Below are 228883 nucleotides of genomic sequence, written 5' to 3'. Positions count from 1 at the left end.
TTAGGGCGGCGGCTTGGGTGCGGGCTTGGGCGGCTTTGTCGGGGGCGTTGGCTCGGGTGTAGGTGTCGGCGGCCTCGAGGTAGGCGGGGCGGGCCTGGTCCGGACGGCCGGCGGTCGAGTGGAGGCCGGCCAGGTTGTAGAGGGCCGCCCCCGCGCTGTACCAGTCCTCGCACTCCCGAGCGATCTCCAGGGATGTGCCGTACGCCTCGACCGCCCCCTCCACCCCACCCACATCCCGCAGGGCGAGGCCGAGGTTGTTCCACGCCACCGCCTCGCCGGGGCGGTCCCCGACGTCCTGGAACAGGTCACGGGCCCGGGTGTGGGCCTGCACCGCCTCCTCCCCCCGACCCACCTCCCGCAAGGCGACGCCGAGGCCGTCCCACGCGCTCGCCTCGCCGGGGCGGTCCCCGACGGCCTGGTGCAGGTCGCGGGCCTGGGTGTGGGCCTGCACCGCCTCGTCCACCCGACCCACCTCCCGCAGGGCGAGGCCGAGGTTGTTCCACGCCGTCGCCTCGCCGGGGCGGTCACCGACGTCCTGGAACAGGCCGTGGGCCCGGGTGAGGGCCTGCACCGCCTCCTCCCCCCGACCCACCTCCCACAGGGCGCTGCCGAGGTGGTCCCACGCGACCGCCTCGTCCAGCCGGTCACCCGCCCGCCCAGCTGCATCCCGCCCCGCCTCCGCCACCGCGATCCAGTCGTCGAAATACCGCCGCCAGTCCAGATACACCCCCAGACGCCAGGCCAGCCGCACCGCCCCCCGCGCGAACCTCTCCTCCCGACCCCACCCCACCGCCGCCACCAGCCCAGCCCGCTCCCCGTCGAACCACGCCAACGCCTCCCCCCTCCCCCCGAACCGCTCCGGCACCTCCCTCCCCGGCAACCACCGCAACCGGTCATCCGCCGCCGCAGCCCACCGCAGATACCAACCCAGCACCCGCTCCCGAGCCACCTCCCCCTCCTCCCACAACCCCGCATCCCCCGCCACCACACCCACCCCGAACGCCCGCACCAAGTCATGCAGCCGCCACCACCCGCGCCCACTCCCCCGCTCGACAAGGTGCGCTCGGGCCAGCGCCTTCAACTCCCCCCGCGGTGGAGCCTCGGCCCCCACCAATACGGCGGCGACCTCATCGCTCACCTCAGCCCCCGGCGCGAGGGCAAGAAGCCGCAGGAGACGGGCCTGTTCGACAGACAACCGGCGATAGGACAACTCGAAGGCGGCGCGGACACTGCGCTCGCCGTCATGGAGGTGAACGAGCCTGTCCCGCGACGCCTCAAGCTCGCCGACAAGCTCCGCGACCGGCATATCGACGTCGTCCACCAGCAGCGCCGCCGCGATCTGCAGGGCCAGCGGCAGATGCCCACACAGTTCGGCGAGTCGTACGGCCGCCGACGCATCGTCCGTCACACGGCTGTCCCCAGGGCAGGCGATACGCAGCGCCCGGTCAAGAAGATCACAAGCGTCCCCGACCGGTAGAGAGCCGCCCGATCGTCGGCCGTGGCCGGAATGTGCTCTGGCGGAACCCCAAGGGCCCGCAACAGTGACTGAAGCGCCTGGTCCGCGCTGACGGGCCGGTCGTCGTACCCATGCAGGTCCACGAAGAGCACCCCGCCCGGGAACCACCCCTTCCCGCACGCCAGATGCGCGGTCTCGACGGCCAGCGCGGTCTTGCCGATCCCACCGAGCCCGGACACGGCAGTGACCACGACCGCGGCAGAGTCATCGAGCGCACGCAGCAGCTCAGCGGTCTCCGCGCCCCGCCCCGTGAACCCACCGGGCCGCAACGGCAGCGAGGCCAGTGCCTGCGGCGCCGCGGCTGCCTGCTGGATCACGACCTGTACGCCGATCACCTCGCGCAGGAACACCCCGCCCCGGAAGTCGGTGTGATCGCCCCGATACCAGGCCGCGGTACTACCCGGCGCATGCCGCTCCATGGCCGCCGCGACGGAACCCGCGACCCTCGGATCGGCGCCGAGCAGCTCCGCCACCCGGTCACCCCAGGCCCGTACCGCGTCCTCCCGGTCCGTGCCGGCGGCCGCCTCGGCGAGCACCCACGCCGAGTCACTCGCACCCTGCCCAAGCAGCCGCGCCAGTTCCTCAACGGCCCGCCGCCCGGCCTCTCCGCCCGCGCCTTCGCCCAGGGCCGCAAGTAAAGCCGCTCTCATGCGCCGTTCCGTCCCCCGGTCCTCGCGCTCGCACCCGTAGGTCAACGGTACGGCGTCACACCCCAGTTCGCGCCGCCCTCGCATACACCACGACCTGCACCCCGAGCCCGACCACGGCCAGCGCCTCCACCACCGACAGGACGACGAGCAATTCACCGCCCTCCCCACCGACCCAGAACACGACCAGCGCCGCGATCGGCACCGCACAGAAGGCCGTCAGGTCGACTACCAGCTGAATCGCCTTGCGGGACTTCCGCCGAGGATCCCCCGAGTGCCCGGTCTCCCACCCGAACGCCTGGAATCCCCCACCCGGCTCGGCAAGCGCCGCAAGCCGGGGTCCGAGGTCCGCCCGGACATACGCACCGATCGCCGAGATCTTGTCGTCGTTCACCAGGTAGGTCCACCCGAGCACGACACACACCGGAGGCAGGGCAAGCAGCATCGACGCCTGCTTGGCCTGCGCGGCGGCGGCGATGACGGCGGCCACGACGGCGAGGGTCACATACAGCAGGTTGTCCCGGAACCCGATCCGTGCCTTCTGCTCGTCCTTGATGGTCTGATACTCGACGATCAGCAACTGCCCGACGGTGACACCCTGTTCCGGCACCCGATCCCCTTCCCCCGCAGTACTTTGAGAGTGTGCCGAAGACCCAGCCCACCGCCCTCATCCTGACCGCGCTCCCCCTCGAATACACGGCCGTCCGCGCACATGTCGAGGATCGCGAGGAGCACGTACACAGCGGCGGGCTCCGCGTGGAGAAGGGCCAACTCCCCAACACGCCCTGGCAGATCGCCCTCTCCGAACTGGGCGTCGGCGCCGAGCGTGCCGCATCCCTCACCACCCAGCTCATCAACTGGCTGCACCCGCAGGCCGTCTTCTTCGTCGGTGTCGCCGGCGGCCTCAAGGACGACCTGGAGATCGGCGACGTGGTCGTGGGCACGCAGGTGTACGAGATCCACGGCGGCAAGCAGACGCCAGAGGGCCTCCTGGTCCGCCCCCGCGCGCTCCCGAGTTCCCTCGCCCTGGAACAGGCGGCCCGTTCGGCGGTACGGGACATGCCCGACGTACGCGCGCACTTCCTGCCGATCGCCACCGGCGACATCGTCCTGGCCGACAGCGAGTCCGAGATCGCCGACTTCATCCGCCGGAACTACAACGACGCCGGCGCGATCGAGATGGAGGGCTCCGGCGCCGCCCAAGCCGCCCATCTCAACGGCCAGTTGGACGCCCTGGTCATCCGCGGCATCAGCGACCACGCCGACGCGGGCAAGTCCAAGGCCGACGCGGCGGGTTCACAGCAGCTGGCGGCGAAGCAAGCTGCGGCTGTCACGATGGCCGTACTGACCAAGCACCGGCCCCGCGAGGGTTCCGCCGACTCCGAGGAGCGTCCCCAAGAACGCGGGGAAGGCGGCGGAACGACGTACGGCGGAGACCACATCGACTTCCGGGGCGGCACCTTCTACGGCCCCGTCACCGGCAAGACCGACAGGCAGCAGCAGCGGTAACCGGGGCGCCGCCCACGGCCCGGCCCCACAGGCGAGCGCGACGCTGCCACCCCGTCCACCGAGCTTTACAGGTCGCAAGGCGGACCTGGACCGCCTGCTCCCCCACCTGGCCCCGACGGAAGACGACGCCCCCGCACCCCCGCTCCTCATCTTCACCGTCACCGGCATGGGCGGCATCGGCAAGACCGCGCTCGCGGTCGAGGCGGCGCACCGGGCACGGGCGAGGGGCTGGTTCCCGGGCGGGTTCCTCTTCGTGGACCTGCGGGGTTACGACGACGCTCCGATGACGGCGGATCAGGCTGTGCTGGCGCTTCTGGACGCGATGGGCGTGCGGGGGCCCGATCTGCCGCCGACAGCGCGCCGCCAGTACGACGCGTATCACGCCCTCCTGACCGAGCGACGGAACCGAACACTGCTGATCCTGGACAACGCCTCGGATCCGTCCCAGTACCTGCCCCTACTGCCGGGCACGGACCACCACAGGGTGATCATCACTTCCCGGGACCGCTCCGACGCCCTCCCGGCCCGGCTCATCGACCTTGAAACCCTCACCCCGGGCGACTCGGAGTCGCTGCTGACGCGCGCCGTGCTCGACACCGACGAACGCGACGACCGACCGGCCCGGGAAGCCGACGCGCTGCACGAACTGACCGAGCTTTGTGGCCATTTGCCCTTGGCGTTGCAGATCGCCGCGGGCATGCTGCGTCGGCGGCGCCATCGGGACATCGCTTCCCTCGTGACCGAGATCCGGGGTGCGGCAGACCCGACAGCCGTACTCGATAAGGGCAGCCCCGGGAAGGACGTGTACGGCCGGTCGCTGGTCCTGGGCCCGGTTCTGGAGACGTCGTACCGCCGACTCCCGCCCGCACAGGCCCGGTTGCTGCGCCTGCTCGCACTGGCACCGGGGGCGGATACCAGCACGGAGGCGATCTGCGCGCTGGCCGATCTCGAAGAGCCGGTGGCGCTGGGGTTGTTGGAGGACCTCGCCGCCGCTCATCTGGTCTTGCCGGTGCGTTGCGTCGACGGCCGGGACTCTGCCGTGCGGTGGGGTTTGCATGATTTGGTGCGGGCGTTTGGGGTGGGTGTGGTGTCGGGGGATGCGGGGTTGCGGGAGGAGGGGGAGGCGGCTCGGGAGCGGGTGCTGGGGTGGTATCTGCGGTGGGCGGATGCGGCGGATGACCGGTTGCGGTGGTTGCCGGGGATGCCAGTGCCGGAGCGGTTCGGGGAGTGGGGGGAAGCGTTGGCGTGGTTCGACGGGGAGCGGGCCGGGCTGGTGGCGGCGGTGGGGTGGGGGCGGGAGGAGCGGTTCGCGCAGGAGGCGGTGCGGCTGGCCTTGTGTCTGGGGGAGTATCTGTACTGGCGGCGGTATTTCGACGACTGGATCGCGGTAGCGGAGGCGCGGCGGGAGGCGGCCGGGCGGACGGGTGACCGGCTGAACGAGGCGGGCGCGTGGAACAACCTCGGCGTTGCCCTGCGGGAGGCGGGACGGGTGGAGGAGGCGGTGCAGGCCCACACCCGGGCCCGCGACCTGCACCAGGCCGCCGGGAACCGCCCCCGCGAGGCGAGCGCGTGGAACGGCCTCGGCAACGCCTTGGGGGAGGCGGGTCGGGTGGAGGAGGCGGTGCAGGCCCTCACCCGGGCCCGCGATCTGCACCAGGCCGCCGGTGACCGCCCCGGCGAGGCGATGGCGTGGAACAACCTCGGCCTCGCCCTGCGGGAGGCGGGTCGGGTGGAGGAGGCGGTGCAGGCCCACACCCGGGCCCGCGACCTGTACCAGGCCGCCGGTGACCGCACCCGCGAGGCGAGCGTGTGGAACAACCTCGGCGTCGCCCAGGAGGAGGCGGGACGGGTGGGCGAGGCGGTTGAGGCGTACGGCACGTCCCTGGAGATCGCTCGGGAGTGCGAGGACTGGTACGGCGTCGGGCTGGCCCTCTACAACCTGGCCCTCCTCCATCAGACCGCCGGCCGCCCCGCCCAGGCTCGCCCCGCCTACCTCGAGGCCGCCGACGCATTTACCCGAGCCAACGCCCCCGACAAAGCCGCACTAGCCCGCACCCAAGCCACCGCCCTCCCGGAATAGCCCACCCCTCACCCCACCCCCGCATACCCCCGAGCCCCACCCCAAGGCACCACCGCCCACATCCGCGTCCCGCCCCCGGGCTCCCGAGCCTCCCCGAACCCCCACTCCCCCTCACACGCCCGCACCACGCACCCCAACACCCGCAGCGCCGCCCGCCGCCGCGCATCGCACGCCGCCACGACCCTCGGGTGGCTGTGCCGGGGATGCCCGTCGTAGAGGATCACCCGCAACGCACCGTCCCTGAACCGCAGCGACAGGTACGCGTCGTCGTCGGGCGTGAACCGGTACGCACACGCGGCCAGTTCACCCACCACCTGCACCACCGCCTCCGTCATGTCGCCCAACCCGTGCGCCTGGAGGGCAACGCGGGTCGCGGCCCGCGCGACGCGGGAACTCATCGGCTGGGCAGGCAGCGTGAGGCTATACGCGAGGCCATCGGGGCACGGCGGCGCAGCCTCGTGCTCGTCGGTAGAGACGGGGCAGGCCGAGACGGTCAGCGCAGCGGGCATGGCAACTCCCTCTATTGATGCGGGCATTGGATGAGTCACGGCACGACCGGTGGCCTGTCGCGCGAGCGCAGGCAGGCTCGTGCGATGCACTTCCGGCGATGTCACGCCGTGAGCGACTCATCACTGACAGTAGAGGGAAGATGGGCACATGTGCCACCTACTTCTACACATTGCCTACTTCACATTGGACCCGTGCGCAGCACACAGGGCAGACTGACCCCGACCAACCGGGAAGAAGGGGCACTGATGCCGACACGTCCCGCACCGACGGAGCGTCAGAAACGCCTGGGTGCCGAGCTGCGCAGGATGCGTCTGGCCGCTGGGCAGACCACGGAGTACGCAGCCGGACTGCTGGGGCTGGACCGCACGAAGGTGTCCAACATGGAGTCGGGCGTCCGGGGCACCACACCCGAACGCATCCGGATACTCGCCAGCAACTACGATTGCGCGGACGAGCCTTACATCGAAGCACTCGTCGCCATGGCTGACGTACGCAAGCGGGGCTGGTGGCAGCAGTACAGGGGCGTCCTCCCCCAAGGTCTGCTCGATGTCGCCGAGTTGGAGTGGTACGCCAGCCGACTGCGCAGCTACCAGACCGTACACATCCCCGGCCTGCTGCAACTCGGCGAGTACGCTCGCGCCGTCTTCGCCGCCGCGCTGCCGCCCCTGCCCGATTCCGAGGTCGAACTCCGCGTCGTACAGCGACTACGGCGTCAGCAGGTTCTCGACCGCGAGGACCCCGTCGAGTACGTGGCGTACGTCCACGAGTGGGCCCTGCGCATGCAGTTCGGCGGGCGTCGCGTGATGCGCGAGCAACTGCACCACCTCTGCCAGGTCTCCGAGCGCGACGCTGTCGAGCTTCGCGTACTCCCCGTCGAGGCCGGCGCCTTCCCCGGCGCCGGGCACGCCGTGCTGTACGCCCACGGCCCGACCCCGCAGCTCGACACCGTGCAACTGGACTCAGCCCACGGCGGCGAGTTCACTCACTCGCAGGCCCAGCTCGCCAAGTACCAGTCCCACATGGACTGGTGGCAGGCCCACACGCTGAGCCCCAAGGACTCACGCGACCTCATGCACTCCATCGCCAACGACCTGTAGGAGCAACTCATGCCGGACATCACCTGGGAAGAGCCCTTCTGCGCCGAGGGCAACAACTGCTTCCGCCTCGGCACCGACCCCCACGGCAACGCCTACATAGCCGTTGCCGGTCACGAGGACACCTACCTCACCGACACCCGCGAAGCGCTCCGCACCCTCATCCGCGACATCAAGGCGGGCAAAGCAGACCACCTCATCTAGCCTCCCGCACAGACCACTTGGCCGTACCTTGGGTGAGTGACAGGACCCACCGTGGCGGTGCTGACCGCGTTGTCCCTGGAGTACACGGCCGTACGGGGACACCTGACGGACATCCACAAGCGGGAGCACCCGCGCGGCACTCGTGCCGAGGTCGGGACCTTGGCGGGCACACCATGGTCGGTCGCCCTGGTGCAGATGGGCGAGGGCAACCTGACCGCCGCCGCCCTGACGGAGCGGGTGATGACATGGCTGGAGCCCGACGCCGTGTTCTTCGTCGGGGTCGCCGGCGGTCTGAAGGACGACATCGCGCTGGGGGACGTCGTCGTCGCGACCAAGGTGTACGCGGTGCACGGCGGCAAGGAGACCCCGGACGGCTTCCATGTACGACCGGAGGCCTGGCGTGCCTCGCATCGGTTGCGGGCGGCGGCGCAGGACGCCCTTCGGGATGATCCTCGGGCGCATTTGAAGCCGATCGCGGCCGGGGACGTCGTACTGGCGGCGTCGGAGTCCGCGCTGGCCGAGCATTTGAAGAAGTACTACAACGACGCGGCCGCCATCGAGATGGAGGGCGCGGGGGTGGTGAGCGCGGTCGATCTCGCCGGTGGGGACGCGCTGGTGATCCGGGGGATCAGCGATCGGGCCGACGGGGACAAGTCCCGGGTGGACGGGGCGGGTTGGCAGCCGAGGGCCGCGGCGAGTGCGGCTTCGGCGGTGGTGGCGGTGTTGCGGGAGTTGCGGCCGTTCGGGGGTCGGGCGGGGTCTGCCGGACGCGAGGGCGACGACTCCGACCAGGAGGGTCCCCATTCCGCGGGCACATACGGCGGGGACCACCTCGACTTCCGGGGCAGCACCTTCAACGGGCCGTTCACCGCGAAGAAGTGGGGAGAGCGGTAGTTCGACGCGCAGGTCGGTCCACGGCCCGGTGCCGGTGGCGACCGCCGCACTACCAGCGGTGCCCGCGGGATTCACGGGGCGGGACGGCGACCTCGCCGAGCTGATGCCGGTGCTGAATCCGGCCGCCGATTCCGACTTGCCCGTGCTGATCTGCGCGGTGTCGGGGCTGGGCGGGATCGGGAAGACGTCGTTGGCGGTGTACGCGGCACGGCAGGCGGTGCGGAACGGATGGTTTCCGGGCGGGACGCTGTTCGTCGACTTCCGCGGGTACGACGACGACCCGGTGACGGCGGACCAGGCGCTGGTGGCATTGCTGGACGGCCTGGGCGTGTGCGGTACGGACCTTCCCCAGACGTCGGCGAGCCAATACGCCCTCTATCAGGCGTTGCTCGACGAACGTCCCTCGACGCTGCTGCTCTTCGACAACGCCTCGGACCCCGCCCAGCTCACACCCCTCCTCCCCGGTACCGACCATCACCGGGTACTGATCACGTCCCGAGGACGGCTCACCGCCCTGGACGCACGACTGCTCGACCTCGATGTCCTGACACCGGAGGCGGCGGCCGACCTCCTCACCAAGTCCCTCCAGCTCACCGATCCGCGAGACGACCGGGTACTGCGCGAGCCGAAAGCCGTTGCCGAACTCGGAACGCTGTGCGGACATCATCCGCTGGCGCTGCGCCTGACGGTCGGCATGCTGCGGGAGCGGCGGTATCGAAGCATCGGTTCGCTGGCGAAGGAGCTGGGCGGGGACGGAGACCGGATGCGGGTGCTCGGGGCACGCCCTGTATTGGAGGCGGCTTACGGTCAACTCCCTTCGGATCAGGCGCGGTTGTTGCGCTTGCTGTCCTTGGCTCCTACGGCCGAGGTCAGCGGCGAGGCGGCGGCAGCGCTGGCCGGGCTCTCCGACAGCCGGACGCTCACCCTGCTGGAGGGGCTGGCTGCCGCCTGTCTGGTCACACCAGTACCGGTCGCAGGAGAGGACGTGCGCTGGCGGCTGCATGACCTGGTGCGAGCGTTCGGTGCGGATTTGGTGTCGGGGGATGCGGAGTTGCGGAAGGAGGGGGAGGGGGCTCGGGAGCGGGTGTTGGGGTGGTTTGTGCGGTGGGCGGATGCGGCGGATGACCGGTTGCGGTGGTTGCCGGGGATGCCAGTGCCGGAGCGGTTCGGGGGGCGGGGGGAGGCGTTGGCGTGGTTCGACGGGGAGCGGGCTGGGCTGGTGGCGGCGGTGGGGTGGGGGCGGGAGGAGCGGTTCGCGCGGGAGGCGGTGCGGCTGGCCTTGTGTCTGGCGGAGTATCTGGCCTGGCGGCGGTATTTCGACGACTGGATCGCGGTGGCGGAGGCACGGCGGGAGGCGGCCAGGCGGACGGGTGACCGGCTGGACGAGGCGGGCGCGTGGAACAACCTCGGCAACGCCCTGCGGGAGGTGGGCCGGGTGGAGGAGGCGGTGCAGGCCCACACCCGGGCCCGCGACCTGTACCAGGACGTCGGGGACCGTTCCGGTGAGGCGGGCGCGTGGAGCGGCCTTGGCCTCGCCTTGCGGGAGGCGGGTGGGGTGGAGGAGGCCGTGCAGGCCCACACCCGGGCCCGCGACCTGTTCCAGGCTGTCGGGGACCGCACCCGCGAGGCGGTCGCGTGGAACAATCTCGGCGTTGCCCTGCGGGAGGCAGGTGGGGTGGAGGAGGCGGTGCAGGCCCACACCCGGGCCCGCGACTTGTACCAGGCTGTCGGGGACCGCACCCGCGAGGCGAGCGCGTGGAACGGCCTCGGCATCGCCCTGGAGCAGGCAGGCCGGGTTGAGGAGGCGGTCGAGGCGTACGGCACATCCCTGGAGATCGCCCGGGAGTGCGAGGACTGGTACAGCGCGGGGCTGGCCCTCTACAACCTGGCCATCCTCCATCAGACCGCCGGCCGTCCCGCCCAGGCCCGCCCCGCCTACCTTGAAGCCGCCAACGCATTCACCCGCGCCAACGCCCCCGCCGACGCCGCCGACGCCCAATCCGCCGCAGACGCATTGACCTGACTAGACCACCCCTCCTACCTTCACGGGGCAACCATCCCGGCGCCACCCCCACGTGAGCCCGCAGGAGGTCATGCCCGTGCGCCCCACCGCCGCCGTACTCCTCGTCTCCACCCTCACCGCCGCAGCGACCCTCACCGCGTGCAGCGGCTCGTCCGGATCCGACCCCGACACGCTCAAGGTCTCCTTCAAGCAGTCAACGGACAACTCCATCAAGGTGATGGACGAGTTCCTCGCCGGCATCAAGACGCAGTTCGAGAAGGAAAACCCCGGCAAGAAGGTCGAGTTCATCCCCGTCAAGGCCCCGGACTCGGAGTACTACACCAAGGTCCAGCAGATGCTCCGTTCCCCCAAGACCGCCCCGGACCTGGTCTACGAGGACACCTTCCTCATCAACTCCGACATCACCAGCGGGTACTTGAAGCCGCTGGACGACTACCTCGCCAAGTGGCCCGACTGGGCCCAGTTCATCGACACGGCGAAGACGGCGGCCAAGGCCGAGGACGGAAAGACGTACGGCGTCCCGGACGGCACCGACACCCGGGGCCTCTGGTTCGACAAGGGCATCTTCGCGAAGGCCGGCCTCCCCACCGACTGGCAGCCGAAGACCTGGGACGAAGTCCTCGACGCGGCCCGCACCATCAAACGCAAGGTCCCCGACGTCACGCCCCTCAACGTCTACACCGGCAAACCCGCCGGCGAGGCCGCCACCATGCAGGGCTTCGAGATGCTGCTCTACGGCACGAACGACGGCACCACCGACCCCCTCTACGACACCACCAGCAAGAAGTGGATCGCCGGAAGCCAGGGCTTCAAGGACGCCCTCGATTTCGTCGAGACGGTCTACCAGGAGAAGCTCGGCCCCGACGTCTCCACGGCCCTCGACCCCAACATCCAGACGATCGTCCGCGGCGATCTGCTCCCCAAGGGCAAGCTCGCCATCGACCTGGACGGCTCCTGGCTCCCGCAGGACTGGCTGCCGGGCAGCGGTCACGAATGGCCCGAGTGGTCTCGGAAGTTGGGCCTCGCCTACATGCCCACCCAGCACGGCCAGGCGCCCGGCAAGGTGAGCATGTCCGGCGGCTGGACCTGGGCGATCCCCGCCAAGGCGGCCAACCCGGACCTCGCCTTCAAGTTCATCGAGACGATGCAGACGAAGGCGAACGCGCAGAAGTGGTACATCGCCAACTCCGGTATCGCGGTCCGGAAGGACGTCGCGAGCGACCCCGCCTACGCCTCCGCCCAGCCCGGCATCAAGTTCTTCACCGACCTGGTCGCGAGTACGCACTACCGGCCTGCCTACCCCGCGTATCCGAAGGTCTCCACGGCGATTCAGGAGGCGATGGAGGGTGTGACCACCGGTGACATGTCGACGGACGAGGCGGCGAGTTCGTACGACGACGCGCTCAAGTCGGCCACGGACAACCAGGTGATCCAGAAGTGAGCGACGGCGGCCCCCTCGCCCGTCACCCCGGCCACCACCTCGCCCGTCACCCGGACCACCACCTCGGCCGTCCCCCCGGCCACCGCTCCCTCACCCACCCCTTCACCCGCCGCCTCACCCGGCTCCTCCCCCTCTCCCCCGCCCTGGTCCTACTGCTCCTCTTCCTCGCGGGCCCCATCGCCTACTGCGCCTACATCGCCTTCACCGACCTCCAGCTCACCGGCCAGGCGCACGCGTCGTTCGTGGGCTTCGACAACTTCCGCGAGGCCTTCCAGGACGAGGAGTTCCTCAACGCGGTCTGGCTGACGCTGGTCTTCACCGTCATCTCCTCCCTGATCGGCCAGAACACCCTCGGCCTGGCGCTCGCCTCCCTCATGCAGCGCGCTTCGAAGCCGGTCCGCACGCTCACCGGCGGGATAGTGATCACGGCGTGGGTCCTGCCGGAGGTGGTGGCGGGCTTCCTTCTCTACGCCTTCTTCCGCAAGGAGGGCACGCTCAACGCCATCCTCGACGCGCTCCATCTCCCGTCCCAGAACTGGCTGTTCACGCTGCCGATCCTGGCGGTGTCCTTCGCGAACGTATGGCGAGGCACGGCCTTCTCCATGCTGGTCTACTCGGCGGCGCTCAACGAGATCCCGAAGGAGATCACAGAAGCGGCGGAGGTGGACGGCGCCGGCGGCTGGCGCCGTATGTGGCACATCACGCTGCCGATGATCCGCCGCTCGATCGGCACGAACCTGATGCTCAACACGCTCCAGACCCTGTCCGTCTTCGGTCTGATCTGGGTGATGACGAGAGGCGGCCCGGGTGACAAGAGCCAGACCCTCCCGCTCTTCATGTACGAACAGGCCTTCCAGAACAGCATGATCGGCTACGGCACGGCGGTGGCGCTGCTGTTGTTGCTGGTCGGCTCGCTGTTCTCCGTCGTCTATATGCGCCTGCTGCGGACGGAGGTCTGACGATGCCAAGCCGCCGTACGAGCCGCCGACTGGCCGCCGACGCAGGACTGTTGGTGGTGGCCGCGGCCTTCGCGCTGCCCCTGGCGTGGGTGATCCTGTCGTCCCTGGACCCGCGAGCGGAGCTCCGGGTGAAGGCCCCCGACGGCCTCACCCTGGACAACTTCGACGCGGTCCTGACCCCGGAGATCACGCTCACGCCGCTGCTCAACAGCCTGATCCTGTGCGGCGGCGGAACCCTGCTGACCGTGGCGTGCTCGGCGCTGGCGGCGTACCCCCTGTCCCGCTTCCGTTCCCGCCTGAACCGCCCCTTCCTCCTGACGATCCTCTTCGCGACGAGCCTGCCGATCACCGCGATCATGGTCCCGGTGTACGCCCTGTTCGTGCGGGTGAACCTCATCGACACCATGCAGGGCACGATCTTCTTCTTCGCCGCGTCCCAACTCCCCTTCGCCATCTGGCTGATGAAGAACTTCATGGACGGCGTACCGAAGGAGCTGGAGGAAGCTGCCTGGACGGACGGGGCGTCGTCGTTCCAGTCCCTGATCCGCATCGTGCTCCCCCTGATGGGCCCAGGAGTTGCCGTCGTGACGGTCTTCTCCTTCGTCATGATGTGGGGCAACTTCTTCGTCCCCTTCATGCTGCTGCTCACGCCCGACCAGATGCCGGCGAGCGTGAGCATCAACGAGTTCTTCGGGAACAGGGGGATGGTGGCGTACGGACAGCTGGCCGCGTTCTCCGTCATCTACTCGACGCCGGTGATCCTGCTGTACGTGCTGGTCGCCCGGCGGCTGGGCGGGGGCTTCGCGCTCGGCGGCGCGGTGAAGGGATGAACCGCCCGAGGGCCGTCAGGCCTCCGGCAGCCCTTCCGGCCGGAACGGCTCCCCGCCGACCACCCCAGCCGACCACCCTGCGATCCCGGATCGCAACGGGACAACGAGACGACAGGATTGCGCCGCACGTTCTCCCCCTCCACGCGTCCGATTGCCGCGTTGCCCCCGACGCACTCGCCTTCGAGATCCGCTCGCATACGCGAGATCCACGGCATTCCGTCGCCCCAGACCCTCGCGGAGTCCGAGAAGTCCGGCGTCGGCAAGCGCTCGCGAATATGCCGCTCTACCTTGCCGTTCACTTCCCACCCCGAGCCGCCGTCCTCCCGACCGCGCCCGCGACACCCGTCCCGCGCCGCCCTCACCACCACCCCCACCCCGCCGACCGTCGATCACCAGCCACCCGAACCCCTGGCCGAAACCGTACGTTCCTACAATCCGTGATCCTGGCCGAACAGACCGTAGTCACCACCGGCGCACGCCCCTACGTTGTGCCCCGTGCGCCGACCCCCAGCTCTCCCGAACCAGCCAGGCCCTCCCTTCAACGCCCCCGCCGCCCGTCGCCTCAGAACCGCCCTCAACATGGGGCCCGAGCATGTCGCCTACGGCATGCGGGCCTCGTACGGGATGCCGTACGTCACCCCGGATCTCGTGGTCGCCTGGGAGCGCGGCATGGTCTCGCCGACCAGCCCGGAGCTGACCGCTCTCGCGGGCGTGCTGTGGTGTTCGCCGGGTGAGCTCATCGGGCGGCCGCGGACCCTGCGCGAGCACCGCATCACCCGCGGACTCGCGCCCGACGACGTCGCCCGCGCCCTGGGCCTGGAGATCCTCGCCTATCTGCGGATGGAGGAGAACAACGACTGGCGCGGCACCGAACGCCAGGCCACCGCCCTCGCCGAACTGCTCGAACTCGACCTGCCGGACTTCGTCACCGTCACCGGGCGCGAGCCACGCCTGGCCGAGCATCTGCGCAGCGCGGTCACCACGCGCTGGCAGGCCTACGTCCGCCCGGTCGGCAAGATCGTGCCCCTGGACCGGCGGCTCCTGGAGGACGCTCTCCAGGAGCTGCACCGCGAGTACCAGGGGCAGATGATGGCCACCCTCAGCTGGGGCAGCGGCAACGGCGCGGACGCGTCGGGACAGGACTTCCTCGACCGGATCGTCGATCACTTCTGGACGAACGTCCAGGAGATCACCGGTTGACCAGACCCGGAAAGGAACACGAAAGGAATACGAAACGGCCTAGAAGACCGACTCCGCCTCGTCCATCCGGTCCTTCGGCACCGTCTTCAGCTCGGTCACGGCCTCCGCCAGCGGCACCATCACGATGTCCGTCCCGCGCAGAGCCGTCATCCGCCCGAACTCACCCCGGTGCGCCGCCTCCACCGCGTGCCAGCCGAAGCGGGTCGCCAGGACCCGGTCGTACGCCGTCGGCACGCCACCCCGCTGCACATGACCCAGAATCACCGGCTTGGCCTCCTTGCCGAGGCGCCGCTCCAGCTCGTACGCCAGCGCCGTGCCGATGCCCTGGAAGCGCTCGTGGCCGAACTGGTCGATCTCGCCCTTGCCGTAGTCCATGGAACCCTCGGCGGGGTGCGCGCCCTCCGCCACGCAGATCACCGCGAACTTCTTGCCGCGCGAGAAGCGCTCCTCGACCATCTTGACGAGGTCCGCCGGGTCGAAGGGGCGCTCCGGCAGGCAGATGCCGTGCGCGCCCGCCGCCATCCCGGACTCCAGCGCGATCCAGCCCGCGTGCCGGCCCATGACCTCGACGACCATCACGCGCTGATGGGACTCGGCGGTCGTCTTCAGGCGGTCCATGGCTTCCGTGGCCACGCCCACCGCCGTGTCGAAGCCGAAGGTACGGTCCGTCGAGGAGATGTCGTTGTCGATCGTCTTCGGGACGCCGACCACCGGCAGACCGGCGTCGGACAGCATCCGCGCCGCCGTCAGCGTGCCCTCGCCGCCGATCGGGATCAGTGCGTCGATGCCGAAGTCCGCGACCATGTCCTCGGCCCGCTCACAGGCCTCGCGCAGACGGTCGCGCTCCAGGCGGGAGGAGCCGAGGATGGTGCCGCCGCGGGCCAGGATGCCGCTCACGCTGTCGAGGTCGAGGGCACGGTAGCGGCCGTCCAGCAGGCCGGAGTAGCCGTCCTCGAAGCCGATCACCTCGTCGCCGTAGTTGTCGACCGCTCGGTGCACGACCGACCGAATCACGGCGTTCAGGCCAGGGCAGTCGCCGCCTGCGGTGAGAACTCCGATGCGCATCGTGCTGTGTCTCCTGCTCGCTGTTGATACCGGTGAGCCTTGTCCGATTGTTCCACGTCCCTCAGTGCGCTGCCGCATCCGGTTTTGACGGGCGCCTTATCCACCGGGAAAGGTATTGTCAAGAGGGTTTCGCTCACCCTGGTGGGCGATTTTTATGACGGCGCCGAGCCCCAGCGATTGGAGAGCACGCGTGACCCGCAGCGTGTACGTGACCGGTATCGACCGCGGCGACGGCCGCCAGGTCGTCGAGCTGGGGGTCATGGAACTCCTGACCCGGCAGGTCGACCGGGTGGGTGTCTTCCGGCCCCTCGTGCATCACAGTCCCGATCGCCTGTTCGAGCTGCTGCGCGCCCGCTACCGCCTCTCCCAGGACCCGGCCACGGTCTACGGCATGGACTACCACGAGGCGTCCGCCCTCCAGGCCGAACAGGGCACGGACGAGCTGGTCTCGACGCTCGTCGACCGGTTCCATCGCGTCGCGCGGGACTACGACGTCGTCCTCGTCCTCGGCACCGACTTCGCCGACACCCAGGTCCCGGACGAGCTCAACCTCAACGCCCGCCTCGCCAACGAGTTCGGGGCGTCCGTGATCCCCGTCGTGGGCGGCCGCAAGCAGCCGGCCGAGTCCGTGCTCGCCGAGACCCGCAACGCCTACCGCGCCTACGACGGCCTGGGCTGCGACGTCCTCGCGATGGTCACCAACCGGGTCGCCCGCGAGGACCGCGACCTCATAGCCGAGCGCCTCGACGCCTCCCGGCTGCCCGTCCCCTGTTATGTGCTGCCCGACGAGCCCGCCCTCGCCGCGCCGACCGTCTCCCAGGTAGCCCACGCCCTCGACGCCCGGGTGCTCCTCGGCGACGACGCCGGGCTGGCCCGGGACGCGCTGGACTTCGTGTTCGGCGGGGCGATGCTGCCGAACCTCCTCAAGGCGCTGACCCCGGGCTGCCTGGTCGTGACGCCGGGCGACCGGGCCGATCTGGTCGTCGGCTCGCTCGCCGCGCACAGCGCCGGCACCCCGCCGATCGCGGGCGTGCTGCTCACGCTCGCCGAGGTGCCGAGCGACGACGTCCTGACCCTCGCCGCCCGCCTCGCTCCCGGCACCCCGGTCCTCTCGGTGCCCGGCAACAGCTTCCCCACCGCCGAGCAGCTCTTCTCCCTGGAGGGGAAGCTGAGCGCGGTCACCCCGCGCAAGGCGGAGACCGCGCTCGGTCTGTTCGAGCGCCATGTCGACACCGGCGACCTGCTCAAGCGGGTCTCCGCGCCGAGCAGCGACCGTGTCACGCCGATGATGTTCGAGCACAAGCTGCTGGAACAGGCCCGTTCCGACAAGCGCCGGGTGGTCCTGCCCGAGGGCACCGAGGCCCGTGTCCTGCACGCCGCCGAGGTGCTGCTGCGCCGCGGAGTCTGCGAGCTGACCCTGCTCGGCCCCGAGGACCAGATCCGCAAGAAGGCCGCCGACCTCGGCATCGACGTGGGCGACGCCCAGCTGATCGACCCCGCCACCTCCGAGCTGCGCGACTCCTTCGCCGAGAAGTACGCCGCGTTCCGCGCCCACAAGGGCGTGACGGTGGAGCTGGCGTACGACGTCGTCAGCGATGTGAACTACTTCGGGACGCTGATGGTCCAGGAGGGGCTCGCGGACGGCATGGTGTCCGGCTCCGTGCACTCCACGGCGGCCACCATCCGCCCGGCCTTCGAGATCATCAAGACCAAGCCGGACGCCGACATCGTCTCGTCCGTCTTCTTCATGTGCCTCGCCGACAAGGTCCTGGTCTACGGCGACTGCGCGGTGAACCCCGACCCGAACGCCGAGCAACTGGCCGACATCGCCATCCAGTCGGCCGCGACCGCCGAGCAGTTCGGGGTGGAGCCGCGGATCGCGATGCTGTCGTACTCCACGGGTACGTCCGGCTCGGGCGCCGACGTCGACAAGGTGCGCGAGGCGACCGAGCTGGTGCGGCTGCGGAGGCCGGATCTGAAGATCGAGGGGCCCATTCAGTACGACGCCGCCGTGGAGCCCACGGTCGCCGCCACCAAGCTGCCGGAGTCCGAAGTCGCCGGCCAGGCCAGCGTGTTGATCTTCCCCGACCTCAACACCGGCAACAACACCTACAAGGCCGTGCAGCGTTCGGCCGGCGCGATCGCCGTCGGCCCGGTCCTCCAGGGGCTGCGCAAGCCGGTCAACGACCTGTCCCGGGGCGCCCTCGTCCAGGACATCGTCAACACCGTCGCCATCACGGCGATCCAGGCCCAGTCCCCGACCGAGAAGGCAACCGCCCAGTGAGCTCGTCCCGCGACACCCGCATCCTGGTCCTCAACTCCGGCTCCTCGTCGGTGAAGTACCAGCTGCTCGACATGAGCGACAGCAGCCGGCTGGCCGTGGGGCTCGTCGAGCGGATCGGCGAGGAGACCTCACGGCTCAAGCACACACACGTCGAGTCCGACACCACGCGTGAGTGGTCCGGGCCGATCCGCGACCACGAGGCCGCGCTGAAGGCCGTGGCGGAGGAGCTGGCCAAGGACGGGCTGGGGCTCGACTCCCCCGAGCTGGCCGCCATCGGGCACCGGGTCGTGCACGGCGGACAGACCTTCACCGCGCCGACCGTCGTCGACGACGCCGTGCTCGCCGAGATCGAGCGGCTGATCCCGGTCGCCCCGCTGCACAACCCGGCCAACCTCACCGGCATCCGCACCGCGCAGACGCTCCGCCCCGACCTGCCGCAGGTCGCCGTCTTCGACACCGCCTTCCACACCACGATGCCGGAGTCGGCCGCCCGCTACGCCATCGACACCGCGACCGCCGACGCGCACCGCGTGCGGCGCTACGGCTTCCACGGCACCTCGCACGCGTACGTCTCCCGGGCGACGGCGAAGCTGCTGGGCAAGGCGCCCGAGGACGTGAACGTCATCGTGCTGCACCTCGGGAACGGGGCCTCCGCCTCGGCGGTCCGCGGGGGCCGGTGCGTGGACACCTCCATGGGGCTGACGCCTTTGGAGGGACTGGTGATGGGTACGCGTTCCGGTGACCTGGATCCGGCCGTCATCTTCCATTTGGCGCGGGTTGGCGGAATGTCCATCGACGAGATCGACACTCTTCTCAACAAGAAGAGCGGTCTCATCGGGCTGTGCGGCGACAACGACATGCGCGAGATCCGCCGCCGGGTGGACGAGGGTGACGAGGAGGCGCAACTCGCCTTCGACATCTACATTCACCGTTTGAAGAAGTACATCGGCGCCTATTACGCCGTGCTCGGCCGGGTCGACGCGGTCGCCTTCACAGCAGGAGTCGGCGAGAACGCGAGTCCGGTGCGGGAGGCTGCGGTGGCGGGCCTGGAGGAGCTGGGCCTGGCGGTGGACAGCGAGCTGAACGCCGTACGCAGTGACCGGCCGCGGCTGATCTCGCCGGAGTACGCCCGCGTGGCCGTCGCCGTGATACCGACCGACGAAGAACTGGAGATCGCCACTCAGACCTACGCACTGGTCGGAAGAAATACACATCAGTAACACGCCTGAGCGCATTGCCGCCCATTTGTATCTTCCGCCAGACGGAATATTCCGCGGCGAAACAAACCGATAGGATCGCCCCATGCGCCGTTCGAAAATCGTCTGTACTCTCGGCCCCGCGGTCGACTCCCACGAAATGCTCGTGTCCCTGATCGAAGCCGGCATGAACGTGGCCCGCTTCAACTTCAGCCACGGCAGCCACGCCGAGCACCAGGGCCGGTACGACCGCGTCCGTGCCGCGGCCAAGGAGACCGGCAAGGCCATCGGTGTCCTCGCCGACCTCCAGGGCCCGAAGATCCGGCTGGAGACCTTCGCCGAGGGCCCGGTGGAGCTGGAGCGCGGTGACGAGTTCGTCATCACCGTCGAGGACGTCCCCGGTGACAAGACCATCTGTGGGACGACCTACAAGGGCCTGCCCGGTGACGTCTCCCGGGGCGACCAGATCCTCATCAACGACGGCAACGTCGAGCTGAAGGTCCTGGACGTCGACGGCCCGCGGGTCAAGACGATCGTCATCGAGGGCGGTGTCGTCTCCGACCACAAGGGCATCAACCTGCCCGGCGCGGCCGTCAACGTGCCCGCGCTGTCCGAGAAGGACGTCGAGGACCTCCGCTTCGCGCTGCGCATGGGGTGCGACATGGTCGCGCTGTCGTTCGTCCGGGACGCCAAGGACGTGGCCGACGTCCACAAGGTGATGGATGAGGAGGGCCGCCGGGTCCCCGTCATCGCCAAGGTGGAGAAGCCGCAGGCGGTGGACAACATGGAGGACGTCGTGATGGCGTTCGACGCCGTGATGGTCGCCCGTGGTGACCTCGCCGTCGAGTACCCGCTCGAGAAGGTCCCGATGGTGCAGAAGCGGCTCATCGAGCTGTGCCGCCGCAACGCCAAGCCGGTGATCGTGGCGACCCAGATGATGGAGTCGATGATCACCAACTCCCGCCCCACCCGCGCCGAGGCCTCCGACGTGGCCAACGCGATCCTGGACGGCGCGGACGCGGTCATGCTGTCGGCGGAGTCCTCCGTGGGCGCGTACCCGATCGAGACCGTCAAGACGATGTCGAAGATCGTCCAGGCGGCCGAGCAGGAGCTGCTCGCCAAGGGCCTGCAGCCGCTCGTCCCGGGCAAGAAGCCGCGTACGCAGGGTGGTTCGGTCGCCCGCGCCGCCTGCGAGATCGCCGACTTCCTCGGCGGCAAGGGCCTCATCGCCTTCACCAAGTCCGGTGACACGGCCCGCCGGTTGAGCCGCTACCGCGCGGAGCAGCCCATCATCGCCTTCACCACCGACGAGGGCACCCGCAACCAGCTGACGCTCAGCTGGGGCGTGGAGTCGCACATCGTGCCGTTCGTGAACAGCACCGACGAGATGGTCGACCTGGTCGACGGCGAGGTCTCCAAGCTGAACCGCTTCAGCGACGGCGACATCGTCATCATCACCGCCGGCTCGCCCCCCGGCGTCCCCGGCACCACGAACATGGTCCGCGTCCACCACCTCGGCGGGGAGAAGTAACCCCACAAGGGCCTTGTACGACGCTGAGGGCGCCCCCTGCGACAGGGGGCGCCCTCAGCGCTTGTGCGGCTCCCGAACGGGCTTGCAGGGGCGCTCAGTCGATGTACTGATGCAGCCCGGGCACGTGCAGGGTGCCGCCGAACTGGCCGGCCTGCACGACCTTCACCTTGGTGAAGTAGATCAGCGGGATGTTCAGCGGCGGCGGGTTGTCCGGGTCGAAGGTGACCGGGATCAGGCCCAGCAGGTTGCCGGAGATGGACTCCGTGTACATCACCGTCTGGCCGTCGCGGATGGTCGACGTCGAGCCCTTGGCCGCCTGCACGTGGTAGGTCTTGCCGGACTGCTCGTCCTTGACCGTCTGGTGCAGGTCGCCGATGTCGGTGCCGTCGGAGATGACGTACTTCAGCACCTTCTTCTTGGTGCCGTTGGCCGTCTTCACCTCGACGATGCCCTTGTAGTCGGCGCCCTTCAGCAGCAGCGAGCTGGCGTTCAGGTACCAGGGCTCGTCGGGCAGCGGCAGCTTGTTGTCGACACCGCTCTCCGCGTCCGTGGCGACCGGGCAGTCGTCCGGGTCCGTGGTGGAACTCGCGGACGGCGACGGGCTGGCGGTGGCCTCCCCGGCCGCCTCCTTCACCGCGTCGGTGGTGTCCTCGGCCGCCTTGGTCGCCTTCTCGGTCGTGTCCTTGACCGTGTCGGTGACCTTCTCGGTGGTGTCCTTGACGGCGTCGCCCGCGTCGTCCTTGGTGTCACCGGAGTCCTTGTCCTCGCTCGCCGAGGCCGACGCGGACGGCGTCGGGCTGGCGCTCGCGGACGGCGTCGCGCTCTCGCCACCCGTGAAGATGCCGGTGATCGCGTCGCCGATCTCGTCCAGGACGTTGCCGCTGCTCTCGGAGGCCGAGGGCGAGGGCGTGGCCGTGGAGCCCGACTGCGGCGCGCTCGAAGCGGACGCGGACGGCGTGGGCGTGGTCTCGTCGTCGGAACCTGAATCCGACGAAGAGCCGCCCGAGGAACCGGAGTCCGAGGTACCGGAGCCCGCGTCCTTCGTCTCGGAGGCCGAAGGGGTCGGCGTCGCCTCGTCGTCGGACTCGCTCGCGGACGCGGACGGCGAGGCCGACGCGGACGCGCCGTCCGCCAGGGCCGCGACACAGTCCTTGTACTCGTCCGCCGTCAGACTCTTGGCGGCGGGCTGGTCCTCGGCGTTGGCGAGCGTCGGCGTGAATCCCATCCCCATGAGGACCGCCGTCGGCATCGCCGCCAGGGCTATCGCCTTGCCCGCCGGCATGTGGAACCGGGTGAACAGCGGCTTCTTGGGTGCCGCGTGGCGCGGCCCGGTTCTCACACGGGACTCGTCCACATCAGTCCCGTGGGTCACCTCGTCAGCCGGCACTGTGCCTCCCGTTCGCCCCGTTCGCCGGGCTCGTTCCTGACAGATCGTTCGGCTCACCAAAGTCGTGCGCGTCCTTGGAGAGCGTGGGGACCGCGCCCTGCGGCGCGTCGCTCTCTCCCGTGCCGACCTCCGGGACCGGCTGGACCTCGGGCGCCTCGCCCGGCACCCACGCCACGGCCATCGCTCCGCCGACGAGGGCGAAGAGGAAGCCGATGAGGAAGCCGCCGAGGTTCGAGACCGGGATGGACACCAGGGCCAGCAGGATCGCCGCCACGCCCGCGAAGGTGCGGACGTGCTTCTGGAACCAGAGGCTGACGCCGAGGACGACCAGCAGCACGCCGATGATCAGGGACCCCGCGCCCGCGGTGGTGGCCATCGCCAGCGTCAGATGGCCGATCTGGAGGTTTGCGTACGGGAAGTAGGCGATGGGGAGTCCGCCGAGGATGACGAACAGGCCTGCCCAGAACGGCCGGGTGCCTCGCCAGGCGCGGAACTTCCGCTTGGCGACCCGGAGGTAGTGCTCATCGTGGCCGGGTACGGCAGGAGTCTCGGCGCTCATGGAAAACAGCTCCCTGTCACGGCGTTGCTGTGGTGGTGAGTTGTGCATCGTGCGGCCGCGTGTGGAGAAGGTGCGCACAGCCGCCGGAGAGTGGACGGGCGGGGGCGCCACCGGCTCCCCCGCCCGTCAGCGAGTGCTTAGTAGCACTCCTTGACACCCTTGGACAGCGACATCTTCAGGCCGCTGAGCTTGAAGGTGCCGGCGGTGGTCGCCCACGCCGTCTGCTTCACGTCGGTCAGGGTGACCGAGTCGGCCTGCTGCGCGAACCCGTACGGGTTGGCGGTGTCGCCCTTGGCGATACCCGGACCCTTGGCCGCATCCTTGGCCGCCACACCGATGTCGATGCCACGGAAGGTGGCGTCGGCGCTGAGGTCCTCGACGTCGATGTACAGGTTCTCGGCCTCGACCGGGGTGTCGCCACCGCCGGCCTTCAGGATGAGGCTGACCGAACCGAGCAGCGGGATGTCAGGGGTGACAACCGACTGGCACAGGTTCTTGATGGTCGCGGACTTGAAGGCCGAGACCGCGACGGGGTGGGCCGTCTTCTTGCCGTCGAGCGTGTAACCCGAGTCAATGGCTCCGTACTGGACGAAGCCCTTGCCGTCGAGCTGGTCGGTCGTCACCTTGAACGACTGACCCGACACGCTGAACGACGCGGCGAGAGCGCCCTGCGCGAGGGCGACACCTATCGCTGCCGTGGCGGCCACGCTGGGCACCATCACGACGGCGAACCGCTTCCATCTGGTCCCGCCACGCACCTGGGACTCCATATTTCCTCCTTCTCGGACGTACATCTCCTGACCCTGACTGCCCCTGTCGAACAAGACGGCTCAGCCGGGCAGGGATGGGAGAAGTGCTACGTCCTCGGGAAGGAGAGCGCCCGTACTCGGAGGCGCGAACCGCGCACCGATCACCGGCGATCACCCCCGAGCGACAACCACTGGTCGCGCCTGACGCACATCACGCACAACCTGGACAGGCTTCGCCGGGTGGGCGAAGACCCCCCTGTCCAAGAGCCGGCGCCACTGCCGCCGGCTCTGCTCGGTGGGGACCCAGGAGTTCCCGCGGGCCCGACCGGCTGTCGGGGTACGGGGAATGGACCGAGCGTCGCCGATCGTGGTGCATTCTCGCCGCCCGCACAAGGGGCTTCGTTACTCGGTAGTAACGGCCGGATAACCGAACAACGACCCACTGGTCTCGGCCGACGACTCCGGGTAGCTCTGGGGGGCCGGACAAAGACGTTGACGGATGGACAAAATCCGACAGAACAACGCCCAGAACTTACTTGCAGTAACAGCGGCCGCGATTACCAAGATTTGGTAAAGCGCGGCCGCAGTGACACTCCATCGGCAAATCTTTCACTCGGGCACCACATGCCCGGGCGTTTAGGGGCTGCTCAGAACGGGGGCCCCGCCCCGGTCAGAACAACGCCCGCGCGAGCGCCCGGCGCGCCGCGATCACCCGCGGGTCATCGGGCCCGACGACCTCGAAAAGCTCCAACAGCCGGACACGTACGGCGTTCCGGTCGTCACCGGCGGTGCGCTGCACCGTCTCGATGAGCCGCCCGAAAGCGTCCTCGACATGTCCGCCGACCAGATCGAGGTCGGCCGCGGCGACCTGCGCCTGCACGTCGGCCGGCTTCGCGGCGGCGTCCTGGCGCACCTGCTGCGGGTCGAGCCCCTGCACCCGGTGCAGCAACTCGGCCTGGGCGAGGCCGAGTTTGGCCTCCGTGTTGCCCGGGTCGTCGCTCAGTACGTTCTTGTACGCCTGGACGGCACCGCCGAAGTCGCCCGCGTCCAGGGCCTGTACGGCGGCCTCCAGGAGGGCGTCGTACGGCCCGGCGGGAACGGCCGGAGCGGCGTCCTGGGCGGCACCGGGGGCGGCGTCGGGGTCGACCGTGAGACCGGTCAGCCCGAAGCGCTGCTCGGCGACCTGCACCAGCTGGTCCAGGGTCTGCTGGATCTGCTCCTTGCCGGCGGCGCCCTGGAAGAGCGGCAGCGCCTGCCCGGCGACGACGGCGAACACAGCCGGGATGCCCTGCACCCCGAACTGCTGCATCAGCATCTGGTTGGCGTCGACGTCGATCTTGGCGAGGAGGAGGCGGCCGTTGTACTCGACGACGAGCTGCTCGAGGACCGGGCTCAGCTGCTTGCAGGGCTCGCACCACTCGGCCCAGAAGTCGATGACGACGGGCACCTCGGTGGAGCGCTGCAGGACGTCCCGCTCGAACCCGGCCTCGTCGACGTCGATGACGAGGTCGGCGGGCGACACGGCCCCTGGGCCCCCGCCCTGCCGCGCGGCCTCGGCCCGCGCCTGCTCCGCCTTCGCCTTGGCCTCTTGGGCCGCCTTCACCGCGGCGAGGTCGACGACTCCGCTCATGGACATGTTCCGTGGCTGCATGCGCCTATCCTCCCCCGTTCGCGCGCGTAGGTGAAAAGCATGATGAAAGCCGGTCAGGCTCTCCACCGGTTCTCTGGTGCCCAGGACCGGTTCTGCGATGTGCGACGCCGGGTCCCCACCCCACGCCAGTGGTTTCGCTACGAGTCGTAGCGTAATGGCACTGAGTGCCTCCTGACGACCGCCTTCCGGTGATCTCCCTCACGGCTTCACAGGAATCGGCGGTTATGGTCGGGGGATGCAGAGCCCCCCTCCCGTCCCACGCGCCACAGGACGCCCCCGCTCCGCCGCCGCGGACGCCGCGATCCTGGCGGCGACGCGGGAGGCGCTGGTGGAGCTGGGCTGGTCCAAGCTCACGCTGGGAGACGTGGCGGCGCGGGCGGCGGTTGCGAAGACGACGATCTACCGCCGCTGGCCGGGGAAGAACGAGCTGGTGGTGGACGCCGTGGCCGAGCTCTTCGACGAACTGCGCCTGCCCGACCGCGGCACGCTGGCCGCCGACATCGAGGGCGTGGTCCTCCAGTTCGCGGCGATCCTGGCCCGTCCGGAGGCGAAGAGCGGCCTGATGGCGGTGGTGGCGGAGTCGACCCGCGACGACGCACTGCGCGAACGCATCCGCGCCTCGATCGTCGACCGCCAGAAGCGCCTGGTCCTGGAGGGCCGCGCGCGAGCACAGGCGCGCGGCGAGCTGCCCCCGGAGTCCGACCCCGGGGAGGCCTCACGCACGGTCGACCTGATCTTCGACGTGGTGGCGGGTGCGGTCGTCCACCGCACCTTGGTGAGCGCGGAACCGGCGGACGAGGAGTGGGTACGGGGGTTCACGCGGGTGTTGCTGCTGGGGCTGGCCGGGGCGTCACAGACGGTGTGACACCCGACGCCCTCTCGGTCAGAACCCCGCGGGCACCGTCAGAACCCCGCGGGCTCCGTGTACACCCCCCACTCGTCCCGCAGCACCCCACAGATCTCACCCAACGTCGCCTCGGCCCGCACGGCGTCGAGCATCGGCCCGATCATGTTGGACCCGTCGCGAGCGGCGGCGAGCATGGCGTCCAAAGCGCCCCGCACAGCGGTCTCGTCCCTGGCGGCCTTACGACCACCCAGCACCCGCACCTGCTCCCGCTCGACCTCGTGAGAGACCCGCAGGATCTCCAGGTCCCCGGTGACGGAGCCGTGATGGACGTTGACGCCCACCACCCTCTTGTCCCCCTTCTCCAGGGCCTGCTGGTACCGGAACGCGGACTCGGCGATCTCCCCGGTGAACCAGCCGTCCTCGATCCCGCGCAGAATCCCGGACGTGATGGGCCCGATGGGATGCCGCCCGTCGGGGTGCGCCCGCAGCCCCCGCTCCTTGATCCGCTCGAAGATCCGCTCGGCGTCGGCCTCGATACGATCGGTCAGCTGCTCGACGTACCAGGAACCACCCAGCGGATCCGCGACGTTGGCGACGCCGGTCTCCTCCATGAGGACCTGCTGGGTCCGCAGCGCGATCTCGGCGGCCTGCTCACTCGGGAGCGCGAGGGTCTCGTCGAGGGCGTTGGTGTGCAGGGAGTTGGTACCGCCGAGCACGGCGGCGAGGGCCTCGACGGCGGTCCGTACGACGTTGTTGTACGGCTGCTGGGCGGTCAGTGAGACACCGGCCGTCTGCGTGTGGAAGCGCAGCCACTGAGCCTTCTCGGACTTCGCCCCGTACACATCCCGCATCCACCGAGCCCAGATCCGCCTCGCGGCGCGGAACTTGGCGATCTCCTCGAAGAAATCGACATGAGCGTCGAAGAAGAACGACAGCCCAGGGGCGAACACCTCCACGTCGAGTCCGCGCGAGAGTCCCAGCTCCACGTATCCGAACCCGTCGGCGAGGGTGTACGCGAGCTCCTGCGCGGCCGTGGAGCCGGCCTCCCGGATGTGGTACCCGGAGACGGAGAGCGGCTTGTAGGCGGGAATGCCCGCCGCGCAGTACTCCATCAGGTCCCCGATGAGCCGCAGATGGGGCTCGGGCTGGAAGAGCCACTCCTTCTGGGCGATGTACTCCTTGAAGATGTCGGTCTGGAGCGTGCCGTTGAGCACCCCCGGATCAACCCCCTGCCGCTCCGCGGCGACGAGATACATGCAGAACACCGGCACAGCGGGCCCGCTGATGGTCATGGAGGTGGTGACGTCCCCGAGCGGGATGTCCTTGAACAGCACCTCCATGTCGGCGGCGGAGTCGATGGCGACCCCACAGTGCCCGACTTCCCCGAGCGACCGCGGGTCGTCGGAGTCCCGCCCCATGAGGGTAGGCATGTCAAAGGCGACGGACAGCCCTCCGCCCCCGTGGGCGAGGATCATCTTGTACCGCTCGTTGGTCTGCTCGGCGTTCCCGAACCCGGCGAACTGCCGGATGGTCCACGTCCGCCCTCGGTACCCGGTCGAATAGAGCCCCCGGGTGAACGGAAACTCCCCCGGCCACCCGATCCGCTCGAACCCCTCGTAACGATCCCCCGCCCGAGGCCCGTACACCGGCTCCACGGCATCCCCGGAGAGCGTGGTGAAGTCGGCCTCCCGCTTACGAGAAGCGTCATACCGGGCCTGCCACCGACGGCGGCCCTCTTCGCTGGCGTCAGCGTCCATGTGTCAAATTTACTAGGACGTCCTAGTAAATGTCGATGGACAACCGCCGCGAGCCCTGACGGGTCACTCTCGCGGCGGTGGAGTCACGCCTTGGCGACGACCGCGCCGTCCTCGGAGACCTGGGCCTCCAGCTCGTGCGTGACCTTGCGCTCCACGAAGAAGGCAGCCGTGGGAATCGTTCCTGCAAGCAGGACCCAGAGCTGCTTCTTGACCGGCCACTTGGCCTTGGACCCCAGGTCGAAGGCGAAGACCAGGTAGATCACGTACAGCCAGCCGTGGGCGATGCCGACGACGCTGGTGAAGCTGTCCGCGCCGTCCATCTTGAACAGGTACTTGGCGATGACGCCCAGGGTCAGCAGGACGAGCAGTACACCGGTGACGTAGGCCATGACGCGGTAGCGGGTCAGCACGCTCTTTTTCATGCGTTCGAGCGTAACCGCCGGTTCCGGGAGATCTTGGCCCGGGTCAGTCCTCGTCGAAGTCGTTCGCCGCCACCCGCAGGGGTCTCAGCATCGCGAAGATCTCGCCGCATTCCTCCGCGTCGTACACGCCGAGGCCGAAGTCCATGGCCATGAGGTCGCGGGTCGCGGCCTCCACGACCTCGCGGCCCTTGTCCGTGATGACGGCGAGCGTGCCGCGGCCGTCGTTGGGGTTGGGCTTCTTGTCGACCAGGCCGGACTTCACCAGGCGGTCCACCGTGTTCGTCACCGACGTGGGATGCACCATCAGGCGTTCGCCGATCTTGGACATGGTCAGCTCGCCGGCCTTGGAGAAGGTGAGCAGGACCAGCGCCTCGTAGCGCGCGAAGGTCAGTCCGTACGGCTTGACCACCGCGTCGACCTCGGCCAGCAGGATCTGGTGGGCCCGCATGATCGAGGTGATCGCGGCCATCGACGGCACGTTTCCCCAGCGCTGCTTCCAGAGCTCGTCGGCGCGGGCGATGGGATCGAAGGGAAGACTGAGGGGCTTCGGCACGGCACTGACCTTACCGGCCGGTCACATGGTGGTCAGCCCCGTCTTGGCATTCGGTCGCCCGGCCCCCTCCCCGGCCGTCCGCCGCGCCTCCGCCGCCAGCAGCGCACAGCCCACCGCCCCCACCACCCCGGCCCCCGCCACCGTCCACGCCACCCCCGCGAACTCCGCCACGACCCCCGCCAACGCCATCCCCACCCCCTGGATCGTCATCAACCCGGCCGTGAGCAGCGTCATCGCCCGCCCCCGCAACCCCTCCGGCACCGCCCGCACGAACCACTGGTCCAGGCCCAGCGTGTACGCCGACCCGGCGCCCGAGAGGAAGAGGAGGAGCAGCGACACCGCCGGCCCCGGACGCAGGGCATAGCCCACGTACGGCAGCAGCGTCACGCACACCAGCGGCAGCGCGATCCGTTCCCGCGCCGCCGGGCGCAGCCGGGCGCCCGCCCACAGCTCGCCCGCGATCGTCCCCACCGGCAGCGCGCACATCAGCAGCCCCAGCCCCACCGAACCGACGCCCAGTTCGTCCGCGTACGGCGCCGCCAGCGCCTCCGGCACCACCGCGAACATCGGCGGCACCCAGAACAGGAACAGCAGCACCCTGGTCCTGCTGTCCGCCAGCACCTGCCTCGCGCCCTTCAGGGAATCCGTCACCAGCGCGTTCCCGCCTGACGCCGCCCGCGCGGGCCGCCGCCGCGTGCCGAACCGCAGCAGTCCCGCCGACGCACAGAACGTGACCACCGTGATCAGCAGGGCGTGCCGCGGCGATACGACGGTCAGCAGCACCCCGCCGACGCCGTACCCGGCGAGCAGCGCCCCCTGCGACACGATCCGCAGCAGCGAGCGGCCCAGCACGAACAGATCCCCGTCCCCGAGGATGTCCGCCAGCGTCGCCATCCGCGTCCCCGCGAACACCGGCGACACCACGGCCAACGCGCACCGCAGCGCGAGCAGCACCCCGATCTGCGCGCCGGGCAGCGTCATCGGCAGCACGCACGCCGCGCACACCAGGTCGCACAGCACCAGCACCCGCCGGGCCGGGAAACGGTCGGCGGCCCCCGCGAGCAGGGTGCCGCCGACGACGTACGGCAGGAATCCGAGCGCGAAGGCCAGCGCGCTGAGCAGGGGCGAGCCGGTCAGGTCGTAGACGAGGACGGACAGCGAGATCTCGGCGACCACCACGCCCAGCAGCGCGAGCAGGTGCGCGGCGAAGACCGCGCGGAACTCGCGTACGGCGAAGACGCGGGCGTACCCGGTGGGCGGGGCGCTGAGGGTGTCCGTCATGGGCAGAGCGTGGCCCTTCGCCGCTCCCGCGCCCTAGAGTTTCGGCACCAGCCGAATCTTCCGGGCCACCAGAGAGGCGTCATGCCGTCGCGACTGCACTTCGGGGAGGACGACTTCCTTCGCTGCCGGTTCGCCCTGTCGCCGCTGTGGGAGACGCAGGACGCGGTCCGTACCCTCAAGCGGCCCGACCGGCACGGCTATCACGCGCCCTGGCTGCGGCGCATCCGCGACGCCGCCGCCACACTCGACCTCACCCCGCTCTGGCTGCTGATGCCCCGCCGCGGACACTCCCCCGACTGGCTCTGCCCACCGCCGGGCGGGGCGGCCGCCACCTTCGAGGAGGAGATCGCCGCGGTCCGCGCCGCCGATCCCGAGGCGGCCCGCGAGGACACCGCCAAGTCGCTCGCGGACACCCCGGGCGCGCTGGAGTCGTCGTACGGCCGTGCCTGGCTGGCCGATCCGGCGCGGATGGTGCGGGCGCTGGCGGACGCCATGGAGGAGGCCTGGCACCGGCTGATCGAACCGGACTGGCCCCGGCTGCGCGCCCTGCTGGAGGCGGACGTGGCGTTCCACTCACGGCGGCTGGCCGAGGTGGGGCTCGGCGGCCTGCTGCCGGAGATCAACCCGCGGTGCGGCTGGGACGCGGGCACGCTGACCATCGAGAGCAACGGCCGGCACGAGCGGCACCTGGCCGGTCAGGGCCTGGTGCTGATGCCCAGCGTCTTCGTCTGGCCGGACGTGGTCAGCGGCTTCGACCCGCCCTGGCAGCCGATGCTGGTCTATCCGGCCCGCGGCATCGGCGGCCTGTGGGCCACCCCCGCCGACCGCACGCCGGACGCGCTCGTACGACTCCTCGGCCGCGGCCGGGCAGCGGTTCTGGCCGCCCTCGACGAACCCGCCACGACCACCGCCCTCGCCCACCGGTTGGGCCTGGCCCCTTCCTCCGTCTCCGCCCATCTGACCGTCCTGCGCGAGTCAGGCCTGCTGACTTCACGCCGCTACGGCCACCAGGTCCTCTACGAACGAACCCCACTGGGCATCGCCCTGACCGCAACGCCCTAAAGGGGCGCGGGGAACTGCGCGACCAACCACAACAAGCCCGCACCCGACACACCACCCTCCGCCCCGAGCTCTTAGTCGATACCAAACCCACCCCACATGTAACGATTGGTGACAAAACGCCTCCAAACAGTCACCCTTGCGCAAGGGAGCAGCATGCCCCGGCTGACCCAAACCCTCGCCGCCCTCACCCTCCTCACCCTGATCACCGCCTGCTCACCCACCCCCGACCTCGACGAAGCCTCCGTCGCCGGAGCCAGCCCGGACGCGAACTCCCCGTTCTGGGTGGACCCGGCCAGCCCCGCCGCCGACCAGATCGAGCTGTGGCGGCGGGAGGGGCGTACGGCGGACGCGGCGCTGCTCCGGAAGATCGCCGATCAGCCCGCCGCGCTGTGGCCGGCCGGCGAGATCGACCCCGCCCCCACCGTGCGGGCGGCGACCGCGGCGGCGAAGGCCGCGGACCGCACCGCGCTCTTCGTGGCGTACAACATCCCGCACCGGGACTGCGGCCAGCACTCGGCGGGCGGGGCCGCCGACGCGGACACCTACCGGGACTGGATCGGGAAGTTCGCCGACGCGCTCGGCGACGCCAAGGCGCTGGTCGTGCTGGAGCCGGACGCCGTCGCGCACATCGTGGACGGGTGCACGCCCGGTGAGTACCACGCGGAACGCGAGCAGTTGCTCGGCGAGGCGATCGCCCGGCTCAAGCGGCAGCCGCACACCAAGGTGTACCTGGACGCGGGCAACCCGTCCTGGATCAAGGACCCGGGGGAGCTGGTCGAGCCGTTGAAGCGGGCCGGGGTGGAGCAGGCGGACGGGTTCTCGCTGAACGTCTCCAACTTCCAGACGGACGACGTCACCAAGAAGTACGGCGTCCGGCTGTCCGGGGAGCTCGGCGGCAAGCACTTCGTCATCGACTCCAGCCGCAACGGCAACGGGCCGCTGCCGGGCGCGTGGTGCAATCCGCCCGGCAGGGCCCTGGGCACCCGGCCGACCACGAAGACCGACGAGCCCGCCCTCGACGCCTACCTGTGGGTCAAGCGGCCCGGCGAGTCGGACGGCACCTGCGAGGGCGGTCCGAACGCCGGGCAGTGGTGGCCGGAGTACGCCCTGGACCTGGCGCGCAACGCCCAGGGCTCGTAGGTCACTTCACCCGGTCCGGGCCGCTCACTTCACCTGGATCCACTTCGCCTCCGACGGCGTGCCGTCCGCGTCCGTGACGAACAGCATGTACCAGCCCGGCGGGACCAGGGTCGGGTCCTTCGGCACCTCGACGGTCACCGAGTGGGCGTCCTTGGTCAGGCCCAGTTCGATGGAGCGCTGCTCGACGTCGGTGGTGTGGGTGACCGCGCTCGGCCGCATCAGCCGGGCCTTGACGATCCGCTCGGGGTGGTCGGTGCGGTAGGTCGCGCGGTGGTCGTCGGCGAGGACCTGCGAACCGTCCATCAGCATCGGCCGGTCGGCGGCGTTGCGGTGCAGGGAGGGCGGCGTGAAGACCTCCATGCGCTGCTCGAAGTGGCCCAGCTTGGTGTTCTGCTGGTCGTCGAAGAGCGGGTCGGAGCCGAAGGTGGCGACCCGGCCGTCGGGCAACAGCAGCGCCTCGGAGTGGTAGTTGCGGCCGACCGTCGGAGAGGCCGCCTCGTGGAAGACGTTGTCCTTGGGGTCGTAGAACTGCGCCTTGAGGATGTTGCTGGCGCTGCGGCCGCGGTAGTCCTCGGAGCCGTTCGAGGTGAAGACGGTGTCGTCCGGCATGATCACACTGTTCAAGTAGCGGGTTCCCTGGGGGAGGTTGGGGCCGTCCTTGAAGACGGGGTTGTCCTCCTTGAGGTCGACGACCGCGGTGCGCGGGGTCGACTTCTTGGACTCGCCGACGCCTCCGCCGCCGAGGATCATCACCTTCTGGTCCTGCGCGGGCGGCAGCAGCAGGGAGGACGAGGTCTCCGTCTCCTCGGGGTCGCGCAGGCCCGGGACCTTCTCGAAGGTGTTGGTCCTCAGGTCCCACAGGCCCGGCTCGCGGCCCTTGTCGGCGGGCCCGTAACCGGCGTTGGAGGCCGGGTAGAAGAGCTTGCCGCCCTTGGTGAGGAAGAGCGCGGGATAGGTCGGGAAGTACCGCTTGGGGCCGCGGGACCACTTCTTGGTCTTCGGGTCGTAGATCTCGTTGTCGCCCGGGTCGATCACCCCGACGTCGTCCAGGCCGGAGACCGCGAGGACGCGGCCGTCGTCGAGGCCGACGAGGGTCGGGTACCAACGTGCCTTGTCCATCGGGTCGACGGGGATGTACCGCTCGGCGACCGGGTCGAACTCGTAGGCGGCACGGATGCCCTGGAAGTCCTGCTTGTCCAGGGTGATCTTCTCCGACAGGCCGTAGACGTTGTCGGCGTCCTCGCCCTTCAGGCCCACGACCTCGTACTGCGCCTGTTTCTGGGTGACCGACATCGGGCCCTTCTCGACGGCCTCCACGAAGACACGGGCCTCGGAGGCGGTCACCTTCGTCTGCCAGGGCTGCATCACACCGCGGGCGTTGTAGGTGATCTTGAACTTCTTCTGCGCCTTCGGCACGGTGACGTCGAACTTCGTGACGTACTCGACCCCGGCGGGCGAGCGGAAGCGGGTGCCCTTCTTCAGGACCATCGCCTTGTCGGGGTTCTCGTTCTTCACCCGCATGCCGCCGCCGGCCCGGTCGATCTCGCCGTCGAGGAGTTCGTAGCGGGCGGTGCCGCCGGCCACCAGCAGTCGGCCGTCGGGGAGTTGGGCGTGGCCGGAGCAGAAGAAGTCGTCGGGCGTGGGGATCTTCTTGAAGGTGTCCGTCTTCGGGTCCCACAGGATCGTGTCGAAGGAGCCCTCGTCGAATTTCTTCTGCTCGTTGCCGGAGCCCGCGACGATCAGCACCTTGCCGGTGTGCAGCAGCGCCGCGTGGATGGCGTTGGTGCGGTACTCCTCCGGGATGTCGACGGTGGCCCAACTCCCGTACTTCGCCTGGTACTCGGGCTGGGCGATCTGGTACGCGTGGTACTTCTCGCCGACGAAGTCCAGCGCGGCCGGGGCGTTCAGGCCGGCGAGGATGGCGATGCCGCCGATACCGAGGACGGTCTTCTTGGTCTTCTGGGACGGCTGGTAGGCCATGGCCTAGTTGCCTCCTGTCGTGGTGCTGGAGGTGGTGGCGAGGGCGGGTTCGCTGCCGTCGACGACCCGGGCGGAGGCGCGCAGCGACTGCCGCTCCCTGCGCTCCTTGAGCGTCGTGGCCGCCCAGATCGCCACCGGGGCCAGCGAGATGGCCATCGCGAGGACCGCCCAGGTGCGCATGGCCACATGGGTGTGGTCGAGGACGACCGAGGCGGCCAGCGAGGTGGCGAGGAGAACCGCCCAGAAGAGATGGATACGGAAGGTGAGGAGCCGGTCCGGGCTGGCGTCGCCGCCCTTGGGGGTGACGACGAAGCGGCTGGGCCGGCGCAGGAGGGCGGCACCGAGGGACTTGAGGTAGATGGGCGCCGACAGCGCCGACATCGCCATGCCCGCGAGGCCGCCGGAGCCCTCGGGTTCGTGCGGGGAGACGTTGTGGCGGCGGTTCCACAGGTACAGGCCGATCTGGAGGGCGGCCGCGTCGCTGTAGAGCATCAGCCAGACGGAGGCGGCGACCTGCGTGCCGGACGCGCCGAACCAGAGGAAGAGGAAGCAGCTCAGGATGCCCAGGAACCAGTTGACGGCCGTCATCGGGTAGTAGACGAGCATCAGCGTGTACGAGAACAGCCGCCCGGGAGGCATGGTGAACGGCGCCTTCCAGTATTGCTTGAACAGCGTCTCGTACGTCCCCCTCGACCAGCGCATCTGCTGGGTGAAGAAGTCGGTCCAGGACGCCGGGCCCTCGCCGACCGCGAGCACGTCGGGGGTGTAGACGGACCGCCAGTGGCGGCGGGTCCTGGGGTTGCGGTGCCGGTGCAGTTCGAAGCCGGTGGCCATGTCCTCGGTGACGGAGTCGTACAGGCCGCCGATCTGCTTGAGGGCGGCGATGCGGACGACGTTGTTGGTGCCGACGAACATGGGTGAGCGGTAGCGGTTGCCGGCCCGCTGGATCAGCGCGTGGAAGAGGAACTGCTGCGACTCGGCGGCCTTGGTGACGGGGTTGTGGTAGTTGCCGTACACCTGCGGGCCGACGACGAAGGAGACGTCCGGGTCCCGGAAGTAACCCATCATCCGCTCCAGGAAGTCGGGGAGCGGGACGTGGTCGGTGTCGACCGAGGCGAAGAACTCGTAGTCGTCGCCGTGCAGGGCGATCCACGCGTTGTAGTTGCCGTGCTTGGTACGGGCCTTGTGGACGCCCTTGGTGCGGTTCCACTCCGGGACGCCGTGCCGGGTGAAGTGCCGGACGCCGAGCTCCGCGCACAGGGCCTTCGCCTTCTCGTCGTCCCCTTCGTCGAGGAGCCAGACGTCGAGCGGGCCGTCGTGGGTGACCTTCGTGGCGCCTTCGAGGGTGGCGCGGACCATGGCGAGGGGTTCCTTGCCCGGGACGTACGTCGTGAGGAAGGCGACGCGGGTGCCGGGTTCGGGGGTGACGGGGACGGGGTCGCGGGCGACCAGGGTCGCGTGGGCCACGGAGGCCACGTTGACGACCATGAACAGCTCGATCAGCCCGATGGCTATCAGCATCGTGATGTCGAGCCACACCATCCACGCGTCGCCGCCCTCGCGCTCGACCCAGTGGGTCGGCCAGACGAGGTAGACCAGCAGGGCGCCGGTGAGCACCGGCGCGAGGGACATCAGCAGGATGGCGCGTATTCGGTGGGGCTCGCGGGAGAGGAGTGAGGTGTACTGCACCCGGTACGGCGTGCCGGACGGCTCCGTCAGCGGTCCGGCCAGTCGGCTGTAGGTGTCGTAGTCGTAGCCCTCCGGCCGCACAGCGCCCTCCAGTGATCGAAACATCTGATATGCCCGATATGCACACAAAAGTGGAGTTTCCTGGGCGTGTCGAACTGGGAGGGGCCAGCCGGGCGACCCGTGGAGCGTTGCCCCTCGGGCCGCCGAAGGCGTTGTCGGCAACGGGTTCGGACACCCGGAGCCGGCCGATGAAGGCGCCGTCGACCTGAGTACGCGGAGGTGCCGTCGGCCTTGATGCCGGTGAGGGTGCCGTCGGCCCCGTGCGGTGGGGCTGCCGTCGCGGGGATCGTCAGCGGCGGTTCGTGCGCCGCAGGTGAAGGCGTACCGCACGCTGGGCCACCGGGCCCAGCTCCTCCAACGCGGCGACCAGGACGCCCAGTTGCTCCAGCGCGTCCAGTGCGGCCGTCGCGCCCGGCAGGTCCACGCCCTCGTACAGCTCGATGCCGACGAACGACGCGGCGACCGCCCGCGCCAGGCCCGGCGGGTCGGTGAACTCCTCGAAGGGGGTGCCCGCCAGGACCCTCCGGAGGACCTTCTCGATCTCGGTGATCCAGGACTCCAGACCGGCCGCCGTCGCCGTCGCGAGGCTTTCGTGGGTCTGGGCACCGGCCAGCAGCTGGCCGAGGAGGGCGACATGGCCGCCGGCGCGCTCCTCCTCGTGGATCTGCCGCCCCACCACGAGGAGTTCGGAGAGCGAGCGCACCTGGTCGAAGCGGGGTCGGTAGCGGGACACGGCCTGCTCGGCGCCGTACCGGCAGGCCGCCGCGAGGAGTTCGTCGACCGAGCCGAAGTGGTAGAAGACCAGGGCCTGGTTGACGCCGGCCGCCGAGGCGATCGTGCGCGCCGACGCCTTCGCGATGCCCTGGTCGACGAGGGTCCGCAGGGCGCCCTCCAGCAACTTGGTCTTGGTCTCCTGCGACTTCGCGGTCTCGGGACTCACGCGCGCGACTCCTCGCGGACCGGGCGCAGGCCGGGGCGGACACCGCAGGACCGGATGTCGCTGTACGTCGCCCTGAAGGAGCCCTCGTAGCCGAAGAGCGGCCCGAAGTACTTGTTGACGACCCTGACCCGGATGCGGAAGCGGCCCGAGTGGTCGTCGAAGGACTCCCGGACCTCGGCCGTGGCGCCGATCAGCTCGGGCACCCGGACGTCCACCACGCCCTCCCGGAACCGGTGTTCGCCGGAGCGGATGAGGAGCGAGCCGTCGGGCTCGGCATGGAAGTACAGGTCGCTCGCCAGGTGCTGGTGGGTGCCGAGGTAGTCGAGGACGCGGTCGCCGCGGGGGCCCAGGACCATCTGGGCGTCGAAGCGGCGGGAGCGGCCGGGCAGGTCGAAGGTGCGCACGAAGGTCACCGTCTCACGACCGTGGGTGTCGGTGTACGGCACGTTCTCGATGACGAAGGGGACGTTGCGGCCGGTGCGCGGGACGAGGATGTTGCGGGTGGTGCCGAGCGCGAGGAACGGCTTCACGAAGGCCCCGCCGTGCCAGATGCGGTCCATGACACCCCGGCCGGTGCAGGCCTCGCCGCTCGCCAGACCGACCGAGAAGCGGCGCTGGAGCTGGGGGTGGAGGTGGTCGAAGGCCGGGCCCATCGCGGTGCGGAAGATCGAGGTCGTCGAGGACGCCCCGGAGGGCGCGGGTCGCGCGGTCGTCGAAAACGGCCCGCAGGGCACGGGTTGCGCGGTCGTCGAAAACGGCCCGCAGGGCACGGGTTGCGCGGTCATCGCGGGTTCTCCAGGGTGCGCAGGAGACGGGGGGCGTGGACGCGGCTCGGCGGCCGGCGCAGACAGCGGCGGGCGGCCGGGGTGCCGGGCAGCGGCGGGGCGAAGAGGGCCAGCGCGAGGGTGACCAGCGCCAGCAGGGGCATGGCGTAGAAGAAGAGCGGGGCGAAGGGGCCGGTCAGGCGCAGCAGGCTGCCGAACCCGAAGCCGGTGCCCGCGAAGACGATGGCGAGTGCCCGCCCCGCCATCTCCAGCAGCCAGTTCGCCCGCGCCCGCTCCGGGGTGATCCCGCGCTCCAGCCACAGCCGGAGCCGGTCGAAGGACCACGCCGTCGCCCAGCCCATGAGCGGCCGGAACAGCAGCCGGTCGGCACACGCGCCGAGCGCGCCCCAGCGGGGGCGGTAGTCGTAGCCGGTCAGGAAGCGGACCCCGTCGCCGTCCGGGACGTACCGCCAGTAGCCGCTGCCCTCGGCGAGGAGGGAGAGCGGGTGCGGGGAGGAGAAGCGGAGGGCGGAGGTGCGGGTGCCGTCGGGGCGCTCCTTCTCGCCGGCCGAGACGCCGGTCCCGGCGACGGTGAGGAAGGGCAGCACGCGCGCGGCGTAGCGGAAGCGCTGTGGCTCGCCGTCCACGCGCGGGAGGTAGTCGATCTCCGTGAAGCGGAGGTCCCAGCGCTGATGCTCCGACGGCTCCTGTGTGCGGGACCACAGGTCGTCGACGTCGGTGCGGATGTGCGCCTCGATATAGAGGCTGTTGTGACCCATCTGATTCCCCCAGGTCAGCCTGTTTTTTGAGCGACCGCTCAAACCTTCGGGATCAGAAAGTACACCTCTTTGAGCGATCGCTCAAACACTGGGCACAAGAAAACCCCGGCCCGCGCGGGCCGGGGTTCGCAGGGAAGCGGAAGCGCCGGGCTACTCGGCGAGGTGCCGCTCCACGGTCTCCACCTTGGAGGTCAGTCCGTCCGTCACGCCGGGACGGATGTCCGCCTTGAGGACCAGCGACACCCTCGGGGCGCGCGCCTCGACGGCGGCGACGGCGCGCTTCACCACGTCCATCACCTCGTCCCACTCGCCCTCGATCGAGGTGAACATCGCGTCGGTGCGGTTGGGCAGGCCGGACTCACGGACGATCCGGACGGCGTCGGCGACGTACTCCCCCACGTCCTCGCCGACCCCCAGCGGCGTCACGGAGAAGGCGACGATCACGAGGTCTTCACCGCCTGCTCCTGACGCGCGCGGGAGGCGATGACCGCGTCCTCGGCCTCACGGCGGAGCTTGCGCTCCGCGAAGAAGCCGCCGGTGGGCAGGACCGACAGGACGAAGTAGAGGGCGGCGGTGCCGAAGGACCACTTCGCGCGGTTCCAGGCGTCCGCCCAGAAGATCACGTACAGGATGAAGAGAACGCCGTGGATCATGCCCATGACCGGGACCGCGTTGAAGTCGGTGGTCCGCTTCAGCACCGAGCAGACGAGCAGAAGCAGGAAGGAGACCGCCTCCGGGGCGGAGACGAGGCGGAGGCGGCGGAGGGCGCTGGCGGTCTTGATGTCCACGGGTCACCTTCGGTGGGAGTTGCGTCGAGAGGGGGCCTGCCGGTTTGTGAACACATGCACAAACGTTCGTCCATTGTGGCAAACGGTTGGGCGGAGGCAGGCTTGGGGGTCCGTGGAGACCCTGAGGAGTGGGTGTGCAGTTCGTCTTCTTCATGACCCTGCCGGGCCTTGTGGTACTGCTCACGCTGCTGGCCTTCGTCGACCAGCTGCTGCTGCGGGCCGGCCGGTCCGGCGTCCTGCCCTGGCGTAACGCGGGGCGCCAGGGTCAGATCTCCGCGACCGGCTTCGAGCAGCTGCACGCCGCCCTGTCCCCAGGCAAGCAGCACGAACTGAAGGAACGGCAGAGCTCCCTGGTGATGCGGGACGACGAGGAGGACGGGGCGCCGCCCAGGTCGACGATCGACCTGGGCGCGGGCAAGGCGGTCATCCGGATTCCGGGGGCCGGGGGGAGCGGGGTGAGTGCGGGCGCGGGCCGGTGAAGCCGGGCTCGGGCCGGCGGGCGCGGGCGCGGGCCGGCGGGTGAGTCGGGGGGCCGGGCGGTCGCGGGCGGGCTCGGCGGGCGGGTCAGCCCGGAAACCGGGCCGGTGCGACCGGACTCAGCAGACGAGTCACCCCGGAAGCCCGGGCGGTTGCGACCAGGCTCAGCAGGCGGCCCAGTACGCGAGCCGGGCCGGTGCGACCAAGTTCAGCGGGCCAGTCACCCCGGAAACCCGGACAGTCGCGACCAGACCCAGCAGGCGGCCCAGTACGCGAGCCGGGCCGGTGCGACCAAGTTCAGCGGGCCAGTCACCCCGGAAAGCCGGGCGGTCGCGACCGGACCCAAGAGGCGAGTCAGCGCGCGAGCCGGGCGGTCGTGGGCGGGTGAGGCCGGGAGCCTGGCCGGAGTGGCCGGGCTCGTAGGTGGGGTGTCCCTAGGGGTGTGATCAGGGTTCGTCTCCACCCGGGGGCTCTGTCGGTGGGAGCCGTCGCGGGCTACCTTCGCAGCGTGGCGATGTTCCGACTTCAGGGCAGCAAGGTGCTCGCCGTCGAGATGACCGGGGACGCCGTGAAGGCGAAGAACGGCTCGATGGTCGCGTACGACGGACAGATGGCGTTCAAGAAGCTCAGCGGCGGCGGTGAGGGCATCCGGGGGATGGTGACCCGGCGGATCACCGGTGAGCAGATGACGGTGATGGAGGTGAGGGGGCAGGGGACCTGCTGGTTCGCCGACCGCGCCTCCGAGATCAACCTCGTCGGTCTCCAGGGCGACAAGCTGTTCGTGGAGTCGAGCAACCTGCTCGCGACCGACGGCGGCCTGCGGACGGGGACGAGCTTCACGGGCCTGCGCGGCGCCTCGCAGGGCAACGGACTGTTCACGACGACCGTCGAGGGCCACGGCCAGGCGGCGATCACCTCGGACGGCCCGGCCGTGGTGCTGCGGGTCAGCCCGCAGTTCCCGCTGAGCGTGGACCCGGGCGCGTACATCGCGCACCAGGGGAATCTGCGGCAGTCCTTCCAGTCGGGTGTGACGTTCCGCACGCTGATGGGCGAGGGCGGCGGCGAGGCCTTCCAGATCCGCTTCGAGGGCGACGGCCTGGTGTACGTCCAGCCCAGCGAGCGGAACACGATCGCGGGGGATGTCTGAGATGACCTTCCGGGAGCTCAACTCGAAGATGGTCGAGGCGACCGTCGCGCCGGGGCAGCGGCTGTTCAGTCAGCGCGGGGCGATGCTCGCCTACCGGGGCGAGGTGTCCTTCACGCCCAACATGAGCGGCGGCCAGGGCGGGATCATGTCGATGATCGGACGACGGGTGGCGAACGAGGCGACCCCGCTGATGACGGTCGAGGGCAGCGGCACCGTGCTGTTCGGGCACGGCGGCCATCACGTCCAGGTGATCAGCCTCGCCGGCGACACCCTCTACGTGGAGGCGGACCGCCTCCTGGCCTTCGAGGGCACGCTGGAGCAGGGCACGATGTTCATGGGTTCCCAGGGCGGCGTCATGGGCATGGTCCGCGGCCAGGTCACCGGCCAGGGCCTGTTCACCACCACCCTCAAGGGCCACGGCGCGGTGGCGGTGATGGCGCACGGCGGGGTCATCGAGCTGCCCATCACCCCGCAGCGCCCGGTCCATGTCGACCCGCAGGCGTACGTCGCCCACCACGGCGACGTGCGCAACAAGCTGTCGACCGCGCTCGGCTGGCGCGACATGGTGGGCCGCGGCTCCGGCGAGGCCTTCCAGCTGGAGCTCAGCGGCAACGGCGCGGTGTACGTCCAGGCCTCGGAGGAGAAGCTGTGAGTCAGTACCCGGGCGCGGGCCCGACCGTCCACGACCCGACGACCCTCCCCTCCGACGAAAACGTCAACAACTACACCTTCTGCGTGGAGCTCAAGGGGAGCCAGTGGTTCCTGCAGAAGGGGAAGATGATCGCCTACTACGGCTCGATCGACTTCAACGGCATCGGGCACGGCCGACTCGACCGACTTGTCCGTACGTCCTTCCATTCGCCTCTGCACGCGAGCGACTGGGTCGTGGCGGAGGGCTCCGGCAAGATGCTCCTCGCCGACCGGGCCTTCGACGTCAATTCGTACGACCTCGAAGACGGCAACCTGACCATTCGCTCCGGCAACCTGCTCGCTTTTCAGCCAACTCTCGCCCTCAAGCAGTCGATCGTGCCGGGTTTTCTGACCCTGATCGGAACCGGAAAGTTCGTCGCCGCATCTAACGGTCCGGTGGTGTTCATGGAGCCGCCGATCCGGGTGGATCCTCAGGCGCTGGTCGGCTGGGCCGACTGCCCGTCGCCGTGCCATCACTACGACCACGGCTACATGACCGGCCTGATGGTCGGTCTACGTGCGATGACGGGCCTCGGCGGGGCCTCCGGGGAGGAGCACCAGTTCGAGTTCGTGGGCGCCGGCACCGTACTGCTCCAGTCGTCCGAGGCGCTGATGGCGGAGCAGGCGACGGGAGCGGTCCCGCACCAGGCCGGAGTACCCGGTTCCGGGGTACCGTCCACGGGCCCTTCACCGCAATCAGGGGTACCGCGCCTTCCCGGACAGCTGGGCGACCTCCAGCGTCGCTTCGGGCTGTGAGCGGTAGTCTGCGGAGTGTGACGTCGAACGTGTGCACGCCGTCACGAACAGACCCTCACTAGTTCGCCTTTCAACTTCTTAGGTAGACTTCATTCATGGAGACCGAGACGGCCACGCGCTGGCTGACCGATGCGGAGCAGTGCGCCTGGCGCACCCACCTGGAGGTCAACAGGCTGTTGACGTACCAACTCGAGAAGGACCTCCAGCCGTTCGGCCTGACGATGAACGACTACGAGATCCTGGTCAACCTCTCCGAGTCGGAGGATGTCCGGATGCGGATGAGCGATCTCGCGTCCGCCACCCTCCAGTCCAAGAGTCGCCTCTCGCACCAGATCACCCGCATGGAGAACGCGGACCTGGTGCGCCGCGAGAACTGCGAGTCGGACCGCCGCGGCCTGTACGCGGTACTGACCGAGCACGGCATGGAGACCATGAAGAAGGTCGCGCCACACCACGTGGCGTCTGTGCGGCGACACTTCATCGACCTGGTCTCCCCCGAGGCGCTGGCGGAGCTCGACAAGGCCCTGAAGCCCATCGCGGAGCACCTGCGCGGGCAGCGCGGGCGTCCGTGACAGCAGAGCCTGTGCCCTGTCACAGGCTCAGCCCGATCAAGCGAGCGGCAGGCGGAGTGCGAACAGTGCTCCGCCTGCCGGCGCGTCGCGGACGGTGAGGGTGCCGCCGTGGCGTGCGGCGACGTCCCGGGCGATGGCGAGACCGAGTCCGGCGCCGCCGTCGTCGCGGCTGCGGGCCTCGTCCAGCCGGACGAACCGCTCGAAGATCCTTTCCCGGTCGGCCGCCGCCACCCCGTCCCCGTCGTCGGCGACCTCGGCGACGGCCCAGGCTCCGTCCCGGCGCACGGACACCGTGACCGCCGAGCGGGCGTGCCGCCGCGCGTTGTCGAGCAGATTGCCCAGCACCCGCTCCAACTGGGCCCGGGACCCGGTCACCTCGACGGCCTCCGCCGTGACGCTCACCCCGTCCCGGCCGCGCGCCTCCCGCCGCGCCACCTCCCCGAGGTCGACCCGCTTGTCGCCGGGCCCCTCCCCCGCGTCCAGCCGGGCGAGCAGCAACAGGTCGGCGGCGAGCCGTTGCAGCCGTACGGTGTCCTCGACGGCACCGTCGAGGTCCAGCAACTCCGGGTGCGCGGCGGCCACTTCGAGCTGGGTGCGCAGCGAGGCGATCGGGCTGCGCAGCTCGTGGGAGGCGTCGGCGACGAAGCGGCGCTGCCGCTCCACGGAGGTCTCCAGCGCGGCCAGCGTCTGGTTGGTGGTGCGGGCGAGGCGGGCGACCTCGTCGTGGGTGAGGGGTTCCGGAACACGCCGGGAGAGATCCTCGGAGGCGGTGATCTCCGCCATCTCGCGCCGGATGTCCTCCACCGGGCGCAGGGCACGCCGGGTGACCAGCCAGGTCACGGCCGCCACGACGCACAGCAGCAGCGGGAAGCCGGTCAGCATGCCGGTCGTCGTGGTGGTCACGGCGCTCTGCTCGGCGTCCAGGGACGCGCCGGCGTGGACGGTGAGCTGCCCCCGGTCCGTCGTCTCCACGCGGACGGTGGCGAAGCGGTACTCGTCGTCCTTGCCGTCGACGGTCGCGGAGCCGTCGCCGAAGTCGGTGTCCTCGTCGATCTCGCCCGGTTCGAGCGAGGCGTCGTCGTCCGCGTCGTCGGCGTCGTCACCGCCGGCCCGCCCGGCACCGCCGCTCTGCCGCTCGGGCGTCACCGCCTCGACGCCCGTCCCGCTGATCCGCTCCAGGTCGTCGCTCGCCGCGACGAGCGTGCCGTGCGCGTCGACGACCTGGACCGGGTAGTCGTCGTCCAGCTCCAGCCGGTCGTACGCCGTCCCGGCGGCGAGCTGCGAGGCGACACCGCGTGCCGTGCGCTCCGCCTTGGTGGCCGCCTGGTCCATCAGGTTGGCCCGCAGCGACAGCAGGACGGCCGCCCCGGCCGCCGCCAGGGCCACGGCGACGACGAGGACGGCCCCGAGCGTGGCCCGCGCCCGCACGGACCCGAAGAGACGTCTCATCGCTCCTCCGTCTCCAGCCGGTACCCGGCGCCGCGCACCGTCCTGATGAGCCCGGCGCGCAGCTTGCGCCGCAGGGCGCTGACGTAGACCTCGACGATGTTGGGGTCGCCGTCGTAGGCGAAGTCCCAGACGTGCTCCAGGATCTGCGCCTTGGAGACCACCTCCCCGGCGCGCGTGACGAGCTGCTCCAGCACCGCGAACTCCTTGGCGGTGAGCGGCACTTCGTCGTCGCCGAGGAAGACCCGGCGGGCCGCGGTGTCGACCTTGAGATCTCCGCGCACGACGACGGGCGAGGCCCCGGCGCCGTTGCGCCCGCGGCGCAGCAGCGCCTTCACGCGGGCGACGAGGACGACGTAGGAGAAGGGCTTGGTGAGGTAGTCGTCGGCGCCGGTGTCCAGCCCCTCCGCCTCGTCGTACTCGCCGTCCTTCGCGGTGAGCATCAGGATCGGCACGTCGTGGCCCGCGGCGCGCAGGGCGGAGCAGACCCGGTAGCCGTTGAGGCCGGGCAGCATGATGTCGAGGATCACGAGGTCGTACGACCCCTCCGTGGCCCGGTGCAGGCCCTCCCGGCCGTCGTGGACGACGTCCACGGCGTAGCCCTCGGCGGTGAGTCCCTTGGCGAGCGACAGGGCCAGCCGCTTCTCGTCCTCGACGATCAACAGACGCATGTGCACCAGGGTGGCAAAACGAAGCTGAAGATCTCTTCAGGGGGCTTCAGGTTCTCCTCAGCGTCGGTCGGTGATGGTTGTTCACGTCGAAAGCGCAGTGAAACGCGACAGACCTGGAGGAACTCGCATGAAGCGCAACATCGTGATCGCCGCCCTCACCGCGACCGCTCTGATCGGGGGCGGCACGGCCACGGCCCTCGCGGTGGCCTCGGACGGCGGCAGCGCGTCGACGCGGGCGGATGTGCGGGGGGCGGACGATGACAACGACGACCGGACCGACGCCGACTTCGCCGCACAGAGCGACGTGACGGCCGCCGACGCCCTCGCCGCGGCGCTGCGACACACGCCGGGCACCGCCGCGTCCGTGGATCTGGACGACGACGGTGCCGGGGCGTGGGACGTCGATGTGATCAAGGGTGACGGCACCGAGTACAGCGTGACCGTCTCCCCGGACACCGGGAAGGTCGTCGGCGCGCACCAGGACAACGACGACGACAACGACGCCGACGACCGTGCCGAGGTCGCCGCCCTGAAGGGCGCGAAGACCGATGCCCGTGAGGCTGCGCTGGCTGCCGCCGCGAAGGGGACGGTCACCGAGGTGAGCCTCGACGACGATGACGACAGCCGCGCGGTGGTGTGGAGCGTGGACACCACGAAGGGTGAGTGGAAGGTCGACCTCACCACGGGCAAGGTCACGGCGGACCGGGACGAGGACTGACGGGTCGGTGGGGGCGGGCGCCGGGTTTTTCTCGCCCCGCCGCCCCTACCCGTTCCCATCCTCCAGGGGCTGCCGCCCCTTCGACCCCGCTCCCAGGGGGCGGCAGCCCCCAGTGAGGGGACGGGTAGGGGTGGCGGGGGCGAGACCCCTCAACCCCGCCACCCCCGCCGTCCCCAGCGCCACGCCCCCGGCCACCACGAAGCACGCCCCCAACGGCAGCCGCTCCACCAGCAGCCCCGCCACCACCGCCCCCGCCGAACTCCCGGCGTTCACCGCGGTGTTGACCCATGCCCCGGCCTGCGTACGGAAACCCTCCGGGGCGGCCTCGTCGGCGATGAGATACGCCGTCGTCAGCGTCGGCGCGACGAAGAACCCGGTGCAGGCGGCGGCGACCGCGAGGGCGCCGATGCCCGGCGCCAGCCCTGCCAGGCACAGGGTCACGCCCAACCCCGCGGCGAGCAGCGGAAGACGGACCCGCGCGGCCACCCGCCAGTCGACCGCGCCGTTCGCCAGACCCCCCACCGCGCTGCCCGCCGACAACGCGGCGAGCACCCACGCCACCGTGTCGTCCCCCCGCCCCCGCTCCGCGGCGAACGCGACCACCAACAGGTCCAGGCCGCTCAACGCGAGCCCCGTACCGGCGGCGACCACCACCGGCTGCAACAGCCCCCGCCCCCGCAGCGAACCCCCGCCGCCGGAACGGGACTTGCCCCGGCCCGAAGGCCGTACCGCCGCCACCGCCGCCACCGCCGGCGAACCGACGAACACCATCGTGCCCACGGCCATCAGCAGCGCGCCCAGCACCACCCCCACCGCCGGTGGCGCGACGCCGATCACCACGCCGACCAGCAACGGGCCGGTGACGTACAGGAGTTCCTCGGCGACCCCGTCCAGGCTGTACGCGCGCTGCAACAGCCGCCGGTCGTCGACGAGTCGGCCCCACACCGAGCGCATCGTCGGCCCGAGCGGGGGCGCGCACGCGCCCGTGGCGGCGGCCACCGCGCCGAGCACCACCGCGGGCGCACCCGGGCGCCAGCTGACCGCGGCGAGCGCGCAGAGCAGCCCCGCGTGGAGAAGGGACATCGGGATCAGGGCCCGCCGGGGGCCGTGCCGGTCGACCAGCGCCGCGCGGTAGGGCGACAGGAAGACGACCGTGGCGCCGAACAGCGCCATGACGACACCGGCCACGGCGTACGACCCGGTCGCCCGGGTCACGGCCAGCATCACGGCGAGGGGGGCCACGCCGTACGACAGCCGGCCGACGAGGGCCGGGACGAACGTGCGGCGGGCATACGGAACGGACAGCACGGCGGCATACGAGGGCCGCCGCGCGGAGGACGCGGACATGGGAGAAGTTCCTCTGCGAAAGGCATGAGCAAGGGACGCCGAAGGGCCGCGACGGCTGTGGTCAGCGGGTCGCGGTCAGGGGCGCGCTCTATGCCAGGAGAAGGAACATGTCGATCAACGTACCAACATCCACGGCGAGTTGACCAGAGTGGCGGCCTCAGCCCTCCGTCAGCCCCGCCACCAGCTCGTCCGCCGCCCGGTACGGGTCCAGCTCGCCCGCCACGATCCGCTCCGCCAGTGCGCCGAGGCGGCGGTCGCCGTGCAGGTCGCCGATGCGTTCGCGCAGGGCCGTGACCGCGATGGTCTCCACCTCGTGGGCGGCACGGGCCTGGCGGCGCTCGGCGAGGACGCCGCGCTCCTCCATCCAGGCGCGGTGCTTCTCCAGGGCCTCGACGACCTCGTCGACGCCCTCGGAGCGGGCCGCGACCGTCTTGACGATCGGGGGGCGCCAGTCGCCAGGGCCTCGGGACTCGCCCAGGCCCAGCATGTGGTTGAGCTCGCGGGCGGTGGCGTCGGCGCCGTCGCGGTCGGCCTTGTTGACGACGTACACGTCACCGATCTCCAGGATTCCGGCCTTGGCCGCCTGGATGCCGTCGCCCATGCCGGGGGCCAGGAGGACGACGGAGGTGTCGGCCTGGGAGGCGATCTCCACCTCGGACTGGCCGACGCCGACCGTCTCGACCAGGATCACGTCGCAGCCCGCCGCGTCCAGGACGCGGATCGCCTGGGGCGCCGCCCAGGCCAGGCCGCCGAGGTGGCCGCGGGTGGCCATCGAGCGGATGTAGACGCCGGGGTCGGAGGCGTGGTCCGACATGCGCACCCGGTCGCCGAGCAGGGCGCCGCCGGAGAACGGCGAGGACGGGTCGACGGCCAGGACGCCGACCCGCTTGCCCTGCTTGCGGTACGCGGTCACCAGGGTGGACGTCGACGTGGACTTGCCGACGCCCGGTGAGCCGGTCAGGCCGACGACGTACGCCGTGCCCGTCAGCGGGGCCAGGGCCGCCATGACCTCTCGGAGCTGCGGGGACGCCCCCTCCACGAGGGAGATCAGCCGGGCCACGGCCCGCGGCCGGCCTTCCCTGGCCTGGGCCACCAGGGTGGAGACGTCCTGCATCACAGCTCCGATCAGCTCGAACCCGACGTACGAGAACTCAGGCCTTGGGTACCCGCACGATCAGCGCGTCACCCTGGCCGCCGCCGCCGCACAGCGCCGCCGCGCCGACCCCGCCGCCGCGCCGCTTCAGCTCCAGCGCCAGGTGGAGGACCAGGCGGGCGCCGGACATGCCGATCGGGTGGCCCAGGGCGATGGCCCCGCCGTTGACGTTCACCGTTTCGGTGGACACGCCGAGGTCCTTCATTGACTGGACCGCGACGGCGGCGAAGGCCTCGTTGATCTCGATCAGGTCGAGGTCCGAGACCTCCAGGCCCTCCTTCTTGAGGGCGTGCAGGATCGCGTTGGACGGCTGCGACTGGAGGGAGTTGTCCGGACCGGCCACGTTGCCGTGGGCGCCGATCTCGGCGATCCACTCCAGGCCCAGCTCCTGCGCCTTGGCCTTGCTCATCACGACCACGGCCGCCGCACCGTCCGAGATCTGCGAGGAGGTGCCGGCCGTGATGGTGCCGTCGCGGGTGAACGCCGGGCGGAGCTTGCCGAGGGACTCCACGGTGGTGTCGCCGCGGATGCCCTCGTCCTTGCTGAAGACGACCGGCTCGCCCTTGCGCTGCGGAATCTCCACCGGGGTGATCTCGGCCTCGAAGATGCCGTTCTTCTGGGCGGCCGCGGCACGCTGGTGGGACAGGGCGGCGATCTCGTCCTGCTCGGGGCGCTGGATGCCGAGGCGGGTGTTGTGCTTCTCCGTGGACTCACCCATGGCGATGCCCTCGAAGGAGTCGGTCAGGCCGTCGTACGCCATGGCGTCGAGCATCTCGATGGCGCCGTACTTGTAGCCCTCGCGGGACTTGGGGAGCAGATGCGGGGCGTTGGTCATGGACTCCTGGCCGCCCGCGACGATCACGTCGAACTCGCCGGCGCGGATCAGCTGGTCGGCCAGCGCGATGGCGTCGAGGCCGGACAGACACACCTTGTTGATGGTGAGCGCCGGGACGCTCATCGGGATGCCGCCCTTGACGGCGGCCTGACGGGCCGGGATCTGACCGGCGCCGGCCTGGAGGACCTGACCCATGATCACGTACTGGACCTGGTCGCCACCGATCCCCGCACGGTCGAGGGCGGCCTTGATCGCGAAGCCGCCGAGGTCGGCTCCGGAGAAGGACTTCAGCGAACCGAGCAACCGTCCCATGGGCGTACGAGCGCCCGCGACGATCACCGAGGTAGTTCCGGAAGACATGAGGTGCGATCCCCTTCCAGCTGGACAGCCGAGGAGTGAACGAGGGTTTACTTCGAATGTACTGAGTGGCACTCCGTGCCGTCACCGGCCCGTCAGTGTGATCGCTGGCACGTTGCGTAACCATCTCCCGAGCGCTGCACTAACACCATGCTGACGCGAATCGACCACATCGGGATCGCCTGCTTCGACCTCGACAAGACTGTCGAGTTCTACCGGGCCACCTACGGCTTCGAGGTCTTCCACTCCGAGGTCAACGAGGAGCAGGGCGTCCGCGAGGCCATGCTCAAGATCAACGACACTTCCGACGGCGGGGCCTCCTACCTGCAACTTCTGGAGCCGACCCGCCCCGACTCGACCGTCGCCAAGTGGCTCGACAAGAACGGCGAGGGCGTCCACCACATCGCTTTCGGTACGGCGGACGTGGACGCGGACGCCGCGGACATCAAGGACAAGGGCGTACGCGTGCTGTACGAGGAGCCGCGACGCGGCTCCATGGGGTCACGAATCACCTTCCTGCACCCCAAGGATTGCCACGGTGTACTGACAGAACTGGTCACTTCGGCGCCCGTTGAGTCACCTGAGCACTGACCCTCGTACATATGGGCCGGTAGGGTTGGGGGCGGTCGCCGCTCTCCCAGTGGTGACCGCTGGCCGGGGTCCGTGTTTCGGGGGGCGAGCGCTGGGCGGCAGCCCATGCTCCGCCGTTGATCTGACACCATTCCCCGGGGGCCCCGTTCGGCGGATGGACGGTGCTCGTATGGAGAGACTTGCGACCAGGGGACGGATGGGACCGCGCAGTGCGGGGCTACGAACGCCAGGAGCGAGAGCCGGCGGCTGACGTCGACCACCTCTCTCGGTTCGAGGCCGAGATGGATCGGCTGAAGACCGAGCGGGAAAAGGCGATCCAGCACGCCGAGGACCTCGGCTACCAGGTCGAGGTGCTGCGCGCCAAGCTGCACGAGGCGCGCCGCACCATCATGTCCCGGCCCGAGTTCTCGGGCGGCGACATCGGCTACCAGGCCGAACAGTTGCTGCGCAACGCCCAGATGCAGGCCGACCAGCTGCGTCAGGACGCCGAGCGCGAGCTGAGCCAGGCGCGGGCGCAGACCCAGCGCATCCTCCAGGAGCACGCCGAGAACGCGGCGCGGCTCCAGGCGGAGCTGCACCAGGAGGCGGTCACCCGTCGCCAGCAGCTGGACCAGGAGCTCGCCGAGCGCCGCCAGACCGTCGAGTCGCACGTCAACGAGAACGTGGCGTGGGCCGAGCAGCTGCGCGCCCGCAGCGAGCAGCAGGCCCGCCGGCTCCTGGAGGAGTCCCGCGCGGAGGCCGAGCAGGCCATGGCGGCCGCCCGCGCGGAGGCCGAGCGGCTCACCACCGAGGCCCGCCAGCGGCTGACCAGCGAGGCCGAGGCGGCCCGCGCCGAGGCCGAGCAGTTGCTGCGCCGCGCCCGCGCGGACGCCGAGCGGCTGCTGAACGCGGCCTCCACCCAGGCCCAGGAGGCCACCGACCACGCCGAGCAGCTGCGCAGCTCCACGGCGACGGAGTCGGACGCCGCCCGCCGCCAGGCCACCGAGCTCAGCCGCGCCGCCGAGCAGCGGATGACGGAGGCGGAGGAGGCGCTGCGCAAGGCGCAGGCCGAGGCCGAGAAGCTCGTCACCGAGGCCAAGGCGGCCGCCGAGAAGGCCCTGTCGAGCGCCGAGTCGGCCAACGAACAGCGTGTCCGTACGGCCAAGGAGCAGGTCGCCCGGCTGGTCAGCGAGGCCACCCAGGAGGCCGAGACCACCAAGGCGGACGCCGAGCAGATCGTCGCGGACGCCCGCGCGGAGGCCGAGAAGATCGTCGCCGAGGCCGCCGAGAAGGCCCGCACGATCACCGCGGAGGAGACCGCCTCCCAGCTCGGCAAGGCCGCCAAGACCGCCGAGGACGTCCTCAACAAGGCGTCCGAGGACGCGCGTAACACCACCAAGGCGGCCGCCGAGGAGGCCGAGCGGATCCGTTCCGAGGCCGAGGCCGAGGCGGACCGGCTGCGCGCCGAGGCGCACGACCTGGCCGAGCAGCTCAAGGGCGCGGCCAAGGACGACACCAAGGAGTACCGCGCCAAGACGGTCGAGTTGCAGGAGGAGGCCCGCCGGCTGCGCGGCGAGGCCGAGCAGCTGCGCGCCGACGCGGTCGCCGAGGGCGAGAAGATCCGCGCGGAGGCCCGCAAGGAGGCCGTTCAGCAGATCGAGGAGGCGGCCAAGACCGCCGAGGAGCTGCTGGCCAAGGCCAAGGCGGACGCCGACGAGCTGCGCCAGACGGCGACGGCGGACAGCGAGAAGGTCCGCACCGAGGCCATCGAGCGGGCGACGACCCTGCGCCGGCAGGCCGAGGAGACCCTCCAGCGGACCCGGCAGGAGGCCGAGCGCCACCGCGAAGAGGTCCTTGAGCAGTCCGAGGGCATCCGCAACGACGCCGAGCAGGCCGCGCGCGAGCTGCGCGAGGAGACCGAGCGCGCTATAGAGGCCCGTCGCGCGGAGGCCGCCGAGGAGCTGACCCGGCTTCAGACCGAGGCCGAGGAGCGGCTGACGGCCGCCGAGCAGGCGCTGACCGAGGCCCGTGAGGAGGCCGCGCGGATCCGTCGCGAGGCCGCCGAGGAGAGCGAGCGCCTGCGCGGCGAGGCCGCGGAACGCATCCGCACGCTCCAGCAGCAGGCCGAGGCGGAGGCCGAGCGGCTGCGCACCGAGGCCGCGGCCGACGCGTCCGCGTCCCGGGCCGAGGGCGAGGCCGTCGCCGTACGGCTGCGTTCGGAGGCCGCGGCCGAGGCCGAGCGGCTCAAGACGGAGGCCCAGGACACCGCCGACCGGGTCCGCGCGGAGGCGCAGGCCGCCGCCGAGCGCCTGGCGACGGAGGCGTCCGAGACGCTGGCCGCCGCCCAGGAGGAGGCCGTACGGCGTCGTCGTGAGGCCGAGGAGACCCTCGGCGCGGCGCGTGCCGAGGCCGACCAGGAGCGGGAGCGGGCTCGCGAGCAGAGCGACGAGCTGCTGGCCGCGGCGCGCAGCCGGGTCGAGGACGCGCAGGCCGAGGCGGTGCGGCTGGTCGAGGAGGCCGACCGGCGCGCCACCGAGATGGTGTCGGCGGCCGAGCAGCACGCCCAGCAGGTCCGCGACTCGGTCGCCGGGCTGCACGAGCAGGCCCAGGAGGAGATCACCGGGCTGCGCAGCGCCGCGGAGCACGCGGCGGACCGTACCCGTCGGGAGGCCGAGGAGGAGGCGGACCGGGTCCGCGCCGACGCCTACGCCGAGCGGGAGCGGGCCAGCGAGGACGCGAGCCGTGTCCGGCGCGAGGCCACCGAGGAGTCGGAGGCCGCCAAGGCGCTCGCCGAGCGCACCATGGCGGACGCGATGTCCGAGTCCGAGCGGTTGCGCTCCGACGCGGCCGAGTACGCCCAGCGGGTGCGCACGGAGGCTTCCGACGCGCTCGCCGAGGCCGACCAGGCCGCCGCCCGGACCCGGGCGGACGCCCGTGAGGACGCCAACCGCATCCGCTCGGACGCGGCCTCGCAGGCCGACGCCCTCATCACCGAGGCGCGCAACGAGGCCGAGCGGCTGACCACGGACACCATCCGGGACACCGACCAGCTGCGGCAGGACACCGTCGCCGAGGCGGAGCGGTTGCGTCTGGAGACCGCGGCCGAGGCCGAGCGGGTCCGGACCGAGGCCGTCGCCAAGGCCGAGCGGCTCATCGCGGACGCCACCGGCGACGCGGAGCGGCTGCGGGCCGAGGCCGCCGAGACGGTCGGCTCCGCCCAGCAGCACGCCGAGCGGATCCGCAGCGAGTCCGAGCGCGTCAAGGCCGACGCCCTGGCCGAGGCGGAGCGCCTGCTCAACGCGGCGCGCGAGGAGGCCGAGCACACCCTCGACGAGGCCCGCAAGGACGCCAACAAGCGGCGCCAGGACGTGGCCGAGCAGGTGGACACGCTCATCAACGAGACCACCGCCGAGGCCGACAAGCTGCTCACCGAGGCTCAGCAGCAGGCCCACAAGACCACCGCGGAGGCGGAGGCGCAGGCCGACACGATGGTCGGCGCCGCCCGCAAGGAGGCCGACCGGCTGGTCTCCGAGGCGACGGTCGAGGGCAACTCCCTGGTGGAGAAGGCCCGTACGGACGCGGACGAGCTGCTCGTCGGCGCCCGCCGGGACGCCACCGCCATAAGGGAGCGGGCCGAGGAGCTGCGCGACCGCATCACCACCGAGATCGAGAGCCTGCACGAGCGGGCCCGTCGCGAGGCCGCCGAGACGATGAAGTCGACCGGCGACCGCTGCGACGCGCTCATCAAGGCGTCCGAGGAGCAGCTGGCGAAGGCTCAGGCGAAGGCCAAGGAGCTGGTGTCGGACGCCAATTCGGAGGCGGGCAAGGTCCGGATCGCCGCCGTGAAGAAGGCCGAGCTGCTCCTGAAGGAGGCCGAGCAGAAGAAGTCGGCCCTCGTGAGGGAGGCCGAGGAGCTCAAGGCGGAGGCGATCCGCGAGGCCAAGCGCACGGTCGAGGAAGGAAAGCGCGAGCTGGAGATCCTGGTGCGGCGCCGCGAGGACATCAATGCCGAGATCTCCCGTGTCCAGGACGTCCTGGAGGCGTTGGAGTCCTTCGAGGCTCCCGCGGGGGGCAAGGACGGTGGCGTCAAGGCGGGCGTCTCGGTCGGCGCCCCTCGTTCGGGTAAGCCTTCGGACAGTTAACCGACAGGTTCCGACCGGTCACGACCGGTCGAACTGCGGTGCCGTCTGGGGCGTTTGACCAAGTTTTTGGCAAGCCGTCCGAGGGTTAGCCACTCAAAAGGGGTGTCATTCTCCAGATCAAACACGTATCCGCTCGATGACACACCGCTTCGGCCCCTAGGATTCCCCCTATCACCTCACCGGTCTCATTTGACAGGAACCCCATGAGCGACACTTCCCCCTACGGCTTCGAGCTTGTGCGGCGTGGGTACGACCGCGCTCAGGTGGACGAACGTATCTCCAAGCTCGTCTCCGACCGTGACAGCGCTCTCACCCGCATCACCGCTCTGGAAAAGCGCATCGAGGAGCTCCACCTCGAGACGCAGAACGCCCAGGCTCAGGTAAGCGACGCGGAGCCGTCGTACGCCGGTCTCGGCGCGCGTGTCGAGAAGATCCTCCGCCTCGCCGAGGAAGAGGCCAAGGACCTGCGCGAGGAGGCCCGTCGCGCGGCCGAGCAGCACCGCGAGCTGGCCGAGTCCGCGGCCCAGCAGGTGCGCAACGACGCGGAGTCGTTCGCCGCGGAGCGCAAGGCCAAGGCCGAGGACGAAGGCGTCCGGATCGTCGAGAAGGCCAAGAGCGACGCTTCGCAGCTGCGTGCCGAGGCCCAGAAGGACGCGCAGTCCAAGCGCGAGGAGGCGGACGCCCTCTTCGAGGAGACCCGCGCCAAGGCCGCTCAGGCCGCCGCGGACTTCGAGACCAACCTGGCCAAGCGTCGCGAGCAGTCGGAGCGCGACCTCGCGTCCCGTCAGCAGAAGGCCGAGAAGCGCCTCGCGGAGATCGAGCACCGCGCGGAGCAGCTCCGCCTGGAGGCCGAGAAGCTGCGCACGGACGCCGAGCGCCGCGCCCGCCAGACGGTGGAGACGGCTCAGCGTCAGGCCGAGGACATCGTCGCGGACGCGAACGCCAAGGCCGACCGCATCCGTTCGGAATCCGAGCGCGAGCTGGCCGCCCTCACCAACCGCCGCGACTCGATCAACGCCCAGCTCACGAACGTCCGCGAGATGCTCGCGACGCTCACGGGCGCGGCCGTGGCCGCCGCCGGCTCCCCGGCGACGGACGACGAGCCGATCTCCCGTGGAGTTCCGGCTCAGCAGTCCCGGTAAGCAGTAGCGCGTTCAGAGGCCCGTACCGTCTCCCCCGAAGGTGCGGGCCTTTGGCGTGCCCGCCGGTCGTACGAGCGGCAGGAAGATCTCGTCGACGATCTCCGTGAGCGTGGCCTCCGTCCTGGTCACCGCCTTCGCGGCACACGCCTCGCGCTCACGGCCCTCGGCACCCTTCCCCGCACGACCGGCACCCACAGCGTGCCCTGGCTCGGCGTCGCCCTTCCCGCTCAAGTGGCAGCCGCCCAAACCCCGTCTTAGCGTGGCCGCATGATCGAGCTCGAGGGCCTGACCAAGCGGTACGGCGAGAAGGTCGCGGTCAACAACCTGACCTTCACCGTCAGACCCGGCATCGTCACCGGCTTCCTCGGTCCCAACGGCGCCGGCAAGTCGACGACGATGCGCATGATGCTCGGCCTCGACCGGCCCACCGCCGGCGACGTCCGCATCGACGGCAAGCACTACGACCGCCTGAAGGACCCCCTCAAGTACATCGGCGCCCTGCTGGACGCCAAGGCCATGCACGGCGGGCGCAGCGCCTTCAACCACCTTCTCTGCCTCGCGCAGAGCAACGGCATCCCGCGCGCCCGGGTCGACGAGGTGCTCGACACCGTCGGCCTGACCGCCGTCGCGAAGAAGAAGGCCAAGGGGTTCTCGCTCGGCATGGGACAGCGGCTCGGCATCGCGGGCGCGCTGCTCGGCGATCCGCGCATCCTGATGTTCGACGAGCCGGTGAACGGGCTCGACCCCGAGGGCATCCACTGGATCCGCAATCTGATGAAATCGCTGGCCGCGCAGGGCCGGACGGTGTTCGTCTCCAGTCACCTGATGAGCGAGATGGCGCTGACCGCCGACCACCTCGTCGTCATCGGTCAGGGCCGGCTGCTCGCCGACACGTCCATGGCCGAGTTCATCGAGCAGAACTCGCGGTCGTACGTCCGCATCCGCTCGCCCCAGCGTGAACGGCTGCTGGACGTGCTGCACGGAGCCGGGATCACCGTCGTGGAGACCGGCTCCGGCGCGCTGGAGGTCGACGGCGGCAAGCCCGAGCACATCGGTGAGCTGGCCGCGCAGCACCAGATCGTGCTGCACGAGCTCAGCCCCCAGCAGGCCTCCCTGGAGGAGGCGTTCATGCAGCTGACCGCCGAGTCGGTCGAGTACCACGCGCATACCGACCCCCCGCAGGAGCAACAGCCCTGGGGCGACGGCTGGAAGGGGAACTGACCATGGCGGCAGCCCAGGTCGTCCGGTCCGAGTGGACCAAGATCCGGTCGGTGGCGTCCACGGTGTGGACGCTCTCCCTCGCCGTGGTCGTCACCCTCGCGCTCGGCATGCTGATCTCGGCCCTGTCGAAGAACGAGTTCGACAAGATGAGCCGCAAGGACCAGCTCTCCTTCGACCCGACCTTCATCAGCTTCGCCGGGATGAGCCTCGGCCAGCTCGCGATGATCGTGTTCGGGGTGCTGGTGGTGTCCAACGAGTACAGCACCGGCATGATCCGCACCTCGCTGGCCGCCGTACCGCAGCGCGGCACCTTCCTGTTCAGCAAGATCGGGGTCGCGACCGGCCTCTGTCTCGTCGTCGGCCTCGTCACCAGCTTCGTCGCGTTCTTCCTCGGGCAGGCCATGCTCGGCGAACACCGGGCGCACATCGGCGACGAGGGCGTGCTGCGCGCGGTGATCGGCGGCGGGCTCTACATGACCCTCATCGCGATGTTCTCCATGGGCGTCGCCGTGATGCTGCGCTCGCCGATGCTGTCGCTGGGCATCCTGATGCCGTTCTTCTTCCTGATCTCCAACATCCTCGGCAATGTCTCGGCCACCAAGAAGATCGGCCGGTACCTGCCCGACCAGGCCGGCAGCAAGATCATGCAGGTGGTCACGCCGATCGACGACGACACCCCGTACGGCCCCTGGGGCGGGCTCGCGATCATGGTGCTGTGGGTGGCGGCGGCGATCGCGGGCGGGTACCTGCTGCTGAAGAAGAGAGATGCCTGAGGCTTTACGGCCTCTTGAGTGGAACCGTCAGCGCCCGGATAAGCTCCTAACCCTTACGGGGGCGTGCGCCCTGCTGTCCTGAACCTTTCGATGGGTGCGGAGCATGATCGAGGCAGTCGGCCTGACCAAGCAATATGGCGACAAGACCGCTGTGTACAACCTTTCCTTCCAGGTGCGGCCCGGTGCCGTCACCGGCTTCCTGGGCCCCAACGGCTCGGGCAAGTCGACGACGATGCGGATGATCCTGGGCCTGGACAACCCCACCTCGGGGCAGGTGACGATCGGCGGCTACCCGTACCGCAAGCTGCCGAACGCCCCCCGCCAGGTCGGCGCGCTCCTCGACGCCAAGGCGGTCCACGGCGGCCGGCACGCCCGCAACCACCTCCTCTGCCTCGCCCAGCTCTCCGGCATCCCGGCCCGCCGGGTGGACGAGGTGCTCGGTGTGGTCGGCCTCCAGGACGTGGCGCGGAAACGTTCCAAGGGCTTCTCCCTCGGCATGGGCCAGCGGCTCGGCATCGCCGCCGCGCTCCTCGGCGACCCGCAGGTCCTGCTCTTCGACGAGCCGGTCAACGGCCTCGACCCCGAGGGCATCCTCTGGGTGCGCAACCTGATGAAGGCGCTGGCCGCGGAGGGCCGTACGGTCTTCGTCTCCTCGCACCTCATGAGCGAGATGGCGCTGACCGCCGACCACCTGATCGTCATCGGGCGCGGCCAGCTGCTGGCCGACATGAGCGTGAACGACTTCATCGCGGCGAACTCCGCGGGCTTCGCGCGGGTCCGCACCCCCGACACCGAGCCGCAGCTGCGCGAGAAGCTGACGTCCGCGCTGACGGAGGCCGGCGGCCATGTGCTGCCCGAGCAGGACGGCGCGCTGCGGATCACCGGACTCCCGCTCCCCCGCATCAGCGACATCGCCCACGACACCGACGTACGGCTGTGGGAGCTGTCGCCGCACTCCGCCTCGCTGGAGGAGGCGTACATGCGGATGACGCAGGGGGCCGTCGACTACCGCTCGACCATCGACCAGAAGGCCGGGCTCATGCAGCCCGTGCCGCCCGGCGCCCAGCCCCCGATGCCGGTCCCCGGCCAGGGCCAGCCCGACTGGTACGCCCCGCCGCCGCCCCAGCAGCAGTTCGCTCCGCAGGACCAGCAGACGCCGGGCCCGTACGGCGCCTCGCAGCCCCCAGCGGGCCCGTACGCGGCTCCGGGCGCCCCCGGCACGCCCGCCGGTCCTTACGGTGCCCAGGCCCCGGCCGCTCCGGCCGCGAACCCGTACGCCCCCGTGGCGCCGCAGGCCCCCGTCCAGGCCCCCGGCCTCACCAAGCAGCCCGCGGCGGCCCCGGCGCCGGCAGGTGCCCCGCAGCAGCCCCCGGCGGCCGCGGCCCCCGCGCAGCCCGCCGCCCCGGCACCCACCGCCGACGCCGCCCCGGTCTCCGCCGCCGGTGCCGCGCCCACCCCGCCCGCCGCCGACCTGACCAAGCCCGAGGACGCCCGATGAGTACGCCCCAGCCTCCGATGCCGCAGGCCGCCGTGCCCCAGCCTCAGCCTCAGATGGCGCAGGCGCCCGCGCCCCACTGGCAGTCGGCGCCCGCCGGCTCGTACCCGACGTACACCTCGCCGATCCCGGTGGTGCGCACGCACCTCGGGCACGCCATCGCCTCCGAGTGGACGAAGATCCGTTCCGTGCGGTCGACGATGTGGACGCTCGGGGTGTTCATCCTGCTCGTCGTCGGGATCGGTCTGCTCGCCGCCGTGGTGGTGTCGAGCAGCGCCGGCGAGACCGACCTCGCCGGGGAGAACCCGCTGTCGTTCGGCTTCTTCGGGCTGCTGCTCGGCAGCATGTGCATCATCACGCTCGGCGTGCTGACCACCGCCTCCGAGTACGGCACCGGCATGATCCGCACCACGACGACCGCCTGCCCGAACCGCATCCGGGTGCTGACCGCGAAGGCGATCGTCTTCTTCGCCGTCGCCTTCGTGGTGACCTTCGCCTCGGCGCTCCTGGTCGCCCTCGCGGACGTGGCCCTGCTGGACAGCAGCGGCGTGCGCGACCCCTCCGGCGGCGAATGGCTCAAGGGCACCCTCGGCATCTCGCTCTACCTGGCGCTGCTCGGCCTGCTCTCGCTCGTCATCGGCTCGATCATCCGGCACTCGGCGGGCGCGATCACCATCATGATCGGTGTGGTGCTGGCCCCGCTGGTCATCGCGCTGTTCATGTTCTCGTCCTCGCTGGAGAAGCTGCGCGAGGCCCTGTTCGAGTACTCCATCCCGAACCAGCTGAGCGTCTTCTACTCCAACTCGCTCACCGAGTCCGGCCCGTCCGGCTGGGACCCGCTGTGGATCATGCTCGGCGTGACGGCCGTCGCGTTCGCCGGCGCCTGCGCCCTGCTGGAGAAGCGGGACGTCTGAGCCGAGTCCTAGAACCTCGGCGCGTTACGGGACCGCTGCACCCGCGTGGTGCGGCGGTCCTTCGCGTTCCAGCACGCCTTGTGCCAGTGCCGGCGCTCGTCCACCCCGGAATGGTCCGGCCAGGCCACCACGTGCGGGACGCCGTCCGGGATCAGCTGGTCGCAGCCCGGGCAGCGGTAGGACTTGCCCTGGGCACTCGCGCCCGCCACATGCCGGACGTTCCACTCCTCGCCCTGCCAGCTCTCCGTGGACTGCCAGCCGCCGTACCGGCCGGACCGGTCGTCCTCGGCGCTCCGGCCGGAATCGGAACCCTTGGGTCGGTTGCGACGCGGGGACACGGAACACCTCTCGGGGCTATACAGGAAGCACGGGCCGTGTCCAGCGTACGCGGCGCGGACAGGGGTACGCGAAGGGCACCAACCCCCGCAAGTCCCCCTCACGGGCGCCGCATTCGGCAGACAATCCGCAAATCTCTTCGCCAGGCCGTGTCCTCGGCACGTGTCACACGGTTATGCCGGGTGGGGGAGCTCCGCGTCGGAGCCAAGGAAGCAGGAAAAGCACATGCGCGTTGGAAGTTTCGTGTTGGCCGCCCAGTTCCCGGGACAGGGCCAGGGGGAGGCGCTGCACCGCGCGGTCCGCTCGGCCGAGGTCGCCGAGGAAGCGGGCCTGGACTCGGTCTGGCTGGCCGAGCACCACTTCGTGCCGTACGGCACCTGCCCGTCGGCGATCACCCTGGCCGCGTTACTGCTGGGCCGCACCCGCCGGCTCCGCGTCGGCACCGCCGTCAGCGTGCTGCCCACCGCCCACCCGGTGGCCCTGGGCGAGCAGGCCGCGCTGCTGCACCTCACCTCGGGCGGACGCTTCTCGCTGGGCGTCGGGCGCGGCGGGCCGTGGGTCGACCTGGAGGTGTTCGGGTCCGGGCTCGCGGCCTACGAGAAGGGGTTCCCGGAATCACTCGATCTGCTGGTGCGCTGGCTGCGCGACCCGTCTGTCTCGGCCGACGGCGAGCGCTACCGCTTCCGTGAGGTCCCCGTCGTACCGCGCCCGTCCGAGGCGCTGACAGAAGCGGACGGCCCTGAGGTGATCGTCGCCTGCACATCCCCGGCGAGCGTGCGGCTGGCGGCCGAGCGCGGGCTGCCGATGCTGCTCGGGATGCATGTCGGGGACGAGGAGAAGGCGGAGATGGTCGGCCTGTGGCGCAAGCACGCGCGCGCGGCGGGCCGTTCGCCGGACGAGATCGCGCTCGCCGCCCATGTCTCCGCCGGTGTCTGCCAGATCGCCGACAAGCGCACGGACGCCGTGGAGGCGCTGGTGAAGGCGATGCCGGGCTGGCTGCGGCAGGGCCTGGAGGCCCATGTGACGGTCGACGGCCGCCATCGCTCGATGCGCGATCCGGTGGCGTACACCGAACTGCTCTGCGGGCTGCACCCGGTGGGCACTCCCCGGCTGTGCGCCGACCGGCTCGCCGCCACCAGCGAGCGGACCGGCATCTCCCGCTTCGCCCTGCTCGTCGAGGGCTCGGGAGACCTCGCGGCCACCGAGGAGAACGTACGACGGCTGGGCGCCGAGGTGCTCCCCCACCTCGGCTGACCGTGGGCCCCGCGCAGAGCTTGCCGCCCCTGTACTGAATGCACCTCCCGCGTAAGGAGCGGCAAGCGAACGGCTCGCTGCGTCAGCAGTCCCGGAACTCCGGGGACTGGTTCAGCAGTTGACTGCGGACCGAGGTGAAGCGGGCCAGCGTCTCGTTCACCGAGGCGTCCAGCGGGAACACCGCCACCCGGTGGCAGTTCTGGAACGCCAGCCGTACCCCGAAGTGCCGTTGCAGCGCGCCGCGTATCGCGTCACTCGCGAGCGCACGCAGCAGCTGACCGCGTGCCTGCTCGTCCGGCGGGGGCGTCTGGTTGTCGGCGAAGGAACCGCCGTCGACCTTCAGCTGGGCCACCAGGGAGCTGATCATCTCCCATGCGTAGGGCAGGGAGGTCCGGACGCAGTCGACGAATTCCGCTTCGTCGACCTCGCCTCGCTCGGCCTTCTCGAGTAGGGCCGGTGAGACGTCGAGCGACATGGGTTCTCCTCTCGCACCCCCAAGCAACAGGGGTTGCCGGACAGATGAGGGAGTCCGCGATGCCGAACACGCTGAGTACATGCCTCGCGACCTCCCGTTTACTACGGTAGGCAACGGGCCGTGACGGCACCAGGAGATTGCGTACATAGAGGGTCCCCAATGGGCACACAATCGGCCACAAATGAACAAGGGTCGTTCCGGGTGCTACGGGCCGAATCGCTTCGACGGCGCGCCGTCGAGTAGCGTTGCCCACCATGCGTCTCGTCATTGCCCGGTGCTCCGTCGACTACGCGGGCCGGCTCACCGCCCACCTCCCGTCCGCGCCCCGTCTGATCCTCGTGAAGGCGGACGGCAGCGTCTCGATCCACGCGGACGACCGGGCCTACAAGCCCCTGAACTGGATGTCGCCGCCCTGCACGTTGAAGGAGGGTGCGGGCGACGAAGAGGGCGTCTGGACCGTCATCAACAAGGCCGGCGAGAAGCTGATCATCACGATGGAGGAGATCCTCCACGACTCCTCGCACGAACTGGGCGTCGACCCGGGCCTGATCAAGGACGGCGTGGAAGCACACCTTCAGGAGCTCCTCGCGGACCGCATCGATACCCTCGGCGACGGCTACACCCTCATCCGCCGCGAGTACATGACCGCCATCGGCCCGGTCGACATCCTGTGCCGGGACGCCGACGGCCAGACCGTCGCGGTCGAGATCAAGCGGCGCGGCGAGATCGACGGCGTCGAGCAACTCACCCGCTACCTGGAGCTGTTGAACCGCGACCCGCATCTCGCCCCGGTCCGCGGCATCTTCGCCGCCCAGGAGATCAAGCCCCAGGCCCGCGTCCTCGCCACCGACCGCGGCATCGGCTGCACCGTCCTCGACTACGACGCCCTGCGCGGCATCGAGGACGACAAGCTGCGGCTGTTCTGACAGCGGCCGTCGAGGCTCTACGACGACGAGGGCCGGGTTCCTACGGGGAACCCGGCCCTCACTGCTGGCGTACGCGCGTCAGATGACCGCGCCCGACGCCGATCCGGACGTGCTCGGCGTTCCGGGGGCGCTGCTCTCGGAGGCGCTGGCAGGCGCGCTGGAGGCCGGGCCGCTGGCGGAGTCGGACGTGGACGGCGTGGTCGACGGGTCCGGCGTCGGGCTCGTCGTCGGCGTCGGCGAACCCGAGGGCTCGGACGGCGTCGGCGTCGGCGAGGTCGACGGCGGCTTGGTCGGGGACGCCGAGGTCGACGGCGGCTTGGGCGTCGACGACGGCGGCTTCGAGCTGGGCGACTTCGTCCCGCTCGGGTCGTCGGAGGGCTCCGCGCTCTCCGTCGGCGTCGGGTCGTCCGACGTACCGAACGTACCGTCCGGGCCCGGGTCGGTCGGCCGGCTGGTGGCCGTGCCGGTGTCGCCCTTGCCGTCGTCGTTCTTCGGGACGTCGGCGCCGAGGCTGCCGTCGTCGGCGCCCTGGCTGGCCGACGGGTTGACGCCGACCTTGTCGGACGGGTTGTTCGCGTCGTTGTTGGACGTGGCGCCCAGCGTCACCACCGTGCCGAGCACGGCGGCGAGGAGCGCGCCCGCGCCGGCCGCGACGAGGTTGCGCCGGGCGAGGCCCTTGAGGCCGCCGCGGGCCTTGCGGTTGGGCATGACGGGGGCGGGGGCCACGGCCCGGTGGGTGACCAGGGTCGAGGGGTCGTGCGGCGGCTGGAGCGGTGGGAAGGCCGGGATGCCGCCGGGCGGCGACTGCGACTCCTCGTGGCGGGCGTCGGGCACCTCCTCGCCGGCGGTCGCGGTGATGGCCGGCAGCGTGCCGGACCGGTCGGAGACCAGCGCGAGGGCCCGGCGGCCGGCGACGGTGCCGCGCTTGTCGGCGAGGGCGCCGCGCAGCGCGATGGCGGCCTCCAGCTCCGCGCGGGCCCGGTCCAGCTGGTCGGCGCAGAGCGCCAGGATGCCCAACTCGTGGTGGAAGTAGGCCTGTTCACCCACCTCGCCGGTGACCCGGGCGGCCTCGGCGCCGAAGCGCAGGGTGCGCTCCCAGGCGCTCCAGTGCAGCCCGGCGGCGAACGCGGGCGCGGCGGTGCGGGCCAGCTGGACGGTGACGTTCTCCTCGTCCTCGTCGGACGGCTCCGCGACCGGCACCAGCACGGTGAGGGCGGCGAGCACGGCGTCGGCCTCGGCGCACACCCGCTCGGGCGTGACCGAGGGGTGCCCGGCCCACCAGGCGTAGTGCCGGGCCGCGGCCAGGGCGCGGTCCTCGGTGTCGTCGCCGTACCCGGCGTTCTCCAGCTGGGTCCGGACGCCCGCGGCGAGCCGGTAGCGGGAGCCGACCGGGGTGATCAGGGCGCAGCTCAGCAGCTCACCGAGCGCCGCGTCGGCGTGGGTGTCGCCGACGAGGGCGGGCAGATGGGCCTGGTGCGGCACCTCACCGCCGAGCGCCACGGCGAACCGCAGGGCGTCGCGCGCCGACTCGCTGAGCCGGCCGGCGAGCAGCGCGGCCGGTGCGGCACCCTCGGCGAGGGAGGGCAGCGGCACGTCATCGCCGTCGCCGGTCTCGTAGGGGGCGTCGACCTGGGCGCCCTGGAAGACGCCGAACTCGTCGAACGCGTCGGCGCTGGCGCGCAGCTCGTCGCGCTGCCGGAGCAGGGCGCCGGCCTGCACGAACCGCAGCGGCAGCCCTTCGGACTCGAACCAGAGGTCGCCGGCCCAGTTGGCCTCGTCCTCGGTGAGGACGCGGCCGACGGCACGCTCCAGGAGCTCCACTCCCCCGGCCCGGTCCAGACCGCCGAGGAAGACCTCTTCGAGGGCCGAGTCGGCGGACGGCGCGGGCACGTCCGGGGTCGCGGCGACGAGGAAGGCGCACTCGGGGGTGGCCTCGAGCAGGTCGTCGAGCGCGGCGCCGCCGAACTCGACGTCGTCGAGGACGACGACCGCGCCGATCTCCCGGACGAGGGCGAGCAGGTCCTCGTGTCCGGGCCGGTGCAGGGGGGCGTCGTAGACGGCGTAGAAGAGGTCGTGGAGGAGGTCGTCGGCGCTGCGGTGGAAGCCGCTCAGGCGGACGACGCCGTCGGGGGCGAGGTCCGAGCAGTCCTCGGCGACGACGTCGAGGAGGCTGGTGCGGCCCGATCCGGCGGGGCCGGTGAGGCGGACGGAGCGGCCGCGGGCGAGCAGCCGCACGAGGCGTTCACGCTCGTCCTGGCGGGCCAGCAGCGGCAGCCGGGGCGGGGTGGGGCCGGACGGGGCCGGCGGGCGGGCCGCGCGGTCGGTCTCGGCGCGTTCGGCGGCACTGAGCTTGCGCGGCCGGCCGGGCCGTTCGCCCGGCGGGCAGGCCTCTATCTCGCTGCCGTCGACGGGGTTGACGGTGAGCAGGTGGTCACCGGAGACCAGCTGCACCGTGCGGGCCAGGGCGGGCGGGCTCTGGCCGAGGCCGGGTGTGAGCGGGTCCCGGGGCGGACGCTGGCGCGACGGGTTGCCGCCTCCCCCACTCTCGAATTCACTCGAGCGGGAGGTGCCCCCATCGTCGTGGCCGTACTCCTCGGGTCCCCGGGTGTTCGGGTCCATAGGTTTCAAGCCCCCCAAAAGCGTCTCGTGTGTCGTGGGTCCTTCGGGACCCAGGCCCCCTCCGGCCTGCTGCACACCGCGCTGTCGCTTCTGGTCCGGGCCCGCTCGTTCAGGGACGTGCTTCCAGCGGGCGACCGAACCCTAAACCTTCGCACAGTATCTACGACAGCCCGGGGTACCGCGCCGTCCGAGACGTCACAGTCTCGTGAGGATTGTGCGCGACGCGCCTTTCACCATTGCAACACCGGGCGCTCACTTCGCATGCACACAAGCGTTCACACCCGGGGCAGCGACTCCACCCCGATGCCGCCCTCGATCGCCAGGATCCGGTGCAGCCGGGTGGCCACCAGCAGGCGCTGCATCTGCGGCGGTACGTCGCGCAGCACCAGGCGTCGGCCGCAGCGGCCGGCCCTACGGTGGGCCCCCATGATCACCCCGAGTCCGGTGGCGTCCCAGGAGTCGAGCTCGGACAGGTCGAGCACGAGATCGCCGACTCCGTCGTCGACGGCCGAGTGCAGGACCGTACGGGCGTCCGCCGCGCTGCGGACGTCGAGGCGGCCCCCGACGACCAGCTCGACGTGGTCGCCCCTGATGAACATATGCGCTCCCCGTGGTGCGTCTCGTGCTCCGCGAATGTGATGTCCGGTGATGCAACCTCTGACTGCGCGAGGCGGTCAGAGGTTGCCGTCTGTAAGCGAACCGATACCGAATTCACCCGTCGGTGTGACACCAGAGGGGCGTATGTGAATTCGGGCGTTGATCAGTACGTGTACCGGGTGGTGATCAGTAGGTGTACCGGGTGGTGATCAGTACGCGTACCGGGTGGTGATCAGTACGTGTAGAAGCCCTGCCCGCTCTTGCGTCCGATGTCACCGGCGTCAACCATCCGGCGCATCAGCTCGGGCGGAGCGAACTTCTCGTCCTGGGACTCTGTGTAGATGTTGCTGGTGGCGTGCAGCAGGATGTCGACGCCCGTCAGGTCGGCCGTGGCGAGCGGGCCCATGGCGTGCCCGAAGCCCAGCTTGCAGGCGAGGTCGATGTCCTCCGCCGTCGCCACGCCGGACTCGTAGAGCTTGGTGGCCTCGACGACGAGCGCCGAGATGAGCCGGGTGGTGACGAAGCCGGCGACGTCCCTGTTCACGACGATGCAGGTCTTGCCGGTGGACTCGGCGAACTCCCGCGCGGTGGCGAGGGTTTCGTCGCTCGTCTTGTAGCCGCGGACCAGCTCGACGAGCTGCATCATCGGCACCGGCGAGAAGAAGTGGACGCCGACGACCCGCTCGGGGTGCTCGGTGGCCGCGGCGATCTTGGTGATCGGGATGGCGGAGGTGTTGGAGGCGAGGACGGTGTCCTCACGCACGATCTTGTCGAGGGCGCGGAAGATCTCGTGCTTGACGTCGAGCTTCTCGAAGACGGCCTCGACGACGATGTCGGCGTCCGCAGCGGCGTCCAGGTCGGTGGTCGCGGTGATCCGGCCGAGGGCGGCGTCGGCGTCGTGCGCCTCCATCTTCCCCTTGCTCACGAACTTGTCGTACGAGGCCTTGATGCCGTCGGTGCCACGCTTCAGGGCCTCGTCGGTGACGTCCCGCAGGACGACGTCCCAGCCCGCAGATGCGGAGACCTGGGCGATCCCGGAACCCATCAAGCCGGCGCCGATGACGGCAAGCTTCCGTGCCACTGTTGCGACTCCCCTTTTGAACGCCTTACACGCTGTTTAAGTTGCCTCTTCGGCGGACCCTAGCGCCCGTGAGGGGCTGTGTGACCGGTAAGTAATGCGCGTCACGTCTCATCTGACGGACATCACACCGGCAGGGGTCATTCAGCGCCTCGTACGGCGTAGTTGAGCACGTTCTCGCTCAACAGCTCCTCGATGTCGTCGAGAAGCACCAGTACCTCTCGTGACACTTCGTCCGGATTGCGCCCGGCGACCATCTCACGCCCGATGTGGAAGAACACCTCCGAGTGGACCCAGCAGATCTGACCGGCGATCAGCCCCGGCAGCGGGTCGGCGGCGTCCGCGCCCGCCTCCTCCCGCAAGGTGGCTTCGAGGTGGTCGTGGATCTCCTGCTGGAGGCTCCACAGCCGGGACCGCAGCGGCGGGGCCTCCTGGATGCAGCGCATGAAACGGTCGTAGCCCGCCATGAGCCCGACCCGCGGCGAGACCGCCTCCACCTCCGCGCGCAGTTCGCGCAGTACGGCCCGGGCGGCGGACTCCCCCGCGCTCCGGGCACGCACCCAGCGCGAGAGCTGTTCGACGACGCCGGAGGACCGGTCGAAGAAGAGGTCCTCCTTCGCCGGGAAGTAGTTGTAGACGGTGTTGACCGAGACGTCGGCCGCCTCGGCGACCTCCGCGATGGTCACGGCCACGAAGCCGTGCTCCAGGAACAGTCCGGTGGCGATGTCCGAGATCCGCTGTCTCGTCTCGCGCTTCTTCCGCTCCCTGAGCCCCTCTGCCATGGTCCCCATCCTAGCTTCGCTGGACCCTCTGAAACTTTGGGGCCATTGCAAAATTTAAGAGACCCTGTTTTTCTAGGGTCATGACCGTCATCAGTACGGCCGGACTGGCCCGTACCTTCCAGACCAAGCGCGGCCCCGTGGAGGCCGTACGCGGCATCGACCTGACCGTCCGGGAAGGCGAGATCCTCGGCTTCCTCGGGCCGAACGGCGCCGGGAAGACCACCACCCTGCGCATGCTCACCACCCTCCTCGCCCCGACCGGCGGCACCGCCACCGTCGCCGGCCACGACCTCGCCACCGACCCGGCCGGTGTGCGCCGGGCCTGCGGATACGTGGCCCAGTCCGGCGGTGTCGACCCGCAGATCAGCGTGCGCGAGGAGCTGGTCACCCAGGGCCGCCTCTACCGGCTGACAAAGACCCAGGCCGCCGACCGCGCCGAGGAGTTGGCCCGCGACCTCGGTCTGACCGAGCTGCTCGACCGCAGGTGCGGCGAGCTGTCCGGTGGCCAGCGCCGCCGCCTGGACATCGCCATGGCCCTCACCCACCGCCCGAGGGTCCTCTTCCTCGACGAGCCGACCACCGGCCTCGACCCCGGCAGCCGCGCCGACCTGTGGGACCTGATCCGGCGGCTGCGCGCCGAGCACGGCACGACCGTCTTCCTCACCACCCACTACCTCGACGAGGCCGACGCTCTCTCCGACCGCCTGGTGATCGTCGACCGTGGCGTGGTCGTGGCCGAGGGCACGCCGAGCGCGCTCAAGCTGGAGCACGGCGGCTCGATCGACGCCACCCTCCAGGACACGTTCCTCGCCATCACCGGCCGCAGCGCCACACCGGCCGACGCCGCCCCCGTAGCCGTATAGGACCCGCGACATGCTTCTCCACGACACCGCGCTCATCTACGGCCGCTACATGCGCCAGTCGCTGCGGTCCCGCTTCGCGCTGCTCTTCGGCGTGCTCATGCCGCTGCTGTATCTGCTCCTCTTCGGCCCTCTCCTCACCGATCTGCCGCTCGGCGGGCAGGGCAGCTCCTGGCAGGTGCTGGTGCCCGGGCTGCTCCTGCAACTCGGGCTGTTCGGGGCCCTGTTCGCCGGGTTCATGATCATCCTGGAGAAGGGGTCGGGGATCGTGGACCGGATGCGGGTCACGCCCGTCAGCCGGCTCGGGCTGCTCCTCGGGCGGGTGCTGCGGGACGCCACGGTCTTCGTCTTCCAGGCGGTGCTGCTGGTGCTGGCCGCGCTGGCCATGGGGCTCCGGGCGCCGCTCGCCGGCATCCTGATCGGCTTCGCGTTCGTCGGGCTGCTCACCGTCTCGCTCGCCTCGCTGTCCTACGCGGTGGCGATGAAGGTCCGCACGCCCCAGGAGTTCGGCCCGCTCATCAACGCCGTGTCGATGCCGTCGATGCTGCTGTCCGGACTGATGCTCCCGATGACGCTCGGCCCGGCCTGGCTCGACGTCCTCTCCCACTTCATGCCGTTCCGCTATCTGGTGGACGCGATGCGCGACGCGTACGTCGGCGAGTACGCCACGGCCCACATGGCGTACGGCGTCCTGGTCGCCCTCGGCTTCTCGGCACTCGCCGTGACAGTGGGCACACGCGTCTTCCGGACGGCCGGAGCGTAACTACGCTGGTCGCATGGTCAATCTGACGCGCATCTACACCAGGACCGGCGACCAGGGCACCACCGCCCTCGGCGACATGAGCAGGGTCGCCAAGACCGACCTGCGGATCTCGGCGTACGCCGACGCCAACGAGGCGAACGCCGTGATCGGGACGGCGATCGCGCTCGGCGGGCTCGCCGAGGAGGTCGTCAAGGTCCTCACGCGCGTCCAGAACGACCTGTTCGACGTCGGCGCCGACCTGTCCACGCCCGTGGTCGAGAACCCGGAGTTCCCGCCCCTGCGCGTCGAGCAGTTCTACGTCGACAAGCTGGAGGCCGACTGCGACCGCTTCAACGAGCAACTGGAGAAGCTCCGGTCGTTCATCCTCCCCGGCGGGACGCCGGGCGCGGCCCTGCTGCACCAGGCCTGCACGGTCGTACGACGGGCCGAGCGGTCCACGTGGGCGGCGCTGGAGGTGCACGGCGAGGTCATGAACCCGCTGACCGCGACCTACCTCAACCGCCTGTCCGACCTGCTGTTCATCCTGGCCCGTACCGCCAACAAGGAGGTCGGGGACGTGCTGTGGGTGCCCGGCGGGGAGCGTTAGCGCTCGCGCTTGGGGAACAGCGTGTAGCTCCCGGCGATGACGACGTTGATGCCGATCACCCAGAGCATGCGCTGCTGCCACGCCCGTAGCGAGTCGGTCTCGCCGCCGCCACCCACGTACCAGATCGCGGTCTGGAGCAGCACCAGGGCGACCACCGCGGCGACGACCCAGCGGCCCGCGACCTTCCATTCGTGGACGGCGCGGGCCGTGCCGTACTTCGGGGGCCGCTCCGGTGGCGGGCCGCCCGCGAAGCGGTGGGCGAAGTGGGCGTCGGCCCAGCGGATCGTGGCGTGGCCGAGCCCGACGGTGAAGCCGATGTAGACGGCGGCCAGGCCGTGCTTCCAGTCGGGTTCCGCGCCGCCCCGGAGGTCGATCGCGGTGACCGTGAACAGGACCAGCTCCAGCAGCGGTTCGCACAGCAGCAGGGCCAGCCCCGTGCGCGGCATCTTCAGCAGGTACCGGAAGGCCAGCCCGGCGGCCAGCAGCACCCAGAACGCCACCTCGCAGGCGACGATCAGTCCGACGAGCACCGTTGACTCCCTTCGCTCACCTCTCCAGGCTCGCGTCGGAACCGGCCGCTTTCGTCGTCGCCGACGACGAACTCCCCGTACATCGAAAGATGCAGTCCAGGACCGTCCCCGGGGATCAGGCGGGCCGCGCGGCGGCCGTGTTTCATGGGGGCATGGCCGTACGACCGCCCCGCCCGCACCGCTTCGACGCGTACATCGCGGGCGGCGGGCTGCTCGGCGGGCTGCTGCTGGTGCTCTTCGGGCTGAGCACCCGGCCGTCGAGCGACCCGATCACCCTCTTCGACGGCCCCTGGCCGGTACTGGTGCCGCTCACCGTGCTGGCCGGCTGCGAGCTGCTGCGCCGCGCGGCACCCCGGGTGGCGCTGCTGACCGGCACGGTCGCGATCTGCGCGGACGTGGTGACCCAGGGCAGCCTGGCGTCGGTGCTGATGTTCACCGACCTCGTCTACGCGGCCGTCCTGTACGGCCCGCTCGCCTCCGCCCGCCGCATCCAGTGGATCACCGGTCTGCTCACGGTCGTCGCGACGCTGGTGCCGTTCGCGGTGTGGCGGGTGCCGGAGGCGCTGCTGATCGGCGTGGTCGTCGGGGTCGTGGCGTACGGGCCCGCCGCCACCGGCTGGATCGTCCGCAACCACCGCGACGCCGCCGAAGCCGCCCGGCTGCGTGCCGAACAGACCGCGCTGCTGGCGGAGATGGACCGCACCCAGGCCGTCACCGCCGAACGCGCCAGGATGGCCAGGGAGTTGCACGACATGGTCGCCAACCACCTCTCCGCGATCGCGATCCACTCCACCGCGGCGCTGTCCCTGGACGATCCGAAGACCTCCGCGGAGGCCCTCGGCGTCATCCGCGAGAACAGCGTCAAGGGGCTGGCGGAGATGCGCCGGCTGATCGGCATCCTGCGCGACGGCGACGAGGAGCCGACCGCGGTCCCGACCCTCGACGGCCTCGCCGCCCTCGTCGAGGCCGCCCGCACCAACGGCCTCGACGTCACGCTGGAGACCGAGCAGGCCACGACCGTGCCCGCCCCCGTCGAGCTGGCCGCCTACCGGATCGTCCAGGAGTCCCTGACCAACGCGCTCAAGCACGCCTGCCCCGGCCGCGTCACCGTCACCCTCGCCCGCCGCGACGGCTCCCTCGACGTGCGCGTGACCAGCCCGTACGGCCACCGGGACGGCCCGCGCGCCCCCGGTTCCGGCGCCGGTCTGGTCGGCATGCGGGAGCGCGTCGCGCTGCTGGGCGGCGCCTTCGCGGCCGGTCCCGAGGGCACCCTGTGGGCCGTCCGCGCCACCCTCCCCCTCACCGATGGAGACCCCGCATGATCCGTGTGCTCGTCGCCGAGGACCAGTCCGCCGTCCGCGCCGGGCTCGTCCTCATCCTGCGCAGCGCGCCCGACGTCGAGGTGGTCGGTGAGGCCGCCGACGGGGAGCGGGCGGTGGCTCTGGCCCGGGAGCTGCGGCCGGACCTGGTCCTGATGGACGTGCAGATGCCGCGTCTGGACGGGGTGTCGGCGACCCGGAAGGTCACCGAGGAGGGGCTCGCGGACGTCCTCGTGCTGACCACCTTCGACCTCGACGAGTACGTGTTCGGGGCGCTGCGGGCGGGCGCGGCCGGGTTCCTGCTGAAGAACACGGAGGCGAGGGACCTCGTCGAGGCCGTCCGCACGGTGGCCCGCGGCGAGGGCATCGTGGCCCCGGCCGTGACACGGCGCCTGATCGCCGAGTTCGCCACGAAGCCCGTACGGCGGTCGAGCGCGGACCCGGCCGTCCTGGACTCCCTCACCCGCCGTGAACGCGAAGTGCTGTCCTGCCTGGGCGAGGGGCTGTCCAACGCGGACATCGCGGGGCGCCTGGACATGGCGGAGGCGACGGTGAAGACGCACGTCAGCCGTCTCCTGGGCAAGCTGGAGCTGCGCAGCCGGGTCCAAGCGGCGGTACTCGCGCAGGAGTTGGGTGTCTGAGCGGTTGCATACGAGAGTGGTCCAGACCTATTGACCCGTGGTCCAGACCTTTCTATTCTCGCGGCACCGTGGGTACGAAGGCTCAGTCGTGCCCCCATCCCCGAGAAGGAGGCGCGGTATGCGCTTCAGACACAGAGCCGCAGCAGGCTTCGCGACGCTGTTGCTCCCCTTCGCCGGACTGGTCGGACTGGCCAGTCCCGCCGAGGCGGCGACCTCCGCGACCGCGACCTTCGCCAAGACCCAGGACTGGGGCACCGGCTTCGAAGGCAAGTGGACCGTCAAGAACACCGGCGACACCACCCTCAGTTCCTGGACCGTGGAGTGGGACTACCCCTCCGGCACCTCGGTCACCTCCGCCTGGGACGCCGACGTCACCTCGTCCGGCACCCACTGGACCGCCAAGAACAAGTCCTGGAACGGCACCCTCGCCCCCGGCGCCTCCGTCTCCTTCGGCTTCAACGGCGCCGGCACCGGCTCCCCCGCCAACTGCAAGCTCAACGGCGGCAGTTGTGACGGCGGCACCACCAACCCCAGCGACAGCGCGCCCAGCGCCCCCGGCACCCCGACCGCGTCGAGCGTCACCGACACCTCGGTGAAGCTGACCTGGAGCGCGGCCACCGACGACAAGGGCGTCAAGAACTACGACGTGCTGCGCAACGGCACCAAGGTCGCGACGGTGACGACGACCTCGTACACCGACACCGGCCTGACCGCCGGCACCTCGTACTCCTACACCGTCCAGGCCCGCGACACCGCCGACCAGACCGGCCCGGTCAGCGGCGCGGTCTCCGTGACCACCACGGGCGGCGGCGGCACCGACCCGGGCACCGGCGGCAAGGTCAAGCTCGGCTACTTCACCGAGTGGGGCGTCTACGGCCGCAACTACCACGTCAAGAACCTGGTGACCTCGGGCTCCGCCTCGAAGATCACGCACATCAACTACGCGTTCGGCAACGTCAAGGACGGCAAGTGCGTCGTCGACGACACCTACGCCGCCTACGACAAGGCCTACACCGCCGACCAGTCCGTCAGCGGCGTCGCCGACACCTGGGACCAGCCGCTGCGCGGCAACTTCAACCAGCTGCGCGAGCTGAAGGCCAAGTACCCGAACATCAAGGTGCTGTACTCCTTCGGCGGCTGGACCTACTCCGGCGGCTTCGCCCAGGCCGCCGCCAACCCGGCCGCGTTCGCCGCGAGCTGCAAGTCCGTCATCGAGGACCCGCGCTGGGCGGACGTCTTCGACGGCATCGACATCGACTGGGAGTACCCGAACGCCTGCGGTCTGACCTGTGACACCTCCGGTGCCGCGGCCTTCAAGAACCTGGTGGCGGCGCTGCGTTCGGAGTTCGGCAGCGACTACCTCGTCACCGCCGCGATCACCGCGGACGCCTCCAGCGGCGGCAAGATCGACGCGGCCGACTACGGCGGCGCCTCCGCGTACCTCAACTGGTACAACGTGATGACGTACGACTACTTCGGCGCCTGGGACAAGACCGGCCCCACCGCCCCGCACTCCCCGCTCACCTCGTACTCCGGCATCCCGAAGGCCGGCTTCAACTCGGCCGACGCGATCGCCAAGCTGAAGGCGAAGGGCGTACCGTCGAACAAGCTCCTGCTCGGCATCGGCTTCTACGGCCGCGGCTGGACCGGCGTCACCCAGGCCGCCCCCGGCGGCACCGCCACCGGCCCGGCGACCGGCACCTACGAGGCCGGCATCGAGGACTACAAGGTCCTCAAGACGTCCTGCCCCGCCACCGGCACCGTCGGCGGCACGGCGTACGCCTACTGCGGCAGCAACTGGTGGTCGTACGACACCCCCGCCACCATCGGCACCAAGATGACCTGGGCCAAGAACCAGGGCCTCGGCGGCGCCTTCTTCTGGGAGTTCAGCGGCGACAGCTCCAACGGTGAGCTGGTGAGCGCCATCAACAGCGGACTCAACTAGCAGGACGACGAGCAGTACTAGGCGACATTGACGCGCTGACCGGGCGGGGCTGCCTCAAGCCACGCGAGAAAACCGGTCAGCGCGTCTTCGCTCATGGCGAGCTCCAGACGCGTGCCCCGGTGCAGGCAGGTGAGGACCACGGCGTCCGACAGGAGCGCCAGCTCCTCCTCGCCCTCGGGCAGCCGGCGGCCGGCGACCTCGATCGCGGCGCGCTCCAGGACGCGGCGCGGGCGGTAGGCGTAGGAGAAGACGCGGTACCACTCGATGCGGTCGCCGTTGTAGCGGGCGACGCCATAGCTCCAGCCCTTGCCACTGGTGTCGGTTTTCTCCGGGACGTCCCAGCGCAGGGAACAGTCGAAGGTGCCGCCCGAGCGCTGGATGAGTCTGCGGCGCAGACCGAAGACGAACAGTCCCAGCACCACCAGGGCGACCACGACTCCGCACACAGTCAGAGCGAGGACCATCGACACCGACCTCCTCGTCTACTCGGTAACGGATTACTCAGTAACGGATTGGAAAAAACGTCCACATTCGCCTCAGCCGCGACCGGGGCCGGATTTCTCCGGTCCCAGCCGCGGCTGAGTGACGTCATACGGTCTCGCGCAGGCTAGCGCGTCGCCGCCGCGCGGATGCGTACGTCCGCGCGACGCTCGGCGGCGGCGTCACCCTCCGCCTTCGCGCGCTCCAGCTCGCGCTCGGCGCGCTGGACATCGATCTCGTCCGACAGCTCGGCGATCTCGGCCAGCAGCGACAGCTTGTTGTCCGCGAACGAGATGAAACCGCCGTGCACCGCGGCGACGACCGTTCCACCATCACTCGTACGGATGGTCACCGGGCCCGACTCCAGCACACCGAGCAGCGGCTGGTGACCGGGCATGACGCCGATGTCGCCGGACGTGGTGCGCGCGACGACCAGGGTGGCCTCGCCGGACCAGACCTCTCGGTCGGCCGCGACCAGCGCGACGTGCAGCTCAGCAGCCAAGGTGGCTCCTCGGGTCACCACCCGGCGGGTCTGCCGGGTGTTGGTTACAAGTCTAAGGGGCGTGAAAGAGGAGGCGGGACGTACCCCGCCCCCTCGGACGTGAGCGCAAGGCCCACATGGAACTCACGGAGTTCAGGAGACGCCGAGCTCCTTGGCGTTGGCCTTGAGGTCCTCAATGCCACCGCACATGAAGAACGCCTGCTCCGGGAAGTGGTCGTACTCACCGTCGATGATCGCGTTGAAGGCCGCGATCGACTCGTCCAGCGGGACGTCCGACCCGTCGACGCCGGTGAACTGCTTGGCGACGTGGGTGTTCTGGGACAGGAAGCGCTCCACGCGACGGGCACGGTGGACGACGAGCTTGTCCTCCTCGCCGAGCTCGTCGATACCGAGGATCGCGATGATGTCCTGGAGGTCCTTGTACTTCTGCAGGACCGTCTTGACGCGCATGGCGGCGTCGTAGTGGTCCTGCGCGATGTAGCGCGGGTCCAGGATGCGGGACGTGGAGTCCAGCGGGTCCACGGCCGGGTAGATGCCCTTCTCGGAGATCGGACGGGACAGAACCGTCGTCGCGTCGAGGTGGGCGAAGGTGGTGGCCGGGGCCGGGTCGGTCAGGTCGTCCGCGGGGACGTAGATCGCCTGCATCGAGGTGATCGAGTGACCACGGGTCGAGGTGATGCGCTCCTGGAGGAGACCCATCTCGTCGGCCAGGTTCGGCTGGTAGCCCACCGCGGAGGGCATACGGCCGAGCAGGGTCGACACCTCGGAACCGGCCTGCGTGAAGCGGAAGATGTTGTCGATGAAGAACAGCACGTCCTGCTTCTGCACATCGCGGAAGTACTCCGCCATGGTCAGACCGGCGAGGGCCACGCGCAGACGGGTGCCCGGGGGCTCGTCCATCTGACCGAAGACCAGCGCGGTCTTGTCGATGACGCCCGAGTCGGACATCTCCTCGATGAGGTCGTTGCCCTCACGGGTGCGCTCACCGACACCGGCGAACACGGAGACACCGTCGTGGTTGTTGGCGACGCGGTAGATCATCTCCTGGATGAGCACCGTCTTGCCGACGCCGGCACCACCGAACAGACCGATCTTTCCACCCTTGACGTACGGGGTGAGAAGGTCGATGACCTTGACGCCGGTCTCGAACATCTCGGTCTTCGACTCGAGCTCGTCGAAGTTCGGGGCCTTGCGGTGGATGCCCCAGCGCTCGCCCGTGTACTGCTCGTCGACGTTCAGCACCTCACCGAGGGTGTTGAACACCTTGCCCTTGGTGAAGTCGCCGACCGGGACCGTGATGGAGGCGCCGGTGTCGGTGACCGGGGCCTGGCGGACCAGGCCGTCGGTGGGCTGCATGGAGATGGTGCGGACCAGGCCGTCACCCAGGTGCTGGGCGACCTCCAGGGTCAGCGTCTTCTTCTCGCCGTCCTTGGCCGGGTCGGCCACCTCGACGTGAAGGGCGTTGTAGATCTCCGGCATCGCGTCGACGGGGAACTCCACGTCGACGACCGGGCCGATGACCCGGGCGACGCGGCCCGTGGCCGTCGCGGTCTCAACAGTGGTGGTCATTAGCGGTCACTCCCCGCGGTCGCGTCGGCCAGGGCTGCGGAGCCACCGACGATCTCGCTGATTTCCTGGGTGATTTCGGCCTGGCGGGCCGCGTTGGCAAGTCGGGAGAGCGTGGTGATGAGCTCTCCGGCGTTGTCGGTGGCCGACTTCATCGCGCGGCGCGTGGCGGCGTGCTTGGAGGCAGCCGACTGGAGCAGCGCGTTGTAGATACGGCTCTCGACGTAGCGCGGCAGCAGGGCGTCGAGGACGTCCTCCGCCGACGGCTCGAAGTCGTACAGCGGAAGGATCTCGCCCTTGGGGGCTGCTTCCTTCGCGACCTCTTCGAGGCTGAGCGGCAGCAGACGGTCGTCCAGCGCCGTCTGCGTCATCATCGAGACGAACTCGGTGAAGACGATGTGGAGTTCGTCCACACCACCCTCGGCCGTGTCCTTCTCGATCGCCTCGATCAGCGGACCCGCGACCTTCTTGGCGTCCGCGTAGGTGGGCTCGTCGGTGAAGCCCGACCACGACTCCGCGACCTTGCGCTCGCGGAAGTTGTAGTGGGCCAGACCGCGGCGGCCGACGATGTACGTGTCGACCTCCTTGCCCTCGGCCTCAAGACGCGCGGTCAGCTGCTCCGCGGCCTTGATGGCGTTGGAGTTGAAGGCGCCGGCGAGACCACGGTCGCTCGTCAGGAGCAGCACCGCGGACCGCACGACCGTCTCGGCCTGCGTGGTCAGCGGGTGCTTCGTGTTCGAGCCGGTACCGACCGCCGTGACCGCACGCGTCAGTTCCTGCGCGTACGGCGTGGAGGCCGCCACCTTGCGCTGCGCCTTGACGACGCGCGAGGCGGCGATCATCTCCATCGCCTTGGTGATCTTCTTGGTCGCGGTGACGGATCGGATGCGACGCTTGTAGACCCGGAGCTGGGCTCCCATGAGTCAGGTCCCTTCCTTACGTCACTTGGCGGCGGCCGGGGCGTCCTCGCCGAGAAGCTTGCCGTCCGAGGTCTCGAACTGCTTCTTGAAGTCGGCGATCGCGTCGGCAACAGCGGTGAGGGTGTCGTCCGACAGCTTGCCGCCCTCGCGGATGGAGGTCATGAGGCCCTGCTCCTTGCGGTGCAGGTACTCCAGGAGCTCCTTCTCGAAGCGGCGGATGTCGGCGACCGGGACGTCGTCCATCTTGCCGGTGGTGCCGGCCCAGACGGAGACGACCTGGTCCTCGGTGGACATCGGCTGGTACTGAGCCTGCTTGAGCAGCTCGACCATGCGCTGACCGCGCTCCAGCTGCGCCTTCGACGCGGCGTCCAGGTCGGAACCGAAGGCGGCGAAGGCCTCCAGCTCACGGAACTGGGCGAGGTCCACGCGGAGACGACCGGAAACCTGCTTCATCGCCTTGTGCTGCGCGGAACCACCGACTCGGGAGACGGAGATACCGACGTTCAGCGCGGGGCGCTGACCGGCGTTGAAGAGGTCCGACTCCAGGAAGCACTGGCCGTCGGTGATGGAGATGACGTTGGTCGGGATGAAGGCCGAGACGTCGTTGGCCTTGGTCTCGACGATCGGCAGACCGGTCATCGAGCCGGCCCCCATGTCGTCGGAGAGCTTGGCGCAGCGCTCCAGCAGACGGGAGTGCAGGTAGAAGACGTCACCCGGGTAGGCCTCACGCCCCGGCGGGCGGCGCAGCAGCAGCGACACGGCGCGGTAGGCGTCGGCCTGCTTCGACAGGTCGTCGAAGATGATGAGGACGTGCTTGCCCTCGTACATCCACTGCTGACCGATGGCCGAACCGGTGTACGGCGCCAGGTACTTGAAGCCGGCCGGGTCGGACGCGGGGGCGGCGACGATGGTCGTGTACTCCAGCGCGCCGTTCTCCTCCAGCGCGCGGCGGACCGACGCGATGGTGGAGCCCTTCTGGCCGATGGCGACGTAGATGCAGCGGACCTGCTTGTTCACGTCGCCCGAGCGCCAGTTGTCGCGCTGGTTGATGATCGTGTCGACGGCCAGGGCGGTCTTGCCGGTCTGACGGTCACCGATGATCAGCTGACGCTGGCCACGGCCGATCGGGGTCATCGCGTCGACGGCCTTGTAGCCGGTCTCCATCGGCTCGTGCACCGACTTGCGCTGCATGACCGTGGGGGCCTGCAGCTCAAGGGCACGACGACCGGACGTCTCGATCTCGCCGAGGCCGTCGATCGGGTTGCCGAGCGGGTCGACGACGCGGCCGAGGTAGCCCTCGCCGACGGCCACGGACAGGACCTCACCGGTGCGCGTGACCGGCTGACCCTCCTCGATGCCGCTGAACTCACCGAGGACGATGGCGCCGATCTCGCGCTCTTCCAGGTTGAGCGCGAGGCCGAGGGTGCCGTCCTCGAACTTCAGCAGTTCGTTGGCCATGGCCGAGGGCAGACCCTCGACCTTCGCGATGCCGTCGCCGGCAAGGGTGACCGTACCGACCTCCTCGCGCGAGGCCGCGTCCGGCTTGTACGACTGGACGAAGTTCTCCAGCGCGTCCCGGATCTCCTCCGGCCGGATCGTGAGCTCCGCCATCTGGGTTCCCTGCTCTCCTTGTTGGGCCCGAAGTTTCACTTTGGGGGTCTGGGGGCGACCCCCAGGATTCTTCATGTACGGCCCAACCAGGGCCGTCGTAAGTACGTACTGCTATGAAGTTGCTGCTCAGCCCGCCAGGCGGCGGCCGGCGTCCTCGATGCGGTCCGCGATGGAGCCGTTGATGACCTCGTCGCCGACCTGCACCCGGATGCCGCCGAGGACCTCGGGGTCCACGTCGATGTTCAGGTGGACCTGGTGGCCGTAGAGCTTCCCGAGCGCGGCGCCCAGGCGCTGCTTCTGGGTGTCGCTCAGCGGTACCGCCGAGGTGACGACGGCGACCAGGCGGTTGCGACGGTCCGCGGCGAGCTTGGACAGGGACTCCAGTCCCGCTTCCAGGCTACGTCCCCGCGGCGCGGTCACAAGACGCGTCACCAGACGCTCGGTGGTCGCGTGGGCACGGCCGCCGAGCAGGCTGCGCAGCAGCTCGCCCTTGGCCGAACCGGTCGCGGCGCGGTCGGTGAGCGCGGCCCGCAGCTCGGTGTTCGAGGAGACGATCCGGCCGAACCGGAACAGCTCGTCCTCCACGTCGTCGAGCGCGCCGGTCCGCTGCGCGGCGGTGAGGTCGGCGAGGTTCGCCAGCTCCTCCAGGGCGTCCACCAGGTCACGCGACTGCGACCAGCGGGAGCGCACCATGCCGGACACCAGGTCCGCGGCCTCGCCGCCGACCTGGCCGCCGAGAAGACGCTGGGCCAGTTCGGCCTTGGCCTCGCCGGCCTGCGCCGGGTCGGTCAGGACCCGACGCAGCGACACCTCGCGGTCGAGCAGCGCGGTGACGGCGGCCAGCTCCTCGGCGAGCGTGCCGGCGTTCACGGACGTGTTGTCCGTGAGGGCGTCGAGACGCTCACGTGCCGAAGCCGTGGCCTCGCGGCTCGCTCCGTGCGCTGTCATCGAGCCGCCTCGGCCTTCTCCTCGAGCTCGTCGAGGAAGCGGTCGATCACGCGGGACTGCCGGGCGTGGTCCTCCAGGGACTCGCCGACGAGCTTGCCGGCCAGGTCGGTGGCGAGCTTGCCCACGTCCTGGCGCAGCGCCTGCGAGGCGGCCTTGCGGTCGGCCTCGATCTGCGCGTGACCGGCGGCGATGATCTCCTCACGCTGCCGCTGGCCTTCCGCGCGCATCTCGGCGATGAGCGTGGCGCCCTGCTCCTGCGCCTCCTGGCGCAGGCGCGCGGCCTCGTGGCGGGCCTCGGCGAGCTGTGCCTTGTACTGCTCAAGGACGCTCTGGGCCTCGGTCTGTGCGGCCTCGGCCTTCTCGATACCGCCCTCGATGGCCTCGCGCCGCTCTTCCAGAACCTTGTTGATGGTCGGGAGGAGCTTCTTGGCGAGGAAGCCGAAGACGATGACGAAGGCGATCAGGCCGATGACGAGCTCCGGCCACGGCGGAATGAGGGGGTTCTCCTTCTCCGCCTCGGCCGCCAGCTGAACCAGTGCGTGGTTCACATCAGTGCCTTTCGTCTAATTACGGCTGGTCGTTGGGTTCGTCTTAGTAGACGAACGGCATGACCAGACCGATGAGGGCGAGCGCCTCACAGAAGGCGAAGCCGAGGATCTGGTTGGCGCGGATCAGACCGGCGGCCTCGGGCTGGCGGGCGAGAGCCTGCGTGCCGTTGCCGAAGATGATGCCGACGCCGACGCCCGGGCCGATCGCCGCGAGGCCGTAGCCGATGGAGCCGAGGTTGCCGTCGACCGCAGCGAGCATCTGGGACATGCCAGTTCTTCCTTCTCTTTACGTGACCGGTGGGGGTTGGCCACCGGATGTCTCTGGGGGTGTGACCGAGGGCTCGGCTCAGTGGTGCTCGGCGAGCGCGCCCTGGATGAAGGTGCAGGTCAGGAGGACGAAGACGTACGCCTGAACGGCCTGGATGAAGAGCTCGAAGGCGGTCATGATGATGACCATCACGAACGACACTGCGGAGTAGGCGATGCCGATGCCGTTGAGCATGTACCAGCTGGCGATCGTGAAGAGCAGCAGCAGGGTGTGGCCGGCGAACATGTTCGCGAAGAGTCGCACCGCGTGCGTGAACGGGCGGACGATCAGGTTCGAGAAGAACTCGATGGTCATGGCCAGCGGGAGCACCGGGCCCAGCGACTTGTCGTAGCCGGTGAAGTTCTTGAAGGCGCCCACGAAGCCGTGCCGCTTGAAGGTGAGCGAGACCCAGGTGACGTAGACGATCGCGGCCAGTACGGCGGGGTACGCGATGATCGATGTCACCGGGAAGGACGCCACCGGCACGATGGACCAGAGGTTCATGATCCAGATGAAGAAGAACAGCGAGACGGCGAGCGGGACGTACTTCTCGCCCTCCTTCTTGCCGATCGTCTCGTAGACGATGCCGCGGCGTACGAAGTCGTAGCCGGCCTCGGCGACCATCTGGAGCTTGCCCGGGACCAGCTTCGGCTTGGCGAAGGCGGACCAGAAGAAGCCCACGATGATGATGGAGCCCAGCAGGGCCAGCAGCATCGGCTTGTTGAAGTACGCGCCGTTGCCGTCGGCGTCGCCCCACAGCGGCTCGAACATGAACGAGTGCAGGCCCGGAGCCGGGAAGCCACACCCGTCGAACAGGTGACAGCTCGTATCGAAAGCGAGCGTCTGCGTCGGGTCAGCACTCACCGCGGGCTCCTTCATCGTGGCGCATAGGTACGGCAACCTCGTTGTGTCGGCGCGGCGCAGGGCCGCGGTTCGGCACGGGACTGGTGTTACGGATGTGGGGGCGGCTGGGGGGCATCTCGCCTCGCGAGTGAGATTGAGCAGGCGTCAGCTCAGATGCCCGCGCCCGCGATGCCGCAGTTGGCACCGGACGATAGCAGGACTTCTCGTGCGCCTTTATCCCGCCCCTACCCCTCACGACGAGTGCCCCGATTTTTCGGGCTTGTTACCCGAATCGGGTTCGACGTAAAGGATCTTGGACTTCATGTGGGCACGCGTCTGTGCGGCGATCCACGCGAGGGTGCCGGCGACGAGAGTCAGTGCGAAAGCCTTGGGATGGAACAACGTCGTGTTCTTGAAAGCGGCGAGGAACACGAACAGCAGCAGGATCTGAGCCGCGTAGAGCATCAGGCCCATCGCCTGGAACAAGTGCGGAAGCGATTTGGCAGTGCGCTGCAGTACGTAGAGACCGATTCCCATGAAGAGGATCACGATCAGCGTCGCAACGCCCGCCCCGATCGCCCCTTTACCGCCGGCGACCACACCGCTGACGACGGCGGCAATCGCGCCGACGGCAGCTGTGGGCACAGCAGCCTGGGCCAGGATCCGGACGTCGTTGGACGGCATGGCGGCAACTCCGCTTTCAACGGGGGGAAGGGGTGTCGTCATGGACGAGCGTAGTCCCGGGCTGAGAGGGAACCTCACACCAATGGACCGTCGCACTGCGGTCCTTCGGCTCTATCCCGGGTTCTCGTGAACCGTATCACAAACTATTTGATGAGGTCTTTACCTGGTTGGTGTGCTCGCTGTCACACGTGAGAGTGATGGTGCACGTCTGTGCAAGAACACGGCCAACATGTCTGGTATTGGGGCGCTTTGCACCCCCAACTCACTCCCACGACTTGGCAATGCTCTAGTCAGATTCTTACCTTGCCGCGTCAGCGCGACGAGCCGGCTTTCCGCCGGTCCAGGAAGCGCGAACGGGCGCCGATGGCGGTCGCCCCGTTGACGCCGGAGACCCCGACGGCGACCGGGGTGCGCTCCTCCTCGTCGACCGCGGGGGCGGCCGGCTCCGCGGCGGGCGCGGATTCCGCAACGGCCTTGCGGCGACGGCGATAACGCGGCGGCACGAAGGCCTGCGCCCACATCGGGGCACGCGGCGTGAAGCGCGGCATCAGCAGCAACAGCAGCCCGATCGCCGAGAGGATCACCACACCGAGCACGATCCACATGGACGCGGAGTTCACGGAGTAGGCGAGCGCGCCGAAGGCGATCAGCGCCGACCAGAAGTACATGATCAGGACGGCCCTGCTGTGCGAGTGCCCGATCTCCAGCAGCCGGTGGTGCAGATGCCCGCGGTCCGCGGCGAACGGCGACTGGCCGCGCCAGGTGCGGCGCACGATGGCGAGGACCAGGTCGGCGGCCGGGATCGCGATGATCGTCAGCGGCAGCAGCAGCGGGATGTAGACCGGGACCATGTGGTGCACGGTCTGGCGCTGGGACCCGCCGAACAGGCTGTCCGGGTCGACCTGCCCCGTGATGGAGATCGCGCCCGCGGCCAGGACCAGCCCGATCAGCATGGACCCCGAGTCGCCCATGAAGATGCGCGCGGGGTGCATGTTGTGCGGCAGGAAGCCCAGGCACATGCCCATCAGGATGGCCGCGAACAGCGTCGCGGGGGCGGCGGCCTCGATGCCGTACGAGTACCAGATGCGGTAGGCGTACATGAAGAACGCGGCGGCGGCGATGCACACCATGCCGGAGGCCAGGCCGTCCAGGCCGTCGACGAAGTTGACCGCGTTGATGGTGATGACGACCAGCGCCACGGTCAGCAGGGTGCCCTGCCACTGGGTCAGCGCGACGGTACCGGCGCCGGGGACCGGCAGCCACAGGATCGTCAGACCCTGCATGACCATCACGCCGGCGGCGATCATCTGCCCGCCCAGCTTGATCAGGGCGTCGATCTCGAACTTGTCGTCCAGGACGCCGATCAGCCAGATCAGGGCGGCGCCGGAGAGCAGCGCGCGCGGCTCGTTGGACTGGGAGAAGACCCCGTTGAGGTTGGTGAGGTGGTCGGCGACCAGGAGCCCGGCGCACAGGCCGAAGAACATGGCGATACCGCCGAGCCGCGGAGTCGGTTCCCGGTGCACGTCACGGGCCCTGATCTCCGGCATCGCTCCGGCCACGATCGCGAACTTCCGTACCGGCCCTGTCAGCAGATACGTCACCGCGGCCGTGATGCAGAGCGTCAGCAGGTATTCACGCACGGGCTTCCCCACAGGTCTCGCTGGCCATCTCAGCCCCACACCCTAGCGATGGACGCATATGGTTGGGGACTTCCGGGTAGCGACGATGGTTGCACGTGTGGCTGTGCACCTGTGCCGGAACCCGGTGTACGACGGGTTCGACGAGGGTGCGCCTACCCCGGTTCAGCCGGGATACGGCGGAAATCTGCCCGCGAGCTCCCGCACTTCTTCACGGGCCTTCTGGCTGTCGGTCTCCCCGCGCAGCACCCCCGCGAGCAGGGCGGCGACGCCGGCCATCTCCTCCTCGCCCATCCCCTGCGTGGTCACGGCGGCGGTCCCCAGCCGCAGTCCGCGGGCGTCCCCGTGCGGCAGCGCGCAGCATTCGAGGACCATGCCGGCCGCCGCGAGCCGCCCGCGCGCAGTCCGCCCGTCGACGCCGAGCGGCCCGGGGTCGACGGTGAGCAGGTGGGTGTCCGTGCCGCCGGTGGTGACGACGAGCCCCTCGGCGGCCAGGCCGGCCGCGAGAACCCTCGCATTGGCGACCACCTGATGGGCGTACGCCGCGAACGCCGGTGTTGCCGCCTCGCCGAACGCGACGGCCTTGGCGGCGATGGTGTGCATCTGCGCGCCGCCCTGGGTGAACGGGAAGACGGCCCGGTCGACCCGCTCGGCGAGCTCCTCGCCGCACAGGATCATCCCGCCGCGGGGCCCGCGCAGCACCTTGTGCGTCGTCGCGCAGACGATGTCGGCGTACGGCACCGGACTGGGCGCCGCTCCCCCGGCGACGAGCCCGATGGGGTGGGCGGCGTCCGCGATCAGATAGGCGCCCACCTCGTCGGCGACCTCGCGGAAGAAGGCGTGGTCGAGGTGGCGCGGGTAGGCGATGGAGCCGCACACGATGGCCTTGGGCCGGTGGTTGCGGGCCAGCGTCCGCACCTGCTCGTAGTCGATGAGCCCGGTCTCGGCGTCGACGCCGTAGCCGACGAAGTCGAACCAGCGCCCGGAGAAGTTCGCGGGCGACCCGTGGGTGAGATGCCCTCCGTACGGCAGCCCGAGGGCCAGCACGGTGTCGCCGGGCCGCAGCAGCGCGGCGTAGGCGGCCAGCACCGCCGACGACCCGGAATGGGACTGCACATTGGCGTGCTCGGCCCCGAACAGCGCCTTCGCGCGATCCACGGCGATGCGCTCGGCGACGTCCACGATCTCGCAGCCGCCGTGGTGCCGGGCGCCGGGATACCCCTCGGCGTACTTGTTGGCGAGCGGCGACCCCAGGGCGGCCAGCACGGCCGACGAGGAGAAGTTCTCGGCGGCGCTGAGCTGCAACGACGTCGACTGCCGCGCGAGCTCCCCGAGCAGGATCTCGGCCAGCTCGGGATCCTGCCGCCGCAGGACGTCGGCGGTCTCGGGCGCGTGGGTGACCGACATGGTGGACTCCGGGGCGTCGCGTGGTGCGGCGGCTCACCTCCGGGGCGCCCAGGTCGCCCCTTCGGCTCGCTCGCCGTGATGACGTACGACCAATGTAGGCCCGGTGTCCCCGAGGTGCTCGGCCGTCACGCCCTCGCGGGCACCCCCGTCAGCGCCGTCACCACCGGATCGAGCGCCTGATGTATCTCGTCCCCGATCGACCGGAAGAACGTCAGGGGCGCCCCGTACGGGTCGTACACCTCGTCCGCCTCCGCCGTCGGGGCCAGGAGCCACCCGCGTAGAGCCGCCGCCGCACGGACCAGGGCGCGGGCGCGGTCGACCATGCCGTCCTCCAGGGGCGGCAGCGTGGTCGGGTCTATCGCGCGGACCAGGCGGGTGAACTCCTTCAGGGTGAAGGTGCGCAGGCCCGCCGAGTGGCCCATGGAGATGACCTGGGCGCGGTGGTCGCGGGTGGCGGTCAGGACCAGGTCGGCCATGATGACGTGCTCGTCGAGGAGCTCGCGGCCGGTGAAGCCGGAGGCGTCCGCGCCGAAGTCGGCCAGGACCGCCTCCGCGTTGGCCTCCATGGGCGCCCCTTCGTGGCCCCAGGTGCCGGCGCTCTCCACGACCACGCCGCCCCACAGCGGGTCGCCGAGCCGGTTCGCCAGGGCATGGCGGGTCAGCCGCTCGGTGATCGGCGAGCGGCACACGTTGCCGGTGCTGACGTGGAGGATGCGGAAGGTGTCACGCGGGAGGCCGGTGAAGGTCCGCGTCTCTTCCATGTCCCATATGCCACGCCCCGCGTCAGGGGCCGTCAATTCGCCACCTCGAGGTCGGGTACGACCTTCCGGAGCTCCTCCGCGGAGATCGCGCCCGCACGGAGCAGGACGGGCACCTCGCGCGTCACGTCGACGATCGAGGACGGCACGTTGCCGGGCGTCGGACCGCCGTCCAGGTAGACGGAGACCGAGTCGCCGAGCATCTCCTGGGCCGCGTCACAGTCCTCCGGCGCCGGGTGGCCGGTGAGGTTCGCCGAGGAGACCGCCATCGGGCCGACCTCCGTCAGCAGCTCGATCGCCACCGGGTGCAGCGGCATGCGGACGGCCACCGTGCCCCTGGTGTCGCCCAGGTCCCACTGGAGGGACGGCTGGTGCTTGGCGACGAGCGTGAGGGCGCCCGGCCAGAACGCGTCGACCAGCTCCCACGCCATCTCGGAGAAGTCCGTGACCAGGCCGTGGAGCGTGTTCGGGGAGCCGATGAGCACCGGCGTGGGCATGTTGCGGCCCCGGCCCTTGGCCGCCAGCAGGTCCACGACGGCCTCCGAGGAGAACGCGTCGGCGCCGATGCCGTACACCGTGTCGGTCGGGAGGACCACCAGCTCGCCACGGCGGACGGCGGACGCGGCCTCGCGCAGACCCGTCGAGCGGTCGGTCGCGTCGTTGGTGTCGTATCGCCGTGCCATATCTAGCGGGCCTCCTCGTACACGTACTTCTCGTCGAAAGTCTTGACGGCGGTCACGGCAGCGCCTTGCGTGCCGTGGCGAACCGGGGGCGGTTGTTGAGGTCGGGGTGGTCGGCCGCGTCGGCCCAGCCCCGCTCCTCGGTGAAGATCCACGGCACCTGGCCGCCCTGGGTGTCGGCGTGCTCGATGACGACGACGCCACCCGGGCGCAGGAGCCGGTGTGCGGTGCGCTCCAGACCGCGGATGAGGTCGAGGCCGTCCTCGCCGGAGAACAGGGCGAGTTCGGGATCGTAGTCCCGGGCCTCGGGAGCGACGTACTCCCACTCGGTGAGCGGGATGTAGGGCGGGTTGGAGATGACCAGGTCGACCTGGCCGTCGAGGTCCGGGAAGGCGTCCAGGGCGTTGCCCTGCCGCAGGTCGACCCTGGACCCCTGCACGTTCTTGCGCGTCCACTGCAGGGCGTCCTCGGACAGCTCCACGGCGTGCACGCGCGAGCGCGGGACCTCCTGGGCGAGGGCGAGCGCGATGGCGCCGGAGCCGGTGCACAGGTCGACGATGCAGGGCTCGACCACGTCCATGGCGCGTACGGCGTCTATCGCCCAGCCGACCACGGACTCGGTCTCGGGCCGGGGCACGAAGACGCCGGGGCCGACCTGGAGCTCCAGGTACCGGAAGAACGCCCGCCCGGTGATGTGCTGCAACGGCTCGCGCTGCTCACGGCGGGCGATGACCTCCCAGTACCGGGCGTCGAAGTCCGCGTCCTTCACGGAGTGCAGCGCGCCCCTCTTCACGCCGTGCACGAACGCGGCGAGCTCCTCCGCGTCGTTGCGCGGCGAGGGCACGCCGGCGTCGGCCAGCCGCTGGGTGGCTTGAGCTACCTCAGCGAGCAGCAGACTTCGGGGCTTCGGGGGTCGCCCCCCAAAAGATTGCTGCACGCAAGTCCTCCGTGTCGTACTCGGTCGTGCACAGGTCCCTCTTACGCGGCCGCCAGCTTCGCCGCCGAGTCCGCGTCGACGCAGGCCTGGATCACCGCGTCGAGGTCGCCGTCCAGGACCTGGTCCAAGTTGTACGCCTTGAAGCCGACGCGGTGGTCCGAGATGCGGTTCTCCGGGAAGTTGTACGTACGGATCTTCTCGGAGCGGTCGACGGTACGGACCTGGCTGCGGCGGGCGTCGGCGGCTTCCCGCTCCGCCTCCTCCTGCGCCGCGGCGAGCAGCCTGGAGCGCAGGATACGCAAGGCCTGCTCCTTGTTCTGAAGCTGGCTCTTCTCGTTCTGGCAGGAAGCGACGACTCCGGTGGGAATGTGCGTGATGCGCACGGCGGAGTCGGTCGTGTTGACGGACTGGCCGCCGGGCCCGGAGGAGCGGTAGACGTCGATGCGGAGGTCGTTGGGGTTGATCTCGACGTCGACCTCCTCGGCCTCGGGCGTGACCAGCACGCCGGCCGCGGAGGTGTGGATACGGCCCTGGGACTCGGTCGCCGGGACGCGCTGCACGCGGTGCACGCCGCCCTCGTACTTCAGCCGGGCCCAGACGCCCTGGCCGGGCTCGGTGGCGCCCTGGCCGCCCTTGGTCTTCACGGCGACCTGGACGTCCTTGTAGCCGCCCAGCTCGGACTCGGTGGCGTCGATGATCTCGGTCTTCCAGCCGACGCGCTCGGCGTAGCGCAGGTACATGCGCAGCAGGTCGCCGGCGAACAGGGCCGACTCGTCACCGCCGGCGCCGGCCTTGATCTCCAGGATGACGTCCTTGTCGTCACTCGGGTCACGCGGGACGAGCAGCAGCCGCAGCTTCTCGGTCAGTGCCTCGCGCTGCTCGGCGAGCTCCTTGACCTCGGCGGCGAAGTCCGGGTCGTCGGCGGCGAGTTCCTTCGCCGTGTCGATGTCGTCGCCCGTCTGCTTCCAGGAGCGGTACGTGGCGACGATCGGGGTGAGCTCGGCGTAGCGCTTGTTCAGCTTGCGCGCGTTGGCCTGGTCGGAGTGGACCGACGGGTCGGCGAGCTTCTTCTCCAGGTCGGCGTGCTCAGTGACCAGTTCCTCGACGGCCTCGAACATCTTGGGGCTCCTGTACTGCGAATGACGGGGGAAGGCGGGCGACCAAAAACGCCGGTCCCGGCGCGCTCCGAGGAGCGCGACCGTGGACCGGCGCTGGTGGCTCGCTACTTCTTGGCAGCAGCCTTGCCGAAGCGGGCCTCGAAGCGGGCCACACGGCCACCGGTGTCGAGGATCTTCTGCTTGCCCGTGTAGAACGGGTGGCACTCGGAGCAGACCTCGGCACGGATGGTGCCGCTCGCGATCGTGCTACGGGTGGTGAACGACGCGCCACAGGTGCAGCTGACCTGCGTCTCGACGTACTCGGGGTGGATGTCGCGCTTCAAGGTGTCTCCTAGTTTCGGGAGGGCACCGGGTCGCCACCGCGGGCTGCGGGAGCGTGAACCGGGGCCGACGTACCAGTCTGCCAGGACTGGCCGCATCCCCCAAAACGGGGGGTGGCCGTGAACTATTCCCCACCGGCCTACGAGGCGGTGACCACGCCTTCCGCCTGGCCCGTGGCCGTGCCCTTGGTCGCGCTCCTGGGGATCGCCCGGTCGTTCTCCAGGGCCTTCCAGACGACCTTGGCCTTGGCCTTGTCGACCAGCACCCGGTTCGCGTTCTGCGGGTCGTACTGGACCGGCATGGTGACCATGGTCATGTTCTTGGAGCTGATGCCCTTGAGGCCGTTGGCGAAGGACATGAGCTTGTTGACGTTGCCCAGGTCGGAGTCGGTCGTCACGGCCTTGGTGGCGGTGTTGGCGAGGTCGTAGAGCTTCTTCGGGTTGCCGAAGACGTCGACGTCCTTGATCTGGTTGATCAGCGCCTTGATGAACGCCTGCTGGAGCTGGATGCGGCCGAGGTCGGAGCCGTCGCCGACGCCGTGCCGGGTGCGGACCAGGCCGAGGGCCTGCTTGCCGGTGAGGGTGTGGGTGCCGGCCTTGAGGTTGAGGTGGCTGTCGCGGTCGGTGATGTTCTTGGTGGTCGTCACGTCGACGCCGCCGAGCTCGTCGATGAGCTTCTGGAACCCGGAGAAGTCGACCTCCAGGTAGTGGTCCATGCGGATGCCGGTGAGCGACTCGACCGTCTTCACGGCACAGGCGGCGCCGCCCGTGGAGTACGCGGAGTTGAACATCACCATCGACGCGGCGTCGTGCTCGTTCCCGTCGGTGTCGGTGCACTCGGGCCGGTCGACGAGGGTGTCGCGGGGTATGGAGACCACGCTGGCCTTCTTGTGGCCCTCGTAGACGTGCACGATCATCGCGGTGTCCGAACGGGCACTGCCGTCGTCGGCGCCGCCGCCGAGCTTCTTGTTCGAGCCGGAGCGGGTGTCGGAACCCAGGACGAGGATGTTCTCGGAGCCGTTGTCGACCTTGGTCGGCCGGTCGGTGCCGAGCGCCTGGTCGATGTCGACGGTCTTGATGTTGCCGTTGAGCTTGAAGTACAGATAGCCGACCCCGGTGCCGCCCAGCACGACGATCCCGGCGGCGGTCCAGGCCGCGATCTTCAGGCCCTTGTGCCCGCCCCGGGTCTTGCGGCGGCGGCCCTTGGCGCGGTGGCGCGGGCCCGTGGTGCCGGACTCGCCCGGTATGCCGGGCTCCGGCGTGCTCTCGGCGGTCATGTGCTCCTCGTTCTCTTCGGGTCGGTTACCCCCTGCTTTCAGGGTCAGACGTGGTCGCGCGCGCGACCCGGACCTCACCATGGTCGCTCCGCCTGGTCAGACGGGGAAACCGGAGAAAGGGTTGCACAACGCACTGTGCCCACCCGGTGGACGGGTGGGCACAGTGCGTAGTCAAGGAGCCGGGGCGTGCCCGGCTCACCTGCGATTTCAGCCGAAGATGTCGTACTGCTTGAAATCGGTACCGACCGAGATCCTTGTGGCGAAGATCTCGCTCGTGGCCTTACCGGTGCCCTTGTACAGGTACAGGGTGCCGCCGGGCGTACGGGCCAGGAAGTCGGCCTTGCCGTCGCCGGTGACGTCACCGACGGCGTCGAAGGCGTTGTACGTGGTGTTGCTCCAGGTGCGGACCTTCACACGGGCGGAGAACGGGGCCGAGGCCTTACCGGTGCCCTTGTAGAGGTAGATGTCGCCGGTGCTCTTGTTGCGGGCGATCAGGTCGGCCTTGCCGTCACCGTTGAAGTCGCCCTTGCCGCGCACCATGTTGTACGAGTTCCAGCCCGTGCCGGTGCCGATCTGCTTGCGGGCGGCGAAGGTGCCGTCGCCGTTGCTCGGGTAGAGCCAGGCCTTGCCGGCGGAGTCCACGGAGACCAGGTCGGGCTTGTAGTCGCCGGTCAGGTCGCCGGGGGCGATGATCCGCGTGCGGGTCTTCCAGTTGTCGAAGATCTTCTTCTCGGACCAGGAGTCGGTGGACCACACATAGCGCAGCCAGTAGACGTCGCCGGTGGAGCTCTGGCGGAACACGAAGTCCTGGACGCTGTCCCGGTTCAGGTCGGTCTGCAGGACGAGGTTGACCCCGCCCCAGTCGCCGAGGTCCTGGCGGGCGCCGAACGAGGTGCCCTTGGAGTCCTTCTCGTAGGCGACGCCGGTGCTCTTGTTGCGGACGAACAGGTCGGCCTTGGCGTCCGTGTAGCTCATGTTGGCGTCGTCGACCTGCGCGTACGCGGCCCCGAGGTAGGTGCTGACCTTCGAGAAGACGCTGTACGCGCCCTTCTCGACGCAGTCCGTGACACCCCACGAGACGACACCGACGATGCGGTTGTCGACGATCAGCGGACCGCCGGAGTCACCGTTGCAGGCGGACGTCGTGCCGGCGTCGCTGCCGGTGGCGGGGTTGCCCGCGCAGACCATGTGGCCCTTGATGAAGTCCGCGCCGTAGTAGCCGGCGCAGGTGCTGTCCGACTGGATCGGCAGCGTGGCCGTCTTCAGGGTGTCGGAGACGTCCTGGGTGGTGGAGCTGGTACGGCCCCAGCCGTAGAGCTTCGCGCTCGTCCCGGCCTTGTACGAGGTGGTGTCGGTGGACGTCGTCATACGGATCGGCGTCGCCTTGACCGGCTGGTTCAGGGTGATGACGGCGATGTCGTTGTCGATGGTCCGCGAGCTGTACGACGGGTGGTTCCACTGGCGCACCGCGCCGGTGACCGTACCGGTGGTGTTGCCGTTCTCGTCGGGCATCTTCGTGGCGCCGGTGACGATCGCGCCGTACTTGGCCCAGTTGTAGCCCTTGACGCAGTGCGCGGCGGTGAGGATCTTCGTCGGCGAGACGACGGTGCCGCCGCAGAAGAAGTACACGTCGTTGGTCGAGTCCTGGTAGAAGAGCTGGGCCATCCAGGGCGCCGAGGAGATCGTCGTGGTGCTGCCACCGATGATCTTCGGGTCGACCGTGCCGCTGCTGGTGCTGGAGCTCAGCGAGGACTTCGAGGTCGTCTGCCCCGCGATGTCACCACCGGCCAGGCCCCCCGCGACCCTGGCCTGAAGCTCGGCCTGCGACACCGTGTGGAAAACGGGCGTCCTGGGCGTCCGCTCGGAAGCGGTGGCCGCCCCGGCCGACGTGCTCAAGAGCGCCGCGGCAACGGCGGCGGCGACACCGGCCGCGGCGACCGGCAGCCCGATCCGTATCCGGCGTCTGTGACGGCCTCCGGACATGGGTGTACCCACGCAAGTCCCCCCTCGGGATCAGAAGTTCACCGGTCGAAAAAGCGACCGAAGAGCGCGATCGTACACCGACCCCGGAAAGCACAAAGGGCCACCCCCGTAACGGGGATGGCCCTTTGCTGAAGACTTACGTCAGTCGCCGTTGCCGGGCGTCGGCGTCGTCTTCTGGATCTGCATCAGGAACTCGACGTTCGACTTCGTCTGCTTCATCTTGTCGAGGAGCAGCTCGATGGCCTGCTGCTGGTCGAGCGCGTGCAGCACGCGACGCAGCTTCCAGACGACCGCCAGCTCCTCGTTGCCGAGGAGGATCTCTTCCTTACGGGTGCCGGACGCGTCGACGTCCACCGCCGGGAAGATGCGCTTGTCGGCGAGCTTCCGGTCGAGCTTGAGCTCCATGTTGCCGGTGCCCTTGAACTCCTCGAAGATCACCTCGTCCATGCGGGACCCGGTGTCCACCAGGGCGGTGGCGAGGATGGTCAGCGAGCCGCCGTCCTCGATGTTGCGGGCCGCACCGAAGAAGCGCTTCGGAGGGTACAGGGCGGTCGAGTCGACACCACCGGACAGGATGCGGCCGGAAGCCGGCGCGGCGAGGTTGTACGCACGGCCCAGACGCGTGATCGAGTCGAGCAGCACGACCACGTCGTGGCCCAGCTCCACCAGACGCTTGGCGCGCTCGATGGCGAGCTCGGCGACCGTGGTGTGGTCCTCGGCCGGGCGGTCGAAGGTCGAGGAGATGACCTCGCCCTTGACCGACCGCTGCATGTCGGTGACCTCTTCCGGACGCTCGTCGACCAGGACGACCATCAGGTGGCACTCGGGGTTGTTGTGCGTGATCGCGTTGGCGATCGCCTGCATGATCATGGTCTTGCCGGTCTTCGGCGGGGCCACGATCAGACCGCGCTGGCCCTTGCCGATCGGCGACACGAGGTCGATGATCCGGGTCGTGAGCACACCCGGGTCCGTCTCCAGGCGGAGGCGGTCCTGCGGGTACAGCGGGGTGAGCTTGTTGAACTCCGGGCGGCCACGGCCGTGTTCGGGCGCCATGCCGTTGACGGAGTCCAGGCGGACCAGCGCGTTGAACTTCTCGCGCCGCTCGCCTTCCTTGGGCTGACGGACCGCACCGGTGACGTGGTCACCCTTGCGCAGGCCGTTCTTGCGGACCTGGGCGAGAGAGACGTACACGTCGTTGGGACCCGGGAGGTAGCCCGACGTGCGGATGAAGGCGTAGTTGTCGAGGATGTCCAGGATGCCCGCGACGGGGATCAGGACGTCGTCGTCGGCGAGCTGCGGCTCGGCGGCGCCGATCTCGTCACGGCCACGACGGCCCCGACGGTCCCGGTAGCGGCCTCGACGGCCACGACGGCCGCCCTCGAAGTCGTCGTCGTCCTGCGGGCCGGCGTTGCGGTCCTGACGGCCGCCGCCCTGCTGCTGGTTCTGCTGCTGGCCGCGCTGGCCGCCGCCCTGCTGGTCGTCGCCCTTGCCACGGCGGTCGCGGTCACGGCCGCCACGGTCGCGGTCCTGACGGTCGCCGCGGTCACGGCGGTCGCGACGGCCCTGACGGCCCTCGGCGTCACCCGCGTCGCCCTTGGCCTCGCCCTGCGCCTGCGGGGCGGGCGTCTCGGCCTTCGGCTCGCTCTTCGCCTCGGCGGTCACCGTCTCGGGGCTGCCGGCGTCGGCCGTGGCACGGCGACGGCGGCGCTCGACGGGAGCGTCGTCGGAGGCCGGCTGGCCGGGGATCTCGATCTGCTGCTGGGCCACGGCCTTCTCGGCGGGGGCCTCGGCCTTCGCGTCCGCCTTCTTCTCGGCGGCCTCGCCGGTGCGGGCCTTGGAGGTGGCGCGGCGCTTGGGCTTGGTCTCGGTGGCGTCGGCCTTTGCGGCCGGGGCGGCACCGCCTCCGGCCTGCGCCTCCTTGATGACCTCGATCAGCTGGCTCTTGCGCATGCGCGCGGTGCCCCTGATACCGAGGCCGGATGCGACCTGCTGCAGCTCGGCCAGCACCATGCCCTCGAGGCCGGTACCGCGGCGCCGCCGGGAGCCGGCACCGGTGGCAGGCGCGGAGGCGTCCGTGGCGGGCGCGGCAGCGGTCTCCTCGACACGTGCGCCCATCAGATCGGTGGTGTCGCTCACGAAGGGTCCTTCCCTGGAGCGGACGTCGGCCTGTCTGGCTCGGCGACCGGTTGTGCTGTCCGACGGCGGTCCCATCCTTGTGGACCGTGCCGGGGCGGTGGTCCGCCTGGGCGGCGGAGGAATCTGGTGATGGCGCTTCCCAGAGCAGTGACACCGACTAGCTGTGTCACGCGGCTCGGTCGCACCGGTTCCGGAGCGTGCCCGGCAAGTCGCTCAGTGCTCGCGTACGAGGTACTGCCCGCGTACGTCGTACGAAACACCGTGCGGCTTGGGAGGCTCCCGGAAGAATGTCTGTCCCGGACGGGGACGTGAAGCACCTCGCCATGGTGGGGTCGGGTGCAGACTTGAGATTAACACTACCGGATCCAACAAACATTCCCCCTCTCGAAATCCGGCAACCGAACGCATTCAGATGTCACCGGCGGGTGCGAGCGGCAGCACACTCGCCCCCTGGGCATCCAGTTCGAGCCGGTTGGCGGCCCATCCCTCACCCGCGAGGTGGGCCACCTTGTCGGCGCTGGCCTCGTCGACCAGCGCGAGAACAGTGGGTCCGGCGCCGGAAATCACCGCCGGAACTCCGTCCGCCCTCAAGCGCTCCACGAGCGCGGCGCTCTCCGGCATGGCCGGAGCCCGGTATTCCTGGTGGAGCCGGTCCTCGGTGGCGGGCAGCAGCAGCTCGGGGCTCCGGGTGAGGGCCTCGACGAGCAGGGCGGCGCGGCCCGCGTTGGCGGCGGCGTCGACGTGCGGCACGGTGCGCGGGAGGAGACCGCGCGCGGTCTCCGTCAGAACCGGCTTCCCGGGCACGAAAACCACCGGAACGATGGAATCGGCGGGCTCCAGCCTGATGGCCCGGGCGGCGCCGGCCTCCATCCAGGCGATGGTGAAGCCGCCGAGCAGACACGGCGCCACGTTGTCGGGGTGGCCCTCGATCTCCGTCGCGAGCTCCAGGAGCGCGGCGTCGTCGAGCTTGGACTCGCCGCCTATGGTCACGGCACGCGCGGCGACGATGCCGGCGCAGATGGCGGCGGAGGAGGAGCCGAGGCCCCGGCCGTGCGGAATGCGGTTGGCGCACACGATCTCGAGGCCGCGCGGCTGTCCGCCGAGCAGGTCGAAGGCGGTGCGCAGGGACCGTACGAGCAGGTGCTTCTCGTCGCGCGGGAGGGTCTCGCTGCCCTCACCCGCGATGTCGATGTGCAGCCCTGAGTCGGCCACCCGGACGACGACGTCGTCGTAGAGCCCCAGCGACAGGCCGAGGGCGTCGAAGCCCGGGCCGAGGTTGGCGCTGGTGGCGGGGACGCGCACCCGGACGGCGGCGGCGCGGAACGCTGGACCGGCCATCGCTCGATGACTCTCCTTGAGCTGCGTGATTGTCGAAGACATTCGATACGTACGTGGAGACCCCGCGGGCCGCGGAGATGACGCGGCTCCCGGCCATGCGCTCGGGCATATGCGGCGGGCGGGTTCGGTACAGCCTATCGAAGGAAGGTTCTGTGGCGACATAGGGCGCACAGGAGGCGCACGATGCGTGTCGTAAGCCCCCTGTGCACCCCCTTGGGGATGTCGCCCGATCGCCCTGGTTACGCGAGGCCGAGGCGCTCGGCGGCCGTGGCCGCGTCGACCGGGACGGTGACGGGCTGCGGGGCGCCCGCGACGGCCCAGTCGGGGTCCTTCAGGCCGTTGCCGGTGACGGTGCAGACGATCTTCTGGCCCGGGTCGACCAGGCCCTGCTCGGCGGCCTTCAGCAGACCGGCCACGGACGCGGCCGAGGCGGGCTCCACGAAGACGCCCTCCTGCGCGGCCAACAGGCGGTAGGCGCGCAGGATCTCACGGTCCGTCACCTCGTCGATGAGACCGCCGGACTCGTCGCGCGCGGCGAGCGCGTACTGCCAGGACGCCGGGTTGCCGATGCGGATGGCGGTGGCGATGGTCGACGGGTCCTTGACGACCTCGCCGCGCACGATCGGGGCGCTGCCGGAGGCCTGGAAGCCCCACATTCGGGGGGTCTTCGCGGCGATGCCGTCGGCGGCGTACTCCTTGTAGCCCTTCCAGTACGCGGTGATGTTGCCCGCGTTGCCGACCGGGAGGACGTGGATGTCGGGGGCGTCGCCGAGCATGTCCACGATCTCGAAGGCGGCCGTCTTCTGGCCCTCGATGCGCACCGGGTTGACCGAATTGACCAGCGCCACGGGGTAGTTGTCGCTGAGCGAGCGGGCGAGGGTGAGGCAGTCGTCGAAGTTGCCGTCGACCTGGAGGATCTTGGCGCCGTGCACGAGGGCCTGGCCCATCTTGCCGAGCGCGATCTTGCCCTGCGGGACGAGGACGGCGGAGACCATGCCGGCGCGCACCGCGTAGGCGGCGGCGGAGGCGGAGGTGTTGCCGGTGGAGGCGCAGATGACCGCCTTGGCGCCCTCCTCCTTGGCCCGGGTGATGGCCATGGTCATGCCGCGGTCCTTGAAGGACCCCGTCGGGTTCGCGCCCTCGACCTTGAGGTGGACCTCACAGCCCGTGCGCTCGGAGAGCACCTGCGCGGGCACGAGGGGCGTGCCGCCCTCGCGGAGCGTCACGACCGGGGTGCTGTCGGAGACGGGCAGCCGGTCCCGGTACTCCTCGATGATTCCGCGCCACTGGTGGGTCATTGCTGGTTACTCTCCTTCAACCCGCATGATGCTGGCGACACCGCGCACGGTGTCGAGCTTGCGCAGCGCCTCGACGGTCCCGGACAGGGAGGCGTCGGAGGCCCGGTGGGTGACGACGACGAGGGAGGCCTCGCCGTCCTTGCCCGTCTGGCGAACCGTATCGATGGACACGCCGTGCTCGGCGAACACGGTGGCCACCTGGGCGAGAACACCCGGTTTGTCCGCGACGTCGAGGCTGATGTGGTACCGCGTGACGACCTCGCCCATGCCCGAGACGGGCAGGGCGGCGTACGCGGACTCGCCGGGACCGGTCGCGCCGTTGAGCCGGTTGCGGCAGACGGCGACGAGGTCGCCGAGGACTGCGGAGGCGGTCGGGGCGCCGCCGGCGCCGGGACCGTAGAACATGAGCTGCCCGGCCGCGTCGGACTCGACGAAGACGGCGTTGTACGCGCCGCGCACGGAGGCCAGCGGGTGAGTGAGCGGGATCATGGCCGGGTGCACGCGGGCCGTCACCGACCCGCCGTCCTCGGCGCGCTCGCAGATGGCGAGCAGCTTGATGGTGCAGCCCATGTTCTTCGCGGAGGCGAAGTCGGCGGCGGTGACCTCGGTCATGCCCTCGCGGTAGACGTCGTCGAGGCGCACGCGCGTGTGGAAGGCGATGCCGGCGAGGATGGCGGCCTTGGCGGCGGCGTCGAAGCCCTCGACGTCGGCGGTCGGGTCGGCTTCCGCGTACCCGAGGGCGGTGGCCTCGTCGAGGGCCTCCTGATAGCCGGCCCCCGTGGAGTCCATCTTGTCGAGGATGAAGTTCGTCGTCCCGTTGACGATGCCGAGCACCCGGTTGACCTTGTCGCCGGCGAGGGACTCGCGCAGCGGGCGGATCAGCGGGATGGCGCCGGCGACGGCGGCCTCGTAGTAGAGGTCGGCGTCGTGGTCCTCGGCGGCCTTGTGGAGGGCGGCGCCGTCCTGGGCGAGGAGGGCCTTGTTGGCGGAGACGACCGAGGCGCCGTGCTCGAAGGCGGTGGTGATGAGGGTGCGGGCCGGCTCGATGCCGCCGATGACCTCGACGATGACGTCGATGTCCCCGCGTTTGACGAGGGCGGTGGCGTCGGTGGTGACGAGGGCGGGGTCGATGCCCTCGCGGACCTTGGACGGACGTCGTACCGCGACACCCGCCAGCTCGACGGGGGCACCGATGCGCGCGGCGAGGTCGTCGGCGTGCGTCGTCATGATGCGCGCCACCTCTGAGCCGACCACTCCACAGCCCAGCAGCGCCACCTTCAGCGGACGCGTACGCATCATCCGACCTCGTTTCCTCATACCGTCTACGGTTGGACCAGTCTCACTCACCGGACGGGAGTTTCTACCCTTCGTCCGGATCGTGAGACATCGATTTCATTTGTACGGGGGCGGAAGACAGGAGATCTTCCGCCCTTCCGTCGTGGGGGCTTACCCGACGTCGAGACGCAGGAGGTCCTCCTCCGTCTCGCGCCGGACGATGACCCGCGACTCGCCGTCGCGCACGGCGACGACCGGCGGCCGCAGCACGTGGTTGTAGTTGCTCGCCATGGAACGGCAGTACGCACCCGTCGCCGGTACGGCGATCAGGTCGCCCGGCGCGAGGTCGGCGGGCAGGAACGCGTCCTTGACCACGATGTCCCCGCTCTCGCAGTGCTTGCCGACGACGCGGGCGAGCATGGGCTCGGCGTCGCTCGTCCGGGACACGAGAACGACGCTGTACTCGGCGTCGTACAGCGCCGTCCGGATGTTGTCGGACATGCCGCCGTCGACGGAGACGTAGGTGCGCAGCCCGTCGAGGGGCTTGATGGTGCCGACCTCGTAGAGGGTGAACGCGGTGGGCCCGACGATGGCGCGACCGGGTTCGACGGAGATCCGCGGCGTCCGCAGCTTCGCGGCCTCGCACTCCCGCGTCACGATCTCGGTGAGCGCCTTGGCGATCTCGTGCGGCTCACGGGGGTCGTCGTCGCTGGTGTAGGCGATACCGAGCCCGCCCCCGAGGTCGATCTCGGGCAGTTCGACCCCGTGCTCGTCCCGGATGTCCTTGAGCAGCCCGACCACCCGGTGCGCGGCGACCTCGAAGCCGGACATGTCGAAGATCTGCGAGCCGATGTGGGAGTGGATCCCGATGACTTCGAGGGAGTCGAGTTGCAGCGCCCGCCGCACGGCCTCCGCGGCCTGCCCGCCGGCGAGCGGAATCCCGAACTTCTGGTCCTCATGGGCGGTGGCGATGAACTCGTGGGTGTGCGCCTCCACCCCCACCGTGATCCGGATCTGCACGCGCTGCCGCTTGCCCAGCTCCCGGGCGATGTGGGCGACGCGGACGATCTCCTGGAAGGAGTCGAGGACGATACGCCCGACACCCGCCTCGATCGCCCTGCGGATCTCGCCCGTCGACTTGTTGTTGCCGTGGAAGGCGATGCGGTCGGCGGGCATTCCGGCGGAGAGGGCGGTGGCGAGCTCGCCACCGGAGCAGACGTCGAGGTTGAGCCCCTCTTCGTGCAGCCAGCGCACGACGGCACGCGACAGGAACGCCTTGCCGGCGTAGAAGACGTCGGCGTCGGCCCCGAAGGCGGTACGCCACGCGCGCGCCCGCTCGCGGAAGTCGGCCTCGTCGAGGATGTAGGCCGGGGTGCCGTGTTCCTCGGCGAGCTGGGTGGCGCTGATGCCGCCGACGGTGAGGACACCGTCCTCGTTGCGTGTCACGGTCTGCGCCCAGACCTTGGGATCGAGGGTGTTGAGGTCGGCGGGCGGCGCGGAGTAGTGGCCCTCGGGAAGGACATCGGCGTGACGGGGCCCGGCGGGGTGGGCGGAACGGCTCATGATCTGTGACTGGCTCTCTAGATGTGGTCGGGTGCGTCGATGCCGAGCAGGGACAGGCCACCGGCCAGCACCGTCCCGGCGGCTTCGGCGAGGGCGAGCCGGGCACGGTGGGCGGCCGAGGGTTTCTCGTCACCGCGCGGCAGCACGCCGGGCAGGAGGGTGAGCACGGCATCGGCGACGGTGACGAGGTGCCGGGCGAGACGGTCGGGGGCGCGGTCGGCTGCCGCCCGGGCGAGGACCCGGGGGTGGTCGGCGAGCAGCGGGGTGAGGCCGTGCCGTACGTCGCCGGGTTCGCCGGGTTCGCCGGGTTCGCCGGGTTCGCCGGATGCGGTGAGTTCGGCGAGCGCGGCTGGTTCCGAGGTGAAGCCCAGGTCGGCGGCGTTACGGCTGAGGGCCCGGGTGCGGGCGTGGGCGTAACGGACGCGGAAGAGGGGGTTGCTCTCGCGCTGGACGAGGTGCTCGTCGGTGATACGGGGCCGGTCGTGGACGGCGGGATGCAACAGGGCCCAGCGGGCGGCGTCGCGGCCGAGGGGGGTGGGGTCGGTGGGGGCGGGGACGGGGCGGATGGTGACGTTGAGGGGGGTGGGGGTGGGGGTGGAGGTTGAGGTGGGGGTGTTGGGGGCGGGCGCCGGTGAGACGAGGGCGTCGCGGGAGGCCGGCGCGACGGGGGTGGCCGTGGCTGCCTGGCTGCGGGGGGCGTCGAGAGGGGCCGGGGTCTCGGGGGTGCCGAAGGCGTCGATGTGGGCGCCGAGGAGGTCGGTCCACTCCGGCTCGGGACGGGCCTCGCAGGTGTTCCGGACGAGGGCGCCCTGGGAGCGGAGGAGCCGGGAGACGGCGTCCATGGTGACGACGGCGCGGACCTCGTGGGGCGCGTGCAGCTGGACGATCTCACCGATGGACCCGTCCTCCACCCATCCGTAGCGCCGCCCGCGCCGGAGGATCTCCTCGACGAGCGCGCCGGAGCCGGAGTCGCGCAGGCTGATGTTGAGGAAGCCGGGCCCGGTGACGACGACGTCGGTGACACCGGGGCTGTCGAGGAGATGGGCCCGCAGGATCTCGGCGACCTTGTCCGCCGGCCGGCCGGCGGGGCGGGCGAGCTGGAGGGCGATGTTGGTGGCGTAGTCACCGCAGCCGCCGGGCCCGGGAGGCGCGACGACGACCCGTCCCGGAACCGTCACGCTCAGCTCTCCACCGTCGACAGCGCGACGGACCGCGCGCAGCACGGTACGGGAGAGCTCGACGGGGGTCACGGGACCAGCGTATGGGAGGAGGGGGGTGGGTAGGCGAGTCGGTTTAACGGATGGTCCGGGATGTGGACGCCCGTGGACGGCGGTGGAGCCTGACGCCCCCTGGCGGACGCTCCAGACGTGCAAGGCCCGTGCCGAGCGCACCCCGCCGACGAGCCACGGCCCCTCATCACGAACCACCGCTCCACGAAGCAGACGGCATCGCCGATCAGCCTCCGCCTCGACCGCGACCTCGGCCTCAGCCGCCCGCCTGCCCGGCCCGCTCGGCCTCACCGGCGCCGAGGACGCTGTCGAAGACCGCGTCGTCGCTCTCGTCCGCCTGTTCCACGCCATGCCTGCGCTCCATCAACTGCCGTACGAGCCGTACGAGTTCGGCGGGCTCGAAGGGCTTGGCGAGGAAGGCGTCGACGCCGACGTCAAGGCCGCTCTCGACCTCGTGCTGCGTACAGGCGCTGACGATGGCGAGGGGAAGGTCGCGGGTCCGGGGATCGGAGCGCAGTCGGGCGGCGGTACGAAGCCCGTCAAGCCGGGGCATCACCACATCAAGGGTCACCACATCGGGCCGCACCTGATGAACGACATCCAGACACTCGGCACCATCGGCCGCGGTCACGACCTCGAGACCCTCCAGCTCGAGATTGACCCTGATCAACTGCCGGATGACCTTGTTGTCGTCCACAACAAGCACCCGGCCCGAGGCGCCTGGCACAACTCGAGAGTAGGTCGGGACCGGCCATCGCGTCCGGGTTTTCCCGACTTCCACCCCTACCGGGGACCGCGGGCCGCCCCTGACCGCCGGAAATACCTGTTCATGAAGACCCCATCGAAGCTGGTAGGGTTCTACCCGTCGCCGCGCACAGTGCGGCGGACGCCCGCGTAGCTCAGGGGATAGAGCAACGGTCTCCGGAACCGTGTGCGCAGGTTCGAATCCTGCCGTGGGCACTTGCCGGTCATAGACCTAGATCATGGTCTGACCAGGGCAGATGCCGACACAAAAGGGCGGGACCCAGTCTCACTGGGTCCCGCCCTTTGTCGTTGGTTCGCGGTGGTCGCGATAGACCTGCGATAGAGATGCGCTAGGCGCCGGGGGTGTCCGCCGACGCCCACCCCATCGTCTTTTCGATCTTCCTGTTGTTCTCCTCCTCGCTGTTGTCGACGCAGCCGGCGTAGTGGCGGTCGATGACCTCCGGGGAGGTACCGGCGCGACGGGCCACCTCCGCCACGGGGAGGCCCGAGCGGAGCCAGTCCGTGATGCAGGTGGCGCGGCCGTCGTAGGGCCTCCGGGCGAGCGGCGACGCGTACTTGTACGGCGGGAAGGCGTACTGTCGCGCCTCCTGCCAGACGCGCCAGTAGCTGGACGTGCCGACCAGACCGCCCCGCTCGTTCTGGAACAACCGGCCATCCGCCGCCGTGCCGAACTCCTTCACGTGCGCTCGGAGCATGGCCACCAAGACGGGTGGAATCGGCACGGGGCGGTCCGCGGCGGGGTCCCGCATCTTCAGCCCGCGCTTGTCGTGCCGCTCGCCGGAATCCGTCCACTTCTTCCCCGATACGGGGCGAGTTTCGCGGAGGGTGAGAACGCCCCAACCCTGGTCCGGCAAGTGGCAGTTCTCCAGCTTCAGCCCCACTACTTCGGCGGGGCGCATGGCGGCGTAGAGAATGCAGCCGAAGAACGCGACCAGACGTCTCCCCCGGTTTCTGTGGACCGATCCCACGTACGAGACGGCCGTCAGGAACTCTCGCCCCTGCGCTTGGTTCATCAGGACTCGCGGGTCGATAGGGCCGCTTGCTGCGGTGGAGGGGCGCTCCAATCCAGCGAGCGGGTTTTCGTCCAGGTACCCCCTCTGAATCGCGTACGTCATGGCCGCGTTGAAGCAGCGGCGACGACGCTTATAGGTGTCCTTGGCCGCCAACTTGCCGTCGAGCTTGTAGGCGAGCCGGTAGTGGACGTCTTCCGCCACGCTGCGGTTCCCCAGAGCGGAGAGCGGGAGGGAGTGCTCCCGCAGCCACGCCGTGGCCTTCTCCAGGTCCGGCGGCGGCTCCTCGCTCGCGTGCGCCGGCACGATGGCCCACCTGACGGCACGCCGCACGACACGGAGTTCGGGTGCGTCGGCGCCCTCCCCCATCATGCCCAGAGCCGCGGTGGCGAGGCTGTCCGCGAACCCTTCTCGCGTCTTCGCCGCGGCGGTGCGCCACCGCCGTTTCATGAACTCGCGCGAGAAGTCCCACCAAGTGGGGTCCTCCTTCGCTGCGTTCTTCGCCGCTTCCGCGGCTTCCGCTCGCCGTACCTCCGATTCCGGCAACCCGTCGCTGATCCGGAAAGCCTCGCCCCGGCGCATGGCTTGCCAGAGTTCGGAACGCCGACTCTGCGCGAGTGCGATCGTCGCGAAGGTGGCACTACTGACCTTCCCGCCGACTTTCCAACGGAGCTGATGCGGCCGGGTCTTGCTCTGCACCTTGGTGATATTCCAGAGACGCACGTCGAAGGAAAACCCCTCGGGGGCCGGACTGTTGATCTGTCCGGCCCCCGGGTTGTTACTCGTCACGCGGCTTCCTCCAACGAGGTCAGCCAGCGTTCGAGTTCGGAACGACGAATCCGTACTGCGCCGCTCGGGAGCTTGATGGATTTCGGCCCTTTCCGGCACGAGCGCCACCGGTAGAAGGTGGCCCGGGGAACTCCGATCTCTTCGATTACCTGCGGGATGGTGAGCAGTTCGTCGCGCGGCTTGCCCACGCTGTCTCCTCGTCGCCCTGGCTACGCCTGCCCTCCCCCAGGTCCGCTACATCCGCTACATCCGCTACATCGCAGGTCAGGGGCCTGTTTCGTGTAGCGGATGCGTAGCGTGTAGCGGATAGAGCCGCCACACCGCCCCGGGGATGTAGCGGATGTAGCGGCCCGGGAGGGCGGTGTAGCGGCTGGTAAGTGGTCGGTCTGCTACGCGTTGACGCTGGTCAGAAGCGGCTCAGCGTCGGGCGTGGCCGGTGTAGCGGATGTAGCGGACGCCGGGAGGGGCGGAAGCGGCGGCGGGCAGTAACGCATCCATGCGTCGCGCAGGTCAGCCGCGTAGTAGCCCTTGAGCAGTCCGGCCGCGGTCCGCATGTTGCGGGCCTTGATCGGCTTGTTGTCCGCCTGCATGTACTCCTTGAGCATGCGCGAGAGCCGCCGGGAGTCGAGGGGCCGGCCGTTGAGGTCACCCCAGGGGGCGTCTTCGAGGCTGTTGAGCCGGTCCAGGATGACCGCCGTGGGGGCACGATCGGCACCGTTGAACACGTGGTCGCGGAGGTCGGTCAACAGGCGGACCCCGAGGGAGGTTTCGCTGTTGTCCTGTGCCGCGCGGACCAACTCCACACAGGCGAGACGGGCGCGCTCCGGCCAAGCGCCGCCGGCCGCGTCGGCAACCGCGAGCAGGGGTTCCCAGACGTCGGCGGGCCGGTCCGTGATGCCCTCCGGCATCTCAGGCCACCCGCTGGCGACTTGTTCGCGCACGGTGTCCGCCCATTCGGCGAGGCGATCCCGCAGGGCGTGCCCTTCCCTCTCGTTGATGCGCTCGCGGTAGGGCTCGACCTTCTCGTTCGGAGCGCGCTTGCGCATGCGGACGATGACCGAGCGCGTCAGGATCGTGTCGGGCAGCGAGCCGAGTCCGGCCATGGCCACGGCGGCGTAGGACGGGAAGCCCTGAACAGTCTGGTTGGCGCCATCGCCGACGCACCGGTACATGAGCCGCCCCCGCCGGTGTCCGGCATTGAGGAAGCCGCGGAGTTGCTCGTTCTCTCCGGCCTTGGGGCCGAATACGGTGTCGATCTCGTCGAAGATGATCGTGGGGCGCTCACCCTCGATACCGGACACCGCGCGGAAGAGCGCAGATGTCGACGCGTCCACCGCAGACATCTTGTTGGGCACCAGGGTTTCCACGATCTCCAGTGCGCGGGACTTACCCGACCCCGGCTCAGGGGACAGGAAGGCGATGCGCGGCGTGGAGTCGAAGCAGTCGAGCAGGTGGGCGTGCGCGTCCCAGAGGGTCACGGCCACGTAGGCAGCTTCACTGGGGAAGATGTTGAAGCGGCGGTGGAACGCTTCGACGTCGTCGAACAGCGCGGCACCGTCGATGGACGGGGCGGGCGGGTTGGTGCTGGTCATGCAGCGTTCCTCCCTTCCTGGGTGGTGCGGAGCGGGCAGACGTCTCGATGGGCGGTGTGGTCAGCAATCAGGGCAAGCACCTTGCGGCGGCCGATGGCGCTGCGGTCTCGGCCGCACAGGCACTTCGAGGTGGCCGTGGGGGTGGCGCCGTACGGCGCGCGGATGTGAAGGAGGGCCACGGCGAAGCGCCCGTCACCGGGCGGTGGGGAACTCGTGGACTGGTCGGCGGGAAGGGCTGAAAGGACGCCCTGACGGGCGACCTCCTCTTGGCCGCACGCCGGGGTCGGTCCTGCCGCGCGGTTGGCGGAGTCCGGCCGTTGAACGGCGTGGGGAAGGCATTTGGGCTGCGGGCGGGGCGGGATGTGGTTCATGCCGTCTCCCGGGCGCGGCAGGTACGGGCGGAGTACGCCAGCGCGTCGCGGATCGTCGCGCGGCACTCGGCCGCCGGCAGTCCGGCCGCTTCACCGGCCGCCCCAAATGCCTCCTCGACCACGTCTTTGGTGATCTCACCCCAGACGACGAAGCGTCCGATCGCGATTGTGCGGGTGAGCAGGAGGTGATGGCGCTGCCCCTCCGGTGCCTTGCTGACCCGCGCGGCCTCCCGTTCTAGTGCCACCGTGGCGCGTCGGGTGGCCCCACCCGGAATCAGCAGCGGGGCAGGCGCCGCGGCCGGTGTCGGCGCGGGCCGGAGGCGATGCAGCAGCCACGCGGGCAGCTCTGCCACGGGCGCACGGTCGGCCACCTCATACATCCCGTTCGGGGTGACGCTGCACGCGGCGACGATGTTGCCGCCCCACGCGCGGGTGTCGACGTTGGGCGCCACGGTCTTGGCCGTGCAGGGCAGATGTACTCCGGGCGGGGCGGTGAAGTACAGGTGCATGCCGCCGGACGGCGTCCGCACCGTGTAGGTGGCGGGCCACGCCTGTCCGGCGCGCTCGCAGAGCGCCAAGAAGGACGTCGCGCCGTTAGGCGCGTCCGAACTGCCCTTCCCGTTCTTCTCCTTGGGCACGTCCAAGTCGACGACGACCAGGCCGGAGGGGCCGGTGGCGATGCCGACGTTGTACGCGCCCGCACCCCATGCGGCGCGGATGCGGTCGGGGTCGGTGGTGGCGCGTTGTTCCCACTTCACGTGCGCCTCGGCGCACTCGCCGGCACGGGGGCAGGCGCGTTCGCCGTGCAGGGCGGACGCCTTGCCGCCGGGGCGGAGCGGGTGGACGTACCACCCGCGTGCGGCGGCTTCTAACGCTGCGGAGAGCAGCGTGGGTAGGGCGGATTGGGGCATGCTGAAGGTCTCCGGTTCTGTCGAAGGGACGGGAGAGCCGGGGCGGTCGCGATTCTTTGGCGAGAGGGCGACCGCCCCGGGCGTCGTTAGGCGATGTCCAGGGCAAGCTGCGCAGGGGCGGAGTCGGCCGCTTGGGGCCCTTCGGCGGCGAGCAGCGTCCTGTAGGCGAGGCTGGCTTGGTGGATGACCACGCCGTTGCCGAGGATCTTGAGTTGGTCGGAGCGGGACAGTCCCAGGTCCGTGCCGGTTACCCAGCCGGGATCGGCGCCCATCATCCATTCCACGAACGCCGGGGACAGCCGGCGGTTGCCCTTGGTTCCCGGCTCGGTCGGCTCCGGCGCGGGTCGTCCCAGCACCTGTTCCCAGCGGCGGATGGCGGGGCCGTAGTCGGTGCCGTTGGTGGCCACCCACCGCGAGTCGGCGGCCAGGTCGCGGGCCAGGTACTCGATCGACGGTCGCGAGCTCGCACCCTCGGATGTGGACCGGTTGCGACCGTAGCGGCTCGCGGTCGGGGTGGGCAGCAGGTTGACCACGACCTCGTTGAGGGGGCGGGAGTTGATGCCGATCAGGTTGGAGGCACCTGACTTCCAGTCCCGCGCGGCCGGAGTCGGTAACAGGGTCACCGCGGTGCGCAGGTTCATACCTCCCTGCCGCTTAGGCGAGAACCCGGGGCCGCCGGTGCCGTCGGCGGCGGCCGGGGTGGGCAGCAGCCTCAACCCCTGGCCGGTGGCAGCAAGAAGACCACTTCGTCCTCCAGCGTCGGCCCGTGCCCGCCCGCCCTGCGCTTGTCCGGGTGCTGCGGTCCCCCGTTCCGTCCCAACTGTGAGGTCGGGGTCTTCAGTAGCGGGATACGCGATGGCGAACCAGCGGTCGCGGCGGTGGCAGGCGCCGACTTCGGGATCTCCAGCGCGTAGGCACATCCACCGCGCGTCGTACCCGAGCGCGGCCAGGTCGGCGGCGACGACGTCGAGTCCCCGGGAGCGGAGGGCGGCGACGTTTTCCAGGAAGACGAGTCGAGGTCGAAGGTGGCGAATGGCTCCGTGGGCGATGGTTTTCCAGAGTCCCGAGCGGTCACCGGCGATCCCTCCCCGAGGTCCGGCGTTGGAGATGTCCTGGCAGGGAAACCCGGCGGTCAACGCGGCCGGGCGCGGCACCGATGCGGCGAGCGCGGGCCAGTCGACGGTGGTGATGTCACCCAGGTTGCGGGCGCCGGGCAGGCGGGCGGCCAGCAGGCGGGAGGCGGCCGGGTCCTTCTCGCCGACCAGGATCGTGGGCAGGCCGGTGACGGCTTCCACGGCCAGGTCCAGCGCACCGGACCCGGTGCACAGGCTGATGTTGCCGCCCTCCGGCGGCGCGGAGGTGGGATAAGCCATGCCGGAGGTCTCCGGTTCTGTCGAAGGGACGGGAGAGCCGGGGCGGTCGCGATTCTTTGGCGAGAGGGCGACCGCCCCGGGCGTATCTAGAACGGTGGCTTGTCCCCGCCGCCCGCGGTGTTCCACGGGTCGCCGGAGGCGTCCGGCTTGCTGCCGGACTTGCCGTTGATCGCGACGGTAGTGAAGCGGAGCGAGGCGCCGACGTCGTCGACCTCGACCGCGAGCATCGAGCGGTTCTCGCCTCCCTCGGTCTGCCAGTTGTGCTGGCGGATACGGCCGGACAGCACCACACGCGAGCCCTTGGTGAGCGACTCGGCGACGTGTTCGGCGAGGGAGCGCCAGGCGGCGCAGCGGAAGAACGTGGACGTGCCGTCCTTCCATTGGTTCGTCTCGCGGTCGAAGGTGCGCGGCGTGGCGGCGACGGTGAACTTGGCCAGTGCCTGGCCGGAGTCGGTGAACTTCAGCTCCGGGTCGGCGGTCAGGTTGCCGACGATCGTGATCTGGGTTTCTCCGAACGACATGAACGTTCCTTCCCGGCTCAGCGCTTGGAGCCGAAGAGCTTGAGAGAGACGCCGCCGACGCTCACGGGGCCGGCGGCACCGGCGATGACAGTCGCGGTGTGCGCGGCCGTGTCGAGCAGCCAGCACAGGGCGAAGACCAGTCCCCAACCACCCACGACGACGGCTCCCGCGATCGCGAAGGGGATCAGGCAGCGACGCCATACGGGGTCGTTCGGGGTGCGGTCGTGCACGACGACAACGACCGGCTGCCCGGTGGCCTGAGCGCGGCGCCAGTCGTCGGCAGGGATGTGCGGGGCGATGATCCCGGGCGGGTCACGGTGGGACATGAGGGCTCCCTCGGGTAAGCCGCGAGCCCGCACCACGAAGGTGTGCGGGCCCGTGCGGATGGGTGTTACGTGCAGGTGTTAGGCAGCGTGAGCGGCCGCTGTTAAGGCGGGTAACACGCGCGTCTGCCTAGGGGTTTGGGTGTTAGGCGGCCGTAACGCGTTACGGGTATCAGGCGGCCGTCGCGGTGGGGACGATGCGCCACCGGCCGGTGGTGTTCGTCGCCTCCAGACGGCCCTCCTCCGCGGCTTCCTTGAGCCGCAGGGACACCCAGGAACGGGACAGGTGGTGCCGGTCGCACCAGTCCATGAAGTCCTTCGGGCCGATGATCATCAGGCCGTTCGACTCGAACTCCGCGAGCGCGGAGGCGAACAGTCGACGAGCCTCCTCGGGGGACGGCTTGTGTCCCGTCTCCTGCCCGAAGATGGGGGCGTCGTCGCCCTCCTGCGCGTCGGGCAGTTCCTCCTCCGGGTCGATGTGCGCGTCCTCGGGGTCGACCAGGAGTCCACCGTGATGCATGTCGTCCCCCTCGTCGTCGACGACCGTGAGCGCCGTGCGCTCCTCGCCGGGAGCGGTGCGGCCGGTGTAGGCCCGACCCGCGACGCTGGACGCGGCGCCGGCGGTGACCGGGTCGGCGGATGCGCCGTTGTGCTGCGCCCACGCAGCGAGCCGTTCCATGACCGGCACGGCCCGCAGGGTGAAGCGGCGGGTGCGGCCCGGCGAGGGGTACCGGTCCTCGGGAATGCCGGGCGATACCGCATAGCAGTAGCCGGGGCGCCGGTTGCCCCACGCCCCGGGGTGGGCACCCGCGGCCAGCACCTCATCGGGCAGCGAGAACCCTTCGTCTCGCGGGTCGCAGCCGAGTGCGATCACGGACGGGAGGGAGGCGCGGGTGGAGGTGGACATCTGGTCGTACGACGGGCGCTGCAACGACACGATCAGCGAGATCCCCGCGGAGCGGGCCTCCTGAGCGATGCCGGTGAACGCGTCGTCGCCCATGTTCCGCAGCGTGTTGGCGGCCTCCTCGAACCACGCCACCAGGAACGGCATCCCCGCACAGCCGCACGCCGTGCCGTCGCTGCGGCAGGAGTGCGCGGCATCGTTCTGCACCTGGGCCGCTTCCGGCACCCACTGGCGGTAGCCGTGGGCACCCAGCCAGCGGGTACGGGCGGGGATGGCAGCTTCGACGGCCGCCACCAGGATCTCCGTCTGCGTCCCGCCCTCCGCGGCCCAGTCCAGACCCGGCCGCAGAGGCGCGAAGTCCTGGAACGCCTTGGGGTCGGAGAACCACACGATCACGTCCCGGCGTGAGAGCACCTCCGTGAGCAGGTTCAGGGCGGTGTCGCCCTTGCCCGATCCGGTGCCGCCCGCGACCAGGACATGCGTGGAGTTGCGGCCCGCGTCCGGGTCACCCGGGAGCCAGATGACTAGCGGGGCGCCATCGTCGTACCGGCCCAGAACGAGCGGGTCGGCGATCGAGCCGCCGAGGTTCGACGGGCCCTCCCACTCCACCACCTCCGCGAGCATGTCCTCCGGCACGATCACCAGGTCGCCGCGGCGTTCGGAGCTAGGGTCGGGGGTGTAGCGGACAGCGGAGCGCGGCAGGTCTAGCGCGGACGCGATCCGGGCCAAGGCCTTGGCCACGTCCTCGTTGGTCTGCTCTCCCGGCTCCAATGCCAGCGGCGCCGTGACCCGGTTCGGCTCCACCTTCGCCGCACCGATCTGCGCCCGTGCGAGCCCGACCTTCGCCAGTAGGCCACCGTCTGAACTCGCCACCAGCCCTTCGGTGTTGTGGCGCAGGACGACGCGCACGTTCCACGAGAGGGCCAGCGCGGGGCCGCCCATCAGGTACAGGTCGTCGATGGGTCCGGCGGTGGGTCCGGCCAGGCAGGCTGCGGTCACCCATGCCGACCCGGCCGCGACCGTGATGGCCGAGTGGATGCGGCGCTGCGTGCTGGCCGCCTTCCCGGCCAGCCACGTGCCGCCGGCCAGCGCCACGGACGTGAGGGTCAGGCCGACGCCAGCGGCGGCACTGTCGGGCCAGCGCCAGTGCCCCAAGGCTCCGGCCACCCCGGCGGCGCCCCAGACCAGCCACGGCGGAAGGTGCGGCTTGGCCCGGTGCAGCAGATAGGCCCGCACGGTGCCGTTCTCCGGCCCACCGTGGGGGTCCATCACCATGCCCTGCATGCCGTCCGGGTAGTAGGCGGTCATCTGGTTCTGCGAACGGGCCATAGCCCGACCTCCTTACTGCTGAGCCCAGTTCATGACCGGCTGCTGCGGGCGACGGGCACGGTGCCGCACCCGGTTGATCTCTTCCTCGAACTCCTGCTGGAAGGTCGCGTAGCAGGCGGCGGCGTTCTTTGCGGCGTCACGCATGCCGTCAGCGGACTTGCGCATCTTTCGGGCCACTTTCCGGGCCCGGATGCGCGAGCCGAACGGCCGTCCTTCCGGGTCGGGCACAGAGGCGAGGATGCTTTCGAGGATCTCCGCGGCCATGGCCACCTCAATGGAGAGCGTCACGCCAGCCGCACGCAGGGTGTTGCAGTAGTTGCGTACCTGCGCCGGGGAGTTGAACTCCGGCGCGGGCAGAAGGGATTGGGCGCGAGTACCGTGTCCCCCACCGGACGAGTTCCGGTTGTTGTTGACCGTGACGTTGATCGGCGGGACGAACGAGCCGCCCATCGCGCCGACGAACCCCCCGGCCGCAGCACCCACGTTGGCGAACTTGTTGCCCTTGTCGGCGCCAGTGGGGCGAGCACCGTTACGCGTAGCGTTTGCCATCAGACGACGTCTCCTCGGGTCACCGGGTGCGGCGGACGATCAGCCAGGCGGTCTGGGCGGCGATCAGGGCAAGCAGCCAGACCAGCGGCAAGGACCCGGCGAACGGGCCGATCCCGGCCGCCAGCGCCGTCCACGCGAACGCGAGCGTGCCGAACACGGCCAGGCCGATGCGCCAGGCGAGCGTGGAGCCGTGGCCGGGGCGGCGGCGCTGGACGATGCCCAGCCACAGCCCCGGGCCCGCGACCAGCGGCGCGAGCATCAGGGCCGACCAGGGCGAGAGCACGTGAAACAGGCCCGTGAGGGCGAACGCCAGAACGGCGATGCCGGTCGGGGCAAGCGCGTGGCGGCCCTTCCACAGCGCGCCTCCCACAAGGCCGAGGGCTTCTCGGGTCAGAGAGGGCTGTTCGGGCACGACGACCACGAACGGCTGCGAACGGCGTCCGCGCTGGCGCGGGAGACGGACGGTGGTGACACCCGCGGCGCGGCGGGTGCGGGTACGACTGGGCACAGCGAAACTCCTTGCTCGAAGGGGAAGTTCAGGCGGCGCGCTGTTCGTCGTCGGGATAGGCGCAGGGCACGCACACCCCGAGCGAGACCGGGATGACGTAGCCCGCGTCCGTGCGGCACTGCGGGCAGGTACGCCGTGCGGCGTTGGCCTTGGCCAGCGCGGCACGCTTGGCCGGCGTCATCGGCCGGACGGGCTTGGCCCGGTCAAGCCGGTAGAGGTAGGCGACCAGCGGGCCGCGTCGGTAGCGCGGGCGCAGGACCTGCGCGGCGACCGGCTGACCGCCGGGGCGCAGCCCGCGCGCTCTCAGCTGGCGGAGAGTGGCGTAGCCATCGGGAGCGCACCGCCAGGGGAACGTCGGTATCCCGAAGCGGGCGCCCTTGGGGTCGAAGCACTTGGCGAACGCGAGCGACATGACCGCGTCCTCCCGCTCAACCGGCCAGTGCCGTGGGGAAGTCAGCCAGGTACGGCTCACGGGCCCTGACCCGGCTACGCGCGGTGCGGGCCGTCGACTCCGACGCCCCGAGTCCGGCCCCGGCCATCGCCATGGTCATGCGGGCCGTACTCGGCTGCGTGAAGTCGGTGCCGTACAGCGCCCGGACCAACTGGTCGACCCGGTTCGCGTACACCACCGGCATGCACAGATCGACGGCCGTCGACGCCGGGGCGACGGGCGACACCTCCTTGTCGACGGGCGTCGACGCAGCCACCGCGGTCAACGGCTCCGGGCCAGCGGAAGGCACCGGGGCCAACTCGGCAAGGGGGGTCGCGGGCGGCGCGGGCAGCGGGGCGTCGACGCTCCCCATGACGGGCGTCGACGGTGCTTCGACGCCCGTCGACGCCGGGGCGACGCCCGTCATCGTCCGCCGGGTCAGGTAGCCGTGCACTTGCCGCATCAACGCACCGAACGCCAGCAGGGCCGCCACCGGCGGGACCGCAGCGACCACGTAGTCGAGGGCGTTCGCGTCTTGGCCGACCCCGGCCACGTTCAGCGCGATGGAGGCGCCATCCCCGGCGGTGACCAGGGCGATTGCCCACCAGTCGACCCGGTGGGCGAGCGAGGCACGCAGGATCAGAAGCTCCCCGATCACGATGAACAGGTCCACCGTGGCGGGCCAGGCCCACGAGCGGGCCACCGCCTCCGCCATGCCGTGCCGCGCGGCAACCTCCTGCAAGTGCTCGTACGAGAGCCAGAACGCCACCGCGGTCAGCACCACCGTGAGCACCGACGCGAGCGCCGTAATGGCACGGTCTACGTTGACGGGCGTCGATGGTGTCTCGACGGGCGTCGGCAAGGCGTCGACGTGAGCTGGGGTGGTCATGCCGCACCCGCTTCCGCCGGCATCGCAGTCACGACGTCGAAGTAGCCGTACAGCTCAAGCTCGGCACCCGCGTACGCGGCGACCGCGCGCAGAACGCCCGTACCGCCGTTGCGCTGCACGTGGTAGTCGACGGCCCCCGGGGCGGCCTCCAGCGCTTCGCGCCAGGCCTCGAAGTCGGGCAGTCCGGAGTGGAACGACAGCTCCAACCGGTCCGGGTAGATGGGCGAGATGCTCACAGTCGGTACGGGCAGGTACCCGAAGTCGGCGGCCAGCAGACGCAGGGCGCGCAGTGGCGCGGCCAGGCCGTCCAGCGTCTGGTTCGTGTTCACGCGGCGGCCCCCGTCCGCAGGCTGCGGCGCAGGGCGGCGGTGGGCAGCGGCGTCAGCCGCAGCAGTCCTGCGTCGTCCAGAGCCTTGGCGGCCACCTGCACCGCGCGGTCCGGTAGTTCGGGATCGTCGGCGAGGATGTCGCGAGCCGCGGCCAGACGCGCCGCGCGCTCCTCCTCGCTCTCCCCCTCTATTCCGAGCCACAGCTCAACGGGGGTACCAAGGGCCAGTTCGAGGAAGTCGTGCGCCGTGTCGGCCCGGTGGCCGGAGACGTAATTGCGGATACGCATGGCGTACTCCTGAGTCGAAGGGATGGAGAGAGCCGGGGCCGCGAGACGTTGGCGAGAGGGCGGCCAGCCCGAGAAGCGGCCAACGCCGTAGAAGCGGCGGGCCGGAGTGCCCCGACCGGGAGTCGAACCCGGACATGCAGACCAGCGGGGCGAGAGAAGAGAGACCAGCTTCACCGGCCCGCCATTGCCACGGCGGGCCGGTCCCGAGCTGGTAGGTCGGGCGCGTCATCGTCGCTGCTCTGACGCCAGCAGGGCGGCGCGCACCAGGTGGCATCCGCCGGGTTGACCTCCCGTGAGGAAGGGGTGATCCCGAGGACTGTTCTCCAGAGCCGGTGCGCGGGGAAGTGGCCGCCGACGGCCGTCACCCGGGCCGCCGCGGGGACGGGGAACCTCACCCCGTCGACTTGGCACGCTGTGGAGTTGTCAAGGCACAGACGTTTCCTTCGACCCGTTTCACGGGGCCTCCGGACGTTCGGTGATGCAGTACCTGTTTTACAGGTACTGCATTGGGTTCCGTCAAGCACTTCGACGGAACCTCTTGGGCTTCGCACCGGGACTTCTTGGTGCACCATCAGAATCGGTGCAGGTCAGGGGAGTTGGTCACCCCTTACGTGGACAGCTCGGGGAGTTCTGGCTACGGTCAAGAAGTCCCTAGACGTCCCTCGGGGGGTACAGATGTCCAACGAGCGCTTACGGTCGGCCCTGTTGGCCCGGAGCATGACTGTCCAGAGCCTGGCTGACGCGATCGACGTCAACCCGAAGACGGTGGAGCGCTGGATCACGCAGGGCAAAGTGCCGTACCGGCGCCACCAGTACGCAACGGCGGCGGCCCTCCAGGTCGACGTGACGATGCTGTGGGACGACTCCCGAACGCAGGACTCCGCAGCCGACATGAGCAAGGCGGAGATCGTCACCGTCTACCCGCATCGACACACAGTGCCGTCGCCCCTCTGGCGCGAGATGTGCGAGCGGGCCACCGAGCGCATCGACATCCTCGTGTACGCCGGCATCTACTTGGCAGAGGACCCACTCTTCTTCTCGACACTGAAGGAGAAGTCTGAGAGCGGCGTCCGTATCCGGGTGCTCATGGGCGACCCAGAGTGCGAAGCCGTCATCCGGCGGGGGATCGACGAGGGACATCGCATCATGGACGGCAAGATCCGTAATGCGCTGGTCAACTACCAACCGCTGTTCACCAGCCACCCGGACATCGAATTCCGCCTGCACGACACCGTGCTCTACAACTCGATCTACCGTGCCGATGACGAGATGTTGGCCAACACGCACGTCTACGGCATCGGCGCCTACATGGCACCCGTCTTCCACCTGCGGCGACTCCCCGGAGGCGGTCTGTTCGACACCTTCGCCAATAGCGTTCAGCAGACCTGGGAAGGCGCCAGGCCAGTGACAGAACGCGACATCACGGGAGCTTGAGCATGGGACGCATCGACTACCTGCACGACCCGGACGCTCCGCCGGCCAACTCGGTCGTGCCGTCCGTCGTGGCGTTCGTACAGAACGACGCGGGCCAAGTGCTGATGATCCAGCGGTCCGACAACGGACGCTGGGCGTTGCCCGGCGGTGGGCACGATGTCGGGGAGTCCATCAGCGACACCGTGGTGCGTGAGGTCTGGGAAGAGACCGGCATCAAGGCGGAAGTCGTCGACATGTCCGGGATCTACACGGACCCCGGCCACGTGATGCAGTACGACGACGGGGAGATCCGGCAGCAGTTCAGCATCTGTTTCCGCGCGCGGCCGGTCGGCGGTGCGGTCCGTACGAGCAACGAGACGACGCAGGTCCGCTGGGTCGACCCAGCGGACCTGGAGAAGCTGGACGTCCACCCCACGATGCGGCTCCGGATCGAGCACGCCATGGACCGGACGCGTCCGACGCCCTACATCGGCTGACGCTTGGCGGCGGACACCCGCTCCAGCACTCGGGACGTGCACGCGAGGATCTCCGGCTCCGCTCGCCGGATGAACGTCCCGATCAGGCTGTCCGGCCCGTACCGTCCCGCGATCTCGTTGACGCGGTCGATGGGGTTCGTGGGGGTGCCGTCCGGCGTCGTGTTCATGTCGCAGTAGCAGAGCGCGTCGTTCAGGTGCGCGCCCTCGCGGGGGAACTCGCCCTCCAACTCCGCCCGCAGGCCACGCGCTTCGGCTTCCATCCATGCGCAGGAGTGGTGCGCTACGAGATTCACGACGCGTTCGTCGGCGCCGGCGACATCCCGGAGGTAGCGGGCGCCATCGAGGGGATGGAAACCGGTCTTGGCCAGGTCGGGCGCGTAGCCGATGTCGTGCAGGACTGCTGCGGCTTCGAGCAGTTCGGCATCGTCTCCGAGCACGAGCGCGATTGTGCGCGCTCGCTCAGCGACGCCCAAGCAGTGCTGCCAGCGCCGCGGGAGCGGCTCCGCGAGCAGGGATTCCGCGAGGGGGTAGGCCCACTCAGTCAACGTCGACAAACTACGAACGCTCCTCTCGGTTCGGCACAGTGCGGACTGTCCGCACCTTGCCCTGACCTTCACTCGCCAGCAAGCCGGCGGCTTCGAGCTTGTCGAGAGCCTTGGTCACGGTCGGTCGGGAGACCTTGAACCTGCCCATCAGTTGAGACGCGCTAGGGAACTTGGCCCCGACCTCGAACCCTTCGGTCGCGATGATGTCGGCGATGCGCTCGTCCAGCGGGCGCCGGTCGACGTGCTCGCCCTGGCGTACTACCCGCCACCGGCCGCCCCGCACCGGTTCAGCTACCCCATCCGCTTGAAGCTCCTTGAAGGCACGGAGCACCACGCCGCGCGAGACGCCGTGATCGCGCATGAGGTCTCCGGCGGCCGGGAGCTGTGTCATCTGAGGGTCCGCCTCAATCCGGGCCTTAACCGCCTCCGCGATTTGCAAGAAGGTCCCCCGAGGGTTGACCTGTTGCGACACTCGCTCCCCCTCCCTGTTCGCCCGTCGTCGAATTCAAGCCTGCCACGTCGTGTCTGCCCCCAAAGTGTCCCACGCGTCTTGCCCTCCGGTTAGGACTCTGCTCTACCCAACCAGTTAGGGCAGCGGGATGTACGGTGTCCCACCCATACGATCGTCGAAGCGTCTGGCCCTCCGAGATGCGATCGCCACCTGACGGTCCATCGCCGTTGGAACCGTTCCACTCCGCTGTTCAATGCAAACGGCGGGGCGAAATGCTTTCACGGTCGGCCCCTTCCGCTACATTTTGAAGCGGGGGGCAGACCTTGCTCAACTGCTCAGCAATAAAATTGACATCCTGCCGAATGTTTCGATAGTCAAATCGCAGATATTGCAGCCGGGCAACACGAGCCAAGCTTTGGGGGAGCTTACCCTCATCCAAACATTCAGCTCCGGACAACAGCACAGGGACCACCGTTCGCTCCCACTTGAACGCCTCCTCTATTTCTCGCAAGACCCAGTCTTTCCTAGGGGTGGAGTCACGGGCCTCGGGGTTAAGTCTGTCCAGCCATTCAGAATCTATGATCACGAGCAACACCGCACACCCAGCCACAGCTTCAAGAATGGACTCCGAGTAGTCCGATCCTGGCGCGATAGACCTAGCCGCTCGAAAAATGTGACGCTCACCAAAGCGACTTGACAGCAATTCGTCAAGCAGGGCGGCCGCATACGCCCCGCCCTCTTTGCGGTAGTTGATGAATATCTCAGCCACTTCATCCCATTTCGCACATGAACGATCCGCCCGCTCTTCAGTGAAGATCACGCCTTTCACCCTGCGATCCCCTAGGCTAATCGACCGATGAAATTGGAGTGATCCACAGGGAGCCGACCGCTCCGAGCCGCGCCCGAGAACAAGAGAGGGGACAACCTGATGGCTGGGACACCCCGCGCACACCAACCACAACCAGGCAAGAGCGGACCGGGGCTGCCGGCGCAGGGGCAAAGCACAGGCGATCCGATGTCCAGTTCAGACCTACTGGAACTGACGAAATGGCACATCGACAGGTACGACCGGCTGCGGTCATCCACTTCGGTTCGAGCATCAGTACTGCTCAGCGCCAACGCCGTTCTAGCAACAGGTTCACTGCTCCTTGTGAACTATCATCTGCAAACTTCCGATGCGCCCCGCGCTCTGTGGATCGAGATCCCGTTCGGAGCCTTAGCAGTCTTGACGTTGTCACTCATCCTTCGAAGTCTTTGGGGATCGATCAACGCCATTGCGGCACGCAAGACAATCCGCGCCCTACACTCAGCCGAGATCCCGTCAAGATTCCTCTTCAACTGGGGTGACACTCTTAAGTCCGTTGATGGCCATAGCGACTTTGCCCGAAAAGTCGAAGGCCTTAGCCTAGATTCAATCCTAGGCCACGCTGTGGCGGAACTTTGGACAGACATCCTTCAGCACTCACAGCGGCATCAGCACCTCAGGACAGCAATCAGCACGTTTCGGTATTGCGTAGCAACTCTGCTATGCCTGGCCGCTTTCACATTCACGGCAGCGCTAAGGTAATCGACAATAACATAGGTTGGTCTGAACAAAAAAGGTGGGACAGCTCAAATTGGAGCTGCCCCACCTAGGTGCCGGTAAGTTCAGTTACCCAGATTCCGCCTCACCCTGACCCCTATTATCCGAGTCTCTGAGCGCAATCTCCACGCCTTCCAGTTCCTCAACCGGCGTAAATTCCTCAGGCTGCACGTAGACCAAGTCGATTACGGGACGTGCACCACGGCGTGTTATTCTGCGTCGTTCCTCAACAACGAGATTAACGTGTTCTCCCAGCCGCCAGCCTACTGCCGAAATCTCACCTGGTTCAAACTTGACCGTGACTGCCGGACTCGCAGCCGGTTTGATCACAGCCGCTCCTGAGAGCTTCAGTTCTGTCACCAGGCCTGAGATCGAACGACGCACAGGCGCAAAGGCCTCTCCGTGGCTCTTACGAAGCTCCCGTAGATAGCCCCTGCCAGTTTCAGTCAACGACGTGCTGCGCACACGGCCTTCACCATCAAGCCAGCGCAACTGCATCGACAAGTCAAATTTATCGAGGGCGCTCACTACACGCGAAAGGCTAGAGAGCATTGGCGTCCACTCAGAGACGTCAGCTTCAGCTTCCAACGTGCCGACAGCGTCGAGCAGGGAGTTCATGACCCGCGATGTGGGTCGAGTTTCCTCCCCTTCCCCTCCATCGGATTGCGAATCGACTGTGGACGTCTGCCCCTCAGCAACAGGGCGGACATGCAGGACCGTGCTACCTGCAGAAACTCCGACCAATTCGAGCTCTACATCTTCGTCAGAGGAAGCCGTGACCCCGTCTTGGAGAGGCTTGAGAAGGGCGTTTCCCACCGCGAAACGCAACCCTCCAGAACCTGCCTCCCCGCCGAAGAGGCGGATAACAAGTTCTTCCGGCAAAGCAGATTCAGGGTCCCATTCTCGAACAGCGCTCAACCAATTTGCACGCTGCTCAGAATCAACGTCGTCCTCAGTTCGCTCCGTGGTGTCTTCCGCCGCAAGCCATGCGTCCAGATCGCCGCGACGGTCATCGAGGATACGCTGCCGCCAACTGCTCACGGTGCCACCTCCAGGTACCCGCGCCTAGGCTCAGCCGACTCCAACGTGGGCGCGCCCTTCGCTCCAGGCGGCCGGCAGCGCTGCCACCAATCATCCCATGCTCCCCGCTCCCGCAGGTAGTCCTGGTCTTCGGCTGCGAGTGTCCTGGACTTGAACACAGACCGAACCGGCCTGTAGGAAATGCGGAGGCTAGACACACGAAAGTCCGGCAGAACGACATGACGGTCGAAGGCCCGGGTCATCCAACCGGCCCTGGGCTTCCCCTTGATCCGCTCTTCGCCAGGCGCGTTGACCAGCACCGCCACATCGATGTTCGAGGGATTCACCTTCGAACTCACGTAGCTCCCGCCGAGCCATAGACGATGGATCAATGGCTGACCCTCCAGAAGATCACTAAAGTGATCCTCAAGCGCGAAGAAGCGAGCCAGGTAGTCTTCGAACCCGTCCCAGATCTGGGGCCTTGTTTCCGATCCCCTGAACCGCTCATTTTCCACAAGGAGGGCGTGCGCTTCTTCATAAGCAACATGGAACCGCCCCGGCGGCAGGAAGAACTCCACTCCATTTGCCTTGACGCTGAAATCCAAGTCCACCAGGCCCCCCCTGAGCCACTCCCTGACCAACGTGGTCATGAGACCGTACCCGACTCCACTGACACACACTCCAAGATTCATCAGGTTCCGGGCTCTCCTCGGTCCTCTGCTGCGAGGACAGCTCCGCACAGGCAACCTCGCTCAGCAGCGGCCACCGCCACGGCCATGCGTGGCTGACGGTGCCCCTCGCTTGTATGCCCATGCGTGAGTGGCGCGTGGATTCGAGGTAATCATTACGCCCTCGCGGCTTCCTGGCAGGTCAAAGCCACCATGGGGCCCATCATGGACACGCTCTCCGGAACCGTGTGCGCAGGTTCGAATCCTGCCGTGGGCACTTTCGAGAGCGGGACCCAGTTTCACTGGGTCCCGCTCTTTGTCGTTGGTTCTTGGCCGCCATGTGCCAGTGTCATTCTGCGACGGCAGTCGAGGCGATCGCAGGGGGACTGGTGGCGGCGCTCAGTCAACGTGTAGTCGCTCTTGTGGCAGTGATCGGCGGGGCCGCGGAGCGGGCGCGGTTCGAGGAGGAGTGCGGTCGTCAGGGGTGGGCTGTGCTGGAGCAGTCCGCGGGGAGCGGAACTGACGGCCGGTACGTCATGACGTTGACGCTGTTCGGACTTCACTGGCGGGCGGCGCAGGGCGCCGAGGAGCAGTTGAGGGCGGCGGCCCGGCGGCTCGATCTGGCCGTGCGTGTGCTGGCAGCAGAACGTGTGGGTGGAGTGGGCGAGGGCGGCCCGGAATCGATGTGGCGGGTGGTCGGCACCTCGTCGACGTCGGCCGCCGGACGGTTGCGGCCTACTGGGCGCAGGGTCTGGGCGGCGGACGAGACAGCGGCGCTGCGTCTGGCGCGGCGGCGATTGCCGGATACTCCGACCGCGCCGCCCGGGGTACGGGTCCGGGGTGAAGTGCAGGCGGATTCCCGTCCGTTCGTCGTGTTGCTGCGGAACACCCCGTGGCTGATCCTGACTTGGGTGGCCCTGCGGTCCTTCACCTTCGGGGTCGACGCGGTGTGGTCCGGCCGCGCCGGCGGGGAGTGGCTCGCCATGGCGGGCGGCTCGGTCGTGGCCTTTGTGTCTGGTTGGGGCGCTCATCGGCTGCTGCAGCGGGTGTGGAAGGTCACCGGCACGCAGGTTTCACTGAACGGCGTCGGCGATACGGCCGTCCTCTGCCTCTTCGCGGGTGCTCTCGGCCTGAGTGGCGCGGAGGCCGACGGAGGGGTCGGAGGGCTTCTTGAGCTGGTTCGCCTTTTGGGCCTTCTGGCTCTGTCGGCGCCCGTGCCGCTCGGGTTGTATTTCCTCTTCCACTCGTCGGGCTGGCGGTCCGTGGCACCCTGGCTCCTTCCGCTCGTCATCCCGCTCTTCATCGGCTTGCTTCCGGGTGCGGGCGGGCTGTTGATCCGCCAGTACCTCGACGCCTTCGACACAGAACCCGCCGACGTGGGTGTGTCCCTGTACCGGCAGTTCGGCGCCGCCTCCTCCTGGCTGCCGGTCATCCTGCTCGCGCTCTCCGTGCCGGCTCTCCTGGGCTACCTCCGGATCTGGCACTTTCCCATCCGCAACCGCGGGGTGATGGTGTTCGCGGGCGTCGTCGCGGTCATCCTGGGATCCGTCGGCTTCGACAACTACCTGCTGGCCCCTGCCCGCCAAGCGGGCGTCCAGGCCATGGAGGCCGCGGCGAGGTGGCGTACGCCGCCCGAGTTCCACGGCGTCGAGCCGAGGTGGGTGTGCGCCACACCCCTGGCGAATGTCGATCCCTCGGGCATACCCGTGGTGGGCGGCACCTTCTCCCCCGCCCGCGCCTACCTGATGCTGGGCGACTCGGGCGGCACGGTCGTGCTCTGGACCCCGCCGGCCCCGGGGGCGGCTGAGACGCTCGAGGTGCCGTTGGCGAAGCTGCGCATACGGGACATCGATCGGCCCTGGCGCGGCTGCCGCCCGTAGATCCAGAAGCTGTCGGTGGTCATGCGTGTGCGGCCGTGAGCTTGCACACAGATCATTCGTAGTTGTAAACGCAACTCGCCCTGTACGTCGGGGGGTTGACGGGGCGTTGGATTCCGTCATCGTTTGCGGAGTGTAAGGATCCAGGGACGTTTTTGTTTCAACAATGGCCTTTCCGGCTTTCGTCCCGTTCACTCGGGACCGTCCCCCGCAAGGCAGTTCGGTAAATGGGAAGCGTGTGCGGATATGTCCAATTCGCCTGGAAAGTTCGAAGTCCCTATAAATCCGCATACAGTCAGCGTCGCCGAGGTGATCCCGGGTGACCTGGTCGCCCTGTCGCCCGAGGACGTGGAGCGGCAGCGCTGGTACGTCGTCATGCACACGTTGCCCGAGTCGCCGGAGACGATCCGGATGTCGCTGCGGCCGCCGCTCGGTGGGGTGGATCGCGATGAGGTGCTGGGGCGGGAGCGGGCGGTCACCGTCGCCTGCCATCGGCTGGACGTGGCGGCCGTGCCCCGGCTGTCGTCACCGCCGCTCGACGACGTGGAGTTCCGGGACGGCGACCGGGTGGGCTCGGTGCGGGCCGTCGATCCGCGGGCCGCCGAGGTGACGTACGTACGGCGTTGGGGTGCCTGGCACCGGGATCTCGATGTGTGTGCGGAGGAGCCGGTCGCGGACGGGGAGGTGCGGCGGTGGGCTCGTGACGCCGACCGGGAGGGGTATGTCGTACGGCATCACCCTCGGCCCGCGCGGGAAGCCGCTGCCGGTGGGCCGCGGCGGGTCGTCGTCACCGGGCTCGGGGCCCTGACTCCGCTCGGGGTCGGGGTGGACGCGTTGTGGCGGGGGCTGCTCGACGGGCGGCACGGGATACGGGAGTTGGGCGGGGAGGAGTTCGGCGAGCTGCCTGTGCGGATCGCCGGGACTGTGCCGGTCGATCCCGCCGAGTTGCTGCCGCGGGCTGCCGCTCGGCGGATGAACCGGGCCGCTCAGTTCGCGGTGCTCGCCTCGCGGGAGGCCTGGGCCGATGCCGGGTTCGTGGAGGGGGGCACCCGGCCGAGCGGGCTCGATCCCGAGCGGGTCGGGGTCAGTCTCGGGGCGATCCTCGGGGACGCGTCGGTCCTGGTGGGTGGGGATCGGAAGCTGCGGGAGAAGGGGCCGCGGGGCGTCTCGCCGCTCACCACTCCGATGACCGTGCCCTCGCAGGCCGCCTCGCAGGTCTCCCTCGACCTGCACATCACCGGGGAGGCCCGGACCGTGACCAGCGCGTGCGCCTCCGGCACCGAGGCCATCGGGCAGGCGATCGACCGCATACGGTACGGCCGTGTCGACGTCGCCCTCGCGGGCGGTGCGGAAGCCGTCGTGACGCCGGCGATCATGGCGTCGTTCGCCTCGATGCGGGCGTTGTCCCAGGCCGGGCTGGAGGACGGGCGTTCGCCTTCACGGCCCTTCGCCAAGGACCGGGGCGGGTTCGTGAACGGGGAGGGCGCGGGGATCCTCGTACTGGAGGCCGAGGAGCACGCCCTCGCCCGGGGCGCGCGGATCTACTGCGAGGCCGCGGGGTGGGGGCTGTCGGCCGACGCGCATCACATGGCCGCGCCCGATCCCTCGGGGAGCGGGGTGGCGCTCGCGCTGCGGCGGGCGGTGCGGGACGCCGGGGGGCATGTGGTGGACGTCGTCCATGTCAACGCGCATGCCACGGCGACCGTGGAGGGCGATCTCGCCGAGGCGGGTGCGCTGCGGGCCGTCCTCGGGAACCGGAACCTGTCCGTGCCGGTGACCGCGCTCAAGGGGCACCTCGGGCATCTTCAGGGGGCCGCGGGCGGGGTGGAGGCCGTGGCCACCGTACTGACGCTGCATCACGGGGTGGTGCCGCCGACCGTGGGGTGTGCGGAGGTGGACGACGAGGTGGAGCTGGACGTGGTGACGGACGCTCCTCGGGAGCTGCCGGCCGACGGGGATCTGGCGCTCAGCAACTCGTTCGGGTTCGGAGGGCACAACGCGGTGCTGGCGTTGCGGCGCATCGGTTGAGCGGCTGCGGCAACGTCGTGGCTGCTGAGCACCGTTGCGGTGGGCGATGCGGTGGGCGATGCGGTGAGAGAAGGGGACGGGCCCGTTGGTAGGGGTCAGGCCGAGCGCTTGCGGGGCGTTGCCTTCTTTGCCGTCGTCTTCTTCGCCGTCGTCTTCGTCGCCGTCGACTTCTTCGCCGAAGCCGAAGCCGAAGCGGAGGCCGAGGTCGAGGTCGAGGTCGTCCTCTTCGCCGAAGCCGAGGCCGTCTTCTTCGCCGGTGTCTTCTTCGTCGCCGTCGACTTCTTCGCCGAGGCCGAGGCCGACGTCGAGGCCGTCTTCTTCGCCGTCGCCGTCTTCGCCGTCGACTTTCTCCCCTGCGCGGGCTTCGGCGTCGTCCGCGACGACGTCTTGCGCTGCGGGAGGTGTCTGACCTCCGCCGGTTCCTCGCCGCGGGACTCCTTCGCCTCGCGCACGCTCTTCTCCAGCGCCGCCATGAGGTCGAGGACCTTGCCGCCCTTCGCCGGTTCCGGCGCCTCCGGTGGGGTCTCGCCGGCGGCCTTCGCGGCGACGACCTCCTCCAGCGCCTCGCGGTACTCGTCGTGGAGGTCCTCCAGGTCGATCTCGCCCAGGGTGTCCATGAGGGCGTCGGCGAGGTCGAGTTCCTTGTCGTTGACCGTGACCTTGGTGTCCGGCGCCACCCCCTGCGGGGCCCGCACCTCGTCCGGCCACAGCAGCCCGTGCATCGCGATCGCGTCCTCCACCACCCGCAGCATCCCCAGCCGCTCCCTCCCCCGCAGCGCGAACTTGGCGATCGCCACCTTGTTGCTGCGCTTCAGCGCCTCCCTCAGGAGGGTGTACGGCTTGGCCGCCGGGGCGCCGCCCGCCGCCAGGTAGTACGCGGCATCCATCTGGAGCGGGTCGATCCGGTCGGCCGGCACGAAGGCCACGATCTCGATCGTCTTCGCCGTCGGGAGCGGGAGGTGGGACAGGTCCTCGTCCGTGATCGGGATGATCGTGCCGTCCGCGTCCTCGTAGCCCTTGCCGATCTCCGCCCCGCTGACCTCCTTCTCCTCCAGCTCGCACACCTTGCGGTAGCGGATGCGGCCGCCGTCCTCCAGATGGATCTGGCGGAAGGAGATCGAGTGGCTCTCGGTGGCGTTGACCAGCTTGATCGGGATGCTGACCAGGCCGAACGAGATCGCGCCGTTCCATATGGATCGCACGGGCGGCATCCTTTCCGCGACTGTCACGGGCGGTATCGGACGATATGCGTGAGATTCTCATCGTATGACGCCTATCACGGAGGTGGCGGGGCGCCGGCTCGCGCTCAGCAACCTGGAGAAGGTGCTGTATCCCGCGACCGGGTTCACCAAGGGCGAGGTGCTGCACTACTACGCCACCACCGCCGACGTCCTCCTCCCCCACCTGCGGGACCGGCCGTTGTCCTTCCTGCGCTACCCGGACGGGCCCGACGGGCAGGTGTTCTTCGCCAAGAACGTGCCGCCGGGTACGCCCGACTGGGTCACCACCGCCGAGGTGCCGCGGTCGGAGGGGCCGGCGCGGATGGTCGTCGTACAGGATCTGGCGTCGTTGATGTGGGCGGCGAATCTCGTCACCGAGTTCCACACGCCCCAGTGGGTGGTCGGTGAGCCGGCCGAAGCCGATCGGATCGTGTTCGATCTCGATCCCGGGCCGCCCGCCTCCGTCGTCGAGTGCTGTGAGGTCGCGTTGTGGCTGCGGGAGCGGCTCGCGGCGGACGGGATCGCGGCGTACGCCAAGACCTCCGGGTCGAAGGGGCTGCATCTGCTGGCGGCGGTGCGGCCGACGCCGTCCGAACGGGTGACGGAGTACGCCAAGGGGCTCGCCGTCGCCGCCGAACGGGCGATGCCGAAGCTCGTCGTGCACCGGATGACACGGAGTCTGCGCCCCGGGAAGGTGTTCGTCGACTGGAGCCAGAACGCGGCCCGGAAGACCACCGCGGCCCCCTACACCCTGCGCGCCCGCCCCGAGCCGACCGTCTCCGCGCCGGTCACCTGGACGGAGGTCGAGGAGTGCCGGTCGGCGTCACAACTCGCCTTCCTCGCAACGGACATCGGGCCACGCGTCCAGGACTACGGTGATCTGCTCGCGCCGCTCTTCGACGCCCGGTCCGCCGGACGGCTGCCCTAGGGCCCGTCCTGGCTTCGCGCCCGGCACCGACGGGCACAGATGCTGACCAATGGGGACATCTCTCATCGCATCACCGAAGGAACCGAAGGAGCAGCCACCGGCATGCGCGCACGACCGCCCTCCCGCACCCGCACCCGCATCCGCACCCTCCGCCGAGCCCTGCTCGTCGGTCTCACCGCGCTCTCCGTCTCCACCACCGTCGCCCAGGCCCAGCCCTCGGCCCCAGCGCCCGCCAAGCGCCCCGGCGCCGATGTCGTCACCGACTGGAACCGCACCGCCGTCGCCGTGATCGCCGACGACGCCAGGCGGCCGACCGCCGAACCGTTCCTCTGGTACGGCTTCGTCCATGCCGCCGTCTACAACGCGGTCGTCGGCATCGAGGGCCGCTACGCCGAGTACAAGTGGGACGTACGAGGCCCCCGCTTCGCCTCCTCCGAGGCGGCCGCCGCCACGGCCGCGCGGCGGGTGCTGCTCACCTACTTCCCGGCCTCCAGGGAACGCATCGAGAAGGCGTACACCGCGTCCCTCGCCAAGATCCCGGACGGCACGGCCCGGAAGCAGGGCGAACGGTTCGGGGAGCTGGCCGCCGAGCGGCTCATCGAGCTGCGCGAGGAGGACGGGCGCGGCGAGAGGGTGACCTTCGCCCCGGAGCCCGCCCCGGGTGTCTGGCGGCCCGCCCCGCCCACGTACAGCCCCGCCGTGAACGCCTGGCTGGGCAAGGTGCGGCCGATGCTGTCCGACGACCCGGAGCAGTTCATGCCGGGGCCGCCGCCCGCGCTGACCTCGCGGCGGTACGCCCGCGATCTCGCCGAGACGAAGGCCATGGGCGGGAGGAGCGGCAGCAAGCGGAGCGCGCGGCAGACCGAGACCGCGCTCTTCTTCTCGCACCCGCTGCCCCAGCAGCTCCAGGCCGGGTACCGCGACCACGTCACCCGGCACCGGCTCGACATCGTCGACGCCGCCCGGCTGTTCGCCGCGGCCAACACCGCCGCCGCCGACGCGACGATCACCACCTGGAACGCCAAGTTCACGTACGCCCTCTGGCGCCCGATCCACGCGATCCGGCTCGCCGGCACCGACGGCAACCCGGCCACCCGGCCCGACCCGGACTGGACGCCGCTGCTGGACACTCCCCCGTACCCGGAGTACATCGGCGGGCACTGCGCCAACGACGGCGCCGTCATGGCCGTACTCGACCGGCTGACCGGTGGGGACATCGACCTGCGGCTGTCGTCGACGCCGACCGGGACGACGCGGACGTACAAGAAGTCGGCCGACTTCCACCGGGACACGATCAACGCCCGGATCTGGAGCGGCATCCACTTCCGCACCGCCGACGAGGTCGGCACCCGGATCGGCAGGGACATCGGCGACTGGGCGATGGACCACTACTTCCGGCCGCTGCGGTAGCCAGGGCCTGTCCGGCGGTTCATGCCGCAGACGCGGGGTCTGGCACGCCGATCTGCGGCGTGCCAGACCCCGCTCACCAGCGTCGATGAGGCGCCGTAGCTCTCCTGCGACCTGATCCGCCGGACAGGCCCTACACCCGCGTCCAGGTGTTCCGGTCCCGTGCCATCGCGTGCAGGGCCTCCACGTCCGCCGGTTTCAGCACCCCGCCGAGCCGGGCCAGGCTCTCCGCCTCCGTGTCCGCGATGACGCGGACCTCGCGCAGCGGGGCGGTGATCCGTACGTCCGACGGGCCGACGACGGCGAGGACCGGATGGACCTCGGCGGTCAGCGCGTAGGAGGCGCGGTCGGCGTCGGCGCGGACGCGGCGCAGCAGCGGGCGGGGGTCGTGGCGGCCCAGGGCGACCATGGGGTCGGCGACCGTCACCCGCTGTTTGCGGGCGTACAGGGTGTGGATCGCGAAGAGGCCCCCCGGGCCGATCGCCAGGTGGTGGACGCGGTCGCCGCCCGGGAGCGGGACCGAGTGCAGGGCGTGCCAGCCGGCGCCGTCGAGCCGGTCGAGGGCCTCGCCCACGGCCTGCTCGGCCAGCAGCGCCCTGCGGCGCGGGTCGGGGCGGAGCCGGTGCGGCGGGCCGGGGTCGCGGTCGAGGGCGATCTGGAGGGCCTCGCCGGGGCGGTTGGGCGCCAGGTCGTCGTCCGGGTGGAGGGTGAGCCGGGCCAGTTCCGCGGGGGTCGGGACGGGGGGTGGCCCCACCGCGACCGGGCCCGTCAGGAACGGGCCGAGCACCTCCAGGACGTCCTCCCTGCTCGCCTCGCTGAGCAGGTTCACCCGGGCCGCCTCCCTGTCGTACCAGGCGACGTTCCGCCCGTCCGTCAGGCACACGTAGAGCCGCTCCTGGCCGTGCTGCCAGGTCGGTATGACGCGCAGTCCGCTCATGCACCATCACCCCCTGACCATGGGAACAGGCGGGGTGCTCCAGGGGCAAGAAGGCGGTTACCTTTGAGGAAGGTCGGCACGGTGGTGGGGTGTGGGGACTTGGGGAGGCGTTGTTGCGTACCCGCAGGAAGCAGCCCGACGTACCGGCCCCGGACCACCCCTGGAACGAGATCGTGCCCGGACTGTGGATGGGCGGGCACGAGTTCAGGGGGCCCTCGGGGCAGCGCGAGTTCGCCGTCGTACGGGACGAGTTCGACCTCGTCCAGACCCTGTTGAGACTGCCGGGGCACGGGCCCGACCCCGGCGTGGAGCACCATGTGTGGCCGATACCCGACGGGCCTCTGGACGGGACCCAGCTCGCGGGCGTGATCCGGCTGGCACAGGCCGCGAGCGAGGCGATCGACGAGGGCCGCAAGGTCCTCGTCCGCTGTTATCACGGCTACAACCGCTCGGGGCTGGTCGTGGCGCACGCCCTGATCCGTGCCGGGCACTCCGCCGAGGAGGCGATCCGCACGATCCGGGACCGTCGCTCCCCCTGGGCGCTGCACAACGACCTGTTCGTCGACTATCTACGGGCCGGACTGCCCACGGCACGGCTGCTGGAGGAGCTGGCCGAATGACGCCCGCCCCGGACGGGTGCGCAAAAAGGACTTCCGTACGAATAAGGTGTACGGGCCGGTCGTCGTCCCGCGTACGGGGCCGCCGGTAGCATCCCTCGCCGCCCCGTCCGCCCCGGTTCCGCCCCGTCCGCCCCTGGAGCACAGTGCCACGCCCCGTCCGAACCGCCCTCGCCGCCGCCCTGCTGCTGGCCACCGCCGCGGGCTGCGGTGACGCGGGCGGCCTCCAGGCCGCGGGGTCCACCCCGACCGCGACCAGCCCGGCCAAGCTGTGGCCGCAGCTGACGCCGGCGTCGAGCCCCGCCTGGAACTACGACGACGGCGAGACCGAGGTCATGAAGGGCATCGCCGTGCCCGGTGGCGACGTGCGCAAGGTGGACCCGGTGGCCGTCGTGCAGGCGGAGATCTCCCAGCACCCGGACGACTACTCCGGTTCCAAGGCCACCTACCACGAGACGACCCGCCGGATGGCGTACTGCGGCAGGACACCGGCGGACAGCCGCTGCCCGGTCCTCAAGGCGTACTACCGCGACCTCACCGGCGACGGCCACGCGGATCTGACGCTGGGCTTCCGGCTGCTGCCGGGCAACCAGACCGCCGTCCGCGTCTACACCGTCCAGGGCGGCCGGCTGGTGCAGGTCATGAGCAACGACGACGCGGTGAGCCAGGTCGAGCTGGCCGGGCACTCGGTGATCATCCACGCGCCGTCCGACCTCGCGGACTACGAGTACCGGTTCCAGTGGACCTGGGACCCGGACCAGCACCTCTTTCTGCTCACCCACGACGAGATGCTGCACCTCGGGAAGGGGCCGAAGGCCTCCCCCTCCGCCTCGGCCTCCCCCTCTCCCTCCCCCTCGGCGACCCGCTGATGAGGCTCGCGCTCCCCCGGTGGACCGGCACGCTCGCCCTGAAGGCCGCCGCCTTCATCACCGTCATGTGCTGTGCGCTGGCCGCGCTGCTCGGCATCCTCGTGCATGTCTCGGTGACCAACCAGACCGTCGGCCAGGCCCGTGACCTGGCGCTGTCCCGGCTGGCGGACGCGACCGAGGCGTACGAGGCCGGGGACAGCCTGCTGCCGGGTGCGGGCGTCGACCCGCCGGGGCTGCCCACGTCGCTGCGGGCGCTGGCGGTGGCGGGCCACCGGGGCACGATGGTCGCCGACCACGAGGGGCGCCCCACGATGTGGGCGGCCGGTCCGGCCGACGGCGACCGGGCGCTCGCGGTCGTCGTCGACTACTCCCAGCAGGCCCGCACGATCAACGCGCTCGACCGGGCCATCCTGTGGTCCTCGGCCCTCGCCATCGGGGCGACGCTGCTGGTGGGGGCGTTCGCGGTGACCCGGGTGACCCGGCGGCTGCACGCCACCGCGCGGGTGGCCCGGCGGATCAGCGGCGGTGACCTGGACGCGCGCGTCGACGACCCGCGCACGAAGGATCCGACGCGGCCGCAGGACGAGGTGGCCGCGGTGGCCGCCGCGCTGGACTCCATGGCGGCCTCGTTGCAGGGCAAGCTGCTGAGCGAGCAGCGGTTCACGGCCGACGTGGCGCACGAGTTGCGCACGCCGCTGACCGGGTTGCACGCGGCGGCGGAACTGCTGCCGCCGGGGCGGCCGACGGAGCTGGTGCGGGACCGGGTGGCCGCGCTGCGGACGCTGACGGAGGATCTGCTGGAGATCTCACGCCTGGACACGGGGCGGGAGCGGCTGGATCTGGACGCGGTGTCGCTCGGGGCGCTGGCGGAGCGGGTGGTGCGGGCGTCGGGGACCGACACGGAGGTCAGGGTCGTGCGGAGTGTCGTCGTCGAGACGGATCGGCGGCGCCTTGAGCGGGTGTTGGGGAACCTGGTGGCCAATGCGCACCGGCACGGGAGGGCGCCGGTCTCCCTGACCGTGGACGGGCCGACGGTGACCGTTCGGGATCACGGGGACGGATATCCGGAGTACCTCGTCGAGCACGGGCCGCAGCGGTTCCGGACCGAGGGGGGATCGAAGGGGCATGGGCTGGGGCTGACGATCGCGGTCGGGCAGGCGGAGGTGCTGGGGGCGGAGCTGAGGTTCCGGAACGCCGCCGACGGAGGAGCCGTCGCCGTACTCACCCTGCTCGGGTCCCCGCACCCCTGACGGCCCAGTCAGAAAGGCGGCCCCGAACCACCCCTCCTAATGTGGCGATTAGTCAAGTTCGCCCCCTTCGTGGAGGTTCCGTCATGTCGCTGCGCTCCCGTCTCTCCATATCCCTCGCCGCCGGCGCCCTGCTCGCCGCCGCTGCCGCCGTGCCCGCCGTCGCGAACGACGACTGGGACGGTGCACGCGGTGACTGGGGGCACCACCAGCAGGAGAACCCCCGCCTCTACAAAGGCGTGGTCACCGCGAGCACGCTGAATCTGCGCAGCGCACCGAACCGCGGGTCGCAGATCATCCGGACCGCGCACAAGGGCGAGATCGTCTCGATCTTCTGCAAGACGCCCGGCCAGACCATCAACGGCAACCCGCTCTGGTACCTCCTCACGGACGGCACCTGGGCCTGGGGCGCCGCGCGGTACATCGACAACATCGGGGCGGCGCCACGCTGGTGCTAGGAAGACCAGGGAAATCGGGAAGACAAGTCTCCCTATTTGGGTAGGTTCCGGACATGACCAAGGCCGGAACCACCGTGGTGCGAGCGGATCCCCCCGCTCCCGCCGTCCGCCTCCCCCGGCGCCGGGGCATCGAACTCGCCCTCATCGTCGTCGCCGTACTGCTCTCCGTGTACGGCTACTGCGCGGTGGGCCTCGCCCGACACGGCACCGTCCCGCCCGGCGCCGCCGGTTACGGCGCCGGGCTCGGCGTGCTCGCGCTGGTCGCGCATCTCGCGGTGCGCTACCGGGCGCCGTACGCCGATCCGCTGCTCCTGCCGATCGGCGTCCTGCTCAACGGCCTCGGCCTGGTCCTCATCTACCGGCTCGACCTGGAGACCCCGGGCGACCGGGCGGCGCCCACCCAACTCGTGTGGTCCACGGTCGGCGTGGCGCTGTTCATCGTCACCGCGCTGTTCCTGCGGGACTTCCGGGTGCTCCAGCGGTACTCCTACGTGTGCGTCGCCGCCGCCCTCGCGCTGCTCGTCCTGCCCATCGCCTTCCCGGCCGTGAACGGGGCCCGGATCTGGATCCGGATCGCCGGGTTCTCCATCCAGCCGGGCGAGTTCGCGAAGGTGCTCCTCGCGGTCTTCTTCGCCGCCTATCTCGCCGCCAACCGCAACGCGCTCGCCTACGCCGGGCGCCGGATCTGGTGGCTCCAGCTGCCGACCGGGCGGGTGCTCGGACCGATCGTGGCGATCTGGCTGCTGAGTGTGGTGGTGCTGGTCCTGGAGCGGGACCTCGGGACGTCGCTGCTGTTCTTCGGGCTGTTCGTGGTGCTGCTGTACGTCGCCACCGGGCGGACCGGGTGGATCGCGGTGGGGCTGCTGCTGGCCTCGCTGGGCGCGGTCGCGGTCGGCTGGCTGGAGCCGCATGTGCACAGCAGGGTGCAGGACTGGCTGCATCCCTTCGCCACCATCGAGGCCGGTCAGGGCCCCAACCAGCTGTCGCAGTCGCTGTTCGCGTTCGCCGCGGGCGGCACCATGGGCACCGGGCTCGGGCTGGGGCACTCGATCCTCATCGGTTTCGCCGCCAAGTCGGACTTCATCCTGGCGACGGCCGGCGAGGAGCTGGGGCTGGCCGGGCTGTCGGCGATCTTCCTGCTGTACGGGCTGCTGGTGGAGCGCGGTTACCGGGCGGGGCTCTCCCTGCGCGACCCCTTCGGGCGGCTGCTGGCGGTCGGGCTCGCCTCGATCGTGGCGTTGCAGGTGTTCGTCATCGCGGGCGGGGTGACCGGGCTGATCCCGCTGACCGGCATGGCGATGCCGTTCCTGGCCCAGGGCGGCTCGTCGGTGGTGACCAACTGGGCGATCGTGGCCCTGCTGATCCGGGTGAGCGACTCCGCCCGCAGCCAGTTCGACGGGGAGGTCGCCGCGTGACGCGGAACATCCGGATGACCCGCTACATCCGGCACGCCGCCTGCTTCTGTGCCCTGCTGCTGGTGGCGCTCCTCGTCAACGCCACCCGCATCCAGGTCTTCCAGGCCCGCTCCTACGACGACAACCCCGCCAACCGCCGTACCGCGATCGCCCGTTACGGCCAGCCGCGCGGCGACATCCTGGTCGGCGACGCCCCGGTCACCGGCTCGAAGGACACCGACGGGCGGCTGCGCTACGAACGGACCTATCCGAAGGGCCCGTTGTACGCGCCGGTGACCGGCTTCGCCTCGCAGATCTACGGCACGACCTTCCTGGAGCACGCCGAGGACGACCTCCTCTCCGGCACCGACCCGATGCTGTCGGCGTTCCCGCTCTGGAACGACCTGACGCGACGCCAGAACCCGGGCGGCAACGTCGTCACGACCATCGACCCGGCCGCACAGCGGGCCGCTTACGCGGGACTCGCCGGACGCAAGGGCGCGGTGGCGGCCGTGGAACCGTCGACCGGGCGCATCCTCGCGCTGGTGAGCAGTCCGTCGTACGACCCACAGGTGCTGTCGGGGAACGACGCGGCGGTGGAGCGGTCCTGGGCGCGGCTGAACGCGGACCCGGACAAGCCGATGCTCAACCGGGCGGTACGGCAGACCTATCCGCCGGGGTCGACGTTCAAGGTCGTCACGCTGGCCGCCGCGCTGGACGCGGGCGTGGTGACGGACGTCGACGAGGCGACCGACTCCCCCGACCCGTACACCCTGCCGGGCACCACGACCTCCCTGACCAACGAGGCCACGGGCTGCGAGGACGCGCCGATCCGGGCCGCGTTCATGTGGTCCTGCAACACGGTGTTCGCGCGGCTCGGGGTGCGGGTCGGGGTGAGCGACATGGCGACCACGGCGGCGCGGTTCGGCTTCAACGACACCGGGCTCGGGATTCCGTACTCCGTCGCGGAGTCGACCTTCGACGTGTCCGTGGACAAGGCGCAGCTCGCGCTGTCGTCGATCGGGCAGTACAACACGCGGGCGACGCCGCTCCAGATGGCGATGGTGTCGGCGGCGGTCGCCAACGGCGGTCAGATCCGGCCGCCTTACCTGGTCGAGCGGACGACCCGGTCGGGCGGCGCCACGGTGTCGACGGCCGGCTCGCGGCCGGTGCGGCAGGCGATGCACCCGGCGACCGCGGTGCGGCTGAAGGAGCTGATGGAGGAGGTGGTGACCGAGGGCACCGGCACGAACGCCGCGATCCCCGGCGCGATCGTCGGCGGCAAGACCGGGACCGCCCAGCACGGCGTCGACAACTCGGGTACGCCGTATGCCTGGTTCATCTCCTGGGCGCAGGGCGAGCGCGACCTGGAGCCGAAGGTCGCGGTGGCCGTGGTGGTGGAGGACGCGGAGGCGGACCGGGGGGAGATCAGCGGCGGCGGGGACGCGGCGCCGATCGCGCGGGCGGTGATGGAGGCGGTGCTCACCGACTGAGACGGGGGTACCGGCGACCGGGGGTCCCGACCTACCGTTCGGTACATGACTTCAGCCGCCGCGTACGAACTCGCCCAGGTCAACATCTCACGCCTCAAGTTCCCGCTGGACTCACCGGAGTTGAAGGACTTCGTCGACGCGCTGGACCCGGTCAACGCCTCCGCGGAGGCCGCCGACGGCTATGTCTGGCGCCTCCAGTCGGAGGGCGGCGACGCGACCGGCATCAAGGTCTTCGGCGACGACTGGCTGATCATCAACCTCACGGTGTGGCGGGACACCGACGCGCTCACGGCCTTCATGTACCAGGGGCAGCACCGCGAGCTGCTCGCCCGCCGCCGCGAGTGGTTCGAGAAGGTGCGGGAGGCGATGACGGCCCTGTGGTGGGTACCGGCCGGCCACCGCCCGACGGTCGCGGAGGCCGAGGCACGGCTGCTGCATCTGCGCGCCAACGGGCCGACGCCGTACGCCTTCACGCTCCGGACGTCGTTCCCGGCGCAGGGGGCGGAGCCGGTGTCGTTCGCGGTGCCGGAGGACTTGGGCTGCGGGGTCTAGGCGGCCTCGCCGGGTACCGCTTCGCGGCGGCGCAGCCACTCCTGCGGTACGCCGTCCACGCCCGTGCGGGCGGCCACGATGCCGCCCGTGATGGCGCAGGTGGTGTCGACGTCGCCGAAGCCCTCGGCGGTCGTCCACAGGGCCGAGATCAGGTCGCCGGGGTGACGGGCGGCCGACCAGACGGCGAAGGGCACCGTGTCGTCGGCGCGGATCCGCCGGCCGTTGCCGAGGAGGTCGGCGGCCTTCCAGGGCTCGGTGGAGAAGGGGACTTCGGCGGCGCGGGCGAGGCCTTCGCGGACCGCGCTGTCCGGGGTCAGCGCCGCCGCCGCGTCCAGGGTCAGCTCGTGCCGTGCGGAGAGCGCGGCGGCCACGGCGACGGCGACCGCGCCCGCGACGCCCTCCGGGTGGGCGTGCGTGACCTCGGCGGAGCGGGCGGCCTGCTCGACGGCACGTGACACGTCGGTGTGGAACCACGCCCCCAGCGGCGCCACCCGCATCGCCGCCCCGTTGCCGAGGCTGCCCTCTCCGCCGAAGAGTTCCCGGGCGAACTCCGGCCAGCGCTCGGGCTCCCGGAGCAGCCGGGGCAGCAGCAGATGCATGCCGTGGCCGTACCCCCGCGCGGGGTCGGCGTCGTAGCCGAGCGCGAAGGCCTGGGCCAGTTCCGTCTGCCGGATCTCGCCGAACTCGTCCAGCACCCGGCACACGGCGAGCGCCATCGCCGTGTCGTCCGTCCAGTGCCACTCGGGTTCCGCGGGCATCCGGCGGGCGCGGATCTCGTCGTACGCCTGCCGGGGCTCACGGAAGAGCGGGAACCAGCGCTCGCCGAACGCGTCCCCGAGGGCGAGGCCTTGGAGGCTGCGGCGGGCGGCGGTTCGGTTCATCGGGTCCCCTGGTCGATCGTGTCCTGCACTTCCGCGACCCGGTCATGCTCCTCCGCCGCGAACCGCTCCGCATCCAGTTTCTCGGCGATCTCCTCGTCCTGGGCCATCAGCAGGTCGAGGTTCGAGTCGCCCATCCCGAAGACGCCCATGTCGACGTAGGCCCGCTGGAGGCGTTTGCCCCACAGGCCGATGTCCTTGACGCACGGGACGATGCGGGAGAACAGCAACTGGCGGAACAGGGCGAGGAATTCGGACTGCTCGCTGTACTCCTCGGCCTCGGCGGTGGGGATGCCGAAGTTCTCCAGGACCTCGACGCCCCGCAGCCGGTCGCGCATCAAGTAGCAGCCCTCGATGACGAATTCCTCGCGTTCGCGGAGTTCGGCATCGCTGAGCTGCTTGTAGTAGTCGCGCAGGGCCATGCGCCCGAAGGCGACGTGCCGCGCCTCGTCCTGCATGACGTACGCGAGGATCTGCTGCGGCAGCGGCTTGTCCGTCGTGTCGCGGATCATGCCGAACGCGGCGAGCGCGAGGCCCTCGATGAGGACCTGCATACCGAGGTACGGCATGTCCCAGCGGCTGTCGCGGAGGGTGTCGCCGAGCAGCGACCGGAGGTTGTCGTTGATCGGGTACAGCATCCCGATCTTCTCGTGCAGGAACCGCCCGTAGATCTCCGCGTGCCGGGCCTCATCCATCACCTGGGTCGCCGAGTAGAACTTCGCGTCGAGGTCGGGGACGGACTCGACGATCCGCGCGGCACACACCATGGCGCCCTGCTCACCGTGCAGGAACTGGCTGAACTGCCAGGAGGCGTAGTGCTGCCGCAGCTCCCCCTTGTCGTGGTCCGTCAGCTTCGCCCAGTGCTTGGTGCCGTAGAGGGACATGGACTCGTCGGGGGTGCCGAGGGGGTCGTACGGGTCGACCTCGATCCCCCAGTCGATGCGTTTCTGCCCGTCCCACTGCTTGTCCTTGCCCTTCTGGTAAAGGGCGAGGAGACGGTCGCGACCATCGTCGTACTCCCAGCTGAAGCGTGCCGCGCCGGTCGCCGGCACCTGCCAGTGGGGGTCTCCCGGATCTGTGGCGTACAGGTCGAAAGTCGGCATGTCCCGCAGGCTGCCCCTTCGTAGACGCGGGGTCAACAAGTAGCGCGCGAGGGATTGACGAGCTTGCTGACAAGCAGTCTCATAACCTCATGACGACGTTGACGGACGCCGATGCGCTCGCGGGCCTCCGCGACGCGCTCGGCCTGCTCAAGGACCGGGAGCAGGTGGCCGAACGGCTGCTCGACTCCTCCGCCAAGCACTCCTTCGACCCCGACAAGGAGCTGGACTGGGACGCGCCCTTCGAGGAGGGCAAGTGGTTCTGGCCACCCGAGCTGGTGTCGCTGTACGACACCCCGCTGTGGAAGCGGATGAGCGAGGAGCAGCGGATTCTGCTCTCGCAGCACGAGGCCGCGGCACTGGCCTCGCTCGGGATCTGGTTCGAGCTCATCCTCATGCAGCTGCTCGTGCGGCACATCTACGACAAGGCGGCGACGAGTGCGCATGTGCGCTACGCGCTGACCGAGATCGAGGACGAGTGCCGGCACTCGAAGATGTTCGCGCGGCTGATCTCGCACGGGGACACTCCGTGGTACCCGGTGAGCCGGGCGCACCAGCAGCTGGGCCGGCTGTTCAAGACGATCTCGACGACGCCGGGCTCCTTCACCGCGACGCTGCTCGGTGAGGAGGTCCTCGACTGGATGCAGCGGCTGACGTTCCCGGACGAGCGGGTGCAGCCGCTGATCCGGGGGGTCACCCGGATCCATGTCGTGGAGGAGGCGCGGCATGTGCGGTACGCCCGCGAGGAGCTGCGGCGGCAGATGGTGACCGCGCCTCGGTGGTCGCAGGAGTTCACCCGGGTGACGTCCGGGGAGTTCGCGCGGGTGTTCTCGGTGGCGTTCGTGAACCCCGAGGTCTACACGAACGTGGGGCTGGACCGGCGGGAGGCCCTCGCGCAGGTGAAGGCGAGCGGGCATCGGCGGGAGGTCATGCAGACGGGGGCGAAGAGGCTGACGGACTTCTTGGATGACATTGGGGTTCTTCGGGGGGTTGGGCGGCGGCTCTGGAAGTCCTCGGGGCTGCTGGCTTGAGTGTCGGGTGCGGCCCGGCGGGGGCTGGTCGCGCAGTTCCCCGCGCCCCCTGGGTGGGTGCAGCGAGGCAGGCCGGGAAGTGCGCGACCAGCCACGACGCACCCGCAGACGCACGACTACGCTGCACCCATGACCCCTGCCGCGCCCGCCTATCGCCGTCTGAGTGTCGAGGAGCGCCGCAGCCAGCTCCTCGAGGCCGCTCTCGGCCTCTTCGCGCACCGCGCCCCCGAGGACGTCTCCCTCGACGACGTGGCGGAGGCGGCCGGGGTGTCCCGGCCTCTGGTCTACCGGTACTTCCCCGGCGGCAAGCAGCAGCTCTACGAGGCCGCCCTCAGGTCCGCCGCCGAAGAGCTCCAGCAGTGCTTCGCCGAGCCTCCCGAGGGGCCGCTGCTCGACCGCCTCTCCCGGGCCCTCGACCGCTACCTCGGCTTCGTCGACCAGCACGACGCCGGGTTCAGCGCGCTGCTCCAGGGCGGCAGTGTCGTCGAGACCTCCCGTACGACGGCCATCGTGGACGGCGTACGGCGAGCCGCCGCTCAGCACATCTTCAGCCATCTCGGGGTCACCGAGCCCAGCTCGCGGCTGCGGATGACCGTACGGATGTGGATCACGGCCGTGGAGGCGGCCTCGCTGATCTGGCTCGACGACGACAAGGAACCGCCGGTCGACGAGTTGCGGGACTGGCTGGTGGAGCAGTTCGTCGCCGTGCTGTCGGTGACGGCCGGACGCGATCCCCAGACGGCCGCGCTGGTGCAGGCCCTCGCGGCGGATGGCTGACACTGGTGCCGTGAAGAGCGAAGACACCCCCTTCGAGGGCGGCCCCATGGACGGCCGTGTCCTGCCGGTCCTCCTCGGCCCGACCGGGCACCCGCCCAAGCAGTACCGCATCCCGGTCCCGGACCCGGACGGCGGCCCGCCCACCGTGCTGATCTACCGCCGGGTGCCGCGCGGGCAGAGCAAGCTGGGGCTCCAGAAGGGGTGGAAGTACGCGTACGAGCCCGAGGGCAGGCCGTCACGGTTGAAGTGGCCGTGGTCCAAGCCCGACGCCACGCCGGGCGGCAAGCCGGACGACACCGACGGGTGACGTGATTGGGCCGAACCGCGCACGTCCGGCGCGCGGAGCGCGACCGGCCGTCCCATGCTCGCGGTGCGGAGCAGAGGGGCTGCTGCGCTCCGGAGGTGATGACGTGTCAGGAAGGCTTCTGCGTCTGGTGTGTACGGCGGCGGTGGCGGCCGGCACCGTCCTCGCGCCCTTGCCCGCGGCGGCCGTACCGGCGCCGCCCGCGCCCGGCGGGCGGAGCGTCTCCGAACTGCTGACGGATCTTCAGCGGCTGTACCAGCAGGCCGAGGAGGCGACCGAGACGTACAACGCCACCGCGGAGAAACTGAAGGAGCAGCGGGCTCAGGTGCGCCGGCTCGACGTGCAGCTGGCGCGGGCCCGGCTCTCGCTCCACGACAGCCGGGGCGCGGCGGGGCGCCTGGCCCGGCAGCAGTACCAGAACAGCACCGACATCTCGCCGTACGTACGCCTCCTCCTGGCCCGTGATCCGCAGCACGCGCTGGATCAGGGGCATGTGATCGGGCAGTTGGCGCGGGAGCGGGCCGAGACCGTGGGGCGACTGACGGGGAGCGAGAAGAAGGCCGACGGCCTGGCCCGGCAGGCCCGCGCGGCGCTCGACCGGCAACTCACCCTGTCCGTACGGCAGAAGAAGGACCGGGACGCCGTACGGAAGAAGCTCGACGACGTCGAGGAGCTGCTCGCCTCCCTGACGGAGGAACAGCTCGGCGCCGTCGCCGAGTTGGAGCGGACGGACGTCGAGGCGGCCCAGGAGGACCTCGTCACCTCGGGCGCCCTGGGTGACAGCGACAGCGACGGCGAGGGCTCGGGCTCGGGCGAGCCGACTCGGGCCGCGGACCGGGCCGTGCGGTACGCCGTGCAGCAGCTCGGGAAGCCGTACGAGTGGGGGGCCGAGGGGCCCGAGGCGTACGACTGTTCAGGGCTCACGTCCGAGGCCTGGGGACATGCGGGCAGGCCCATTCCCCGGACCAGCCAGGAGCAGTGGGCCCGGTTGCCGCGGATTGCGCTGCGCGAGCTCCGCCCCGGCGACCTGGTGGTCTACTTCCCCAAGGCGACCCATGTGGCGATCTATCTGGGGGGCGGACAGGTCGTGCAGGCCCCGAGAACGGGTGAGAAGGTCAAGGTCTCGCCCCTGGCTTCCCACCCGATCCTGGGGGCCGTACGCCCCGACAAGGGTCAGGGCCAGGGTCAGGACAGGGACGCCAGGTAGGCCGCCGTCTTCTCGGGCTCGTAGAAGAAGTTCTCGAAGTCGGACGGGTCGTCGAAGGCGTTGGCGAAGCGGTCGGCGGCGGGCTGCAACTGGCCTGCCGCGCCGATCAGGTTGAGCACGTGCTCCGGCGGCGGGGCCAGCATCGCGTTCGTCCACTTGGTGACATGCCGGGCCGTGTCCCAGTAGCGGTCGAACGTGCCCTGCATCCACTCCTCGTCGAACTCCTTCTCCCCGCGCTCCAGGATCGAGGCGAGGTAGGAAGCCGCGCACTTGGCGGCGGAGTTGGAGCCCTGGCCGGTGATCGGGTCGTTGGCGACGACGACGTCCGCGACGCCGAGGACCAGTCCGCCGCCGGGGAGCCGGCCGATCGGGTTGCGGACCGTCGGGGCGTAGCGGCCGGCCAAGGTGCCGCCCGCGTCGGTGAGTTCGACCTTCGTGGCCCGCGCGTACTCCCAGGGCGTGTACCGCTCCATGAGTTCCAGGGTCAGGGAGAGGTGCTCCGCGGGGTCCTTGACGCCGTTGAAGACGTCGAGCGGGCCGCCGGGTATGCCCTCCCAGAACAGGATGTCGGCGCGGCCGGAGGTGGTGAGCGTCGGCATGACGAACAGCTCGCCGACGCCGGGGACGAGGTTGCAGCGGACCGCGTCGTAGTCCGGGTGCTCGGGACGCGGGCCCAGGCCGTGGACGTACGACACGGCCAGTGCGCGCTGCGGCTCGCTGTACGGCGAACGGGACGCGTCCCGGCCGAACATCGACACCAGCTCGCCCTTGCCCGCCGAGACCAGCACGAGGTCGTACGTACGGGAGAAGTAGTCGAGGTCGGAGACCGCCGCGCCGTGGATGACGAGCTGGCCGCCGCGCTGGGCGAAGGTCTCCATCCAGCCGGCCATCTTCACCCGCTGGTCGACCGACTGCGCGTACCCGTCGAGCCTGCCCACCCAGTCGATAGCACGGGCGGCCGGGCCCTCGGCCCACGAGCCGGGGGCCGCGACCGAGACGCCGAGTCCTTCGATCTTCGGGGCCTGGGACTCCCAGAAGTTCAGCTGGAGATCGCGCTCGTGCTGCAGTGCCGTGTGGAACATGCACTGCGTCGACATGACCCGGCCGGAGCGGATCTCGTCCGCCGTCCGGTTCGACATCAGGGTGACCTCGTAGCCGTGCGACTGGAGGCCGAGGGCCAGCTGGAGACCGGACTGACCGGCTCCTACGACGAGTATCTTCCGCATGCGGGTGGTGACTCCTTGGTGGGTTCTACTCGGGGGTTTCGTCCAGGGCGTGGCCGACCAGGGAGAGGAGGGTCTCGATCACCGAGATCCGGCGGCGCGCGTCCATGATCATTACAGGTATGTGCGCCGGGATCGTCAACGCCTCCCGCACGTCCTCCGGTTCGAACAGCTCGCTGCCGTCGAAGTGGTTGACGGCGACGACGTACGGCAGTCCGCAGCTCTCGAAGTAGTCGAGGGCCGGGAAGCAGTCCTTCAGGCGCCGGGTGTCCGCCATCACGACCGCGCCGATCGCGCCGCGCACCAGGTCGTCCCACATGAACCAGAACCGCTGCTGGCCCGGCGTCCCGAACAGGTAGAGCACCAGGTCGTCGTCGAGCGTGAGGCGGCCGAAGTCCATGGCCACGGTGGTGGTGAGCTTGCCGGGCGTGGCGGTGAGGTCGTCGGTGTCCTCGCTCGCCTCGGTCATCAGCGCCTCCGTCTGGAGCGGGGTGATCTCCGAGACGGCGGTGACGAGGGTGGTCTTGCCGACGCCGAAGCCGCCGGCCACGACTATCTTCGTGGCGATGGGGGCGCGGGTGCGGTCCGTCTGCCAGGACTTGAGGTCCTCGTCGGGTTCCGCGAAGGCGGTGCCTGTGGAGGCGGTGCCTGAGGAGGCGGTGCCTGAGGAGGCGGTGTCTCCGAAGGCGGTGTCTCTAAAGACGACGGAGTCCATTCAGCACCCTTTCGAGCAGAGCGCGGTCCGGACGGCCGGTGCCGTGACCGGTGCCGGTGCCGTACACACGGATCTTTCCCTGGTCCGCGAGGTCGCTGAGCAGCACCCGGACCACGCCGAGCGGCATCTTCAGCAGCGCGGCGATCTCGGCCACCGTGCGCATGCGGCGGCAGAGTTCGACGATGGCCCGCATCTCCGGCATGACCCGGGTGTTGAGGGAACCATTCGTCAGTTCCTTGCGCTCTTCGGGGGCTTCGAGCGCCGCCACGAACGTCTCCACGAGGAGGACGTGGCCGAAGCGGGTACGGCCGCCGGTGAGCGAGTAGGGGCGGACGCGGGCGGGTTTGCGGTCGCCGCCGCGGACGGGGAGGGTGGGGCGATCGGTCATCGGGGGCTCCCTGCCGACTCGTTCTCGCTCTCCAGGGATTTTCGGAGCTCGCTGCGGAGTTCGGGGGTCAGGACATGGCCGGCGCGGCCCACGAAGAGGGCCATGTGGTACGCCACCACGCTCATGTCGCAGTCCGCTGAACCGTGCACACCGAGCAGCGAGCCGTCGCTGATCGACATCACGAACAGGCTGCCCTCGTCCATCGCGACCATCGTGTGCTTCACCGGGCCGGAATCCATCAGCCGGGCGGCACCGATGGTGAGGCTGCCGATGCCGGAGACGATGGTGGCGAGGTCGGCCGACGATCCGCGCGGGCCCTTCGGGGCGGCGGCGCGGGGCCGTCGGGCCTGGTCGTTTCGGCCGGGGTCGGAGGAGAGCAGGAGCAGGCCGTCCGATGAGACCACCGCTACTGACTGGATGCCCGGCACCTCCTCGACCAGGTTCGTCAGCAGCCAGTGCAGGTTGCGGGCTTCACTGCTCAGTCCGAAGGTACTGGGCGCGGTCAACTGCTTGCCTCCTCGGGAGTGCCCCCCGTGGCTTCTTCGGCATGTGCGGGCGTCGTCGTCTGACCCGTCTGTTCGGCGATCTCTGCTTCTACGTCGCGATAGCCGGCCTCCGCCCCCCGGCGGAAGCCGCCGAGCCTCCGGCGGAGGGCTTCGGCGTCGACGGACGCGGTGCGCTGGCGGGGCGGTTCGGATGGTGCCGTGATCTTCGGGGTGCGCTTGGGGAGGCCCTTCGCGGTGAGCTGGTCCTCGTCGGCGGCGCGGGTGTGTTCCGTCTCGGCTTCGCCTTCGACGGGTTCGGTCCCACCTGCCGGTGGCCCCTGTGGGGCGGATTCGCCGTCGGCGGCCGCGCGGTGTTCGGCGGCCGGCGCAGGGTGCTCTTCGGTGGGCGCAGGGTGTTCGGCGGCCGTGGCGGGGTGTTCGTCGGCGGGCGCCGGGTGTTCGGCGGTGGGCGCCGGGTGTTCGGCAGCGGGCGCAGGGTGTTCGGCAGCGGGCGCAGGGTGTTCGTCGGCGGGTGCCGGTACCGGGGCCAGGAGTTCCATCGTCGTTTCCGACGGGGTTTCCTGCGGGGCCGTCTCCGCGCTGCGTACCGCCTGCTCCGCCAGGTCCACCAGCGCGTCGCCCGTCTCCGAACGGCCGTGCAGGACGTTGGAGTTGGCCTCGGCGTCGGCGCCCGGGAGGGCGAAGGTGTGGGGCGTGCCGGAGAACGGGGTGGTCGCGGGGACCGCGGCCGAGGGGGCCGCCGCCAGCAGCGGCTTCGGCAGGACCACCACCGCCGCGATGCCACCCTGCTTCTGCTCGCGCAGCCGGACGCGGACGCCGTGGCGGTGGGCGAGGCGGGCGACGACGTAGAGGCCGAGGCCGAGACCCTCCTCGCCCTCCTGGTCGTACGGGGAGTCCGGGTCGAAGTCGGCGAGGCGGGTGTTGAGGCGGGTCAGGCGGTCCTCGGTCATGCCGATGCCCTCGTCCTGGACGGAGAGCATGACCTCGCCGCTCTCCAGGAGCCAGCCGGAGACCTCGACGGGCAGGTCCGGCGGGGAGAAGGAAGTGGCGTTCTCCATCAGCTCCGCGAGGAGGTGGGAGAGGTCGTCGGCCGCGAAGCCCGCGACGTGCGCATGCGGGGGCAGGGCGGCGATGCGGACCCGCTCGTAGCGTTCGATCTCGCTGACCGCGGCCCGGACGACGTCCACCAGCGGGACCGGGCCCGCGTGCTGCTGGACGTGTTCCGTGCCCGCGAGGACCAGGAGGTTCTCGCTGTGGCGGCGCATGACCGTGGCGAAGTGGTCCAGTTTGAAGAGGGTGGCCAGCCGGTCGGGGTCCTGCTCGCGCTCCTCCAGGCCCTCGATGACGGCCAGTTGGCGTTCGACCAGGCCCAGGGTGCGCAGCGCGAGGTTGACGAAGGTGCCGCCGATGCTGTCGCGGAGGCGGCCCAACTGGGCCGCGGACTCGGCGAGTTCGCTGCGCAGTTCCTCGCGCGCGTCGGCCATCTTCTGACGCTGGGCGACGAGGTGCTTGCGGTCGGCTTCCAGGGTGGTGATGCGGCCCTGGACGCCGAGGACGTGCGCGTGCAGGGCGTTGACGGAGCGGACGACCTGGGCGAACTCGTCGTTGCGGCCGGTGAACTTGACGGGTTCCTCGGCCGCCGGGTCCGCCGCCGTGGCCAGCCGGGCGGAGCCGAGGCGCAGGACCGCGAGGGGGCGGGTGAGGGTGCGGGCCATGGCGGTGGCGATGGCGACGGCGAGCAGCATCAGGGCGCCGAGGACCGCGATCCGGATCTCCCAGGCGGTGACGTCGTCGTCCCGGAGCTGGGCGAGGTCCTTGGTGCGCTGGTTGTAGAGCGCGGACTCCACGCCGCGCATGAGCTCGACGCGGGCCGAGAGGGCGGCGTCCAGCTTCTTGGCGCTGGTGGCGAGTTCGCCGTCGGAGAGGGTGGGCTGGTCGGTGAGGGAGGCCAGGTACTTCTCGGCGGAGTTGACCTCGGGCCCGGTGACCGTGGAGTCGTAGCGGGCGCTGGTCTCCTTCGGCGCGGTCTCCTTGAAGTCGGCGAGGGCCGCGTCGGAGCGGACGCGGGCCTGCTGGGCGGCCTCGGTGAGCGCGTCGCGCTGCTTGGCGTCGGCCTCGGAGGTGGTGGAGACGGTCGAGGTGATGCCGGTGATCGGGTCGGTGACCGTCTGGGTGCCGCTCGGCACGCTGAGGGCGGCGAGGAGCAGACCGCGGGTGGCGGCGGCCTGCTGGACGGCGGAGTCCAGCTCGGCGAGGGCGTGGGCGCCGGAGCCCGCGCGGGGCGGCAGCTGCTCGGCCAGCTGTTCGGCGAGGCGGTGCAGCTCGGTGATGGTGGCCGAGTAGGAGGCGTGCGCTTCGAGGGCGGTGCTCTTGCCGGTGAGGGCCGCTCTGCGCAGGGCGGCGATCCCGTCGAGGTCGGCGCGCAGGTCGGCCGGGGTGTCGGTGTCGGCGCGCAGCTCCTCGACCTGCCGGTCGACGCGGGTGCTGTCCTGCTCGGAGGGCGCCTTGGAGCGGGGGCGGCCGGCGGCGACGTACGAGGTGACCTCGTCCCGCTCGTCGGCGAGCGCGTGCGCGAGGGCGAGCGCGTTCTGGGTCTGCTCGGCGAGCGTCACCAGGTCCTGGGAGTCGCTGAGGTCCTGGGAGGCGGCGAGCACGGAGGGCGCGCCGGCCCCGGCGATCGCGGCGGCCACGACGGCGACGGCGACGATGAGCCGGTTGCGTACGTGGGTGGGGCGGCCCTTGCCCACGACGGTCCCGTCAGGGGTGGGGGCGGAGGTGGTGTCGGCGGGAGCCGTCTGCTTGCTCGTACGACGTGGCCGCGTCTTCTGCACCGGTGCTCGCATTCCTGACTCGTGTACCCATGGGCCCGGGTGACGCTCCGTCAACTGACGGGTACTCCCGGTACGGTTCCCGACCCTCCCAGCGCCAGTGGGCAGTGGTTGTGCATCACCCGACCCGCCACTCGAAGGAGTGAACCCCGGACGGGAGTTGGGGAGCAAGTTCCCATGGCACAGTCAGGGGCCTTGCGCGGTGGGCCGGTTGGACGTCCGGGGCGCACGATGGCATCATCTGCCGCCGCGCTCGGCCGGAGTGAATCATTCCACCCCAAATCAGACGCCTGACCTGCGCGCCTGCACCGATTCGGCGACCGATGCCAGCCTTTCGTGAACCCTGTGAAGGGCTCGTGCAGACTGGCTGGATGCGTACTGAACTCGTATCGGAGCCCGGCGATCCGACCCGCCCCAACGAGGACTTCGCGAGCGTCGGCCTCCCGGCCTCCGGGCGGGGCGGAGCACTGGTGGTCCTGGACGGCGTCACACCGCCGAAGGGCCCGACAGGCTGTCTGCATTCCGTCCCCTGGTTCGTCTCCCGCCTGGGCGGCGCCCTGACCGAACTGACCGTTTCCCTCCCGGATGTTCCGCTGTCCGAGGCGCTGAGCCTCGCCGTTGCGCGTACCGCCGATTCCCATGCGCACAGCTGTGACCTTTCTCACCCACGCACACCACAGGCGACAGTGGTGCTGGCCCGCTGGTCGGAGCGGGCCCTGGAGTACCTGGTCCTGTCGGACTCGACGCTGCTGGTGGAGTCGCCGGACGGAGCGGTGACGGTCCTGGCGGACGACCGGCTGGCCCTGCTCCCCCGGGAGTCCCTCACGACCGACGCTCACATCGACGCGCATCTGCGCAACAAGGAGGGCGGCTTCTTCACGGCGGCGGCCGACCCGTCGGTGGCGGGGCGGGCGGTGACGGGGGTTCTCCGACGGGAGGACGTGCGGGCGCTGGCCGCGCTGACGGACGGGGCGACCCGGTGGGTGGAGACGTTCCGGGAGGGCGACTGGACGGACCTGTTCACCTTCGTACGCAAGGAGGGCGCCCAGGCGTTGGTGACGCGGGTGCGGGAGCTGGAGACCGCTGATGAGGAGCGGGAGTTCCTGGGGCGGAGCAAGCGGCATGACGACGCGTCGGTGGCGTTTGTGGAGTTGTGACGTGGCGTCAGGGTGCCGGTGACGGCTCCGAGCTGACCGACACCGACGCGCCGGAGTCCGCCGGGGCCGCGTCGTCCGGCACGATCCACACCCCCACGATCGCGGTGGCCAGCGCGGTGGCCGAGGCCACGAGGACCGTCGTCGCGGGGACGGCGGCGGCCGACAGGGACCGGAAGTTGCGGATCTGCCCCCAGCGCAGCCCGGCGACCCGGACCAGTCGGGCCTCCCAGTACAGCCCGAGGATCAGGAAGAGGGCGAGGCAGTTGCCCGTGGTGAGCAGCAGCTGTTCCGCGAAGCGTCTCGGCTCCAGCCCCCGATAGAGGAGCTGGGCGAGTTCCGCGGGCAGCACGACGGTCAGCAGGCACAGGGACTTGCCGATGGGGCTGCCACCGCGCAGCCAGGAGTAGGCATAGCCGTAGACGAAGCCGTACACCGCCCAGCGCAGGCCATAGGCCCAGACCTGGACGTCGTACGGGAAGTCGGCGCTGAGCGAGGGCGGAACCGTGTACGCCAGCCACGGCACGCTCAGCGCCGCGAGCAGGACGCCGGCGGCGGTGCCGTTACGAAGAGCGGAGCGGCCGCCGGAGGTGCCGAGGGCAGCCAGCCGGAGGTCGACGGAATGCTGGGGTGCCGTGCCGCGAGGGCCGAGCGCGCCCAGTCCTCGCCAGCGCGCGCTCCATTGGCGGGCGGTCAGCTCACCCGCCGCCAGGGCGGTGCGGGAGGCGGTGAGGAACTCGCGTCGGCCCGCCGCGAGGGTCTGGTCCTTCAGCAGGGCGTGCATCCGCCGGTTGTGTGCGGCAGCGGTGGTGTCGTGCAGCCGTACGGCCCGCTTCTCGTCGTCGGGTGGCAGCAGCCAGGTGAAGCCCAGAGCGGCTATCAGGAGGGCGAGGTAGTAGCCGCCGCGCTGAGCCGTGCTGCCGAACATCGTGGGCTCGTAGGCCGCCAGTCCGGAGCCGACGGCCGCGATCCCCGTGCCGACGGCGGCAGTGCGGATGTAGGGTGGCCAGCCGTCGTGACGGCGGGCGTGGGCACGCAAGGCCAGCAGGGCTATGGCCGGGACCAGGCCGAGCTGTGAGACCGGGAAGGACGCGGCATTGGCCGGGTGCCGTCCGATGACCCACCACGGGCCGTCGTCGTAGCCCGGGTCCCACCACGGAGTCCAGGCCTGCAGGACGGACAGGCCCGCTGTGTACGCGAACAGCAGGGCCCACCCCAGCCGCTCCATCCACGCACGCCGTTCCACGGCGATCGCGATGTACCAGACCAGGGCGTACCAGCCCCAGTTCAGGCTCCACATCGTCCAGTTGTTGCTGAGTTCCCACACCGGGAACGGCTCCTCCCGCTCCGGCAGCGCGGTGCCGGGTCCCGCGGCCAGGACGGTCAGCACGGCGCCGCCGGCCGCGGTGGTCGCCCATCGGCGTCCTACCGGCCCACACAGCCCGCCGCGCAGGCCGTACGCCACCACCGGCGTCACCACCGCGGCGGCGGCCAGGGGCACGACGGGCGCCAGTGTGCCCTCCACCACCGCGAAGACCACGGCTGTCCCTGTCAGTACAGCAGCCGGCAGGAATACGGGCCACAGCTCCGGCAGCAGCGGGGCGCGTCCCGACGTGAGCCGGAGCAGGTAGGCGATCAGCAGATAGGGCAGCAGCACCGACCACCAGACCGCTAGCAGGGCACCCCGCCCCGGGTAGAGCCATCCCGGCCACGGCGGATCGTCCGAACCGGCGAGGGTGTACAGCAGCGAGGCGGCGGTCAGCACACACGCCACTGTGGCAAGGGTGGTCCAGCGTCGGCGGGCGGCGGGCGGCGACCACTCCCGGACGAACGGCATCGCCCAGCACAGCGCCACCGCCGCGATCGCCGCGGTCAGCCAGAACGCCTCCCGCATCGGGGGTTCGTGCTGGAGCAGCGCGCCGAGGTGCGCGGCGGCGCCCTGTTCATGGCTGCCGGAGGTCTGCCCGGCCCCCGGTGGGCCGAGCACCACGGTCAGCGTCTCGCCCCGCTTGCGGAGACGCAGTTCGGCGCGGTGCTCGCCCTGGCTCAGCACGGTGCCGCCCTTGACGCTGAGGACCGGACGCGTAGGTGCGTCGATGGTGATGGTCCAGGAGTCGTAGATGCCGCCCTTGCCCAGCCGGTCTTCCGTGTCGCCGATGGTGAACGTGGCATGCCCCTCAGGGCACTCCGACACGGACTCCGGCCCGGCCCAGGTCGCCTTCTGCGTGTAGGAGACGTATGCCGTCGACGTCGGGGTCGCCTGGGTGAGCGGGCCCGCCTCGGTGTCCTCGACGAGGGCGAGCACAGCGCAGGAGTCGGCCGTTCCGCCGAGCCAGATCATGTGCGGCATCCAGGCGCTGAGCGTCTGGTCGCCGGTCCGCAGGTCCTTGACCATGGGGTCCGTCGCCCCGAGGACCAGCTCGTGCTTCGCCTCCGCCGTCCACCGACCCTTGTCCGGGAAGACACGCAGCTCGGTGGTGCCGGTACGGGGCGGGTGGCCCTCGGCGCGGTACCGCTGGTCCGTCACCCGGTAGGCCTTCTCCTCCGGCCCCTGGGAAAGGTCCCGAGCCTGCGCCAACAGCCCGTCGGCGCCCCGCACCCAGCCCACATGGGCGGCTCCGGCCGCGAGCAGCACCAGGAGCAGCAACGCTCCCCCGACCCACCGCCCGCGCCACCCCGCCCCAACCGTCATCGCAGGCCACCCCCGTCCCCAGGGCGGTCAGATTAGCGGGCCGGCCAGTGCGTCAGACAGGGATTCAGCGCTCCATGCCCAGGTTCAACTGGTGCAGCAGCCGCGCCAGTTCAGAAACCTCCCGCGGATCCCAGTCCGCCAGCCGCCCCGCATACCGGGCCCGGCGCGCGTCCCGTACCCGGCCCACCCGTGAGCGTCCTTCCTCCGTCAACTCCACCAGCCAGGCCCGTCCGTCCGCGGGATCGGGCGCGCGGGTGACGAGGCCGAGGTTCTCCAGGGCGCGCAGCTGCCGGGACATCGTCGCCTTGCCGACGCCGATGTACGCGGCGAGTTCCGTGGCCCGCTGGCGGCCGTACTCGTCGAGGCGGACCAGGAGGCCGTACGCGGAGGACTCCAGATCCGGGTGGACCTCGCGGGCCATCTCGCCCTGGTTGGCCCGGGCGCGCCGCAGCAGCACGGTCAACTCGCGTTCCAGCGCCAGGAACTCGGGCTGGTTCACACCACTCCCGGGCACGGCGGAGCCGGCTCCGCGTCCGCCGCCGTTCGTGTCTTCGTGCACGTCAGTCCCTGCCTCGGTTTTCCCGGTCGTGAAAGTTTCCGCCAAATGCCGTCATCGCCGCAGCTCGGCCAGTATTTCGCAGGCTTAGACCAACGGCAGCCTCCGGCCCCTCTTCCCTCGTGCTCGTCTACGTGCGTAGCTTCTTTATCAGGCACTTACTGGCATGACCACGCCAGGAACGCCAGGACACCCCCCACGTTCCGGTACGTTCCCCCACCGAGCCTTTCGGAGGCTTGCATGCCCCTGCACAGACTCAGACCGGTACGTCCCCTCCTCGCCGCCCTCGTCGCCCTCGTCGGCACCCTGCTCGCCGCCGCCCCCTCCCCCGCCGCCGACACCCCCGCCCGCGGCTCCGCGTACATGGGCATCGGCGTCCTCGCCCACGACGGCCAGAACGGCACCCCCCGCGACACCCGCGCCGCCCAGACCGAAGGCGTGGACGTCTCCGGCCACCAGGGCAACGTCGCCTGGTCCACGCTGTGGAGCAGCGGGGTGAAATGGGCGTACGTGAAGGCGACCGAAGGCACGTACTACACGAACCCCTACTTCGCCCAGCAGTACAACGGCTCCTACAACGTCGGCATGATCCGCGGCGCGTACCACTTCGCCACCCCGGACACGACCGGCGGCGCCACGCAGGCCGACTACTTCGTCGACCACGGCGGCGGCTGGTCCAGGGACGGCAGGACGCTGCCCGGCGCCCTCGACATCGAGTGGAACCCGTACGGCGACTCCTGCTACGGCAAGACGCAGAGCGGAATGGTCACCTGGATCCGCGACTTCCTGAACCGCTACAAGGCCCGCACCGGCCGCGACGCCGTCATCTACACCGCCACCAGCTGGTGGACCCAGTGCACGGGCAACTACGGCGGCTTCGCCACCGCCAACCCACTGTGGATCGCGCGCTACGCGTCGACCGTGGGGACGCTGCCGGCGGGGTGGGACTACTACACCATGTGGCAGTACACGTCTTCCGGGCCGACCGTGGGCGACCACGACAAGTTCAACGGGGCTCTCGACCGGGTCGTCGCCCTCGCCAACGGCTGACACATCGGCGTACGGCGAAGGCCCGGGCCTCCCTCACGGGACCCGGGCCTTCACCTCATCCGGTCGCGTCCGTCACGCCGCGACCGGACGGCTTGCGGTGACCGGACGTCATGCCGCGGCCGGAACTCGCGCCGCGGCCGGGCGTCACGCCGCCACCGGTACCTCCGGCGTCGCCCCGTTCGTCGCCGGGGACAGCGCCAGTTCCAGGACCTGGCGGACGTCGGTCACCGGGTGGACCTCCAGCTTGTCCAGCACCTCGGCGGGGACGTCGTCCAGGTCGGCCTCGTTGCGCTTGGGGATGATGACGGTCGTGACGCCCGCCCGGTGCGCGGCCAGCAGCTTCTGCTTCACGCCGCCGATGGGCAGGACCCGCCCGGTCAGGGAGACCTCGCCGGTCATCGCCACGTCCGTGCGGACCAGTCGGCCGCTGAGCAGCGACGCCAGTGCCGTCGTCATCGTGATGCCCGCGCTCGGGCCGTCCTTCGGGACCGCGCCCGCCGGGAAGTGGATGTGCACGCCCCGGTCCTTGAGGTCGCCGACCGGCAGTTCCAGTTCGGCGCCGCGCGAGCGCAGGAAGGACAGGGCGATCTGCGCGCTCTCCTTCATCACGTCGCCCAGCTGACCGGTGAGAGTCAGGCCCGCCGCGCCCGTCTCCGGGTCGGCCAGCGACGCCTCCACGTACAGCACGTCACCGCCGGCTCCGGTCACCGCCAGGCCCGTCGCCACACCCGGCACCGCGGTGCGGCGCTCCGCCGGGTCCTGGGCGGACTCGGGGACGTGGTGCGGACGGCCGATCAGGTCCCGCAGGTCCGCGTCCGTCACGGTGAACGGCAGCTTCCGCTCGCCCAGTTCGTGCTCGGCGGCGACCTTCCTCAGGAGCCGCGCGATGGACCGCTCCAGGGTGCGGACGCCCGCCTCGCGCGTGTACTCGCCGGCGAGCTTGCGCAGCGCGCTCTCCTCCAGCGTGACCTCGTCCTTGTCGAGGCCCGCCCGCTCCAGCTGGCGCGGGAGCAGGTGGTCACGGGCGATGACGACCTTCTCGTCCTCGGTGTAGCCGTCGAGGCGGACCAGTTCCATACGGTCGAGCAGGGCCTCGGGGATCGCCTCCAGGACGTTCGCCGTGGCGAGGAACACCACGTCGGACAGGTCGAGTTCGACCTCCAGGTAGTGGTCGCGGAAGGTGTGGTTCTGCGCCGGGTCCAGGACCTCCAGGAGGGCGGCCGCCGGGTCGCCGCGGTAGTCGGAGCCCACCTTGTCGATCTCGTCCAGCAGGACCACCGGGTTCATCGACCCGGCCTCCTTGACGGCCCGCACGATCCGGCCGGGCAGCGCGCCGACGTACGTACGCCGGTGGCCGCGGATCTCCGCCTCGTCGCGGACGCCGCCGAGGGCGACGCGGACGAACTTGCGGCCCATGGCGTGCGCGACGGACTCGCCGAGCGAGGTCTTGCCGACACCGGGCGGCCCGACGAGCGCCAAGACGGCACCGCCACGGCGGCCGCCCACGACACCCAGGCCGCGCTCGCTGCGGCGCTTGCGCACCGCGAGGTACTCGGTGATCCGCTCCTTCACGTCCTCCAGGCCCGCGTGCTCGGCGTCCAGGATCGCCTTGGCGCCCTGGATGTCGTACGCGTCCTCCGTCCGCTCGTTCCACGGGAGTTCGAGGACGGTGTCCAGCCAGGTGCGGATCCACGACCCCTCGGGGGACTGGTCGGAGGACCGCTCCAGCTTGTCGACCTCCTTCAGCGCCGCTTCCCGCACCTTCTCCGGCAGGTCGGCGGCCTCCACGCGGGCGCGGTAGTCGTCGGACTCCTCGCCGTCCTTCTCGCCGTTGAGCTCGCGCAGTTCCTTGCGTACGGCTTCCAGCTGGCGGCGGAGCAGGAACTCGCGCTGCTGCTTGTCGACGCCTTCCTGGACGTCCTTGGCGATGGTCTCGGCGACGTCCTGCTCGGCGAGGTGGTCGCGCAGCTGCTGGGTGGCGAGCTTGAGGCGGGCGACCGGGTCGGCGGTCTCCAGCAGCTCGACCTTCTGTTCGGTGGTCAGGAACGGTGAGTAACCGGAGTTGTCGGCCAGGGCCGACACGTCGTCGATGGCCTGGACACGGTCGACGACCTGCCAGGCGCCGCGCTTGCGCAGCCAGGCGGTGGCGAGCGCCTTGTACTCCTTGACCAGTTCGGCGACATGGCCGGGCAGCGGTTCCGGGACGGACTGGTCGATCGTGGTCCCCTCGACCCACAGGGCGGCGCCCGGGCCGGTGGTTCCCGCACCGATCTGCACCCTGCCCCGGCCGCGGATGAGCGCGCCCGGGTCGCCGTCGGCCAGCCGGCCGACCTGCTCCACGGTGCCGAGCACGCCGGTGCTCGCGTAGGTTCCGTCGATCCTTGGCACCAGCAGGACCTTCGGCTTGCCGGGTTCCGAACGGGCGGCGGCCTGCGCGGCCTCCACCGCGGCACGCACGTCGGCGTCGTTCAGGTCCAGCGGCACCACCATTCCGGGCAGCACGACCTCGTCGTCGAGCGGCAGCACAGGCAGAGTGAGCGGTGTGGACGTCGAAGCCATGATCTCCCCTTCGGCAGTCAAGTTGAGCTATGCCGACTCAATGCACGTGAGCCTTTGATTGTTCCCCCGGGCGCGTTCGCTGTGAGCGATCACCTCTGTCGGGGTGGACGACAGTCCACGTATCGTCACCAACGGTAATAACCGCTGAAGCATTCCACCCATTACAAGGAGATGTCGTGGACGAGACCGTGCGGGCCTGGGTGGACGGGTGGGTCGTCTCGCGCGGGGCGGCCCCGCCGGTGGTGGAGCCCTGGGGCTGCACGATCGACATGGGCATGGAGGGGCACGTCACCCGGCATGTCTTCGGCGCGGTCGGCGACGGCGTGGACGAGGCGGCCGTACGCAAGGTCGCCGAGGCGGTGACCGGGGCCGGGGTGTGGCTCAAGGTGTTCCGGGACCCGGCCGTGGTGGGCGACTGGCTGGGCGCGGACTGGTGGATCGACCCGGAGCCCGGGTACCTGATGACCCTCCCGCTGACGCGCGACGCGGCGGACCTCCGGGTCCCGGACGGCTACCGGCAGCGCACCTGGTCCCGCGGCGGGGTCGTCCGCACGATGATCGCCGGCCCCGACGGCTCCTGGGCGGCCCGGGGCCAGCTCGCCCCGACCGGCGCCACCGCGGTCGCCGACCAGATCGCCACGTCCCCCGCCCACCGGCGCCGCGGCCTGGGCACCCTCGTCATGCGCACGCTCCAGCGGGCGGCGCTGGAGCAGGGGGCGGAACGGTGCGTGCTGGCGGGGACGCCCGAGGGACGGGCGTTGTACGAGTCGCTGGGGTGGACGGTGTCGGCGCTGCTGACGAGCGCGAAGTACACCGGGGGCTGAGGCCGGGGCAAGCGGAGGGCGCGGAAAAGAAGTTGCCCCCTCCCCGACACCCCGTACGTTCACCCCGTGACCGATACACAGACCTTCCTCGCCGCCTACGACGACCAGATGCGCGGCGCGCCGCCCACCCCGCCGGTCGGGGTGACGTACGAGAAGGACGGGCCGCTGCTGCGGATCGTCGGACAGTTCCGCGGGTTCGTGAGCGGACCGCGCGAACTCGGCCTGGAGGGCGCGGAACTGGACCGGTTGATCATCCGGCAGCGGGACTTCTTCGCCGGGCGGGGTGAGGCGGTGGAGTGGAAGACCCGCAGCCACGACACCCCCGCCGACCTCACCACGCGACTCCGCGCGGCGGGGTTCGTAGCGGAGGACCGGGAGACGGTGCTGATCGGCCGGGCCGCCGACATGGCCACCCAGGAGCCGGTGCTGCCCGCCGGCGTGAGCCTGCGGCGCGTCACCGCCGACGCGGACCTGCGGCGGATCGCGGCCATGGAGTCGGCCGTGTGGGGCCAGGACTGGGGCTGGCTCGCGGACGACCTCATCGGCCGGGTCGCCGCCGCCCCCGACGAGATCGCGATCTACGTCGCCGAGGCGGACGGCGAGGTCGTCTCCGCCGCCTGGCTGGCCTTCCGGGCGGGCACCCAGTTCGCGAGCCTGTGGGGCGGCTCCACGCTCGCCGCGTGGCGGGGCCGGGGCGTCTACCGCGCGCTCGTCGCCACCCGCGCCGCCCTCGCCGCCGCCCGGGGCGTCACCTACCTGCACGTCGACGCCTCCGACGACAGCGCCCCCATCCTGCGCCGCCTGGGCTTCACGGCGGTGACGACGACCACGCCGTACGTGTGGACGCCGGGCGACCGCGGCCGGCCCTGATCCGTCGGCGGACGAACAACGGGCTCTCCTACCGGCGTTGGCGGCAGTCCAGGCCAAGGCCCGTTTGCCGGACGGGAACTGACGGAAGAGAACTTCCTGCACGCCGTATTCTGAGCCGGCGTGAAGGGGGGATGGCTCATGGGGCCGTTGATCGCTGTGATGGGGAGCGCCGATCCGGGGCGGCGGCTGGACCCGCCGCTGACGGACGCGGACGACGCGCTGAAGGCCTGCGAGGAGATCGGCGCGGAGCTCGCGGCCGAGGGGTGCCGGATCATCGTGTACTCCAGCGAGGCGCAGTTCGTCGAGAGCCGGGTCGTCACCGGCTTCCTGACCCGGGAGGACCTGCCGGACGGCTCCGTCCAGGTCCGGCCGCCCTACGAGGACGGCGACATCGACTTCCCGCTGCGTGACGAGCGGCCCGAGGTCTTCGACCTGCGGTACGAGCCGGGCAACGACTGGGAGGTCAGCTTCTACCGGTCGCTGCGCGACGTCGACGGGGTCATCCTCGTCGGCGGCGGCCGCTCGACGCTGGTCACGGGGATGATCTGCCTCGCGTTCGGGATACCGCTGTATCCGCTGGCGGCCTTCGGCGGTTCCGCCCGCAAGGTCTGGGAGACCATGAACCGGTCCACCCATCACGCCACGGCGGACGAGGTGTCCGCCATGGGCGCGCAGTGGGGTCCGGGCAGCGCCCAGCGGCTGGTGCGGCTGCTGGGCACGCAGCGGGAGCGGCGCGCGGAGAAGCAGCGCGAGGAGGCCAGGTCCCGGCTGGGCGCCACCCTGCGGGCGGGGCTCGGCGCGGTCACCGGGATGCTGCTGCTTCTGCTCGGCTTCGCGACCATCCCGCTCACGTACGCCGTCGAGTCGAGCACCGCGGTCAACCTCAGCGCGCTGATCGTGGGCGCGCTGGCCACCGGCACCTCGGGGGCGATCACCCGGACCGTCTTCGACCGCGAGACCCACTGGGCGCGGACGGCGGTCCTCGGCATGTCGGCCGGCGGGATCGCCTTCCTGCTCTTCGTCTCCGCCCAACTGGCCGCGTCCCCCGACATCCTGGCCGGCGAGGGGGTCCGCCGCCTGCTGTTCTTCGTGCTGGCCGTCGGCTATGTCTCGGGCTTCACGTTCGACGCGGTGTACAACCGCCTGAAGCAGGCGGAACCGCCCGCGCCGCCGGTGCTCCCGGGGCTGCCGACGGGGGTGCCGGGCGGGGCGACGCCGCCGCAGGGGCCTGGAGGCGCCTGATGGAGTCGCCGGCCCGGCTCAACGTCTTCCTCAGCCACCGCTACCACTCCCCCGCCGAGAACCTGTACTTCTGGGAGCTGCTCAGCTCCGCCGAGGACGTCTCGTTCCGCGTCGACGAGGCGGTCTCCTTCACCAGTCCCGTCCGCCTGGAGCGCATGATCCGGGACGCGGACGGGTTCGTCGGCATCCATCCGCTGCCGGGCGACCCCCGCGCAGTTCATCTGCTGCCCCGGCTGCGGCACATGGCACGCTACTTCCGGCTGGAGTTGGGCATGGCGGTACGGGCCCGCAAGCCGACCGTGGTCTTCCACGACCAGCGGCTGCTGCCGGTGTTACGGGCTCCGGAGAGCGTACGTCTCGTGCCGTACGACGCCCAGGAGACCGAGGCGGCGACGCACTCCGCGCTGCCCGGGAAGGTCGAGTCGGTCTACCGGGGTTTCCTCGCCGAGGCGCACCTGTCGGCGTCGGCGCAGCGGCGGCGGTCCCACCACCAGCGCCGGGTGGGTCTGGTCGTGTCGCCCGGGAACAGGTCCGCCACCCCCGCCCTGACCGAGGCCCTGGAGGAACACTCCTGGGAGCCCGTCGTCCTCCCCTGGCCACCCCGTCTCGACCTCGACCTGTTCACCCGGTTACGGGCCTGCGACTGGGTGATCGTCGACCTGGACACCGTGCCCGGCCATCTCGTGGCCGCCTTCACCCACGGCCAGTTCGTGCCGACGCTGCCGATCGTCTCGCCCAGGGCCCCGGGGACGCCGGAGGAGACGCTCTACGGCGGGAGCGCGACCGGCCATCGCAAGGCGATCGTGCGCTGGGACGATCCCGACGGCCTCGTCGCGGCCGTCGAACCCCATCTGCGGGTCATCGACGAACAGCCCCGCTACATCGGCAGCACCGCGCAGGCCCTGGACTACTTCCGCTCCGCCGCCAAGCGCAACGAACGCGTCTTCCTCAGCTACGCCTCCGCCAACCACGACCACGCCGCCACGTTCTCGCAGTTGCTGAACGAGCGCTTCCAGAACGTCTTCGACTTCCGCCGGCACGGCGCCATCGGGGTCGGCGAGGACTGGCTCGACGACCTGATGGGGAACCTGGCCAAGTCCGCGGTCGGGGTGCTGCTGCTGTCGAAGGAGTACATGGAGAGCAAGTACTGCATGCTGGAGGCCCGGGAGTTGTACCGGCACTCCATCGAGGGGGACGTGCGCCTCGTGCCGGTCTGCCTGGAGAAGCTGGACCTGCCCGACTTCCTCCAGCGCACCCAGTACCGCAACCTCGCCCGGCACACCCCGCAGGGCATCGTCACCGAGCTCCTCGACCAACTCCCGCCCACCGCCTGACCATCGGCCAGCAAGCCACCCCGATCACCAGCGAGAACAGGTGCCCCCAGGCGCTCAGCGGATCGGTGAGCGCCACCAGGTCCTGCACCAGCATCCACCCGAACCCCACCAGCAACGGCCACCGCAGCCACGGCCGCAGCAGCCCCGCCAACGCCCCGAAGCTCGCGGCGACACCGAAGCTGATGCCGTAGTCCAGGCGGTGCAGCGAGCTGTCCGGCAGATGCCCGGCCAGCACCGCGAGCCCCACCGGCAGCTCGGTCGCCAGCGTCGCCAGGACGTGCCCGAGCAGAAAGACGACCGCCGTCCGCGCCCCGCCGATCCGCCGCTCCAGCGCGGTCAGGACGAGGAGGAAGCCGAGGGCGTACGGCGACAGCAGCCCGCCCGCGATCCACAGCGCACTGGCCGGCAGCACGAGTGCCGGCGTCCGCACGAGGTGCGCGACATCGGTGCTGGAGGCCTGGAGCAGGCGGTGCACGAGGTCGGGGTCGGCGTACTCGGTGACCAGTGAGGTCACGGCGAGGACGGCGGCGTACCCGAAGGTGAAGGGGGTCCCGGTAGGGGTGGGGAGGAGGCGCCAGGGGCGGCGGCGGGCCGGAGCCGCGCGGGTGGCCGGAGCCGGTGTCCGCTGGGCGGGGATGCCGTCGAGCAGCTCGGCGGCATCCGGAAGACCTGCCGTCTCAGTCCGTTCCACCGCGAGGCACTCCTTCCGTTTCACCCCACGATTCGCGCCCGACCCACCCGCTGTCTGTGACCGGCGCCACGCGGACCGCGATTCACAGACAGTTCTCAACAACCGCCCGGCGCACGGCGGGCAGGCCCCCGCTGTCGTACCACCACCCCGAAATTGCCTGTACAGAAGCCGCCGAACTGCGAAAATGACCCGATGCCCATCTCGTACGACACCCCTGAAGTCCTGGACCGTCGCGAGGGCCCGCACGGCGAGGTCGTGCTGCGCCGGCACGGTCGGTTGCTCCAGATCATCGCCAACGGCTGTTTCCTGATGGACACCTCGGACGGCCGCTCGGAGCGGCTGCTGGTCGACGCCGCGCTCGCCGCGCTGGACGACCGGCCCGCGCCGAGCGTGCTGATCGGCGGGCTCGGCGTCGGCTTCTCGCTCGCGCACGCCGCCGAGAATCCGCGCTGGGGCCGGATCACGGTCGTGGAGCGGGAGGCGGCCATCATCGACTGGCACCGGGACGGCCCGCTGTCCGCACTCTCCGCGCGGGCGCTGGCGGATGCACGCGCAAAGATTCTGGAAACGGACCTTGTCACTTACGTCAATGAGACATCGGACACGTACGACGCGCTGTGCCTGGACATCGACAACGGACCCGGCTGGACCGTCACCGAGGGCAACGACGGGCTGTACTCGCCGGCCGGACTGGCCAGCTGCGCAAGGGCGTTGAGGCCGGGCGGGGTGCTGGCGGTGTGGTCGGCGCAGCCCTCTCCGGAATTTGAAAGTTCCCTATGGAATGCCGGGTTCCAACAGGTGCGTACCGAAGAGATCCCGGTTGCCCGGGGCGTTCCGGACGTCGTGCATCTCGGCGTCCGACCTGGATAGCCGTGGCGCGGTGACTCCCCGTACGCTGCTGCCCTGACGCAGATCATTCAAGCGTCAATCGCAAGCATGCGCAGGCAAGCCAGAGAGCGGAATCACCCCACTGATTCCGGAAAGCAACTTTTGGGGCGGGCGATGGAGCAGACACACACCTCCCACAACGGCACGGCTACGGCCACCCCGGGCGCGCAGCGCCGGGTGCTGGTGGTCGAGGACGACCCGACGATCGTGGAGGCCATCGCGACCCGGCTGCGCGCCGAGGGATTCCTCGTGCAGACCGCGGGCGACGGTCCGTCGGCGGTCGACACGGCCGAGGCCTGGCAGCCCGATCTGCTGATCCTCGACATCATGCTGCCCGGCTTCGACGGCCTGGAGGTCTGCCGCCGGGTGCAGGCCGCCCGTCCGGTGCCGGTGCTGATGCTGACCGCGCGGGACGACGAGACCGACATGCTGGTCGGGCTCGGCGTCGGCGCCGACGACTACATGACCAAGCCGTTCTCCATGCGGGAGTTGGCGGCCCGGGTGCACGTCCTGCTGCGGCGCGTGGAGCGGGCGGCGCTGGCCGCCGCGACGCCGAGAAGCGGCATCCTGCGGCTCGGCGAGCTGGAGATCGACCACGCGCAGCGGCGGGTACGGGTCCGGAGCGAGGACGTCCACCTCACGCCGACCGAGTTCGACCTGCTGGTGTGCCTGGCGAACACCCCGCGCGCGGTGCTCTCCCGGGAGCAGCTGCTGGCCGAGGTGTGGGACTGGGCGGACGCCTCCGGCACCCGCACGGTCGACAGCCACATCAAGGCGCTGCGGCGGAAGATCGGCGCCGAGCGGATCCGCACGGTGCACGGCGTGGGTTACGCCCTGGAGACGCCGACGCCATGAGCGAGGGGCCGGCCGGACGGAGAGGCCCCGGGGGGCCCGGGGATGCCAAGGGTGCTCCCGGTGAGTCCTGGGGCAGCGTGCGCCCGTTCTCGATCAAGACCAAGCTGGGGGCGCTGGTCGTCGCCTCGGTCCTGATCACCACGGGCCTGTCGATGATCGCGGTGCAGACGAAGACGGAGATCCGTTTCATCACGGTCTTCTCGATGATCGCCACGCTGCTGATCACCCAGTTCGTGGCGCACTCGCTCACGGCCCCGCTGGACGAGATGAACGCGGTCGCCCGCTCCATCTCGCACGGCGACTACACCCGCCGGGTCCGCGAGAACCGCCGGGACGAGCTGGGCGACCTCGCCGAGACCATCAACCGCATGGCCGACGACCTGGAGGCCCAGGAACAGCAGCGCAAGGAACTCGTGGCGAACGTCAGCCACGAGCTCCGTACGCCCATCGCGGGCCTCAGGGCGGTGCTGGAGAACATCGTGGACGGGGTCTCGCCCGCGGATCCCGAGACGATGCGTACGGCGCTGAAGCAGACGGAGCGGCTCGGCCGCCTTGTCGAGACGCTGCTGGACCTCTCGCGCCTCGACAACGGCGTCGTACCGCTGAAGAAGCGCCGTTTCGAGGTGTGGCCGTATCTGTCGGGCGTGCTGAAGGAGGCCAACATGGTCGCCTCGGCGCGCGCCGGCTTCAGTTCCGGGTCCGGCAGCCACACGCGCACCGACGTGCATCTGCACCTGGACGTGACCCCGCCGGAGCTGACCGCGCACGCGGACCCGGAGCGGATCCACCAGGTGGTGGCGAACCTCATCGACAACGCGGTCAAGCACAGCCCGCCGCACGGCCGGGTCACGGTGAAGGCGCGGCGGGGCTCCCTGCCCGAGTCCCTCGAACTGGAGGTCCTCGACGAGGGCCCCGGCATTCCGCGCTCGGAGTGGCACCGCGTCTTCGAGCGGTTCAACCGCGGCAACATCACCCGGCCGCACGGTCCGGGCAGCGACGGCGGCACCGGGCTCGGGCTGGCGATCGCCCGCTGGGCGGTGGATCTGCACGGCGGCCGGATCGGAGTGGCCGAATCCGAGCGGGGGTGCAGGATTCTTGTCACTCTCCCGGGACTTCGTTCTCTGCCAAGTTGACGTAAAGTTCCCAGTGGAGCTTCAAGATCCACGGGTGTCCGCGCTGACGGACACGTGTGATCGGCCACAGGCCCGCGCCTCAGGCGTCCAGGGGCCGTGCTCACCCCTTCCCAAGTGACGCCGTGAGAACCGGAACCACGCTTGTTTCCCGCCATTTCCAGCGGCGAAACACGGTTTTCGATGTGACTTACACGACGATGAACCGGCCCGGCCTGACCTTCTGGGTCTTGGAGGCGTAGCCTTTATTCCCGCTGTCCATCACCTTGTGAAGCGGAAGAGGGCGGTTGCCGCCGTGTCGCCACAGTCCCCCAGTAACTCGAGCATCTCGACCGACGCAGACCAAGCGGGCAAGAACCCCGCGGCCGCGTTCGGACCGAACGAGTGGCTCGTCGACGAGATCTATCAGCAGTACCTCCAGGACCCGAATTCGGTAGACCGAGCCTGGTGGGACTTCTTCGCCGACTACAAGCCGGGCGCGGCCGCCGCCCCGGCTGCGGCTGCTGCTCCGGCCCCCGCCGCCCCGGCTCAGGCGGCTCCTGCCGCTCCCGCGGCTCCTGCGGCGCCCTCGGTGCCCGCGCCGGCTCCCGCGGCCGCGCAGCCCGCTGCCGCCGCTCCGGCGCCCGCCAAGGCCGCCGCCCCGGCTCCGGCTCCGGCTCCGGCCGCTGCCCCGGCTCCGGCGAAGCCCGCCGCGGCCAAGCCGAAGGCCGAGCCCGCCGCCGCGTCCGCGGAGGGTCCCGAGCTGGTCACGCTGCGCGGCCCCGCCGCCGCGGTCGCGAAGAACATGAACGCCTCGATCGAGGTGCCCACGGCCACGTCCGTGCGCGCGGTCCCGGTGAAGCTGCTCTTCGACAACCGCATCGTGATCAACAACCACCTGAAGCGCGCCCGGGGCGGGAAGATCTCCTTCACCCACCTCATCGGGTACGCGATGGTGCAGGCCATCAAGGCCATGCCGTCGATGAACTACTCCTTCACGGAGAAGGACGGCAAGCCGACCCTGGTCAAGCCGGAGCACGTCAACTTCGGCCTCGCCATCGACCTGGTGAAGCCCAACGGCGACCGCCAGCTGGTCGTCGCGGGCATCAAGAAGGCCGAGACGCTGAACTTCTTCGAGTTCTGGCAGGCCTACGAGGACATCGTCCGCCGCGCCCGTGACGGCAAGCTGACGATGGACGACTTCTCGGGTGTCACGGTCTCCCTGACCAACCCGGGCGGCCTCGGCACCGTCCACTCGGTCCCGCGCCTGATGCCCGGCCAGTCGGTCATCATGGGCGTCGGCTCCATGGACTACCCCGCGGAGTTCCAGGGCACCTCCCAGGACACCCTGAACAAGCTCGGCATCTCGAAGGTCATGACGCTCACGTCGACCTACGACCACCGGGTCATCCAGGGCGCCGCCTCCGGCGAGTTCCTGCGGATCGTCGCGAACCTGCTGCTCGGCGAGAACGGCTTCTACGACGACATCTTCGAGGCCCTGCGTATCCCCTACGAGCCGGTCCGCTGGCTCCGGGACATCGACGCGTCGCACGACGACGACGTCACCAAGGCCGCCCGCGTCTTCGAGCTGATCCACTCCTACCGGGTCCGCGGCCACGTCATGGCCGACACCGACCCGCTGGAGTACCGCCAGCGCAAGCACCCCGACCTGGACATCACCGAGCACGGCCTCACCCTGTGGGACCTGGAGCGCGAGTTCGCCGTCGGCGGCTTCGCCGGCAAGTCGATGATGAAGCTGCGCGACATCCTCGGCGTGCTGCGCGACTCTTACTGCCGCACCACCGGCATCGAGTTCATGCACATCCAGGACCCCAAGCAGCGCAAGTGGATCCAGGACCGCGTCGAGCGCCCGCACTCCAAGCCGGAGCGCGAGGAGCAGCTGCGCATCCTGCGCCGGCTGAACGCGGCGGAGGCCTTCGAGACCTTCCTGCAGACGAAGTACGTCGGTCAGAAGCGGTTCTCCCTGGAGGGCGGCGAGTCCGTCATCCCGCTGCTTGACGCGGTCATCGACAGCGCGGCCGAGTCGCGCCTGGACGAGGTCGTCATCGGCATGGCCCACCGCGGCCGCCTGAACGTGCTCGCCAACATCGTCGGCAAGTCGTACGCCCAGATCTTCCGCGAGTTCGAGGGCAACCTCGACCCGAAGTCGATGCACGGCTCCGGCGACGTGAAGTACCACCTGGGCGCCCAGGGCACCTTCACCGGCCTGGACGGCGAGCAGATCACGGTCTCGCTGGCCGCCAACCCGTCCCACCTGGAGACGGTCGACCCGGTCATCGAGGGCATCGCCCGCGCCAAGCAGGACATCATCAACAAGGGCGGCACGGACTTCACCGTCCTGCCGGTCGCCCTGCACGGTGACGCGGCCTTCGCGGGCCAGGGCGTGGTGGCCGAGACGCTGAACATGTCGCAGCTGCGGGGCTACCGCACCGGCGGCACCGTCCACATCGTCATCAACAACCAGGTCGGCTTCACGGCGGCTCCCGAGTCGTCGCGCTCCTCGATGTACGCCACGGACGTGGCCCGCATGATCGAGGCGCCGATCTTCCACGTGAACGGCGACGACCCCGAGGCGGTCGTCCGCGTTGCCCGTCTGGCCTTCGAGTTCCGCCAGGCGTTCAACAAGGACGTCGTGATCGACCTCATCTGCTACCGCCGCCGCGGTCACAACGAGTCGGACAACCCGGCCTTCACCCAGCCGCTGATGTACGACCTGATCGACAAGAAGCGCTCGGTGCGCAAGCTCTACACCGAGTCCCTCATCGGTCGCGGCGACATCACCCTGGAAGAGGCCGAGCAGGCGCTCCAGGACTACCAGGGCCAGCTGGAGAAGGTCTTCACCGAGGTCCGCGAGGCCGTCTCCCAGCCGGCCACCGGCCCGGTGTCGGACCCGCAGGCGGAGTTCCCGGTCGCCGTGAACACCGCGATCTCCACGGAGGTCGTGAAGCGGATCGCCGAGTCCCAGGTCAACATCCCCGACACCTTCCACGTCCACCCGCGTCTGCTGCCGCAGCTCCAGCGCCGGGCGGCGATGGTCGAGGACGGGACGATCGACTGGGGCATGGGCGAGACCCTCGCCGTCGGCTCGCTGCTCCTGGAGGGCACCCCGGTCCGCCTGTCGGGCCAGGACTCCCAGCGCGGCACCTTCGGCCAGCGCCACGCGGTCCTCATCAACCGCGAGACGGGCGAGGAGTACACCCCGCTCCAGTACCTCGCCGAGGACCAGGCCCGCTACAACGTCTACAACTCCCTGCTCTCCGAGTACGCGGTCATGGGCTTCGAGTACGGCTACTCGCTGGCCCGCCCCGACGCGCTCGTGATGTGGGAGGCGCAGTTCGGCGACTTCGTCAACGGCGCGCAGACGGTGGTCGACGAGTACATCTCGGCGGCGGAGCAGAAGTGGGGCCAGACCTCCGGCGTCACCCTCCTCCTCCCCCACGGCTACGAGGGCCAGGGCCCGGACCACTCCTCGGCCCGTGTCGAGCGGTTCCTCCAGCTCTGCGCCCAGAACAACATGACGGTCGCGATGCCGACCCTGCCGTCGAACTACTTCCACCTCCTGCGGTGGCAGGTGCACAACCCGCACCACAAGCCGCTGGTGGTCTTCACCCCGAAGTCGATGCTGCGCCTGAAGGCCGCCGCGTCGAAGACGGAGGAGTTCACGTCGGGTCAGTTCCGCCCGGTCATCGGCGACACGTCGGTGGACGCGGCCGCGGTCCGCAAGGTCGTGTTCGTCGCGGGCAAGCTGTACTACGACCTGGAGGCCGAGCGTCAGAAGCGCGGCATCACGGACACGGCGATCATCCGGATCGAGCGCCTGTACCCGCTGCCGGGTGCCGAGCTCCAGGCCGAGATCGCCAAGTACCCGAACGCCGAGAAGTACCTGTGGGCCCAGGAGGAGCCGGCGAACCAGGGTGCCTGGCCGTTCATCGCGCTCAACCTGATCGACCACCTCGACCTGGCGGTCGGCGCCGACGTCCCCCACGGGGAGCGCCTGCGCCGCATCTCCCGCCCGCACTCCTCGTCCCCGGCCGTCGGTTCCGCGAAGCGGCACCAGGCCGAGCAGGAGCAGCTGGTGCGTGAGGTGTTCGAGGCGTGAGCCTCTGAATCCGGCATGACGGAAGGGTCCGGTTCCCTGGGGGCCGGGCCCTTCCGTGTGTATACGACTGTCATGGGCTGCGTGTCTTGCGGCGCCCCGCGGGCAACGGCCTTGCCGCCGCCTCAAGTTCGGCACTGGCCCGTACCACCGCGGCCCGGTCGGTGCTGTCGGTGTCGGTGACCGCGATCCGCGTCCGCTCAGTGTGCTCCACCTCCTTGCGGACGACGGTCCGATGGGCGATCCAAGCGCGGGCCAGAGCGGTCAGAGCGCTCACCAGGGCCAGCCCAACGGTGAGCACTGGATCGAGGGTGGCAAGCGGCGTCATGAGGTCGACAACTCCCGTTGAGCGGGGCGGCTTTGGCGGACATCTCCAACTCTGGGAGAGGGCAGGAGTTTCCCTCTACGCTGGGAAACACCGGGAAACACGGGCGTCAGCGAGGAGCAACATGCCAGGAGGGCGTCCACCTAAGGGGGATCAACAACGCCACCCGGAACTGGAGGAGTTGGCGGACTGGTTCACCCAGGCCGTCGAGGGTGCCGGCTATCAGAGCCTCAACGCCGTCGTACGCGCCGATTTGGCGACCAGGAACGTCGTGTACGGCATCAGCAACGCCACCCGGCTGTACGCCATCCGGCAGGTCAAGGCGTACGCCGTGGCGCTGGGGCGGGACCCGGCCGAGGTGGAACCTATCTGGACTCGCGCCAAGGAGGCCATGGACCGGGCCGCCGACGCCGCTCGCACCGCGCACGCGCCAAAACTGACCTCTTGGAGCGAACTTCCCTTACCCAGCCTGTCGTTGAAGACGCTGTTGGAGGCTCAGGCGCGAGCGGTGGAGCGACTGCCGTACGACATGCTCGGCGTCGAGGAGCCGCCGCTGTCGATGGTGTACGTGCGCCAACGGGTCCGCACGCCACGCACCATCTCCCCAGGGACTGCCGAACACCATGCCGGCGAGCCGCGCGACGAGCCGAACGCCGGAGCCGATTCCCTCCGGGTCGAAGCCCGTCTGCCGGTCCAGGACGCACTCGCCCGGCACGAACACCTGTTGATCACCGGCGAACCCGGCGCTGGTAAGTCGACTCTGACCAGCCATCTGGCCTGGACTCTGGCCCGCATATGGCTGCGCCAGGAAACCAGTGCTTCGGCACCGGTCTCGGAGCCGGTGGTGCCGGTGCGGGTCGCCGCGCACACGCTGGTCGGGGAGGCCGCCTCGTGGAGCAAGACGTTGGACCGCGCCGTGCGCCGCAGCATGGGGGCAAGCCTGATCGCGGACCCCGCTCCGTGGCTCTTTCAAGGCAGAGTGAACGGCGCGAGATGGCTCATCCTGCTGGACGGTCTGGACGAGATCACCGACTACGACGCCCGCAAGGCCGTCGTCAAGTCGATCGCGCAGTACGCGCGTACCAGCGGGGACTACCGGTTCGTCATCACCAGCAGGCCCCTCCCGGAGGCCGAACTGGCCCCGTTGCGCACAGCAACGCTCGGCGAATACGCCTTGGACCTGTTCGGAGCGGAGGAACTGCGGGAATTCGCCGACAAATGGTTCCACGCGCAGTTCGAGGATCCTCACCCGGCTCAGGCGGCGGCGGACCGGTTTCGCAAGGATACGGACGACAGCCGGTTGCGTGAACTCGTGCGCAATCCCCTGCTCGCCACGATCGCTGCGGTGAGCGCCACAGTGAGCCCACACCGTCCGCTGCCCACCAATCGAGTCAGCCTGTACGAGAGCTTCCTCGACCGCCTGTTGATCCAAGGTACGTCCGACGACCGCACGGGGCCGAGCGCACTGCGCCGCCGGCTGCACGACGACCCGGACCGGCTGGCGCTGCATCTGTGGTTGGGCCGTCACAAGCGTGCCGTTCTCCGCGTCCTGGGCCGTCACCGGCTGGAGACGGACGGACCGCTCCTGGTCGCTGCCGCGAACTGGGTGCGGAAGAACGCGCCCATGTCCCTCGACGGACTTCCCGGCTGGCGGGACGATCTGCCGGACTTCCTCAGAGGCACGGGCCTGCTCGTGAGCGAGGAGAACGGATTCCGCTTTCTGCATCACTCCTTCGCCGAGTACTTCGCTGCCGAGGCGTACGCCGCCGACATGCCAACGGACTTCCCTGACTTCGAATCTTGGTTCTGGCGTGCCGCCCAGGACGACGACCAAACACTCGCGGTCTTCGTTCTGTGTCTGTGGGCCAAGCGCGAGGAGTGTGATCCGGATCTGCTCGCGGACCGCCTGCACTCCGGGGCAGCGGGAGGCCACCACCGCCCCCTGGTGGCCGGCCTGCTGCTCGCCGAGGGTGTCCAGTTCGGCGAGCAGCACTGCCATCGGCTGATCGAACGCCTCACGTACATCGCACGCTGCACATGGAACGCGACCGCGCGCGAGGCGGCATTCGACGCGCTGGGCAGCCTCGGTCACATTCCTGGTGTCGCCGAGCGGCTGAAGGACATTGCAGAGCAGGTGCATCTGGCGGGCGCCGACCGGCTGCTCGCCATCAGGGCGCTCAGCCGTTTCAGACCGGCTGCCGTCAGCGAAGAGCTGCTGAGGGACGTTCTGGGTGGGATCCACAACTGGCTGGACAAGGCGGCCGAAGTCGCCGTCACCCTCGGACCCTGGGCGATGGAGGCGGTGGGCGACCGGGCACGGGAGGTCCTCGGTCACCCGGCTGAGTCGCCTTCCGTGGCAGGGGCCGCGGCGGAGGCCCTTGCCCGGCTCGACCTGGCCGAGGACGTGGACAGGCTCGCACGCACGGCTCTGGCCGATCACACCCTGCGGTCTGACACGGTCCGGCAGCTCACGGAGTCCTGGCTCACGACGGCTCCGCACGGCACCACAGACCAAGTAGCTGCATCCATCGTGGCGCTGATCCTCGAACGGCCGGCCTTCGACATGTTCAGCTACGTGGCCGCCGGCGAGGTGCTGGTGAAGTTCGGCGAGATCGCAGCCGCCGTACAGCTCGCCCGAAAGCTCCTCGCGTCCTACCCCGTGTGGCCGAAACCGCTGGACTGGGCGGCCGAAACCCTGATCAAGGCACAAGGGCAGGAAGCACTCGCCGAGATCAAGGACACGTTCGCCCACTGCTCCGCAGACTCCGGCCACTACCCTTGGGTCGCTTCCCAGCTCAGTGCGGCCCTGGCCAAACTTGATGCGGCCGAGGACGCGGTGGCGTGGGCGCGGAAGGCGCTCGGCCAGCCGGGCTGGTACCTCGGTTACGCGGACGATCCTGCCGAGGCATGGCTGGCCGCCGAAGGCCCGTCGGCCGCGGAAGCCGTGATGCGGGCCACCGACAGGGGGCGGCGCGTCTTGTCGCACGATCGCTCCTCGGTCGCCCAGGCGCTCTTCGACGCCGGTGCTCGCGACGAGGCGGACGAGATCGCCGAACTCGCTCTGCGGACACCGAACGCCTACTACAGGGAGAACTACGAGCGTGCCGTCCGCATCATCGTCAAAACCCGGGGCGTCGCCGCCGGTGAGGATCTGCTGGAGATCTGGCGGTCCACGCCCGCCCTGGGCGTGAACAGCCACTGGCTGTGGGCGGTGACTTCGGCGCTTCCGGACTGCAAGCAGGAGCGCGACCGGCTGTTGCCCGTGCTCAGCGAGCTGGGCCGCGCTCTCGTTGCCCTCCCCTCTGCGGACCGACCGGCGGTCATGGCGGGTCTCAGAACCCTGCTCGAAGTCGAGGGCACCGACGCGGTTCCCTTGGCCGTTCACACCGCGACACAGCAGACCTGGTTGTCCTGGGACCACACCCGTGAGCTCGCCGCGGAGTGCGCCGCACTCGGAAGACGCGATGCCGCGATGCATCTGTGGCGTCACATGCTGGAGCAGGCGGAGGCGCTCGACGGCCTCTACTTCACCCTGCTCTACGACATGCAAGCGGCCGACGCCACCCGGGACGCGGCCACCTGGACAAGGGAGCTGCTCGAGAAGGGAGGACTGCGCCCTGCCCGCGCGACCCGGTTCCGGCGCCTGCTCGCCTGGATCGAAGCCGAGGAGCAGGAGCTCGGTACGTAGGCTGGTGTCAGCAGTCCGTACGAATGCAGGAGAGCACCCGTGTACTTCACCGACCGAGGCATCGAAGAGCTCGAGAAGCGGCGCGGCGAGGAGGAGGTCAGCTTCGAGTGGCTCGCCGAGCAGCTGCGTACGTTCGTCGATCTCAATCCGGACTTCGAGGTGCCGGTGGAGCGGCTGGCGACCTGGCTGGCCCGGTTGGACGACGACGAGGACGACGAGTAGGCCGTAGGGCTGTCGCGAGGAGCGGGGTACCCCTTGGGGGTGCTCCGCTTTTCGTTGGGCGCGGGGTCTCAGTCGCGGGGGTGCGTCAGGTCGTACGCCAGGCCCAGCGCCCCGTGCGCGAGCAGCAGCGCCCCCGCCGTGATCCAGCCGCTGCTGCGGCGGCGTAGGCCGAAGGCGGTGAGGGGGAGGCCGGCGGCCACCTGGGCGAGGGCCAGGGCGCGTGCCCTGGGGTCGCCGGACCAGGGGAGCCAGGGGGCCAGGCGGTGGCCCGCGACGACTTCGAGTTCGGCGCGGACCGTCTCCTGCCAGCCCTCCCACTCGACGGGGCGGGCGTCCGGCCGGGCGCGGGCGGCCTCGCGGAGGCGGTCGGCGGGTTCGCCGGGGGTGAGGCCGGTGGGGAGCGTGAGGCCCGCGCGCGTGAGGACCGCGAGCAGGCCGGTGAGGCGAGCGCGGGCGTCGGCGGCGGAGTCGGGTTTCGTCAGCTGGTCCAGGGACTGCACGTCCAGGACGGGGTCGAGGCCCAGCCGGGCGGCGAAGGTGCGCATCGCCTCGTCCTCGCCGGCCGGGGTGCCGTTCGCGAGCCACACGTAGCCGACGGGGCGGCGGAAGCCGGAGGCGAGGGTGTAGCCGCTGCGCTCGGCGTCCCACCACAGGGCGAGAACGGGCCAGGGAGCGCCGACGGCGAGGGCGGTGGCCCATCCGGTGAGGACGCGGTCGACGGGCTCGCCGGCGTCACGCCAGGGCCTGCCCTCGGGGACGAGGGCGCTCCAGTCCCGGCCCGCGCGGGTGAGCAGCATGCGCTCGCGGAGCAGCTGGGCCGCGGGGGCGACGGCCTCGGGCTCCGCGCGGCACAGGAGCAGGGCGCCGGAGGCGGGGGCGGGAGCGGAGGGTTCCGTCGGCATGCTCACACGCTAGGGCGATATGAGTGACTTGAGCACTTTTGGGGGGTCCAGGGTCGCCAGAACGGGTGTCTTGACTTTCCGTGACCGCGATATATCGTGAATGACGGAAGACGCGATATGGCGTGTGCGGTGTGATGCCGTGCCGCGTCGTGTCGTGGGTCGCGTGTCTTTGTCACGGGGAGGTCAGTGCCATGTCCGAGTGGTCCGTCTCGGAGCCCGGGAAGCTGTCGTTCGACGAGCCGGTGCGCGAGCTGCACGTACGCATCGTCAACGGAACGGTGAACGTCGTGGGGACCGACGAAGGTTCCGCCCGCCTGGAGGTCTCCGAGCTTGAGGGCCCACCCCTGGTCGTGAACCAGGAGGGCGGCACCCTCACCGTCGCCTACGACGACCTGCCCTGGAAGGGCTTCCTGAAGTGGCTCGACCGCAAGGGCTGGCGGCGCAGCGCCGTCGTCTCGCTGGCCGTACCGGCCGACACGCGCGTGGAGGTCGGCGTGGTGGGGGCCGGGGCCGTCGTCTCGGGCATCCGCGGGGCCTCGTCGGTGAAGGGCGTCACCGGCGACACCACCCTGGTCGGGCTCTCCGGCCCGGTCCGCGCCGACACCGTCTCCGGGAACCTGGAGGCCCAGGCCGTCACCGGCGACCTCCGCTTCAACTCGGTCTCCGGGGACCTCACCGTCGTCGAGGGCTCGGGCTCCTCCGTCAAGGCCGACTCGGTCAGCGGCTCGATGATCGTGGACCTCGATCCGAACGGCCCCACCGACGTCCGGCTGACCAGCGTCTCCGGCGAGATCGCGATCCGGCTGCCGCAGCCGGCCGACGCCGAGGTGGAGGCCAACACCGCCAGCGGCACCATCTCCAACGCCTTCGACGGCCTCCGGGTGCACGGCCAGTGGGGCGCCCACAAGGTCACCGGCCGCCTCGGCGCCGGCACCGGCAAGCTCCGCGCGACCACGGTCTCCGGCTCGATCGCCCTGCTGCACCGGCCACCCCGGGAGGACGAGGAGGAGGACAGCGGCTGGGAGAACGGCGGCACCGCCGACGGGCACGCCGAGCACCGGGTGGAGCGCGTGACGGAAGGCGGCGGAGGCGGGACGGACGATCACGCCGGACGCCGTGTGGAGCACCTCGTGGTGGACGCCGACCCGGTGGACGACTCCGACCCGGTGGACCGGCCGAAGAGCGACTCGGGGGACAATTCCGTTTCCGGCCCGGGTGACGCCGCCGAGGACACGGCCACCCCTGACGCCACCGCTGCCACCCCGGCCGACGGCACGACCGACAAGAAGGTGCTCTGACATGCCCCCCGTCTTCGCCCACGGCCGCCTCCGCCTCTACCTGCTGAAGCTGCTCGACGAGGCCCCACGGCACGGCTACGAGGTGATACGGCTGCTGGAGGAACGCTTCCAGGGGCTCTACGCGCCCTCGGCCGGCACCGTCTACCCCCGGCTGGCCAAGCTGGAGGCCGAGGGCCTGGTCACGCACACCACCGAGGGCGGCCGCAAGGTGTACGCCATCACGGACGCGGGCCGCGCCGAGCTGGCCGACCGCAGCGGTGAACTGGCCGACCTGGAGCTGGAGATCCGGGAGTCGGTCGCCGAGCTCGCCGCCGAGATCCGGGCCGATGTGCGGGGCGCGGCGGGTGATCTGCGGCGCGAGATGCGCGCGGCCGCCTCCGAGGCCCGCCGCGGCGGTGGCACCGGCCGTGGGGCCGGCTCCGAACCGGACGGCACCCTCGGGGACTTCGGGGAGTACGGGGACAAGGAGTCGTGGCGCGCGGCCAAGGAGGAGATGCGCCGCGTCAAGCAGGAGTGGAAGGAGCAGGCCCGGCGCGCCAAGGACGAGAGCAGGCGGGCCCGCGAGGAGGCCCAGCGGGCCCGGCGGCAGGCCAAGGAGGCGCAGGAGCGGGCGCGGGAGCAGGCGCAGGAGGAGGTGCAGCGGATCGCCCGGCGGGTCCAGGAGCAGGTGCAGGACCACTTCGCGCGGGGCGACTGGCCGACGGGGGTGCGTGAGGGGCTGACCGAACTGGCCAAGGAGTTCGGTGAGTTCGGGAAGGACTTCGGCAAGGAGTTCGGGAAGGACTTCGGGTTCGGCCGGACCGGCGACGACCGGCACGGCAGGCAGTCCGCGAAGTCCGCCCCGGCGTCGGCACCCGAGTACTCCCAGACCCCGGAGGACTTCCCCGCCGACTACGAACCGGCCTGGGCCCACGACACGGGCACCGGCGAACCGGCCCGCGACCTGGACCGCCTCCTCGACCGCTTCCGCGACGACATCCGCGACGCGGCCCGCGACCACGGCGTCACCCAGGACCAACTCCGCGACGCCCGCCGCCACTTGTCGACGGCGGCGGCTCACATCGGGGCGTTGCTGAGGACACGGAGGGACTGAACACCGCCGGCATCACCTCCTGGACACCGCCGGCATCACCTCCGGGCGATGCGGGCGACCTGGGCAGCAGTGCGGCGGCGCCAAAGGGAGCCCCTTCCCGTCGCCGCCGCGCGGGGGCCCCGTTCCCGCCCCTCAGCCCGCCTTGGCCTCTCCCCCGCCGTAGAGCACGCGGGTCAGCGCCTCGTACGTGACACCGTGAGCCGCGAGGACCTCGGCGGGGACTCCGGGCCCGGTGGTCAGGGCGAGGAGGAGGTGTTCGTCGCCGACGTGGCGGTCCTTGTGGCCGACGGCGACGCGCAGCGCCCGTACGAGCACGTCCTTCGCGCTCCGGCTGAACGGGCGGCGTCCCGACCACCCGGGCCACCGCCCCGCCCCCGTACGGTCGCCGGACATCGCACCGACGCCGTGCGCCTCCTCGACCCGGGCGACGATCTCCGACACGTCGATCCCGAGTCCGGCCAGCGCGTCGGTGTCGGCCTGCGACAGCCCACCGCGCCGACGGGCCTCGCCCAGCGCCTCCCGTACCGACTCCAGCCACCCCGCACCCCCGACCGAGGCGAGCGCGAACGACGCCCGGCTGCCCTCCCGGTCGAGCAGCGCCAGGAGCATGTGCTCGGCGTCGACGGTCTCCGACCCGTGCTGTTCCGCATGCGCGACCGCACCCGTCACCACGGCCCGGGCGTCCTTCGTGAACCGCTCGAACATCAATGCCTCCCGTACTTCTTGTGCACGGCCTGCCTGGTCACACCGAGTTCCGCGGCGATCTCCTGCCACGACCAGCCCTGGTTGCGCGCGCTGCGCACCTGCACCGACTCCAGCTGTTCGAGGAGCCGGCGCAGCGCGGCGACGGCCCGCAGGCCGACCCGGGGGTCGCGGTCGCCCGCCCGTTCGGCGAGATCCGTTGCTTCGGTCATGGTGTCAACTTACGTTGACACCCTCACAGCGTCAACCAAAGTTGACAACCGGGGTATGAAAAAGGCGGGCCCGGCGTCCGGACCCGCCTCTCGACCGAGCGACCGAGCGACCGAGCGACCGGGGCTCAGGAGTTCGTGAGCACGATCTTGCCGAACTGCTCGCCCGACGCCAGCCGTTCGAAGCCCTCCCGGGCCCGGTCCAGCGGGAGCTCCTCGTCGATGACCGGGCGGACCCCGGTGGCGGCGCAGAAGGACAGCAGGTCCTCCAGCTCGTCCTTGGTGCCCATCGTCGAGCCCACGACCTTGAGCTCCAGGAAGAAGATCCGGGTCAGCTCGGCATGCGAGGGCCGGTCACCGCTCGTCGCACCGGAGATCACGAGCGTGCCGCCCGGCTTCAGCGACTTCACCGAGTGCGACCAGGTGGCCGCGCCGACCGTCTCGATGACGGCGTCGACCCGCTGCGGCAGCCGCGCACCGGACTCCACCGCCTCCACGGCCCCCAGCTCGACGGCCCGCTTGCGCTTGGCCTCGTCCCGGCTGGTCGCGAAGACACGCAGCCCGGCCGCCTTGCCGAGCACGATCGCGGCCGTGGCGACCCCGCCGCCGGCGCCCTGGACGAGGACCGAGTCGCCGGGCCGTACACCGGCGTTGGTGAAGAGCATGCGGTACGCCGTCAGCCACGCCGTGGGCAGACAGGCCGCCTCCGCGAAGGAGAGTTCCTTGGGCTTGGGCAGGACGTTCCAGGTCGGCACGGTGACCTGCTCGGCGAAGGTGCCCTGATAGCGCTCGGTGAGGATGGAGCGGGGCTCCTTGGGGCCGACGCCGTGGCCGCTCTGGCCGATCACCGAGTGCAGGACGACCTCGTTGCCGTCCTCGTCGAGACCGGCGGCGTCACAGCCGAGGATCATCGGCAGCAGGTCGTCCGTGATGCCGACGCCCTTGAGGGACCAGAGGTCGTGGTGGTTGAGGGAGGCGGCCTTGACGTTGATCACGCTCCAGCCGGAGCGGGCCTCGGGAGCCGGACGCTCCCCCAACTCGAGTCCGGAGAGCGGCTGGTCACGGTCGATGCGGGCGGCGTAGGCAGCGAACATGAAGGTGACGATAGGTTCCCGCGCGTCTTGAGGGAACCGGAGAGCCCTGTGACACACACCCTCTTGCCACGGACCTCACCACCACCCGAACGGCCTCGCCGCCGAGTAAAAAGTGGCCCCGCCCGGCATCAAGCCGAACGGGGCCACCTCAGCGCTCACGCACCTCAGCGCTCACGCACCTCAGCGCTCACGCAACGCGGCGCTCACGCAACGCGGCGCTCACGCGCCTCGGCGCATCTCACCTCAGCGGCGAGCCACACCCTCCGCGCGAGCCGCCGCGGCGACCGCCGCCGTGACCGCCGGAGCGACCCGCTCGTCGAACGGGGACGGGATGACGTAGTCGGCGGCGAGGTCGTCGCCGACCACCGACGCCAGCGCCTCCGCCGCCGCGATCTTCATGCCCTCGGTGATGCGGGAGGCCCGCACCTGGAGCGCGCCGGCGAAGATGCCGGGGAACGCGAGGACGTTGTTGATCTGGTTCGGGAAGTCCGAGCGACCCGTGGCCACGACCGCCGCGTACTTGTGCGCGACGTCCGGGTGCACCTCGGGGTTCGGGTTGGCCATGGCGAAGACGAAGGCGCCCTCTGCCATCGACGCCACCGCCTCCTCGGCCACCGTGCCGCCGGAGACGCCGATGAAGACGTCGGCGCCGGCCAGGGCGTCCTCCAGGGAGCCGGTCAGGCCCGCCTTGTTGGTGAAGGAGGCGACCTCGCGCTTGACGTCCGTGAGGTCCGCGCGGTCCGTCGAGATGACGCCCTTGCGGTCGGCCAGCGCCACATCCCCGATGCCGGCCTCGACGAGCATCTTGGCGATCGCCACACCGGCCGCGCCGGCGCCGGAGATGACCGCACGGAGCTGGCCGATCTCCCGGCCGCTCAGCCGCGCCGCGTTCCGCAGGGCCGCCAGCGTCACGACGGCCGTGCCGTGCTGGTCGTCGTGGAAGATCGGGATGTCGAGGCGCTCCTGGAGGCGCTTCTCGATCTCGAAGCACCGCGGTGCCGAGATGTCCTCCAGGTTGACCCCGCCGAAGGAGGGAGCGAGGCGGACCACGGTCTCGACGATCTCGTCGACGTCCGTGCAGTCCAGCGCGATCGGCACCGCGTCCACGCCGCCGAACTGCTTGAAGAGGATGGCCTTGCCTTCCATGACCGGAAGGGAGGCCTCGGGCCCGATGTCACCGAGTCCGAGGACCGCCGTGCCGTCGGTCACGACGGCGACGACGGACGACTTCCACGTGTAGTCGTGGACGAGCTCGGGCTGCTCGGCGATGGCGCTGCACACCTTCGCCACGCCGGGTGTGTACGCGAGGGACAGGTCGTCCTTGTCGCGGATCGGCACGGTGGCCTGCACTGCCATCTTGCCGCCGCGGTGCAGCGCGAACGCGGGGTCGAAGGAATCGAGGGGCTCCGCCCCGCTGTCCTGGCCCGTATCGCTGTCGCTGCGAGGATTGACGATCTCCGCTGCCACTTGTTCTACCCCTTAGATATTCATGGTTTGAGGGTGGCCACTCCTGGTTGAGAAGTGGGCGGGCACCGCGTACGGCCCTGTGTCGGTGATGCGTACGGGCCGTGCACGACGGGCGCGCCGCACACGCGCCCTGAGCCCCGGATGAGGGGTGTAAAGAACCTTCTTACCGGACGGACGGCACCTGCGACGAGTCCAATACGTGCAAGGTCACATGACGGACCTCGCACATCACATATCGGTGACATGAATCATGAACAAATATGGGGACACGTCCTCGACACCCTCTTGACAGCGGGTCGAGCTGTCGCGCACGCCAGGAGGTCGGCGCTCGCATCGTGAGATGCGCCGAAGATCCTCCGGCCGGAAGGAGAGATTCCTGCAAGAGGTGCGGACTTGATGTCCGACCTGATGCGGTTCGGGGGTCACCCGTTATCCGATTTTGACATGGCTGGGCCCCTGAATGGCGCAGTCCGAATGGCAAGATGCCGTAATCACACGAGGTCGCGGCACTCGAAGGCGTGTGCTCTCGTCGACCTAGGAAACCAAGGCCCCTGCCGACCCCATCGGCAGAAGCCCGCCCCATCGGCAACTCCACCCATCCGCCGGAGGAACCCACCATGACCGCAAGCTCCACCCGTCGTACGACCGCCGCTCGCTCCCGGTTCGCAGCGGTCGGCTCGATCGCGGTCGCAGGCGCCCTGCTTCTCGCCGGTTGCGGTGACCAGACGAATGACAGCGGCGACGGCGGCACCAAGGAGAGCGCGTCCTCCAGCAAGGCTCCGCTCTTCGACAAGCTGCCCGCGGGCATCCAGAAGGCCGGCGTCATCAAGGCCGGCACCAACGCCGAGTACGCGCCCATGGAGTACCAGGAGGGCGGCAAGATCGTCGGTGTCGACATCGACATCGCCAACGCCCTGGGCGAGAAGCTGGGCGTGGAGTTCAAGTTCACCTCCGGTTCCTTCGACGGCCTGATCACCGCGCTGAACTCGGGCCGCTACGACCTGGCGATGTCCTCCATGACGGACACCAAGCAGCGTCAGGAGGGCCTGGACGACAAGGGCAAGAAGCTCGGCCCGGGTGTCGACTTCGTCGACTACTTCAAGGCCGGCACCGCCGTCTACGTCGCCAAGGGCAACCCGAAGGGCATCAAGTCCATCGCGGACCTCTGCGGCCAGACCGCCGCCGTGCAGCGCGGTACGACGTACGAGGCCGCCCTCCAGTCGCAGTCCAAGGCCTGTAAGAAGGACGGCAAGAAGGCGATCGACATCGAGTCGTTCGAGAACGACACCGAGGCCCAGACCCGCGTGAAGTCGGGCGGCGCCGTCGCCGGTGTCAACGACTACCCGGTCGCGGTCGACCTGGCCCGCAAGGCCGACGGCGGCAACGCCTTCGAGGTCGTCGGCGAGCAGGTCGACGCCGGTCCGTTCGGCATCGCCGTGAACAAGGACAACAAGGAGCTCACCTCCGCGCTGGAGGCGGCCGTCAACGCGATCATCGAGGACGGCACGTACAAGAAGATCCTCGACAAGTGGGGCGCCCAGTCCGGCGCCATCGACAAGGCCGCGATCAACGGCGGCAAGTGACGGACCCCAGTACCTCTGAAGGGCAGTCACGGTGACTGACAAGTTCGAGAAGGAGCCGGCGGACGCGACGCCGCCGGTCTCCAAGGAGGCCTCCGCCGCCTCCGTCGCCCCCGAGGCGATCAAGGCCGTCCCGGTGCGCCACTGGGGCCGTTACGTCAGCGCGGTCGTCGTGCTGGCGCTCGTCGGCCTGCTGGTCAACGCGTTCGCCACGGCCGACAAGATCCAGTGGTCCGCGGTCGGCGACTACGTGTTCGACGACACGGTCCTCAAGGGCGCCGGCCGCACCCTGCTGATCAGCGTCCTCTCGATGATCATGGGCGTGGTCCTCGGCGTGATCCTGGCCGTCATGCGGCTCTCCAAGAACCCGGTGACGAGCTGGGTGGCCTGGGTCTACATCTGGTTCTTCCGCGGGACCCCGGTCTACGTCCAGCTCCTGCTCTGGTTCAACCTGGCGCTGATCTTCCCCACGCTGAATCTCGGTCCGATCTACAAGGACGAGATGGTCGACGTCATGACCCCGTTCATGGCCGCGCTCCTCGGCCTGGGTCTGAACGAGGCCGCGTACATGGCGGAGATCTGCCGCGCCGGTCTGCTGGCCGTCGACGAGGGCCAGACCGAGGCCTCGCACGCGCTCGGCATGAGCCACGCCAAGACGCTGCGCCGGATCGTGATCCCGCAGGCGATGCGGGTGATCGTGCCGCCGACCGGCAACGAGTTCATCAACATGCTGAAGACCTCGTCGCTGGTGTACGCGGTGACGTACAACGAACTCCTGCGCGCCACGTCGACGATCGGCTCCACGTCGTACGCCGTCATGGAGATGCTGTTCGTGGCGTGCATCTGGTACCTGGTCATGACCAGCGTGTTCAGCGTCTTCCAGTTCTATCTGGAGCGGCGTTACGCCCGCGGCACCTCCCGGAGCCTGCCGGCGACGCCGTGGCAGAAGGTCAAGGCCAACATGATCTCCCTCTCCAGCTGGCGGCGGTGACCCATGAACGCAATGGTGAAGTCCGAGGGCGTTCACAAGTCCTTCGGCCCGGTGGAAGTCCTCAAGGGCATCGACCTGGAGGTCAAGCAGGGCGAGGTGTTCTGCCTCATCGGCCCCTCCGGCTCCGGCAAGTCGACGTTCCTGCGGTGCATCAACCACCTGGAGAAGATCAACGCCGGTCGGCTGTACGTCGACGGCGAGCTGGTCGGCTACCGCCAGAAGGGCGACAAGCTGTACGAGCTCAAGGACAGCGAGGTCGCGCTGAAGCGCCGGGACATCGGCATGGTGTTCCAGCGGTTCAACCTGTTCCCGCACATGACGGCGCTGGAGAACGTCATGGAGGCGCCGGTCCAGGTCAAGGGCGTGAGCAAGGCCCAGGCCCGGGAGCGGGCGGGCGAGCTGCTGGAGCGCGTGGGTCTCGCCGACAAGGCGAAGAACTACCCCTCGCAGCTCTCCGGCGGCCAGCAGCAGCGTGTCGCCATCGCCCGGGCCCTCGCGATGGACCCGAAGCTGATGCTGTTCGACGAGCCGACCTCGGCCCTCGACCCGGAGCTGGTCGGTGACGTCCTCGACGTCATGCGTGACCTCGCCGAGTCGGGTATGACGATGGTCGTCGTCACCCACGAGATGGGCTTCGCCCGCGAGGTCGGCGACAGCCTGGTCTTCATGGACGGCGGTGTGGTGGTCGAGTCCGGCAACCCGCGCGACGTCCTGACCAACCCGCAGCACGAGCGGACGCAGGCGTTCCTGTCGAAGGTCCTGTAGCGGGTCGCACGACGACGAAGGGGCGGTACGGGATTCCCGTACCGCCCCTTCCTCATCCCGTCACTTGACCGCCAGCAGCAGCGTGTCCGACGGCGAGCACCACACCGGCCGTGCCTCCCCGAAGCCCTTCTCGCGCAGCACGCGGGCGTGCCAGGCGGCGGACGGCATGTCGCCGTCGGCGTGCTCGCCGTAGATCTCGAAGCGGCGGGCGGTCGGACCGGCGAGGACGGGGTCCTGCGCGGCGACCTGCCACCACTCGGCCCAGTCGAGGGCACCGTCGGCCTTGGCCTGATCCATGCGGGCGTGGCGCTGGGCGCGCTCGGCCGCGTTGATCCGGGGCGTCGTCTCGTCGATCATGTGGTCCGCGTTCATGAAGACACCGCCGTCGCGGACGAGTTCCGCGACCTGACCGTAGAGGGCCGCGAGGGGTTCGCTGTGCAGCCAGTGCAGGGCCGTGGCGGTCAGGACGGCGTCGTAGGAGTCGTACGGCAGCCGCGTGGGCCAGTCCGGGTCCTTGAGGTCGGCGGTCACGAAGGTGACGCGGTCGTCGCCCGCGAAGGTGCCCTCGGCGATGGCGAGGAGGGCCGGGTCGAGGTCGACGCCGGTGCTGGTGGCCGCCGGGAACCGGGCGAGCAGCCGGGCCGTGATACTTCCCGTGCCGCACGCGAGGTCGAGCACGCGCGGCCGGGGTCCGAGGAGGGCCTCGACCATGTCGAGCATGATGCGGAAGCGTTCCTCGCGGTCGGGCATGTACCACTCCTGCTGCCGGTCCCAGCTCTCCTGCCAGGCCTGCCAGTCGGTTTCGGTACGGGTCGTCATGGGAGCCCCCTCTTCCTGCACGCACGTAATACCCTGGAAGCACGATCAGCCATTACCGACCGACCGCACCACGACCATAGAACGCCTCCGTAAGGACTACAAGTGGAACTGGCCTATTACTCGGATTACGCCGTGCGCCTCGTCAACAGCGAGGACCCGGCCCGGGGCAAGGACTCGCTGACCTCGGTCGAGGCCGTCCGCGAGCTGTTCGGCGCCAGCCAGGAGGCGGCCCGGCGGGCCACCGAGTCCGACGTCACCCGCTTCCGCTCGGTCCGAGGCCGCCTGCGCGCGGTCTTCGAGGCCGCGGACGGCGGCGACGAGACCCTGGCGGTGAACCTGCTCAACGCGCTGCTGCTGGAGTTCCCGGTCAGCCCGCAGATCTCCGGGCACGACCACCGCGACGACGACGGCCGACCGCTGTGGCACATGCACCTGGCCGACCACCCGTCGAACGTGACGGCCGGCTACGCGGCGATCGCCGCGATGGGCCTCGCCTTCCATCTGACGGAGTACGGCGTCGATCGCCTCGGCCTGTGCGAGGCCGCGCCCTGCCGCAACGCCTATCTGGACACGTCCACGAACCGCTCCCGGCGCTACTGCTCCGACCGCTGCGCCACCCGCGCCAACGTGGCCGCCTACCGCGCCCGCAAGCGCCTGGAGGCCGACCGGTCCGGGAAGACGGGCCTGGCCGCCGACAGCGCCCAGCGGGCCAGCGCGAGCGGCGAGCGCTGACCGGCCTGCGGCGGGCGGAAGCGGAAGCGGACCTTGCCCAGGATCAGCTCGTCGGGCACGACGCCGAAGTCCTCGCTGTCGGTGGTGGAGCCCAGCGGGTTGTCGGCCAGCACCCACCAGCCGCCCGGCCGGCGCTCCGCCGCCCGCTTCACCACGAGCAGGTTCTGTTGCAGGGGATGACGCAGGACGACGATGTCGCCGGGCCGGACCCGGCCCGTGTAGCGGACGAGGAGCTGGTCCCCGTGGTAGAGCGTGGGCACCATCGACGGTCCGGTCACCTCGACCCACCCCAAGGGCGGGACCGCTGCTCCGTGTTCGGTCTCCTGCGACAGCTCCGGCATCCCCGGCACCTCCCCGGTACGTTCATCCACCAGTCCCAGTTTGACCCCGGACTTTTGTCCTAAGCCCATGGGGGCACTCGCGAAAACCCGTCTCGCAGGGAGTAATGTCCCACCTGAGAAGACGATCACGAGGAAGGAATGCTCCATGCTTTCCCGCCTGTTTGCCCCCAAGGTCAAGGTCAGCGCCCACTGCGACCTGCCCTGCGGCGTGTACGACCCGGCCCAGGCCCGCATCGAGGCGGAGTCGGTGAAGGCCGTCCAGGAAAAGATGGCCGGCAACGACGACCCGCACTTCCAGGCTCGCGCCACCGTCATCAAGGAGCAGCGCGCCGAGCTCGCGAAGCACCACGTGTCGGTGCTCTGGAGCGACTACTTCAAGCCCCCGCACTTCGAGAAGTACCCGGAGCTGCACCAGCTGGTCAACGACACCCTGAAGGCCCTCTCGGCCGCCAAGGCGTCCACCGACCCGGCGACGGGCCAGAAGGCGCTGGACTACATCGCCCAGATCGACAAGATCTTCTGGGAGACCAAGAAGGCCTGAGCTCGATCTCACGTCTCCCGAAGGGGCCCGGCCGACATCCTCGGCCGGGCCCCTTCGCGCTGCCGGTGGCACAGATCACCGCACCACCCCAGTGCACATAGGACACGTTTTTCCTAATTGACCGTCTTTCACCCTCCAGCCCTCCGCATACCTTTCACTGGGCATCACATCGGTGAGGCCCTTGGGGGCACTGTGGTGAAAGGTGTGCACGTCGAGATGAGACGTCGTTGGTGGGGGGCGGCCGCGCTGACGGCGGCCACGGTGGCCGGAACACTGGCCGTCCAGGGCATGACCGCAAGCCCCTCGGAGCGCGCCGCGGACGACGGGAAGCCACACCCCGTCAGGAGCACCACCCGCGCCGCCGAGCTGACCGTGGCCGCCGACGGCACGTCCGCCCGGCTCGGCAGGCGGGACACCGCGCACTTCAGTCTGCTCGGCCTCACCTGGTCCGACCCGTACGCGCGCGTGAGCGCGAAGATCGAGGCCCGCGCGCGGGACGCGAAGACGGGCACCTGGTCGAACTGGCTGACGCTGGACGCCACCAACGAACCGGGCGACCAGGGCGCCACCCGCGGCGGCACCGAGCCCACCTGGTTCGGCCCCTCGGACGGCGTCGAGGTCCGGGTGGACGGCAAGGCGTCCGCCAGGCTGCCCAAGGGCCTGCGCCTCGACATGGTCGACCCCGGCACGAGCAGCGTCTCCGCCGTGCGGCCGGCCGCCTTCGCGATGGACGCCACCGAGTCGCCCACCGCCATCCCGGCCGACAGCCCCACGCCGGTCACGGCCACGCCGTCCGCGAGCGCCGGCGGAACGCCCTCCCCCACGCCGAGCACGACCACCCCGACCCCGACCGCCGGCTCGGCCTCCGCGACGCCCACCGCGACGACGAGCGCCCCGGCGTCCGCCGTCCCGCGGCCCCCGATCACCTCGCGGGCCGGCTGGGGCGCCGACGAGTCGATCAGCCCCGAGGCGCCCGCCTATCTGCCGGGCGGGAAGGTCAAGGCGGTGACGGTGCACCACACCGTCAACTCCAACGACTACACCTGCGACGAGGCCCCGGCGCTCATCCGTGGCATCTACACGTACCACGTCAAGTCCCAGGGCTGGAAAGACATCGGCTACAACTTCCTCGTGGACAAGTGCGGCACCATCTACGAGGGCCGCAAGGGCGGCGTCGACCGGCCGGTGCTCGGCGCGCACACCTACGGCTTCAACAGCCAGACCGCCGGCGTCTCCGTCCTCGGCACCTACACCGACACCGCCCCCAGCACGGCCGCGATGACCTCGGTCGCCCGGCTCGCCGCCTGGAAGCTCGGCCAGTACGGGGTCGACCCGGACGGCACCACCACGCTGACGGCGGGCGCGGACGGCACCAACTACGCCGGCAAGTCATGGACGCTGGGGACGCAGTTGACGTACCCCACGATCATCGGCCACCGCGACGCCTACAACACCGAGTGCCCGGGCACCGCCTTCTACGCCGAGCTGCCGACGATCCGCTCCTGGGCGGCGGGCCCGGTCACCGGCCTCGCCCTGAAGTCGGTCACCGGCTCGGGCACGGTCGGCGCGACGGCGTACACCACGGCCTCGGTCACCCTGAACTGGTCGATCACCAGCCCGGCCGCCTTCGTCTCCACGTACGAGGTGCTGGTCGACGGCAAGGTGGCGGCGACCGCCGCGGGCACCGCCGGCTCCGCCAAGGTCAGCCTCGGCGCCGGCAGCCACCAGGTCGCCGTACGCGCCGTCCACCAGTCCGGGAGGACGACCACCAGCGCGACGGCCACGGTCGTCGCGGAGACCACCGCGCCCACCTTCTCCACCAAGCCGAACCTCGCCCTGCGCACCGGCACGGTGAGCACCACGGCGGTCCCGCTCACGCTGAAGTGGAAGGCCACCGACTCGTCCGCGCTGAGGGAGGTCAGGCTGACCGCGCCGGCCACCGCGACCTACGGTCCCACGACGACCAGCACCCTCCAGAGCGCCAAGCCCGGTACCGCCACTACCTGGTCGCTCAAGGCCTACGACCAGGCCGGCAACACCGCCACCGCCTCCGTCAGCGACACCCCGGTGATCCTCCAGGAGACCTCGGCCACCAGGTCGGGGACCTGGACGGCCAAGTCGTCGTACAGCTACCTGGGCGGCAAGTCGTACACCAGCAAGACCAAGAACGCCTCGCTCAGCTGGACGTTCACCGGTCGTTCGGCGGCCTGGGTGGTCTCGCGGGCCGCGACCTCCGGGCAGGCGTACGTCTACGTGGACGGCACGAAGGTCGCCACCGTCGACCTGAAGTCGACGACGACCATGTACCGGAACGCGATCTGGACGAAGACCTGGTCGAGCAGTGCCCGGCACACCGTCAAGATCGTCGTCGTCGCCACCAGCGGCCGCCCGACGGTGACGACGGACGGCCTGGTGTATCTGAAGTGAGCCGGCGTGCCCCGGTGAGTCAGTGGAACTGGGGCACGATCAGATAGATCCCGTACGCCACCACGCCCGCGCAGGCGAGGAAGCACACCCCCGCCTGCGCGAGGCCGACGGCGGACGTGGCGCCCTCCTGTGCGTGGGCCCCCTCGTAGCGGGCCAGGCCCAGCACGCCGAGGGCGAAGACGACGACCACGGCGACGGTGACGCCGATGCTCACCGCGGCGACCTGGCCGAGTGCGGTCCAGTCGATGTTCATCCTGCGAACTCCCTTCAGGCGGCCGTGCCGACCGAGGTCGGCGCGGTGCTGCGGACGGTCACCTCATGGGCGTCGTTGACGTTGTGGGCGCTCACCGGGTTGCGGCGCGAGACGAGCACGATGCCCGCGGCGACGGCGGCGCCGACCAGGGCGACGACGACCGTGCCGAAGTCGCCGCCGTGCTTGACCGCGCTCGCGGAGACGCCACCGACCAGCGCGGCGGCCGGCAGGGTGATCAGCCAGGCGACGACCATCCGGCCCGCGATGCCCCAGCGCACCTCCGCGAGGCGCCGGCCCAGGCCCGCGCCGAGGATGGAGCCCGAGGCGACCTGGGTGGTGGACAGGGCGAAGCCGAGGTGGGCGGAGGTGAGGATGACGGTCGTGGAGGCCGTCTCCGCGGCGAAGCCCTGCGGGGACTGGATCTCGGTCAGGCCCTTGCCCATGGTGCGGATGATCCGCCAGCCGCCCAGGTAGGTGCCGAGGCCGATGGCGAGCCCGGCCGACGCGATCACCCACACCGGCGGACCGGCGTCATGGCCGAGCGCGCCCGCCGAGATCAGGGTGAGGGTGATGACGCCCATGGTCTTCTGCGCGTCGTTGGTGCCGTGCGCGAGGGACACCAGGGAGGCGGAGGCGATCTGCCCGAGCCGGAAGCCCTTGGTGACCGACTCCTTGCGGGCGCGGGCGGTGAGCCGGTAGGCGAAGTAGGTCGCGATCAGGGCGGCGACCCCGGCCACCAGGGGTGAGGCGACCGCCGGGATCAGCACCTTCTCGACCACCTTGTCGAAGTGCACACCGGACGAGCCCGCCCCGACCCACACGGCCCCGATCAGCCCGCCGAACAGGGCATGCGAGGAACTCGACGGCAGCCCCACCAGCCACGTGAGCAAATTCCAGAGGATCGCCCCGACCAGCCCCGCGAAGATCATCCCGGGTGTCACCAGGGTGTCGTCCACGATCCCGCCCGAGATGGTCTTGGCGACCTCGGTGGACAGGAAGGCGCCGACGACGTTCAGAACTCCACTGATCAATACGGCAGTTCGTGGTTTCAGAGCCCCCGTCGCGATGGACGTGGCCATCGCGTTGGCCGTGTCGTGGAATCCGTTCGTGAAGTCGAACGCGAGAGCCGTGACGATGACGACCGCCACGAGGAACGTGATGTGGTCCATTCTTGGATGCAAACAAGCCGAGGCCAATGCGGGGCGAACTGAAAGCAAAGGACTCGCCAGGAATGCGGACTTCCGTGCGATGCTGACGAGGTGAACCGTGAGGATCTGGTGCGGCTGCGCAAGGCCCGTGACCGTATGGACCGCGAGTACACCGAGCCGCTCGACATGGCGGCCCTCGCGGGCACCGCCCTGATGTCCCCGGGCCATTTCCAGCGCAGCTTCAAGGAGGCGTACGGGGAGACGCCGTACGGCTATCTCATGACCCGCCGCGTGGAGCGCGCGAAGATGCTGCTGCGCCGCGGCGACCTGTCCGTCACCGAGGTCTGCATGGCGGTCGGCTGTACGTCGCTGGGCTCCTTCAGCGCCCGTTTCACCCAGCTGGTGGGCGAGTCCCCGAGCTCGTACCGGGCGCGTTCGCACGAGGAGAGCGCGGAGATCCCGCCGTGCGTGGTGCGGGCGTACACGCGGCCGAGGCGGGCGTGAGGCCGGTATCGACCGTAGGTTGACCCCATGGACCTGAAACTCCACACCTGCTTCATCGCCGTCGACGACCACGACAAGGCGATCGCCTTCTACTGCGACGTCCTGGGCCTGGAGGTCCGCAACGACGTCAAGTACGAGGGGATGCGCTGGACGACCGTCGGCTCGCCGTCGCAGCCGGACGTGTCGATCGTCCTGGAGCCGCCCGCCGCCAACCCCGACCTCTCCCCCGCCGACCGGGAGGCGATGGAGCAGCTGCTGGCCAAGGGCGTGCTGCGCGGGGTCAACTTCAGCACCACCGACTGCGACGCCCTCTTCGCCCGCGTCCAGGCGTCCGGCGCCGAGGTGCTCCAGGAGCCGACGGACATGCCGTACGGGGTGCGCGACTGCGCGTTCCGGGACCCCGCCGGAAATATGCTGCGGTTCATGCAGGCCCCCTGACCTACGATCGCCCGCATGAGCATCCGCTGGACGTACGCCTTCGTCGACCGCCCCGCCGAACTGGCGGACCGTGCCCACGAGTTCTGGACGGCGGTCACGGACACGCGGCTGTCCGCGCCCCGCGGCGAGTTCGTGACCCTGGTGCCGTCCGGCGCCGACGCGTGCGTCAAGGTCCAGGGCGTCGACTCGGGCGCCGGGGGCGCGCATCTCGACTTCTCGGTGGACGACGTACCGGAGTTCGTGAAGTCGGCGCTGCGGCTGGGCGCGGCGATCGCCGCCGAGCACGCGGGCTGGGCCGTACTCCGGTCCCCCGCCGGGCAGTTGTTCTGCGCGGTGCCCTGGCAGGGCGAGTCGGTCCGCCCGCCCGTCGTCCACGGCAGCCGCCTCGACCAGGTCTGCCTGGACCTCGCGCCTTCGGCCTACGACGCCGAAGTCACGTTCTGGACGGCCCTGTTGGCGGACTGGGAGTCCCGGCCCGGCTCCCTCCCCGAGTTCCATGTGCTCGTGCCGCCGCCCGGTCTCCCGGTCCGCGTCCTGCTCCAGCGGCTCGGTGAGGAGCGGGTCACCTCCGCCCATCTGGACCTGGCGTGCGCCGACATCGAGGCGACCCGCGTGCGGCACGAGGGGCTGGGCGCCGAGACGGTCGCCCACGGCACGCACTGGACGGTCATGCGCGACCCCGCGGGCGGCACGTACTGCCTGACGGGCCGGGACCCGGAGACCGGCGGGCTGCCTAGCGCGGGGTGACCTCCCACTCCTCCACCTCCACCACGGCGTCCACGGCGAGCGGCCCGTAGAGGTGCGGGAACTCCTCGGCGCCGGGTGCAGGGGCCTCCCACTTCAGGGGGACGTCCAGGCGGTCGGGGTCGATGACGAGGACCACCAGATCGTCGAGATCCGCGAAGAAGCGCGCCGCCGTGCCCGGCAGCTGGGCGCGGGTCGAGCAGTGGATGAAGCCCTCCTCCTGGAGGGTCCTGCCGCGGGTCGAGATCTCGTACGTCCCCCGGGCGCGGGCTTCCTCCCAGAGGGATCGTTCGGTGAGGTGCACGATGTGGTCGGTCATACGGGCCACGCTACGGCCTCAGCCGCGCCGCCCGCCTCCGCAGATACCGCTGCTCGGGCAGGCTGAGGGTCTGCGCGGCCGCCGCTTCGTAGGCGGCGCGGGCCTCGTCGCGGGACCCCGCCCGCTCCAGGAGATGTCCCCGCACCGCGTCCCGGCGGTGGCCCAGGTCCCCCTCCAGGGCGTCCAGTTCGGAGAGGCCCGCCGCCGGGCCGTGGACCATGGCGACGGCGACCGCGCGGTTGAGGCGTTCGACGGGGCCGGGGACGAGGCGGACCAGGACGTCGTAGAGGCCGAGGATCTCCCGCCAGTCGGTGACCTGCGCGGACGGTGCCTCGTCGTGGACGGCGGCGATGGCCGCGCGCAGCTGGTAGGGGCCGGCGGGGCCGTGGGCGAGGGCCGCGGTGATCAGGGCGACGCCCTCCTCGATCGCGGCCTTGTCCCAGCGCTCGCGGTCCTGCTCGTCGAGGGGCACGAGGTCGCCGTCCGGACCGGTACGGGCCTCGCGGCGGGCGTCGGTGAGCAGCATCAGGGCGAGCAGGCCGGTCACCTCGCCGGTGCCGGGGAGGAGACGGTGGACCGCGCGGGTCAGGCGGACGGCCTCACCGGCGAGGTCACGGCGTTGGAGGACGGGTCCCGAGGTCGCGGTATAACCCTCGTTGAAGATCAGGTAGAGGGTGTGCAGGACGGCCGGGAGCCGCGCCTCCCAGTTGTCGGGCCTCCCGAAGGACACCCCTCGCACTTTCTGTTTGGCGCGGCTGATCCGCTGCGCCATGGTCGCCTCGGGCACGAGGTACGCGCGGGCGATCTCGGCCGTGGTCAGGCCGCCGACCGCGCGCAGGGTGAGGGCGATCTGTGCGGGCTGGGGCAGGTCGGGGTGGCAGCAGAGGAAGAGCAGGGCGAGGGTGTCGTCCTCGCGGGGCGCCCGGTCCGGCCCGGAGGCGAGGCGTTCACCGAGCGCCGCCGCCTTCTCCTCCCGCGCCCGCCGGGCGTCGTCCGCCCGCAGCGCGTCCACGAGCCGCCGCGACGCCACCCGGATCAGCCAGCCGCGCGGATTGTCCGGGACCCCGGCCGTGGGCCACTGCCCGGCCGCGGCCAGAAGTGCTTCCTGTACGGCGTCCTCGGCGGCGTCGAAATGGCCGTACCGCCTGACCAGCGCGCCGAGGACCTGCGGCGCGTGCAGGCGCAGCAGGTCCTCGGTCGTGGACGTCGTCCAGGTCGTGCGGCTCATGCTCAGATGTCGCCGGCGCCGTCCAGGATGGGACGGATCACCACCGCGTAGACGGGGGCGCCCGCGGGCTGCGGGCAGCGGGTGACGCGGTCGGCGAGCTCGGTGACCCGCTCCAGGCTCGGGCAGTCCAGCACCCAGTAGCCGGCCATGAGCTCCTTGGTCTCGCTGTACGGCCCGTCGGTGATCACGGCCTTGCCGTCCGCGCCCAGGGTGACGTGGCGGGCCTTCGCGGGCTCGGCGAGACCCTGCGCGTCGATGAGCTCGCCGGTCTCGGCGAGGTCGTCGTTGATCGCGCTCATGTGCGCGTACATCGCCTGGATGTCCTCCTCGCTCCAGGCCGGGGAGTTCCCGGTGGCCTTGCCGCGCATGGCCTCGTAGTCCTGCTGCGTGCCCTGCACCATCATCAGGTACTTCATCGGTCCGCTCCTTCGGCTCCGGCCGCCTCTGCCGGGCGGCTCTCACAGGGGACGTCGGAGCCGGGCCGGGGTTCTCGACACACGTTCAGGACTGTTTCCCGGCGGTTTTCCCGGGCGGGCCCTTCTCGCGCTCGGTGCCCGGCTCGACGTGCGCCGCGCACTCCGGGTTGTGACAGGGGCCGGCCACCCAGACCGGGACCCATGCGCCGAGTGTCTTGTGGCGCTTGACGACCGTTTCGACGGGCTGTCCGCAGACGGGACAGGCGTGTCCTTCGCTGTCCATGCCTTCAGCCTAGGGCCGCCGGAGCGTCAGCGCTTCCTGCTGTACGTGCGCACGAGGACGCCGTTCTTGAAGAGGCGGACCTCGTCGAGGGCGAACTCGGCGACCGAGAAGCCGGCGGCGAACATCGGCATGCCGGTGCCGAGGGCGACCGGGTAGGTCTTGATGACGAGTTCGTCGATCTCGTCGCGCAGTTGACCGGCGAGCTGTGCGCCGCCGCACAGGTAGATCCCCAACTCGCCGTCCTCGGCCTTGAGTTCGCGGACCTTTCCGAGCAGGTCGTCGGCGACGATCTCGACCTGCGGGTCGGGGGACTCGGTGAGGGTGCGGGAGGCGACGTACTGGCGCAGATGGTCGTACGGGCTGGTGAAGCCCTCCTTGAGGCCGACGTCGTAGCTGCCGCGACCCTGGACGACGGTGTCGAACCGCCGGGGCGGGAGGTCGTGGACGCCGAGGGCCCTGCGGGCGTGGGACGCCATGGTCTCCGGGTACTCGGCGGTGAGGAACCCGATGAACTCCTCGTCCACGAACGGGTACATGAACGACGCGTCGCCGCTCTCGTCCCCGATGAAGCCGTCGATCGAGCAGGCGACGAAGTACGTGAGCTTTCGCAAGCGGGTCTCTTTTCGTAGGCTGCGTTCTGCTTTCCGAACCACGTCAGTTGTAGTACTTCACTTGTAGTGGTTGCAAGGGATTTCCGGGAGCCGCCGGAAGTAGGAGAAGGGATTCCGCATGGCCGTCAATCCGCAGCGGCGGGCGGCGCTGGTCGACGCCGGGGTCGAGGTGCTGGCGCGGGAGGGGGCGCGCGGGCTGACGTTCCGCGCGGTGGACGCCGAGGCCGGGGTTCCGGTGGGCACCGCCTCCAACTACTTCACCGGACGCGACGACCTGCTGCGGCAGATCGACGCCCGGCTGCATGTGCGGCTGGCGCCCGACCCCGAGGTGCTCGCCGGGCTGCTGGCGAGACCGAAGGACCGGGCGCTGGTGACGGCCTTCATGCACGACCTGATCGCCCGCGCGACCGCCGACCGCACCGGCTATCTGGCCCTGCTGGAGATGCGCCTGGAGGCCACCCGCCGGCCCGAGCTCCGGGAGTCGTACACCAAGTCGGTGCGCGGCGACCTGGAGCAGGGCATGGCGTTCCACCGGGACGCCGGGCTGCCCGGCGGTGACGAGACGGTCGTCGTGCTGTATCTCGCGATGCTCGGGCTGATCCTGGAGCACCTGACGCTGCCGGGGGTGCTGGACGGGGTGCTGACGGGGGTGGGGGTGCCGGAGGGGCTGGTGGAGCGGGTCGTGGCGAGGGTGGTGCCGCAGTCGTAGATCAGCTGCGCGGCTCGCGCCACATCGGCCACATCTGCGGGCCGTCGGGGAGGACGAGCGGGCGGTCCGGGAGAGCGAAGCCGAGGCGTTCGTAGAGCGCGCGGCTGCGGGCGTTGCTGGCCTCCAGATAGGCGGGCAGCCCCTCGCGGTCGCAGCGGTCGAGGACCGCGCCGATGAGGGCGGTGCCGAGGCCCTCGCCCTGGCGGTCGGGGCTGACCCCGATCATCCAGAGGTACTCGTGGGCGCGGCCGGCGGGGTGGACCTCCTGGGTGAGCCGGGCGACCAGCTCGATCCGCTCGTTGGCAGGGTCGATGCTCGCGCGCAGCTGCGCAGGCCCGTCCTCCTCGCCCTCGCCCTCGCCCTCGCCCTCGCCCTCGGCATGTTCCTCGGCCGGCACTGACAGCCACAGCGCGCAGGCCGTGCCGTCCTCGGTGAGGTCGATGCGGCCGTCGGCCAGCACGATGTCGGTGAAGGCGGCCATGAGCTGGTGGTGGGTGGCGCGGCGGTACTCGTCACCCGGGAAGACCCAGCGGCTGACGGGATCGTCCTGGAAGGCGACGTCCAACAGCCGTACGACCAGATCGCGGTCGCTCGCGCCCGCCGCCCGTATCGCCACACCCATGGTCCGCCCCTTGTCGTCAACTAGCCGTGATCGTCCGGCTGTTGACTCTATAGGGGTCGGCGCGGCGGGTGCGTCGAAGGGGCGGGGCCCGCACGCCGTGGGGATGTGCGGGACCCGCCCGACCGGAGCTCCCCGGGGCCGCGCGGGGTCAGGAGCCGCGCGGTCCCGGGGGTCCGGGGTCCGGGGTCTGAGGTCGGGGCCGACCGGGCCCGTGGCGCCGGAGCCGTACGGCCCTCTGTTGTCCCAGCGCTCAACTGCTGCGCCGTGTCACGTACTCCGCGAGGGCCAGCAGGCCTCCCGCCGCCTCCGGCTCGGGCACCGCACGGGCCAGGTGCCCCAGCGCGCGGGCCATCCGGTCGGCCGCCTGGACCTGCGCCCAGTCGCGTCCGCCGGCCTGTTCGACGGCGAGGGCCGTGCGGTCGAGGTCCTCCTGCGTGCGGGGAGCCGCGTAGAGGTCGGCCAGCCGGGCGGCCGCCGGCGTGCCGGAGGCCAGGGCGGCGACGACCGGCAGGGACTTCTTGCGGGCGGCGAGGTCCGCCCCGGCCGGCTTGCCGGTACGGGCGGGGTCGCCCCATATCCCGATGACGTCGTCGATGAGCTGGAAGGCGAGCCCGGCCTCGCGGCCGAACGCGTCCAGCGCCTCGACGTCGCCCTCCGGCGCGCCCGCGTACAGCGCGCCGAGCGCGCAGGCGCACCCGAGCAGGGCGCCCGTCTTGGCCTCGGCCATGCCGAGCACCTCGTCGAGGGTGACCTCGCCGGGGCTCTGCCCCTCCAGGGCCACGTCGGTGTGCTGACCGGCGCAGAGTTCGACGACGCAGCCCGCGAGCCGGGCGGCGGCGGTCCCGGACGCCGGGTGCGGGTCCTCGGCGAGGGTCCGCAGGGCCAGCGCCTGGAGGGCGTCCCCGGCGAGGATCGCGTCGGCGTCGCCGAACACCGTCCAGGCCGTGGGCCGGTGGCGCCGGGTGGTGTCCCGGTCCATCACGTCGTCGTGCAGCAGGCTGAAGTTGTGGACCAGCTCCACCGCGGCGGCCGCCCGCACCGCGGCCGTACGGGCCTCGGGTCCGCCGAGCGCGGTGGCCGCGGCGAGCACGAGCGCGGGCCGTATCGCCTTGCCGGCGTGGCCGGCCGCCGGGGTGCCGTCGGCGTGCTCCCAGCCGAAGTGGTAGAGCGCGATCCGGCGCATGGACCCCGGCAGCGACTCGATCGCCGCACGCAGCACGGGATCGACGAGTTCCCGGGCACGCTCCAGGATGACCGAGGCCTCGTGGCCGTCGATCGGGGCGGACGGGTCGCCGATGGGCCGCCGCCTTTCGGGCGCCTCGGAGGGGTGGTGCCGTGCGGCCGTCATGAACTCACCCATGGGTCACCTCGGAGACTCCGCGGACGGTGGCGCATCCGCTGCCGCCGGGCGCGCCCCACCAGGGTGCTCCCGCCCTCGCGGGCGGGGGCACGGCGCATCGGGGGCGCGAAGGGTCACCGCCAGCGGCCGATCTCGACGTTCTCCAGGACGCCGAGCGCGTCCGGTACGAGGACCGCCGCGGAGTAGTAGGCGGTCACGAGGTACTTGATGATCGCCTGTTCGTTGATGCCCATGAACCTGACGGACAGGCTCGGCTCGATCTCGTCCGGGATGCCGGTCTGCTGGAGCCCGATGACGCCCTGCTCGGCCTCACCGGTACGCATGGCGATGATCGAGGTCGTACGGGCCTCGGTGACCGGGATCTTGTTGCACGGGTAGATCGGCACCCCGCGCCAGGTCGGGATGCGGTTGCCGCCCACGTCGATGGTCTCGGGGACGAGCCCGCGCTTGTTGAGCTCGCGGCCGATGGCGGAGATCGCGCGCGGATGGGCGAGCAGCAGCTTGGTGCCGCGCCGGCGGCTGAGCAGTTCGTCCAGGTCGTCGGGGCTGGGCACACCGTCGTGCGGCTGGAGCCGCTGGTCGTACTCGCAGTTGTGGAGCAGTCCGAACTCACGGTTGTTGACCAGCTCGTGCTCCTGGCGCTCCTTCAACGCCTCGACGGTCAGCCGGAGCTGGTGCTCGGTCTGGTTCATCGGCTGGTTGTAGAGGTCGGCGACGCGGGAGTGGATGCGCAGGACGGTCTGGGCGACGCTCAGTTCGTACTCGCGCGGCCGGGCCTCGTAGTCCACGAAGGTGTGCGGGATGTCCGGCTCGCCGCTGTGGCCCGCCGCGAGAGCGATCTCCTTCTCGCCGTATTTGTTGGTGCTCTGCTCCGGGATCGAGCGCTGCGCCTGGAGGTGGTCGCGCAGGGTGTCGGTGCGCTCGGCCACCTGCTCGACGTCGTTGCGCGGCAGGACGAGGACCGTGCAGGCGGTGACCGCGCGGGCGGTGAACTCCCAGATGGCGTCGGGGTCGAGCAGCGCCTGGTCGCCGAAGTACGCGCCGTCGGCGAGGACTCCGAGCACGGCGTCGTCGCCGTACGGGCCCGTGCCGATCTTCTCCACCTTGCCGTGCGCCAGCAGATAGACCTCGTCGGCCTGGCTGCCGAAGGAGGTGATCACGTCACCGGGCGCGAACTCGCGCTGCTGGCAGCGGCGGGCCAGCTCGGTGAGCACCTCCTCGTCCTCGTAGGACCGAAGCGCCGGCAGTTCGCCCAGCTCCGCCGGGATGACCTCGACGCGGTCTCCCGTCTTGACGAAGGTGACCCGGCCGTCCCCCACGGCGTAGGTCAGTCGGCGGTTGACGCGGTACGTACCACCCTGGACGTTCACCCATGGCAGCGTGCGCAGCAGCCAGCGCGAGCTGATCTCCTGCATCTGGGGTGCGGACTTGGTCGTGGTGGCCAGGTTCCGCGCGGCTGCCGTGCCGAGACTCTGCTGCGGACGGCCCTGCTCCGAACGGACCTCTTCGCCTACCGACATATGTGAAACGCCCTCCCGAGACATGCCCCGGCGCCGGTCTGCACCGGGGCATCTGTACGCGCAAGCCTTTCTCACGGAACGTGCTCGTGCTATTACCCGAAAGAGCGGGAATGGATCTTTCGGTTGCTGGGCATGGATCGCGCTCTCGTACACGCGTGCCTCTCGGCCGACCGCCCGCACGTTGTCCGAAACGGCTCGCACGCCGTACGAACGAGTAGTCCGGGGGGTCGGCTTTCGGTACAAGCACGGTTACGAGTCGGCCGCGAGAGGCGGCCGTCGGCGCGTACACGAAGGAGGCGGCATGGCCCCACCCATGTCCGCGGCGGATTTCCTGGACGCCCTGAAGGACGAGGGCGTCACGGTCGTCGAGGTCGGCGACTGGAGACACCACAACCGCAACCACAAGGGCCCCTGGGGCCCGGTGCACGGCGTGATGATCCACCACACGGTCACCAAGGGCAGCGAGCGCACGGTCGAGCTCTGCCGGGACGGCTACGAGGACCTGCCGGGCCCGCTCTGCCACGGTGTCATCACCAAGGACGGCCGCGTCCACCTGGTCGGTTACGGCCGCGCCAACCACGCGGGCCTCGGCGACGACGACGTTCTGCGGGCGGTGATCGCCGAGAAGGCCCTCCCGCACGACAACGAGGCGAACACCGACGGCAACCGCCACTTCTACGGCTTCGAGTGCGAGAACCTCGGCGACGGCCACGATCCCTGGCCGGAGGCCCAGCTGGCGGCGATCGAACGCGTGGCCGCCGCGATCTGCCGCCGTCACGGCTGGACGGAACGGTCGGTGATCGGCCACCTGGAGTGGCAGCCGGGCAAGGTGGACCCGCGCGGCTTCACCATGGCGTCGATGCGGGAGCGCGTCCGGGACCGCCTCAAGTGACAATGGGGGCGTGACCGGCCTCGACCCCGCCTCCCTGCGTCCCCGACTCCCGTCGCCGTTGCAGGAGGTCGAGGACGAGCGCTGGGCCCGCCGGGGCATCCGGCTGTTCCTCAAGCGCGACGACCTGATCCACCCCGACCTGGTCGGCAACAAGTGGCGCAAACTGGCCCCCAACCTCGCCGCGGCGGCCGGCCGCCCGATCCTCACCTTCGGCGGCGCCTACTCCAACCACCTCCGCGCCACGGCCGCCGCCGGGCGCCTGCTGGGGCTCCCGACGGTGGGGGTGGTGCGCGGCGAGGAACTCGCGGACCGACCCCTGAACCCGTCCCTCGCCCGCTGCGTGGCCGACGGCATGCGCCTGCACTTCGTCGACAGACCGACGTACCGCCGCAAGGCCGAGCCGCCGGTGCTCGGCACGATCCTGCGGGCGGCCGGGGCGGAGGACGCGTACGTCGTACCCGAGGGCGGCAGCAACGCCCTCGCGGTACGCGGCTGCCGGGCGCTCGGCGAGGAGCTGCGGGGCCGGGCGGACGTGGTCGCGACGGCGTGCGGCACCGGCGGCACCTTCGCCGGGCTGGCGGCGGGACTCGGCGCGGGGCAGCGGGCGTTGGGGATACCGGTGCTCAAGGGAGGTTTCCTGACCGCCGAGATACAGGCCCTCCAGAAGGCGGCCTTCGGCGCTCGGCAGGGCGACTGGACGCTCGACGACCGCTTCCATTTCGGCGGTTACGCCCGTACGGCACCCGAACTCGACACCTTCGCCGAGGACTTCGAGAAGCGGCACGGGCTGGCCGTGGAACGTCTCTATGTCGCCAAGTTGCTGTACGGACTTGTCACCCTGGTCGAGGAAGGGACCTTCCCGGCCGGCACCAGGGTGGCCGCGGTGGTCACCGGGGCCCCGTTCACGGGCTGACCGCGGAAGTCCTCACTCCGCCTCCCGGTAAGCCGCCGCCTCCTCCAGGTCCAGCCGTCGCAGCAGCGTCCGCAGCATCTCGTCGTCGATGTAGCGGCCGTCCCTGAGCTTGACGAAGACATTGCGTTCGGCGCTGATCATCTCCCGGGACAGCCGGCGGTAGGTGTCGTCGACGGTTTCACCGGTCACCGGATTGACCGCGCCGAGGCGTTCCCAGACGGCGTTGCGGCGGCGTTCCAGGACGGTGCGGAGGCGGTCGGCGAGCGGGGGCGGGAGGGTGTTGCGTTCGTCGGACAGGAGCTCGTCCAGGCGGCGTTCCGCGGCCCGGGACGCCTGCGCCTGGGCGTTGGCCTCGGCAAGGGTCTCGGCCTGGGCGTCCCGGCCGGGGAGCTTGAGGAGGCGGATGAGCGGGGGCAGGGTGACGCCCTGGACGACGAGTGTGCCGATGACGGTCGTGAACGTGAGGAACAGGATCAGGTTGCGGCCGGGGAAGAGCTCGCCGCCGTCCAGGTGCTCGGGGATGGAGAAGGCGATGGCCAGCGAGACCACCCCGCGCATGCCGGCCCAGGCGATCACGAACGGGCCCTTCCAGGTCGGGTTCTCCTCGCGTTCCCTGATCCGCGCGGACAGCACGCGCGGGAGGAACGTCGCCGGATACACCCAGATGAACCGGGAGGCGACGACCACGAGGAAGACGGCGAGCGCGTACCAGGCGGCGTCGACCCCCTCGTACTCCCCAAGGCCCTTGAGGACGACCGGCAACTGGAGTCCGATCAGCGCGAACACCGACGATTCGAGGACGAAGGCGACCATTTTCCACACGGCGTCCTCCTGGAGGCGCGTCGCGAAGTCGACCTCCCACGCGCGGTGTCCGAGGAAGAGCGCCACCACGACGACCGCGAGCACACCGGAGGCGTGGAACTGCTCGGCGGCCGCGTACGCGACGAAGGGGATCAGGAGGGAGAGGGTGTTCTGGAGCAGCGGCTCCTTGAGGTGGGTGCGCAGCCAGTGGATCGGCACCATCAGGACCAGGCCGACCGCCACACCGCCGATCGCCGCGAGCAGGAACTCGCCGATACCGCCCGCCCAGGACGCGCCCTCGCCCACCGCCGCCGCGAGGGCGACCCGGTAGGCGGTGATCGCGGTCGCGTCGTTCACCAGGGACTCGCCCTGGAGGATCGTCGTGGTCCGGGAGGGCAGACCGACCCGGCGGGCCACCGCCGTCGCCGCGACCGCGTCCGGCGGCGCCACCACCGCGCCCAGCACGAGCGCCCCGGTCAGCGACAGGCCCGGCACGATCCGGTAGGCGGCCCAGCCGACCACGAGGGTCGCGAAGAGCACGTACCCGACGGACAGCAACGCCACCGGCCGCAGCTGAGCCCGCAGGTCGAGGTACGAGCTGTCGGTGGCCGCCGAGTGCAGCAGCGGCGGCAGGACCAGGGGCAGCACGACGTCCGGGTCGAGCGTGTACTCGGGGACCCCCGGGACGTATGAGAACACCAGCCCGGCGGCGACCAGCAGCAGCGGCGCCGGCACCGGGGTGCGCCGGGCCGCCGCGGCGATCGCCGCACTGCCCGCCACCAGCAACAGCAGTGGCATCACGTCCATGGCCCTCGCCCGCCCTCGTCCATCGTCGTCCCGCCCCGCCGTCGATTTTCCGCGCGGCCGTCCGCACACCCGTCGTAACCTGGCAATCATGAAACAGTGCACGCACGCCGACGCGCTGCCGCACCCGGAACCCGCGCCGCTCGACGAGACCTGTCCCGAGTGTCTGCGTGACGGTACCCACCCGGTGCAACTGCGGCTCTGCCTCACCTGCGGTCATGTCGGCTGCTGCGACTCGTCGCCCGGCAGACACGCCACCACGCACTACAAGGAGTCCGGGCACCCGATCATGCGCACATTCGAGCCGGGCGAGGACTGGCGCTGGTGCTTCGAGGACCACGTCCTGGTGTGACCGCGCCCGGGCCCTCGACCAGGCCGGAGCCGACTCCGTTTCCGGACGGTTCGACGGTCTGACGTCTGGGTACGTCAACCCGGCGCGCGTTCTTCCCAATTGGAGCCGCAGACCTCTAGACACGGAGCGTGTCCACAGTTTTACTGTGAGTAACGGCAAGGGGTCGGGGTCCCGGGGACAGGAAAGTTGAGAGCGCGATAGCGTCACCGCTGAACCACACTTCGCGTTACCCCGGGGGGCGACCCTCGGCCCCGAAAAGCTTGTACCACCTTGGAGGTGAGGGTGTCCCAGATCGCAGGCGAGCCCGCGACCCAGGACTTCGTCGAAGTCCGGCTGCCGGCCGCGGGTGCCTACCTGTCGGTGCTGCGTACGGCGACTGCCGGTCTCGCGGCCCGTTTGGACTTCACCCTCGACGAGATCGAGGACCTGCGCATCGCGGTGGACGAGGCCTGCGCGATCCTGCTCCAGCAGGCCGTGCCCGGCTCGGTGCTCAGTTGCGTCTTCCGCCTCGTCGACGACTCACTCGAGGTCACCGTCTCGGCGCCGACCACGGACGGTCATGCCCCTTCGCGGGACACCTTCGCCTGGACCGTCCTGTCCGCGCTCGCGGGCAAGGTCTCCTCCGCCGTGGACGAGGACAAAACCGTTTCGATCAGCCTCTACAAACAGCGCGGCGCGGGACCCGGGCCGGCGTGAGGACAGGGGACGGGCCGGTGCGTGACGAAGAGCGCGGCACACGGGAGCTGCCGGCCGAGGGCACAGGCGGGTCCCGACACACGGGGGAATCCATCGACGGCGCTGTCGATGCGGCCGGTGTCGCCGGCATCCCCGAACAGGCCCGGCCGCATCCGGAGGACGACTCCGCCGGGGCCGGCTTCCTGGACGACGGGCAGCGGGACGAGGAAGGTGCCGTGCGGAGCACGTCTCTGGACGGACGGATCGGGGTCTCCCCTGTCCGAGCGGAGACGAGGGCTCGGGGAAGGGCGACGGGCGGGACGATGAGCGAGCACGAGCGAGACGATCAGCAGGGCGAGCAGAGCGGGCGGAGCGGACACGCCGCGCAGCACGACCCTCAGGACCGCAGCGGAGCGCGCGCGCTGTTCATCGAGCTGCGCAAGCTGAAGGACGGCAGCCCGGAGTACGCGGAGCTGCGCAACAAGCTGGTCCGTATGCACCTGCCGCTCGTCGAGCACCTCGCGCGCCGCTTCCGCAACCGCGGCGAGCCGCTGGACGACCTCACCCAGGTCGCCACCATCGGCCTGATCAAGTCGGTCGACCGCTTCGACCCGGAGCGCGGCGTCGAGTTCTCGACGTACGCGACCCCGACGGTCGTCGGCGAGATCAAGCGGCACTTCCGCGACAAGGGCTGGGCGGTCCGCGTCCCGCGCCGGCTCCAGGAGCTGCGCCTGGCCCTGACGACGGCCACCGCCGAGCTCTCCCAGCAGCACGGCCGCTCCCCGACTGTGCACGAGCTGGCCGAGAAGCTGGCCATCTCGGAGGAGGAGGTCCTGGAGGGCCTGGAGTCCGCCAACGCGTACTCCACGCTGTCCCTGGACGTCCCCGACACCGACGACGAGTCCCCGGCGGTCGCCGACACCCTCGGCGCCGAGGACGAGGCGCTGGAGGGCGTCGAGTACCGCGAGTCCCTCAAGCCGCTGCTGGAGGACCTGCCGCCGCGCGAGAAGCGGATCCTGCTGCTGCGCTTCTTCGGCAACATGACCCAGTCGCAGATCGCGCAGGAGGTCGGCATCTCCCAGATGCACGTCTCCCGCCTGCTGGCCCGCACCCTGGCCCAGCTACGGGAGAAGCTCCTCGTGGAGGAGTGACGGTCCCCGTTCCGCGGGCGGTCCCGGTTCGGGCCTGCGCGGATGACGGCGGCGTACGACCGCCCTACCGCTCCCCGTCCTGCGCGCGGCCCGGCCCCTTGATCCCGAGGGCCTGGGTCGTCGCCGGGTTGACCAGGAGGACCAGCGCGGCCACCGCGACGACCGCGAGCGCGATGCCCGCCGGGATCGCCACACTGTCCGCCTGGAGCAGGTTGTAGGCCACGGGCAGCGCCAGGATCTGCGTGATGACGGCGGGCCCCCGGCTCCAGCCGCGCCGCGCGAGCAGCCCGCGCGCGGCGAGCAGCGGCAGCAGGGCGAGGACCACGAGCGTGATGCCGCCGGTGACGGCGGTCTGCCGGTCGTCCGGGTCGCCCGCGAGCCCCTCGACGAGCATCCACACCCCGCCGACGACGAGGGCGAGCCCCTCCAGCGCGGCCAGGGCGGCGGCGTAGGTCAGGCGCCGCGGGCGCGGGCCGGCGGTTTCCTCGGGGGCTGGCGTCTGCTCACTGGTCACCCCTGAAGGGTATCCGTCGCCCCTTCGGCTCCCCCGGCCAGGCGGGGGCAACGCACGGCCGCTCCCGGGGGTTGCCCGGCCCGCCCGTGGCAAGATTCACGCGCCGAAGTCTTACGTGATCCCTACCTCGGCCTGTGCCCGGTACCACCCAGTAGGTACGCTGCAACCCATGCGTGCACTTCTCGTGGTCAATCCGGCGGCAACCACCACAAGCGCACGTACGCGCGATGTCCTGATCCACGCGCTAGCGAGCGAGATGAAACTCGAGGCGGTCACCACCGAGTACCGCGGCCACGCCCGCGACCTCGGGCGGCAGGCGGCGGAGAGCGAGGACATCGACCTGGTCGTGGCCCTGGGCGGCGACGGCACGGTCAACGAGGTCGTGAACGGCCTGCTGCACGCCGGCCCGGACCCCGAGCACCTCCCCGGCCTCGCCGTGGTCCCCGGCGGTTCCACCAACGTCTTCGCCCGCGCCCTGGGCCTGCCCAACGACGCCGTGGAGGCGACCGGCGCCCTGCTGGACGCCCTGCGCGAGGGCAGCGAGCGCACGGTCGGGCTCGGACTGACCTCCGGCACACCCGGCACCGAGGACGAGGCGGTCCCGGGCCGCTGGTTCACCTTCAACGCGGGCCTGGGCTTCGACGCCGGCGTCGTCGGCCGGGTCGAGCAGCAGCGCGAGCGCGGCAGGAAGTCGACGCACGCGCTCTACGTCCGCCAGGCCCTGCGCCAGTTCTTCGGCGAGGCCCACCGCCGGCACGGGACGATCACGCTGGAGCGCCCGGACGCGGAGCCGGTGACCGATCTGGTCCTCTCCATAGTCTCGAACACGTCTCCGTGGACGTTCCTGGGCAATCACCCGATGTACGCGTCGCCTAAGGCGTCGTTCGATAAGGGACTCGACGTACTCGGTCTCAGCCGTATGACGACGGCCTCGGTTGCCCGGTATGGCACCCAGTTGCTCACTTCGTCCCCCGAGCGTGGACCCCATGGCAAGCATGCCGTGTCCCTGCACGACCTGGACCAGTTCACCTTGCATTCGAAGGTGCCTCTGCCCCTTCAGATGGACGGCGACCACCTCGGGCTGCGTACGAGCGTGACGTTCACAGGCGTACGCCGTGCACTGCGTGTGATTGTGTGAGCAGAAGGGGCTAAAGTCCTTTCACTCGAACGTTTAGGCCAGCATCCACCCCATGGAAGTACGGCTGTGACCTAGTCGACACCGAGGAATCAAAAAAAACTTTCCAGAAGGGGTTGTATCCGCCGCTGAGGTTTGCGAGTCTCTACGTGGCGATCGGGACAGCCCGCAACACCGGCTCCACAGATCACCGGAACCCCTCTTCAACTCACAGGACCTCGCCAGGGAAACCTGACGGTCGGCCCTTCACTTGTTGAGGGATTCGTGAAAGCGTTCACATTCACAAGCAACCTGCACGTAATACCAAGGAGAGGTAGCAGCCATGGACTGGCGTCACAACGCCGTTTGCCGCGAGGAAGACCCCGAGCTCTTCTTCCCCATCGGCAACACCGGTCCTGCGCTGCTGCAGATCGAGGAAGCCAAGGCCGTCTGCCGTCGCTGCCCCGTTATGGATCAGTGTCTGCAGTGGGCGCTCGAGTCCGGTCAGGACTCCGGCGTCTGGGGTGGTCTCAGCGAGGACGAGCGTCGTGCGATGAAGCGCCGCGCCGCCCGCAACCGGGCCCGTCAGGCTTCTGCCTGACACACCCACCCCGCCTGAGCTTGGCGGCGCGTACAGCGAGTACGCATCTCCCGCCCCCGAGCCGCAGCGCGCAGTACCCCCGGTGCGCAGCACAAGCTGGCAACGAGCATTCGAGCCCCGGACCACTTCTGGTCCGGGGCTTCTTGCTGCGCTCGATTTCTGAACAGGGGGCGCTTGAGACTTACTTGGCGTGTGTGCCCTGCTCTGTATGCGCCTTGCTCCGTGTGCGCGCTGCTCCGTGTGCGCCCTGCTCCGTGTGCGCGCTGCTCCGTCTGCGCCCTGCTCCGTCTGCGTCTTGCTCCGTGTGCCGTCTTACTTGTTGGCGCGCACCGGGACGTCGAGGATGACGCGGGTGCCGCCCTCCGGAGCCGGGACCATGTCGAACGTGCCGCCCAACTCCCCCTCGACCAGCGTCCGTACGATCTGCAGGCCGAGGTTGCCCGCGGTGTGCGGGTCGAAGCCCTCGGGCAGGCCGACCCCGTCGTCCTGGACCGTGACGAGCAGGCGGGCCTCCTTCGTCGTACCGCCGCGGACCGCCGAGACCTCGACCGTGCCGGTGTCCCCTTCGCGGAAGCCGTGTTCCAGGGCGTTCTGCAGAATCTCGGTGAGCACCATCGACAGCGGGGTGGCGACCTCGGCGTCGAGGATGCCGAAGCGTCCGGTGCGCCGGCCGGTCACCTTGCCCGGTGAGATCTCGGCGACCATCGCGAGGACCCGGTCGGCGATCTCGTCGAACTCCACGCGCTCGTCCAGGTTCTGGGACAGCGTCTCGTGCACGATCGCGATCGACCCGACCCGGCGCACCGCCTCTTCGAGCGCCTCGCGGCCGCGGTCGGAGTCGATGCGGCGGGCCTGGAGGCGCAGGAGGGCGGCGACCGTCTGGAGGTTGTTCTTCACCCGGTGGTGGATCTCCCGGATGGTGGCGTCCTTGGTGATCAACTCGCGCTCGCGGCGCCGCAGTTCGGTGACGTCCCGGAGCAGGACCAGGGAACCGATGCGGGTGCCCTTGGGCTTGAGCGGGATGGCCCTGAACTGGATCACCCCGTCGCCGGACTCGATCTCGAACTCGCGCGGCGCCCAGCCGCTGGCGACCTTGGCGAGCGCCTCGTCCACCGGGCCGCGGGTCGGGGCGAGTTCGGCGGTGGTCTTGCCGAGGTGGTGGCCGACGAGATCGGAGGCGAGACCGAGGCGGTGGTACGCGGACAGTGCGTTCGGCGAGGCGTACTGGACGATGCCGTCCGCGTCGAGACGGATCAGGCCGTCGCCGACGCGCGGGGCGGCGTCCATGTCCATCTGCTGGTTCGCGAACGGGAAGGCGCCGGCCGCGATCATCTGGGCGAGGTCCGAGGCGCTCTGGAGGTAGGTCAGTTCGAGGCGGCTCGGGGTGCGCACGGTGAGCAGGTTGGTGTTGCGCGCGATGACGCCGAGGACGCGGCCGTCCCGTCGTACGGGGATCGACTCGACCCGCACCGGGACCTCCTCGCGCCACTCCGGGTCGCCCTCGCGCACGATCCGCCCCTCGTCGAGGGCGGCGTCGAGGAGGGGGCGGCGGCCGCGCGGGACGAGGTGGCCCACCATGTCGTCCTGGTAGGAGGTGGGGCCGGTGTTGGGCCGCATCTGGGCCACCGAGACATAGCGGGCGCCGTCGCGCGTGGGGACCCACAGGACGAGGTCGGCGAAGGAGAGGTCGGAGAGCAGCTGCCACTCCGAGACCAGCAGATGGAGCCACTCGAGGTCGGAGTCGTCGAGGGCGGTGTGCTGGCGGACCAGTTCGTTCATGGAGGGCACGTGTGCGAGCGTACCTGGCGGTATGTGAGTGGCCTAAAAAACGATGTGAGTGGCCTAAAAACGGCGGCTCGGCGGCTACGGCGTCCGCCTCGACGAGCCCGGAAACACCCGCGGGCCGCGGCGCCTGAGAGGGACCCTCAACCCTCTCGGCACCGCAGCCCGGAGCAATATCGGCCACGGGGTGTGCGGTCCCGGACGGCCGAAGGATGAGGATCCGGGGCAGTCAGGGCAGAGAGCACCGGTTCCTCGGTCCGCCTTCCTGTGCGGGGAGGGCGGAAGTCTGTGTGTTCTGTTGTCAACTCTCCTTACGCATTGTGGACTAGACCACTCGGTGTGTCCATGCGTTGGAGGCTGTTTGTTGTTGTCAGTTCTCCGAGGGTCCCTCGAACTCCTCGACCCGTACTGGAGAACTAGTGGGACGCCCTAGCATCCACCACGCAGCCTAACCCGTGTGGGTTCATGTGCGGGGCCAGATGGCCATGGCAATTTCCGCGAGCGCCTCCAGCTCCTCCCGGCTCGCCCCGTCCCGCGCCTGTTGCGACATGCCCTGGATCATCGCTCCCGTGTGCCGGGCGAGGGCCGCGGCGTCGGTGTCCGCCGGCAGCTCCCCCACGGCGATGTCCGCCTTGATGCGACTCTCGAAGGCGGAGATGTTGGCGTTGCGCCGGTCGCGCAGGGACTCCTCCACCTCGGCGCTGGTGCAGTTGGTGGCCGCGTGGACGACGAGGCAGCCGTGCGGGCGGCCCGGGGCGGTGTACTCGTGGGCCGCCTCCCGCAGCATCCGCTCGACGGCGGCCCGGGCGGTGGGCTCCTCGGCGAGTGCGCGCTCGCCGAAGGAGCCGTAGCGCCTGCCGTACTCGACGACGACCTCCTCGAACAGGGCCCGCTTGTCGCCGAAGGCGGCGTACAGGCTCGGGGCGCCGATGCCCATGACCCGGGTGAGGTCGGAGACGGAGGTGGCCTCGTAGCCGTGCTCCCAGAAGGCGAGGATCGCCTTCTCCAGGGCGGTGGCACGGTCGAAGGAGCGGGGGCGGCCACGGGGTTTTGCCTGCTTGACCTGCGGGTTCTTCTCCTCGGTGCGCTCCATGGAGTGAATTCTATAGGGGCTGCTAGAGAAATGTCGGCGGGCTGTTGTACGGTCTTTCTGTAGCGACCGCTAGGAAAATGCGAAGGGGGCGCCGACATGGGCGTGCTTGCGGGCAGGACAGCTCTCGTCACGGGGGCGAGCAGGGGTATCGGGCGGGGCATCGCCGAGCGTCTGGGCCGGGACGGGGCGCGGGTGGCCGTGCACTACGGGAGGAACGAGACGGCGGCGAAGGAGACGGTCGCCGCGATCGAGGCGGCCGGCGGCTCGGCGTTCGCGATCGGGGCGGAGCTGGGGCTGCCCGGGGACGCCGAGGCGTTGTGGGAGGAGTTCGACCGGCATGCGGACGGGGTGGACATCCTGGTGAACAACGCGGGGATAGGGGTGTCCCGGCCGATCGAGGAGATAGACGAGGCGGAGTACGACCGGGTCTTCGCCGTCAATGTGAAGGCGCCGTTCTTCCTGGTCCGGCACGGCCTGGCCCGCCTGCGGGACGGCGGCCGTGTCATCAACATCTCCTCGGGCCTGGCCCGCACGGCCGCCATGCCGAACAACATGGCGTACGCGATGACGAAGGGCGCGCTGGACGTCTTCTCCCGGGACCTGTCCAAGGTGCTGGGTCCCCGGAACATCACGGTGAACTCGGTGGCCCCGGGCATCATCGCGACCGACAACACGTATGAGCTGCTGCACGCGAGCGAGGACGCGTGGGCGCAGGCGGCGGCCTACTCCGCGCTGGGGCGGGTGGGCGAGACGGCAGACGTGGCGGACGTGGTGTCGTTCCTGGCGTCGGACGCGGGCCGGTGGGTCACGGGGAGCTGGGTGGACGCGACGGGGGGTTCACTGACCTAGGTCTGAACGAGGCCGGGGGTCAGGCCCCTGCCGCCGCCCGCCGCTCAGCCCGCGTTCAACGCCTCACCGTGACCTTCGTTCACCGCGTCTCCGTGACCTAAGTTCACCCCGTCTCCGTGACCTTCGGTCACCGGGGCACCGTGACCTTCGTTCACCGCGTCTCCGTCACCTTCGCCAGCGCGCGGGGCGCGTCCGGGTCCTGGCCGCGGGCGATGGTGACCTCGTAGGCGAGCAGTTGCAGCGGGATGATCTCCAGGACGGGCTGGAGCTCTTCCGCGACGCCCTCGGTCGGCAGGACGAAGCCGGCCGAGGCCTGTTCGACCTGGCCTCGGGGCCCGATGACGACCAGGTCGGCGCCGCGTCCGCGGAGTCGGTCGAGGACGGGCTGGAGCGCCTCGCCGCCCTTGCCGTCGGTGACGACCGCGATGACCGGGGAGACGTTGTCGACCATGGCGAGGGGGCCGTGCAGCAGGTCGGCGCCGGAGTAGGAGAGGGCGGGGATGTAACTGGTCTCCATCAGCTTGAGGGCGGCCTCCTTGGCGGTGGGGTAGCCGTAGCCGCGCGAGGTGATGACCATGCGCTCGGCGAAGCGGTAGCGGGAGGCGAGGGCGCGGATCTCGTCCTGACGGGCGAGGAGTTGTTCGGCGAGGTCGGGCAGGGCCTTGGCGGCGGCGCCGTCGCCGCCGCGCAGTCCCTCGACGAAGAGATAGAGCGCGAGGAGGGAGGCGGTGTAGGTCTTGGTCGCGGGGAGGGCTTTCTCCGGTCCGGCCATGATGTCGAGGTGGTACTCGGAGACGCCGGCCAGCGGTGAGTCGGGGTTGTTGGTGACGGCGAGGGTGATCGCGCCGGCCTCGCGGGCGGCCCGGGTCGAGGCCACGAGGTCGGGGGAGCCGCCGGACTGGCTGACGGTGACGACGAGGACGTCGGTGAGATCGGGGCGGGCGCCGTACGCGGTGGTCGTGGACATGGAGGTGAGGCCGCAGGGCAGGCCGAGGCGGATCTCCAGGAGGTACTTGGCGTAGAGGGCGGCGTTGTCGGAGGTGCCGCGGGCGGTGAGCAGGACGAAGCGGGGCCGCCGGGCGGCGATCTCCTGGGCGGTCTGCCGGATGCCGGGGGCGCCCTGCTCCAGGATGCGGCGCAGTACGGCGGGCTGCTCGGCCATCTCGCGGGCCATGATCCGGCCGGGGAGGTCGTTCCGGGGAGCCTGGGGCGGGGTCGGGGCGGTCATCGCGGGGGCCTCCCGGGGCGTGAGGTGCGGGGGTGCGTAGACGTGCGTAGAGGTGCGGTGGCGCACCAGCATCGCATCGGCAGTCCCATTTCACTCCCCCGGGCGGAACGGCGCCTGTCCTCCATGTGACGCACGGTCGGCGTCCGGCTGGTGGGGAGGCGTCCGCCCTCGTGACCGGCGGCTCCACCCGCCCCTTCTCCCCTGGGCCCGTTGGCCCGATTCTGTTAGATTGGTCTAAACCACATGGCCCGTTTCGGGTCCAGTCGAGCCCTCTCACAGACCGTCTCTCAGATCGGCAGGCCCAGCGTGGAAGTTGTCATCGTTCCGGACGCCAAGGCGGGTGGCGAGCTCATCGCCGAGGCCATGGCGCAGCTCCTGCGGCGCAAGCCCGACGCCCTGCTCGGGGTGGCCACCGGCTCGACGCCGCTGCCCATCTACCAGGCGCTGACGGCCAAGGTGCGGTCCGGTGCCGTGGATGCCTCGCGGGCGCGGATCGCCCAGCTCGACGAGTACGTGGGGCTGCCGGCGGAGCATCCGGAGTCGTACCGTTCGGTGCTGCGCCGTGAGGTGCTGGAGCCGCTCGGGATCGGGATGGACGCGTTCATGGGCCCGGACGGGACCGCCGAGGACATCCCGGGCGCCTGTGAGGCGTACGACGCGGCGCTGGCGGCGGCCGGCGGGGTGGATCTGCAGGTGCTCGGGATCGGGACCGACGGGCACATCGGGTTCAACGAGCCGTGCTCCTCGCTGGCCTCCCGCACCCGGATCAAGACGCTGACCGAGCAGACGCGGGTCGACAACGCGCGGTTCTTCGACGGGGACATCTCCCAGGTCCCGCACCACGTGATCACGCAGGGCATCGGGACGATCCTGGAGGCCCGGCACCTGGTACTGCTGGCCACCGGTGAGGGCAAGGCGGACGCGGTGGCGGCGACGGTGGAAGGGCCGGTCGCGGCCGTGTGCCCGGCGTCGGCTCTCCAGCTCCACCCGCATGCCACCGTCGTCGTCGACGAGGGTGCCGCGTCCAAGCTGAAGCTGGCGGACTACTTCCGGCACACGTACGTCAACAAGCCGGACTGGCAGGGGATCTGAGGCTGCGGCACACAGCGCGCAGGCGCCGGTTCCCTGGTGGGGAACCGGCGCCTGTTGTCGTCGTAGGGACCGCTTGTCGTCGCAGGGACCGCTTGTCGTCGCAGGGACCGCTTGTCGTCGCAGGGACCGCTTGTCGTCGCAGGGACCGCTTGTCGTCGCAGGGACCGCTTGTCGTCGCAGGGACAGCTTGGCGTCGTAGGGGCCCCTACTCCCCCGCGATGACCTCCGCCGCCGCCCGTCCGCACACCCGGGCCGCGCCGTGGGTCGCGATGTGCAGGGCGCCTCGGGGCGGGGCCTGGGGGACGCCCATCTCGACCACGATCGTGTCCGGGCGGGTGCGCAGGACCGAGTCGAGGGCCGAGCCCATCCAGGGGTGGCGGTGCTCGTCGCGGACCACGGCGACGATGCGGCGGCGGCCCGCCGCGGCCAGGGCCGCCATGCCGGCGCCGTCCCCGACGAAGCTGCCGGTGTCGGTGCCGGGCAGGAGGCGGGTGAGTTCCGCGGCCACACCCCACGGGGTCTCGTCGCCGACCGCGATGTTCGCGACCGGGGTGAAGGCGGCGACGAACGGTGCCTCGGCGAGCGGGGTGAAGCCGTCGGCGCCGGTGAGGGTCAGGGCGCGGCGGGCGGCGCGCAGGCCGACGTCCGGGTCGCCGGTGGCCGGGGCGTCCGCCGCCGAGGCCGCCGCCGTCCAGCGAGCGAGGGCGCGGACGCGGTCGGCGGCGTCCGCGAGGCGTTCCTCGGGGAGGTCGCCGGAGCGGACGGCCGAGACCAGGGCGTCGCGCAGCCGTCGTACCGTCTCGTCGTCGGCCAGGCCGCCGCCCACGCAGATCGCGTCGGCGCCGGCCGCGATGGCGAGGACGCTGCCGCGTTCGATGCCGTAGCCGGCGGCGATCGCCTGCATCTCCATGCCGTCGGTGACGATCAGGCCGTCATAGCCGAGTTCGCCGCGCAGCAGGTCGGTCAGGATCTTGCGGGAGAGGGTCGCCGGGTGGTCGGGGTCCAGGGCCGGGACCAGGATGTGGGCGCTCATCACCGCGCGGCTGCCGGCGGCGATCGCGGCGCGGAACGGGGCGAGTTCGCGCTCCGGCAGGACCGAGGCGTCCGCGTCGATGCGGGGCAGGGCGTGGTGGGAGTCGGTCGCGGTGTCGCCGTGGCCCGGGAAGTGCTTGGTGCAGGCCGCCACGCCGGCCGACTGGAGGCCGGTGACATAGGCGGCGGTGTGGCGGGCGACCAGGTCGGCGGCGGAACCGAAGGAGCGGACCCCGATCACGGGATTCGACGGGTTCGAGTTCACGTCCGCCGAGGGGGCCCAGTTGAGGTTCACCCCGCAGGCGGCGAGACGGCGGCCGAGTTCGAAGGCGACCTCGCGGGTGAGGTCCACGTCGTCGACCGCGCCCAGGGCGTGGTTGCCGGGGAAGCTGGAGCCGGTGCGCACCTCAAGACGTGTGACGTCGCCGCCCTCCTCGTCGATCGCGACCAGGACGTCGTCGCGCTCGGCGCGCAACTGGGCGGTCAGGGCGGAGAGTTGGTCCGGCGAGGCGATGTTGCGGCCGAACAGGCCCACCGAGGCCAGGCCCTCGCCCAGGCGGCGCAGCAGCCAGTCGGGGGCGGTGGTGCCGGTGAAGCCGGGCTGGAGGACCGTGAGCGCGTCGCGCGTGAGGGTGTCGGTGCCCTTGGCGAAAGTCGTCATCGGGTGGCGTTATCCCTTCACCGCGCCGGCCGTCAGACCATTGACGGCCCTGCGCTGCAGGAAGACGAAGAGGATCAGGATCGGGACGGCGAAGAGGGAGGACGCCGCCATGGTCGCGCCCCAGTCGTCGCCGAAGGCGGTCTGGAAGCTGGACAGCCACAGGGGCAGGGTCTGGGCCTCCGCCTCCTTGTTCAGGACCAGGACCAGCGGGAACTCGTTCCAGGCGGTGATGAAGCCGAAGAGCGAGGTGGACATCAGACCGGGGGCGAGCAGCGGGAGGATCACCTTGCGGAAGGCCTGAGCGCGGGTGCAGCCGTCGACCATCGCCGCCTCCTCCAGTTCCTTGGGCACGGCGGCGACGAAGCCGCGCAGCGTCAGGATCGTGAAGGGCAGGATCATCATCATGTAGAAGGCGGTCAGCGGGACCAGGCTGTTCAGCATGGACGCGTCCCGCACGATCATGTACATCGCGATGATCATGACCTCCCAGGGCGCCATCTGGGCCAGCATGAACCCGATGATGAAGCCCCGGCGGCCCTTGAACCGCATCCGGGCGAGCGCGAAGGCGCCGGCCAGGGCGACGGCGAGGGACAGGAGGACCGCGCAGACCGTGACGATCAGCGAGTTGGTGACGTACGTCCAGAAGTGGTCGACGCCCGTGGCGGTCTTGAAGTGCTCGAAGGTGATGTGGGTCGGGAACCAGACCGGGTTCTCCGAGATGATGTCGCCGGTCGGCTTGAGGGCCGTGGCGAACATCCAGTAGACGGGGAAGACGAAGCCGGCGAACAGGATGACGGCCGTGGCGTTGGGCCAGATGCGGCTGAGCAGCGAGCGCTTCACAGCTCGTCCTCCTCTTGCTTGAGCACGATCCGCAGGTAGTACGCGGTGATGACCAGCAGGATCAGGATGGTCAGGACGGCGATCGCGGCGCCCATGCCGTAGTGCTGGTTGCCGACGCCCTCGATGTAGGCGTAGACGGGCAGGATCTCGGTGAGCCGGTCGGGGCCGCCGCCGTTGATGGTGAAGACCTGCACGAACGCCTTGAAGATCCAGATGACCTCCAGGAAGGTCGTGGCGTAGAGGAAGGGGCGCAGGAACGGCAGCGTCACGGTCGTGAAGCTCTTCCAGGCGCCCGCGCCGTCCAGGGCCGCGGCCTCGTACAGCTCACCGGGGATCGTGGTCGTGGCGGCGTACAGGTTGATGGCGACGAACGGGATCGACTGCCAGACGATCAGCACGGTCACGACGAAGAACGTCGACAGCTGGCTGCTGGTCCAGCTGTAGTCGGCCATGGAGTGCCAACCGAGCTTGTCCAGGACCCAGTTGACGACGCCGAAGCGTTGGGCGAAGAGCCACTGGTAGACGGTGGTCGCGGCGACCACGGGCATCGCCCAGGCCAGCACGAGCCCGATCATCAGGGTGACCCGCATCCGCTTGCCGAGGCGGGCAAGGAGCAGGCCGACCAGGGCGCCCAGGAGCATGGTCAGGACGACGTTGACGGCCGTGAAGAGGATCGAGCGGCCGGTGACGCGCCAGAAGTCCTCGCCGGTGAGGGCCTGTTTGTAGTTCTCGATGCCGTTCCACTCGGTGACATGCTGGATCAGCTGTCCCATGTTGAGGTTCTGGAACGACAGCAGGAGGTCCTTCAGCAGCGGCCAGCCGAGCAGCAGCACGGTGGCCGCGCAGGCCGGCAGCAGCAGGAGGTACGGGGCGAGCGCGCCCGCGCGGGAGGCGGGCCGCTGCGCACCGGGCCCCCGCTGGTCCACTTTCGTCACGTCCACCGGACCGGAGGGCGGCCGTTCGGTCTGCACGGTCATGCTCGCGTCTCTCTACTCGACCTACCGGAAGGCGGGGCGGGGACCGTCGGCCGGCCCCCGCCCCGTTGCCCTTACTGCTGCTGGGCGAGGCGCTTGTTGAACTCGCTCTCGACCTGCTTGGCGGCCTCGGCCGGTGACTTGCCGTTGAGGACGGCGGTCATGTACGTCTTGACCGGGTTGGGGGCGTTCTCGACCGCGGCCCACTCGGGGATCAGCGGCGTGGTGCCACCACCGGCGGCGGCCGGCGCGGCGGCCTCGGCGACGGCGTTGCCCTTCAGGTTGCTCTGGAGGGCCTCCTTGTTCGGGATGACGCCGTTGAGCTTGGCCAGCTCGCCCTCGTACTTGTCGGACAGGGCGATCTTCAGGAACTCCTTGGCGAGCTCCTGCTTCTTGCTGCCCGCGGCGACCGCGAGGTTGGAGCCGCCGAGGAAGACACCCTCGGGCTTGTCGGCCGTGGCACCGGGGATGGTGAAGTAGCCGATGTCCGACTCGATCTTCTTGTTGGCGGCGATGGCCGTGCCGGCCTCCCAGCCCATGCCGATGAAGGCACCGACGTTGCCCTTGGCGAAGACCTCGGCCTGCTGCGGGGTGGCCTCGTCCTTGTCCTTGGGGGCCTTGGACAGGGCCTGGAACTTCTTGTAGGTCTCCATGGCGGCGGCGACCTTCGGGTCGGCCAGGTTGGAGACGTACTTGTCGCCGTCCTTCTTCACCAGCTCGGCGCCCTCACCGATGGTGAGACCGACGAAGTGGTACCAGTTCTGGCCGGGCAGGTAGATCGGCTCGGCCTTGGTCTTCTCGCCGATCTGCTTGAGGTCGGCGTAGAACTCGTCCCGGGTCTTCGGGGTGTCCTTGATGCCGGCGTCGGCCCAGACCTTCTTGTTGTAGATGACGACGCGGTTGGCGAAGTACCAGGGCGCCGCGTACTGCTTGCCGTCGTAGATCGAGGACTTGTTCAGGGACTCGGTCCAGTCGGCGCCGATCGACGACTTGAGGTCGGCGAGGTCGGCGAGGCCGCCGGTCTTGGCGTAGGCCGGGGTCTGGGTGTTGCCGATCTCGAAGACGTCGGGCGGGTTCTCCTCCGACAGGGCGGTGGTCAGCTTCTGCTGGATGCCGTTCCACTGCTGGATCTCGAACTTGACCTTGGCCTTGGTCTTCTTCTCGAAGGCGGCCTGGACGTCCTTCTGCCACTGGTCCGGCGAGGAGCCGTCCATGACCCAGACGGTGAGGGTCTGGCCGGCGTAACCGTCCGCCCCCGCCTTGTCACCACTGTCGCCGTCGTCGCCCCCACACGCCGCGACGGAGACCAACATGGCCGCGACACCGATCGCGGTAATGAGCTTGCGCTTCACGCCATCCTCCTCAGGATGCCCACACCCCCCGCCCACGAAGCTGGGGCCCTGGACCAATGGTGTAGACCAGTACCGGGAGCTTGGACCAGACCACGGGGCCTGTCAAGGGTGTCCGAACAGCCTCTGACCAGCCGTTATCCGACCTACATATGCAGGAACCTTTAAGTAAGAAGCCAGCGAAAACAGTGCTGCCGGAGTACTGTCTTCCACTAGACCACTTGAGGCTATGGACTAGACCAAAAGAGTTGGCGACGGTATACAGAGGGGATCACGATGCGACCCGCATCCGGAGCCGGGAAGGCAGAGGCATGAGCACCGAGGTCAGCAGCGCGGAGAACGAGGGTGGGGCGACCGTCCGAACCGCGCGCGTGCCCAAGTACTACCGCCTGAAGAAGCACCTGCTCGACATGACCGAGACCCAGGCACCCGGCACGCCCGTCCCGCCCGAGCGCACGCTCGCGGCCGAGTTCGACACCTCGCGCACCACCGTGCGCCAGGCCCTCCAGGAACTCGTCGTCGAGGGCCGCCTGGAACGCATCCAGGGCAAGGGCACGTTCGTCGCCAAGCCCAAGGTCTCGCAGGCGCTGCAACTCACCTCTTACACCGAGGACATGCGCGCCCAGGGTCTCGAACCCACCTCGCAGCTCCTCGACATCGGCTACATCACCGCCGACGACCGCCTCGCCGAACTCCTCGACATCACCGCCGGCGGCCGGGTGCTGCGCATCGAACGGCTGCGCATGGCCAACGGCGAGCCGATGGCCATCGAGACGACCCACCTGAGCGCCAAGCGCTTCCCGGCCCTGCGCCGCTCGCTGGTCAAGTACACGTCCCTGTACACGGCGTTGGCCGAGGTCTACGACGTCCATCTCGCCGAGGCCGAGGAGACCATCGAGACCTCCCTGGCCACCCCGCGCGAGGCCGGCCTGCTCGGCACCGACGTCGGCCTGCCGATGCTGATGCTGTCCCGCCACTCCTTCGACAAGGACGGCGAGCCGGTGGAGTGGGTGCGGTCGGTGTACCGGGGGGACCGGTACAAGTTCGTGGCACGCCTGAAGAGGCCGGTGGACTAGTGCCGGTGGTGTAGCGCAACCGCACATCCTGCTCTACGGTCCTCCCGTCTCCGTATGGACGGGAGGACCGCCCTGTGCGTACCGCGAACGTCCGAACCACCGTCATCTGGACCCTTGTCGCGCTGGTCGGAGCCACCGGCTGGGCCGTGCTCGCGCTCGCCCGCGGCGAGGACGTCTCCGCCGCCTGGATGGTCGCCGCGGCCCTCGGCTCGTACGCCATCGCCTATCGCTTCTACGCGAAGTTCATCGCGTACCAGGTCCTCAAGGTCGACCGGACCAGGGCCACCCCGGCCGAGCGCCTGAACAACGGCATCGACTTCCATCCCACCGACCGACGGGTCCTCCTCGGCCATCACTTCGCCGCGATCGCCGGCGCCGGCCCGCTCGTCGGCCCCGTACTGGCCGCGCAGATGGGCTACTTGCCCGGCACGATCTGGATCATCGCGGGCGTCGTCTTCGCCGGGGCCGTGCAGGACATGGTGGTGCTGTTCTTCTCGACCCGCCGCGACGGACGCTCCCTCGGCCAGATGGCCCGCGAGGAGATCGGCCCGTTCGGCGGCGCGGCCGCGCTCATCGCCGCCTTCGCCATCATGATCATCCTGCTCGGGGTGCTGGCGCTGGTCATCGTCAACGCCCTCGCCCAGTCCCCCTGGGGCACCTTCTCCATCGCGATGACGATCCCGATCGCCCTGCTGATGGGCTTCTATCTGCGCGTCCTGCGCCCCGGCCGGGTCAGCGAGGTCTCGCTCATCGGCGTGGCCCTGCTGCTGCTCGCGCTGGTCGCCGGGCGCTGGGTGGCGGAGTCGTCCTGGGCCGACACCTTCACGCTCGCCCCCTCGACGCTGGTCGTCTGGCTGGTGGCGTACGGCTTCATCGCGTCGATCCTGCCGGTGTGGATGCTCCTCGCACCCCGCGACTACCTCTCCACCTTCATGAAGATCGGCACCATCCTCCTGCTGGCGCTGGGCGTCGTGATCGCGCTGCCCACGCTGAAGATGGACGCGGTGACGGACTTCGCCTCGCGCGGCAACGGCCCTGTCTTCGCCGGGTCGTTGTTCCCCTTCGTCTTCATCACCATCGCCTGCGGGGCGCTGTCCGGCTTCCACTCGCTCATTTCGAGTGGCACCACGCCCAAGATGATCCAGAAGGAGACGCAGGTCCGCATGATCGGCTACGGCTCCATGCTGATGGAGTCGTCGGTGGCCGTCATGGCGCTGGTCGCGGCCAGCATCATCGACCCGGGCCTGTACTTCGCGATGAACGCGCCCTCCGGGGCCATCGGCACCACCGTGCAGGAAGCGTCCCGGGTGGTGACCGGCTGGGGCTACTCCATCTCCCCGGACGACCTGGCCCGAGCCGCCGAACGCGTCGAGGAATCAAGCCTGTTGTCCCGCACCGGCGGCGCGCCCACGCTCGCCATCGGTGTCTCGGAGATCTTCTCCAAGGTCACCGGCGGGAGCCTGCGCGCCTTCTGGTACCACTTCGCGATCATGTTCGAGGCGCTGTTCATCCTGACCGCGCTGGACGCCGGTACCCGCGTGGGCCGGTTCATGCTCCAGGACATGCTGGGCAACGTCATCAGGCCCTTCAAGAACGTGAGCTGGAAGCCCGGACTCGTCATCACCAGCGCGCTCGTGTGCGGACTGTGGGGCTACTTCCTCTGGGTGGGCGTCCACGAACCGCTCGGCGGGATCAACCAGCTCTTCCCGATCTTCGGCATCTCCAACCAGCTGCTCGCCGCCGTCGCCCTGGCCGTCTGCACCACCCTGCTGGTGAAGTCCGGGCGCCTCAAGTGGGCCTGGATCACCGGCGTCCCGCTCGTCTGGGACGCCACCGTCACGCTGACCGCGAGCTGGCAGAAGGTGTTCTCCGACGACCCCAAGGTGGGCTTCTTCAAGCAGCGGTCCGTCTTCCAGGACGCCATCGACCGGGGTGAGGTCCTGCCGCCCGCGAAGAACATGGACGACATGCACACCGTGGTCACCAACTCCACGGTCGACGGCGTCCTCACCGCGGTCCTCGCCCTGCTGATCGTGGTGGTGATCGCCGACGCGCTGAGGGTCTGTGTCCGGCATGTACGACGCCCGGCCCTCTCCACGCTGAGCGAGGCGCCGTACGTCGAGTCGAAACTCGTCGCCCCGGCCGGGCTGTTCCCGACCCGCGAGGAGAAGGAGGAGGAGGCACGCCATGAGGTCGGCACTGCGGCGGGCCCTTGAGAAGGTGCGCTGGTACGTACGGGAGTTGACCGACGAGTCGGCCTACGACCGCTATGTCGCGCACGTCCGCCGGGACCACCCGCAGGCGGACGTGCCGACCCGGCGGGAGTTCGAGCGGATGCGGACGGACCGGCAGGAGGCGGACCCGCGCCAGGGTTTCCGCTGCTGCTGACGGCGGAATCCAGCAACCGTTGACACCGATGTCGGACCTTCACCGAATCGACATACCGATATGCGGACGAGGTCTTCCACTCCTGTCACACCGTGACCTAGATTGCCTGCGCGTTACACGGTGATCAGTGATGAGGGGATCGGAGCCGCCGCATGTCATCAGATTCGCCCGAGGCCAGACCACCGGTGGTGACACCCGTGCGCGTGGTCATCGCCCTCTGCCTCCTCGCGCCCTTCGTGGCGATGCTGTGGGTGGGGTCGTACGCGAAGGTCGACCCGGCCTTCATCGGCATCCCCTTCTTCTACTGGTACCAGATGCTGTGGGTGCTGATCTCCACCGCGCTGACGATGACCGCGTACAAGCTGTGGCAGCGTGACCAGCGCGCCCGTCGTGGAGGTGCCCAGTGAACGACGGCGTGAACGGCGTCGCGCTCGGCGTCTTCGTCTTCTTCTTCCTGGCCGTCACGGTCATGGGCTTCCTCGCCGCGCGCTGGCGCAAGGCAGAGAACGAGCACAGCCTCGACGAGTGGGGCCTGGGCGGGCGGTCGTTCGGCACCTGGGTCACCTGGTTCCTGCTCGGCGGCGACCTCTACACGGCGTACACCTTCGTCGCCGTCCCCGCGGCCATCTACGCGGCGGGCGCGGCCGGCTTCTTCGCCGTGCCGTACACGATCCTCGTCTACCCGCTGATCTTCACCTTCCTGCCCCGCCTCTGGTCGGTGTCGCACAAGCACGGCTATGTGACGACCTCCGACTTCGTGCGCGGACGCTTCGGTTCCAAGGGCCTGTCGCTCGCGGTCGCCGTCACCGGCATCCTCGCGACCATGCCGTACATCGCCCTCCAGCTCGTCGGCATCCAGGCGGTCCTGGACGTCATGGGCGTCGGCGGCGGCGAGGACACCAACTGGTTCGTGAAGGACCTGCCGCTGCTGATCGCGTTCGGTGTGCTGGCCGCGTACACCTACTCGTCCGGTCTGCGCGCTCCCGCGCTGATCGCGTTCGTGAAGGACACGCTGATCTACATCGTCATCGCGGTGGCGATCATCTACATCCCGATCAAGCTGGGCGGGTTCGACGAGATCTTCGCCAAGGCGGGCGAGGCGTACAGCCAGACCAATCCGGCGACGGGCGCGCCGCGCGGTGCGCTGGTGCCGGGTGAGCCGGGCCAATGGACCTACGCCACGCTGGCGTTGGGCTCCGCGCTCGCGCTGTTCATGTACCCGCACTCGATCACCGCGACGCTCTCCTCCAGGAGCCGTGAGGTGATCCGCCGCAACACCACGATCCTGCCGCTGTATTCGCTGATGCTGGGTCTGCTGGCGCTGCTGGGCTTCATGGCGATCGCGGCCGGGGTCAAGGTCACCAACGGCCAGTTGGCGATCCCGCAGCTGTTCGAGGACATGTTCCCGGCGTGGTTCGCGGGCGTGGCCTTCGCGGCGATCGGCATCGGCGCGCTGGTCCCGGCAGCGATCATGTCGATCGCGGCGGCGAACCTCTTCACCCGCAACATCTACAAGGACTTCATCAAGCCGGACGCCACTCCGGAGCAGGAGACCAAGGTCTCCAAGCTGGTGTCCCTGCTGGTGAAGGTCGGCGCGCTGGTCTTCGTCCTCACCATGGACAAGACGGTCGCCATCAACTTCCAGCTGCTGGGCGGCATCTGGATCCTCCAGACCTTCCCGGCCCTGGTCGGCGGTCTGTTCACCCGCTGGTTCCACCGCTGGGCGCTGCTCGCCGGCTGGGCGGTCGGCATGATCTACGGCACGGTCGCCGCATACGGCGTCGCCTCGCCGACGCAGAAGCACTTCGGCGGCTCCGCGAAGGAGATCCCCGGCATCGGCGAGATCGGCTACATCGGCCTGACGGCGTTCGTCCTGAACGTGGTGGTGACGGTGGTCCTGACCTTCGTCCTGAAGGCCTTCAAGGCCCCCGAGGGCATCGACGAGACGAGCCCGGAGGACTACACGGCGGACGCGGGCGACCCGGGCGTCCAGGTGGAGCTTCCCCCGGCAACTGCTGGCGCCGCTCACTAGAGGCCCCTAGGGGCGCGGGGCTGTTTCGATGTGCGGCTCCGCCGCGTGGGCGCGAGCAACCACGTACGACCCGCAGCGGGCCACCGAGAGCAAGACCCTCGGCGGCCCGCTTTTCGTGCAAACTCACGTGCATGGACATACTGATCCGGCCGGCAGAACCTACCGAATACGACGAACTCGGCGAGATCACCGCCCAGGCCTACATCCAGGACGGCCTCCTCGCCTTCGGCGAGAGCGACTGGTACCTCGGCGAACTGAGAGACGTCGCCAAACGGGCAGCCGCGGCCGAGGTGCTCGTCGCCGCCCAGGACGGCCACCTCCTGGGCACCGTCACCTACGTCGCCTCGACCGGCGGCGCCATGGCCGAGCTCTCCCGCCCCGGCGAATCGGAGATCCGCATGCTGGCCGTGGCCCCGGAGGCCCGCGGAAGAGGCGCCGGACAAGCCCTCGTACAGGCCTGTGTCGACCGCGCCAGGGCTGCCGGTGACATCGGCATGGTCCTGTCGACCCAGCCCGTCATGCGCGCCGCCCACCGCATCTACGAGCGCCTCGGCTTCGTCCGCGCCCCGCACCGCGACTGGCAGCCGATTCCGGGCGTGGAGTTCACGCTTCTCACCTATGAGTTGACGCTCTGAAGTCACCGCGACACAACATCTAGGGGTGCCACTCGAACCCGGCACAAGATGTATGCTCATGCTCGCTGTCGTCGCAGGGGAATCCGGTGCGAATCCGGAACTGTCCCGCAACGGTGTACTTGTGCATGCCTTGTGCGTGTACGGGAGTCAGTCCGAGGACCTGCCGACAGCGTGCCCAGGCCGCCGTGGCCCGGGTGCCATGACGTCCGGGCCTCGCGGAGTGGGCCGGTGGACGCGACGCCGCGTGCGCTCGTGCTGCCCCCTGCTCTCCGCCAGGCCCCCGTGCCGAGCGAGGGAGAGCCCCCACGTGACCATCGCGCCAGCAGATCCGGCTTCAGCGGTCCAGGCGGAGAACGACGGTCCCGGTACCGCCCTGTTGCGGACCCTGACCGAGCTGACCGCCGACCTGCCCGACGCCGACCCCGGACGGGTCGCCGCCGCCGCGCTGCGCGGCCGCTCGGGCCGGGCGGACTCCGATGGCGGCGTGGAGCTGCGCGAGCTGGCGACGGAGGCCGCCGCCGGACTCATCTCCGAGGACCCCGCCTACTCCCGGCTGGCCGCCCGGCTGCTGACCATCAGCATCGCCGCCGAGGCCGCCTCCCAGGGCGTCACGTCCTTCACCGAGTCGGTCGAGGTCGGCCACCGCGAGGGCCTGATCGCCGACCGCACCGCGGAGTTCGTACGGGTGCACGCCGCACGGCTCGACGCCCTGATCGACCCGGCCGCCGACGACCGCTTCGGCTACTTCGGCCTGCGTACGCTCCACAGCCGCTACCTCCTCCGGCACCCGATCACCCGCCAGGTCATCGAGACGCCCCAGCACTTCATGCTGCGCGTCGCCGCCGGCCTCGCCGAGGACGACACGACCCGTGCCCTGGACGAAGTCGCCGCGCTCTACGGGCTCATGAGCCGCCTCGACTACCTGCCGTCCTCCCCCACGCTGTTCAACTCCGGCACCCGGCACCCCCAGATGTCGTCCTGCTACCTCCTCGACTCCCCGCTGGACGAGCTGGACTCCATCTACGACCGCTACCACCAGGTCGCCCGGCTCTCCAAGCACGCCGGCGGCATCGGCCTGTCGTACTCCCGTATCCGCAGCCGCGGTTCGCTGATCCGGGGCACCAACGGGCACTCCAACGGCATCGTGCCGTTCCTGAAGACGCTGGACGCCTCGGTGGCCGCCGTGAACCAGGGCGGCCGGCGCAAGGGAGCCGCGGCCGTCTACCTGGAGACCTGGCACTCCGACATCGAGGAGTTCCTGGAGCTGCGCGACAACACCGGTGAGGACGCCCGGCGTACGCACAACCTGAACCTCGCGCACTGGATCCCGGACGAGTTCATGCGCCGCGTGAACGCCGACGCCGAGTGGTCGCTGTTCTCCCCGGCGGACGTGCCCGAGCTGGTCGACCTGTGGGGCGAGGAGTTCGACGCCGCGTACCGCAAGGCGGAGGCGGCCGGTCTCGCCAAGAAGACGATCCCGGCGCGTGACCTGTACGGCCGCATGATGCGCACCCTCGCGCAGACCGGCAACGGCTGGATGACCTTCAAGGACGCCGCCAACCGCACCGCCAACCAGACGGCGCTGCCCGGCCATGTCGTCCACTCCTCCAACCTCTGCACGGAGATCCTGGAGGTCACGGACGACGGCGAGACGGCCGTCTGCAACCTGGGGTCGGTGAACCTGGGCGCGTTCGTGGTCGACGGGGACATCGACTGGGAGCGGCTGGACGCCACCGTCCGCACCGCCGTCACCTTCCTCGACCGCGTGGTGGACATCAACTTCTACCCGACCGAGCAGGCGGGCCGTTCCAACGCCAAGTGGCGTCCGGTGGGCCTGGGCGCGATGGGCCTCCAGGACGTCTTCTTCAAGCTGCGGCTGCCGTTCGACTCGCCGCAGGCCCGTGAGCTGTCCACGCGCATCGCCGAGCGCATCATGCTCGCCGCGTACGAGGCCTCCGCCGACCTCGCCGAGCGCAACGGCCCGCTCCCGGCGTGGGAGAAGACCCGTACCGCGCAGGGCGTGCTGCACCCCGACCACTACGACGTCGAGCTCACCTGGCCGGAGCGCTGGGAGGCGTTGCGGGCCCGGGTCGCCGCGGTCGGCATGCGCAACAGCCTGCTGCTGGCCATCGCGCCCACCGCCACCATCGCCTCGATCGCGGGCGTCTACGAGTGCATCGAGCCGCAGGTCTCCAACCTCTTCAAGCGCGAGACCCTGTCCGGCGAGTTCCTCCAGGTCAACTCCTACCTGGTGGCCGAGCTGAAGAAGCTCGGCGTGTGGGACGCGCAGACCCGGGAGGCGCTGCGCGAGTCCAACGGCTCGGTGCAGGGCTTCACCTGGGTGCCCCAGGACGTCCGCGACCTGTACCGCACGGCGTGGGAGATCCCGCAGCGCGGCCTGATCGACATGGCCGCCGCCCGTACCCCGTTCCTGGACCAGTCCCAGTCCCTGAACCTGTTCCTGGAGACGCCGACCATCGGCAAGCTCTCCTCGATGTACGCGTACGCCTGGAAGCAGGGCCTGAAGACGACGTACTACCTGCGCTCGCGCCCGGCGACGAGGATCGCCCGCGCGGCACAGGCCACTGTCCCCGTACAGCAGGCCGCCGACCCCGAGGCCGTCGCCTGCTCCCTTGAGAACCCCGAGTCCTGCGAGGCCTGCCAGTAATGACCAGCGAAGCCAAGAACCTTCTCGACCCGGGCTTCGAGCTGACCCTCCGCCCCATGCGCTACCCGGACTTCTACGAGCGCTACCGGGACGCCATCAAGAACACCTGGACCGTCGAGGAGGTCGACCTCCACTCGGACGTCGCCGACCTGGCGAAGCTGACGCCGGAGGAGCAGCACCTGATCGGCCGGCTGGTCGCGTTCTTCGCGACGGGTGACTCGATCGTGGCGAACAACCTGGTGCTGACGCTGTACAAGCACATCAACTCCCCCGAGGCGCGCCTGTATCTCTCCAGGCAGCTCTTCGAGGAAGCGGTGCACGTCCAGTTCTATCTGACGCTCCTCGACACCTACCTCCCCGACCCGGAGGACCGGACGGCGGCGTTCGCGGCGGTGGAGAACATCCCGTCCATCCGCGAGAAGGCCGAGTTCTGCTTCAAGTGGATCAACGAGGTCGAGAAGCTGGACCGCCTGGAGTCGCAGGCCGACCGCCGCCGCTTCCTGCTCAACCTGATCTGCTTCGCCGCGTGCATCGAGGGCCTGTTCTTCTACGGTGCCTTCGCGTACGTCTACTGGTTCCGCAGCCGGGGTCTGCTGCACGGTCTCGCCACCGGCACCAACTGGGTGTTCCGCGACGAGACCATGCACATGAGCTTCGCGTTCGACGTGGTCGACACCGTCCGCAAGGAGGAGCCGGGGCTCTTCGACGACCGGCTCCAGCAGCAGGTCACGGACATGATGCGGGAGGCGGTCGAGGCGGAGCTTCAGTTCGGCCGCGACCTGTGCGGTGACGGTCTGCCGGGCATGAACACCGATTCGATGCGCCAGTACCTGGAGTGCGTCGCCGACCAGCGCCTCACCCGCCTGGGCTTCGCCCCGGTGTACGGCTCGGAGAACCCGTTCTCCTTCATGGAGCTCCAGGGCGTCCAGGAACTGACGAACTTCTTCGAGCGTCGCCCGTCCGCGTACCAGGTCGCCGTGGAGGGCACGGTCGACCTGGACGAGGACTTCTAGCCCCCACCATGGATCCCTTCTCGCCTCCGGCACGTCAGAGAGGCGAGGAGGGATCCGTCATGCGTCGTAGTACCACGAGCTTCGCCGTCGCGGCCCTGCTGCTGGCCGGGTGCGGCACCGAGTCCGGCGGCGACAGCGGGGCTACGGTGTCGCCCTCCGGCTGCGCGTCCGTGCCGGAGCTCCACGCCTCGGACAGCGGACGCACGGTGTGCCTGGCGGTGGGCGGGACCGTCCGGGTCGGGCTGGACGGGACGAAGAGCCGCCCGTGGCGGCCCGTGAAGGCCGACGGAAGTGGGCTGGCAGCCGTCAACAGTGGCTTCGTCCTGCTGCCCGGGGACGCGAACGCCGCGTTCCGCGCGGAGTCCAAGGGCCACGTCCGGCTCAGTTCGTCCCGCCCGCTGTGCGCCACCGACTCCGGCCGGGTCGCCTGCCAGGGGATTCAGGAGTGGTGGGTCACCGTGGTGGTGAAGTAGCGGCGCCGCGGCTCGGCCTGCGGGGCGGCGCCCTTCGGACGGCGGCCCTGTTCGGCCTCCCTGAGCTCGCGGTCGATGCGCAGGTCGCGGACGACGCCGATCACCGCGGGGGCGACCAGCAGGACGAGGAGTCCGAGAACGAACAGCATTCCGATCAGTCCCTGTGTCTGTGCGGTAGTCATGACACCACTCTCGCGCTGAACACTCCTTACCAACAGTGGCAGTACTGCCGCACACCCTCGATTTACTGCCACTTCCGAGGCACACTGGAAACATGCTGAAGAACGTGGCCGCCGTCCTGCTCGACGGAGTGCACCCCTTCGAACTCGGGGTCGTCTGCGAGGTGTTCGGTATCGATCGCAGTGACGAGGGGCTCCCGACGTACGACTTCGCCGTCGCCTCGGCCGAGGGGCCGACGCTGGGCACCCATGTCGGCGGACTCAGCGTCTCCACGCCCTACGGCCTGGAGCGACTGGAGGAGGCCGACCTCATCGCCGTACCGGCGGGGGCGGACTACGTCGTACGGGACTATCCGCCCGAGCTGCTCGACGCCCTGCGCCGGGCCGCCGACCGTGGCGCCCGCGTCCTCAGCGTCTGTTCCGGCGTCTTCGTGCTCGGGGCCACCGGGCTGCTCGACGGGCGGCGGTGCAGCGTGCACTGGAAGCAGGCCCGCGAACTCGCCCTGCGCTGCCCCCGGGCGGTCATCGAGCCCGACGTGCTCTACGTCGACGAGGACCCCGTGATCACCTCCGCCGGCACCGCCGCCGGCATCGACGCCTGTCTGCACATCGTGCGGAAGGAGCAGGGCACCGAGGTCGCCAACAAGATCGCCCGCCGGATGGTCGTACCGCCGCACCGGGACGGCGGACAGGCGCAGTACATCGAGCGGCCGGTGCCGAAGAACTCCTGCGACACCGTCGGCGAGGTCCTCGTCTGGATGGAGCGGCATCTCGACGAGGAGGTCGCCGTCGAGCAGCTCGCCGAGCGCGCGCACATGTCGCCGCGCACCTTCGCCCGCCGCTTCCAGCAGGAGACCGGGACCACGCCCTACCGCTGGGTCCTGCGGCAACGCGTGCTGCTCGCCCAGCGGTTGCTGGAAGGGACGGACGAGACGGTGGACGCGGTCGCGGGCCGAACGGGGTTCGGCACCGCGGCCGCACTGCGCCATCAGTTCGTCCGGGCGCTGGGGACCACCCCGAACGCCTATCGGCGGACGTTCAGGGGCCCGGAAGCAGCCGCCTGATCACCTCGGGACCGGCCGCAGCAGCAGCTTGTGCGGGCGGAGCGTGATGCCCACCCGGGTCCCGTCGTCCGACCCCGCCACCTGCTCGAAGCGGTACTTCGTCGCGAGCGCCGCCGTGATCAGCGACAGCTGCGCCATCGAGAAGTGGTCGCTCGGGCACTTGCGGTTGCCGACGCTGAACGGGCTCATGGCGTATTTCGGCACCTCCTTGACCCGTTCCGGAAGCCAGCGGTCGGGGTCGAACTCCAGGCTGCCCTTGTACGACTTCGGATCGCGCTGCACCGCGTACGGGCTGTAGACGATGTCCGCACCGGCCGGAATGCGGTAGCCACCGAGTTCCGTGTCGGTGACCGCGCGGCGCGTCAATATCCACACCGCGGGACGCAAACGCATCGCCTCGACGACGACATTGTTGGTGTGCCGCAACGAGCGAACGTCGTCGAATGCGACAGGACGGCCGCCGGTTACGGATTCGACCTCGTCGCGCACCCTGTCCGCGTGTTCCGGATGTTCCGCGAGGACTTGGAGCAGCCACATGATCGTGGACGCCACCGTTTCGCTGCCCGGGGTGACTATGGCGACGACCTGGTCGTGGATCTCCTGTTCCCCGATGGGGTCGCCATTGTCGTCCTTCGCCTCCAGCAATGCCGTCAGCAAATCGTCCGGCTTTTGACCAGATGCGCGGCGCTCGGCGATGATCTCGTCGACGAGGAGATGCAAATCGGCCAGCGCCGCGTTGAATTTCCGGTTGGGCGGCAGCGGCAGGTTGTAGAGCGGCCCGAGAGGGACGACCATCCGCCGGTACATCCCGCGGAAGACGGTGGCGAGGGCGACGCAGAGCCGCTCCGCGCGTTCGTCCATGAAGTCGCCGCGCAGCAGACAGCGGGCGGCGATGCGGACGGCGACCCGGAAGGACTCGGTGGTGCAGTCGATGGTCTCGCCGGGCTGCCAGCGCTCGGTGAGCGCGTGCGCCTCCTCCTCCATGATCGGCCCGTACCCGGGGATCGCGTCGAGCCGGAAGGCGGGCTGGATGGTGCGCCGCTGACGCCGGTGCCGCGGGCCGTTGGCGGTGGCCACGCCCTCCTTGCCGAGCAGGGCCTCCAGGGACTCCCACAGCGGCCCGGCGATGACGAAGTCGGGGTTGAGCGCGAGGGCTCCGGTGAGGTCCGGGGTGGTGGGCGCGTACACCTCCTTGGGACCCAGCTTGAGGCGTACGACGTCGCCGTGGTCGCGCAGCTGGGACATGAAGGCCAGCGGGTCGCGCAGCAGCTTCAGGCCGTGTCCCAGGAGCGGGACGCCACCGCCCGCGAGGGGTGCTTCACGCAGCCCGGACTCCGGGGTCACCGGTGCTTCGGGCCGTACGGACTCGACGGTCATTGCTCACCTGCCGCTTCGTTGTTGACGTACGGGGGCGTGGACCGGTCGTCCCAGCTGTCGACCGTGTACCGGCCGGACTCGTGGTGGAACCAGTAGACGGTGCTGAACCAGTTGCGCATATTGCCGACGCAGGCCCGCACGGTGTGGCTCAGCTCTTTTCCGTGGACCGTTCCGTCGGCGAGCGAGTCCGCGAACCGCAAGGCGTCGTTCTCGGCGACGAGGAAATCGTTGATGCATTCCTCGACGCGTCGCCTTACTTCCCGGACCGCCTGTTCGAGGCTCAGCCCCTCGTGTTTGATGAGGCTTATCCCGAGATTGTGGACCTCGTCGCCCGCTATTTCCTTGGGAAGTGAGCAGAGGTCGTTGTACCAGGCGGCGAATTCCTGGCTCAGCAGTGCCGCCCGCCGATAGGCCGGGTTTTTCCGCACCCGGTCCGGGAGTTCCCGGCCGGCGCTCGGTTCCAGGAGATCCGTCCAGATCCAGTGCGCGAAGGTGAGGCGGCGCAGAGCGAGATATTCCTCGACGGTCGGCACGACGCCTTCGGTGCGGTTGCGGAATTCGCGGTCGTACGCCTCGATCACCGTGTGGAAGTGCCGGGCGAACCGGGCGTTCCACGTCCGCGGCAGGAACGAGTAGAGCCGCACCATACTGTCCGCGAACCCGGCGACCAGCGGATCTTCGTGGTGCAGATGGTCCCTCGGGGAGTCGAGAGCCGCGTGCAGCCGGAACCTGAGCTGCCGCCAGGCCTCGGTCCGGCCGTGGACGATGTCGCGGTCGTGCCGGTCGTCCCAGACGAAGAACCACGCACTGTAGTCCGCTATCGCCTGGAGGACCTCGTCGGGGGCGCCGAGGTAGTAGCCCGCCATGAGGTCCGTGTAGCAAAGACCGTCGGCATATTCCTCCACCTTGTCCGCCGGCATGAGCCGCTTTTCCAGCAGCCAGGTGCGTGTCTTCTCCTGGAGCTGGGGCCAATACGGGTGGAGTTGCCGGGGAAACGCCGCCTCGATCACCGGGAGAGAGAGCGACGGTGGGACCG

General features: G+C 70.2%; 217 protein-coding genes, 1 tRNA gene, 1 pseudogene and 1 riboswitch (1 of these 220 running past the window's edge). Of the genes and pseudogenes, 98 read left to right on the top strand and 121 right to left on the bottom strand.

The annotated features are described in order from the left end of the window. Positions 1-115: 115 nt before the first annotated feature. From EJC51_RS49420 to EJC51_RS33225, 3 genes and pseudogenes are all read right to left on the bottom strand, one after another. A pseudogene (locus tag EJC51_RS49420) lies at positions 116-1306 on the bottom strand (tetratricopeptide repeat protein); the annotation flags it as partial. Positions 1307-1404: 98 nt separating this feature from the next. Beyond that, positions 1405-2166, bottom strand: coding sequence for a hypothetical protein (locus tag EJC51_RS49415; RefSeq protein ID WP_341870683.1), 762 nt, complete (start codon positions 2164-2166; stop codon positions 1405-1407). 55 nt (positions 2167-2221) lie between these two features. Continuing rightward, positions 2222-2773 (bottom strand): hypothetical protein, encoded by a 552-nt coding sequence (locus tag EJC51_RS33225; RefSeq protein WP_126274434.1) that lies wholly within the window; start codon positions 2771-2773, stop codon positions 2222-2224. A 32-nt stretch (positions 2774-2805) separates the two neighbouring features. Here EJC51_RS33225 and EJC51_RS33220 point away from each other — a divergent pair, with 32 nt between their 5' ends. Then, the gene (locus EJC51_RS33220; RefSeq protein ID WP_126274433.1) at positions 2806-3672 is read left to right on the top strand and encodes a 5'-methylthioadenosine/S-adenosylhomocysteine nucleosidase; all 867 of its coding nucleotides are present in this window, start codon (positions 2806-2808) and stop codon (positions 3670-3672) included. Between the two features lie 106 nt (positions 3673-3778). Further along, complete coding sequence (locus EJC51_RS33215) at positions 3779-5752, top strand: tetratricopeptide repeat protein (protein WP_341870734.1); 1974 nt, start codon at positions 3779-3781, stop codon at positions 5750-5752. A gap of 8 nt (positions 5753-5760) precedes the next feature. On the opposite strand, the gene EJC51_RS33210 is transcribed toward EJC51_RS33215, so the two are convergent. After that, positions 5761-6150: an ATP-binding protein gene (locus EJC51_RS33210; protein WP_341870682.1), complete on the bottom strand. Its 390-nt coding sequence runs from the start codon at positions 6148-6150 to the stop codon at positions 5761-5763. 357 nt (positions 6151-6507) lie between these two features. Between EJC51_RS33210 and EJC51_RS33205 the strand changes: the two genes are divergently transcribed. The 8 genes from EJC51_RS33205 (at position 6508) to EJC51_RS33170 (ending at position 14907) form a co-directional block, all read left to right on the top strand. Next, complete coding sequence (locus tag EJC51_RS33205) at positions 6508-7359, top strand: helix-turn-helix domain-containing protein (RefSeq protein ID WP_126277232.1); 852 nt, start codon at positions 6508-6510, stop codon at positions 7357-7359. Positions 7360-7368: 9 nt separating this feature from the next. Next, positions 7369-7560 carry a hypothetical protein gene (locus EJC51_RS33200; RefSeq protein WP_126274430.1) on the top strand — a complete coding sequence of 64 codons (192 nt, stop codon included), beginning with the start codon at positions 7369-7371 and terminating at the stop codon, positions 7558-7560. 36 nt (positions 7561-7596) lie between these two features. Then, positions 7597-8454: a 5'-methylthioadenosine/S-adenosylhomocysteine nucleosidase gene (locus EJC51_RS33195; RefSeq protein ID WP_244362960.1), complete on the top strand. Its 858-nt coding sequence runs from the start codon at positions 7597-7599 to the stop codon at positions 8452-8454. 103 nt (positions 8455-8557) lie between these two features. Next, on the top strand, positions 8558-10477 hold the full coding sequence (locus EJC51_RS49240) for a tetratricopeptide repeat protein (RefSeq protein WP_126277231.1): 1920 nt from the start codon (positions 8558-8560) through the stop codon (positions 10475-10477). A gap of 70 nt (positions 10478-10547) precedes the next feature. After that, positions 10548-11918, top strand: coding sequence for an extracellular solute-binding protein (locus EJC51_RS33185; RefSeq protein WP_126274429.1), 1371 nt, complete (start codon positions 10548-10550; stop codon positions 11916-11918). A 143-nt stretch (positions 11919-12061) separates the two neighbouring features. Next, positions 12062-12877: a carbohydrate ABC transporter permease gene (locus EJC51_RS33180; protein WP_126277229.1), complete on the top strand. Its 816-nt coding sequence runs from the start codon at positions 12062-12064 to the stop codon at positions 12875-12877. Positions 12878-12879: 2 nt separating this feature from the next. Further along, positions 12880-13707, top strand: a complete 828-nt coding sequence (locus tag EJC51_RS33175; RefSeq protein WP_126274428.1) for a carbohydrate ABC transporter permease — start codon at positions 12880-12882, stop codon at positions 13705-13707. 495 nt (positions 13708-14202) lie between these two features. Continuing rightward, positions 14203-14907, top strand: a complete 705-nt coding sequence (locus EJC51_RS33170) for a helix-turn-helix domain-containing protein (protein WP_207924763.1) — start codon at positions 14203-14205, stop codon at positions 14905-14907. A 39-nt stretch (positions 14908-14946) separates the two neighbouring features. Here EJC51_RS33170 and EJC51_RS33165 read toward each other — a convergent pair whose 3' ends face one another. Next, the gene (locus EJC51_RS33165) at positions 14947-15972 is read right to left on the bottom strand and encodes an ATP-dependent 6-phosphofructokinase (protein ID WP_079312644.1); all 1026 of its coding nucleotides are present in this window, start codon (positions 15970-15972) and stop codon (positions 14947-14949) included. 190 nt (positions 15973-16162) lie between these two features. On the opposite strand from EJC51_RS33165, the gene pta reads away from it, so the two are divergent. From pta to pyk, 3 genes are all read left to right on the top strand, one after another. Beyond that, positions 16163-18256: a phosphate acetyltransferase gene (gene pta, locus EJC51_RS33160; protein ID WP_126274426.1), complete on the top strand. Its 2094-nt coding sequence runs from the start codon at positions 16163-16165 to the stop codon at positions 18254-18256. Continuing rightward, complete coding sequence (locus tag EJC51_RS33155; protein WP_126274425.1) at positions 18253-19476, top strand: acetate kinase; 1224 nt, start codon at positions 18253-18255, stop codon at positions 19474-19476. Before pta ends, EJC51_RS33155 begins: the two co-directional genes overlap by 4 nt. A gap of 82 nt (positions 19477-19558) precedes the next feature. Continuing rightward, on the top strand, positions 19559-20983 hold the full coding sequence (pyk, locus tag EJC51_RS33150) for a pyruvate kinase (RefSeq protein WP_126274424.1): 1425 nt from the start codon (positions 19559-19561) through the stop codon (positions 20981-20983). A 94-nt stretch (positions 20984-21077) separates the two neighbouring features. On the opposite strand, the gene EJC51_RS33145 is transcribed toward pyk, so the two are convergent. From EJC51_RS33145 to EJC51_RS33130, 4 genes are all read right to left on the bottom strand, one after another. Beyond that, positions 21078-22370, bottom strand: coding sequence for a hypothetical protein (locus EJC51_RS33145; RefSeq protein WP_126274423.1), 1293 nt, complete (start codon positions 22368-22370; stop codon positions 21078-21080). Then, positions 22360-22929: a DUF6114 domain-containing protein gene (locus EJC51_RS33140; RefSeq protein WP_126274422.1), complete on the bottom strand. Its 570-nt coding sequence runs from the start codon at positions 22927-22929 to the stop codon at positions 22360-22362. Before EJC51_RS33140 ends, EJC51_RS33145 begins: the two co-directional genes overlap by 11 nt. Before the next feature lie 137 nt (positions 22930-23066). Further along, positions 23067-23699, bottom strand: a complete 633-nt coding sequence (locus tag EJC51_RS33135; RefSeq protein WP_126274421.1) for a DUF6230 family protein — start codon at positions 23697-23699, stop codon at positions 23067-23069. A 649-nt stretch (positions 23700-24348) separates the two neighbouring features. Then, positions 24349-25329, bottom strand: coding sequence for a tetratricopeptide repeat protein (locus tag EJC51_RS33130; protein WP_126274420.1), 981 nt, complete (start codon positions 25327-25329; stop codon positions 24349-24351). A gap of 235 nt (positions 25330-25564) precedes the next feature. Here EJC51_RS33130 and EJC51_RS33125 point away from each other — a divergent pair, with 235 nt between their 5' ends. After that, positions 25565-26194 (top strand): TetR/AcrR family transcriptional regulator, encoded by a 630-nt coding sequence (locus EJC51_RS33125; protein ID WP_126274419.1) that lies wholly within the window; start codon positions 25565-25567, stop codon positions 26192-26194. 38 nt (positions 26195-26232) lie between these two features. Here EJC51_RS33125 and icmA read toward each other — a convergent pair whose 3' ends face one another. The 4 genes from icmA to EJC51_RS33105 all read right to left on the bottom strand — a co-directional run bounded on the left by icmA (position 26233) and on the right by EJC51_RS33105 (position 30189). Then, on the bottom strand, positions 26233-27933 hold the full coding sequence (gene icmA, locus EJC51_RS33120; RefSeq protein WP_126274418.1) for a coenzyme B12-dependent isobutyryl-CoA mutase large subunit: 1701 nt from the start codon (positions 27931-27933) through the stop codon (positions 26233-26235). An 83-nt stretch (positions 27934-28016) separates the two neighbouring features. Then, positions 28017-28355, bottom strand: a complete 339-nt coding sequence (locus EJC51_RS33115; protein ID WP_059192281.1) for a DUF3817 domain-containing protein — start codon at positions 28353-28355, stop codon at positions 28017-28019. A gap of 43 nt (positions 28356-28398) precedes the next feature. Beyond that, entirely contained in the window at positions 28399-28908 is a 510-nt protein-coding gene (locus EJC51_RS33110; protein ID WP_097269112.1) for a MarR family winged helix-turn-helix transcriptional regulator, read from the bottom strand. Between the two features lie 21 nt (positions 28909-28929). Next, complete coding sequence (locus EJC51_RS33105) at positions 28930-30189, bottom strand: MFS transporter (protein WP_126274417.1); 1260 nt, start codon at positions 30187-30189, stop codon at positions 28930-28932. A gap of 81 nt (positions 30190-30270) precedes the next feature. Here EJC51_RS33105 and EJC51_RS33100 point away from each other — a divergent pair, with 81 nt between their 5' ends. Beyond that, positions 30271-31251: an ArsR/SmtB family transcription factor gene (locus EJC51_RS33100; RefSeq protein ID WP_126274416.1), complete on the top strand. Its 981-nt coding sequence runs from the start codon at positions 30271-30273 to the stop codon at positions 31249-31251. A 153-nt stretch (positions 31252-31404) separates the two neighbouring features. Further along, positions 31405-32391: a glycoside hydrolase family 6 protein gene (locus tag EJC51_RS33095; RefSeq protein ID WP_126274415.1), complete on the top strand. Its 987-nt coding sequence runs from the start codon at positions 31405-31407 to the stop codon at positions 32389-32391. Between the two features lie 24 nt (positions 32392-32415). On the opposite strand, the gene glxA is transcribed toward EJC51_RS33095, so the two are convergent. The 7 genes from glxA to EJC51_RS33060 all read right to left on the bottom strand — a co-directional run bounded on the left by glxA (position 32416) and on the right by EJC51_RS33060 (position 39391). Next, a complete protein-coding gene (gene glxA, locus EJC51_RS33090) occupies positions 32416-34371 on the bottom strand; it encodes a radical copper oxidase GlxA (protein ID WP_126274414.1) in 1956 nt (651 codons plus the stop codon). Positions 34372-34374: 3 nt separating this feature from the next. Beyond that, positions 34375-36141 carry a glycosyltransferase family 2 protein gene (locus EJC51_RS33085; protein ID WP_126274413.1) on the bottom strand — a complete coding sequence of 589 codons (1767 nt, stop codon included), beginning with the start codon at positions 36139-36141 and terminating at the stop codon, positions 34375-34377. A gap of 268 nt (positions 36142-36409) precedes the next feature. Then, positions 36410-37060 carry a TetR/AcrR family transcriptional regulator gene (locus tag EJC51_RS33080; protein WP_126274412.1) on the bottom strand — a complete coding sequence of 217 codons (651 nt, stop codon included), beginning with the start codon at positions 37058-37060 and terminating at the stop codon, positions 36410-36412. Further along, positions 37057-37713: a DUF4166 domain-containing protein gene (locus EJC51_RS33075; RefSeq protein ID WP_126277228.1), complete on the bottom strand. Its 657-nt coding sequence runs from the start codon at positions 37711-37713 to the stop codon at positions 37057-37059. The genes EJC51_RS33080 and EJC51_RS33075 overlap by 4 nt, the downstream gene beginning before the upstream one ends. Positions 37714-37841: 128 nt before the next feature. Beyond that, complete coding sequence (locus EJC51_RS33070) at positions 37842-38603, bottom strand: hypothetical protein (RefSeq protein WP_126274411.1); 762 nt, start codon at positions 38601-38603, stop codon at positions 37842-37844. 150 nt (positions 38604-38753) lie between these two features. Next, positions 38754-39047 (bottom strand): MTH1187 family thiamine-binding protein, encoded by a 294-nt coding sequence (locus EJC51_RS33065; protein ID WP_126274410.1) that lies wholly within the window; start codon positions 39045-39047, stop codon positions 38754-38756. Next, positions 39044-39391, bottom strand: coding sequence for a DUF3817 domain-containing protein (locus tag EJC51_RS33060; RefSeq protein ID WP_079311664.1), 348 nt, complete (start codon positions 39389-39391; stop codon positions 39044-39046). Before EJC51_RS33060 ends, EJC51_RS33065 begins: the two co-directional genes overlap by 4 nt. A gap of 134 nt (positions 39392-39525) precedes the next feature. Here EJC51_RS33060 and EJC51_RS33055 point away from each other — a divergent pair, with 134 nt between their 5' ends. The 5 genes from EJC51_RS33055 to EJC51_RS33035 all read left to right on the top strand — a co-directional run bounded on the left by EJC51_RS33055 (position 39526) and on the right by EJC51_RS33035 (position 43033). Then, positions 39526-39870 carry a DUF6191 domain-containing protein gene (locus EJC51_RS33055; RefSeq protein WP_126274409.1) on the top strand — a complete coding sequence of 115 codons (345 nt, stop codon included), beginning with the start codon at positions 39526-39528 and terminating at the stop codon, positions 39868-39870. Positions 39871-40382: 512 nt separating this feature from the next. Continuing rightward, positions 40383-41015, top strand: a complete 633-nt coding sequence (locus EJC51_RS33050) for an AIM24 family protein (protein WP_126277227.1) — start codon at positions 40383-40385, stop codon at positions 41013-41015. A gap of 1 nt (position 41016) precedes the next feature. After that, positions 41017-41667, top strand: a complete 651-nt coding sequence (locus tag EJC51_RS33045) for an AIM24 family protein (RefSeq protein ID WP_126277226.1) — start codon at positions 41017-41019, stop codon at positions 41665-41667. After that, a complete protein-coding gene (locus tag EJC51_RS33040; RefSeq protein WP_126274408.1) occupies positions 41664-42461 on the top strand; it encodes an AIM24 family protein in 798 nt (265 codons plus the stop codon). Before EJC51_RS33045 ends, EJC51_RS33040 begins: the two co-directional genes overlap by 4 nt. A 95-nt stretch (positions 42462-42556) precedes the next feature. After that, entirely contained in the window at positions 42557-43033 is a 477-nt protein-coding gene (locus EJC51_RS33035) for a MarR family winged helix-turn-helix transcriptional regulator (RefSeq protein ID WP_097269085.1), read from the top strand. Positions 43034-43069: 36 nt separating this feature from the next. Here EJC51_RS33035 and EJC51_RS33030 read toward each other — a convergent pair whose 3' ends face one another. Together EJC51_RS33030 and EJC51_RS33025 are read right to left on the bottom strand one after the other, a co-directional pair. Continuing rightward, positions 43070-44482: a sensor histidine kinase gene (locus EJC51_RS33030; protein ID WP_126274407.1), complete on the bottom strand. Its 1413-nt coding sequence runs from the start codon at positions 44480-44482 to the stop codon at positions 43070-43072. Further along, positions 44479-45150: a response regulator transcription factor gene (locus EJC51_RS33025; protein WP_126274406.1), complete on the bottom strand. Its 672-nt coding sequence runs from the start codon at positions 45148-45150 to the stop codon at positions 44479-44481. Before EJC51_RS33025 ends, EJC51_RS33030 begins: the two co-directional genes overlap by 4 nt. A gap of 127 nt (positions 45151-45277) precedes the next feature. On the opposite strand from EJC51_RS33025, the gene EJC51_RS33020 reads away from it, so the two are divergent. Beyond that, positions 45278-45868 (top strand): PepSY domain-containing protein, encoded by a 591-nt coding sequence (locus EJC51_RS33020; RefSeq protein ID WP_126274405.1) that lies wholly within the window; start codon positions 45278-45280, stop codon positions 45866-45868. A gap of 45 nt (positions 45869-45913) precedes the next feature. On the opposite strand, the gene EJC51_RS33015 is transcribed toward EJC51_RS33020, so the two are convergent. From EJC51_RS33015 to EJC51_RS33005, 3 genes are all read right to left on the bottom strand, one after another. Continuing rightward, entirely contained in the window at positions 45914-47215 is a 1302-nt protein-coding gene (locus EJC51_RS33015) for an MFS transporter (protein WP_244362957.1), read from the bottom strand. Between the two features lie 157 nt (positions 47216-47372). Beyond that, positions 47373-48329: a methylmalonyl Co-A mutase-associated GTPase MeaB gene (meaB, locus tag EJC51_RS33010; protein ID WP_126274404.1), complete on the bottom strand. Its 957-nt coding sequence runs from the start codon at positions 48327-48329 to the stop codon at positions 47373-47375. 37 nt (positions 48330-48366) lie between these two features. Beyond that, the gene (locus tag EJC51_RS33005) at positions 48367-49563 is read right to left on the bottom strand and encodes an acetyl-CoA C-acetyltransferase (RefSeq protein ID WP_126274403.1); all 1197 of its coding nucleotides are present in this window, start codon (positions 49561-49563) and stop codon (positions 48367-48369) included. A gap of 147 nt (positions 49564-49710) precedes the next feature. Between EJC51_RS33005 and mce the strand changes: the two genes are divergently transcribed. From mce to EJC51_RS32990, 3 genes are all read left to right on the top strand, one after another. Then, positions 49711-50151, top strand: coding sequence for a methylmalonyl-CoA epimerase (gene mce, locus EJC51_RS33000; protein WP_126274402.1), 441 nt, complete (start codon positions 49711-49713; stop codon positions 50149-50151). A gap of 209 nt (positions 50152-50360) precedes the next feature. Then, on the top strand, positions 50361-54272 hold the full coding sequence (gene scy / locus EJC51_RS32995) for a polarized growth protein Scy (RefSeq protein ID WP_126274401.1): 3912 nt from the start codon (positions 50361-50363) through the stop codon (positions 54270-54272). 203 nt (positions 54273-54475) lie between these two features. Beyond that, on the top strand, positions 54476-55414 hold the full coding sequence (locus EJC51_RS32990; protein ID WP_079311652.1) for a coiled-coil domain-containing protein: 939 nt from the start codon (positions 54476-54478) through the stop codon (positions 55412-55414). A gap of 12 nt (positions 55415-55426) precedes the next feature. On the opposite strand, the gene EJC51_RS32985 is transcribed toward EJC51_RS32990, so the two are convergent. Next, on the bottom strand, positions 55427-55609 hold the full coding sequence (locus EJC51_RS32985; RefSeq protein WP_126274400.1) for a hypothetical protein: 183 nt from the start codon (positions 55607-55609) through the stop codon (positions 55427-55429). A 72-nt stretch (positions 55610-55681) separates the two neighbouring features. Between EJC51_RS32985 and EJC51_RS32980 the strand changes: the two genes are divergently transcribed. The 4 genes from EJC51_RS32980 (at position 55682) to EJC51_RS32965 (ending at position 59817) form a co-directional block, all read left to right on the top strand. Then, complete coding sequence (locus EJC51_RS32980; protein WP_126274399.1) at positions 55682-56635, top strand: ABC transporter ATP-binding protein; 954 nt, start codon at positions 55682-55684, stop codon at positions 56633-56635. Positions 56636-56637: 2 nt separating this feature from the next. Continuing rightward, positions 56638-57408: an ABC transporter permease gene (locus tag EJC51_RS32975; protein WP_126274398.1), complete on the top strand. Its 771-nt coding sequence runs from the start codon at positions 56638-56640 to the stop codon at positions 57406-57408. A 103-nt stretch (positions 57409-57511) separates the two neighbouring features. Continuing rightward, positions 57512-58906 (top strand): ABC transporter ATP-binding protein, encoded by a 1395-nt coding sequence (locus EJC51_RS32970; protein WP_126274397.1) that lies wholly within the window; start codon positions 57512-57514, stop codon positions 58904-58906. Next, positions 58903-59817, top strand: coding sequence for an ABC transporter permease (locus EJC51_RS32965; protein ID WP_126274396.1), 915 nt, complete (start codon positions 58903-58905; stop codon positions 59815-59817). The genes EJC51_RS32970 and EJC51_RS32965 overlap by 4 nt, the downstream gene beginning before the upstream one ends. 8 nt (positions 59818-59825) lie before the next feature. Here the strand turns inward: EJC51_RS32965 and EJC51_RS32960 are convergent, their stop codons facing one another. Then, positions 59826-60155 (bottom strand): ATP/GTP-binding protein, encoded by a 330-nt coding sequence (locus EJC51_RS32960; protein ID WP_126274395.1) that lies wholly within the window; start codon positions 60153-60155, stop codon positions 59826-59828. Positions 60156-60378: 223 nt separating this feature from the next. On the opposite strand from EJC51_RS32960, the gene EJC51_RS32955 reads away from it, so the two are divergent. Next, positions 60379-61407 (top strand): LLM class flavin-dependent oxidoreductase, encoded by a 1029-nt coding sequence (locus EJC51_RS32955; protein WP_126274394.1) that lies wholly within the window; start codon positions 60379-60381, stop codon positions 61405-61407. Between the two features lie 82 nt (positions 61408-61489). On the opposite strand, the gene EJC51_RS32950 is transcribed toward EJC51_RS32955, so the two are convergent. Further along, positions 61490-61882: an SCO5389 family protein gene (locus EJC51_RS32950; RefSeq protein ID WP_126274393.1), complete on the bottom strand. Its 393-nt coding sequence runs from the start codon at positions 61880-61882 to the stop codon at positions 61490-61492. Positions 61883-62136: 254 nt separating this feature from the next. Here EJC51_RS32950 and nucS point away from each other — a divergent pair, with 254 nt between their 5' ends. Further along, the gene (gene nucS, locus EJC51_RS32945; RefSeq protein ID WP_126274392.1) at positions 62137-62808 is read left to right on the top strand and encodes an endonuclease NucS; all 672 of its coding nucleotides are present in this window, start codon (positions 62137-62139) and stop codon (positions 62806-62808) included. 78 nt (positions 62809-62886) lie between these two features. Here the strand turns inward: nucS and EJC51_RS32940 are convergent, their stop codons facing one another. From EJC51_RS32940 to EJC51_RS32925, 4 genes are all read right to left on the bottom strand, one after another. Then, positions 62887-65427 carry an ATP-binding protein gene (locus EJC51_RS32940; RefSeq protein WP_126274391.1) on the bottom strand — a complete coding sequence of 847 codons (2541 nt, stop codon included), beginning with the start codon at positions 65425-65427 and terminating at the stop codon, positions 62887-62889. A gap of 275 nt (positions 65428-65702) precedes the next feature. Continuing rightward, positions 65703-66026 carry an STAS domain-containing protein gene (locus tag EJC51_RS32935; protein ID WP_059192313.1) on the bottom strand — a complete coding sequence of 108 codons (324 nt, stop codon included), beginning with the start codon at positions 66024-66026 and terminating at the stop codon, positions 65703-65705. Positions 66027-66256: 230 nt separating this feature from the next. Beyond that, positions 66257-67105 (bottom strand): 3-hydroxyacyl-CoA dehydrogenase family protein, encoded by an 849-nt coding sequence (locus tag EJC51_RS32930; RefSeq protein WP_126274390.1) that lies wholly within the window; start codon positions 67103-67105, stop codon positions 66257-66259. A gap of 137 nt (positions 67106-67242) precedes the next feature. After that, positions 67243-67884, bottom strand: a complete 642-nt coding sequence (locus EJC51_RS32925) for a TetR/AcrR family transcriptional regulator (protein ID WP_126274389.1) — start codon at positions 67882-67884, stop codon at positions 67243-67245. An 80-nt stretch (positions 67885-67964) separates the two neighbouring features. Between EJC51_RS32925 and EJC51_RS32920 the strand changes: the two genes are divergently transcribed. The 3 genes from EJC51_RS32920 to EJC51_RS32910 are packed head-to-tail and all read left to right on the top strand — an operon-like array spanning position 67965 to position 70093. Next, a complete protein-coding gene (locus EJC51_RS32920; protein ID WP_126274388.1) occupies positions 67965-68747 on the top strand; it encodes an ABC transporter ATP-binding protein in 783 nt (260 codons plus the stop codon). A 10-nt stretch (positions 68748-68757) separates the two neighbouring features. Further along, complete coding sequence (locus EJC51_RS32915; RefSeq protein WP_126274387.1) at positions 68758-69507, top strand: ABC transporter permease; 750 nt, start codon at positions 68758-68760, stop codon at positions 69505-69507. Between the two features lie 13 nt (positions 69508-69520). Continuing rightward, positions 69521-70093 carry a cob(I)yrinic acid a,c-diamide adenosyltransferase gene (locus EJC51_RS32910; protein WP_126274386.1) on the top strand — a complete coding sequence of 191 codons (573 nt, stop codon included), beginning with the start codon at positions 69521-69523 and terminating at the stop codon, positions 70091-70093. On the opposite strand, the gene EJC51_RS32905 is transcribed toward EJC51_RS32910, so the two are convergent. Further along, the gene (locus EJC51_RS32905; protein ID WP_126274385.1) at positions 70090-70623 is read right to left on the bottom strand and encodes a hypothetical protein; all 534 of its coding nucleotides are present in this window, start codon (positions 70621-70623) and stop codon (positions 70090-70092) included. The genes EJC51_RS32910 and EJC51_RS32905 overlap by 4 nt on opposite strands. Before the next feature lie 152 nt (positions 70624-70775). Between EJC51_RS32905 and EJC51_RS32900 the strand changes: the two genes are divergently transcribed. The 3 genes from EJC51_RS32900 to EJC51_RS32890 all read left to right on the top strand — a co-directional run bounded on the left by EJC51_RS32900 (position 70776) and on the right by EJC51_RS32890 (position 74528). Beyond that, positions 70776-71945, top strand: coding sequence for a sensor histidine kinase (locus EJC51_RS32900; RefSeq protein WP_126274384.1), 1170 nt, complete (start codon positions 70776-70778; stop codon positions 71943-71945). Next, positions 71942-72583: a response regulator gene (locus EJC51_RS32895; RefSeq protein ID WP_126274383.1), complete on the top strand. Its 642-nt coding sequence runs from the start codon at positions 71942-71944 to the stop codon at positions 72581-72583. The genes EJC51_RS32900 and EJC51_RS32895 overlap by 4 nt, the downstream gene beginning before the upstream one ends. A 118-nt stretch (positions 72584-72701) precedes the next feature. Then, a complete protein-coding gene (locus EJC51_RS32890) occupies positions 72702-74528 on the top strand; it encodes a glycoside hydrolase family 18 chitinase (protein WP_126274382.1) in 1827 nt (608 codons plus the stop codon). Positions 74529-74545: 17 nt separating this feature from the next. On the opposite strand, the gene EJC51_RS32885 is transcribed toward EJC51_RS32890, so the two are convergent. The 26 genes from EJC51_RS32885 to EJC51_RS32760 all read right to left on the bottom strand — a co-directional run bounded on the left by EJC51_RS32885 (position 74546) and on the right by EJC51_RS32760 (position 102674). Next, the gene (locus EJC51_RS32885) at positions 74546-74992 is read right to left on the bottom strand and encodes a DUF2550 domain-containing protein (protein ID WP_059192320.1); all 447 of its coding nucleotides are present in this window, start codon (positions 74990-74992) and stop codon (positions 74546-74548) included. A 143-nt stretch (positions 74993-75135) separates the two neighbouring features. After that, positions 75136-75510 carry a F0F1 ATP synthase subunit epsilon gene (locus EJC51_RS32880; RefSeq protein ID WP_046262507.1) on the bottom strand — a complete coding sequence of 125 codons (375 nt, stop codon included), beginning with the start codon at positions 75508-75510 and terminating at the stop codon, positions 75136-75138. Positions 75511-75642: 132 nt separating this feature from the next. Beyond that, positions 75643-77079, bottom strand: coding sequence for a F0F1 ATP synthase subunit beta (atpD, locus tag EJC51_RS32875; protein ID WP_126274381.1), 1437 nt, complete (start codon positions 77077-77079; stop codon positions 75643-75645). Further along, entirely contained in the window at positions 77079-77996 is a 918-nt protein-coding gene (locus EJC51_RS32870; protein ID WP_097269030.1) for a F0F1 ATP synthase subunit gamma, read from the bottom strand. Before EJC51_RS32870 ends, atpD begins: the two co-directional genes overlap by 1 nt. Positions 77997-78017: 21 nt before the next feature. Continuing rightward, positions 78018-79607 (bottom strand): F0F1 ATP synthase subunit alpha, encoded by a 1590-nt coding sequence (gene atpA, locus EJC51_RS32865; RefSeq protein WP_079311050.1) that lies wholly within the window; start codon positions 79605-79607, stop codon positions 78018-78020. Between the two features lie 126 nt (positions 79608-79733). Further along, on the bottom strand, positions 79734-80555 hold the full coding sequence (locus EJC51_RS32860) for a F0F1 ATP synthase subunit delta (protein ID WP_126274380.1): 822 nt from the start codon (positions 80553-80555) through the stop codon (positions 79734-79736). Then, positions 80552-81103 (bottom strand): F0F1 ATP synthase subunit B, encoded by a 552-nt coding sequence (locus EJC51_RS32855; RefSeq protein ID WP_179143505.1) that lies wholly within the window; start codon positions 81101-81103, stop codon positions 80552-80554. Before EJC51_RS32855 ends, EJC51_RS32860 begins: the two co-directional genes overlap by 4 nt. Positions 81104-81146: 43 nt before the next feature. Then, positions 81147-81371, bottom strand: a complete 225-nt coding sequence (atpE, locus tag EJC51_RS32850) for an ATP synthase F0 subunit C (protein WP_030860414.1) — start codon at positions 81369-81371, stop codon at positions 81147-81149. 78 nt (positions 81372-81449) lie between these two features. Continuing rightward, positions 81450-82289, bottom strand: coding sequence for a F0F1 ATP synthase subunit A (gene atpB, locus EJC51_RS32845; protein ID WP_165951172.1), 840 nt, complete (start codon positions 82287-82289; stop codon positions 81450-81452). 216 nt (positions 82290-82505) lie between these two features. Then, entirely contained in the window at positions 82506-82937 is a 432-nt protein-coding gene (locus EJC51_RS32840; protein WP_126274378.1) for a Cg1360 family ATP-synthase-associated protein, read from the bottom strand. 311 nt (positions 82938-83248) lie between these two features. Then, positions 83249-84577: an MraY family glycosyltransferase gene (locus EJC51_RS32835; protein WP_126274377.1), complete on the bottom strand. Its 1329-nt coding sequence runs from the start codon at positions 84575-84577 to the stop codon at positions 83249-83251. Positions 84578-84739: 162 nt separating this feature from the next. Then, on the bottom strand, positions 84740-85981 hold the full coding sequence (locus EJC51_RS32830) for a serine hydroxymethyltransferase (protein WP_126274376.1): 1242 nt from the start codon (positions 85979-85981) through the stop codon (positions 84740-84742). 125 nt (positions 85982-86106) lie between these two features. Beyond that, positions 86107-86778 (bottom strand): arsenate reductase/protein-tyrosine-phosphatase family protein, encoded by a 672-nt coding sequence (locus EJC51_RS32825; protein ID WP_126274375.1) that lies wholly within the window; start codon positions 86776-86778, stop codon positions 86107-86109. Further along, complete coding sequence (locus EJC51_RS32820) at positions 86775-87422, bottom strand: L-threonylcarbamoyladenylate synthase (protein WP_126274374.1); 648 nt, start codon at positions 87420-87422, stop codon at positions 86775-86777. Before EJC51_RS32820 ends, EJC51_RS32825 begins: the two co-directional genes overlap by 4 nt. Positions 87423-87474: 52 nt before the next feature. Next, entirely contained in the window at positions 87475-88314 is an 840-nt protein-coding gene (prmC, locus tag EJC51_RS32815) for a peptide chain release factor N(5)-glutamine methyltransferase (RefSeq protein WP_126277225.1), read from the bottom strand. Positions 88315-88397: 83 nt separating this feature from the next. Further along, positions 88398-89474 carry a peptide chain release factor 1 gene (gene prfA / locus EJC51_RS32810; RefSeq protein ID WP_126274373.1) on the bottom strand — a complete coding sequence of 359 codons (1077 nt, stop codon included), beginning with the start codon at positions 89472-89474 and terminating at the stop codon, positions 88398-88400. Positions 89475-89578: 104 nt separating this feature from the next. Beyond that, positions 89579-89797, bottom strand: coding sequence for a 50S ribosomal protein L31 (rpmE, locus tag EJC51_RS32805; RefSeq protein WP_126274372.1), 219 nt, complete (start codon positions 89795-89797; stop codon positions 89579-89581). Between the two features lie 137 nt (positions 89798-89934). Further along, on the bottom strand, positions 89935-91071 hold the full coding sequence (locus EJC51_RS32800; RefSeq protein ID WP_126274371.1) for an LCP family protein: 1137 nt from the start codon (positions 91069-91071) through the stop codon (positions 89935-89937). Between the two features lie 207 nt (positions 91072-91278). Next, on the bottom strand, positions 91279-93054 hold the full coding sequence (locus tag EJC51_RS32795) for a trypsin-like serine protease (RefSeq protein ID WP_126274370.1): 1776 nt from the start codon (positions 93052-93054) through the stop codon (positions 91279-91281). A 141-nt stretch (positions 93055-93195) separates the two neighbouring features. After that, positions 93196-95190 carry a transcription termination factor Rho gene (gene rho / locus EJC51_RS32790; RefSeq protein ID WP_126274369.1) on the bottom strand — a complete coding sequence of 665 codons (1995 nt, stop codon included), beginning with the start codon at positions 95188-95190 and terminating at the stop codon, positions 93196-93198. A gap of 408 nt (positions 95191-95598) precedes the next feature. Then, positions 95599-96528 carry a homoserine kinase gene (gene thrB, locus EJC51_RS32785; RefSeq protein ID WP_079311061.1) on the bottom strand — a complete coding sequence of 310 codons (930 nt, stop codon included), beginning with the start codon at positions 96526-96528 and terminating at the stop codon, positions 95599-95601. A gap of 239 nt (positions 96529-96767) precedes the next feature. Next, positions 96768-97826 carry a threonine synthase gene (gene thrC / locus EJC51_RS32780; protein WP_126274368.1) on the bottom strand — a complete coding sequence of 353 codons (1059 nt, stop codon included), beginning with the start codon at positions 97824-97826 and terminating at the stop codon, positions 96768-96770. 6 nt (positions 97827-97832) lie between these two features. Then, positions 97833-99125 (bottom strand): homoserine dehydrogenase, encoded by a 1293-nt coding sequence (locus EJC51_RS32775; protein WP_165951173.1) that lies wholly within the window; start codon positions 99123-99125, stop codon positions 97833-97835. A gap of 147 nt (positions 99126-99272) precedes the next feature. Then, on the bottom strand, positions 99273-100664 hold the full coding sequence (gene lysA, locus EJC51_RS32770; protein WP_126274367.1) for a diaminopimelate decarboxylase: 1392 nt from the start codon (positions 100662-100664) through the stop codon (positions 99273-99275). Between the two features lie 17 nt (positions 100665-100681). Further along, entirely contained in the window at positions 100682-101914 is a 1233-nt protein-coding gene (nrtL, locus tag EJC51_RS32765; protein ID WP_208870757.1) for an ArgS-related anticodon-binding protein NrtL, read from the bottom strand. Between the two features lie 235 nt (positions 101915-102149). Next, complete coding sequence (locus EJC51_RS32760; protein ID WP_126274365.1) at positions 102150-102674, bottom strand: response regulator; 525 nt, start codon at positions 102672-102674, stop codon at positions 102150-102152. Between the two features lie 107 nt (positions 102675-102781). On the opposite strand from EJC51_RS32760, the gene EJC51_RS32755 reads away from it, so the two are divergent. Beyond that, positions 102782-102853 (top strand) — tRNA-Arg (locus tag EJC51_RS32755). Between the two features lie 134 nt (positions 102854-102987). On the opposite strand, the gene EJC51_RS32750 is transcribed toward EJC51_RS32755, so the two are convergent. The 14 genes from EJC51_RS32750 to EJC51_RS32680 form a co-directional block, all read right to left on the bottom strand. Further along, positions 102988-104457 carry a tyrosine-type recombinase/integrase gene (locus EJC51_RS32750; protein ID WP_244363494.1) on the bottom strand — a complete coding sequence of 490 codons (1470 nt, stop codon included), beginning with the start codon at positions 104455-104457 and terminating at the stop codon, positions 102988-102990. Next, positions 104454-104645, bottom strand: coding sequence for a helix-turn-helix transcriptional regulator (locus tag EJC51_RS32745; protein WP_126274364.1), 192 nt, complete (start codon positions 104643-104645; stop codon positions 104454-104456). Before EJC51_RS32745 ends, EJC51_RS32750 begins: the two co-directional genes overlap by 4 nt. Before the next feature lie 201 nt (positions 104646-104846). Beyond that, positions 104847-106049 carry a DUF3631 domain-containing protein gene (locus EJC51_RS32740; RefSeq protein ID WP_126274363.1) on the bottom strand — a complete coding sequence of 401 codons (1203 nt, stop codon included), beginning with the start codon at positions 106047-106049 and terminating at the stop codon, positions 104847-104849. A gap of 367 nt (positions 106050-106416) precedes the next feature. Continuing rightward, complete coding sequence (locus EJC51_RS32730; protein WP_126274362.1) at positions 106417-107331, bottom strand: bifunctional DNA primase/polymerase; 915 nt, start codon at positions 107329-107331, stop codon at positions 106417-106419. Positions 107332-107417: 86 nt separating this feature from the next. Continuing rightward, entirely contained in the window at positions 107418-108704 is a 1287-nt protein-coding gene (locus EJC51_RS32725) for a DNA cytosine methyltransferase (RefSeq protein WP_126274361.1), read from the bottom strand. A gap of 86 nt (positions 108705-108790) precedes the next feature. Then, on the bottom strand, positions 108791-109225 hold the full coding sequence (gene ssb, locus EJC51_RS32720; RefSeq protein WP_126274360.1) for a single-stranded DNA-binding protein: 435 nt from the start codon (positions 109223-109225) through the stop codon (positions 108791-108793). A gap of 17 nt (positions 109226-109242) precedes the next feature. Beyond that, positions 109243-109551 (bottom strand): hypothetical protein, encoded by a 309-nt coding sequence (locus tag EJC51_RS32715; protein WP_126274359.1) that lies wholly within the window; start codon positions 109549-109551, stop codon positions 109243-109245. A 169-nt stretch (positions 109552-109720) separates the two neighbouring features. Then, complete coding sequence (gene traB / locus EJC51_RS32710) at positions 109721-111736, bottom strand: plasmid transfer protein TraB (protein WP_244363492.1); 2016 nt, start codon at positions 111734-111736, stop codon at positions 109721-109723. 57 nt (positions 111737-111793) lie between these two features. Then, a complete protein-coding gene (gene traA, locus EJC51_RS32705) occupies positions 111794-112330 on the bottom strand; it encodes a plasmid transfer protein TraA (protein WP_126274358.1) in 537 nt (178 codons plus the stop codon). Positions 112331-112349: 19 nt separating this feature from the next. Then, on the bottom strand, positions 112350-112838 hold the full coding sequence (locus EJC51_RS32700; protein ID WP_126274357.1) for a hypothetical protein: 489 nt from the start codon (positions 112836-112838) through the stop codon (positions 112350-112352). A 28-nt stretch (positions 112839-112866) separates the two neighbouring features. Continuing rightward, the gene (locus EJC51_RS32695; protein WP_126274356.1) at positions 112867-113250 is read right to left on the bottom strand and encodes an RRQRL motif-containing zinc-binding protein; all 384 of its coding nucleotides are present in this window, start codon (positions 113248-113250) and stop codon (positions 112867-112869) included. 16 nt (positions 113251-113266) lie between these two features. Continuing rightward, entirely contained in the window at positions 113267-114157 is an 891-nt protein-coding gene (locus EJC51_RS32690) for a DUF2637 domain-containing protein (RefSeq protein WP_126274355.1), read from the bottom strand. Beyond that, on the bottom strand, positions 114154-114486 hold the full coding sequence (locus tag EJC51_RS32685; protein WP_126274354.1) for a hypothetical protein: 333 nt from the start codon (positions 114484-114486) through the stop codon (positions 114154-114156). Before EJC51_RS32685 ends, EJC51_RS32690 begins: the two co-directional genes overlap by 4 nt. After that, entirely contained in the window at positions 114483-114773 is a 291-nt protein-coding gene (locus EJC51_RS32680) for a hypothetical protein (protein WP_126274353.1), read from the bottom strand. Before EJC51_RS32680 ends, EJC51_RS32685 begins: the two co-directional genes overlap by 4 nt. Before the next feature lie 675 nt (positions 114774-115448). Between EJC51_RS32680 and EJC51_RS32675 the strand changes: the two genes are divergently transcribed. Both EJC51_RS32675 and EJC51_RS32670 read left to right on the top strand, forming a co-directional pair. Beyond that, positions 115449-116207: a phospholipase D-like domain-containing protein gene (locus EJC51_RS32675; RefSeq protein WP_166682928.1), complete on the top strand. Its 759-nt coding sequence runs from the start codon at positions 115449-115451 to the stop codon at positions 116205-116207. A 2-nt stretch (positions 116208-116209) separates the two neighbouring features. After that, complete coding sequence (locus EJC51_RS32670) at positions 116210-116683, top strand: NUDIX domain-containing protein (protein WP_126274352.1); 474 nt, start codon at positions 116210-116212, stop codon at positions 116681-116683. On the opposite strand, the gene EJC51_RS32665 is transcribed toward EJC51_RS32670, so the two are convergent. From EJC51_RS32665 to EJC51_RS32645, 5 genes are all read right to left on the bottom strand, one after another. Beyond that, on the bottom strand, positions 116671-117237 hold the full coding sequence (locus EJC51_RS32665) for an HD domain-containing protein (RefSeq protein WP_126274351.1): 567 nt from the start codon (positions 117235-117237) through the stop codon (positions 116671-116673). The two genes, EJC51_RS32670 and EJC51_RS32665, sit on opposite strands and share 13 nt — an antisense overlap. Position 117238: 1 nt before the next feature. Next, on the bottom strand, positions 117239-117589 hold the full coding sequence (locus EJC51_RS32660; RefSeq protein WP_341870680.1) for a GntR family transcriptional regulator: 351 nt from the start codon (positions 117587-117589) through the stop codon (positions 117239-117241). A gap of 340 nt (positions 117590-117929) precedes the next feature. Continuing rightward, positions 117930-118499 carry a TIR domain-containing protein gene (locus EJC51_RS32655; protein ID WP_166682927.1) on the bottom strand — a complete coding sequence of 190 codons (570 nt, stop codon included), beginning with the start codon at positions 118497-118499 and terminating at the stop codon, positions 117930-117932. 831 nt (positions 118500-119330) lie between these two features. Next, a complete protein-coding gene (locus EJC51_RS32650) occupies positions 119331-120302 on the bottom strand; it encodes a hypothetical protein (RefSeq protein ID WP_126274348.1) in 972 nt (323 codons plus the stop codon). Next, positions 120299-120931, bottom strand: a complete 633-nt coding sequence (locus tag EJC51_RS32645; protein ID WP_244362955.1) for a DUF6932 family protein — start codon at positions 120929-120931, stop codon at positions 120299-120301. The genes EJC51_RS32650 and EJC51_RS32645 overlap by 4 nt, the downstream gene beginning before the upstream one ends. 440 nt (positions 120932-121371) lie before the next feature. Between EJC51_RS32645 and EJC51_RS32640 the strand changes: the two genes are divergently transcribed. Then, a complete protein-coding gene (locus EJC51_RS32640) occupies positions 121372-122829 on the top strand; it encodes a hypothetical protein (protein ID WP_126274347.1) in 1458 nt (485 codons plus the stop codon). Positions 122830-123072: 243 nt separating this feature from the next. Then, the gene (locus tag EJC51_RS32635; protein WP_126274346.1) at positions 123073-124854 is read left to right on the top strand and encodes a beta-ketoacyl-[acyl-carrier-protein] synthase family protein; all 1782 of its coding nucleotides are present in this window, start codon (positions 123073-123075) and stop codon (positions 124852-124854) included. A 95-nt stretch (positions 124855-124949) separates the two neighbouring features. Here the strand turns inward: EJC51_RS32635 and ku are convergent, their stop codons facing one another. Beyond that, complete coding sequence (gene ku, locus EJC51_RS32630; RefSeq protein WP_483025184.1) at positions 124950-126056, bottom strand: non-homologous end joining protein Ku; 1107 nt, start codon at positions 126054-126056, stop codon at positions 124950-124952. Between the two features lie 64 nt (positions 126057-126120). Here ku and ligD point away from each other — a divergent pair, with 64 nt between their 5' ends. Both ligD and EJC51_RS32620 read left to right on the top strand, forming a co-directional pair. Beyond that, entirely contained in the window at positions 126121-127002 is an 882-nt protein-coding gene (ligD, locus tag EJC51_RS32625) for a non-homologous end-joining DNA ligase (protein ID WP_126274344.1), read from the top strand. Between the two features lie 102 nt (positions 127003-127104). Continuing rightward, a complete protein-coding gene (locus tag EJC51_RS32620) occupies positions 127105-128412 on the top strand; it encodes a vanadium-dependent haloperoxidase (protein ID WP_126274343.1) in 1308 nt (435 codons plus the stop codon). A gap of 130 nt (positions 128413-128542) precedes the next feature. Here EJC51_RS32620 and EJC51_RS32615 read toward each other — a convergent pair whose 3' ends face one another. Then, complete coding sequence (locus tag EJC51_RS32615; protein ID WP_126274342.1) at positions 128543-129346, bottom strand: nuclease-related domain-containing protein; 804 nt, start codon at positions 129344-129346, stop codon at positions 128543-128545. Between the two features lie 113 nt (positions 129347-129459). Here EJC51_RS32615 and EJC51_RS32610 point away from each other — a divergent pair, with 113 nt between their 5' ends. From EJC51_RS32610 to EJC51_RS32580, 7 genes are all read left to right on the top strand, one after another. Continuing rightward, the gene (locus EJC51_RS32610) at positions 129460-129966 is read left to right on the top strand and encodes a protein-tyrosine phosphatase family protein (RefSeq protein WP_126274341.1); all 507 of its coding nucleotides are present in this window, start codon (positions 129460-129462) and stop codon (positions 129964-129966) included. Positions 129967-130109: 143 nt separating this feature from the next. After that, positions 130110-130832, top strand: a complete 723-nt coding sequence (locus EJC51_RS32605; RefSeq protein ID WP_126274340.1) for a hypothetical protein — start codon at positions 130110-130112, stop codon at positions 130830-130832. Continuing rightward, entirely contained in the window at positions 130832-132082 is a 1251-nt protein-coding gene (locus tag EJC51_RS32600; RefSeq protein ID WP_126274339.1) for a sensor histidine kinase, read from the top strand. Before EJC51_RS32605 ends, EJC51_RS32600 begins: the two co-directional genes overlap by 1 nt. A gap of 83 nt (positions 132083-132165) precedes the next feature. Continuing rightward, positions 132166-132537, top strand: coding sequence for an SH3 domain-containing protein (locus EJC51_RS32595; protein ID WP_126274338.1), 372 nt, complete (start codon positions 132166-132168; stop codon positions 132535-132537). A gap of 53 nt (positions 132538-132590) precedes the next feature. Beyond that, positions 132591-133952, top strand: a complete 1362-nt coding sequence (locus EJC51_RS32590) for an FtsW/RodA/SpoVE family cell cycle protein (protein WP_165951174.1) — start codon at positions 132591-132593, stop codon at positions 133950-133952. A 14-nt stretch (positions 133953-133966) separates the two neighbouring features. Next, positions 133967-135424, top strand: coding sequence for a penicillin-binding transpeptidase domain-containing protein (locus EJC51_RS32585; protein WP_126277217.1), 1458 nt, complete (start codon positions 133967-133969; stop codon positions 135422-135424). Between the two features lie 45 nt (positions 135425-135469). Continuing rightward, positions 135470-135976, top strand: coding sequence for a DUF3291 domain-containing protein (locus tag EJC51_RS32580; RefSeq protein ID WP_126274337.1), 507 nt, complete (start codon positions 135470-135472; stop codon positions 135974-135976). Here the strand turns inward: EJC51_RS32580 and EJC51_RS32575 are convergent. Together EJC51_RS32575 and EJC51_RS32570 are read right to left on the bottom strand one after the other, a co-directional pair. Further along, complete coding sequence (locus EJC51_RS32575) at positions 135973-136857, bottom strand: ADP-ribosylglycohydrolase family protein (RefSeq protein ID WP_126274336.1); 885 nt, start codon at positions 136855-136857, stop codon at positions 135973-135975. The genes EJC51_RS32580 and EJC51_RS32575 overlap by 4 nt on opposite strands. Then, positions 136854-137957, bottom strand: a complete 1104-nt coding sequence (locus EJC51_RS32570; protein WP_126274335.1) for a ferritin-like domain-containing protein — start codon at positions 137955-137957, stop codon at positions 136854-136856. Before EJC51_RS32570 ends, EJC51_RS32575 begins: the two co-directional genes overlap by 4 nt. A gap of 89 nt (positions 137958-138046) precedes the next feature. Here EJC51_RS32570 and EJC51_RS32565 point away from each other — a divergent pair, with 89 nt between their 5' ends. From EJC51_RS32565 to EJC51_RS32550, 4 genes are all read left to right on the top strand, one after another. After that, complete coding sequence (locus tag EJC51_RS32565) at positions 138047-138985, top strand: AurF N-oxygenase family protein (RefSeq protein WP_097268973.1); 939 nt, start codon at positions 138047-138049, stop codon at positions 138983-138985. A 129-nt stretch (positions 138986-139114) separates the two neighbouring features. Then, on the top strand, positions 139115-139762 hold the full coding sequence (locus EJC51_RS32560) for a TetR/AcrR family transcriptional regulator (protein WP_126274334.1): 648 nt from the start codon (positions 139115-139117) through the stop codon (positions 139760-139762). Continuing rightward, on the top strand, positions 139755-140069 hold the full coding sequence (locus EJC51_RS32555) for a hypothetical protein (RefSeq protein ID WP_179851152.1): 315 nt from the start codon (positions 139755-139757) through the stop codon (positions 140067-140069). Before EJC51_RS32560 ends, EJC51_RS32555 begins: the two co-directional genes overlap by 8 nt. A gap of 103 nt (positions 140070-140172) precedes the next feature. Then, positions 140173-141273 (top strand): C40 family peptidase, encoded by a 1101-nt coding sequence (locus EJC51_RS32550; protein ID WP_126274333.1) that lies wholly within the window; start codon positions 140173-140175, stop codon positions 141271-141273. On the opposite strand, the gene EJC51_RS32545 is transcribed toward EJC51_RS32550, so the two are convergent. From EJC51_RS32545 to EJC51_RS32525, 5 genes are read right to left on the bottom strand one after another with little or no spacing between them, the layout of a single operon-like run. Continuing rightward, a complete protein-coding gene (locus tag EJC51_RS32545) occupies positions 141252-142499 on the bottom strand; it encodes a styrene monooxygenase/indole monooxygenase family protein (protein ID WP_126274332.1) in 1248 nt (415 codons plus the stop codon). The genes EJC51_RS32550 and EJC51_RS32545 overlap by 22 nt on opposite strands. Positions 142500-142524: 25 nt before the next feature. Then, positions 142525-143211: a GTP-binding protein gene (locus tag EJC51_RS32540; protein ID WP_166682926.1), complete on the bottom strand. Its 687-nt coding sequence runs from the start codon at positions 143209-143211 to the stop codon at positions 142525-142527. Continuing rightward, on the bottom strand, positions 143192-143599 hold the full coding sequence (locus EJC51_RS32535) for a DUF742 domain-containing protein (protein WP_079311625.1): 408 nt from the start codon (positions 143597-143599) through the stop codon (positions 143192-143194). Before EJC51_RS32535 ends, EJC51_RS32540 begins: the two co-directional genes overlap by 20 nt. After that, on the bottom strand, positions 143596-144105 hold the full coding sequence (locus EJC51_RS32530) for a roadblock/LC7 domain-containing protein (protein ID WP_126274331.1): 510 nt from the start codon (positions 144103-144105) through the stop codon (positions 143596-143598). The genes EJC51_RS32535 and EJC51_RS32530 overlap by 4 nt, the downstream gene beginning before the upstream one ends. Next, the gene (locus EJC51_RS32525; protein WP_244362953.1) at positions 144102-146936 is read right to left on the bottom strand and encodes a sensor histidine kinase; all 2835 of its coding nucleotides are present in this window, start codon (positions 146934-146936) and stop codon (positions 144102-144104) included. Before EJC51_RS32525 ends, EJC51_RS32530 begins: the two co-directional genes overlap by 4 nt. Positions 146937-147304: 368 nt before the next feature. Here EJC51_RS32525 and EJC51_RS32520 point away from each other — a divergent pair, with 368 nt between their 5' ends. Then, positions 147305-148090 (top strand): protein phosphatase 2C domain-containing protein, encoded by a 786-nt coding sequence (locus EJC51_RS32520; protein WP_126274330.1) that lies wholly within the window; start codon positions 147305-147307, stop codon positions 148088-148090. 7 nt (positions 148091-148097) lie between these two features. Here the strand turns inward: EJC51_RS32520 and EJC51_RS32515 are convergent, their stop codons facing one another. Both EJC51_RS32515 and EJC51_RS32510 read right to left on the bottom strand, forming a co-directional pair. Beyond that, positions 148098-150779 (bottom strand): hypothetical protein, encoded by a 2682-nt coding sequence (locus EJC51_RS32515; RefSeq protein WP_126274329.1) that lies wholly within the window; start codon positions 150777-150779, stop codon positions 148098-148100. Positions 150780-150843: 64 nt separating this feature from the next. Further along, positions 150844-151338, bottom strand: coding sequence for a MarR family winged helix-turn-helix transcriptional regulator (locus tag EJC51_RS32510; RefSeq protein WP_126274328.1), 495 nt, complete (start codon positions 151336-151338; stop codon positions 150844-150846). A 237-nt stretch (positions 151339-151575) separates the two neighbouring features. Between EJC51_RS32510 and EJC51_RS32505 the strand changes: the two genes are divergently transcribed. Next, entirely contained in the window at positions 151576-152385 is an 810-nt protein-coding gene (locus EJC51_RS32505; protein WP_126274327.1) for a lysozyme, read from the top strand. 144 nt (positions 152386-152529) lie between these two features. Here the strand turns inward: EJC51_RS32505 and lon are convergent, their stop codons facing one another. Then, complete coding sequence (gene lon / locus EJC51_RS32500; protein ID WP_126274326.1) at positions 152530-154944, bottom strand: endopeptidase La; 2415 nt, start codon at positions 154942-154944, stop codon at positions 152530-152532. Positions 154945-155120: 176 nt separating this feature from the next. Here lon and EJC51_RS32495 point away from each other — a divergent pair, with 176 nt between their 5' ends. The 4 genes from EJC51_RS32495 to EJC51_RS32480 all read left to right on the top strand — a co-directional run bounded on the left by EJC51_RS32495 (position 155121) and on the right by EJC51_RS32480 (position 159214). Beyond that, entirely contained in the window at positions 155121-155768 is a 648-nt protein-coding gene (locus EJC51_RS32495; protein ID WP_126274325.1) for a GNAT family N-acetyltransferase, read from the top strand. 108 nt (positions 155769-155876) lie between these two features. Beyond that, positions 155877-156638, top strand: coding sequence for a GNAT family N-acetyltransferase (locus EJC51_RS32490; protein WP_126277214.1), 762 nt, complete (start codon positions 155877-155879; stop codon positions 156636-156638). A 138-nt stretch (positions 156639-156776) separates the two neighbouring features. Beyond that, the gene (locus EJC51_RS32485) at positions 156777-157880 is read left to right on the top strand and encodes a hypothetical protein (RefSeq protein ID WP_126274324.1); all 1104 of its coding nucleotides are present in this window, start codon (positions 156777-156779) and stop codon (positions 157878-157880) included. Beyond that, the gene (locus tag EJC51_RS32480) at positions 157880-159214 is read left to right on the top strand and encodes a toll/interleukin-1 receptor domain-containing protein (protein ID WP_126274323.1); all 1335 of its coding nucleotides are present in this window, start codon (positions 157880-157882) and stop codon (positions 159212-159214) included. Before EJC51_RS32485 ends, EJC51_RS32480 begins: the two co-directional genes overlap by 1 nt. On the opposite strand, the gene EJC51_RS32475 is transcribed toward EJC51_RS32480, so the two are convergent. Continuing rightward, positions 159177-159905, bottom strand: coding sequence for a rhomboid-like protein (locus EJC51_RS32475; protein ID WP_244362949.1), 729 nt, complete (start codon positions 159903-159905; stop codon positions 159177-159179). The two genes, EJC51_RS32480 and EJC51_RS32475, sit on opposite strands and share 38 nt — an antisense overlap. Before the next feature lie 192 nt (positions 159906-160097). On the opposite strand from EJC51_RS32475, the gene EJC51_RS32470 reads away from it, so the two are divergent. From EJC51_RS32470 to EJC51_RS32455, 4 genes are all read left to right on the top strand, one after another. Then, positions 160098-160775: a spermine/spermidine synthase domain-containing protein gene (locus EJC51_RS32470; RefSeq protein ID WP_126274322.1), complete on the top strand. Its 678-nt coding sequence runs from the start codon at positions 160098-160100 to the stop codon at positions 160773-160775. Positions 160776-160907: 132 nt separating this feature from the next. After that, on the top strand, positions 160908-161648 hold the full coding sequence (locus tag EJC51_RS32465; protein ID WP_126274321.1) for a response regulator transcription factor: 741 nt from the start codon (positions 160908-160910) through the stop codon (positions 161646-161648). Then, entirely contained in the window at positions 161645-162781 is a 1137-nt protein-coding gene (locus EJC51_RS32460) for a HAMP domain-containing sensor histidine kinase (RefSeq protein ID WP_126274320.1), read from the top strand. Before EJC51_RS32465 ends, EJC51_RS32460 begins: the two co-directional genes overlap by 4 nt. A gap of 292 nt (positions 162782-163073) precedes the next feature. Continuing rightward, positions 163074-166877, top strand: a complete 3804-nt coding sequence (locus EJC51_RS32455) for a multifunctional oxoglutarate decarboxylase/oxoglutarate dehydrogenase thiamine pyrophosphate-binding subunit/dihydrolipoyllysine-residue succinyltransferase subunit (RefSeq protein WP_126274319.1) — start codon at positions 163074-163076, stop codon at positions 166875-166877. A gap of 70 nt (positions 166878-166947) precedes the next feature. On the opposite strand, the gene EJC51_RS32450 is transcribed toward EJC51_RS32455, so the two are convergent. Continuing rightward, the gene (locus tag EJC51_RS32450) at positions 166948-167202 is read right to left on the bottom strand and encodes a hypothetical protein (protein WP_126274318.1); all 255 of its coding nucleotides are present in this window, start codon (positions 167200-167202) and stop codon (positions 166948-166950) included. 121 nt (positions 167203-167323) lie between these two features. On the opposite strand from EJC51_RS32450, the gene EJC51_RS32445 reads away from it, so the two are divergent. Both EJC51_RS32445 and EJC51_RS32440 read left to right on the top strand, forming a co-directional pair. Then, a complete protein-coding gene (locus tag EJC51_RS32445; protein ID WP_126274317.1) occupies positions 167324-170887 on the top strand; it encodes an NACHT domain-containing protein in 3564 nt (1187 codons plus the stop codon). Positions 170888-170926: 39 nt separating this feature from the next. Further along, positions 170927-171109, top strand: coding sequence for a DUF6104 family protein (locus EJC51_RS32440; RefSeq protein WP_097268932.1), 183 nt, complete (start codon positions 170927-170929; stop codon positions 171107-171109). A gap of 68 nt (positions 171110-171177) precedes the next feature. Here EJC51_RS32440 and EJC51_RS32435 read toward each other — a convergent pair whose 3' ends face one another. Further along, positions 171178-172011, bottom strand: a complete 834-nt coding sequence (locus EJC51_RS32435; RefSeq protein ID WP_126274316.1) for a hypothetical protein — start codon at positions 172009-172011, stop codon at positions 171178-171180. A 191-nt stretch (positions 172012-172202) separates the two neighbouring features. On the opposite strand from EJC51_RS32435, the gene EJC51_RS32430 reads away from it, so the two are divergent. Continuing rightward, positions 172203-173309, top strand: coding sequence for a DUF4097 family beta strand repeat-containing protein (locus tag EJC51_RS32430; protein WP_126274315.1), 1107 nt, complete (start codon positions 172203-172205; stop codon positions 173307-173309). Position 173310: 1 nt separating this feature from the next. Beyond that, positions 173311-174402 carry a PadR family transcriptional regulator gene (locus EJC51_RS32425; RefSeq protein ID WP_126274314.1) on the top strand — a complete coding sequence of 364 codons (1092 nt, stop codon included), beginning with the start codon at positions 173311-173313 and terminating at the stop codon, positions 174400-174402. 132 nt (positions 174403-174534) lie between these two features. On the opposite strand, the gene EJC51_RS32420 is transcribed toward EJC51_RS32425, so the two are convergent. The 4 genes from EJC51_RS32420 to EJC51_RS32405 form a co-directional block, all read right to left on the bottom strand. Beyond that, positions 174535-175107 (bottom strand): Clp protease N-terminal domain-containing protein, encoded by a 573-nt coding sequence (locus tag EJC51_RS32420; RefSeq protein ID WP_126274313.1) that lies wholly within the window; start codon positions 175105-175107, stop codon positions 174535-174537. Further along, positions 175107-175316, bottom strand: a complete 210-nt coding sequence (locus EJC51_RS32415; protein ID WP_059192380.1) for an HTH domain-containing protein — start codon at positions 175314-175316, stop codon at positions 175107-175109. Before EJC51_RS32415 ends, EJC51_RS32420 begins: the two co-directional genes overlap by 1 nt. Positions 175317-175441: 125 nt before the next feature. After that, entirely contained in the window at positions 175442-176407 is a 966-nt protein-coding gene (locus EJC51_RS32410; RefSeq protein ID WP_126274312.1) for a zinc-binding dehydrogenase, read from the bottom strand. 243 nt (positions 176408-176650) lie between these two features. Then, complete coding sequence (locus EJC51_RS32405) at positions 176651-177874, bottom strand: NAD(P)-dependent malic enzyme (protein WP_126274311.1); 1224 nt, start codon at positions 177872-177874, stop codon at positions 176651-176653. Between the two features lie 617 nt (positions 177875-178491). Between EJC51_RS32405 and EJC51_RS32395 the strand changes: the two genes are divergently transcribed. The 3 genes from EJC51_RS32395 to EJC51_RS32385 are packed head-to-tail and all read left to right on the top strand — an operon-like array spanning position 178492 to position 181210. Continuing rightward, positions 178492-179457 (top strand): ABC transporter substrate-binding protein, encoded by a 966-nt coding sequence (locus EJC51_RS32395; protein WP_126274310.1) that lies wholly within the window; start codon positions 178492-178494, stop codon positions 179455-179457. Between the two features lie 31 nt (positions 179458-179488). Next, positions 179489-180445: an amino acid ABC transporter permease gene (locus EJC51_RS32390; RefSeq protein WP_126274309.1), complete on the top strand. Its 957-nt coding sequence runs from the start codon at positions 179489-179491 to the stop codon at positions 180443-180445. Positions 180446-180448: 3 nt separating this feature from the next. Then, complete coding sequence (locus tag EJC51_RS32385) at positions 180449-181210, top strand: amino acid ABC transporter ATP-binding protein (RefSeq protein ID WP_126274308.1); 762 nt, start codon at positions 180449-180451, stop codon at positions 181208-181210. 60 nt (positions 181211-181270) lie between these two features. Here the strand turns inward: EJC51_RS32385 and EJC51_RS32380 are convergent, their stop codons facing one another. Then, complete coding sequence (locus EJC51_RS32380; RefSeq protein WP_126274307.1) at positions 181271-182029, bottom strand: class I SAM-dependent methyltransferase; 759 nt, start codon at positions 182027-182029, stop codon at positions 181271-181273. Positions 182030-182131: 102 nt separating this feature from the next. Here EJC51_RS32380 and EJC51_RS32375 point away from each other — a divergent pair, with 102 nt between their 5' ends. Continuing rightward, positions 182132-182761, top strand: a complete 630-nt coding sequence (locus EJC51_RS32375) for a CGNR zinc finger domain-containing protein (RefSeq protein WP_126274306.1) — start codon at positions 182132-182134, stop codon at positions 182759-182761. Here EJC51_RS32375 and sodX read toward each other — a convergent pair. Beyond that, positions 182665-183102 carry a nickel-type superoxide dismutase maturation protease gene (sodX, locus tag EJC51_RS32370; RefSeq protein ID WP_126277212.1) on the bottom strand — a complete coding sequence of 146 codons (438 nt, stop codon included), beginning with the start codon at positions 183100-183102 and terminating at the stop codon, positions 182665-182667. The genes EJC51_RS32375 and sodX overlap by 97 nt on opposite strands. A gap of 145 nt (positions 183103-183247) precedes the next feature. Here sodX and sodN point away from each other — a divergent pair, with 145 nt between their 5' ends. Next, complete coding sequence (gene sodN / locus EJC51_RS32365) at positions 183248-183643, top strand: superoxide dismutase, Ni (protein ID WP_004983535.1); 396 nt, start codon at positions 183248-183250, stop codon at positions 183641-183643. A 216-nt stretch (positions 183644-183859) separates the two neighbouring features. Continuing rightward, entirely contained in the window at positions 183860-186070 is a 2211-nt protein-coding gene (locus tag EJC51_RS32360) for a peptidoglycan recognition protein family protein (protein ID WP_126274305.1), read from the top strand. A 19-nt stretch (positions 186071-186089) separates the two neighbouring features. Here the strand turns inward: EJC51_RS32360 and EJC51_RS32355 are convergent, their stop codons facing one another. After that, on the bottom strand, positions 186090-186323 hold the full coding sequence (locus tag EJC51_RS32355) for a hypothetical protein (protein WP_126274304.1): 234 nt from the start codon (positions 186321-186323) through the stop codon (positions 186090-186092). A 14-nt stretch (positions 186324-186337) separates the two neighbouring features. Then, complete coding sequence (locus EJC51_RS32350; protein ID WP_126274303.1) at positions 186338-187492, bottom strand: inorganic phosphate transporter; 1155 nt, start codon at positions 187490-187492, stop codon at positions 186338-186340. A gap of 90 nt (positions 187493-187582) precedes the next feature. Between EJC51_RS32350 and EJC51_RS32345 the strand changes: the two genes are divergently transcribed. From EJC51_RS32345 to EJC51_RS32335, 3 genes are read left to right on the top strand one after another with little or no spacing between them, the layout of a single operon-like run. Continuing rightward, positions 187583-187975, top strand: coding sequence for a helix-turn-helix transcriptional regulator (locus EJC51_RS32345; protein ID WP_059192390.1), 393 nt, complete (start codon positions 187583-187585; stop codon positions 187973-187975). A gap of 27 nt (positions 187976-188002) precedes the next feature. Then, the gene (locus EJC51_RS32340) at positions 188003-188413 is read left to right on the top strand and encodes a VOC family protein (RefSeq protein WP_126274302.1); all 411 of its coding nucleotides are present in this window, start codon (positions 188003-188005) and stop codon (positions 188411-188413) included. Positions 188414-188428: 15 nt separating this feature from the next. Beyond that, positions 188429-189160 (top strand): VOC family protein, encoded by a 732-nt coding sequence (locus tag EJC51_RS32335; protein WP_126274301.1) that lies wholly within the window; start codon positions 188429-188431, stop codon positions 189158-189160. Here EJC51_RS32335 and EJC51_RS32330 read toward each other — a convergent pair. The 5 genes from EJC51_RS32330 to EJC51_RS32310 form a co-directional block, all read right to left on the bottom strand. Next, positions 189147-189476, bottom strand: a complete 330-nt coding sequence (locus EJC51_RS32330; RefSeq protein ID WP_126274300.1) for a DUF952 domain-containing protein — start codon at positions 189474-189476, stop codon at positions 189147-189149. The two genes, EJC51_RS32335 and EJC51_RS32330, sit on opposite strands and share 14 nt — an antisense overlap. A 10-nt stretch (positions 189477-189486) precedes the next feature. Next, a complete protein-coding gene (locus EJC51_RS32325; protein ID WP_126274299.1) occupies positions 189487-190704 on the bottom strand; it encodes an RNA polymerase sigma factor in 1218 nt (405 codons plus the stop codon). 2 nt (positions 190705-190706) lie between these two features. Next, positions 190707-191120, bottom strand: a complete 414-nt coding sequence (locus tag EJC51_RS32320) for a YciI family protein (protein WP_126274298.1) — start codon at positions 191118-191120, stop codon at positions 190707-190709. A gap of 85 nt (positions 191121-191205) precedes the next feature. After that, positions 191206-191403: a hypothetical protein gene (locus tag EJC51_RS32315; RefSeq protein WP_126274297.1), complete on the bottom strand. Its 198-nt coding sequence runs from the start codon at positions 191401-191403 to the stop codon at positions 191206-191208. Between the two features lie 26 nt (positions 191404-191429). Beyond that, complete coding sequence (locus EJC51_RS32310; protein ID WP_126274296.1) at positions 191430-192014, bottom strand: dihydrofolate reductase family protein; 585 nt, start codon at positions 192012-192014, stop codon at positions 191430-191432. 118 nt (positions 192015-192132) lie between these two features. Here EJC51_RS32310 and EJC51_RS32305 point away from each other — a divergent pair, with 118 nt between their 5' ends. Next, entirely contained in the window at positions 192133-192723 is a 591-nt protein-coding gene (locus EJC51_RS32305) for a TetR/AcrR family transcriptional regulator (protein WP_126274295.1), read from the top strand. A 1-nt stretch (position 192724) separates the two neighbouring features. On the opposite strand, the gene EJC51_RS32300 is transcribed toward EJC51_RS32305, so the two are convergent. From EJC51_RS32300 to EJC51_RS32290, 3 genes are all read right to left on the bottom strand, one after another. Next, a complete protein-coding gene (locus EJC51_RS32300) occupies positions 192725-193345 on the bottom strand; it encodes a GNAT family N-acetyltransferase (protein WP_126274294.1) in 621 nt (206 codons plus the stop codon). 250 nt (positions 193346-193595) lie between these two features. Beyond that, entirely contained in the window at positions 193596-194705 is a 1110-nt protein-coding gene (locus tag EJC51_RS32295; RefSeq protein ID WP_126274293.1) for a family 2 encapsulin nanocompartment cargo protein polyprenyl transferase, read from the bottom strand. Positions 194706-194818: 113 nt separating this feature from the next. Then, positions 194819-196225 (bottom strand): family 2B encapsulin nanocompartment shell protein, encoded by a 1407-nt coding sequence (locus tag EJC51_RS32290; protein ID WP_126274292.1) that lies wholly within the window; start codon positions 196223-196225, stop codon positions 194819-194821. A gap of 301 nt (positions 196226-196526) precedes the next feature. On the opposite strand from EJC51_RS32290, the gene EJC51_RS32285 reads away from it, so the two are divergent. Both EJC51_RS32285 and EJC51_RS32280 read left to right on the top strand, forming a co-directional pair. After that, positions 196527-197117 carry an N-acetylmuramoyl-L-alanine amidase gene (locus EJC51_RS32285; protein WP_165951177.1) on the top strand — a complete coding sequence of 197 codons (591 nt, stop codon included), beginning with the start codon at positions 196527-196529 and terminating at the stop codon, positions 197115-197117. Positions 197118-197127: 10 nt separating this feature from the next. After that, on the top strand, positions 197128-198030 hold the full coding sequence (locus EJC51_RS32280) for a 1-aminocyclopropane-1-carboxylate deaminase/D-cysteine desulfhydrase (protein ID WP_126274291.1): 903 nt from the start codon (positions 197128-197130) through the stop codon (positions 198028-198030). A 12-nt stretch (positions 198031-198042) separates the two neighbouring features. Here the strand turns inward: EJC51_RS32280 and EJC51_RS32275 are convergent, their stop codons facing one another. After that, positions 198043-199638, bottom strand: a complete 1596-nt coding sequence (locus EJC51_RS32275) for a Na+/H+ antiporter (RefSeq protein ID WP_126274290.1) — start codon at positions 199636-199638, stop codon at positions 198043-198045. Between the two features lie 88 nt (positions 199639-199726). Between EJC51_RS32275 and EJC51_RS32270 the strand changes: the two genes are divergently transcribed. The 3 genes from EJC51_RS32270 to EJC51_RS32260 all read left to right on the top strand — a co-directional run bounded on the left by EJC51_RS32270 (position 199727) and on the right by EJC51_RS32260 (position 201813). Continuing rightward, positions 199727-199987, top strand: coding sequence for a UBP-type zinc finger domain-containing protein (locus EJC51_RS32270; RefSeq protein ID WP_126274289.1), 261 nt, complete (start codon positions 199727-199729; stop codon positions 199985-199987). Positions 199988-200269: 282 nt separating this feature from the next. Continuing rightward, positions 200270-200683, top strand: coding sequence for an ATP-binding protein (locus EJC51_RS32265; protein WP_004925829.1), 414 nt, complete (start codon positions 200270-200272; stop codon positions 200681-200683). Positions 200684-200700: 17 nt separating this feature from the next. Next, positions 200701-201813: an RNA polymerase sigma factor SigF gene (locus EJC51_RS32260; protein WP_425276813.1), complete on the top strand. Its 1113-nt coding sequence runs from the start codon at positions 200701-200703 to the stop codon at positions 201811-201813. Between the two features lie 64 nt (positions 201814-201877). On the opposite strand, the gene EJC51_RS32255 is transcribed toward EJC51_RS32260, so the two are convergent. After that, entirely contained in the window at positions 201878-202327 is a 450-nt protein-coding gene (locus EJC51_RS32255; protein ID WP_126274287.1) for a hypothetical protein, read from the bottom strand. Between the two features lie 169 nt (positions 202328-202496). Between EJC51_RS32255 and EJC51_RS32250 the strand changes: the two genes are divergently transcribed. Together EJC51_RS32250 and EJC51_RS32245 are read left to right on the top strand one after the other, a co-directional pair. Then, on the top strand, positions 202497-203465 hold the full coding sequence (locus EJC51_RS32250; protein WP_079309607.1) for a diacylglycerol/lipid kinase family protein: 969 nt from the start codon (positions 202497-202499) through the stop codon (positions 203463-203465). 319 nt (positions 203466-203784) lie between these two features. Beyond that, complete coding sequence (locus EJC51_RS32245; protein ID WP_006142322.1) at positions 203785-204042, top strand: WhiB family transcriptional regulator; 258 nt, start codon at positions 203785-203787, stop codon at positions 204040-204042. A gap of 312 nt (positions 204043-204354) precedes the next feature. On the opposite strand, the gene EJC51_RS32240 is transcribed toward EJC51_RS32245, so the two are convergent. Both EJC51_RS32240 and EJC51_RS32235 read right to left on the bottom strand, forming a co-directional pair. After that, entirely contained in the window at positions 204355-205821 is a 1467-nt protein-coding gene (locus tag EJC51_RS32240) for a sensor histidine kinase (RefSeq protein ID WP_059192407.1), read from the bottom strand. Between the two features lie 466 nt (positions 205822-206287). Further along, positions 206288-206917, bottom strand: coding sequence for a TetR/AcrR family transcriptional regulator (locus EJC51_RS32235; protein ID WP_126274286.1), 630 nt, complete (start codon positions 206915-206917; stop codon positions 206288-206290). A 96-nt stretch (positions 206918-207013) separates the two neighbouring features. Here EJC51_RS32235 and EJC51_RS32230 point away from each other — a divergent pair, with 96 nt between their 5' ends. After that, the gene (locus EJC51_RS32230; protein WP_126274285.1) at positions 207014-207766 is read left to right on the top strand and encodes an SDR family oxidoreductase; all 753 of its coding nucleotides are present in this window, start codon (positions 207014-207016) and stop codon (positions 207764-207766) included. A gap of 151 nt (positions 207767-207917) precedes the next feature. Here the strand turns inward: EJC51_RS32230 and EJC51_RS32225 are convergent, their stop codons facing one another. Beyond that, a complete protein-coding gene (locus EJC51_RS32225) occupies positions 207918-208994 on the bottom strand; it encodes an SIS domain-containing protein (RefSeq protein ID WP_126274284.1) in 1077 nt (358 codons plus the stop codon). Positions 208995-209300: 306 nt separating this feature from the next. On the opposite strand from EJC51_RS32225, the gene nagB reads away from it, so the two are divergent. After that, positions 209301-210086, top strand: coding sequence for a glucosamine-6-phosphate deaminase (nagB, locus tag EJC51_RS32220; protein ID WP_126274283.1), 786 nt, complete (start codon positions 209301-209303; stop codon positions 210084-210086). A 205-nt stretch (positions 210087-210291) separates the two neighbouring features. Here nagB and EJC51_RS32215 read toward each other — a convergent pair whose 3' ends face one another. The 4 genes from EJC51_RS32215 to EJC51_RS32200 form a co-directional block, all read right to left on the bottom strand. Beyond that, positions 210292-211779 (bottom strand): glycoside hydrolase family 3 protein, encoded by a 1488-nt coding sequence (locus EJC51_RS32215; RefSeq protein WP_126274282.1) that lies wholly within the window; start codon positions 211777-211779, stop codon positions 210292-210294. A 9-nt stretch (positions 211780-211788) separates the two neighbouring features. Further along, positions 211789-212619, bottom strand: coding sequence for a carbohydrate ABC transporter permease (locus EJC51_RS32210; protein WP_126274281.1), 831 nt, complete (start codon positions 212617-212619; stop codon positions 211789-211791). Continuing rightward, on the bottom strand, positions 212616-213596 hold the full coding sequence (locus EJC51_RS32205; RefSeq protein WP_126274280.1) for a carbohydrate ABC transporter permease: 981 nt from the start codon (positions 213594-213596) through the stop codon (positions 212616-212618). Before EJC51_RS32205 ends, EJC51_RS32210 begins: the two co-directional genes overlap by 4 nt. 71 nt (positions 213597-213667) lie before the next feature. Beyond that, positions 213668-214945, bottom strand: coding sequence for an extracellular solute-binding protein (locus EJC51_RS32200; RefSeq protein WP_126274279.1), 1278 nt, complete (start codon positions 214943-214945; stop codon positions 213668-213670). Positions 214946-215253: 308 nt separating this feature from the next. Here EJC51_RS32200 and EJC51_RS32195 point away from each other — a divergent pair, with 308 nt between their 5' ends. The 9 genes from EJC51_RS32195 (at position 215254) to EJC51_RS32155 (ending at position 225227) form a co-directional block, all read left to right on the top strand. Continuing rightward, on the top strand, positions 215254-216018 hold the full coding sequence (locus tag EJC51_RS32195; protein WP_079309601.1) for a GntR family transcriptional regulator: 765 nt from the start codon (positions 215254-215256) through the stop codon (positions 216016-216018). A gap of 74 nt (positions 216019-216092) precedes the next feature. After that, complete coding sequence (locus EJC51_RS32190; RefSeq protein WP_126274278.1) at positions 216093-218234, top strand: carbon starvation CstA family protein; 2142 nt, start codon at positions 216093-216095, stop codon at positions 218232-218234. Beyond that, positions 218206-218406 carry a CstA-like transporter-associated (seleno)protein gene (locus EJC51_RS32185; protein ID WP_126274277.1) on the top strand — a complete coding sequence of 67 codons (201 nt, stop codon included), beginning with the start codon at positions 218206-218208 and terminating at the stop codon, positions 218404-218406. Before EJC51_RS32190 ends, EJC51_RS32185 begins: the two co-directional genes overlap by 29 nt. A gap of 152 nt (positions 218407-218558) precedes the next feature. Continuing rightward, complete coding sequence (locus EJC51_RS32180) at positions 218559-218813, top strand: DUF3311 domain-containing protein (protein ID WP_126274276.1); 255 nt, start codon at positions 218559-218561, stop codon at positions 218811-218813. Next, positions 218810-220438, top strand: a complete 1629-nt coding sequence (gene mctP, locus EJC51_RS32175) for a monocarboxylate uptake permease MctP (RefSeq protein WP_126274275.1) — start codon at positions 218810-218812, stop codon at positions 220436-220438. Before EJC51_RS32180 ends, mctP begins: the two co-directional genes overlap by 4 nt. Before the next feature lie 131 nt (positions 220439-220569). After that, a complete protein-coding gene (locus tag EJC51_RS32170) occupies positions 220570-221073 on the top strand; it encodes a GNAT family N-acetyltransferase (RefSeq protein WP_126274274.1) in 504 nt (167 codons plus the stop codon). 52 nt (positions 221074-221125) lie between these two features. Further along, positions 221126-221255: riboswitch (cobalamin riboswitch) on the top strand. 125 nt (positions 221256-221380) lie between these two features. Then, on the top strand, positions 221381-223741 hold the full coding sequence (locus tag EJC51_RS32165) for a ribonucleoside-diphosphate reductase subunit alpha (RefSeq protein ID WP_126274273.1): 2361 nt from the start codon (positions 221381-221383) through the stop codon (positions 223739-223741). After that, positions 223741-224754, top strand: a complete 1014-nt coding sequence (locus EJC51_RS32160) for a ribonucleotide-diphosphate reductase subunit beta (protein WP_126274272.1) — start codon at positions 223741-223743, stop codon at positions 224752-224754. The genes EJC51_RS32165 and EJC51_RS32160 overlap by 1 nt, the downstream gene beginning before the upstream one ends. A 59-nt stretch (positions 224755-224813) precedes the next feature. Beyond that, entirely contained in the window at positions 224814-225227 is a 414-nt protein-coding gene (locus EJC51_RS32155) for a hypothetical protein (protein ID WP_126274271.1), read from the top strand. Here the strand turns inward: EJC51_RS32155 and EJC51_RS32150 are convergent. Next, positions 225194-225409 (bottom strand): hypothetical protein, encoded by a 216-nt coding sequence (locus EJC51_RS32150; protein ID WP_126274270.1) that lies wholly within the window; start codon positions 225407-225409, stop codon positions 225194-225196. The two genes, EJC51_RS32155 and EJC51_RS32150, sit on opposite strands and share 34 nt — an antisense overlap. Before the next feature lie 92 nt (positions 225410-225501). On the opposite strand from EJC51_RS32150, the gene EJC51_RS32145 reads away from it, so the two are divergent. Beyond that, a complete protein-coding gene (locus EJC51_RS32145; RefSeq protein ID WP_126274269.1) occupies positions 225502-226470 on the top strand; it encodes a helix-turn-helix domain-containing protein in 969 nt (322 codons plus the stop codon). Here EJC51_RS32145 and EJC51_RS32140 read toward each other — a convergent pair whose 3' ends face one another. Both EJC51_RS32140 and cyc1 read right to left on the bottom strand, forming a co-directional pair. Next, the gene (locus EJC51_RS32140) at positions 226471-227847 is read right to left on the bottom strand and encodes a bifunctional albaflavenone monooxygenase/terpene synthase (RefSeq protein WP_126274268.1); all 1377 of its coding nucleotides are present in this window, start codon (positions 227845-227847) and stop codon (positions 226471-226473) included. After that, positions 227844-228883, bottom strand: partial view of an epi-isozizaene synthase gene (gene cyc1 / locus EJC51_RS32135; protein ID WP_126274267.1) — the 3' portion only. The gene runs 46 nt beyond the window's last position; the window shows 1040 of its 1086 coding nt (coding positions 47-1086); the start codon falls outside the window, past its right edge — the gene reads right to left on this strand; it ends in the stop codon at positions 227844-227846. The genes EJC51_RS32140 and cyc1 overlap by 4 nt, the downstream gene beginning before the upstream one ends.

It is taken from the genome of Streptomyces aquilus (assembly GCF_003955715.1).
Lineage (GTDB): Bacteria > Actinomycetota > Actinomycetes > Streptomycetales > Streptomycetaceae > Streptomyces > Streptomyces aquilus.
This window is presented reverse-complemented; position numbering and strand designations above follow the sequence as displayed.

Coding starts and splice junctions, on each gene's coding strand:
- EJC51_RS32795 (WP_126274370.1), bottom strand. CDS start 93,054: ATGTCCGGAGGCCGTCACAGACGCCGGATACGGATCGGGCTGCCGGTC.
- EJC51_RS33210 (WP_341870682.1), bottom strand. CDS start 6,150: ATGAGTTCCCGCGTCGCGCGGGCCGCGACCCGCGTTGCCCTCCAGGCG.
- EJC51_RS32275 (WP_126274290.1), bottom strand. CDS start 199,638: ATGGACGTGATGCCACTGCTGTTGCTGGTGGCGGGCAGTGCGGCGATC.
- EJC51_RS32340 (WP_126274302.1), top strand. CDS start 188,003: ATGGACCTGAAACTCCACACCTGCTTCATCGCCGTCGACGACCACGAC.
- ssb (WP_126274360.1), bottom strand. CDS start 109,225: ATGTCGTTCGGAGAAACCCAGATCACGATCGTCGGCAACCTGACCGCC.
- EJC51_RS32955 (WP_126274394.1), top strand. CDS start 60,379: ATGCGCGTTGGAAGTTTCGTGTTGGCCGCCCAGTTCCCGGGACAGGGC.
- EJC51_RS32615 (WP_126274342.1), bottom strand. CDS start 129,346: ATGAGCGGACTGCGCGTCATACCGACCTGGCAGCACGGCCAGGAGCGG.
- EJC51_RS32675 (WP_166682928.1), top strand. CDS start 115,449: ATGTCCAACGAGCGCTTACGGTCGGCCCTGTTGGCCCGGAGCATGACT.
- EJC51_RS32860 (WP_126274380.1), bottom strand. CDS start 80,555: ATGACAGCGCACGGAGCGAGCCGCGAGGCCACGGCTTCGGCACGTGAG.
- EJC51_RS32235 (WP_126274286.1), bottom strand. CDS start 206,917: ATGGAGCGCACCGAGGAGAAGAACCCGCAGGTCAAGCAGGCAAAACCC.
- thrC (WP_126274368.1), bottom strand. CDS start 97,826: ATGACCCACCAGTGGCGCGGAATCATCGAGGAGTACCGGGACCGGCTG.
- EJC51_RS32185 (WP_126274277.1), top strand. CDS start 218,206: ATGAGGTCGGCACTGCGGCGGGCCCTTGAGAAGGTGCGCTGGTACGTA.
- EJC51_RS32800 (WP_126274371.1), bottom strand. CDS start 91,071: ATGACCGCCGAGAGCACGCCGGAGCCCGGCATACCGGGCGAGTCCGGC.
- nucS (WP_126274392.1), top strand. CDS start 62,137: ATGCGTCTCGTCATTGCCCGGTGCTCCGTCGACTACGCGGGCCGGCTC.
- EJC51_RS32490 (WP_126277214.1), top strand. CDS start 155,877: ATGCGCGGCGCGCCGCCCACCCCGCCGGTCGGGGTGACGTACGAGAAG.
- EJC51_RS32270 (WP_126274289.1), top strand. CDS start 199,727: ATGAAACAGTGCACGCACGCCGACGCGCTGCCGCACCCGGAACCCGCG.
- EJC51_RS32320 (WP_126274298.1), bottom strand. CDS start 191,120: ATGAAGTACCTGATGATGGTGCAGGGCACGCAGCAGGACTACGAGGCC.
- EJC51_RS32380 (WP_126274307.1), bottom strand. CDS start 182,029: ATGACGACCCGTACCGAAACCGACTGGCAGGCCTGGCAGGAGAGCTGG.
- EJC51_RS32325 (WP_126274299.1), bottom strand. CDS start 190,704: ATGAGCCGCACGACCTGGACGACGTCCACGACCGAGGACCTGCTGCGC.
- EJC51_RS33035 (WP_097269085.1), top strand. CDS start 42,557: ATGGAGACCGAGACGGCCACGCGCTGGCTGACCGATGCGGAGCAGTGC.
- EJC51_RS32160 (WP_126274272.1), top strand. CDS start 223,741: ATGACCAGCGAAGCCAAGAACCTTCTCGACCCGGGCTTCGAGCTGACC.
- EJC51_RS33130 (WP_126274420.1), bottom strand. CDS start 25,329: ATGCAGCCACGGAACATGTCCATGAGCGGAGTCGTCGACCTCGCCGCG.
- EJC51_RS32885 (WP_059192320.1), bottom strand. CDS start 74,992: ATGGTCCTCGCTCTGACTGTGTGCGGAGTCGTGGTCGCCCTGGTGGTG.
- EJC51_RS32230 (WP_126274285.1), top strand. CDS start 207,014: ATGGGCGTGCTTGCGGGCAGGACAGCTCTCGTCACGGGGGCGAGCAGG.
- EJC51_RS33105 (WP_126274417.1), bottom strand. CDS start 30,189: ATGACGGACACCCTCAGCGCCCCGCCCACCGGGTACGCCCGCGTCTTC.
- EJC51_RS32935 (WP_059192313.1), bottom strand. CDS start 66,026: ATGTTCATCAGGGGCGACCACGTCGAGCTGGTCGTCGGGGGCCGCCTC.
- EJC51_RS33185 (WP_126274429.1), top strand. CDS start 10,548: ATGCCCGTGCGCCCCACCGCCGCCGTACTCCTCGTCTCCACCCTCACC.
- sodN (WP_004983535.1), top strand. CDS start 183,248: ATGCTTTCCCGCCTGTTTGCCCCCAAGGTCAAGGTCAGCGCCCACTGC.
- EJC51_RS32480 (WP_126274323.1), top strand. CDS start 157,880: ATGGAGTCGCCGGCCCGGCTCAACGTCTTCCTCAGCCACCGCTACCAC.
- sodX (WP_126277212.1), bottom strand. CDS start 183,102: ATGCCGGAGCTGTCGCAGGAGACCGAACACGGAGCAGCGGTCCCGCCC.
- EJC51_RS33175 (WP_126274428.1), top strand. CDS start 12,880: ATGCCAAGCCGCCGTACGAGCCGCCGACTGGCCGCCGACGCAGGACTG.
- EJC51_RS32940 (WP_126274391.1), bottom strand. CDS start 65,427: ATGGACCCGAACACCCGGGGACCCGAGGAGTACGGCCACGACGATGGG.
- EJC51_RS32830 (WP_126274376.1), bottom strand. CDS start 85,981: ATGTCGGTCACCCACGCGCCCGAGACCGCCGACGTCCTGCGGCGGCAG.
- meaB (WP_126274404.1), bottom strand. CDS start 48,329: ATGCAGGACGTCTCCACCCTGGTGGCCCAGGCCAGGGAAGGCCGGCCG.
- EJC51_RS33165 (WP_079312644.1), bottom strand. CDS start 15,972: ATGCGCATCGGAGTTCTCACCGCAGGCGGCGACTGCCCTGGCCTGAAC.
- EJC51_RS32565 (WP_097268973.1), top strand. CDS start 138,047: ATGACGACGTTGACGGACGCCGATGCGCTCGCGGGCCTCCGCGACGCG.
- EJC51_RS32285 (WP_165951177.1), top strand. CDS start 196,527: ATGGCCCCACCCATGTCCGCGGCGGATTTCCTGGACGCCCTGAAGGAC.
- EJC51_RS32180 (WP_126274276.1), top strand. CDS start 218,559: ATGTCATCAGATTCGCCCGAGGCCAGACCACCGGTGGTGACACCCGTG.
- EJC51_RS32895 (WP_126274383.1), top strand. CDS start 71,942: ATGATCCGTGTGCTCGTCGCCGAGGACCAGTCCGCCGTCCGCGCCGGG.
- EJC51_RS32580 (WP_126274337.1), top strand. CDS start 135,470: ATGACTTCAGCCGCCGCGTACGAACTCGCCCAGGTCAACATCTCACGC.
- EJC51_RS32660 (WP_341870680.1), bottom strand. CDS start 117,589: ATGCGCGATCACGGCGTCTCGCGCGGCGTGGTGCTCCGTGCCTTCAAG.
- EJC51_RS32540 (WP_166682926.1), bottom strand. CDS start 143,211: ATGGACTCCGTCGTCTTTAGAGACACCGCCTTCGGAGACACCGCCTCC.
- pyk (WP_126274424.1), top strand. CDS start 19,559: ATGCGCCGTTCGAAAATCGTCTGTACTCTCGGCCCCGCGGTCGACTCC.
- EJC51_RS32870 (WP_097269030.1), bottom strand. CDS start 77,996: ATGGGAGCCCAGCTCCGGGTCTACAAGCGTCGCATCCGATCCGTCACC.
- EJC51_RS32335 (WP_126274301.1), top strand. CDS start 188,429: ATGAGCATCCGCTGGACGTACGCCTTCGTCGACCGCCCCGCCGAACTG.
- EJC51_RS32485 (WP_126274324.1), top strand. CDS start 156,777: ATGGGGCCGTTGATCGCTGTGATGGGGAGCGCCGATCCGGGGCGGCGG.
- EJC51_RS32535 (WP_079311625.1), bottom strand. CDS start 143,599: ATGACCGATCGCCCCACCCTCCCCGTCCGCGGCGGCGACCGCAAACCC.
- EJC51_RS32355 (WP_126274304.1), bottom strand. CDS start 186,323: ATGAACATCGACTGGACCGCACTCGGCCAGGTCGCCGCGGTGAGCATC.
- EJC51_RS32975 (WP_126274398.1), top strand. CDS start 56,638: ATGGCGGCAGCCCAGGTCGTCCGGTCCGAGTGGACCAAGATCCGGTCG.
- EJC51_RS33125 (WP_126274419.1), top strand. CDS start 25,565: ATGCAGAGCCCCCCTCCCGTCCCACGCGCCACAGGACGCCCCCGCTCC.
- EJC51_RS32910 (WP_126274386.1), top strand. CDS start 69,521: ATGGTCAATCTGACGCGCATCTACACCAGGACCGGCGACCAGGGCACC.
- EJC51_RS32925 (WP_126274389.1), bottom strand. CDS start 67,884: ATGGCAGAGGGGCTCAGGGAGCGGAAGAAGCGCGAGACGAGACAGCGG.
- EJC51_RS32155 (WP_126274271.1), top strand. CDS start 224,814: ATGCGTCGTAGTACCACGAGCTTCGCCGTCGCGGCCCTGCTGCTGGCC.
- EJC51_RS32690 (WP_126274355.1), bottom strand. CDS start 114,157: ATGACCACCCCAGCTCACGTCGACGCCTTGCCGACGCCCGTCGAGACA.
- EJC51_RS32620 (WP_126274343.1), top strand. CDS start 127,105: ATGCGCGCACGACCGCCCTCCCGCACCCGCACCCGCATCCGCACCCTC.
- EJC51_RS33135 (WP_126274421.1), bottom strand. CDS start 23,699: ATGGAGTCCCAGGTGCGTGGCGGGACCAGATGGAAGCGGTTCGCCGTC.
- EJC51_RS32775 (WP_165951173.1), bottom strand. CDS start 99,125: ATGATGCGTACGCGTCCGCTGAAGGTGGCGCTGCTGGGCTGTGGAGTG.
- EJC51_RS32225 (WP_126274284.1), bottom strand. CDS start 208,994: ATGACCGCCCCGACCCCGCCCCAGGCTCCCCGGAACGACCTCCCCGGC.
- lysA (WP_126274367.1), bottom strand. CDS start 100,664: ATGAGCCGTTCCGCCCACCCCGCCGGGCCCCGTCACGCCGATGTCCTT.
- EJC51_RS32980 (WP_126274399.1), top strand. CDS start 55,682: ATGATCGAGCTCGAGGGCCTGACCAAGCGGTACGGCGAGAAGGTCGCG.
- EJC51_RS32435 (WP_126274316.1), bottom strand. CDS start 172,011: ATGCCGACGGAACCCTCCGCTCCCGCCCCCGCCTCCGGCGCCCTGCTC.
- EJC51_RS32305 (WP_126274295.1), top strand. CDS start 192,133: ATGGCCGTCAATCCGCAGCGGCGGGCGGCGCTGGTCGACGCCGGGGTC.
- EJC51_RS33200 (WP_126274430.1), top strand. CDS start 7,369: ATGCCGGACATCACCTGGGAAGAGCCCTTCTGCGCCGAGGGCAACAAC.
- EJC51_RS32150 (WP_126274270.1), bottom strand. CDS start 225,409: ATGACTACCGCACAGACACAGGGACTGATCGGAATGCTGTTCGTTCTC.
- atpE (WP_030860414.1), bottom strand. CDS start 81,371: ATGTCCCAGATGCTCGCTGCGGTCGACGGCAACCTCGGCTCCATCGGC.
- EJC51_RS33075 (WP_126277228.1), bottom strand. CDS start 37,713: ATGGGCCCGGCCTTCGACCACCTCCACCCCCAGCTCCAGCGCCGCTTC.
- traB (WP_244363492.1), bottom strand. CDS start 111,736: ATGCAGGGCATGGTGATGGACCCCCACGGTGGGCCGGAGAACGGCACC.
- EJC51_RS32330 (WP_126274300.1), bottom strand. CDS start 189,476: ATGACCGACCACATCGTGCACCTCACCGAACGATCCCTCTGGGAGGAA.
- EJC51_RS33045 (WP_126277226.1), top strand. CDS start 41,017: ATGACCTTCCGGGAGCTCAACTCGAAGATGGTCGAGGCGACCGTCGCG.
- EJC51_RS32415 (WP_059192380.1), bottom strand. CDS start 175,316: ATGACCGAAGCAACGGATCTCGCCGAACGGGCGGGCGACCGCGACCCC.
- EJC51_RS32195 (WP_079309601.1), top strand. CDS start 215,254: ATGAGCACCGAGGTCAGCAGCGCGGAGAACGAGGGTGGGGCGACCGTC.
- EJC51_RS33070 (WP_126274411.1), bottom strand. CDS start 38,603: ATGGGTCACAACAGCCTCTATATCGAGGCGCACATCCGCACCGACGTC.
- EJC51_RS32290 (WP_126274292.1), bottom strand. CDS start 196,225: ATGTCGGTAGGCGAAGAGGTCCGTTCGGAGCAGGGCCGTCCGCAGCAG.
- EJC51_RS33020 (WP_126274405.1), top strand. CDS start 45,278: ATGAAGCGCAACATCGTGATCGCCGCCCTCACCGCGACCGCTCTGATC.
- EJC51_RS32600 (WP_126274339.1), top strand. CDS start 130,832: ATGAGGCTCGCGCTCCCCCGGTGGACCGGCACGCTCGCCCTGAAGGCC.
- EJC51_RS32170 (WP_126274274.1), top strand. CDS start 220,570: ATGGACATACTGATCCGGCCGGCAGAACCTACCGAATACGACGAACTC.
- EJC51_RS32515 (WP_126274329.1), bottom strand. CDS start 150,779: ATGACGGTTGGGGCGGGGTGGCGCGGGCGGTGGGTCGGGGGAGCGTTG.
- EJC51_RS33115 (WP_059192281.1), bottom strand. CDS start 28,355: ATGAAAAAGAGCGTGCTGACCCGCTACCGCGTCATGGCCTACGTCACC.
- EJC51_RS32740 (WP_126274363.1), bottom strand. CDS start 106,049: ATGACCAGCACCAACCCGCCCGCCCCGTCCATCGACGGTGCCGCGCTG.
- EJC51_RS32820 (WP_126274374.1), bottom strand. CDS start 87,422: ATGGCACGGCGATACGACACCAACGACGCGACCGACCGCTCGACGGGT.
- EJC51_RS32990 (WP_079311652.1), top strand. CDS start 54,476: ATGAGCGACACTTCCCCCTACGGCTTCGAGCTTGTGCGGCGTGGGTAC.
- EJC51_RS32470 (WP_126274322.1), top strand. CDS start 160,098: ATGCCCATCTCGTACGACACCCCTGAAGTCCTGGACCGTCGCGAGGGC.
- EJC51_RS32520 (WP_126274330.1), top strand. CDS start 147,305: ATGCGTACTGAACTCGTATCGGAGCCCGGCGATCCGACCCGCCCCAAC.
- EJC51_RS32460 (WP_126274320.1), top strand. CDS start 161,645: ATGAGCGAGGGGCCGGCCGGACGGAGAGGCCCCGGGGGGCCCGGGGAT.
- EJC51_RS32395 (WP_126274310.1), top strand. CDS start 178,492: ATGACCGCAAGCTCCACCCGTCGTACGACCGCCGCTCGCTCCCGGTTC.
- mce (WP_126274402.1), top strand. CDS start 49,711: ATGCTGACGCGAATCGACCACATCGGGATCGCCTGCTTCGACCTCGAC.
- EJC51_RS32585 (WP_126277217.1), top strand. CDS start 133,967: ATGACCCGCTACATCCGGCACGCCGCCTGCTTCTGTGCCCTGCTGCTG.
- EJC51_RS32965 (WP_126274396.1), top strand. CDS start 58,903: ATGAGTACGCCCCAGCCTCCGATGCCGCAGGCCGCCGTGCCCCAGCCT.
- EJC51_RS32680 (WP_126274353.1), bottom strand. CDS start 114,773: ATGCGTATCCGCAATTACGTCTCCGGCCACCGGGCCGACACGGCGCAC.
- prfA (WP_126274373.1), bottom strand. CDS start 89,474: ATGTTCGAGGCCGTCGAGGAACTGGTCACTGAGCACGCCGACCTGGAG.
- EJC51_RS33025 (WP_126274406.1), bottom strand. CDS start 45,150: ATGCGTCTGTTGATCGTCGAGGACGAGAAGCGGCTGGCCCTGTCGCTC.
- EJC51_RS33015 (WP_244362957.1), bottom strand. CDS start 47,215: ATGTCCGCGTCCTCCGCGCGGCGGCCCTCGTATGCCGCCGTGCTGTCC.
- EJC51_RS32465 (WP_126274321.1), top strand. CDS start 160,908: ATGGAGCAGACACACACCTCCCACAACGGCACGGCTACGGCCACCCCG.
- EJC51_RS32245 (WP_006142322.1), top strand. CDS start 203,785: ATGGACTGGCGTCACAACGCCGTTTGCCGCGAGGAAGACCCCGAGCTC.
- EJC51_RS32205 (WP_126274280.1), bottom strand. CDS start 213,596: ATGACCGTGCAGACCGAACGGCCGCCCTCCGGTCCGGTGGACGTGACG.
- EJC51_RS32570 (WP_126274335.1), bottom strand. CDS start 137,957: ATGCCGACTTTCGACCTGTACGCCACAGATCCGGGAGACCCCCACTGG.
- EJC51_RS32645 (WP_244362955.1), bottom strand. CDS start 120,931: ATGACCACGTTGGTCAGGGAGTGGCTCAGGGGGGGCCTGGTGGACTTG.
- EJC51_RS32145 (WP_126274269.1), top strand. CDS start 225,502: ATGCTGAAGAACGTGGCCGCCGTCCTGCTCGACGGAGTGCACCCCTTC.
- lon (WP_126274326.1), bottom strand. CDS start 154,944: ATGGCTTCGACGTCCACACCGCTCACTCTGCCTGTGCTGCCGCTCGAC.
- EJC51_RS32295 (WP_126274293.1), bottom strand. CDS start 194,705: ATGGGTGAGTTCATGACGGCCGCACGGCACCACCCCTCCGAGGCGCCC.
- EJC51_RS32555 (WP_179851152.1), top strand. CDS start 139,755: ATGGCTGACACTGGTGCCGTGAAGAGCGAAGACACCCCCTTCGAGGGC.
- EJC51_RS32545 (WP_126274332.1), bottom strand. CDS start 142,499: ATGCGGAAGATACTCGTCGTAGGAGCCGGTCAGTCCGGTCTCCAGCTG.
- EJC51_RS33140 (WP_126274422.1), bottom strand. CDS start 22,929: ATGAGCGCCGAGACTCCTGCCGTACCCGGCCACGATGAGCACTACCTC.
- EJC51_RS32360 (WP_126274305.1), top strand. CDS start 183,860: ATGAGACGTCGTTGGTGGGGGGCGGCCGCGCTGACGGCGGCCACGGTG.
- EJC51_RS33205 (WP_126277232.1), top strand. CDS start 6,508: ATGCCGACACGTCCCGCACCGACGGAGCGTCAGAAACGCCTGGGTGCC.
- EJC51_RS33100 (WP_126274416.1), top strand. CDS start 30,271: ATGCCGTCGCGACTGCACTTCGGGGAGGACGACTTCCTTCGCTGCCGG.
- atpA (WP_079311050.1), bottom strand. CDS start 79,607: ATGGCGGAGCTCACGATCCGGCCGGAGGAGATCCGGGACGCGCTGGAG.
- EJC51_RS32410 (WP_126274312.1), bottom strand. CDS start 176,407: ATGTTCGCTGCCTACGCCGCCCGCATCGACCGTGACCAGCCGCTCTCC.
- glxA (WP_126274414.1), bottom strand. CDS start 34,371: ATGGCCTACCAGCCGTCCCAGAAGACCAAGAAGACCGTCCTCGGTATC.
- EJC51_RS32430 (WP_126274315.1), top strand. CDS start 172,203: ATGTCCGAGTGGTCCGTCTCGGAGCCCGGGAAGCTGTCGTTCGACGAG.
- EJC51_RS49415 (WP_341870683.1), bottom strand. CDS start 2,166: ATGAGAGCGGCTTTACTTGCGGCCCTGGGCGAAGGCGCGGGCGGAGAG.
- atpD (WP_126274381.1), bottom strand. CDS start 77,079: ATGACCACCACTGTTGAGACCGCGACGGCCACGGGCCGCGTCGCCCGG.
- EJC51_RS32215 (WP_126274282.1), bottom strand. CDS start 211,779: ATGACGACTTTCGCCAAGGGCACCGACACCCTCACGCGCGACGCGCTC.
- EJC51_RS32315 (WP_126274297.1), bottom strand. CDS start 191,403: ATGGACAGCGAAGGACACGCCTGTCCCGTCTGCGGACAGCCCGTCGAA.
- thrB (WP_079311061.1), bottom strand. CDS start 96,528: ATGGCCGGTCCAGCGTTCCGCGCCGCCGCCGTCCGGGTGCGCGTCCCC.
- EJC51_RS32425 (WP_126274314.1), top strand. CDS start 173,311: ATGCCCCCCGTCTTCGCCCACGGCCGCCTCCGCCTCTACCTGCTGAAG.
- atpB (WP_165951172.1), bottom strand. CDS start 82,289: ATGAAGGAGCCCGCGGTGAGTGCTGACCCGACGCAGACGCTCGCTTTC.
- EJC51_RS32505 (WP_126274327.1), top strand. CDS start 151,576: ATGCCCCTGCACAGACTCAGACCGGTACGTCCCCTCCTCGCCGCCCTC.
- EJC51_RS49240 (WP_126277231.1), top strand. CDS start 8,558: ATGCCGGTGCTGAATCCGGCCGCCGATTCCGACTTGCCCGTGCTGATC.
- EJC51_RS32920 (WP_126274388.1), top strand. CDS start 67,965: ATGACCGTCATCAGTACGGCCGGACTGGCCCGTACCTTCCAGACCAAG.
- EJC51_RS32140 (WP_126274268.1), bottom strand. CDS start 227,847: ATGACCGTCGAGTCCGTACGGCCCGAAGCACCGGTGACCCCGGAGTCC.
- EJC51_RS32560 (WP_126274334.1), top strand. CDS start 139,115: ATGACCCCTGCCGCGCCCGCCTATCGCCGTCTGAGTGTCGAGGAGCGC.
- EJC51_RS32725 (WP_126274361.1), bottom strand. CDS start 108,704: ATGGCTTATCCCACCTCCGCGCCGCCGGAGGGCGGCAACATCAGCCTG.
- EJC51_RS32900 (WP_126274384.1), top strand. CDS start 70,776: ATGGCCGTACGACCGCCCCGCCCGCACCGCTTCGACGCGTACATCGCG.
- EJC51_RS32385 (WP_126274308.1), top strand. CDS start 180,449: ATGAACGCAATGGTGAAGTCCGAGGGCGTTCACAAGTCCTTCGGCCCG.
- EJC51_RS32695 (WP_126274356.1), bottom strand. CDS start 113,250: ATGTCGCTCGCGTTCGCCAAGTGCTTCGACCCCAAGGGCGCCCGCTTC.
- icmA (WP_126274418.1), bottom strand. CDS start 27,933: ATGGACGCTGACGCCAGCGAAGAGGGCCGCCGTCGGTGGCAGGCCCGG.
- EJC51_RS32950 (WP_126274393.1), bottom strand. CDS start 61,882: ATGTCGCTCGACGTCTCACCGGCCCTACTCGAGAAGGCCGAGCGAGGC.
- EJC51_RS33030 (WP_126274407.1), bottom strand. CDS start 44,482: ATGAGACGTCTCTTCGGGTCCGTGCGGGCGCGGGCCACGCTCGGGGCC.
- EJC51_RS32635 (WP_126274346.1), top strand. CDS start 123,073: ATGTCCAATTCGCCTGGAAAGTTCGAAGTCCCTATAAATCCGCATACA.
- EJC51_RS32915 (WP_126274387.1), top strand. CDS start 68,758: ATGCTTCTCCACGACACCGCGCTCATCTACGGCCGCTACATGCGCCAG.
- EJC51_RS32730 (WP_126274362.1), bottom strand. CDS start 107,331: ATGCCCCAATCCGCCCTACCCACGCTGCTCTCCGCAGCGTTAGAAGCC.
- traA (WP_126274358.1), bottom strand. CDS start 112,330: ATGGCAAACGCTACGCGTAACGGTGCTCGCCCCACTGGCGCCGACAAG.
- ligD (WP_126274344.1), top strand. CDS start 126,121: ATGACGCCTATCACGGAGGTGGCGGGGCGCCGGCTCGCGCTCAGCAAC.
- EJC51_RS32450 (WP_126274318.1), bottom strand. CDS start 167,202: ATGACGCCGCTTGCCACCCTCGATCCAGTGCTCACCGTTGGGCTGGCC.
- EJC51_RS33095 (WP_126274415.1), top strand. CDS start 31,405: ATGCCCCGGCTGACCCAAACCCTCGCCGCCCTCACCCTCCTCACCCTG.
- EJC51_RS32670 (WP_126274352.1), top strand. CDS start 116,210: ATGGGACGCATCGACTACCTGCACGACCCGGACGCTCCGCCGGCCAAC.
- EJC51_RS33050 (WP_126277227.1), top strand. CDS start 40,383: ATGTTCCGACTTCAGGGCAGCAAGGTGCTCGCCGTCGAGATGACCGGG.
- EJC51_RS32250 (WP_079309607.1), top strand. CDS start 202,497: ATGCGTGCACTTCTCGTGGTCAATCCGGCGGCAACCACCACAAGCGCA.
- EJC51_RS32350 (WP_126274303.1), bottom strand. CDS start 187,492: ATGGACCACATCACGTTCCTCGTGGCGGTCGTCATCGTCACGGCTCTC.
- EJC51_RS32590 (WP_165951174.1), top strand. CDS start 132,591: ATGACCAAGGCCGGAACCACCGTGGTGCGAGCGGATCCCCCCGCTCCC.
- EJC51_RS32300 (WP_126274294.1), bottom strand. CDS start 193,345: ATGGGTGTGGCGATACGGGCGGCGGGCGCGAGCGACCGCGATCTGGTC.
- EJC51_RS32445 (WP_126274317.1), top strand. CDS start 167,324: ATGCCAGGAGGGCGTCCACCTAAGGGGGATCAACAACGCCACCCGGAA.
- EJC51_RS32420 (WP_126274313.1), bottom strand. CDS start 175,107: ATGTTCGAGCGGTTCACGAAGGACGCCCGGGCCGTGGTGACGGGTGCG.
- EJC51_RS32595 (WP_126274338.1), top strand. CDS start 132,166: ATGTCGCTGCGCTCCCGTCTCTCCATATCCCTCGCCGCCGGCGCCCTG.
- EJC51_RS32840 (WP_126274378.1), bottom strand. CDS start 82,937: ATGCCGTCCAACGACGTCCGGATCCTGGCCCAGGCTGCTGTGCCCACA.
- EJC51_RS33005 (WP_126274403.1), bottom strand. CDS start 49,563: ATGTCTTCCGGAACTACCTCGGTGATCGTCGCGGGCGCTCGTACGCCC.
- EJC51_RS32715 (WP_126274359.1), bottom strand. CDS start 109,551: ATGTCCCACCGTGACCCGCCCGGGATCATCGCCCCGCACATCCCTGCC.
- EJC51_RS32970 (WP_126274397.1), top strand. CDS start 57,512: ATGATCGAGGCAGTCGGCCTGACCAAGCAATATGGCGACAAGACCGCT.
- EJC51_RS32890 (WP_126274382.1), top strand. CDS start 72,702: ATGCGCTTCAGACACAGAGCCGCAGCAGGCTTCGCGACGCTGTTGCTC.
- EJC51_RS32575 (WP_126274336.1), bottom strand. CDS start 136,857: ATGAACCGAACCGCCGCCCGCCGCAGCCTCCAAGGCCTCGCCCTCGGG.
- EJC51_RS32240 (WP_059192407.1), bottom strand. CDS start 205,821: ATGAACGAACTGGTCCGCCAGCACACCGCCCTCGACGACTCCGACCTC.